This window comes from Pseudomonas sp. TCU-HL1, assembly GCF_001708505.1.
Taxonomy (GTDB): Bacteria; Pseudomonadota; Gammaproteobacteria; order Pseudomonadales; family Pseudomonadaceae; genus Metapseudomonas.
In genome coordinates, this window is the sequence record NZ_CP015992.1 from 5489700 (window position 1) to 5720385 (window position 230686).

Genomic DNA, 230686 nt, shown 5'->3' on the forward strand with positions numbered 1-230686 from the left:
GGGCGCTCGCTTGCACCGTCAACGTAGGGTTCTGCCTCCAGCGGCAAACTCGGGCTGATGGCGTAGGCGTCTCGATTGCTCAACCAGTCCTGGGTGTAGATGAACGTCCATAAGCCGTTGCTTTCCGCCAGCACTCCGACCTGGTCGAAGTTGATCCAGACGTACAGTTGGCGATTCATCAGCGTGCCTTGTCGTCAGGCTGGGTGTTCAAGGACTTCTCAATGGCGAACAGCAGACGGTCCAGATCATCGGAGCCGGGATTGCTCTTGCCGGAATGAGCCGCCGCGGCCTTGTTGAATGCGCGAACGATCTGAGCTTTCGCCTCCCCGGCAATCTCATCGGGAACCTCCACCGACACTTTCAACCCCAGCTCTTGCATGACCTGGAAGAGCAGCCCCCACTGCACGGTTTCACCACCGCGCTCGACTTTTCCGAGGAAGTTTTCGCTTACGCCAATAACGCCAGCGGCCACGTCCTGGCGCATGGTCATAGCCTTTCGGCAGGCCCGAATGAGTTGGCCCAGGGCTTTAGGAGAATCGATTGGCACGTTCACTGAAAATCCCCACGCTCATAAGGAAAATCGAGCGATTTTGAGCTAGGCGAAAAATCCACATGATCGCGAGGATTGCATCAATCAGAGTGCATAGCCATTCGTAATCCTCACGACCGCAAGGATTATAGCCATGGAACAGACCAAGCTGAAAAAATCCTCACAAGTGGAAGGATTCCTCGCGGTGGTGAGATTTCCGCCCGCTGATTCCGAATCGATTCATTACGTGTTTCCTTGCCGTCCTACTCAGCACGTGGGGAGGTGTCGAAGAACTGCCGACAATCCCTTTCTGAAAGTGCCCCTGTGCCAGGTGGGCATAGCGCATTCAGTCGCTTCTGCATCGACAGGAAGTTTCCTCCATTGGCCATGGAGTGCGATGCGTGCGCTCCAGTGATGCTGACACCCAATTCCAGTGATTTTGGGCCGCCCGCGCTGGTGATTCCGAGTCCTCCCCAGAGAGCTTCAGACCTTTCCTATTTACTGTGGACGTGCCGTCCGCCGAGCCTTGGACTAGGCGCTTTGCTCAACCCTATTCGCGGGTGAGCGGCGCCATCCATCGTCAATAGAAAAGTGCGCTCTCGCGTGGGGCGCCTTGTAGAGAGGGAATTCAGTGGCTATCGGACACTTCATTCGCCTGAACGACAAGACCACCTGTGGCGGTACCGTGCTGGAAGCGGATACCCGCGTCATGATGTTCGGTATCGCGCATGCTCGCGAGGGGGATCGGGTTTCTTGTGGCAAGGATGGAAAGATCTACCGAATTATTGGTGGGGTCTCGTTCATTCGCAGTCACGGAGCACAGGTGGCGGGCACCCTGGACAGCCTCAGCGGTTGTCCCTGCAAAGCCAAGCTGATTCCATCGCTGCATAGCGCGACCTACCACTCGGATCGGAGCCCCTCCAGGGCAGCGGATAGCCCCGCACCAGCTGTTGCCGCGATGCCGCTCGCCGCAAGTCTGACGGGTGCCGCACCCAAACCGGTCACGAACAGCCTGCTGGAAGAGGAGGAGGAAGAAGAGGAACTGGAGGACACCGGCATCGTGCTGCGCCTGGGCCTGTTCTTCGACGGCACCGGTAACAACCAGGCCAATAGCGAGGCCGCTGCGGGTTGCTATGCGGTCAACCTGGGCATGTCAGCGGAAGTTGGCGAAGACATCCGCCAGTACTGCGCCAGCTACGGCTATGACGGCCAGGGCAACACGCCGGACAACAGCTATGGCAATGAAGTCAGCAATGTCGCGCGCCTGTATGGACTCTATCCGGACGACACGCTCGTACAACTGCCGCCAGGAGCCGAAGAGGCCTATCTCAAGGTTTACCTCGAAGGCATCGGCACCCGCAGCGGCCTGGGCGACTCCCTCTACAGCCAGGGCAGCGGCCAGGGGGACACCGGCGTGGTGGCGCGGGTCGAGCAGATGCCGGCCTTGGTCCTAAAACAGTTGGATGCGTTTCGGAAGGCAAATCCCCAAGTCAAGGTTCGTCGGATCGAGGTGGACCTGTTCGGCTTCAGCCGGGGCGCGGCGGCGGCACGGCACTGTGCCAATAACCTGCTCAAGGGGCCAAACAGCCTGCTGGCCCATTCATTACCCGCCGGCTCGCCCTTGTTGGCGGCCGGCTTCACCTGGCGCCATCGCAGCGACTTTGTCCTCAACTTCATTGGGCTGTTCGATACCGTGGCCGGCATCGTTTCGCTGCGTGACGGCGACTTCAGCCCGCACAATGCCGACAACCCCAGGCTTCACCTGCGGCTTGCACCGGGCATGGCACGCAAGGTGATTCACCTGGTGGCCCGCGATGAGTACCGCCACAACTTCTCCCTGACCCAGGCCGAGCAGGACATCGAACTCCCCGGCAGCCATTCGGACATCGGCGGCGGCTACCTGCCTCTGGCACGGGAGAAGCTGCTGCTGAGCAAGCCTGACAGCAGTTTCGAAATCGACCGACTAGCCAACGAACGCAGTGCAGCCTACTCGCGCACCAAACGGCGCTTCGACCATGAATCACGCCACTGGCTGGCCTATGTACCGCCCGAAGGACTCGACATCGCCACCTGGTCGGTTCAGACCAGGCGCCGGGCGCGGGGCACCCAGGCAGAAAAGCGCGTGTACGCCGCCCTCTCCAGCGAGCGCCAGGTGCGCGCCGGGGTGGCATTCGATCCGATTGACCCCAACGACAACCGCACGGCATTGCCCGCCGAGCTGCAACCTATCGCCGCCAAGTTACAGGCCTTTGCCTTGCGCGAAGCCTACACACCACTGACCGCTGAGGAATACGCCCTGCTGCGCCGCCGCTACATCCACCTCTCGGCCCACTGGAATGCCGCCAAGGGTTGGAACAACAGCGCCCTGGATGTCGTGTTCATCAACCGCCCGGCCGAGGGGATGCAACGCAAGGAGCATCCCAATGAATAGGCCCAGAGTCGCGTTGTTATTGGGGCTGCTGCTCTGGTTGGCTGGTTGTGCCAACGGCGCCCACCGGCTGCCCTACGACTCGTGGCGGCTAGGGCTGTTTGCACCCAACTACATGGAGGTGTGGATCGAGACCGCCGATGCAGTGGACGTGCAGGATCACGTCTTCCGCCGTGCCATGAGTGGGATTGCCGCGATCAATACCCCCAAGAACCTCAAAGGCGATCCGCGCGGTTGGCCGGAGCGACCAGGGGCAGGCGCGGGCAAGCAGATACTGGGCGCCGACCTGCCACGGCTGCTCTATGTCCGCTGGCAATCTTTGGTCGAGCCACAAACCTACGAGGCCTATATCGTTATTCCCGAGACCACCCGGCGGGCGATGGTCAAGGGCGAAAAGGCATTCTGCCAAGCCGACGCAAAGTGGGTCACTGACTATCGCAAGATGCTATCGATCGGCCTGGCGCCAGGCGGGATTGCCAGGGTCTGGCTCATGGGGCCGTGCCTCTCCGCTATCGACGTGGCACGGGTGCAGGGCACTGTCGTGAAGGAAGGACCCTACGAGGGCACGTCGGGAGGCCAGCACCGGCCTCTATCCCCGACCTCCAAAGCCTATATCGAGAAGTACGGGATTCCCTATGGTTCCTGGTAAGCCCGGGAGGGCACTTGCAATTAATCCTGGCGGCCCGAGCGGACAGCCGCAACCGCCCGGCCGAGGGGATGCAGCGCAGGGAGCATCCCAATGAATAGGCCCAGAGCCGGAGTGTCTTGCGGGGGAAAGGGAGCAGATTTATTTTTCACCGCTTTGTTGCATCCAGGCTGGGATATCCCTCATCCCATGCAGCACCCGCCACACATCGATGTGATCGCCACGCTCGATATAAAAGACTAGGTAGGGATAGCGCTTCAGTCCCCAGGAGCGCAGCCCCGGCAGATCGAGCTCGTGGGCATATCGTGACGAGCCTGATTCGGGATGCCGACTGATGTGCTTGTAGGCTCGCTCCAGGGCGTCGATAAAGCCGAGTGCGGCCTGTTCAGCTTCTTCGTTCAGGTAATAGCTGACGGCGTCGTTGATATCCTGGTTGGCCAGCGCGCGGGGGATGATGGGCTTGGCCTTCATGCCTTGGCGTTCCGTACCCGGTTGCGCAATACCTCGAAGTAGTTGTCATCGGCCGGGGCGGCGGGGGCGGAGGCAGCGCCTTCCAAAAGCAGATTGCGCAGGCGCTGGCGGTCCTGGTCCTTGCGGATCAGCTCGCGTACATATTCGCTACTGGTGCCATAGCCGCGCTGGCTGACCTGATCATCGACAAAGCTCTTGAGGGCGTCGGGCAGGGAGATGTTCATGGTGCTCATGGGAACCCACTTTTTGGCAAAATTTGCCAAAACATGTTAGCACCTGGTTCCGGTCGCAGGTGTCGAAGAAGTGTCGAAGCCACTGGCACGAACTGGCCTGAATCGACATTGTCAACTGGCTGAGAAGTCAGTAACGACAGGCTTTTCGACGCAACGAGCCGGCAATCTTCAGGACTTGAAGCCCAACCACGCCACTGGATGTGCTTGCCTTCCAAAACTCACAATCAGGGCTTTGGCACTTGAGCCAGCGCGGAGTCTTCCCTGATCTTGCGTTGGTCGCCGATGCGGCGGGTGAAGCCGATGCGGTCGAAGTATTCGAGTAGCTGGATGCTGCGCTTGCGGCCGATGGCGATGTGATCGCGCCAGTCGGCGGCCTTGATGCTGCCATGTTCGTCTTGCAGTTGCCGGGCCAGTGTAGCCAGTTGGCGGATGGTCGTGTCCGGGTAGAACAGGTCTTTCACCACTTGGTGCAGCAGGCCGAGGCGCGCGAGTTTGCGTTCCAGCAGGCGCATGGCGCCCTCTTCCACCGTCAGTTCCCGGGCGAGGTCGCGGACCCAAGGCGGGTCGAAGCCTCCGGCTTCCAGCAGTGGCCAGACACGCTGGCGCAGGGCTTCGTCCTCGGTGCTGAGTTGCACGCGGTGGTCGGGCAGGTGCAGCCAGGGGCCGCTGGCTTGTACGGCGCCGCTGGCGAGGTGCTGTTCCAGCAGGGCGATGAAGACGGGGCGTTCCAGTTCGGAAAGCGCGTAGCGGCGCAGGCGGTCACGGTCGGGGCCGAGTTCGTCGGGCAGTTCGGCGTGGAAGCGTGCAAGGCCATCGACCAGCTGTTGCTCCAGGGCCTGCCAGCGCTGCTCTGCGAAGAGGCGCGGGCCGAGGCGGGTGGATATTTCCACAACGCCGCCGGGCAGCGTCCAGCCGGCGCGGGGGCGGTTGAACTGGCATTCCAGCCGTTGTGGGTCGAGGCCGTTGTGGGCCGCGCTCAGTAACGCCGGTAGCGCGGCTTCCAGGCCATCGCCACGCAGGGCTTCCAGTTGGGCCAGGCGTTCCGGGGTACGGCGATTGCGCGCTGGCGCGAAGGGATCGAGCACACGACCACCGCCGAGGGTGCGCTGGGCGGACTGGTCGCGCAGCACCAGACGGTCGCCATGCACCGCGTGAGTGGGAGCGTTGAGCAGCAGCTGGGCCAAGGTGCGCCGGCCGGGGGCCAGGCTGTTGCCCTCCAGCAGGGCGACTCGACCGGTGACATCCTGGGCGCCGAGATGCACGTGCACTGGCGTCCAGTGGGCAAGCTCGTGGGGCTCGCCGGGCAGCAGGCGCAGGTCGATATCCAGCCGCGTAGTGGGCGCCAATAGCGCCGGGGCCAGCAGCCAGTCACCGCGATGAAGGTGCTCCAGTGTCAGGCGTTCGCCGGTGATGTTCAGCGCCACACGCTGACCAGCACAGGCTTCGTCCACCTGCTGGTTACGCGCATGCAGGCCACGTACGCGCACCGTTCTGCCGGAAGGGCTGAGGACCAGTTCGTCGCCCACGTTCACCTGGCCGGCAAAGGCGGTGCCGGTAACCACTACGCCGGCCCCGGTCACGCCGAAGGCACGGTCGATGGGTAGGCGGAAATGCCCATCGATGCTGCGCCTTTCCACACGAGCGGACTCTGCCAGCAAGGCCTGGCGCAGGGTGTCGATGCTCTTGCCACTCAAGCTATCCACAGGGAAGAGTTCGGTGCCTGCCAACAGGCCTGGGGCCAGCAGTGCGCTGATTTCTGCACGAACCTGCTCGATTCGCCTGGCATCCACGCGGTCGGCTTTAGTCAGCGCCACCAGGGCGCGGCGGATGCCCAGCAGTTCAGCGATGGCGAGGTGCTCGCGGGTCTGCGGCATCACGCCGTCGTCGGCGGCCACCACCAGCAAGAGCAGGTCGATGCCGCAGGCGCCGGCCAGCATGTTGTGGACAAAGCGTTCATGGCCGGGTACGTCGATGAAGGCGGTGGGTTGGCCGTCGCCCAGGTCGGCATGCACGTAGCCGAGGTCGATGGTGATGCCACGTTCGCGCTCGGCTGGACGACGGTCACCTTCCTGGCCGGTCAGGGCTTTGAGCAGCGCCGTCTTGCCGTGGTCGATATGGCCAGCGGTACCGACTATCACGCCACAACTCCCGAGAGCTGCGGCAGTTGGGCGATGAACGCCGGTTCGTCGTCGAGCTGGCGCAGGTCGAGCCAGATGGCGTCGTCATCGAGACGGCCGATCACCGGGATGGGCAAGGTGCGCAGGTTCTCTTCCAGCTGGCGCAAGGCCCGGCCGCGCAGGCGCTTGGGTTGCAGCGCACGCAGGCAGAGGGCCGAACTGGGCAGGCGCGCGACCGGTTGGGCGCCGCTGCCGATCATGCCAAGGGCCGGAACGGCACTCACCTGCCAGGCAGCGCCGAGTTGCGCGGCCAACTGCGGAGCCAGGCGTTCAGCCTGAGCGAGTATCTCGGCCTGCGGTCGGCTGAGCAGGCGCAGGGTGGTGAGGCGTTCGGCAAGGCGCTCGGGGTCGCGATAGAGACCAAGCACGGCTTCGAGGGCCGCGAGGGTCAGCTTGTCCACCCGCAGGGCCCGCTTCAAAGGGTTCTTCTTGATCCGCCCGATCAGTTCCTTGCTGCCGAGAATCAGGCCCGCCTGGGGTCCGCCCAGCAGTTTGTCGCCGCTGAAGGTGACGATGTCGGCGCCGTCACGCAGGGCTTCCTGCACGGTGGGTTCCTTGGGCAGGCCCCAACGGGTGAGGTCTACCAGCGTGCCGCTGCCGAGGTCTTCCAGCAGGGGCAGGCTGTGGGCGTGAGCAATGGCGGCCAGCTCCGCCGTCGGCACGCTGGCGGTGAAGCCCTGCACGCTGTAGTTGCTGGTATGCACGCGCATGAGCAGGCCGGTGCGCGGGCCAATGGCGGCTTGGTAATCCTTGGCGTGGGTGCGGTTGGTGGTGCCCACTTCCACCAGCTTGACCCCGGCGCGGGCCATGATGTCGGGAATGCGAAATGCGCCGCCGATCTCGATCAGTTCGCCGCGGGAAATCACGCCTTCCTTGCGCGCCCCGAGGCTGTTGAGCGCCAGCAGCACGGCCGCGGCGTTGTTGTTGACCACGGTGACCGCCTCGGCGCCGGTGAGTTCGCGGATCAGGCCGGTGATGAGGTCGTCGCGGTCGCCACGCTTGCCCGTGGCAAGGTCGAATTCCAGGTTGAGCGGATAGCGTGCGGCCAGGGTGATGGCTTCGATGGCCTCGATCGGCAGCAGGGCGCGGCCGAGGTTGGTGTGCAGCACGGTGCCGGTGAGGTTGAACACGCGGCGCACGCGGCTGGAGTGCCAGGCGGCGAGGCGTTCCCCAGCGCGACCGGCGAGCACGGCGTCGGTCAGTTCGACGGCGGCGAGCTGGCCCTGACGGGCGGGTTCGCGCAGCTCGTCGAGCAAATCACGCAGCGTCCTGAGCAGGGCCTCGCGGCCGTAGCGCTGTTGCAGGGGGGCGCAGGCCGGGCTGCGCAGCAGACGGTCGATGGAGGGCAGGCGGGCGGCCGACATGAGCATTCCTTAGCACGGGGCAATCGGGTCCAGTCCTGAGTCTAGGCGGTCATTCGCCTCCAGGGGCCAGCAGCAGGTTTGGCGCGCGTCGCAGGTAGCCGTCCTCGCTCAGGCGTATATCGAGATCGAGGCTGGCCAGGTCGTCGGCCTGGGCTTCGGCAGCGGCGTCGAACTCCAGGTAGCACTGTTTGAGGTAGCCCTGGCAGTTGGGGCAGGCCTCGGCGCGAATCGGTGCCCCCTCGCTCTTGCGGCCATCGCGTTCCAGGGACAGGTAGGCCAGGTGCTTGCTTTCCTGGCAGTGACTGCATTTCAGCCGTACGTAATGCCACTCGCAGGAGCACAGGGAACAGGCGAGGTAGCGCAGGCCGTTGTACTTGCCACGATGGCGGACCATGCCGGCCACCGGCGGTGAACCGCAGGCTGGGCAGAGGACCTTGGCCTCGTTCTCGACAATCGCACCTTCGGGCAGGGCCAGCAGCCAGTGGCTGAAGGCGACTTGCAGGGCTGCACCGATAAAGGGAGCGATGGCAGGCGGCAGCAAGTCGAACTGGCCGCTGAGCAGCCCCACGCCCCAGGCCTTGCGCTGGGCCACGTCGGCCGCTTTCAGTTGATGCAGGGCATCGGCCATTGCGGCGTTGGCCGGGGTTCCGAGACGCTCCGTCAAGGCCTCGAGTGCCGCCAGCCAGCCATCGGCGCGCACGAGGGACTCGAAGGCGATGGGCGGCATACCGTGTTCGCGGCTGCGGACCAGCGCCTCCGGAGCCGGGCCGGGGAGCGCAGGCGGGTTATCAAGGACTTGCTGCTGAGCATCGCAGAGGTCGGCTACCAGCAGCAGGTAGCCGGCCAGCGGGTGGCCGCTGGCGAGCTGGCGCAGACGTTCGGCACGAACGACGAACAGGTCGCGCCCGGGCAGGTGGAGAAAGGGCGGGATGTTGGCGGCGGCCTCGATCTGGCCGGGTTCGAGTAGCTGGCTTGGCACACGGGGCTCCTTGTTGGTCGGTTCCGAGTGGGCAGTCCGTGGATGGGGTCGATGGGTTTCGCTTCGCTCTAGCGGAACGCCGCCCGCACCATCCTACGGTCGTGCCCTGGGTCAGCGCCCTTCGCGAATGAATTCGCTCCCACAGGGAAGCTGGGCCAATGGATCAGCGCTTGCCGCCCTCCCCCTTGCGGACTTCCTTGTACCAGGCGCCGTGGTGCTTGCGGGCCCAGCCACGGCTGACCCAGCCGTGGAGCATGGCGCTGATGGAGCCCTTGATCCAGATGCCGGCGTAGATGTGGACGATGATGCTGAGGATCAGCACCCAGGCGGCGAAGGCGTGCAAGAGTGCGGCAAGGCGGATGAGGTCGATGCCGAACAGGTGGCTGAAGTACTGCCGCCAGATCACCACGCCTGTGGCCAGCAGCACCAGCATGCTGAGCAGCAGCACCCAGAACAGCATTTTCTGCCCGGCGTTGTAGCGGCCGACTTCGGGCAGCTTGTCTTCGCGGTTGTTCACCACGTCCTTCCACTGCTTCAGCCATTGGCTGTCGGACTTTTCCCAGCGGTTGTGGTGGGCGAAGCGCATGGCCAGCCAGATGAAGAAGAGGAACATCGCCACACCGAGGAAGGGGTGCAGGATGCGCGTCCAGGGCCCACCGCCGAAGAAGTTGCTCAGCCAGAACAGGGACGGGTGGAACAGCGCCAGGCCGGACAGCCCGGCGAGGAAGAAGAGGATGGCCACCACCCAGTGGTTGCTGCGCTCGGAAGGGGTGTAGCGTTCGATGTCTTTGTTCATGTTGGGCTCCGTTGCTGGGATCGAGTCCTGCCACCCTCTCCCCAGCCCTCTCCCTGAAGGGAGAGGGGGTTGTCCTGTGCCGCGCTCAACTCGGTGCCTTGGGATCGAAGCGGTGCACCGAAGGGTCGACCTTGTGCACTGCCGAATCGCCACGCGGGGCTTCGTCTTCTTCAACCTTGTTCGGGCCGACCCGCACGTAGTGGAAGAAGCCGAACAGCGCCACCACGCCCATCGCCAGCAGCCCCAGGGGCTTGGTCACGCCTTTCCACAGGCTGACCATGGGGCTGATGGCCGGATCGTTCGGCAGGCCGGCGTAGAGCGAGGGCTGGTCGGCGTGGTGCAGCACATACATGACGTGGGTGCCGCCAACGCCCGGCGGGTCATACAGCCCGGCGTTCTCGAAGCCACGGGACTTCAAGTCGACGATGCGTTCGGCGGCGTGTTCCTTCATGTCTTCCTTGGTGCCGAAGACGATGGCACCAGTGGGGCAGGTTTTCACGCAGGCCGGCTCCAGCCCCACGGACACGCGGTCGGAACACAGGGTGCACTTGTAGGCCTTGTGATCCTTCTGCGAGATGCGCGGGATGTTGAAGGGGCAGCCGGTGATGCAGTAGCCGCAACCGATGCACTTGTCCTGGTTGAAGTCGACGATGCCGTTGGCGTACTTCACGATGGCGCCTGGGCTGGGGCATGCCGCGAGGCAGCCCGGCTCGGCGCAGTGCATGCAGCCGTCCTTGCGGATCAGCCACTCCAGATTTCCGGCCTCGGGCTCATATTCGGTGAAGCGCATGAGCGTCCAGGAGTCGGCCGTGAGGTCTGCCGGGTTGTCGTAGGTGCCATGGTTATGGCCGACCTCGTCACGCAGGTCGTTCCATTCCGAGCAGGCCACCTGGCAGGCCTTGCAGCCGATGCACTTGGACACGTCTATGAGCTTTGCCACCTCGTCCATCTGGCGCACGGACGGCATGGGCGTGGTGGTGGCGGAGCGGGCGGTGATGTCTTGTGATGCCATGGCTCAGCTCCTCATGCCTTTTCCACTTTGACCAGGAACGACTTGAACTCCGGTGTCTGCGTATTGCCGTCGCCAACGAAGGGAGTAAGCGTGTTGATCAGGTAGCCGTTGCGCGCCACGCCGGAGAAACCCCAGTGCAGCGGAATGCCGACCTGGTGCACGGTCTTGCCGTCCACGGTCAGCGGTCTCAGGCGCTTGGTCACCACCGCCACGGCCTTGATGAAGCCGCGGTTGGAGGAGACCTTGACCCGCTCGCCGGCAGCGACGCCCAGCTCCTTGGCCAGGACTTCACCGATCTCGACGAACTGCTCGGGCTGGGTGATCGCGGCCAGCCGGCAGTGCTTGGTCCAGTAGTGGAAGTGCTCGGTGAGGCGGTAGGTCGTGGCCACATGGGGGAACTGGTCCACCTTGCCGAACATTTCCAGGTCGCCCTTGAACACCCGCGCCGCCGGGCTGCTGGTGACCTTGGGGTTCTCCGGATGCAGCAGGTTGCGCCCAACGGGGGTCTCGAAGGGTTCGTAGTGCTCGGGGAAGGGCCCCTCGTTCATCTTGTCCACGGCGAAGAAACGCGCCACGCCCTCGGGGTTCATGATGAAGGGGCTCATGCCCATTTCCGGCGCGACGTCGGCCTTGTAGTCGGGCACGTCGGAGCCGGTCCAGGCCTTGCCGTTCCACCACACCAGGCGCTTTTTCTCCGGATCCCACGGTTTGCCGGAAGGGTCGGCGGACGCGCGGTTGTAGAGGATGCGCCGGTTCGCCGGCCAGGCCCAGGCCCAGCCAAGGGTCTGCCCCATGGCGTAGGGGTCGGCGTTGTCGCGGCGGGCCATCTGGTTGCCGGCGGCGGTCCAGCTGCCGGCGAAGATCCAGCAGCCGCTGGCGGTGCTGCCGTCATCGCGCAGCACGCCGAAGCCGGGAATCTGCTCGCCGGCCTTGACCAGCACGGCGCCGGTGGCGGGGTCGACGAGGTCTGCCAGGGCCTTGCCGTTGAACTCGCGAGCGAGTTCGTCAGGCCCCGGGTCGTGGGGACGCAGGTAGCCCCAGTCGAGGCCGAGGATGGGGTCGGGGAAGGCCCCGCCATCCTTCGCATAGGCATTGCGCAAGCGATGGAACAGGCCGCCCATGATGGCGATGTCGGTGCGCGCCTGGCCGGGCGGCTCGGCGCCCTTCCAGTGCCATTGCAGCACACGCCCGCTGTTGACCAGCGAGCCGTCCTCCTCGGCGAAACAGCTGGTGGGCAGGCGAAACACCGTGGTCTGGATGCTGGCGGTGTCGACGTCGTTGAACTCGCCGGCATTGCGCCAGAACTCCGAGGTGTCGGTGGCCAGCGGGTCCATGATCACCAGGTACTTGAGCTTGGCCAGGCTGGCGCTGACCTTGGCCTTGTTGGGGAAGGCGGCGATGGGGTTGAAGCCTTGGCAGAAATAGCCGGTCACCTTGCCCTCGTACATCATGTCGAAGTAGCGCAGCACGTCATAGGCCGGCACGTCGAGCTTGGGCAGCCAGTCGTAGCACCAGTTGTTCTCGGCGGTGGCCGACTTGCCGAACCAGGACTTCATCAGGCTGACGTGGAACTTGCCGTAGTTCTGCCAGTAGGACATCTGCCCCGGCCGCACCGGCTTGGTCGCACGTTTGTCGATGTAGGCGACGTAGTCCTGCTCGGCTTCGGCCGGCAGGGTCAGGTAGCCCGGCAGGGAGTTGGAGAGCAGGCCCAGGTCAGTCAGGCCCTGGATGTTGGAGTGGCCGCGCAGGGCATTCATGCCGCCACCGGGCATGCCGATGTTGCCGAGCAGCAACTGCACCATGGCACCGGTGCGGATCATCTGCGAGCCCACCGAGTGCTGGGTCCAGCCCAGGGCGTACATGATGGTCATGACCTTGGTCGGGGCGGACGTCTCGGCGATCTGGCTCCAGACTTTCTCCAGTTGCTCCTTCGGCGTGCCGCAGATGCTGCTGACCAGGTCCGGCGTGTAGCGGCTGTAGTGCTGCTTCATCAGCTGGAACACGCAGCGCGGGTCCTGCAGGGTCGGGTCGGACAGCACGTAGCCGTCCTCGCCCTTGGCATAGCTCCAGGTGGACTTGTCGGGGTAGGCGCGCTTGGCTTCGTCGTAGCCGCTGAACAGGCCGTCCTGGAAGCTGAAGCCTTCGTTCACGATGAAGGGCGCATCGGTGTAGTTGCGCACGTACTCGTGCTGGATCTTGTCGTGGCTGATCAGGTGGTGGATCAGGCCGCCGAGGAAGGCGATGTCGGTGCCGGTGCGAATCGGCGCGTAGTAGTCCGCCACTGAGGCGGAGCGGGTGAAACGCGGATCGACCACGATCAGCCGGGCCTTGTTGTGCGCCTTGGCTTCGGTGACCCACTTGAAGCCGCAGGGGTGGGCTTCGGCGGCGTTGCCGCCCATGATCAGCACCAGATCGGCATTCTTGATGTCGACCCAGTGGTTGGTCATGGCGCCACGGCCAAACGTCGGAGCAAGACCTGCTACCGTCGGGGCGTGTCAGACACGAGCCTGGTTATCGAATCCCAGCATGCCGAGGGAGCGCACCACCTTGTGGGTGATGTAGCCCGACTCGTTGGAGGATGCCGACGCTGCGAGAAAACCGGTGGTGAGCCAGCGGTTCACCGTCTGGCCCTGGGCGTTCTTCTCGACGAAGTTGGCATCGCGGTCGGCCTTCATCAACTTGGCGATGCGGTCGAGGGCTTCATCCCATTCGATGCGCTTCCATTCGCTGGAGCCGGGTTCGCGAATCTCGGGGTACTTGAGGCGGTTGGGGCTGTGGATGAAGTCCAGCAGACCAGCGCCTTTCGGGCAGAGGGTGCCGCGGTTGACCGGGTGGTCCGCGTCGCCCTCGATGTGGATGATGTTCTGCGCGACGTTCTTCGCCGCGTCGCCCTGGCTGTACATGATCAGGCCGCAGCCGACCGAGCAGTAGGGGCAGGTGTTGCGCGTCTCGACGGTGCGCGCCAGTTTGAAATGGCGCACCTGGTCGGCAAAGGCTTCCGGGGGTGCCACCCCCAGAGCCGCCAGGCTCGATCCTCCAAGGCCCACGGCACAGACCTTGAAGAACTGTCGACGGTTCATGTCCATCGTGTTCTCCCTCATCAGGCAGACGGTGCCCGGTACATCGCCGGGCATATCCTTGTACAGGGTAGCCAGCTTCGGGGGTAAAGCCAGAACGCCCTCCCTGGGGCCCGCGCCCAGGGCACTTCCTGTGGGGGCGATTTCAATCACCAGGGCGTTGGTGGTGTCCGGAAGGTACTGCTCCGCCGGGTTATTGCAGGTGCTGGCCAGCCAGTTCGGAGGCCAGCCCTGCACCGTCCTCCAGCATGTGGGGAAGGCCCTGCCCCGGCGAGTCCGCAAGCAGCGGCAGGGCAATGCAGAAGCAGGCGCCCTCCGTGCTGTTTTGGGCACTGAGGCGCCCGCCCATCTGCTGCACGATGCCATAACTGACCGACAGCCCCAGCCCGGTCCCCTTGCCCACCGGCTTGGTGGTGAAGAAGGGCTCGAAAATCCGCTCCAGCAGGCGCGGATCGATACCGCCACCGTTGTCCTCCACTTGCAGTTCCACCCAGACACCACGCGGTTGAAGACGGATATGGATGGCTGGGGCGAAGTCCGGCTCCGCTTCCTTCTTGCCGAGCATGGCATCGCGGGCGTTGACCATCAGGTTGATCAGCACCTGCTCCAACTGGTCGGCGAAGCCGCGCACGGCGAACGTCTGCTCGCCCAGCTCAAGGCGCACGTCCACACCCTTGCCGCGCAGGCCTTCGGAGAGCAGCGAAAGCGCGCCTTCCACCGCCTGGCGCGGATCGAAGACTTGCTGTTCAACATCAGAACGCCGCCCGAACACCCGCATGTGATCGACAATACGCGCCGCACGCTGCACCTGGGCCTCGATGCGCAACAGCTTGTCGCGCAGGTAATCCACCTGGATCTCGTCGCTGGCCAGGCGCTTGAGCACGTTGGCAACGGCCATGCGCATCACGTTCAGCGGCTGGTTCATTTCATGGGCAAGCCCCGTGGCCATCTCGCCCAGGGTGGCCATCTTGGCGCCTTGGTAGAGCTGCTGCTGAGCCTTGCGCACTTCGGTGTTGTCGCGGCCCACCGCCTGCACCTCCAGCAGCCGGCCATGTTCGTCGAACACGCCGCGATCGGCCCAGATCCACCAGGCGTGCTCGCGCCCCGGTAGCTGCAGGCAGATTTCCGCCGTGCTCACGGGCTGTTCCGGGGTCAGGCCGATCAACCGCTCCTGGAAGGTCTGGCGCTGTTCAGCGGAGAGCCAGGCGCCGAGGTTGGCACCGGCCAGGTCTTCCGGCCGGCACTCGAGGTAATCCGCCAGCGGACGGTTGGCGAAATGCAGCACCAGGTCCGGCGTGTAGCGGCAGATCATCGCCGGCGAGTCTTCCACCAGGATGCGGTAGCGCTCCTCGCTTTCGCGCACCCGTTCGGCGGCCAGGGTGGCTTCGGTGACGTCCAGCCAGATGCCCACGGCCTCCTGGGGCTGACCCAGTTCGTTGCGCAACAGGCGAACCTCGTCCAGCAACCAGTGGTAGCCGCCATTGCGGTCGCGCAGGCGGTAACGGCAACTGGCCTGGCCTTCACGCAACAGGGTGCGCGTGCGGGCGAAGAAGGTGTCGTGATCCTCGGGATGAACGCGCTCGGCCAGACCGCCCTGCTGCAATTCCGCCAGGGACCAACCGAGCATGGGGCCCAGGCTGTCGCTGAAGAACTCTGGCGACAGGGCGCCGTTGTCGTAGCGCAGTACGTAGATCACCGCTGGAGCGCTGGCAACCAGGTTGCGCAGCCGCGCGTGCGCGGCCGCCGCACTGGCCTCCTGGACCTTGATGTCGCTGATGTCGAGCAGGAAACCGAACACGCGCGACGCGTTCGCCCTGCCCTGCACCTGAGCCTGCACGCGGTGCCAGATGGCACCCTCCTGGACGCCCGGCAGGTAGAGGCGCAGGCACTGGGTAAAGCCCTGTCCATTCAGTTCAGCGGCGCGCAGCCGGGCGCGGAACTCATCACGGTCGGCTGGATGCACCTGCTGCAACCAGTCTTCCAGCGGCAGTCGGCCCTGATCGTCGGCCTGCCAGGCCTTAGCCAGGGCGGGTGCCAGCAGCACCTCCTTCGATTCAGGCAGGTATTCCCACCAACCGGCGCCCAACAGTTCCTGCAGGGCTTCCAGCCGGCCACCCTCGTGGCGCTGGCTCTGCTCCCGCAGCCGCGCCAACAGGGGGCCAGCGAGCTGGGCGCCGATCTGCAGCCACTCGGCATCGCTCAGGCACGCATGCGGATCGGGCTCGAACGGCGCACAGAGCAGCCAGGCGCTAACGCCGGAGAGCTCGGCATAGGGCACCAGAAAGGCCGGGGCATCGCCCAGGAGAGCGAACAGGCGCGGGTGCTGCGAGAGCTGCGACCAGCTCCAGCGCTGCAGCGTTCGCCCCTGCAACTCGGCCAGCTCCTGCCCCAGGCGCTGCCCCTCTTGCCAGAGGCCGGGCGCGCCATGGGCACGATACTGTGCATAGACCTGCCAACCCTGCCCGCCTGGCATGTCGAACGCCAGCGCCATGCAGGGCACCCGCCAGCGCAGGGCGAGGGTCTCCAGCAGCTCGGTGGTGACCTGGGGCAGCATCGGACCACTGGCCAGGCGAATGCGTTCGGCCGCCTGCCCGGCATGCAGCAGGGCCTGGCGGCGCAGGTCACCCAGTTCCTGATGGCGGATCAGGTCGCCGATATCCAGCGCCTGGAGCAACCAGCCATCGCGGGTGGCGGCTAGCCAGCCACGGGTATGCAGCGGGCGGCCGTCACTGCCGATGAAATCCAGGTCGAGGCAATCGCGGCTCCATTGCTCCGGTGTTCCCAACAGCAGCGCAGCGGAATTGGCACTGACGAAGTCGGCCAGCGGCAGCGCCTGGCCATTGGCCGAACGGCCGAGTCGCAGCCCCAGCGCACCGGCGATGCCCATTACCCGGCCCTGAGTATCCAGCGCCAGCAGCAGGCTATAGGGGGTATTACGAGCGGCCTGAAGCAGCGCGTGGCTGGACGGACGATCCATGACGCCGTCCATTCACTGCTGAACCTGGATGCTGGCCTGGGCACTGAGCACGGCGGGCACGCGAGGGACCGAGCCGATTCCGGGCAATGGGATGGGAGGCACCACGGGGCTGGCGCCGTAGGGATAGGAAACGCTCACGGTGAGCACGCCGTTGGCCAGGGTAACGCTGGGCGCCGGCAGGTTGGCACGCACGCCGGCAGGCAGCCAGGCGAGCTGCTGGTTGATGGCAGTATTGGCCTCGGCGGTGGCCAGGGCGAGGAAGTTGCTGGCGTCGGGATTGACCGCCACGGCGCGGCGTACCGCCTCGGCGGAGGCCTGGTTGAAGGACTGCAGCATCAGCAGCGGCAGCGTATAGCCGATCACGCCGTAGAAGATGGCGAAGAAGATAATGAAGACCAGCGAGAACTCGAGGGCAGCTGCACCTTTCTGCTGCCGGGCAAAGCGCGGTGAAACCCCTTTTCTCATGGAAACCTTCCCGACTGGTGGCCGCACTGCGGCAGAAATACTCGGCTGCCTTCCGAAGATTCGGCTACACAGTTAGCAGCATAGAAGGACTTTTCGGACGCATCGGATATTTCATGTCGGCCCTCCCCCTCCTCGCCTGGACCGCCCTCTGCGCCCTGCAGGACCTCCAGCAGCGACGCATCTCCAACGGGCTCACCCTGGGTGGCACAGCGCTCGCCCTGCTCTACCTCCTGGTGCGCGGGGAAACCCTGCTGGGCGCCTCTCCGGCCGAAGGCTTCAGCGCGGCCGGCCTGGCGCTGCTGCTGACCCTGCCCGGCTGGTGGCTGGGCAAACTGGGGGCGGGCGATGTGAAGTTGCTGCTGGGCATCGCCCTGTGCAGCCACCCGCCGTTCGTCTTGTACTGCCTCATCGGCGCGGGAGCGGCCTACCTGGCCTGGGCCCTTCTCTCCCGCCCGCTCTGGCCTGCCCTGCCCACAGGCCTTCGGACCCTCCTCCAACAGGTGGCCCCGGAGCACGTGCGCCGCTATCCATTCGCCCCCTTCCTCTTCGCCGGCAGCCTTTTGGCGCTTTTTGTCTGACAAACTGCTCGGTGCCTGATATGAAAGTGCTATATCTTTCGTAAGCACTGTACTGCCGTACCATTTCCCGCGTGCCGGGTTGGGAATCGCAGGCCCTATGGCCAGGATCGCTCGCATTGGAAGGCTGAACATGGATTCTCAACCTTGCACCCTGCTCGTCGTGGACGACGAAGACACCCTCGTCGTCGAACTCCAGGAGTTCCTCGAAAACTGCGGCTACCGCTGCATCGGCTGCACCTCCAGCCGCGACGCCCTCCAGCGATTCCGTGAAGACGCCAGTATTGGCATCGTGCTCTGCGACCTGCACATGCCGGAGCTTGACGGCATTACCCTGGTGCAGGAGCTGGAGCGCCTCAGCACACCCGCACACGCCTTCGAAGCCATCATCTTCACCGGCCAGGCCGAACCTCGGGATGTGATCGAGGCCATGCGCGCCGGAGTAGCCGACTACTACCAGAAGCCCATCGATCCAGAGCAGGTGCTGCGCGCCGTGCGCCGGCTCGAAGAACGCCTGCACCAGCGCCAGCAGGACAACCTGGAGCTGTCCCTGCTGAATAACAAGCTGCGCACCCTCTCCGAGTCCATCGACGAGCTGTACCAGGACATCAACAAGCGCCGCCGCGGCCCGGTCGACCACACCCCGCCGGTGATGGACATGGGCGCGCAACCGCCCTTCGACAAACTCTCGCCGCGCCAACTGGAAGTCGCCAAGCTGGTGGGCAAGGGTATGACCAATTACCAGACCGCCTGCGAACTGGGACTCACGGAGAACACCGTGAAGCTCTACGTGTCGCAGATCCTGCGCCTGACCCATCTGCACAACCGCACCCAACTGGCCCTGGCCATGGCCCCGCCTGGGCGGCGGCCGCATGAGGTCGCGCACTGAGGACGGCGTGGGAGCGAATTCATTCGCGATAGGGTGCGCAGCGCCCTCGTAGGTTGGTCCGAGGAACGAGGCCCAACGAAATCAGGCCACGATTCGTTGGGTTTCGCTTCGCCCTAGCGGAACGCCGCCCGCCGCAACCTACGCGAGCCCTCGGGCTTCAGAGCATCAGGCGCGGAGCCGAGGTATCCAGTTCCATCAGGCGCACATCGGCGTACCCCAGTTCGATCCCCAGCAGCTTGAGCACCGGCTCGAGAACCACCTGGCCGATCAGGGGAATCAGGCTGCCCAGGGTGGATTCGATGGTGGGCCCCAACGTGGACTCGATTACGCCCTTGGTCAGGCCACCGATCAGGCAGCCGAGCCCAAGCAGGCCGCAATCCTTGGTGACCACAACATCCACCTCCAGGCTGTTGGCCAGTTCCGAGAGACCGTCGGCCAGAGCCTCGCCGGCTTGCGTGGCAACCCGTTTCTGTTGCGGAACTGGCTGGCTCGGCGAGACAGTGAAGCTCGTCTCAGTTGGTTGGCCGTTGCTGATGTTGGCAGAGCCGGATACCTGTACCTCAAGGCCAGTGATCCCGGGCAGGGCGGTAACCGTGACCGGGCTGGCCTGGGTACTCGAGGTGATATTGCTGTAGCGCCCCAGCCCCAGGCTTGCGATGCCCGGCTGGGTAAGGACGGTCACCTGCCTAGTTCCCGGAAGGATGGGGCCGCAGGTGATGCTCTGCAGTGCAGCCCAACCTTGAGCCACGTCCAGATGCAGGCCCAGATCCACCCTCACCAGGCCCAGGACATCGACCTTGCCCCCCACCTCCAGCCTGACCTGAGCCGTACTGACCTGGGTCCGCCACTTGCCATTGGCATCGCGGCCGGGCAGGCCGATTGCAATCTTCGGCGGCTCGATCACATAGACCTTGAGGCCAAGGTTGGCCAGGCCGAGGTTCAGGCCCAACCCCACGTCCACCGCATGGGCCTTGTTGGCAAGGAAGGCCAGCGCGCTGACCATGTCGAGGACGCTGAGATCGGTGCGCAGCGCCTGCTGGCCACCGTTGGCCGGCGTCACCACATTGAGAATGTCCGCCAGCTTCACCTGGGTGGCGCCAAGGCTGACATTGGTCAGGCTGTTGAGGCCATTGCGCACGCCAACGGCCAAGGTCTCGCGAGCATTGGCGGCGGCGACCGTGGCATCCAGCACCTGGTCGAGGCTGAGGCGGGTATCCAGCAGTTGCTGCACATTGCCGGCGGACAGATCCAGCCGCGCGGCCGCCGGCAGGTTCTGGTTGAGTTCCAGCAGGTTCAGCCTGGCGTTGGCCAGGCCCTGATAAGAGACCGCGTCGAGGCTCAAGGTGGTGCCGAGCAGGTTGCCCAGCAGCGAATTGAGCACCGCCGATTGCTGGCTATCCAGGGACGCCAGCCCGCTGCCCAGGGAGAACCCGGCCAGGGCCGAGCGTCGTGCTACGGCATCGGCCTGGAGCGTAAGACGTCCGCCCCAGAGCCCCCCCAGCACCAGGCTGGCCGGGACTTCCTGGGTAGCATGCACCTGTACCGCCTCGATGCGGTTGGTGGACGCCTGGAACAGGCGGCGCTGACCGGTGCCATCCAGGTCGACATAGCCGATGCTGACCCGGTTGCTGCCGCTCCCGAGGTTGCCGCCATAGCCATTGCGCGTGGCGCTGGCCTGGGCCAGCGCCAGGGCGTTGGTCTGCGCCAGGCCTGCAGCTTGCGAGCCACAGAAGCCGGAACCGGTGGCGCTCTCCAGGGCCGCCATGTCGGCCACCCGTTGCAGCTTGCGCTTCTCGAAGTAGAGCCGCCCGGCATCGAGGGTCAGCGCCAGCGTCATCAATGCCAGCAGCAGGGTTGCCGTGGCCATCAGGCCGATGGCGCCACGCTGTCGATGAAGGCTACGCATGCCCGGCCTCACTGGCTCGATGAAGCGCCGCTGTCCACGTTCATGCCATTGCCGTAGTAGCGCTCGGGAATGGCGTACTTGTAGCTTTCCAGCCAGCGCTGGTTGGCCAGTTCACGCTCGGCCGGGGCGGCGGTTTGTGCATGGCGCGAAGCCTGGCTGCCCTCGCGCTGGATGCTCAACCACTGGTCGCTGAGCCGATGGCGTTCATGCCGCGCATGGCGGGCATCCTCGGCCGCCTGCAAGCCGCAGCAGGCCCCCAGCAGTACCATGGCGATCCAGGTTTTCATCTGCCCACCTCCTCGCTCGAACCGGGCCCTGCCTCGTGCACACCCGCCAGCAGCGGGGCATCCGCCGCGGTATCCTGGGACACCAGCGGCGCGCCCAGGCCCTGGCGCTTCATCTCCTGCGCACGCGCCTGGGCCTGGCGCACCGCGTCAGCTGGCAGGCGCAGGCGCGACACCAACTCCGCCGCCTGCTGGTACTGGTCCGTATAAAACAGCAGCGACAGCAGGTTCTGCGCGGGCAGCGGATCGCCCTGGCTCAGTTCCAGGGCAGTAATAAACTCGAAGCGCGCATCGTCCACCCGCCCCTCGCGCAGCAGCACCAGCCCCAGGTCGTTGCGGACCTTGGCATCGGTCGGTGCAAGGCTCAGGGCTTCACGCAACTGCGCCAGGGCTTCGCGCTGGTCAGCGCTGGCTGCCGCGAGCTGACCCAGGCCATGGTGTCCGTCAGCCGCCAGGCACGTGCCCAGCAGGCTCCGGTAGAGCGGCGCGGCTTCGCTGCGGCCAAGGCTGCGGTAGATGCGGGCCTGGCGCAGGCGCACCTCCGGCAGGCTCGCCGGCAATGCCTGCAGATGCGCCAGGGCGGCATGTGCACGCCCGTCGGCGACCATGTCCCTGGCCAGGTTCAGCGCCAGCTCCTGATCCTGGCTTGGCTGGCTGCAGCCACCCGACGCCAGCCAGCCCACCTGGGCCGGCGGGTTGGCACACCCCCCCAGCAGCCCCAACACGCACAGCACTATCAGCCTTCTCATCCTGCCCCCCCCATTGCCCGACTGATCGCCATCATCCCCGGCCCGCCCAGCACGATCAGCAGGGCCGGAAACAGCAGCGTCATCATCACGATCGTCATCTTTGCGGAGAGCTTGGAGATGTACTCCTGCATCCGCGTCAGCCGGCGATCGTCCAGAAGCTTTTTCAGCACCAGCAGCGAGGCCATGGCACCGCCACCCTGGCGCATCAGTTGTTCGAGGATGGTGAGGCTGTCGGTCAGCTCATCCACCGCCAGCAGACGCGCCAGCTTGCCCAGTTCCTCGCCCAGCTCCAGGCCGGAGTCCACGTGCTGCAGCAGGCCGCGCAGTTCGGCCGTGAGCACCGGCATCAGGCTGCGGCCGTCCTGGCTGAGTACCCGCAAGGCCTGCTCTACGGTCAGCCCGGATTCGAAGAGGATGCGCACCATCGGGATGAACACCGACAGCTCCTGCTGCAGCGCCTGCTGGCGACGCAGCGCAGCCAACGCCAGAAGGCGCTTGGGCAGCAGCAGGCCACAGCCAACGGCCATGAAGGGCGCCAGCCAGGGTTGTGGCGGCGGTTTGGCCAGCAGCGATTGCCCCAGCAGAGCCAGGCCAAGCAAGGCCAGGGGCGCGAGCAGTTGGCAGGCGAGGAACAGGGTGCGGCGGCTGGCGCGACGCCAGCCAACACGGTTGAGCAGGACCTGGGTTTCGCCGTCCATGGCCAGGTAACGCCGCGCCAGCCGGCTGCCGCCGAGGCGGCGGACCAGGCCCTGCCAGCGGCTGTCCGGCAGGTTCCCGGCCAGCTCCTTGCCCAGCAGCCGCTGGTTGACGCGCTGGTAGCGCTGGCGTTCGCCCAGCAGGCCGAACGTCAGCGTTGCGGCGGCCAGGCCCAGCAGGACGACAACAAGGAGCAGTGCCATCTCACACGCTCCTCAACATGCGCCAGAGGATGAAGCAGCCCAGGGCCTGCATGCTGAACGCGGCCAGCAGCATCTGCTGGCCACTGGCGTCCTGCCACAGGCCCATCAGGTAGCCGGGATTGACCGAGAGGATGTAGCCGGCCACCGACACCGGCAGCAGTGCCAGCACCACGGCGGTGAAGCGCGTCTCGCCGGTCATGGCGCGAAGTTGCCGGGCGATCTGTTCGCGTTCGTGGATGACCTTGATCAGGTTGCCCAGAAGTTCGCTGGCACTGCCGCCGTAGCGGTGGTTGACCCGCACGCCGAGGGCGAGGATGCGCAGCTCCTCCTGTTCGAAAAGGTCCGCCACCTCCTGCAAGGCATCCGGCAGGCCGACACCCAGCTGCACATCCCGCGAGACCCGCGACAGCGCGGCATGCAGGGGATCGGGCGAGGCATCGATGGCACGCACTACGGCGTCGCCCAGGGTGCGCCCGGCATGCAGGCTACGCACCACCTGGTCGAGCATCTGCGGCAACTGCTCCACCAGGCGCCGCACCCGCCGCCGATAACGCCACACCAGCCAGGCTCGCAGCCCGAGCGGCAGCAGCAGCGCCACCACCAAGGCCGCCATCCAGCCGCCGGCCAGCCCCGCCAGCAGCAGGGCCGCCAGCCAGAGAGAGACCATCAGGCCCATTCGCCCATGGGGCAGATCCAGACCCGCGCGAATGAAGGCGCGTTCCAGCCAGCCGGGTTTCACCGGGGGCGGCGCCGAGGCGGCCAGGTCCTGGCCAAGGCGTTGCAGCACCCGTTCCTCACCCGTTTGCCGCCAGCCCTTCTGCAACAGCACCACCCCCAGCACCAGCAGGAGGCTGCAGAGCAGGCCGAGCAGCAGTGGCGCCTTCACCGTGCGGCCCCCACGACCTGACGCAGCTTTTCGCCGGCGGGGTTCACCGCCTCGCTGATGAAACGGCCGCTGGCGCGGTCGAGGCGGAACAGGCAGTTGGTGACATACACGTCATCGCGCACGCCCACGACTTCCACTACCTCGCTGATGCAGCGCCGCCCATTGGGCAGGCGGGTGAGCTGGACCACCAGGTCGAGGGCGGCGCAGATCATCTGCCGCAGCGTGCGCTCGGCCACCTGGCGCCCGGTCAGGCCGACCAGGGTTTCCAGGCGCAGCAAGGAATCCAGTGCGGAGTTGGCGTGCACCGTGCTCATCGAACCGTCGTGGCCGGTGTTCATCGCCTGCAGCACATCGAGCACTTCGACGCCGCGTATCTCGCCGAGGATGATGCGGTCCGGGCGCATGCGCAGGGCGTTGCGGATCAAGTCGCTGGCCGCCACTTCCCCCCGCCCTTCGGCGTTCGGCGGGCGGGTCTCCAGGCGCACCACATGCGGGTGGTTGAGCTGCAGTTCGGCGGTGTCTTCGATGGTGACCAGGCGCTCGTGGCTATCGATCAGCAGGCTCATGACGTTGAGCATGGTGGTCTTGCCGGTGCCGGTGCCACCGCTGACCAGGATGTTGCAGCGCTCGCTCACGGCGCGGCGGATGAACAGCAGCATGGCTTCGTCCAGCGACTGGTAAGCCAGCAGGTCGGAGCTCTGCAGCAGGTCCTTGCGGAATTTACGCACCGAGATGCAGGGACCATCCAGGGCGATGGGCGGAATGATGGCGTTGACCCGGCTGCCATCCGGCAGGCGCGCATCCACCATGGGGCTGGATTCGTCCAGGCGCCGGCCGAGCGGCGCGAGGATGCGCTGGATCACCCGCAGCACGTGCTGGTCGTCGATGAAGCGCAGGTCGCTCTGGTGCAATACGCCTTCACGCTCGATGAAGATCCGGCAGGGGCCGTTGACCAGGATTTCGGTCACGCCTGAATCGCGCAGCAGCACTTCCAGCGGGCCGAAGCCGGTCAGCTCGTCCACCAGTTCCTCGGCGAGACGCTCCATCTCGTAGCGCGACACCGCCAGGTGATGACGGCCGACGAACTCCACCACTTTGTCGATGACGTATTGCGAGACGGTGCCCCGCGCGCCCTCGAGGATATTCACGCCGTCGTCGTCGATGGCATCGATGATGTGGCGATGCAGCACCAGCTTCAGCCCCTGCGGGTCGTTGTGACCCAGTTGGGTGTAGCGGGCAGCGCCGCCGAACAGGCTCTCGCCGCTCATGAGCGGGCGCCCCAGAGGCGCTGCCAGGACCGCAGGCGCGGCGGCTCGATACAGGCCATGCGTTCGCCCAGTTCACGCAGGCGCTGACTGAGGCGCTCACGCGGCGCCAGTTCGAACAGGCTGCGCCCCTGGTTCTTGGCGTTCATCCGCAATTCAGGGCTGTAAGGCAGGGTCTGCGCCACCGGCAGGTCGAAGGAGCGGGCCAGCACGTCGGTTTCCGGTGCAACGCCACGCAGGTGACGATCCACCAACAGCTGCGCGTGCTCCAGCTTGACCCCCGCGTCGCGCCAGCGCCCCAGCAGTTCGAGGTTACGACGACAGTCCGGCACGCTCTGGTCGGTGCACCAGAGCAGTTGGTCGGCATTGCCGACCAGAATGCGCAGGGCCTCGCTGTCGGGCTGCCCCACCAGATTCACCACAATGTGCTGGAAGTGCTGGCGCAGCGTACCGAGCAGCAGGTAGAGCTCGGCGGCATTGATGCGCTCCAGGGTTTCGCCGCCGGCTTCCTGGACCAGCAGGCGCAGGCCGCCGGGATGGCTGCCAAAGGCACTGTCGATCAGCGCCGCATCCAACCGCCGCAGGTTGCGCAGGGCATCGGCGAAATGGAAGGAAGCTTCCAGGCCCAGCAGCGCCAGACTGTCGCCCTGGGGCTGGCCAAGATCCAGCAGCAGGGTGCGCTGGCCACACTGCTGGATGGACAGCGCCAGGTGGGCCGATAGCAACGCCGCGTCGGCGTCCTGCTGACGGCTGAACAAGGCCGTCAGCCGCCCGGCATTGTGGGTCGGCAGCGCGCTGGGCACCCGCTGCACCAGGCGCCGCACGAGACCGGCGACCTCACTGGTACGCGCACCGTAGGCGACAAAATCGCGCGCGCCGGCACGCATGGCGCTCAGCACCAACTGGTTGTCCAGGCCGTCGCCCATGGCCACCACCGCCAGCAGGGGCCGCGTTGCCAGCGCGCCTTCGATCAGGGAGGTCTGCGCTACCAGGTTGTCGCGGTCCAGGCCGACGAAGAGCAGGCTGGCGCCGGTGACCTCGATCAGCCCGAGCAACTCGTCCAGGGCGCCACGGCCGGCACTGAGCACCTGGCCCATCGGCGTCAGTGCGCCTTGCAGCCATTCCAGGTCGGCGCCGTTGCGGGTGAAGGCGAGGAAGGTCTGGCTCATGACGGTGTCACTCCGACAGGCCGGCACGGCGGTCGAAATTGCCGCGCTCGTTCAGGTAGAAATCGAAGAAGCCCGGGTCGTAGCGACGCAGGCCCTCGCCGGGAAGCTCGGGCAGCTTGGCGTCCGCCGCCAGCGGCTGGACCAGGTGCGGGGTGACTATCATCAGCAGCTCGCGGTCCTCGCGATCGATCTGCGAAGAGCGGAACAGCGCGCCGATGACGGGCAGGTCCCCCAGGCCGGGAAACTTGTCGATGTTGGCGACGTTCTGGGTGCTGATCAGGCCGCTGATGACGAAGCTCTCGCCATCGGCCAGGGAGATGCTGGTGTCGGTGCGGCGTACCTTGAGCGCCGGCACCTGGGTACCGGCGATGCTGATGCCGGAGCTGAAGTCCAGCTCGCTCACTTCGGGTGCCACCTTGAGGGCAATGCGCTGGCGACCAACCACGGTGGGCGTGAGGGTCAGGCGCACGCCGAACTCCTTGTACTCAATGGTGATGTTATCGCCATCCCCACTGGGCACCGGAATGGGGAATTCGCCACCGGCGAGGAAGCTCGCGCTCTGCCCGCTCAGGGCGACCAGGCTTGGCCTGGCCAGGGTGTAGGCAAAGCCACTGTTCTCCAGGGCATTGATGAAGCCCAGCACCTTGCTGCTGCCACCGCCCCAGACGATGTTGAAGCCGCCGTCAGGTGGACCGAATTTGCCGCCGGACGTGCCATCGATGCTCACCGTGATGCCGCTGAGCTGGCCGGGGGCGCCGAGCAGGAAGAGGTTGGAGCCTTCGCGTACCAGAGAAGTACTGGCTTGCTTGAGCTTGCCGCGGCTGACTTCGACGAAGCGGATATCGGTCTGCACCTGGCTCGGTACCGGGTCGGCTTCCAGGGGCTCGTCCAGGGACTCGGTCAGCGCCGCGCTGGCCACGCCGCCGACATAGAGCAGGCTGCGGCGTGGCTCGCGGCTGCAGCCGGTCCAGACCATCAGGCTGGTGGCGCCGGCTCGCTTGCCAGTAATAAGGAAGGACTGCTTGTCGGCGAGCTGCACGTCGGCCACTTCGGGATCGCCCACCGCGAGGCGGGTGATCGCCAGCGGGTAGCTCATGACCTCCTGCCGGCCCTGCCCCACCTCCACCACGCCCGGCACCGGGCCCAGCGCCTCGCAGCCCGGCGCCGCCGATGCGGCCAGGGGGGCGTAGCCAAGCAGGGGAAGGATCATCCGTGCGATGCAGCGCTTCATCAGGTGGCGTTCCTTGCGAGTCAGGGAATCTGGCGGGTCAGTTCTGCGCCGCGATAGATGGCGACGCCCGCGCCCTTGTTGCCGGGCGCCACGGCCTTGGCCGGCGCCACATCGCGACGGGGCGCCGGTGCTGCACTCAACTGTTCGAGGGGGATCAGGCTGCGACTGGCAGCGTCGATGGGCGCGACCGCCAACTCGCCCATCTCATAGCGCTCCAGCAGGCGTTCGTCGGCACTGCGCACGGCCAGGCGCAGGGCGCCTGCCTGGCTGGCGAGCATCAGGCGGGTCACCTGTTGCTCCGGCACGGCCAGTACGGCAGTAGCGGCGGCCCGACGCGCGTCCTGCTGCGCATCGTCTTTCGCCGGCTGGCTGGCGCGTCCCTCGGAGTCCGGCCCCAGGTCCTCGCCGAAACTCAGCAGGCGCAAGGCCGGTACCGCGACCTGTGCGCTCTGCTGGCCGGAACCCGCCTCGCCCCGCAGGAACAACAGCACGTCCACATAGTCGCCGGGGCGCAGGTGGCCGCCGCCGCCCACCACTTCATCCACCGGCACCGCCACGGCGCGCTCGTCGGCGCGGATCATGCGGGCCAGCGGGCCACCGGCCTCGAAACTGGCCGGGCCCAGCCAGCTGCCGGCCGGCACCGGGTTCCAGGGCCGGCGGCCAATGACGTCTTCGAGTTTGCTGAAGCTGCCTGGCGGCGCGATGCGCAAGTCTTCGATGCGCAGGTCTTCGGCCGTCACTGCCACGAACGGGCTGAGCAGACGCGCCGCAACCACCACGGGGGTGCGCAGCCTGTCGGCGGGGTCTTCGGAGGTCTGGGAGTTATCCCTGGAATCAGCCGGCGATGCCGTTTTCACGGCCTGTGGCACGCGGCTGAGCACAATTCCCCAATATCCGGCCAGCAAGGCGCCCAACAAGAGCACCGCGGCCAAAGCCATGGTCATCCGACTACTCATCTGGCACTCCCTCTGCCGTGAGAACTACAGGCCCCTGCGTGTGGGGGCATCTTCACTTTGCGGCCAGCCATGAACCGCTTGCCCAATAACTTTCTTTTTCCCTGAAACTCTGGTTAGCAGAACTTTCAACGGTGCAAGAAAAATAGTTTTCCTGCTGATGCAACTTATTTACATGCGCAACGAGATCACTCCAAGTGGCTTCCGGAATACTCTTTATATGGGTACAAGAACCCATAAATGGGTGAAAAAACCCACTATTGGGTGAACAGCCACACCCCCAAAAACCTATAACTTTGGTATTAATCCTTTCTTACAGTTGCGCCTAGGTAAACTCTCGACAACGCTCAGCTTGCCTCAGGCAAACATCCCACCTGGCAAGGAGCTCACCGCTATGCCTCTGATGTCTCTGATCAAGAAGTTGAGGAAGTTCGTTAAAGAAGAAGAGGGCGCATCCGGACTTGAATACGCGATTGTTGCAGCCATGGTTGCAGCCGTAATCGTGACATTCAGCGGCGGCATATCCACTCGAGTCCAAGCAATCTTCACAACCATAAGTACAAATCTCTGATCATCCGAACGAAAACTTAAAAGAACGTGAGAAATTCCGGCGCCGCTCAGTCCGGTCAAGGAATCTACGCTGGCAGGAGGCCCTCTCATGAGCCAGTCCCCAATGCTCCGACAGCAACTGCTCCTGGTCGACGATGAAGAAGACATCCTGCTGGAACTGGCAGAGATGCTCGAAGGTGAAGGCTTCTATTGCCATACCGCTACGTCTGTCAGGAGTGCTATCGACCTGTTGTTGCTGCACCCGAACATCTCCCTGATCGTCACTGACCTGCGCATGCCCGAAGAGAGCGGAATGCGCCTGATCCAGCGTCTGCGTTCGCATACCTCCAAGCAGCACCTGCCCGTCATCGTGACCTCCGGCCATGCCGACATGGACGACGTGATCGATGTACTGCGCCTGCAAGTGATCGACTTCTTCCGCAAACCCATCTACCTGGAACGCCTGGTCGAAGTGATCAAGGAACAGTTCCCGCAGCCACAGTTGAAACTGGTCAGTAACTGAAACCAGCGGATCGAACGAGTAAAGGCTGCCCGGGAAGGCGGCCTTTTTTATAAGGCACGCCGCATCCCGCGCCAGACGGTCGTTCCAGTGATCCGACCGCGATCTGTCGGGTGATGAGCGTCCTCCAAACGCACGACCTCGGGCATACTTGGCGCCCCCTGAATCCTCCGGAGATAGCCATGCCCACGGCCTGGTGGCTGCTCGCTCTGCCCTTCGTCGCCGGTTCCTTCCTGCCACTGCAGGCCGGCATCAACGGCCAGTTGGCCAAACAGATATCCAGCGTGATGAGCGCAGCCCTGGTGTCCTTCGTGGTGGGCACCATCGCCCTGCTCGCGGTGGTGCTGATGCAGCGTGAACTGCCGACACTGGCTGCCCTCAAGGGCGTGAGCTGGTGGCAGTGGGGCGGCGGCCTGCTGGGGGCGGTGTTCATCGCCACTGCAGCCTTCGCGGGCCCGCGAATCGGCGCCCTGCTATTCATGGCGCTGGTGTTGGCAGGCCAGTTGAGCATGGCCCTGGCGCTGGATCATTTCGGCTGGGCCGGCTACCGCGAGGCACCGATCAGCATCGGCAAACTGGCGGGCCTGATGCTGATCATTGGCGGTGTCTGGCTCATTCGTCGGGGATGATCAGTCAGGTAAGGTGGGCCGGGCGGCGCTCCCTACCTCTCCCGCTCTCACCTTGTGGGGGCGATTTCAATCGCGAAGCGGGCCGCAGGCCCGCCGCGTCACCCTCATAACCTGAACTTGCCCACCTGCTGCGCGAGGTCCCCGGCCAGGCGGCTCAAGGTCTGGCATTCCTCGCGGCAGCCACGCACTTCGCTGGCCGTGGCATGGGCCAGGTCGGCGATACCCTGGACGTTGCGGTTGATTTCCTCGGTCACTGAAGACTGCTCTTCGGTCGCCGCCGCCACCTGGTGGTTCATGTCGCTGATGCGCTCCACCTGGTCGGTGATCGCGCCTAGCGAGGTGCCGGTGCGCTGGCTGGCTTCCACACCGGTGCCGGTGGCCGCCTGGCCGGCGTGCATGGAGTGCACCGCCGTTTCGGCGCCGTGCTTGAGGCGCTGGATCATCTGCTGGATTTCATCGGTGGACGCCTGGGTCCGGCTGGCCAGGGTACGCACCTCATCGGCGACCACGGCAAAGCCACGGCCCATCTCACCGGCGCGAGCGGCTTCGATGGCGGCGTTCAGCGCCAGCAGGTTGGTCTGCTCGGAGATGCCACGGATCACCGCCAGGACCTGGTCGATGGACGCCACCTGGCTGGCCAGTTCACTCACTGCCGAGGCGGCCACGCCGATCTCGCTGGACATCTTCTCGATGTGATCGACCGACTGCCCGACCACCTGGCGCGCCTGCAGGGATTCATCGCGCGCGTGCTGCGAAGCCTGGGCGGCCGCGCCGGCGTTGCGGGCGATCTCCTGCACGGTGAGGCCCATCTCGTGCACGGCCGTGGCCACCATATCGGTCATTTCCTGCTGCTGTCCGGCGCGGCCGGCGGTGTTGTCCACCACCAGAGCCACTTGGCCGACCACCTTGTGCAGGCGCTGGCTGGTGTCCAGCACTTCGCCAATCAGGCTGCGCTGGCTTTCCAGGAAGCGGTTGAAACCACGGGCCAGGTCGCCCAGTTCATCGACGCGGGATTCGTCCAGGCGACGGGTCAGATCACCACCGCCGCCGCCGATTTCCACCAGCGCCGCGGTGACCTGGCGGATCGGGCGCACCAGTCCGCGAGCCAGCAGCACCACCAGCAGCAGGCACAGGGCAAGCACGCCGAAGCCGGCGAGGCTACTGGTCCACATGGCCTTGCGTGCTTCGGCGTAGATTTCTGCTTCCGGTACTTCGCTCACCAGTTGCCAGCCGACGCTTTCCAGCGGGCGGGCCAGGGCGAGGTAAGACTCGCCATCCCGGTTGAAGCGAATGGCCTTGCCGCCAGCGGCCAGCAGCTCGGCCGACGCGCCAGCGCCTAACACGTCGGCCAGGCGGGCGCTGCCGTTGAGGGCGGCGTCGGGGTGGACCTTGATGTTGCCCTCGCGGTCCATCAGGAACACCCGGCCGCGCTCGCCGAAGCGGAAGTCGCGAATCATCTCGGACATCGACTGCAGGCTGTAGCCCAGCCCGGAGACGCCGAGGGTGCGGCCATCACGGGTGATGCGCTGGTTGATGAACAGGGTTGGCAGGCGGGTGCCCTTGTCGATGTCGATCTCCAGCACCCGGTCCCGGTCGCTGTCCACGAGCTTGTAGAACCACTGGTTCTCGGGCTGGCTGCGGGAGATGGTGCGCGCCAGCCCCTGGCCCGTGTAGTAGTGGCCGCTGTCCATCACGGCGATGGAGGTGGTCGTCGCGTTCTGCTGGGCTCGCACGCCTTCCAGGTAGCGGGCGAAGGCTTCAGCGCGGGCCGCGTCTTCGCCGTCGGCCAGCCAGTCCTGCACGAGGGCGTTCTGGGCAATACCGGCGTTGGCGGTGATGGGTGCCGCAAGGGTGCGCTCCAGGGAATTGCCAATGGCCTCTACGCGGGCGGGCAAGGCTTCATCCAGCAGGAAACGTTCGGTCAGGCGATTCATCAGCACCGAGTAGATGCCAACGACGATGAGGATGCCGGCGAGCAGGGCCGCGCCCATGCTGAAAATCAGCTGCCACTGAATGCTGCGTTGCCAGAGGCGCATGGAGTTGTCTCCTTGGAGGTCTTGTTGGAGGCGACACGAGTGCGGGAGATTGTATACAAACAATTCGACAATTATCCCGCTCTTTGCCAACAAGCCTTATCGGCGTGCAACGCCAAAAACTTGAACGATCGGTCAGTCCGTGACAGCGAACTCCAGACGAGCGGTTTGCCCCGCTTCGTCCAGGACACTCAGTTGATGCCGGCCGCTGCGCCGAAACTCCTGGTTGAAGCTTTCCTCCGGTGCGGTGGCAGCAAGTGGAGCGCCGTCGAGGAACCACCAGCGCCGGCCGCTGCCGCCCAGGGCAGAGAGCCTGAGTCGCAGCGGCTCGGCACTGCCCGACGGACGTCGCAGCTGGTCGCCTTCGCGCACGCCGACGATGGACAGTGGCGCGGCCGGCGGCGGCAGCTGCGGCGGGCACGCTGGGTCCACCGCGGGCAAACGCGCGGCGCGCCGTTCGCGGCGCGGTAGCCAAGGCTCCAGGGGCGCCGGCCAGAGCACCAGCTCCCGCGCCTGGGCGCCGCTGCAGCCGGCGGCGACCTGACGGCCGTCGGCGTCCACCCAGAGCGGCTGGCGTAGCCCCAGGCCGATGGGCTGGTCGGCGGCCAGCAGTGTCGGCGGCGTGGTGCCCTCCAGCGTCCAGGCGAAGAGCTGGCGACGACAGTTGGCGTCGCCCCTGGCCATGGGCTGGCCGAGTGGCCAACAGATAGCGGCCACGCCCACCTCCGGCGGTTGCGGGCTCAGCGGCTGGGAGATGCCCCGCTGGCTGTCGCGGTTCACCAGCAGGTCATGCACCTGCAGCAGCAACGGGGCGGCCGACGCCAGGCCGAACTGGCCGGGCACCGGGGTGCCGTCGGGGCGGCCGATCCACACGCCAATCAGGTAGCGCGGCCCGACACCAATGGCCCAGGCATCGCGGAAGCCGTAACTGGTGCCGGTCTTCCAGGCCAGCACCGGGCGCTGGGTCAGACGTGCACGGGGATCACGGTCCGGGCGTGCCTGGCCGGAGAGGATACGCCGGATGATCCAGGCAGAACCGGGCGAGAGCAGGCGGCGCTCCTGCAAGGCATCCTGGGGCTGCAAGCGCAGGCGAGCGACGCGCCCCTGGCGGGCGAAGGCGCTGTAGCCGCTGACCAGTTCTTCCAGCTTGCTGCCCGCGCCACCGAGGATCAGTGCCAGGTTTGGTTCACTGGCCGTCGGCAGCGCCAAAGGCACGCCGACATTGCGCAGCTCGCCGGCGAAGCGCTTGGGCCCGTATGCCTCCAGCAGCTGCACCGCTGGGAGATTGAGGGACATGCCCAGCGCCTCGCTGGCCGACACCGGGCCGATGAAACCGGCGGCGAAGTTGCCGGGGCGGTAGTCGCCGTAGCGGCGGGGTACGTCCTGCAGCAAGGATTCGGAATGGATCAGCCCGGCGTCCAGGGCCATGCCGTAGAGGAAGGGTTTGAGGGTGGAACCCGGAGAGCGCACGGACGTGATCATGTCGACATGACCGAAACGGCGTTCGTCCGCGATGTCGATCGAGCCCAGGTATGCGCGCACCGCCATGGTCTGGTGCTCAACCACCAGGACGGCCGCCGAGGTGTACTCGGGCAGACGGGCGCGCCAGCCCAGTATCAGGTCTTCCAGACGACGTTGCAGGGCGGCGTCGAGGGTAGTGCGGATCAGCGGCGGGCTGTTTGCCTTGTTCAGCCGCCGCGCCAGCAGTGGCGCCAGGCTGGGCTCCTGACGCGGAGCGAGCAACACCGGCTCTTCCATGGCTTCTTTCACCGCTCCTTCGGGCCAGACCTGGAACTGCGCCAGGCGCCGCAGCACCTTGTCGCGAGCCGCCTGGGCCTGCTCCGGGTGACGGTCCGGACGCAGCCGGCTGGGGGCCTGGGGCAGCACCGCGAGCAGCGCAGCCTCGGCGCGGGTCAGCTGCGAAGGCGGCTTGCCGAGGTAGGCCCAACTGGCCGCCGCCACACCCTGCAAGGTGCCGCCGAAGGGCGCGCGGTTGAGATAGAGGCCGAGGATTTCGTCCTTGGACAGGTGCCACTCCAACTGTGCAGTGCGCCAGAGCTGGCGTAGCTTGCCAGCGAAGGTGCGCGGGTGCGGATCGAGCAGCCGCGCCACCTGCATCGACAGCGTGCTGCCGCCGGAAAGCACGCGCCCTCCGCTGAGGTTGAGCCAGGCAGCCCGCGCCAGCGCCAGGGGATTCACACCGGGGTGCTGGTAGAACCAGCGGTCTTCGTAAGTGAGCAGGGCTTCCAGGTAATAGGGCGATACCTCGTCCAGGCTGATCGGGTAGCGCCACACGCCCTCGGCATCGGCAAAGCGCCAGAGCGGCGTACCGTCCTCGGCCAGCACCACCCGCGCCAGGTCATCGCCCGGCAGGGGCAGCGGGAACAGCCGGTCGGCGGACCAGAGCAGCGCCAGTATCAGCAGCGGTATCAGCAACAAGGGCCGGCACAAAAGGCGCCAGAGTCGGCCTGACCTTGTCCACACCATCCTGGCGGATACCGGGTCGACCTGAGGGTACCGGGCCATGTCGTCTCCAGGGCAAGGCCGAATCAAGGGGCAGATGGTCGTCCCATCCGGCCTTCACCACAAGCCGCCACGCTCCACGAGCAAAGCGTCATCACATCGCCCGTCAAATTTCCGACTCAAATTTGCCGTTCGTCGTGATTTCGACCGCCAGTACTCTTCGCCCCGGGACACTCCTTTACAGGGACTCGGGCTGCTCCTAAACGACTATCAAACTGACATTACAGTGCTTTGGCCGTCGCTGTAGTCGGTGCCTCTCATCCCCACGGTCCCTTGCTCGCTTCAGGAGTCCCTTCCATGGGTGCTCGCAGATTCCTGCGCGCCGCCTTCGGGCTTCGCGCGCCCCTGCCGCAGCGGTCGGCAGCCGTTGACCGGGCGGCCCAGGGCCCGCCTGGCGCCGCTGGCAGGCCCTGGTAACGCCGACAAGACCAACACATTCAGCGCAAGGAACTCAGCATGGCCATCTCCACCGTCGCATTCAGCAATACCCCCCAGGCGAACGGCGACAGCTTTCTCTATGAGAATCTGGTGCGGGACGGCCTCGACTACATCTGCCTGGATGTCATGGCGAACGACCTAGGTGGAAAGGCCAAAACCCTCTACTCGCTGGACGATGGCGTTACGGCCGATGGCAGCGCGGCGACCCGGACGCAGATACAAGCGGACCTGCTGGCCCATGACCAGAATTGCTACAGCGCCTACGGCGCCCACATCTGGATCGGCCAGGACACGCTGGATGGGAAGGTCAAGGTCCTCTACGACGCCAGCGCGCTCCTCCAGAGCGAGGAATACCGGAGTCTGTCTGTCGGCGAGTACCTGACCGACAGCTTCACCTACGCCATACGCCTGGGCAATGGCACCCTGAGCTGGGCAACGGCGACGGTGCGGATCGCCGGCGTCAACGACGCACCGGTGGTCAGCGGCCCGGTAACCCTGTCTGCCATCGCCGAGGACAGTGGTGCGCGCCTCATCACCCAGGCCGAACTGCTGGCCCATGCCTCGGACATCGACGGTGATGGACTCACCGCCAGCGACCTGCAGATCAGTTCAGGCAATGGCAGCCTGGTCGACAACGGTAATGGCACCTGGACTTACACCCCCGCTCTGAACGACGACACTCAGGCGTCCTTCACCTACAGCATCAGCGATGGCTCGCTGAGCGTTGCCGGTAGCGCAAGCCTCGATATCACGCCGGTCAACGATGCGCCGACGACCAGCGCCGTGACGCTGGCCGCCATTGCCGAAGACAGCGGCGCCCGCCTGATCACCCAGACCCAGTTGCTGGCCAATGCGGCAGATGTCGACGGTCCTGCCCTGACCGCTACCAATCTGCAGATCAGCGCAGGCAGCGGCTCCCTGGTCAATAACGGCAACGGCACCTGGACGTACACCCCGGCGCTGAACGACGACACCCAGGTGTCCTTCACCTACACCGTCAGCGATGGTTCGCTCACGGCGTCCGGCAGCGCCACGCTGGATATCACTCCGGTCAACGACGCCCCCACCACCACTCCGGTAACCCTGACCGCCATCGCCGAAGACAGCGGTGCCCGCACCATTACTCAGGCCGAATTTCTCGCCAATGCCACCGACATCGAGGGCGACGAACTCACTGTCAGCGACCTGACGATCAGCAGCGGCGGAGGCACCCTGACCGACAACGGCGATGGCACCTGGAGCTATTCCCCGGACGAAAACGACGACACGGCGGTGAGCTTCAGCTACTCGATCAGCGACGGCGACCTCACTGTCGCCGGCAGCGCCAGCCTCGATATCACCCCGGTCAACGATGCGCCGACAACTAGCGAAGTGACGCTGGACGCCATCGCCGAAGACAGCGGCATCCGCCTGATTACCCAAGCCGAGCTGCTGGCCAATGCCGATGACATCGAAGGCGACACGCTCACCGCCAGCGGGCTGACGATCAGCAGTGGTGGCGGCACCCTGACCGATAACGGCGATGGCACCTGGAGCTATAGCCCGGACGAAAACGACGACACGGCGGTGAGCTTCAGCTACACGATCAGCGACGGCGACCTCACCGTCGCCGGCAGCGCCAGCCTCGATATCACCCCGGTCAACGATGCGCCGACAACTAGCGAAGTGACGTTGAACGCTATCGCCGAAGACAGCGGCATCCGCCTGATTACCCAAGCCGAGCTGCTGGCCAATGCCGATGACATCGAAGGCGACACGCTCGCCGCCAGCGGGCTGACGATCAGCAGTGGTGGCGGCACCCTGACCGATAACGGCGATGGCACCTGGAGCTATTCCCCGAACGAAAACGACGACACGGCGGTGAGCTTCAGCTACACGATCAGCGACGGCGACCTCACCGTCGCCGGCAGCGCCAGCCTCGACATCACTCCGGTCAACGATGCGCCGACAACTAGCGAAGTGACGCTGGACGCCATCGCCGAAGACAGCGGCGCCCGCCTGATTACCCAGACCGAGTTGCTTGCCAATGCAACGGATGTCGACGGCCCAACTTTGACTGCGACCAATCTGCAGATCAGCGCCGGCAGCGGTAGCCTGCTCGACAATAGCGACGGCACCTGGAGCTATACACCGGCCCTCAATGACGACACCGCAGTGAGCTTCAGCTACTCGGTGACCGACGGCCTGCTCAGCGCCGATGGCAGCGCCAGCCTGGAGATCACCCCAGTCAACGACGCCCCCACCACCGCCCCGGTAACCCTCGCCTCCATCGCCGAGGACAGCGGAGCCCGCCTGATCACCCAGGCCCAGTTGCTGGGCAATGCAGCAGACGTCGACGGCCCTGCCCTGACCGCTACCAACCTTCAGATCAGCGCCGGCAGCGGCACATTGATCGACAACGGCAATGGCACCTGGAGCTATACCCCGGCGCTCAACGACGACACGGCGGTGAGCTTTACCTACTTCGTAACTGACGGCTCACTCAGCGCTGCCGGTAGTGCCACGCTGGATATCACCCCGGTCAACGACGCCCCGACCACCACTCCGGTAACCCTGACTGCGATTGCCGAAGACAGCGGTGCGCGCCTCATCACCCAGGCGCAATTGCTGGCCAACGCAGCGGATGTCGACGGCCCTGCCCTGACCGCTACCAATCTGCAGATCAGCGCCGGCAGCGGTTCCTTGGTCGACAATGGCAACGGCACCTGGAGCTATACGCCGGCACTGAACGACGACACGTCCGTCAGCTTCAGCTACTCGGTCACGGACGGCTCGCTCAGTGCTGCCGGCAGCGCCAGTCTCGACATCACCCCGGTCAACGATGCACCTGTGAACACCCTGCCCGGCCCACAATCCACTCCCGCCGGAGCCCCCAAGGGCATCAGTGGCCTTAGCATTGCCGACGTGGACGCCGCCTCGAGCAACCTGACCGTGACGTTCCAGGTCGCCCACGGCAGCCTGTCCGCCCAGTCCTTCTTAGGCGGCGCCTCGGTTACTGGCCTTAACACCTCGACACTCACGCTCAACGGAACGCTCGCCCAGATCAACGCGACGCTGGCCGCGAATATCAGCTACCTCTCCGCCGCCAACTTCAGCGGCGAAGACACGCTGACCATGACAACCAGCGATGGCGCTGCCAGCGATGTCGACAACCTGGGCATCACGGTCACGGCCACGCAGGTGAACGCCGCGCCGGTTGCGACCAACGATGTGCTCTACGTATCCAACAACACCGCAGCCTTCAATCCGGCCAATGGAACTGGCATCGTCTTTTCGGTCGCCGCCTTGCTGGGCAACGACTTTGATGTCGATGGGTCGTTCCTGTCCCTCATCGGTCTCGGCCAGGGAACAGGCGCGATTTCCGATGTGAAGTTCATCGAAGGCTCGAACAACAGCCTGATTACCTTCGTCAGCGGCAACAACCCGGCCGCCCCCTTTGGTGCGTTCACCTACACCCTTTCGGACAATGCCGGCGGAACGACCACCGGATCGGTAACGGTAAATCTCGTCTCCACCAACGGCGCGTCGAGCATCAACCTGTCCGGCAACAGTTACCAGGCAGCCTTTCTCGACGGCGGCAGCAACGTGGACGCCCTGACCGGAGCGGCCGCGAGTGATCTGTTCGTCGGCGGGAATGGTGCCGACACTCTCATCGGCGGTAGTGGCGAAGATCGCCTGCGCGGGGGCGAAGACAACGACACGCTGGATGGCGGTGACGGCATCGATATGCTCGATTTCTCCGATGCCACCGGTTCAGTCACTTTCACCCTCAATCAGGGCAGCAACCCGGCTGCTGGCACCAACGGTTTCTGGAGCACGGGAGCCCTGGCCGGAATCGGCACAGACGCCTACAAGAACATGGAAGGCGTGATCGGTTCGCGCAACAACGACAACCTGACCGGCAGCAGCGGCAACGACATTCTCCGGGGCGGTAGCGGAAACGATGTCCTGGATGGCGGTGCCGGCAGCGACCTGCTCGATCTGTCAGACGCCACTGCAGCGCTCAACTTCACGCTGGTGCAGAGCAACAGCAACACCGTCGTCGATTTGTCTACTGTTGGCCTGGGGTCCGACACCTACAAGAACATGGAAGGGCTGATTGGTTCGGCATTCAATGACAGCCTGACCGGCAGCGGCGGTGCCGACGAACTGCGCGGCGGAGCCGGCAACGACACGCTCAATGGCGGAACCGGCATTGATGTGCTGTACGGAGGCCTGGGGGCGGATGTGCTGATTGGTGGCGGCGGCGCTGACCTGTTCAGGTACAACAATCTCAGCGAGGCCGAGGACCGCATCGCCGACTACAGCGCGGCCCAGGGCGACAAGCTCGATTTCTCGGTGCTGCTCGGCACCAGCTTGCTGCCGCAAGCGATCGCCAACTACGTCAAGGCGGTGCAGGTAGGCAGCGACATCTCCGTACAGGTGGATGTCGATGGCAATGGCGCCGGGGCAACGTTCGTTGAGATCGTCACCATTACCGGAGTCCAGCAGGTAACGGCGACCTTCGGGGGTGGCGACCACATCATTCCGAGCTGAGGGTCTTCCCCCTCTCCCCGAAAGGGAGAGGGGGCTCCGGCTCGGTCCTTACTTGCCGCGCACCACCAGGTGCTCCGGCGCATCCCCGAGGGCCTGCCAGTTCGGGCGGTACATGGATTCCACCGTGGGCGGCGGCACGCGGTACTTGCCGGGGGTGACGGCGCGGGCCAGGTAAAGCAAATGGGTGGTGCCGTAGTCGCTGACATCCAGCGCGGCCACGTAGCGGTCGTCGCGGAACTCCTGGTGCTTGATGGCAGCATTCTGCATGGATTTCTGCCATTCCTTCACCGCGCTGCTGGCATCATCCAGGCTGGCGGCGCTCTGGGCGAGGTTCTGGTTTTCCAGCTCCAGGCCGGCGGGCAGCAGGTCCACCACCAGCGCGTCAGGCACCCGCTCTTTCGCTTCGATGGCCAGGTGCACCAGCACCAGCTCGCCACTGTCCAGGGCGTTGAGGTCAAGGCGCTGGCCATCCACGCCGAGGAATTCGCGGCGGATGGACAGGTTGTCGCCACCGGCGGCCGGTGCCACGAGCGGATAGCCGGAGAGGGTCAGTTGCTGGTAGAGCGGCTCGCTACTAGCTGCGACGATGCTCAGCGGCTCGGTCAGCAATGCGCCCTCCAGCTTGAGGCCCGATTGCTGATTGTTCAGCTCGCGCTGCTGGTCGCCAGCGGTAAGTTGCGCACGCCAGTTCGGCTCAGGTTTGCCCAGCAGGCCGCGACCGGCCAGGTACAGCGCATTGCGCTCCTGGGTGGACAGCCAGCGCTCGCCGGCCAGCAGGTCGGCCAGCTCGAACAGGCGCTGCTCACGGGCGCTGGCAGCCAGGTCGTGCTCTTCCAGCAGGGCGAGGATCAGCGCCTGATCGCGCAGCGGGCTGCCGTAGTCGGCCAGCCAATCACGGCTTTCGCGCTGGATGCGCAGCCCCAGCTCCAGCGCCTGATCGGCACGAGGCGCATCGCCCATCAATTGGAAGGCCACCGCCAGCTGCACCAGCGGCAGGCCGGAGCGGGCATCGGCACGGCGCTCCCAGAGGCTGCGCAGCGCACCCAGCGGCGCCTGCTGGCTGCGCGCCAGGACGTAGCCGGCGTAGGCCTGCACGGCGAAGCGGGTGTGATCGGCGTTCTGGCTGTAGCTGACCTCGATCAGGCTGCGCTCCTGCAGGTAACGCAGCAGGCGTTCGCTGGCCTTTTTCAGGGCTTCCGGTGGCACGGCGAAGCCCTGGTCGCGGGCACGCAGGAGGAAGTCGGTGACATAGGCGGTCAGCCAGTACTCCTCTTCGCTGTCGGCGCTCCACAGGCCGAAGCTGCCGTTGTAGCGCTGCATGCCCAGCAGGCGCTCGATTCCGAGGTCGATGGACTTGCGACGCGCATCGTCCGGTTCGCCTTCCAGGCCTAGGCGCTTGAGGGACGCGGCATCGGCATAGAGCGAGGGATACAGGCCACTGGTGGTCTGCTCGGCGCAGCCGTAAGGGTAAGCCTTGAGGGCACGGACCTGCTCGCCGAGGTTCAGCGGTGGGCGGCTGGAGAGTTGCAGCAACGCTTCGCGGCCATCCGGCTCGTAGGCATCTAGGGTGCCGGCCGGCAGGGTCCAGGTATCGCCCTTGAGTACCGCGCGGAATTGCCTGAGCTGTGCCGGATAGGCCGGACGCACACCCAGGGTCCATTCGCGACTGAAGGGCGGCAGGTTCTCGCCCGGCAGCTCCAGGCCGTTGACGGTCACCTTGAAGCGGCCCTGGCCGTAGCCGCCCACTGCGCGCACCGGGATGCGCAGGGTGGTGCGCTGGCCGTCGGCAAGCTGGACGGGAGCGGTCTGGGCGCCGCCGCTCTGGGCAAGGTCCAGTTGACCGCTGCTTTCCAGGTTGATATCCAGCCGCTGCGGCTTGCCGGAGAGGTTGGTCAGGTCCAGCGCCAGGGTGGTCTGGTCGCCACCGGCGAGGAAGCGTGGCGCGGCCAGTTCGGCCACCAGCGGTGCGGCCACCACCGTCTTCGCCTCGGCCATGCCATAGCGCTCGTCGGTCCAGGCCTGGGCCATCAGGCGCAGTTCCCCATTGAAGTCGGGAATATCCAGGCTGACTTCGCCCAGCCCCTGCTCGTCCAGGCTCACTGGCGCGCTTTGCAGGGCGACGATGGTGACGCTGGTCTGCGGGCGCTTGCCGCCACCGGCCAGGGCAGCGTCGCCACCGAAGGCCAGGGTGGCAAGGCGCCCCTGTCCGGCTTCGATCAGTTGGCCGTAGACGTCCAGTTGGTCAGCGCCGTAGGCCTTGCGGCCAAACAGCGTGGCGAAGGGATCAGGTGTCGCGTAGCGAGTGATATTGAGGATGCCCACGTCCACCGCGGCCACCAGCACATTCACTGACTTTGGCACGCTGCCGTCGGCGTTCTTCGCCTGAATCTGAACCTTCAGCGGCTGCTTGGGCCGCATCTTCTCCGGCGCGGTCAGGGTGAGCGCCAGCTTGCGCGGCGCCCGCTCCAGTGGCAGGTGCAGCAGGCCCACCGCACGCTTGGGCGTGACACTGGCCTTGCGCTCGCCGGGGCGGATCACCAGGGCGCTGACGTAGAGGTCGTGACGCGCCCACTCCTTGGCTACCGGAATGTCGAAGCTTTTGCCTTCGGCCGGCACCTCGATGGGTTGCCACCACAGCGGGCCTTCGGCGGACTCCACCAGCAGGTAGCCGCTGCCGGCGCTGGGCGGCGTGACGGTGACCTGGGCCGTGTCGCCTTCGGCATAGGCCGGCTTGTCCAGCGCCAGCTTGACCTGGTCCGGACGCACGGCACCGCCTTCGACGTTGTCCTGCCAGCGGTAGCCGGCCCAGAAGCGCTGGCTGCTGGTGATGCCGGTTTGCGGGTCTTCGACTTCCACGCGATAGGGGCCCCACTCCACCGGGAAGCTGACCTTGGCGGTGCCGCCAGCGGCCACCTGCACCTGCTCTTCGGAGAGGTTCAGGTACTTTTCGTTGTAGTGGTAGGTCCAGCCATCGCTATCGGAATAGTTCCAGTAGTAGTCGCGACGCTCGCGCACCAGACGCACCTTGAGGTTGTCGGCGGCCAGCTTGTTGCCGTCGGGGTCGGCCACCAGCAGCTCGAACTCGGCCACGCTGTCGGCATCGGTCTCCTCACCGTCGAACAGCGCGCGCAGGCCCGGCAGGCGATCGGCCGGCCACACCGGCTGCACCAGGCGGCGGGTGATCGGGCGGCCACCGGATTCCTGCAGGCTGGCCTGGAGAATCAGTTGCAGCGGCGACTTGGCCTCGGCCCAGCGGGTTTCGATGTTCAGTTCGGTCTTGCCGTCAGCATCGAGCTGGGTTTCATCCAGCTCGATGTCCTGCTTCAGCTCGTCTTCGGTCACCGAGCCGAACTGGTAGCCGGGCAGGGCCTTCACCGCCTCGCGCAGCGGGCGCACGTAGAGCTGGCCAGTCAGGCGATTGCCGGAAGCCGGCGCGCCATAGAGGTAGCGGCCGGTGATCTGGAAGCGGGCGTTCTCGCCGGGCGCGAAGGGCTGGTCGCTGCCCTTGAGCTCCAGGGCCATGCGTTCGGGCAGGAAGTCTTCCACGAGGAATTCATAGAGCTGCGGCTTGCCGTCACCCAGGTCGAGGAGTAGTTGCCAGCGGCCGGTCGGCGCCTCGGCCGCCAACTGCAATTGGTACTGGTAGAAACCACCCTCCCCGGCTTCCCAGACGAAGCGGCGGCTGACCTGCTCGTCCGGGCGACGCACCTCCACGGTCACGGGCTGGTCCTTCACCGCACGGCCATCGGCGTCGCGCAGCAGGGCGTTGAGCAACACCGTTTCGCCGGGGCGGTACAGATCGCGCGGGCCGAAGACGAAGAATAGCAGGGCGTGGCTGGCGCGGCCGGCAATGTCGAACTCGGCCAGGTCCAGCGCCGGCGCGGACAGGCGCAGCAGGCTGATCTGTTCGTCCTTACGGGCAATCAGCACCTCGGCCTTGGGCGCCAGCGGCAGTTCGGCGTGGCCCTTGCCGTCGGTCTTGCCCTGGGCCAGCACGCGGCCTTCGCCATCCAGCAGTTCCAGGGCGATGTCGGCTTGGGCGGCGCCGCCTTCGAGCGCCTGGGTGAAGACGTCGAGGCGATCGCTGTAGCGGTGCGCGGACAGGCCGATGTCGCTCAGGGTGAACAGCGTCGCGGGGTTGGAATACGTGTAGCTGCCGGCCTCTTTCATCACCGCCAGGTAAACACCCGGCTGCTTCATCGGCTCAAGGCCCACGATGGGCAGCAACAGGGTTTCACGGGTGTTGCGCGCAGGCTTCAGGTCGAAGCGGCCGGTGTAGACCAGGTCGGTCATCTTCAGCAGCTCGCGGGATTCCCAGATATCCAGGGTGCCACGCTTGCCCCAGCGGGCGAGGAAGCCCGGCAGCGACTCGGCCTTCACGCGGAAGAAGTCCACGTCGACCTTGTCGACGTTCAGGGCGATCACGGGCAGGCCTTCGGCAAGGCGGGTGGGCAGCAGCGAGCCACGACTGGCGAAGCCGACGGTGGCCTGCAGGTCGCGGGTTTCCAGGCGGGTGATGTGCTCTTCGGCGAGGCGTGCGTCATTCACCGCGCGCAGGCCGGGGTCGATGGTCAGCACCAGCTTGCGCTTGGGTTCCAGATGGCGCAGGCGCAGCTCCATCAGGTTGTCGGAGAGCTCCCAGGCGCCGTCCACCTTGCCGTCCTTGCTGTCCACCAGATGCAGGCGTTCGGCGAACGGCTGCTCCGGGTCCAGCGGTACGGAGAAGGTCACCGACAGGGCGCTGGCGCCGTCGAGCTGCACTTCGGAAACGTCGATCACCTTGAGCTCGCGGCCGGCGTAACGCGTGGCCAGGGCTGCGGTGTCGGCGGCAGGGCGGGCGGCCTCCCCGGTGGCAGCAGGGGGCGGCGACTTGCTCGCCGGCTGCTCGGGGGTAGAGGAATCACAGGCACTGAGCAGGCTCAGCGCCAGCGCCAGAAGTAGTCCTTTCTTCGGCATGGGGGCTCCCAGAGGGGGGAAACGGGGCAGGGGCAGAATATAGCCGAGGGCTGTGGGGCTGACGAGGGCTACGCCATCGCCTCAGAGCGCCCCCGGTGACGCCTGGGGTTCGTCGCTGCGTCCGGGTGCAGCCGGGCGGCGCGGCGCGGCGGCGGTGCCACCGCGCTCCAGCATCGGGTAGGCCAGCGCGGTGACGTGATGATGGATGCGCCAGTAGTCGCGCAGCATACGGTGGAAGAGGTCGCCCGACTCCACCCAGGCGCCACGGTTTTCTCGCAGCCGGCGGAAATATTCGCGGCTGGCGTTGGCCTCCAGACGCCGCAGCAGCTCCTTGCGGGCCTGCAGCCGTTGTGCTGCCGTCAGGTCCTCGCGCAGGAACACGCTGATCGCCAGGTGCAGGCTTTCCTCGATCGCCGCCTGCAGCGGCAGTACCCAGCTCATCTCGAACTCGGAAAAGGCCCGGCGCATCACCAGCGGCAGCAGGCTGTTGGCCACCAGGTCGCCGACATGCTCGATGTTGATCGCGAACAGAAGAATCTCCTGGGCGCGGTCGGCATCGCCATCGCTCATGCCGTCCTGGCCGATATCGGCCAGGTAGGCGCGAATCGCCGCACTCAACTGGTCGAGCGCCTGGTCCTGGGAACGGATCTCGCTGATGGCGGTGCGATCAGGCGCCTCGATCAAGCCGGTGGTGCGGCGCAGCATCAGCATCGCCATGTCGGCCAGGCGCAAGGACTCACGGGTGGCATTGGCCAGGCCGACATTGGTGACCTCCAGTCCGGCTTCGTCCAGGTAATGCGGCAGGCCGGGGTCGTCGGGTTCCGGTTCATCCGGTAGCAAACGCATCAGCAGGGCGGCCAGCGGCCCGGTGAGCCCGATCACCAGCAGCGCCAGTACGACGTTGAAGGCGGTGTGGAAATACACCACGGCGGCGCCGCCGAACGGTGCGCCGAGGGCGGCCAGTTGCGCCAGGACGGGCAATGCCAGCAGGCAGCCAAGCGCGCGCACCAGCAGATTGCCGAGGGGCAGCCGCCGTGCCACCCGGCTGCCCGACACGATGAGCGCCGGCAAGGCGCCTCCGAGGTTGGCGCCCAGCACCAGTGCCAGGGCAGTGGACAACGAAACGAGGCCGGTGCCGGCCAGGGAGGCCACCAGCAGCAGCACGGCGACGCTGGAGTGGCAGGCCCAGGTCAACAGCGCGGCCAGCAACAGGGCGATGAGCGGGTCGCCCTGTAAGGCAGCGATCACGGCAGCGAATACCGCCGAGCCTTCGATGCGCTCCAGCGAGTGCCCGAGCAGCCCCAATGCCAGGAGCATCAGGCCGAGGCCGATCAGGCTCTGGCCGATGCTCTCCAGGCGCGGGTCGCCCTGCAGGCGGAACAGCACCCACCCCGCCAGCAGGGCCAGGGGCGCCAGCAGCGAGGTGTCGAAGCTGAGCAGTTGCACCACCAGGGTGGTGCCGATGTTGGCGCCGAGCATCACCGCCAGCGCCGGCGTCAGGCCCAGCGCGCCGCTGGCGGTGAAGGACGCCGCCATCATGCTGGTGGCCGTGCTGCTCTGCAGCAGGCCGGTGATGCCGAGCCCGGCGAGCAGCGCCAGCCAGCGGTTGCCCAGGTGGCGGCCGAGCCAGTTGCGCAGCGCGGTGCCGAAACCGCGCAGGACGCCGCTGGAAATCATGTGCGTGCCCCACAGCAGCAGGGCCACGGCGCCGGCCAGGTTGATCAGTAGGGTAGTTCCCTGCATGGCGGGACTCCTTCGGGTCGAGGGTGGATCAGGCTCATTCGCCTAGGGTCAGCTTTAGCGAGGCGCGGTTGAGCGCACTCGAGCACTCCAGCAGACACCTCACCTCGACCTGGCTCAGCAGCCCCCGGGCGTAGGCCCGCACGCTGATCACCATCAGCAGGTGCGCGGCCTTCGCCAGCAGTCGTACCGCCAGGCCGTAAAGGAGGCGCCGGGGCGCGCCGAGCGATTTGCGCAGGACATTCATGGCACGTTCCTCGTTGAAAGGGTCCGGCCCGCCACGCGGGCCGGACAAAGGCCGCTCAGAAACGCAGCGTCGCGCCCGACCCCAGCCATCGCTGGCGCTCGCCGTTCAGGTGCCCGCCGAACACCAGGTCGATGTCCAGTCGCTCACCGAGGTGCAGCCGGGGACCGGCCTGCCAGCCGCGCTCGCCATCGGCCTCGCAGAAACGCTCGGCGATCAGCGTCAGGGGTTCGCCCACCCCGTACTCCAGGCCCATGCCCCAGTTCCAACGGTTATTGCGGTCGCCGTCGGCATAGGCATGGCTGTAACCGAGGCCGGCGTTCAGCCGCAGGGGCTCGGCGGGCTGGTAGGTCAGCGGCAGGTTGATGCCGCCCCCCTCGAATCCGTGGCGGCGGTCTAGGTAGACATCGGCGGACAACGCCAGCGCCAGCGCCAGACCGAGCTCCTCACTGGACGCCAGCAGGGTCTTCAGCTCGGGGCTGAGCCGGGTGTGACGCTCCCCCGCCTCGCCCTCCCGCGCCAGCGCCGTGCCGAGCTGTACCTGTACCTCGGGCAACCCGATGAACGTGCAGGCCGGCGACAGCACCGACTGGTAGTGGTTGCCCTGGTGGCGGTCGCGCTGGTGCCAGGCGTCGAGGTTGCATTCGCCGGGAGAATTGATCGCCGCATCGTCGACCCGGTAGGCACCGCCCGAGGCATGGGCCCTGGACAGCAGGCTCAGCAGCAGCACGCTGCCGAGCGCGACGGCGAGGAACAGCAGGCGCCAGCGCAACGCCCGGTGCAGGGCGGGTGGCAGCGATTTGAACAGGGGCTCGCGGGTTGGCGCCTGCGGGCGCCGATCATGCAATGACATGGTCATTCTCCATTTAGATAGGAAGGGTTCCGGCGGCACCGGGCACGGCGCCGTGCCCGGTACCCGTTTCTCAGAACCACTGGCCGAAGCGGCGGAGGTAGAGGGTCTTCATGGTCTGCGCGGTGACGCAGTAGCAGAGCAGCGTGCCCACCAGCCAGGGGAAGTACTCCCAGGGCAGCGGCTGCAGGCCGACCATCGCGCCCAGCGGCGAGAACGGCACGTAGATGCCCAGCGCCATCACCAGCCCGGTCATCAGCATCACCGGCAAGGCCGCGGTGCTCTGGATGAAGGGGATTTTCTGGGTCCGCAGCATGTGCACCACCAGGGTCTGCGACAGCAGCCCCTCGATGAACCAGCCGGACTGGAACAGCGACTGCATTTCCGGGCTGTTGGCGGCGAACACGAACCACATCAGCGCATAGGTGGTGATGTCGAAGATCGACGAGGTGGGCCCGATCCAGAGCATGAAGCGGCCGATGTTCTTCGCGTCCCACTTGCGCGGCTTGGCGAGGAACTCCTTGTCCATATTGTCCCAGGGCAACGACAGCTGAGAGATGTCGTACATCAGGTTCTGCAGCAGCAGGTGGATCGCCAGCATCGGCAGGAAGGGGATGAAGGCGCTGGCCACGAGGACCGAGAACACGTTGCCGAAGTTGGAGCTGGCGGTCATGTTCAGGTACTTCATGATGTTGCCGAAGGTCTCGCGTCCCGTGATGACGCCCTCCTCCAGCACTATCAGGCTCTTCTCCAGCAGGATGATGTCGGCCGATTCCTTGGCAATGTCGGTGCCGCTGTCCACCGAGATGCCGACGTCGGCATCGCGCAGGGCCGGGGCATCGTTGATGCCGTCGCCGAGGAAACCCACGGTATGGCCGTTGCGCTGCAGCGCCTTGAGCACCCGCGATTTCTGCAGCGGGGTGAGCTTGGCGAACACCGTGCGCTCTTCCACCAGGCGGCCGAGCACGCCGTCGTCCATGTGGTCGATATCGCGGCCGAGCACGGGATCGCCCACTTCCAGGCCCACCTCGCGGCAGATCCGCGCGGTGACAATGGGGTTGTCGCCGGTCAGCACTTTCACCGCCACGCCATTGCTGCGCAGCGCGGCGATGGCCGGCCCCGCTGTTTCCTTGGGCGGGTCGAGGAAGGTGAGGAAGCCTTCGATGACCAGCGCGCGCTCGTCGCTGGCGCTGTATTGCGCCTGCACCTCGGCGGGCTGCAGGTCGCGGGTGGCCACCAGCAGCACGCGGAAGCCGTCGCGGTTGTAGCGCTCGGACTGTTCCAGCAGTTGCTCGCGGCGTTTCTCGTCGAGCGGCACGGTCGTGCCCCCTTCGCGCACCCGGCCGGCGATCGCCAGCATTTCCTCGACCGCCCCCTTGCAGATCATCAGGTGATGGCCAGCGTCGGCTTCGAATATCACCGATAGGCGACGGCGCACGAAATCGAAGGGCAACTCGTCGACCTTGCGCCAGGCAGTGGGCGGGCTGAAGCGCGGAGTCTGCTCGGCGAAGCGCACCACCGCGCGGTCCATCAGGTTCTTCATGCCGCTCTGGTGGAAGCTGTTCAGCCAGGCCAGTTGCAGCACCTGCTCGCTGGCACCGCCCGCACAGTCCAGGTGCCGTTCGAGGATAATCCGGTCCTGGGTCAGGGTGCCGGTCTTGTCGGTGCACAGTACGTCCATGGCGCCGAAGTTCTGGATGGCGTTGAGACGTTTGACCACCACCTTGCGCTTTGCCATCGCCACCGCGCCCTTGGCCAGGTTGGCGCTGACGATCATCGGCAGCATTTCCGGGGTCAGCCCCACCGCGACGGCCAGGGCGAACATGAAGGCTTCGGCCCAGTCGCCCTTGGTGAAGCCGTTGATCAGCAGCACCACAGGCACCATCACCAGCATGAAGCGGATCAGCAGCCAACTGACGCTGTTCACCCCACGGTCGAAGGCGGTTTGCGCGCGGGAACCGACGATGGAACGGGCCAGCGAGCCGAAGTAGGTGCGCGAGCCGGTGGCCACCACCACGGCGGTGGCCGTGCCACTGACCACGTTGGTGCCCATGAAGCAGATGTTCGGCAGCTCCAGGATGTCGTGCGAGTCGGCGGCCACGCGGCTGGCGGACTTCTCCCGCACGGCGCCGAGGGTGTCGTACTTCTCCACCGGCAGGGCTTCGCCGGTGAGCACCGCCTGGCTGATGAACAGGTCGCGGGATTCGATCAGACGAATATCGGCGGGAATCATGTCGCCGGCGGACAGGCGCACGATGTCGCCGACCACCAGTTCGCCCATGGGGATCTCGCGCATTTCGGCGCGCATCCCCGATCCCCCGCGGCGCAGCACACTGGCGGTGGTCCGAACCATGGCCTTCAGCGCCTCGGCGGCCCTGGCCGAGCGGTGTTCCTGCCAGAAGCGCATCAGGCCGCTGGCCAGAACCATGCAGAGGACGATGATCACGCCAGTGAGATCGGTCTCTTCACCGGCCTGGAACGGCAGCCAGAAATCGGTGAAGAAGCTGATCGCCGTGAGCGTCATCAGCACATAGATGAACGGGTTGTTGAAGGCCAGCAGCAGTTGCAGCAGGGCGTGGGGCGGGCGGTCGTGGGCGACCTCGTTGGGGCCGTCGCGGCGCAGGCGCTCCAGAGCCTCGGCCTGGTCGATGCCATCCTGGCGGCTACGGACGTTGGAAAGGGTGGTCTCGAGGCTGTTCTGTGCCTCATGGGCTGCCCGCATGGACAGCCTGTCGCTGCGGCGCTCGCTGTCGAGCCGGGTGTCTTGCTTGGTCGCTACGCTCATGACTTCGTGTCTCCTATCGCGAGCTAAGCGACGGCGACACGAATCAGCTACCGGTCAGGTGACGGGCAGCAGCGTGCCGAGTCGCGGTGCTCGCGATCGGTGGAAGGAATTCTCGGGTTGTCCGGATGAGGCCCACTGCACGCTGTCGGATTGGCAGCACGCAGCGGGCCGACTTGGCGGCTCGTCCATGACAGGCTCCTTGTGCTGGGGAATCGGAATCCGGCGCGCGTCTAGCAGCTGCGCGCCAAGGGCTCTTCGGCGTGTGCGACGATCAGTCGACGGCTTTCCAGGCGGCCACTGGCCGGACTGACACGCCAGGCAAGCGTCGCGTCTGCGGATGGGGTGGAAGCAAGGGCGCCGAGCGGTTGCAGGGCGCGAACGCGCATGCGCGCCACGAAGGCGGATACGCCAGGGGAAATCGGGGTATTGATGTTCATGAATCACCTGTACCCGGCACGCCGGTCACAGGTGAGAAGCCAGGGATCAGCCCAGGAAGCCGCTCAACCGACCGGCCCGTTGCGGGCTCCGTCGTACTTGGGTTGTGTTCATCGCACCGGCCATCGCGTGGAGGGCCGGTCGGCATCTACTGGGAATACTGTCCATGGCTCGCTTGATCAGGAAACAAGGGTGCCCGCTGCAAGGGGCGCGCAAGTTATAGGCCTTGGGGCCAGAGGAGGTCAACCGCTGAATCGGCCTTGCCCGGCAGATCAGAAGTTTCGTTCAACGAGCAAGCAGCCTGCCTACCCGGAATCACCGCTCGACAGAGGGACGCGTCCGCCCCGCTATACTGCGCGGCCTGACTGGAGCCCTGCATGAGCCTGTTCCTCGACGCCTGGCAGCATTCCCCGACCCACAAGAAGGTCTGGGCGCTGGCCGCTCCCATGATCCTCTCGAACATCTCCGTGCCCCTGGTCGCCCTGGTGGACAGCACGGTGGTGGGCCACCTGCCCCACGCACACCAGTTGGGCGCCGTGGCGGTGGGCAGCACCTTGTACATGCTGCTGCTCGGCGTACTGGGTTTCCTGCGCATGGGCACCACCGGCTTCGCCGCCCAGGCCGCCGGCCGTGCGGACGGCGGCCGTGCGGACGGCGGCGCGCTGCGCCAGGTGTTGCTGCAGGGGCTGGGCCTGGCACTGGGGCTGGCCCTGCTGCTGGGGCTGCTGGCGGTGCCGTTCAGTGACCTGGCCCTGGGGTTGATGGACCCCTCGGCCGAGCTGGACTCACTGACCCGCGAGTTCTTTCACCTGCGGTTGCTCGGCCTGCCGGCGGCGCTGGCCAACTACGCCCTGGTCGGCTGGTTCCTCGGCACGCAAAACGCCCGCGCGCCGCTGGCCATCCTGCTGAGCACCAACCTGGCCAACATCGCCCTGGCGCTGTGGTTCGTGCTCGGACTGGACTGGGGGGTGGCCGGCGCGGCGCGGGCGGCGGTGATCGCCGAATGGAGCGGTGCGCTGATCGGGCTGGCGCTCACCCGCGGGGCCCTGCGCCGCCACCCCGGCCGCATCGACTGGCCAGCCCTGCAGCTGTGGCGGAACTGGCGGCCTTTACTGGCAGTGAACCGCGACATTTTCATCCGCTCCCTGGCGTTGCAACTGGTGTTTTTCCTGCTGACGGTGCAGGGCACGCGGATGGGCGACGCCACCGTGGCGGCCAACGCGCTGCTGCTCAATGGCCTGCTGGTCACCGCCTATGCCCTGGATGGCCTGGCTCACGCGGTAGAGGCCCTGTGCGGCCACGCCATCGGTGCCCGCGACCGCGCGGGCCTGCGCCGCGCCCTGCTGGTCGCCGGCGGCTGGTCGCTGCTGGCGAGCCTGGCCTTCGCCCTGTTCTTCGCCATTGGCGGCGGGCTGTTCATCGATATGCAGAGCGACATCGCCGCTGTGCGCGAGGTGGCCCACACCTACCTGCCCTACCTGGCGCTGCTGCCGCTGATCGCGGTCTGGAGCTACCTGCTGGACGGCCTGTTCATCGGCGCCACCCGTGCCCGCGAAATGCGCGACGCCATGCTCGTCGCGGTCGCCCTTAGCCTGCCGCTGGGATGGGGGCTACAGTTTCTCGGCAATCACGGGCTCTGGCTGGCCTTCCTCGCCTTCATGGCGGTACGCGGACTCAGCCTTGGCACGCTCGCCTTGCGCCTGAACCGGCAGGACGCCTGGTTCGTCACCCGGCCGCACTGATCGCGCTGCAAACATGACCATAACCACAACGATCGACCTGATGACCTGAAGGAGCTCCCATGGGACAAGCCGTCGCCACATACCTGCATTTTCTCTCGATCTTCGTGCTGTTCGCCCTGCTCACCCTGGAGCACCGGCTGTTCAAGCTGCCGCTGGACCTGGAGCGCGCCCGCAGTCTGGTCCGCGTCGACATCGCCTACGGCCTGGCGGCCGGCGCGGTGCTGGCCACAGGCCTGGCGCGGGTGATCGGGTACGGCAAGGGCGTGGACTACTACCTGCACAACTCGATGTTCCACGCCAAGATGGGGCTGTTCGTGCTGATCGCCCTGCTCTCCAGCTTCCCCACCTTTGTCTTCCTCAACTGGCGCAATGACCTGAAGGCCGGCCGGGTGCCGGCGGTCAGCCCCGGCAAGGCCCGCGCAGTGATCATGGTGATCCGCCTGGAATTGCTGCTGGCGCTGCTGATGCCGCTGTTCGCGGTGCTGATGGCGCGCGGTTATGGGGTGATCGGCAGCTGAGGCTGATAGCGGCACCTGGCTCCCCGTAGGGTGCGCTGCGCGCACCGATTCCGGGCCAGCTCCGGCGCAATGCTCAATCGCCGGTGCGCACAGCGCACCCTACCGCCTTGTTGGGGGTCGCCTTGCGCCCATGAAAAAGCCCGGCGCGGGGGCCGGGCTTCTTCATGCTCTACCAATCAGGACGACAGGTAGGAGGAGCGGGTGAGCCCCAGGCGCAGGGCGTCGACGTATTGGGTACGCTCGCGCGGGCTCAGCTTGGCGCTGGAAACCTTGTCGCGGTAGAGCGCCATCAGCTCCTCGGGAGACAGGTGCACGTAGCGCAACATGTCTTCGATGGTGTCGTGGGTTTCGATGCCGGCGTGGTACACGCTGCCGTCGTCATGCTGGTAGACGTTCACCGAGTCGGTGTCGCCGAACAGGTTGTGCATGTCGCCGAGGATTTCCTGGTAGGCGCCTACCAGGAACACGCCCAGCAGGTAGTCCTCGCCTTCGCGCACTTCGTGCACCGGCATGCTGGTCTCGATGCTCTGCTCGTCGACGTACTGGTTGATCTTGCCGTCGGAGTCGCAGGTCAGGTCCTGCAGCACGGCACGACGCAGGGGTTCTTCGTCGAGGCGGTGCAGCGGGATGATCGGCAGCACCTGGCCGATGGCCCAGGTGTCCGGCAAGCTCTGGAACACCGAGAAGTTGCAGATGTACTTCTCCGCGAGCTTGTCATTCAGCTCGTCGAGCACCTGGCGGTGGGAACGCTGGCGCGCCTTGAGTTGGTTGTGCAGGCGACGGCAGATGGCGAAGTAGGTCTGCTCGGCCAGGGCCTTCTCGGCGAGGGTCAGCTTGCCTTCGGCGTATTGAGTAGCGGCATCCCCCATGTAGTGGGTCGCACGCCAGTAGGTCTCGGTAACCATCTCGGCATCGGTCGGGCCGAGCATGTCCATCAGCCAGCGCACGATCTCCGGCTGTTCGGCGACGTTGTCGATTTTCGGCACGGCGTCGTTGTGGCGCTCGACGTCGGTCACCTGCATTACCAGCACGGCGTGGTGCGCGGTCATGGCGCGGCCGCTCTCGGAGAAGATGTGCGGGTGCGGCAGGCCCTGGGCGTCGCAGAACTCCTTGAGCATGCCCACGACCACGCCGGCGTAGTCGTCCATGTCGTAGTTGATCGAGCTGGCGTTACGCGAGTGAGTGCCGTCGTAGTCCACGCCCAGGCCGCCGCCGACGTCGATGTGATCGACCGGCAGGCCGAGGCTGCGCAGCTCGGCGTAGTAGCGGATGGCTTCCTTGAAGCCGTGCTGGTAGTCGGCCAGGTTGGCGATCTGCGAGCCCATGTGGAAGTGCAGCAGGCGCACGCCTTGGTCCAGGCCGGCCTTGCGGAAACGCTCGACCACGGAAAGGATCTGCGCGGCGGAGAGGCCGAACTTGGACTTCTCGCCGCCGGTGTCGGCCCACTTGGACGAGGCCAGGGACGACAGACGCACGCGCAGCCCGACCTGGGGCGCGACCTTGAGCTCGGCGGCGACGTCGATGACGTACTCCACCTCGGCTTCCTTCTCGATGACGATGAAGACGTTGTGGCCGAGCTTCTGGCCCATCAGCGCCAGGCGGATGAACTCGCGGTCCTTGTAACCGTTGCAGACGATGGTGCCGCCCTTGGGCGCCAGCGCCAGTACGGCCAGCAGCTCGGGCTTGGAACCGGCTTCCAGGCCGATGGACACGTTCTGGGTGGCGATGATGTTTTCCACTACCGCCTCCTGCTGGTTGACCTTGATCGGGTACAGGGCGGTGTAGCGGCTCTGGTATTCCAGGCGCTCGATGTTGGCGTCGAATGCGCCGGTCAGTTGGCGCACGCGGTCCTGCAGGATGTCGGGGAAACGCACCAGCAGCGGCAGGGACAGGCCCGCCTCGCGCAGGTCGCCAACGATGTCGAAGAAGTCGACCGGTGCGCTGCCGGCACCACGCGGACGCACTTCGACGCGGCCCGCTTCGTTGATTGCGAAATAGCCGGCCCCCCAGTGGCGAATACCATAGACACTGCGGCTGTCGGCCACGGTCCAACTGGTGCCATCGTCCTTGCGCGTGCGTCGTGCAGACATCGTTTTCCCCCTATGGGATAGAAAAGGGCCACGCCGCCGGATCGTGCCGGAGGCTTGGGCAGGTTAATTCGGTCGTGTGACGTTGGAGTGTTGACCGCTGCTATGACGGTCAGTTTAGAAAGCCGTGGCTCAGCCGCCGGATTTCTTGGCCTTGAAGCCGCGCTTGGCGAGTTCTTCAAGCAACAGGTCCACGTGGTCGCCCTGGATCTCGATCACGCCGTCCTTCAAGGCTCCACCCGTCCCGCAGCGACGCTTGAGCGCAGTGGCCAGTTCCTTCAGGGCCTCTTCGGCCAGCAGCACGCCGCTGACGGTGGTGACGGTCTTGCCGCCACGGCCCTTGGTTTCACGGCGCACGCGGACAATGCCATCGCCCGCAGGCACGGCGGCTTGCTTGCAGATGCAGGCGTCGATGGGTTGGCGGCAATCCGGGCAATGCCGGCCGCTGTCGGTGGAGTACACCAGGCCGCTAAGTGCGGCAAAGGACGAAGCTTTCTTGACCACCGGCTTTCCTCGTAGGGGTCAGGATAGCGACTGGTCGGCGGGGAGCCGACCGCGAAGCCCCACTCTGGCAGGGGCAGCGCAGCCCGGTGTGTGGCCGGGCTTGAAAGGCGGCGAAATTTAGCAGCATTCGCGGCGAATGCTAAGTACGAAAATGCGCCATTGATCGACAGATTGGCGACCTCGTGCAGCATCTCGCACGAAAGGGTCCGAGATTCTGCACAAACCCGCGCAGCGCGCGGCTTTGGTGCGCCTTTCGTAGGTTGGGCTGAGCTACGCGAAGCCCAACCTACAAGGTTTCGAGGTACAGCTTGAGCGCCTTGAGGGAGTCGGGGCAGCAGGGGCTCTGGGCCAGGGCCTCGTCCACGCTCATGAAGCGCGCTTCCATCACTTCTTCCGGCTGCAGCTTCAGCGGCGCATCAGAGATGGCGGAGAACACCGCACCCCAGAGGTGATTGCCCGGCTCGTCGAAATAGAAGCGGCCATGCTCGCGCAACGGCACCCCACCGATCCCGAGCTCTTCTTCCAGCTCACGGGCGGCGGATTCGGCATAGTTCTCGCCTTCTTGCACCATGCCGCCAGCGGCCACGTCCCAGTAGCCCGGGTACAGCGCCTTGCTCAGAGTGCGGCGATGCACGCAGAGCTGGCCGGCGGAGTTGAACAGGAGGATGAAGGTGCCACGAGAGATCAGCCCGCGCTCGCGCAACTCGGCGCGAGGCAGGCCGCCGAGGGGGCGATCCTGCTCGTCGACCCAGGCCACCCGTTCGGCGTCGGAGGCGGCGCGATGGGCCGCCTCGCGTTCGTCGGTGGTCATCAACCCTGCTCCAGCAGCTGGCGCAGGTCGATCACCGCAGCGTTGGCGCGAGAGATGTAGTTGGCCATCACCAGCGAATGGTTGGCCAGTACACCGTAGCCGCTGCCATTGAGCACCATGGGGCTCCACAGGGGTTCCTGAGCGGCCTCCAGCTCACGAATGATCTGGCGCACGCTGATGGTGGCGTTCTTCTTCGCCAGCACGTCGGCGAAGTCGACTTCGATGGCGCGCAAGATGTGGGACAGCGCCCAGGCCTGGCCACGGGCTTCGTAGAAGACGTTGTCGATCTGCAGCCAGGGCGTCTCGACGATCTCCTCGCTCACGGCCGGCACCTGACCGGTGACCGCTGCGGCTTCGGGGCTGATGTCGGTGTTCAGGCGCACCCGGCCGACACTCGCGGACAGGCGTTGGGACAGCGAGCCGAGGCGGGTGGCTACGTCGCCCAGCCAGTTATTCAAGTTGTCGGCGCGGGTATAGAACTGCGCATTGGGCTGCTTGGGATCGGCCAGACGGGCCAGGTAGCGGTCCAGGGAGCGAATGCCTTCCTGGTACTCGGACTCGGAGGCCGGCAGCGCCCAACTCTTGTTATCGAAGTTGAAGCGCGGCTCGGCCTTGGCCAGATCCGGGTCCTCGGTGGACTGGGACTGGGAGCGGGCGAAGTCCTTGCGCAGGGCGCGGGACAGGTCGCGCACCTGGACCAGTACGCCGTATTCCCAGCTGGGCATGTTGTCCAGCCACAAGCCGGGCGGGGCCAGGTCGTTGGACAGATAGCCGCCGCTCTTGTCGAGCAGGGTCTGACTCACCGTCTTGAGGGTTTCCACGGTGGTGTAGCCGCTGACCATCTGGCGACCTGCACGCTCAGCGGCGGCCTGGGCGTTCTGCTGCACCGGGAAGAGGTCGGGTTCGCGGCTCCAGTACCAGCCCACCACGACGCAGGCCAGCAGGTAGATCAGCAGCAGGCTGCCGAGGGCGCGGCTCAGCCACATGCCACCGAAGTAGCTGCGCACATCGTCAACCGAGTCATCGACGCGCTCGCGTGCGTCGCCCATACGCTTCTTCCAGTCCAGCATGGCAGTGTCCTTCAGATTTCGATCAACACGTGATGATTCGACCACGATCCGCCAAGGCGGTTGTGACCAGGTTATGCACTATAAGGGAAGCGCAGGCGCGGCGCAGTGGCCGCGCGCCAAACCATCCGCCGGTCCGCGCAAGCGTTTTCGTGACCTTGTCCACCTGTTGACGATATTTACCGGACGTATCGCACGAATCCGGGACAGATGGCACTGGCGTACCTTCGTCAAGGTGATAGCATGGCGCCATCATACAGGTCGTCCCCAGACGCCAGCCGACAGTCCTCACAAGAAGCCGGGCCATGACCGAGCACGAAGACCCCAGCCGCGACCGACTCAAAAACCACTTCGCCCAACGGGTGATCAACCAGGCGCGGCAGGTGCTGGAAATCTGGCAGCGCTTGCAGCGCAGCGAGTGGAGCGCGGCCTGCATGGCCGAGCTGGGCGAGGCCAGCCTCAACCTGCAGCGCTACGCGGAACGCTTCGAACAGCCCGAGCACACCCGCCTGGCGGCGGCCATCGGCAATTGCCTGCGCGGCGTGGAGGAAAACCGTGGGCGGCTGTCCAGCGACCTGATCACCGAACTCAGCCTGTTGATGCAGCGCCTGTCGAGCACTGGGCTGCGCCAGGGCGACCAGTTCGAGCAGACCTTCCTGCCGCCCCTGCGCAAACCGGTGTACCTGGCACTGGAGGGCCCGGACCGCGCCGAGCGCCTGGCCCAGCAACTGGAATTCTTCGGCCTCAACGCCCAACGTTGTGAAAGCGCCAACGCCTTTCGCTCGGCCATGGCCGAGCGGCACCCATCGGCGATCATCCTGGAAGTGGGCTTCTCCGGCCCGGGCCGGGGCCTGGAGTTGGCGCGCGAAGCCCAGCAGGGCCTGGAACAGAAGCTGCCAATCATTTTCTTCAGCCATGAAGAAGCCAATGCCCCGACCCGGCTGGCCGCTGTGCGCGCCGGGGGCCAGGAGTTCTTCACCGGCGCCCTGGATGCCTCCAGCCTGTTGGAGAAGCTGGAAACCCTGACCCGCACCGCTCACTACGACCCCTTCAAGGTGCTGGTGGTGGACGACTCCCGCGCCCAGGCCACGCACACCGAGCTGACCCTCAACTCCGCCGGCATCGTCACACGTGCCATCACCGAACCGGTGCAGGCCCTGCTGGCCCTGGCCGAATTCCAGCCGGACCTGATCATCCTCGACATGTACATGCCCGAATGCCTGGGCACCGAACTTGCCAAGGTGATCCGCCAGCACGAGCGCTATGTCAGCGTGCCGATCATCTACCTGTCGGCCGAGGACGACCTCAACAAGCAACTGGACGCGATGAGCGAAGGCGGCGACGACTTCCTCACCAAGCCGATCAAGCCGCGCCACCTGATCGCCACCGTGCGCACCCGCGCCAAGCGCGCGCGCAGCCTGAAGGCGCGCATGGTGCGCGACAGCCTCACCGGCCTGTTCAACCACACCCACACGCTGCAGTTGCTGGAAGACGCCAGCTCCCGCGCACGCCGGGAAGGCAAGCCGCTGTGCTTTGCCATGCTCGACATCGACCACTTCAAGAAGGTCAACGACACGTTCGGCCACCCCATGGGCGACCGGGTGATCAAGAGCCTGGCCCTCTTCCTCAAGCAGCGCCTGCGCAAGACCGACCATATCGGCCGTTACGGCGGCGAGGAATTCGCCGTGGTGCTGCCCGATACCGACCTGGATGCCGCGCACCGCGTGCTGGACGAAATTCGTCGCCGCTTCGCCGAAATCCGCTACCCGGCGCAACCCCACGACCTGTCCTGCACCTTCAGCTGCGGCATCGCCCAATTGCAGGACGACCCGGACATCAACCAGCTGTCCAAGCAGGCCGACGAAGCGCTCTATCGCGCCAAGCACGGCGGTCGCAACCGGGTAGAGCGCTGACCGACCGAAGCCCGCCGTCACGGGACTGTCACCGAACAGCAATATCATCTGGCCATCTCCCAGAGCCGGTTCTCGGGCGCACGCGCGATCGAGTGCCGGCTATCTGTAGTCTGCGAGGACCCGATGCGCCTGAAACTGCTCACCAATCTCATCACCCTGTTGCTGGTCACCGTGTGCCTGGCGCTGGGGGCCACGCTCTGGTGGTCGCAACACGCACTGGAGCGGCCCTATCAGTTGATGGAGCAGTACCTGGAACTGGCCCAGCGTTTTCGCACCGAAGTGGCGGACAACGTCCAGGACTACCTCAATAGTGGCGACGCTCTGCGCCACAGCGCCGCCAGCCAGGGCATCGACAGCCTGGAGCAACGCCTCGGCCAGCTCCCCGAGGCCCTCACCGATGAGCTGCGCCCCAGCTTCGACGAACTGCGCGAGTTCACCCGCAGTGAATTGCTGGGTGCCGGCAAGCTGGCGGGCGATCCCCAGGGCCTGTTGATCCAGGCCGAGCGGGAAATCGCCGGCGCGCTGGACCAGCTCGCCCACTACGCCACGTCTGCCAGCAGCCCAACGGCCAGCGACTACCGCCCGCCGCTGTTCGCCGCCGCGCAGCACCTCAACCGCCTCAGCCAGGCGCGCGCCAAGCTGGTGGCCAGCGGCCGCGACGAGCTGGCGGCTGACGTCGAACGTGAACTGGAAGCCCTGAGCCGCGACAGCGCCCAGCTCGACCAACTGCCCCTGCTCGGCGTGGCCGACAGCAGCAGTTCGGCTGCCGACGACTTCGCCGCCATGATGGGCCTGGAAAACAGTGGCGACACCAGCCAGGCCGAGGACCAGGGCATTGCCCTCAAGCGCGAGCTGTCCAGCCTGCTCAAGCGCTATCCCGGTGAGCTGGCACGCACCCGCGAATTGATCCAGCGTCGCGCCGAACTGGCCGCCGCCACCGCGCAACGGGTGGACGCCCTGCAAGTCGCCCTCGCCGCCCTGGAACCTCAGGTACGCGCTGAGCACGGCCGAATCCAGGGCGAAGTCCGTCTGATACTGGGCCTGATGATCGGCCTGATCCTGCTGATCGCCTTGTGCATCGACCGCATCCAGCGCCGTCTGACCCAGGTGCTCGGGCGATTGGTCAGCGCCCTGGGCGCCTGGGCCGCTGGCGACTTCAGCCGGCCGATTGCCCTGAACGCCAACACCCTCGACCTGCGCCGCATCGAAGACTCCCTCAACCGCCTGCGCGACTACCTCGGGGAACTGGTAGGCACCATCCGCCAGCACGCCGAGCGGGTGGCCGGCAGCAGCAGCGCCCTGGCCGACCTGAACAACGGCCTGCACGCCGGCGCCGAAGACCAGGCCGGTGGCACCGCGCAAATCCGCGATGCGCTGGGCGAACTGGAAAGCACCATCCAGCAGGTAGCCGGCGACGCCAGCCTGGCCGCCGATGCCAGCCGCGATGCCGGACTGGCCGTGGAACAGGGCCAGCGCGTGATCGATCAGAGCCTGGCCGGCCTGCACCAACTGGTTGGCGAGGTGCAGAACAACGCACAGGCCGTGGAACGCCTGGCCGTAGAGACCGAAACCATCGACAAGGTTCTGACGGTGATCCGCGGCATTGCCGAGCAAACCAACCTGCTAGCCCTCAACGCCGCCATCGAGGCCGCCCGCGCCGGGGAAATGGGCCGGGGCTTCGCCGTGGTTGCCGAGGAAGTGCGCTCCCTGTCCCAACGCACCACCGGCGCCACCACGGAAATCCAGCAGTTGATCGCCCGCCTGCAACAGGCCGCGCGGCAGTCGGTGGAAGCCATGCGTATCCAGGTGGAACACGCCGAGGCCAGCGCCAAACAAGCCGCCGCCGCCGACGGCGCGCTGGTGGAGGTGGTCAGCGCCATCCGCACCATCGCCAACATGGCCGAGCGCATCGCCGACGCCACGGCCCAGCAGAGTGGCGCCGTCAGCGATATCCGCGATCACAGCGAACAGATCCACCAACTGGGCGGCGACAACCTGGCCCGCATCGGCGAGAGCCGCAGCCAGGGCGAGCGCCTGCTGCAATTGGGTGGCGAGCTGCACACGGCGGTGCAGGCCTTCAGGGTGTGAGCCGCACGCGACCTATTGTCGCGCTCGACCACCGGCCAGACTCATCCGCAAGGTGCCGGGCGGCATTCCGCTTCAGCCCACCGACCGGAGCCACGCCCGTGACCATTTGGTCAGGTGACAAAACCGCTTACAGCACGGAGCCTGCAGGAAACCGTCGAGGTTCGCTATGATGCGGGCATTTTCTACCCAAGAGACCTCCATGCGCCGCCTGCTGAGCCTGATTCTGTTGCTGGTGGCCCTGCCCGCTGCCGCAGGGTTGCTGGACAACCGCCCGAGCCCGAACCTGGGTGCCTCCCTCAATAACAGTGGCGACTTCCTGCCGGTGCGCGAGGCCTTCCGCCTCAGCCTGGTGGAAAGCACGCCCACGTCGGTGAAACTGCGCTTCACCAATGCCGAGGGCTACTACCTCTATCGGCATCGTTTCCAGTTCCGCGCCGAGCCCGCCGACAGCGGCCTGGGCCAGCCGGTACTGCCCGCCGGCAAGCACAAGACCGACGAATTCTTCGGCGACGTCGAGGTGTACTACGGCGTAACCGACGTCGTCCTGCCGCTGGACCCGGCCCGCAAGGCTCCCACCGAGCTGCGCGTCACCTATCAGGGCTGCGCCGACAAGGGCCTGTGCTATCCGCCGGAAACCGAGGTGATTGCACTGGCCGAAAGCGCAGCCGCCGGCGACGGCGGCCAATCCGGTAACGGCGCCGTGGGCAAGGCCTGGAGCTGGCATGAACTGGCGCTGTTCTTCCTCGCCGGCCTTGGGCTGACCTTCACACCCTGCGCGCTGCCGATGCTGCCGATCCTGTCCGGCGTGGTACTGCGCGGCCAGGCGGGCGGCAGCCGCGGCCTGGTGCTATCGCTGGCCTACGTGCTGCCGATGGCGGCCTGCTTCGCCCTGCTGGGCGCGCTGATGGGTGTGTTCGGTGCCGAACTCAACCTCCAGGCACGACTGCAATCCCCGTGGGTACTGGTGCCCTTCGCGGCGTTCTTCACCGCCTTTGCGCTGGCCATGTTCGGTCTCTACGAACTGCGCCTGCCGCGCTTCATCAGCGGCCCGCTGGATACCCTGGCCGGCAGCACCAAGGGCGGCTCCATCTGGAGTGCGGCCCTGCTCGGCGTGGTCTCCAGCCTGCTGGTTTCCCCCTGCGTTTCCGCGCCGCTGGCCGGCGCCCTGCTCTATATCAGTGCAAGCGGAGATGCCCTGGGTGGCGGCCTGAAACTCTTCGCCCTAGGCCTGGGCATGGGCGCCCCGCTAGTGCTCTTCGCCACCGGCGGCGGCGCACTGCTGCCCAAGGCCGGGCAGTGGATGGTCAGCGTGCGCAACGCCTTCGGTGTGCTGCTGCTGGCCGTGGCCGTGTGGATGCTCGAACGCGTCCTGCCCGGCCCACTGGCACTGGGCCTCTGGGGGCTGCTGGCGGGTGGCGTGGCGCTGTTCCTCGGCGCACTGGAATTCACCCCCAAGGCGCCCCGCGAGCGCCTGGCGCAGCTCGGCGGCCTGGTCTTGCTGGTCTATGCCGTCGCTGCCTGGGCCGGCGCCCTCCAGGGCGAATCCGACCCGCTGCGTCCGCTGGGCCGTGCGCACCTGGTTGGTGCGCCGACTGCGACGCCGACCGTCGGCGAATGGCAAACCATCAAGACCCCGGCGGAACTCACCGGAGCCCTCGCCGAAGCCAGGGCCTCTGCCCAGCCCCTGCTGCTGGACTGGTACGCCGACTGGTGCATTAGTTGCAAGGTGATCGAACGTGAAGTCCTCACCGCCACGGAGGTTGCCTCGCAGCTGGGCGGCTACCGCCTGATCCGCTTCGACATGACCGAGAGCAACGCCGAACAACGCGCCCTGCTCGACCGCTACAAGCTGTTCGGCCCGCCCGCCATCCTCTTCTTCAACGGCCAGGGTGACGAATTGGCCGATCTGCGTGTCGTAGGTGAAGTCGATGCCAAGGCCTTCGCCGCCCGCCTGCAACAGGCGAACGCATCGCGCTGATGCATGCAACGTCATATATTTGCCGTAAACACCGGGCATCTTGTCGACTATTGTTGGCAACTGGACAGCCTTTCCGGCTATCCGGCATAGTGCCGCCTGGCCTCCAATAAGGAACACACAGCATGGCCACCCTGCTCGTCCTGCATGGCCCCAACCTCAACCTGCTGGGCACCCGCGAACCCGACAAGTACGGGGCGACCACCCTGGCCGAGATCAATCAGGACCTGGAGCGCCGCGCCCGTGAGGCGGGCCACCACCTGATGGTCCTGCAGAGCAATGCCGAGTACGAACTGATCGACCGGATTCATGCGGCCCGAGGTGAAGGAGTGGACTTCATCCTCATCAATCCTGCTGCTTTCACGCATACAAGTGTCGCCCTACGTGACGCATTGCTCGCAGTGAGCATCCCATTCATCGAAGTGCACCTGTCCAACGTGCACAAACGAGAACCTTTCCGCCATCACTCCTACTTTTCCGACGTTGCCGTAGGAGTGATCTGCGGTCTGGGTGCCACCGGCTACCGCCTGGCCCTGGACGCGGCGCTTGAACACCTTGAACGCCCCTGACCTCACCCTTGGGAGTTGATGATTGATGGATATCCGTAAAGTCAAGAAACTGATCGAACTGCTGGAAGAATCCGGTATCGACGAACTGGAGATCCGCGAGGGCGAAGAGTCCGTGCGCATCAGCCGCCATAGCAACAAGGCGATGGCTGCCCAGCCGTTCTACGCCGCCGCCCCCGCGCCGTTTGCTCCTCCGGTCGCTGCCGCCGCTCCGGTTGCTGCCGCTGAAGCCGCCGCCCCGGCCGCACCGAAGCTGAACGGCAGCGTCGTTCGCTCGCCGATGGTCGGCACCTTCTATCGCGCAGCCTCCCCCACCTCGGGCAACTTCGTCGAAGTCGGCCAGAGCGTGAAGAAAGGCGACATCCTCTGCATCGTCGAAGCCATGAAGATGATGAACCACATCGAAGCCGAAACCAGCGGCGTGATCGAGTCCATCCTGGTGGAAAACGGTCAGCCGGTTGAGTACGACCAGCCGCTGTTCACCATCGTCTGAACCGCGGAGAGCCTGCGATGTTGGAAAAAGTCCTGATCGCCAACCGTGGCGAGATTGCCCTGCGCATCCTACGCGCCTGCAAGGAGCTGGGCATCAAGACGGTGGCAGTGCACTCCACGGCCGACCGTGAGCTGATGCACCTGTCCCTGGCCGACGAGACCGTCTGCATCGGTCCGGCCTCGGCAGCCCAGTCCTACCTGAACATCCCGGCGATCATCAGCGCCGCCGAAGTGACCGGCGCCACCGCGATCCACCCGGGTTACGGCTTCCTCGCCGAAAACGCCGACTTCGCCGAACAGGTGGAGAAGTCCGGCTTCGCCTTCATCGGCCCGAAAGCCGACACCATCCGCCTGATGGGCGACAAGGTGTCTGCCAAGGACGCCATGAAGCGCGCCGGCGTACCGACGGTTCCGGGCTCCGACGGCCCGCTGCCGGAGGACGAGGAAACCGCACTGGCCATCGCCCGCGAAGTGGGTTACCCGGTGATCATCAAGGCCGCCGGTGGCGGTGGTGGTCGCGGTATGCGCGTGGTGCTCGAGGAAGAAGAGCTGATCAAGTCGGCCAAGCTGACCCGAACCGAAGCCGGTGCAGCGTTCGGCAACTCCATGGTCTACCTGGAGAAGTTCCTCACCAATCCGCGCCACGTCGAAGTGCAGGTCCTGTCCGACGGCCAGGGCAACGCCATTCACCTGGGTGACCGCGACTGCTCCCTGCAGCGCCGCCACCAGAAGGTGCTGGAAGAAGCCCCAGCCCCGGGCATCGACGAAAAGGCCCGCGCCGAAGTGCTGGACCGCTGCGTCCAGGCCTGTATCGAAATCGGCTACCGCGGCGCCGGCACCTTCGAGTTCCTTTACGAGAACGGTCGCTTCTACTTCATCGAGATGAACACGCGCGTGCAGGTAGAGCACCCGGTTACCGAAATGGTCACCGGTATCGACATCGTCAAGGAAATGCTCAGCATTGCCGCCGGCAACAAGCTGTCGATCAAGCAGGACGACGTGGTCATCCGTGGCCATGCGCTGGAATGCCGGATCAACGCCGAAGACCCGGATAACTTCATGCCCTGCCCCGGCAAGGTGACTTACTTCCACGCACCGGGCGGTAATGGCGTGCGTGTGGATTCGCACCTGTACAGCGGTTACGCAGTTCCGCCGAACTACGATTCGCTGATCGGCAAGCTGATCACCTACGGCAACAGCCGCGAAGAAGCCATGGCGCGCATGCGCAATGCGCTGGACGAGATCGTCGTCGACGGGATCAAGACCAACATCCCGCTGCACCGCGACCTCACTCGCGACAAGGGTTTCTGCAAGGGTGGCGTAAACATCCACTACCTGGAAAAGAAACTCGGCATGGATAAGCACTGATCCATACCGGTGCCTGATCCACGACACAGGGGCTGCCATATGGCGGCCCTTGTGTTTTTCCAGCCTGTGCTCAAGTAAGCTTGCGCGCCTGCCGCACGTGCTCGCTGAATTTTCAAGAGGTCCCGCCATGCCCTGGTTACAAGTCCGTCTCGCCATCACCCCGGAACAGGCGGAAACCTACGAAGACGCCCTTCTGGAAGTGGGCGCCGTGTCCGTAACCTTCATGGACGCCGAAGACCAGCCTATCTTCGAGCCGGACCTGGGCACGACGCCGCTCTGGTCCCACACCCACCTGCTCGCCCTGTTCGAAGCCGATACCGACGAAGCCAGCCTGGTGGCGCACCTGGAACTGCTGACCGGCGGCCAACTGCCGGAACACCAGATCGAGCGCATCGAGGACCAGGACTGGGAACGCAGCTGGATGGACAACTTCCAGCCCATGCGCTTCGGCCGCCGCCTGTGGATCGTGCCGAGCTGGCATGCCGCCCCCGAGCCGAATGCGGTGAACCTGCTGCTGGACCCGGGCCTGGCCTTCGGCACGGGCACCCACCCGACTACTGCCCTCTGCCTGGAATGGCTGGACGGACAGGCCCTCGACGGCTGCGAAGTCCTCGATTTCGGCTGCGGTTCGGGCATTCTCGCCATTGCCGCGCTGCTGCTCGGCGCGCGCCAGGCGGTGGGCACCGATATCGACATGCAAGCCCTGGAAGCCTCCCGTGACAACGCCTCGCGCAATGGCATCGATCCGGCGCGCTTCCCGGTCTATCTACCTGCCGACCTGCCGGCCAAACCCGCCGAAGTGGTGGTGGCCAACATCCTGGCGGGCCCGCTGGTGTCCCTGGCACCGCAAATCACTAGCCTTGTCGCCCCTGGTGGACGCCTGGCCCTGTCCGGCATCCTCGCCGAGCAGGCCGATGAAGTGCGCGCCGCCTATGCCGACGCCTTCGACCTCGACCCCACGGCGGTGAAAGACGGCTGGGTACGCATCAGTGGCGTGCGCCGCTGAAGCGCTGGAGCCCAGTGGATCGAGTAAAATAGCCTTTCGTTTCGACCGGATCGCCGCATGACCGACAGCTTCGTCACCCAGTGCCCGCATTGCCAGACCAGTTTCCGCGTCAGCCGCGCCCAGCTGGCCGTGGCCCATGGCGCCGTGCGCTGCGGAGCCTGTCTGCATGTGTTCAATGCCGCGCAGCAGCTACTGGCCGCCAAAGGCCAGGGCCGGGCAGCGACAACGTCAGTCGAGAGCCCCGGAATCCCGGCGGCGACCACCGCCCCCAAGCCGGCCGCCCCCCAAGCACCGGCCACGCCGGTACCCAGCGTTGCCACCGTGCTGAAGCAGCCGGCTGCGCCGCTGGCCGCCCCACCCGCCACGGCTTCCACCGGCGACACCCGGTGGATCCACGACGATCTGGACCTCGACAGCCTCGACCTTGACGAAGAGCTGGCCAAGCTGGAACAGGAAGAAAAGCGCCTGTCCCGCGACCTGCTGGGCCCCGAAGCCCCGGTGCGCGCCCAGTCGCAGCCCGTGCCACGCCAGGACGAAGGCTGGGCCGAAGCGCTGCTGGAAGCAGAAGAACGCAAACCCGCCCCGGCCCCCGAACCCGAGCCGGAACCCGACCTCGAACTGCGCGCCGAGCCCATCGCCGAGCCCGCCAACCGCGCTCCCATGGAGCCGCCCAGGCCCACTCCAGCGCCACGCACCGAACCCAGCCTGTCCATGGACCTGGTGGAAGACGAGCCCGGCCCGGACTTCAGCCTCGGGGCCGCGCGCGACGACGAGCCGGAGGACCTGCGCGACGATATCGACGACGATCTAGACGAGCCGCAAGCCGCCGAGCCCGCGCGCACTCAGCCCCAGCGCGCCGAGCCGGGCCTGCGCGATGAAGGCCTGCTCGATCTCAATGACGAGCCGCTGCAACTGGACTGGCAGGAATCCCGGCGCCCCTGGGGCCGCTGGATCGGCTGGACCCTGCTGAACCTGTTCGCCGCCGGCGCCCTGGCCATCCAATACATCGGGTACCACTTTGACGAATTGGCACGGCAGGACCAGTACCGCCCGTGGTTCCAGCAGATCTGCCCGGAAATCGGCTGCCAGCTGCCCTCCAAGGTGGACATCGAGCTGATCAAGAGCAGCAACCTCGTGGTGCGCAGCCACCCCGAGTTCTCCGGTGCCCTGGTGGTCGACGCGATCCTTTACAACCGCGCGGCCTTCGCCCAGCCCTTCCCGCTGCTGGAACTGCGCTTCGCCGACATCAATGGCCAACTGCTGGCCAGTCGCCGCTTCAAGCCGGGTGAGTACCTGTCCGGTGAATTGGCCGGACAGGCGGAAATGCCTCCGCAAACCCCCATCCACGTCAGCCTGGACATCCTCGACCCAGGCACCAAGGCCGTGAACTACAGCCTCAGCTTCCACTCCCCCGAATAAGCCGAAAGCGCCGGATTCCGGCGCTTCCAGGGCACAGCTAACGCCTAGCGATAAGCCTGCCGCTGTTCAGAATTTGTTCAAAACAGCCTTTATCAGGTCATCGAGAGCGGGTATCATGCCCACCCTTTTTCGAACTCCCCCAGGTTTGCCACGAAACGTCGGCGAGCGATGGCCAGGCGAGGCGAAAATCGGCGAGGACGCGGAGTTTACGAGCTGTAAATGAGCATTCCGAACCGATTTTCAACGACGCATGGTCGAGCGCAGCCAGTTTCGTTCAAACCTTGCACTCAACTGAGCAGGCCCCAAACAGGGAAGACCTATGTCGGCGGTTAGCATTGGCCCTTATGCCTTGCCCAATCAGGTGATACTCGCCCCCATGGCGGGTGTGACCGACCGGCCGTTCCGGCTGCTTTGCCGCCGCCTTGGCGCCGGCATGGTGGTGTCGGAGATGGTGACCAGCGATGTGCGCCTGTGGAACAGCCGCAAATCGCGGCTGCGCCTGCTCCACGAGGGGGACCCGGAGCCCCGCTCCGTCCAGATAGCCGGTGGTGATCCGGACATGCTGGCGGAAGCGGCCAGGGCCAATGTTGAACTCGGTGCGCAGATCATCGACATCAACATGGGCTGCCCGGCGAAGAAGGTCTGCAACAAGGCCGCCGGCTCGGCGCTGATGAAGGATGAGGCCCTGGTGGCCGACATCCTCAACGCCGTGGTCAAGGCCGTCGATGTGCCCGTCACCCTGAAGATCCGGACCGGCTGGGACCGATCGAACAGGAACGGCATTACCGTGGCGAAAATCGCCGAACAGGCGGGCATCCAGGCCCTGGCTGTCCACGGACGGACCCGCGCCGACCTGTACACCGGCGAAGCCGAGTACGACACCATCGCTGCGATCAAGCAGGCGGTGTCCATTCCGGTCTTCGCCAATGGCGATATCGACTCGCCGCAGAAAGCCAGACAGGTCCTCGACGCCACCGGCGCCGATGCCCTGCTGATCGGTCGAGCGGCTCAGGGGCGACCCTGGATCTTCCGCGAGATCGCGCATTACCTGGCGACCGGTGAACTTCTGCCGGCACCAGGCTTGATCGAGGTGGAACGGATACTGCTGGAGCACCTTGCCGCACTGCACGCCTTCTATGGCGACGAGATGGGCGTTCGCATCGCCCGCAAGCATGTCGGCTGGTATCTGGCAACCCTGCCCGGCGCCAGGGAGTTTCGCGCCAAGTTCAATCGTTTGGAGTCCACGGACGCGCAGTGCGCCAACGTTCGGGAGTTCTTCGCCGAGCGTCACAACGAAGGGGATAAGGCCGCATGACGACGATGACCGAGAATTTTTTTGATGGGGCAACACCCGTGAGCGACAACGCCAACCTGAAACAGCACCTGACGGCACCCACCGCAGAGGGCCAGACCCTGCGTGGCAGTGTCGAGAAGGCACTGCACAACTATTTTGCCCATCTTGAGGGCGCCGCCGTCACGGACGTGTACAACCTGGTGCTTTCCGAAGTGGAAGCGCCGCTGCTGGAATCCGTGATGAATTACGTCAAGGGTAACCAGACCAAGGCTTCCGAAATGCTGGGCCTCAACCGGGGCACGCTGCGCAAGAAGCTCAAGCAATACGACCTGCTTTGACGGGCAGGAGCTGGAAGCCGGAAGCCTGAAGCGGGAACACCCCCCGACAATCACGCTTCCGGCTTCCAGTTTCAGGCCTGACCGCTAAATCCTCTCCCACTCGAATGGTTCCGAAATGACCGACCAGACCACCCGCCTTCCCGTACGCCGCGCCCTGATCAGCGTCTCCGACAAGACCGGCATCGTCGAGTTCGCCCGTGAACTGGCTGCCCTTGGCGTGGAAATTCTCTCCACTGGCGGCACCTACAAGCTGCTCAAGGACAACGCCATCGCTGCCGTGGAAGTCGCCGACTACACCGGCTTCCCGGAAATGATGGACGGTCGCGTGAAGACCCTGCACCCGAAGATCCACGGCGGCATCCTCGGCCGTCGCGACCTCGATGGCGCAGTCATGGAACAACACGGCATCAAGCCGATCGACCTGGTCGCGGTCAACCTCTACCCCTTCGAAGCCACCGTCGCCAAGCCTGACTGCGACCTGCCCACCGCCATCGAGAACATCGATATCGGCGGCCCGACCATGGTCCGCAGCGCCGCGAAGAACCACAAGGACGTCGCCATCGTGGTCAACGCCAGCGACTACGCCGGCGTCCTCGAAGGCCTGAAGTCCGGCGGCCTGACCTACGCCCAGCGTTTCGACCTGGCCCTCAAGGCGTTCGAGCACACCTCCGCCTACGACGGCATGATCGCCAACTACCTGGGCACCATCGACCAGGCTCGCGACACCCTGTCCACCGAAGGCCGTGGCGCCTTCCCGCGCACCTTCAACAGCCAGTTCATCAAGGCCCAGGAAATGCGCTACGGCGAGAACCCGCACCAAAGCGCGGCGTTCTACGTGGAAGCGAAGAAGGGTGAGGCCAGCGTCTCTACCGCCGTGCAGCTGCAGGGCAAGGAACTGTCCTTCAACAACGTGGCTGACACCGACGCCGCGCTGGAGTGCGTGAAGAGCTTCGTCAAGCCGGCCTGCGTCATCGTCAAGCACGCCAACCCGTGCGGCGTGGCCGTGGTACCGGAAAACGAAGGCGGCATCCGCAAGGCCTACGACCTGGCCTATGCCACCGACACCGAATCCGCCTTTGGCGGCATCATCGCCTTCAACCGCGAGCTGGATGGCGAAACCGCCAAGGCCATCGTCGAGCGCCAGTTCGTCGAAGTCATCATCGCTCCGAAAATCTCCGCTGCCGCCCGTGAAGTGGTTGCCGCCAAGGCCAACGTGCGCCTGCTGGAATGCGGCGAATGGCCGGCCGAACGCGCCGCTGGCTGGGACTTCAAGCGGGTCAACGGTGGCCTGCTGGTGCAGAGCCGCGACATCGGCATGATCAAGGCGGAAGACCTGAAGATTGTGACCCAGCGCGCCCCGAGCGAGCAGGAAATTCACGACCTGATCTTCGCCTGGAAAGTGGCCAAGTTCGTCAAATCCAACGCCATCGTCTACGCCAAGAACCGCCAGACCGTCGGCGTCGGCGCCGGCCAGATGAGCCGCGTCAACTCCGCCCGCATCGCCGCCATCAAGGCCGAGCATGCCGGTCTCGAAGTGAAAGGTGCGGTCATGGCTTCCGATGCCTTCTTCCCCTTCCGCGATGGCATCGACAACGCAGCCAAGGCCGGCATCACCGCCGTGATCCAGCCGGGTGGCTCCATGCGTGACAACGAAGTCATCGCCGCCGCCGATGAAGCGGGCATCGCAATGGTCTTCACCGGCATGCGTCATTTCCGTCATTAAGCGGATACGGCCGCACTCGGACAGGCATCTGCGGCGTTGCCCGGCCCTTCCCCCATGCTCATTGCCAGAAGGCAACTCCGCTGGGTGAAGGTCCGGGCGCCTTGCATCTACCAGCCCGATCGCGACCTCGACTTTCGTGCATAAACGCTTTTGTAGGGTGGATAGCGCTTTTCCTATCCACCAAACGGGCCGCAGGCCCGCCTCCTTAAGGAGAATTCAATGAACGTACTCATCATCGGCAGCGGCGGTCGTGAACACGCCCTGGCCTGGAAAGTGGCCCAGGACCCGCGCGTCGCGAAGGTCTTCGTCGCCCCGGGCAACGCCGGCACCGCTACCGAAGCCAAGTGCGAGAACGTCGCCATCGACGTGCTGGCCCTGGAGCAACTGGCCGATTTCGCCGCGAAGAACGTCCAGCTGACCATCGTCGGCCCGGAAGCCCCCCTGGTTAAGGGTGTGGTCGACCTGTTCCGCATCCGCGGCCTGGACATCTTCGGCCCCACCGCCGGTGCCGCCCAGTTGGAAGGCTCCAAGGCCTTCACCAAGGACTTCCTGGCCCGCCACAAGATCCCCACCGCCGACTACCAGAACTTCACCGAAGTGGAGCCGGCCCTGGCCTACCTGCGCGAAAAAGGCGCCCCCATCGTGATCAAGGCCGACGGCCTGGCCGCGGGCAAGGGCGTGATCGTCGCGATGACCCTGGATGAAGCCGAAGCCGCCGTGCGCGACATGCTCGCCGGTAACGCCTTCGGTGACGCCGGTTCGCGCGTTGTGATCGAAGAATTCCTCGATGGCGAAGAAGCCAGCTTCATCGTCATGGTCGACGGCCAGAACGTGCTGCCCATGGCCACCAGCCAGGACCACAAGCGCGTCGGCGACGGCGACACCGGCCCCAACACCGGCGGCATGGGTGCCTACTCCCCGGCTCCGGTGGTCACTGCGGACGTGCACCAGCGTGTGATGGACGAAGTCATCTACCCGACCGTGCGCGGCATGGCCGAGGAAGGCAACGTCTACACCGGCTTCCTCTATGCCGGCCTGATGATCGACAAGAGCGGTGCGCCCAAGGTCATCGAGTTCAACTGCCGCTTCGGCGACCCGGAAACCCAGCCGATCATGGTGCGTCTGGAAAGCTCCCTGGTCCTGCTGGTGGAAGCCGCCCTGGCCAAGGCCCTGGACAAGGTCGAAGCCACCTGGGACCCGCGCCCGACCGTGGGCGTGGTACTGGCTGCCGGCGGCTACCCGGGCGACTACGCCAAGGGTGACGTCATCGAAGGCCTGGCCGATGCCGCGGCCCTGGACGGCAAGGTGTTCCATGCCGGCACCGCGCAGAAGGACGGCAACGTCGTCACCGCCGGTGGCCGCGTGCTGTGCGCCACCGCCATCGGCGCCAGCGTGTCCGACGCGCAGCAGCAGGCCTACCGCCTGGCGGAGAAGATCCGCTGGAATGGCTGCTTCTACCGCAAGGATATTGGCTACCGGGCCATTGCCCGGGAACGCGGCGAAGGGTAATAAGTCAATAGATGGTGCCAACCAGGGCGGCACGTGCCGCCTTGGTCATATTCCGCACGAGAAGGCCTTGACTATAATCCGGCCACTCACCCACGAAGGGACCTCGAACGTGCCCCGGCTCAGGATTGCCACAGGATTGATCGCCAGCCTGCTACTGGCCCTGCTGTATCTGCTGCCCGCCCAGGCGGCCGAGGAACGGCAATGGAGCATGCTGCTCGATCCCAGCTCCAACCTGCAGCTGCAGGAAGTCCGCACCCAGCAGGCCCTTTCCCAGTTCACCCCCACTGACCTCAGTCAGCTCTACACCCCCGGCGGCAACAGCGCCCTCTGGCTGCACTACAGGCTCCCGCCCAGCCAGCACGAACAACTGCTTCGCATCTTCGCGCCCTACCTGGCCTATCTCGACCTCTACGTCCTCAAGGGCGATGAACTCGTTGCCCACACCCGCACCGGCAGCCGCCTGCCCTTCAGCGAAAGACCGCTGCCCAGCCGCGACTTCCTCCTGCCGCTGCCTGTCCAGCAAGAGCCGCTGGACCTCTACATGCGCCTGGCCTCGGAACACGCCCTGCGCCCGACCGTCACCCTGCAGTCCTCGGCCATGATGGCTGCCGACGATTCCCGCCCCCTGCTGTTCGGCCTGCTGCTCGGCGGCCTGGGCATGCTGGTCTACTACAACCTGATGCGCTATGCGTACTCCCGCGCCGCCGTCAGCCTCTGGCTGGCCGCCGCGCAGGGCTGCCTGATGGTCACCTGCATCAGCCTGCTGGGCATCAGCTCACCCTGGCTGGGCGACTGGCAGAGCGCACAGCCGCAGATCGCCAACCTCTCCATGCTGATGGCGATGATCTGCGCCCTGGCCTTCACCGCGAGCTTCTTCCACAAGGTCTGCCCGAGCACACCGCTGACCGGGCTGCTGCTAGGCGAGATCGTACTGATCGCGCTGACCGCCGCGCTGCTGCTGATCGTCACCGAGCTGCAGTTCAACCAACTGGTCTATGTGCTGGCCGCCATTGCGAGCCTCAGCATGTTCGCGGTCGCCATCACCCACTGGCGCCAGGGCTACCGCCCGGCGCGGCTGTTCAGCCTGGCCCTGGGCGTGTTCTGCATTGCCATCCTCGGCGCCCTGCCGGCGCTGTTCGGCTATTGGCGCCTGCAATCCGACTGGCTGGCCTATTCGCTGCTGGCCATCTCCACCGTCAGCGGCGTCTTCCTCAGCATGGCCCTGAGCGAACGCCAGCGACGTTTGCAGAATGAAGCCTTCCGCGCCAGCCGTGCCCGTGCCGCCAGCTCCGCCGAGCTCAAGGCCAAGGGCGAATTCCTCGCCAAGATCAGCCACGAGATCCGCACACCGATGAACGGCGTGCTGGGCATGACCGAGCTGCTCCTGGGCACCCCGCTGTCGGCCAAGCAGCGCGATTACGTGCAGACTATCCACAGCTCCGGCAACGAACTGCTTACCCTGATCAACGAAATCCTCGACATCTCCAAACTGGAATCCGGCCAGATCGAGCTGGACGACGTGCAGTTCGACCTCAACGCCCTGATCGACGACTGCCTCGACATTTTCCGGGCCAAAGCCGAACAGCAGCGCGTCGAGCTCATCAGCTTCATGCAGCCCCAGGTGCCCCGCGTGATCAGCGGCGACCCCACCCGCTTGCGGCAGATCCTCCTCAGCCTGCTGGACAACGCCTTCAAGCAGACCGACGAGGGCGAAATCCTCCTGGTGGTCGCCCTGGATACCAGCGCCAGCCAGCCGCGCCTGCGAATCGCCGTACAGGACAGCGGCCGCCCCCTGGAGCCCAGCGAACGCGAAGCCCTGCTCAGCGCCGAACTGCAAAGCAGCGATTTCCTCGCCTCGTCCAAGCTCGGCGGCCGCCTTGGCCTGGTCATCGCACGCCAACTGGTGAGCCTGATGGAAGGCGAATTCGGCATCCAGAGCGGCGCAGGGCAAGGCAGTACCCTGTGGCTGACCCTGCCGCTCGACGCCCAGCATCTGGTGCGCCCCGCCGCCGACCTCGACAGCCCGCTGGAAGGCGCACGCCTGCTGGTGGTGGACGACAACGACACCTGCCGCAAAGTGCTGGTGCAGCAATGCAGCGCCTGGGGCCTGCAGGTCAGCGCCGTACCGTCCGGCAAGGAAGCACTGGCCCTGCTGCGCACCAAGGCGCACCTGCGGGAATACTTCGACGTGGTCCTTCTGGACCAGGACATGCCCGGCATGACCGGCATGCAACTGGCGGCCAAGATCAAGGAAGACCCCAGTCTCAACCACGACATCCTGATCATCATGCTCACCGGCATCAGCAACGCGCCGAGCAAGATCATCGCGCGCAATGCCGGCATCAAGCGCATCCTCGCCAAGCCGGTGGCCGGCTACACCCTGAAGACCACGCTGGCCGACGAGTTGAACCAGCGCAAGACCGGCGGTTCCATCTCCCTACCGGGCTCCCAGATCAGCGAGCCGCTGCATGTGCCCAACGACTTCCGCATCCTGGTGGCCGAAGACAACAGCATCTCCACCAAGGTCATCCGCGGCATGCTGAGCAAGCTCAACCTCGAACCGGACACCGCCAGCAACGGCGAAGAAGCCCTGAGCGCCATGAAGAACCAGCATTACGACCTGGTGCTGATGGACTGCGAAATGCCTGTGCTGGATGGCTTCACCGCCACCGAGATGCTGCGCCACTGGGAAAACCTGGAGCAGCGCCCGCGCACCCCGGTGGTGGCCCTCACCGCCCACATCCTCAGCGAACACAAGGAACGCGCCCGCCTCGCCGGCATGGACGGCCACATGGCCAAACCGGTGGAGCTGTCGCAATTGCGTGAGCTGATCGAGTACTGGGTAGCGGAGAAGGAACTGCGCGAACGGCATGCGATGCACAGCTGATCGGGCGAACGACCTGTGGGGGGCGACTTCCATCGCTGTAGGAGCGAATTCATTCGCGAAAGCAGAACGCAGTCCTGCCATTCAATTCCCTGCCGAACTCACCCACCCTCTCCCCCGGCCCCTCTCCCTGAAGAGGAGAGGGGGGACTCGCGCCGGCAAGCTCGCGCAGTACCTGTAGGGGCGAATTCATTCGCCAAGCAGGCCGCAGGCCTGCCCTTCAAACCCTACACACCCTGTGGGAGCGAATTCATTCGCGAAATCGCCCCCAGGGCCGCTACCCCCACCTCACAGCAAAGATCGGCGGCAAATGCCCCGCCACCAGCTTCCAGCTCTCCCCCTGATCCTCGGATACCCACAGGTTCCCGGTGGTGGAGCCCATCACCAGGCGCTGCCCGCTGTCATCCACCTCCAGCCCATGGCGATACACCAGGTCGTAGCAGAGGGACTGCGGCAATCCCTGCTCCAGCACCTCGAAGTGCTTGCCGCCGTCACGGGTGCGGGTGACCCGCAGGCGCTGGTCGGTCGGTACGCGGCATTCGTCCTTCACCGCTGGCACGAACCAGGCGCAGTCTGGATCGGTCGGGTGTACCGCCACGGCGAAACCGAAGGTGGACGGCCCGGCCTGCGGAACTTCTCGCCAGTTCAGTCCGCGATCGGCACTGACGAAGATGCCGTTGTGGTGCTGCACCCAGAGCCGCTGCGGGTCGCCAGGACAGGCCACCATGCGGTGCGGGTCCTGGATGTCCGGTTCTTCGGCACGTTCCGGCGGCATGTAGGCGGCGCGCATGCCACGGGTGCGGTGTTTCCAGCTGGCGCCTTCGTCCTCGCTGTGCCAGACACCACCGCAGGACACCGCCAGGGTCAGGTGCCGGCTGTCGCGCGGATCGACGCAGATGGAGTGGATGCCCGGATTGTCATAGCCCCCGCCCAACCAGTTGGTCCGCTCGGGGAGTTGCCAGAGGCTGTCCACCAGTTCCCAGGACTCGCCGTGGTCGCGGGACCTGAACAGTCCCCCGGGAATGGTTCCGGCCCAGAGGGTTCCGGGTTGGTCCGCGCCGCCCGTCTCAAGGCACCAGATCATCTCCACCGAGGGTCCATCCTCACCCTCGCCCGCCTGGGCGAAAGCCGGGGCGGCAATCTCTTCCCAACTGTTTCCCGCGTCCGCCGAACGCCACAGCTTGGGACCGAAATGGCCCAGGTGCAGCGCGGCGTAGAGGCGGCCATCACGGGGATCGGCCAGCAGCATGCTCACCGGCTCGCCAAGGAAGTCCTGGCGTGCCAAGCGCCAGCCATCGCCCTTGGGCTCGAAAAGCAGCAGGCCCTTGCGGGTCGCCACCTGGATGCATCGGCTCATGGTCCTTCTCCTTGCGCCGGCTCAGCCGCCGGACAACGCCTGGACAACGAAGATATCGCTGGACAGCCCCACGGGATCGCTGAGGCGGCGGCGGTCGCTGACTTGCTGGGCATCGACGAAGATCGCCACATGCCGGCGCAGGCGGCCCTGATCGTCCAGCAGGTAGCTGCGCAGGCGCGGGTTGGCAACGAAGGCCGCCTCGAGCGCCTCGGCCACGGAGGCGGCCGCGACGTCCAGTTCGGGGACATCGAGGTGACGCTGGAGGTTGGGGGTGAAACTCATGCGCGCCATCAACGGCTCCCTGCGCGACGAAACGACCCAGTGGGGGAAGGTATAGCCGACCCCGGTGGCGCGGTTATAGTTGTGCGCCCAATGGCAGGGCAGCCTCTACACTGATGAGCGGCCCTCGCAGTCAAGAATGGATGCCCCCATGCTCGAAAGCCTTTCCAGCCTGTACCTGAAGATGCTGGTGCTCTACAGCCCCTTCTTCGTGCTCTCCTGCTTCATCGGCCTGACCCGTGGCTACACGGTGAAGGAGCGCAAGAAGCTCGCCTGGAAAGTCGCCCTCGGCACCTTGGTGGCCAGCGCCCTGCTCTACCTGTTCGGCCAGACCATCTTCAACGTCTTCGGCATCACCATCGATGCCTTCCGTATCGGCGCCGGGACCGTGCTGTTCATCTCCGCGCTCGGTATGGCCCAGGGCAAACCGGCGGTGCAGGCGGACAACGTGCAGCAGGACGTCACCATAGTGCCGCTGACCATCCCGCTCACCGTCGGCCCCGGCACCATCGGCGCCATGCTGGTGATGGGCGCGGGCCATGTGGAATGGGACGACAAGCTCACCGCGCTGTTCGCCATCGCCATAGCCAGTGCCACCGTGGGCGCCATCCTCTACCTCTCCGACCGCATCGAGCGCATCCTCGGCGACCAGGGTCTGCAGATCGTCAGCCGTCTCATGGGCCTGTTCGTCTGCGCCCTGGCCGCGCAAATCATCTTCACCGGGGTGAAGAATTACCTGGTGCTGTAGGAAGCTGGCCTGGGCCTGCGAAGCCCAATACGCGGCGTTGGGCTTCGCTCCGCTCTGCACCAACCTACGTCCCGATCCCCTGCCCATGCCCCGGCACGGTGCGCATCGAGGCGCACGGAGAACATCACGAATAAGCCCTGAGCCCAGCAATGGCGGGGCTTTCCCTGATCTGGCACCACCCTTGCTCAAGGGAATTCCAACTTGGATACAAGACGGAACTCCAGAGCATGTCCGACGCCCCTCTCGCCTTCACCCTCGCCGACTGGCAACAGGTCTATCGCGACCAGCTGCAACCGGTCGACCTGCTGCGCGCCCTGCGCCAGCGACTCTCCGCCGACGACTACGCGTGGATCAGCCTGGCCAGCGCCGAACAGCTCGATGCCCAGCTCGCCGAACTGGCCGCCCTGCTGGATGCCACCAACGGCCAGCAGGAGCACCTGCCGCTCTACGGCGTGCCCTTCGCCATCAAGGACAACATCGATGCCGCCGGCTGGACCACCACCGCCGCCTGCCCGGCGTTCGCTTATGAAGCCGCCGAAGACGCCAGCGTGGTTGCCCGACTGCGCGCCGCCGGTGCCATCCTCATTGGCAAGACCAACCTCGACCAGTTCGCCACCGGCCTGGTGGGCACCCGTTCCCCTTACGGTGCCGTACCCAACGCCTTCGATCCGGACTACGTCAGCGGCGGCTCCAGTTCAGGCTCCGCCTCCGTCGTCGCCCGTGGCCTGGTGCCCTTCGCCCTCGGCACCGATACCGCCGGCTCCGGCCGCGTGCCAGCCGGCTTCAACAACATCGTCGGGCTGAAGCCCACCCGGGGCTGGCTGTCCAATACCGGCCTGGTGCCGGCCTGCCGCACCCTCGACTGCATCTCGGTATTCGCCCTGACCGTGGCCGACGCCGAGACGGTGGCGCGCATCGGCGGCGGCTACGATGCCCGCGATCCTTATTCCCGACAGAATCCCAACAGTGCCGCGGTCGGCATGGCCGCCACGCCTAAACTGGCGGTGCCAGACACCCTGGAGTTCTTCGGCGACGATCAGACCCGCGCGGTCTTCGAGTCCGCGCTGGACAAGCTCCGCGCGCTCGGCGCCGAGATCGCCCCGATCGACTTCAGCCCCTTCCGCCAATTGGCGGCGCAGCTCTACCTGGGCCCCTGGGTGGCAGAGCGCACCGTGGCGGCCGGCACCATCTTCAGCGACCAGCCCGAAGCCATGGACCCAGTGGTGCGCGGCATCCTGGAAAACGGCCTGAACTACAGCGCCTCCGACGCCTACCGTGCCGAATACCTGCGCGCCGAACTGGCACGACGGATCAACGACGCCCTGGAACCTTTCGACGCCCTGGTGGTGCCCACCTCGCCGACCATCCGCCGCATCGCCGAAATGGCCCAGGAACCGGTGCTGTTCAACGCCCAGTTCGGCACCTACACCAACTTCACCAACTTCGCCGACCTCAGTGCCCTGGCCCTGCCCGCCGGCATGCGTGCCGACGGCCTGCCCGCCGGGATCACCCTGCTCGCACCGGCCTGGCACGACGCCGCCCTGGCCGACTTCGGCAAACGCTGGCAAGCCAGCCTCGGCCTGCCGCTGGGCGCCACCGGCCGCGCGCTACCGCCCCAACCAGCGTCCGCGCAGGCGCCGGGTTGCGTACGTGTCGCGGTGGTCGGCGCGCACCTCACTGGCATGCCGCTGAACGTCCAGCTCACCCGCCGCAATGCCGTGCTGGTGGAAGAAACCCGCACCGCTTCCGACTACCGCCTGTTCGCCCTGCCCGGCACTGTGCTGCCCAAGCCGGGCCTGGCCCGCAGCCAGGATGGCGCCGCGCTGGTCGTCGAGCTCTGGGACATACCACTGGCACGCTTCGGCGAGTTCGTCGCCGAAATCCCGCCGCCGCTGGGCATCGGCAACCTGCAACTGGAGGACGGCCGCTGGGTGAAGGGCTTCATCTGCGAGCCCTACGCACTGGAAGGTGCCCGCGACATCACCGGCTTCGGTGGCTGGCGTGCATTCATCACCAGCCAGCAGCGCTGACCATGCAACTCGCCAGCACCAGCAATGGGCGCACGGAGCGCCCCGACAGCCTCGCCGGACGCATCTACGCCCGGCTCAAGGAGGACATCAGCGAGTTCCGCCTGCTGCCCGGCGACCGCTTCAGCGAGGGCGACGTGGCCGAGCGCATGGACGCCAGCCGCACACCAGTGCGCCAAGCCCTGCACCGCCTGGAACGCGAGGGCTACCTGGAGGTGCGCTTTCGCAGCGGCTGGCAGGTGAAGGCCTTCGACTTCGATCACTTCGAGGAGCTTTACGAGCTGCGCATCGTCCTCGAGCTGGAGGCGGTGCGTCGCCACTGTGCCCGCCCCACCGAGGAGCAACCCGAGGCACTGCAACGGCTCGGTCGCACCTGGATGGTGCAACCGCGATTGGAAGACGGCTTCGAGGTGTCGCGCCTGGACGAGGAATTCCATTGCCAGTTGGTGGAAGCTGCAGGCAATCGCGAGATGGCCCGCATCCACCGCGAGGTCAGCGAAAAGATCCGCATCATCCGCCGCCTGGACTTCACCCAGGCACCGCGCATCGACGCCACCTACGCCGAACACACGGCGATTCTCCAGGCCATTGCCGGTCGTCGCTGCGAAGAGGCACAGCAATTGCTGAGAACACACATCGAAACCAGCAAGGCCGAAGTACGCAAGATCACCCTGCACATGTTGCACAGCGCTCGGCAAACGCCGCAGCCCGCCCAAGGGTGACGAGGAAGCCCCTTTGAATACTGCCCGGACAACAGCCCCATAAACGCAGTCATTTCAAAAACTTGGATAAGAACGGAGATCGACCCATGCAACGTCGCAGCCTGATCAAGGCGTTCACCCTTTCCGCATCCATCGCCGCCATGGGCATGTCCTGGACCCTCCAGGCAGCCGAGACCATCAAGGTCGGCATCCTGCACTCGCTCTCCGGCACCATGGCGATCTCCGAGACCTCGCTGAAGGACATGGCGCTGATGACCATCGACGAGATCAACGCCAAGGGCGGCGTGAACGGCAAGCAGCTTGAACCGGTGGTGGTGGACCCGGCCTCCAACTGGCCGCTGTTCGCCGAGAAGGCCCGCCAGCTGTTGACCAAGGACAAGGTGGATGTGGTCTTCGGCTGTTGGACCTCGGTGTCGCGCAAATCCGTGCTGCCGGTCTTCGAGGAACTCAACGGCCTGCTCTTCTACCCGGTGCAGTACGAGGGTGAAGAACTCTCCCCCAACGTCTTCTACACCGGCGCCGCGCCGAACCAGCAGGCCATCCCGGCCGTCGAGTACCTGATGAGCGAAGACGGCGGCAACGCCAAGCGCTTCTTCCTGCTGGGCACCGACTACGTCTACCCGCGCACCACCAACAAGATCCTGCGTAGCTTCCTGCACAGCAAGGGCATCGCCGACAAGGACATCGAAGAGGTCTACACCCCCTTCGGCCACAGCGACTACCAAACCATCGTCGCCAACATCAAGAAGTTCTCCGCTGGCGGCAAGACTGCAGTGATCTCCACCGTCAACGGCGACTCCAATGTGCCCTTCTACAAGGAACTGGCCAACCAGGGCCTGGAAGCCACCGACGTCCCAGTGGTGGCCTTCTCGGTGGGCGAGGAAGAACTGCGCGGCATCGACACCAAGCCGCTGGTGGGCCACCTGGCCGCCTGGAACTACTTCGAGTCCGTGGATAACCCGGTCAACGGCAAATTCGTCGAGCAGTGGAAGGCCTACGCCAAGGCCAAGAACCTGCCCAACTACCAGACCGCAGTGACCAACGACCCGATGGAAGCCACCTACGTGGGCATCCACATGTGGGCCCAGGCCGTCGAGAAAGCCGGTACCACCGATGTGGACAAGGTCCGCGAGGCCCTCGCCGGCCAGTCCTTCGCCGCGCCGTCCGGCTACACCCTGACCATGGACAAGACCAACCACCACCTGCACAAGCCAGTGATGATCGGCGAGATCCAGGAAGACGGTCAGTTCTCTGTGGTCTGGCAGACCGAAGGCCCGCTGCGCGCCCAGCCCTGGAGCCCCTTCATTCCTGGCAATGACAAGAAACCGGATTACGCGGTGAAGACGAACTGACCGACCTCCCCTCTCCCGCTTGCGGGGCGAGCAGGCGCGCTGTTGGAAGCATCGCTTCCTGCGCCTGCGAGCGCCCAAACGCTCTGCGTTTGGGCCGGACCGCGAAGCGGGGGGCCGGGGGAGAGGGCCGTTCCGAGCGCACCCTCTCCCCAACCCTCTCCCTGAAGGGAGAGGGGGCTAACGGTGCCACGAAGGAATCCCTCATGTCCGCCGCCCTATCCCGAATCCTCCTCGCCCTGGCCCTGCTGCTTCCCCTCGAAGCACTGGCCGGCGACGCCAACGACTTCGCCGCGGCCAACCCGGCGCAGCAGGCGAAACTGCTGGAGCAATGGGCCGCCGAGCCCGACGCCGCGCGCCAGCCGCTGCTGGACGCCCTGCAGCAGGGCCGCGTCGCCATTGACGCGAAACAGGCCTTCATCGAACAGGACGGCGCCTTCATCGCCGCCGAAGGTGACGCCGCTCCAGCCGGTGCGCCGAAGAAACTGCGCCTGAATAACCGACTGCGCGGCCTCTTGATCACCGCCCAGGCCAGCCACCAGTTGCTCGCCGCCGAACCCGCCGCGCGCCTGGAGGCCGCTCGCCAGCTGCAGAAGAGCGCCAAGCCCGCGCAACTGCCGTTGCTCAACCAGCGCATGCTGGCCGAAGAGGATACCGGCGTGCGCGACGCCATCAGCCTCGCCCTGGCCAAGCTGCAACTGGTCGACCCGGACCCGGCCATCCGCCTCAACGCCGTGCGCCTGCTTGGCGAAACCGGCGACCCGCTGGCCCGCACCCGCCTCGAAACCCTGCTCGACCCAAGCGTGGAAACCGATGCCGGCGTGCGCATCGCCGCCGAAACCAGCCTGGCCCAGGTCAAGCGCCGGCTGCTGGTGGGCGAACTGCTCGGTCAGGCCTTCAGCGGCCTGTCGCTGGGCTCCATCCTGCTGCTCGCGGCCCTGGGCCTAGCCATCACCTTCGGCCTGCTCGGGGTGATCAACATGGCCCACGGCGAGATGCTGATGCTCGGCGCCTACACCACCTACATGGTGCAACTCGGCTTCCAGCGCCTGGCGCCGGAGCTGCTCGCCCTCTATCCGCTGGTGGCGCTGCCGGTGGCCTTCTGCGTCACCGCCCTGATGGGCATGGCCCTGGAGCGCACGGTGATCCGCCACCTCTACGGCCGCCCCCTGGAAACCCTGCTCGCCACCTGGGGCATCAGCCTGATCCTGATCCAGCTGGTACGGGTGCTCTTCGGCGCACAGAACGTCGAGGTGGCCAACCCCGCCTGGCTCTCCGGGGGGATGCAGGTGCTGCCCAACCTGGTGCTGCCCTACAACCGCATCGTCATCATCGGCTTCGCCCTGTTCGTGGTGGCGCTGACCTGGCTGCTGCTGAACAAGACCCGCCTTGGCCTCAACGTCCGCGCCGTCACCCAGAACCGCAACATGGCCGCCTGCTGCGGCGTGCCCACCGGCCGCGTGGACATGTTCGCCTTCGGCCTGGGCTCCGGCATCGCAGGCCTCGGTGGCGTCGCCCTGTCGCAGATCGGCAACGTCGGCCCCGACCTTGGCCAGGGCTACATCATCGACTCGTTCCTGGTGGTGGTACTGGGCGGCGTCGGCCAGCTCGCCGGTAGCGTCATGGCCGCCTTCGGCCTGGGCGTGGCGAACAAGATCCTCGAACCGCAGATTGGCGCCGTGCTGGGCAAGATCCTGATCCTGGCGCTGATCATCCTCTTCATCCAGAAGCGGCCCCAAGGGCTCTTCGCATTAAAAGGCAGGGTGATCGACTGATGACTCAACCACTCAACCGGACCCTGCTCGCCCGCGCCACGGCCACCCTTGGCCCACGCGTGTCGCTGGCCATCGGCGTCGCGGTACTTGCCGTCCTGCTGGCCCTGCCGATTCTGCACCTGCTGCCGGCGGACAACCCGCTGCAGGTCTCGGCCTATACGCTGACGCTGGTGGGCAAGATCCTCTGCTACGCCATAGTCGCCCTTGCCCTGGACCTGGTCTGGGGCTACGCGGGGCTGCTGTCTCTCGGTCATGGATTGTTCTTCGCCCTGGGCGGCTATGCCATGGGCATGTACCTGATGCGCGAAGCGGCCGGCGATGGCCTGCCGGCCTTCATGAGCTTCCTCGCCTGGACCGAGCTGCCCTGGTACTGGGCCGGTACCCAGCACTTCCTCTGGGCCTTGTGCCTGGTGGTGCTGGCGCCCGGCCTGCTGGCGCTGGTGTTCGGCTTCTTCGCCTTCCGCTCGCGCATCAAGGGCGTGTACTTCTCGATCATGACCCAGGCGCTGACCTTCGCCGGCATGCTGCTGTTCTTCCGCAACGAAACCGGCTTTGGCGGCAACAACGGCTTCACCGACTTCAAGCGCATCCTCGGATTCGACGTCACCGCGCCGGGCACCCGCGCGGTGCTGTTCCTGGCCACAGTGGCGCTGCTGGTGGGCAGCCTGCTGCTCGGCTGGCGCCTGGCCCGGAGCAAGTTCGGCCGCGTGCTCACGGCCCTGCGCGACGCCGAGAACCGCCTGATGTTCTGCGGCTACGACCCGCGCGGCTACAAGCTGTTCATCTGGGTGCTGTCAGCGGTGCTCTGCGGCCTGGCCGGTGCGCTCTACGTACCCCAGGTGGGCATCATCAACCCCAGCGAGATGTCACCCACCAACTCCATCGAAGCAGCCGTGTGGGTAGCCCTCGGCGGCCGCGGCTCGCTGATCGGCCCGCTGCTCGGCGCGGGCCTGGTCAACGGCATGAAGAGCTGGTTCACCGTGGCCTTCCCGGAGTACTGGCTGTTCTTCCTCGGCGCCCTGTTCATCCTCGTCACGCTCTATCTGCCAAAGGGCGTGATCGGCCTGGTGAAGCGGGGGGACAAGTAAATGCGTGCAGCCCCGGTACCCGAACTCATGCTCGAACCCGCCTTCGATCCCAACCGCGACGCCGGCAGCGGCCGCGACTCGCTGGGCCTCGGCCGTGTCGCCGGCCAGGGCCTGGACGTGCGCCACGGCACCATCCTCACCCTGGAAGACATCAGCGTCAGCTTCGACGGCTTCAAGGCGCTGCGCGACCTCAACCTCTACATCGGCGTCGGCGAGCTGCGCTGCATCATCGGCCCCAACGGCGCGGGCAAGACCACGCTGATGGATGTGATCACCGGCAAGACCCGTCCCGACACCGGCAAGGCCTGGTTCGGCGAAACACTCGACCTCACCCGCCTGAGCGAAGTGGAAATCGCCCAGGCCGGTATCGGCCGCAAGTTCCAGAAACCCACCGTGTTCGAGGCGCTCTCGGTGTTCGAGAACCTGGAGCTGGCGCAGAAGACCGACAAATCCGTCTGGGCCAGCCTGCGAGCCAAGCTCACCGGCGAGCAGAAGGACCGCATCGACGAAGTGCTCGCGGTGATCCGCCTGGACGCCTCGCGCAATCGCCCGGCGGGCCTGCTTTCCCATGGCCAGAAGCAGTTCCTCGAGATCGGCATGCTGCTGATGCAGGACCCGCAGTTGCTGCTGCTCGACGAACCGGTGGCCGGCATGACCGACGCCGAAACCGAATTCACCGCCGAGCTGTTCAAGAGCCTCGCCGGCCAGCATTCGCTGATGGTGGTGGAGCACGACATGGGCTTTGTCGGCAGCATCGCCGACCACGTCACCGTGCTGCACCAGGGCCATGTGCTGGCCGAAGGCTCGCTGGCCGACGTGCAGGCCAATGAGCAAGTGATCGAGGTCTACCTCGGCCGCTGAAAGACGGTGCGCACGGCGCACCCTACCTGGCGCGGCGTCTCTCGTAGGGTGCGCCGCGCGCACCGAATTGCACTGCAAGGCAACAAGGACATCGACATGCTGACAGTCGACAAGCTCCACCAGTACTACGGCGGCAGCCACATCCTTCGCGGTCTGTCGTTCGACGTGAAGATCGGCGAAGTGACCTGCCTGCTCGGGCGCAACGGTGTCGGCAAGACCACCCTGCTCAAGTGCCTGATGGGCCTGATTCCAGCCAAGGAAGGCGCGGTGAACTGGGAAGGCCGCACCATCACCGGCTTCAAGCCGCACCAGCGGGTGCATGCCGGCATCGCCTACGTGCCCCAGGGCCGCGAGATATTTCCGCGCCTGACGGTGGAAGAGAACCTGCTGATGGGGCTGTCACGCTTCAGCGCGAAAGACGCCAAGGCCGTGCCGGAGTCCATCTACGAACTCTTCCCCGTGCTGCGCGAAATGAAGCATCGCCGCGGCGGCGACCTCTCCGGTGGCCAGCAACAGCAACTCGCCATTGGCCGCGCCCTGGCCAGTCAGCCACGACTGCTGATCCTCGACGAGCCCACCGAAGGCATCCAACCCTCGGTGATCAAGGAGATCGGCGCGGTGATCCGCAAACTCGCCGAGCGCGGCGACATGGCCATCCTGCTGGTGGAGCAGTTCTACGACTTCGCCGCTGAACTGGCCGACCAGTACCTGGTGATGAGCCGGGGCGAAATCATCCAGCAGGGTCGGGGCGAGAACATGGAAGCCGAAGGCGTGCGCGGCCTGGTGACCATATGATGTCCCCGTACCCATGCACCGCGCGGGTTACGCCGCTTCGCGGCTAACCCACCCTTGTAGAACAACTCATGAACGCACCTGCCGACACTGCCCTCTTCACCCCCAGCTGGCACGCCGAGCTGGAGCTGGCCTACGCCCTCGATGGCGCCACCACACGCCCCGTGCAGCGACGCCACAAGGGCCCGCTGCGGGTACAGAAACACCTGCACGCCGAAGGCCCCGAGGTGTGCCAGCACATCATCGTCCACCCGCCCGGCGGCATTGCCGGCGGCGACCGTCTCGACCTGACCGCCCGCGTTGGCAAAGGCGCCTGGACGCAGCTCACCAGCCCCGGCGCGGCCAAGTGGTATCGCGCCGCCAGCCCGGCCTTCCAGGAGGTCGCGCTCAGCATCGAAGCCGGAGCCACCCTGGAATGGCTGCCCCAGGAAACCATCGTCTTCTCCGGCGCCCGCGCCGAACTGACCACCCACATCGAGCTGGTCGGCGACGCCCGCCTGTTCTATTGGGACATGGTCGCCCTCGGCCGCCCCGCCGCCGGCGAACGCTTCACCGAAGGACACTTCCAGGCGCATCTGGATATCCGCCGCAATGGCACGCTGATCTGGCACGAACGCCAGCGCGTCGAAGGTGGCGATGGCCTGCTCGACTCTCCCATCGGCCTCGCCGGCCAGCCAGTGTTCGCCACCCTGATCGCCACCGGCGAGATCGACGCTGAACTGCTCGAACGCTGCCGTGACTTGGCCTGTGCCGGGCGCGGTGACCTGACCCAACTGCCCGGCCTGCTGGTGGCCCGCTGCCTCGCCGCCGAGGCGCTGCACGCCCGCGCCTGGCTGATCGACCTCTGGCGCCTGTTGCGCCCTGCCTTGCTCGGCCGCGAGGCCGTTGCACCCCGTATCTGGAGCACCTGATGGATCTCACACCCCGCGAAAAAGACAAGCTGCTGATCTTCACCGCAGGCCTGGTGGCTGAACGGCGCCTCGCCCGTGGCGTCAAGCTCAACTACCCGGAGGCCGTGGCCTTCATTTCCGCCGCCCTGCTGGAAGGCGCCCGCGACGGCCAGACCGTGGCCGAGCTGATGCATTTCGGCACCACGCTGCTCACTCGCGACCAGGTGATGGAGGGCGTGCCGGAAATGATTCCGGAGATCCAGATCGAAGCCACTTTCCCGGACGGTACGAAACTGGTGACCGTCCACCAGCCGATTGCGTGACCACTGCCATGACTTACGAAATTCGCGATGCCATTGAGGTTGACCTCCCCGGCATCCTCGCCATCTACAACGACGCAGTGGAGAACACCACGGCGATCTGGAACGAAACCCTGGTGGACCTGGCCAACCGCCGTGCCTGGCTGGCAGACCGCAATGCCGCCGGTTTCCCCGTGCTGGTGGCGGTAAACGCGGCAGGCGATGTGCTCGGCTACGCCAGCTATGGCACCTGGCGCACCATCGAAGGCTTCCGCCACACCGTGGAGCATTCGGTGTACGTGCACGGCGACCAGCGCGGCCAGGGCCTCGGCCCGGCGCTGATGCAGGCGCTGATCGAGCGCGCCCGCACGGCTGGCCTGCACGTAATGGTCGCCGCCATCGAGAGCGAGAACACCGCCTCCATCCGCCTGCACGAGCGCCTCGGCTTCGTCACCACCGGGCAGATGCCCCAGGTGGGCCGCAAGTTCGACCGCTGGCTCGACCTCACCTTCATGCAGCTCATCCTGGAGTGACTCCCATGATCCCCGGCGAATACCAGATCCAGGACGGCGAGATCGAACTCAACGCCGGCCGCCACACCCTGAGCCTCTCCGTGGCCAACACCGGCGACCGCCCGATCCAGGTCGGCTCGCACTATCACTTCTTCGAAACCAACGACGCACTCGCCTTCGACCGCGCCGCCGCGCGTGGCATGCGCCTGAACATCCCGGCGGGCACCGCCGTGCGCTTCGAGCCGGGCCAGAGCCGCGAGGTGGAGCTGGTCGAGCTGGCCGGTTTACGCCGCGTGTTCGGCTTCGCCGGTCGGGTGATGGGCAAGTTGTAAGGAGTAGGGTGCGCCATGCGCACCGAGGAATTGGCATAGCGTTTCGGTGCGCGCAGCGCACCCTACGGGATGGACGAATGAAAATCAGCAGACAAGCCTACGCCGACATGTTCGGCCCCACCGTCGGCGACAAGGTGCGCCTGGCCGACACCGACCTGTGGATCGAAGTCGAGAAGGACTTCACCACCTACGGCGAAGAAGTGAAGTTCGGCGGCGGCAAGGTGATCCGCGATGGCATGGGCCAGGGCCAGTTGCTGGCGGCGGATGTGGTCGACACCCTGATCACCAACGCCCTGATCATCGACCACTGGGGCATTGTCAAAGCCGACGTCGGCCTCAAGGACGGACGCATCGCAGCCATCGGCAAGGCGGGCAACCCGGACATCCAGCCCGACGTCACCATCGCCATTGGTGCCAGCACCGAGGTGATCGCTGGCGAGGGCATGATCCTCACCGCCGGCGGCATCGACACGCACATCCACTTCATCTGCCCGCAGCAGATCGAAGAGGCGCTCATGAGCGGCGTCACCACCATGATCGGCGGCGGCACCGGCCCGGCCACCGGTACCAACGCCACCACCTGCACCTCCGGCCCCTGGCACATGGCGCGCATGCTCCAGGCCGCCGATGCCTTCCCGATGAACATCGGCTTCACCGGCAAGGGCAACGCCAGCCTGCCAGAGCCGCTCATCGAGCAGGTGAAGGCCGGCGCCATCGGCCTCAAGCTCCACGAAGACTGGGGCACCACCCCGGCGGCCATCGACAATTGCCTGTCGGTTGCCGATCAGTACGACGTGCAGGTGGCCATCCACACCGACACGCTGAACGAATCCGGCTTCGTCGAAACCACCCTCGGCGCGTTCAAGGGCCGCACCATCCACACCTACCACACGGAAGGCGCCGGCGGCGGCCACGCTCCGGACATCATCAAGGCCTGTGGCTTCTCCAACGTGTTGCCCAGCTCGACCAACCCGACCCGGCCCTTCACCCGTAACACCATCGACGAACATCTGGACATGCTCATGGTCTGCCACCACCTGGACCCGAGCATCGCCGAGGACGTGGCCTTCGCCGAAAGCCGCATCCGCCGCGAAACCATCGCCGCCGAAGACATCCTCCACGACCTCGGCGCCTTCAGCATGATCAGCTCCGACAGCCAGGCCATGGGCCGTGTGGGCGAGGTCATCACCCGGACCTGGCAGACCGCCGACAAGATGAAGAAACAGCGCGGCGCCCTGCCCGAGGACGCGCCCGGCAACGACAACTTCCGCGCCAAACGCTACATTGCCAAGTACACCATCAACCCGGCCATCACCCACGGCATCAGCCACGAAGTGGGCTCGGTGGAAGTGGGCAAATGGGCTGACCTCGTGCTCTGGCGCCCAGCCTTCTTCGGCGTGAAGCCGACGCTGATCCTCAAGGGCGGGGCCATCGCCGCCAGCCTGATGGGCGACGCCAATGCCTCCATCCCCACTCCGCAGCCGGTGCACTACCGCCCGATGTTCGCCAGCTACGCCGGCAGCCGCCACGCCACCAGCCTCACCTTCATCAGCCAGGCGGCATTCGAGGCGGGCGTGCCCGCGCAGCTGGGGTTGCAGAAGAAGATCGGCGTGGTGAAGGGCTGCCGTACGGTGAAGAAGCAGGACCTGATTCACAACGGCTACACGCCGACCATCGACGTCGACCCGCAGAACTACCAGGTCAAGGCCGACGGCCAGCTGCTCTGGTGCGAGCCCGCGGACGTGCTGCCGATGGCGCAGCGGTATTTCCTGTTCTGAGTCGGGACGAATCGCCCTGTCGGCATCTCCAACTTGAGTTGCGCCCATAAAAAGACCAGAATTTGGCACCAAACTCTGGAGTCAAATTCATGCAAAGCGTTCTTGCCAATGTTGCCGTCAGCGTATCCGAGCTGAAGAAAAATCCCTCGGCCGTAGTGTCCGGTGCGAAGGGCGCCCCAGTGGCTGTTCTCAATCACAACAAGGTCATGGCCTACATGATTCCGGCTGAAACCTTCGAAGCGCTGATGGACTATCTGGACGATCAGGATCTGGCGGAGATCGTCCGCAGCCGCGCCCATGAGAAGGGAGTTAAAGTCAGCCTCGATGACCTATGAACTGGAGTTCCTGCCTTCGGCGCTGAAGGAATGGCGCAAACTTGGCGATACCGTCCGAGAGCAATTCAAGAAGAAACTCGCAGAGCGGCTATAGATGCCGCGCGTTGCGAGCGATTCCCTTCACGACATGCCTGATTGCTTCAAGATCAAGCTCCGTGCAGCCGGCTACCGTCTGGTGTATCGCGTCGAAGATGAGCGCATCACCGTGGTCGTGATAAGCGTTGGCAAGCGTGAGCGCGGATTGGTCTACAACAGAGCGCGGAATCGACTTTAAAAGGCGCCTCAGCGCAGCTGACTGTCCTTGCTGCCCCGCCGGTTGTACCCGGCATAGGCGGCGTTTTCCCTGTCGTGCTCGGTCTGGCAGGCGACGCACAGGCGCACGCCGGGGATGGCCTTGCGGCGGGCTTCAGGGATAGCGGCATCACACTCTTCGCACTGCGCAAGGCTTTCACCTTTCGGCAACTGGCTGCGCGCGCGCTGGATGGCGTCTTCGATAGTGCTGTCGATCTGTTCCTGGACGGCGCCGTCGCCGGCCCAACCACTGGCCATGCTGACCTCCCGCTTGCTTAAGGCCCAGTGGAAGATTTGGGCTTTCTTCCAGCCTTTTGCAAGGGGGGCGGTCGCCAGGCGACAAGTGGAGGTCGCGCTACTCCTTCACATCCATGAACTCCTCGGCCCAGACGATGTAATCCTCGGGCAGGGTGTACTTGTGGGTCAGCTCGGTGGCGGTGAGCTCGGTGCCGGTAGCGACTTGGCGCTGCTCGCGCAGGCAATCGTAGGTGGCCTTGATGGCCGCGAAGTAGGCCGCGTGGCCATTGACCACGATGCGCACGCCGAGCCGGGCGAGGCGGTCGTTGTCACGCAGCTTGGGGTTGCCGTAGGTGACCAGCATCAGCGGGATGCTCAGGTGCTGGGCAATCTTTTCCAGGTGCTCGAAGTCAGCCACGCCAACCATGCAGATACCGTCGGCGCCAGCGGCCTCGTAGGCCTTGGTGCGCCTGATCACTTCGTCCACATCCAGCACGCCGGCGTGGGTACGGGCGATGATGGCCAGGTCCGGATCGACACGTGCCTCCAGGGCCGCGCGGATCTTGCCGACGCCTTCCTCCACCGAGATCAGGTCGGTGGACTTGCGGCCGAACTGGGCGGGCAGCAGGGTGTCCTCGATGGTCAGGGCGGCGATGCCGGCGCGCTCCAGTTCGACCACGGTACGCATCACGTTGAGGGCGTTGCCGTAGCCGTGGTCGGCGTCGGCGATCACCGGCAGGCGCGAGACGCGGCCGATGCGGGTGGCCTGCTCGACGAACTCGCTGAGGGTGATCAGGGCGAAGTCAGGTGCGGCGAGTACCTGCAGGGAAGCAACCGAACCACCGAGGATGCCCACTTCGAACCCGAGGTCAGCAGCGATACGGGCGGACATGGGGTCGAACACAGAGGCGGTGTGAAAACAGGAATCCGAGTCCAGCAGCGCACGAAAGGCCGTGCGCAACTCGTGATGAGAAGCTCTACGCATAGGGGGCACCAAAGATCAGAAAGGGGGTCAGGATGAAGCCGGCTCCGTGACTCTGGAGCCGGCGCCCCCGTTTTTCCATTGTCAGACTGCGCCCATTCTAACGGATCAGCCTTTCAGTCCGCTTACCGTCTTGTTCGTTACGCCCGCGCCGGCCAGACTGGCGCCCCCTCTCCCGAGACCTCGCACGTGCTGGCACTCACCGGCTACCTGGGCCTGTTCCTGTCCGCCTTTGGCGCAGCCACCCTGCTACCCCTGCAATCAGAAGCCGTGCTGGTCGGCCTGCTGCTGTCCAAGGCATACCCGGCCTGGGCGCTGGTGGCCGTCGCGGCCTTCGGCAACGTACTGGGCTCGCTGGTGAACTGGCTGCTGGGGCGCTATGTGGAGCACTTTCGCGAACGGCGCTGGTTCCCGCTGAAACCGGCGCAGATGGAACGGGCGCAAGCCTTCTATCACCGCTACGGACGCTGGTCGCTGCTGCTGTCATGGGTCCCGGTGATTGGCGATCCGCTGACGCTGGTCGCCGGGGCGATGCGCGAATCCTTCTGGGTATTCCTGACGCTGGTGACCCTGGCCAAGGCGGGGCGATACCTGGTGCTGGCGGCACTCACCCTGGGCTGGACAGCGATGCCGTAGGTTGGTCCGAGCGCAGCGAGGCCCAACCTGGCGATGCTGACCGGCCTTGCGGGTATCGCACCGGGCGCTGTCCCGACACCGCGACGAACTGCGCCGGACAACCTCTTCCCGCTCGCGTAAACTGCGCGGCCGTTTTTTTGCCGGAACGCCCGCACCATGAGCAACGCCCTCCCCGCCCAGGCCCTGGGCATCGACTTCGGTACCTCCAACTCCACCGTCGGCTGGTGGCGCCCGGATATGGAGCCGCTGATCGCCCTGGAGGACGACAAGATCACCCTGCCCTCGGTGGTGTTCTTCAACACCGAAGAACGTCGCCCGGTCTACGGCCGCCTGGCCCTGCACGAGTACCTGGAAGGTTACGAAGGCCGCCTGATGCGCTCGCTGAAGAGCCTGCTGGGCTCGCCCCTGCTCAAGAGCGAAACCACGGTGCTGGGCAGCGCCCTGCCCTTCAAGGATCTGCTGGGCCTGTTCATCGGCCAGCTCAAGCAGCGCGCCGAAGCAACCGCCGGCCGGGAGTTCGAGCAGGTGGTGCTGGGTCGCCCGGTGTTCTTCGTGGATGACGACCCCGAAGCCGACCAGGAAGCGCAGAACACCCTGGTCGCAGTCGCGCAGAAACTCGGCTTCAAGGACGTTTCCTTCCAGTACGAGCCCATCGCCGCGGCCTTCGACTACGAGCGTGGCATCGAGCGCGAGGAACTGGTGCTGATCGTCGACATCGGCGGCGGCACCTCGGACTTCTCCCTGGTGCGCCTGTCGCCCCAGCGCCGTGAAGTGGCCGAGCGCCAGGACGACATCCTCGCCACCGGCGGCGTGCACATCGGCGGGACCGACTTCGACAAACAGCTCAGCCTGCAGGGCGTGATGCCGCTGTTCGGCTACGGCAGTCGGATGAAGAGCGACGCGCTGATGCCCACCAGCTTCCACCTCAACCTGGCCACCTGGCACACCATCAACGCGGTCTACGCGCAGAAGACGCAGCTGGCGCTGAAGAACATGCGCTATGACATCGTCGACGCCACCGGCATCGACCGCCTGTTCGGCCTGATCGAACAGCGCGCCGGCCACTGGCTGGCCATGCAGGTTGAAGAGAGCAAGATCGCGCTGACCGAAACCGACAGCCGCCGCATCGACCTCGCGCGCGTCGAGCCGGGCCTTGCGGTCGACCTCACCCGCCCGCTGTTCGAGAGCGCCATCGATGACCTGCTGGTGCGCATCCGCGCCAGCGTCGATGGGCTGCTGGCCCAGGCCGGCGCCACCGCCGACCAGGTCGACACGCTGTTCTTCACCGGCGGCTCCAGCGGCATCCCGGCGCTGCGCCAGAGCGTCGCGGCTATGCTGCCCAACGCCCGCCAGGTGGAAGGCAACCTGTTCGGCAGTATCGGCAGCGGCCTGGCCATCGAAGCGAAGAAACGCTACGGCTGACCGTTCATCGGCAAAACGGTCCGGCACCAGCAGCCGGGTCGGACGGGCGGTCTAGGCTCAATTCCATCAAGGGACACACGGAGAGGTGCCGAAATGAGCAAGCACGCGTTGATCCTCGCCTGCAGCCTGGCCGCCGTGGCTGGCTGCGCCGGCAAGATGGAAAACCCCACCGATTACTACACCTACCGCAACGAACCCCTGGTCAAACAAGTAGATGAAGGCATGACCGAGCAGCAGGTGCGCGCCCTGGGCGGTCCGCCGTCATCCTCCATCCGCCGCAAGGTCCATGCGGGCATCTGCAACAACTACGTCCTCAACCAGGATGGCCACGAGCAGGCCTACCACGTCAGCTTCGACAGCAATGGGCGAGTCGAGGAAAAAGGCTTCATGACCTGCGAGCAACGGGAGCTGGCCGAACGCGAAAAGGCCGAGAAGAAGGTCGAGCGCGACGGCGGCTACTGAGGCAAGTATCAGTTTGCCATCAAGGGGGCCGGAAGCCTTTACAGGCAAGGCTTTCGCCCCTTTCTCCAGGCATTTGGCCAGCTGCTGGCGCAATGCCGTCCATCGCCTGATTCACCTCCCGGCGTTCTCTGGCGAACTCTCCCTACCTTCCGGTGTTCCAACCGCTGTGTTTCAACTGCGTTAAACCGACGAGGACCCATGATGTACAAGCAAGCGCTTGTCATGGCTTGTGCCCTGGCATCGATGGCGGGCTGCGCCAGCAAGCTCGAAAACCCCACGGACTACATCACATTCCGCAACCAGCCCCTGGTGAAAAACGTCGAACCCGGCATGAGCCGGCAACAGGTTCTGATCATTGGCGGGCGTCCCTCCTCCATCGTCCAGCGCAGCGTGCATCCGGGTTCCTGCAACAACTACATCCTCAACGAGGAAGGCCACCAGCAGCCCTATCACATCAGCTTCGATAGCACGGGACGTGTGCGCCACAAGGGTTTCATGACCTGCGGGCAGCGCGAAAGGACCGAACGCGAGCAGCTCTGAAACACACCTGGCGCTTGCGCATCTGTTCCCGCAGCCCCGAAGCGCTACCTCATGTCCATGCCTTATCGACCTGCAAATCCCCCGGTCTACTCCAGCTGAACACCGAACGCGCTGTGAAAAACAGGCAAGCGCACCTGTAAATTTCCGCAACTCATTGATTAATAAGCCCACCTGGCATCATCAACAGCGTCGATGTTCTCTATCGCGCGTGTTCACTTTTTAATCGACGCCCCATCCGTAAGATTGGCTCCGTACCCAGTTTCCAGCCCCCATCGAGGAGCCCACGATCATGAAAACCCAAGCCTTCGCCGCCCTGTTCTTCGCCACCCTGACCAGCACTGCTTTCGCCCTGCCGTCCGATGCCCAACCGGTACTGGGTGAGTCGAAGCAAGGCACCACCGTCCAGGTCATCGAGCCGGTCGCCATTGAAGGTGGCTTCATGGTGCTGGACCGCGTCGCCGAAGGCGGCGCAGATCGCAGTGGTGCCAACCGCGTTGCCGAAAGCGGTGCTGACCGTACTGGCGCCAATCGCATCGCCGAAGGTGGTGCGGATCGTCTGCTGCAAGCCCAGCGCGTCAGCTGATTCCCGCGCGAAAAACCTCCAGGCCCGGCGAATGCCGGGCTTTTTGTTTGTGGGAGCGAACTCATTCGCGAAGGGCCGCAAAGCGGCCCCGTAGACTGGATAGCGCTCTTCCTATCCACCCTTGATGACACGGCGAACTGCACCGATAGCCCCCCATTCCAGTGACAAGTTGCGCATTACTGAGGCGTGTTCGACGCCCGCGAAGTCGTTTTGCTAGAGTGCGCCGCACATTCGCCAACGGCCACGCCCCATGACCCCGCGCTCGGAACAGAAGCAGCAGACTCGCCACGCCCTGATGGACGCCGCGCGTATCCTGATGGACAGCGGCCGCGGCTTCGGCAGCCTGAGCTTGCGCGAGGTGACACGCAACGCCGGCATCGTGCCCACCGGTTTCTATCGCCACTTCACCGACATGGACGAACTGGGCCTGGCGCTGGTGGAAGAAGTAGGCGAGACCTTCCGCGCCACCATCCGCGTGGTACGCCATAACGAATTCGAGCTGGGCGGCATCATCGAAGCGTCGGTCCGCATCTTCCTCGACGCGGTGGCCGCCAATCGAGGCCAGTTCCTGTTCCTCGCCCGCGAGCAGTACGGCGGCTCCCAGCCCGTGCGTCAGGCCATCGGAGCGCTGCGCCAGCGCATCACCGACGACCTCGCCGCCGACCTCAAGCTGATCAACCGCATGCCGCAACTGGATGACAAAGGGGTCGACCTGGTCGCCGACCTGGTGGTGAAGACCGTTTTCGCCACCCTGCCCGAGCTCATCGACCCACCCGCGGACAACCTGCCCCCGCACCTGCTGCCAGCCGCCAAGATCACCCAACAGCTGCGCTTCATCATGATTGGCGGCAAGCACTGGCAGGGTCCGGGCAAACCGAAAAACTGACCGGTTCGCCAACTTCGTCGCGCCACATTGGTGCAAGACGCACCATCTCAGACCACCAGCACGCCCCACAGACAGGCACGCCCTCGCCAGAACCCCGGTAAACGGGCGCCCCGCCATCTTGGCAAGGGCCTTGCTCTACACCCGGCACTGCACACTGCCGGATTCACCCGATGCTGGTCATCCACGAACGAATAGACGCTCAGCCCACCTGGGACGAAGAACTGCTGCTGACCTATGAGGCGCGCAGCAAGAGCCGCCTGCGCTGCTTCACGGTGAAGGGCGAGGACGTCGGCCTGTTCCTCGAACGCGGCCAGCCGCCCCTGCGCGACGGCGATTGCCTGCGCAGCCAGGACGGTCGTGTCGTGCGAGTCAGCGCCCGCCCGGAAACGCTGCTCCACGTCACCTGCGCCAGTGCCTTCGAACTGACCCGCGCCGCCTACCACCTGGGCAATCGCCACGTTGCGCTGCAGATCGGCGATGGCTGGCTGCGCCTGCTGGACGACTACGTGCTCAAGGCCATGCTCGAACAGCTCGGTGCCACCGTGGAAAGCATCGAAGCCGGTTTCCAGCCCGAACACGGCGCCTACGGCGGTGGCCATCACCATTCTCACCAGTTGGAGGCGGACTTCAGCTACGCGCCACGCCTGCATCAATTCGGTGTGCGCAAGTGAACAAGGCTTGGCAGCTGTTGCGGCTCGCCAGTCCCCAGCTTCCCATTGGCGGCTACAGCTACTCGCAAGGACTTGAGCTGGCGGTGGACAGCGGCCTGGTGCATGACTCGGACAGTGCCGCACGCTGGATCACCGACCAGCTGCTGCTCAACCTGGCACGCTTCGAAGCGCCCTTGCTGCTGGCCCATTGCGAGGCCGCCGAACGCGAGGACTGGAGCGAGCTGAAGGCGCTGGCCGAGCGTCACCGCGCCAGCCGCGAAACCCGCGAGCTGCAGCAGGAAAGCCGGCAGATGGGCTATTCCCTGCAACAGTTGCTCAACGATCTGCCCGAGCAGGACGACGCCGCCCGCGCCCTGCTCGCCGAACTCGCAGAACCCGGCCTCGCCGTGGCCTGGGCCCTGGCCGCGCGCGCCTGGTCCATCGCCCCGCAGGACGCTCTGGCCGCCTGGCTCTGGGGCTGGCTGGAAAACCAGCTGGCGGTGCTGATGAAAACCCTGCCGCTGGGCCAGCAAGCCGCCCAGCGCCTGACCTCCGCCCTGTTGCCCTGCCTGGAGCGGGCCCAGCACGCGGCCAGTGAAATCCCACCGGTTCGCTGGGGCAGCGCCGCCTTCGGCCTGGCCCTGGCGAGCATGGCGCACGAGCGCCAGTACAGCCGTCTGTTCCGTTCCTAGGAGATGCACAGCATATGAACAGCCAACCCCTGCGCGTCGGCATCGGCGGCCCGGTCGGTTCCGGCAAGACCGCCCTGACCCTGGCCCTCTGCCGCGCCCTGCGCGACCGCTACAACCTGGCGGTGGTGACCAACGATATCTACACCCAGGAAGACGCCCAGTTCCTGGTGCGCAACGAGGCCCTGGCGCCGGAACGCATCATCGGCGTCGAAACCGGCGGCTGCCCGCACACTGCGATCCGCGAAGACGCCTCGATCAACCTGGAAGCCGTGGAGCAGTTGAACCGTCGTTTCCCCGGCCTGGACCTGATCCTGGTGGAATCGGGCGGCGACAACCTGTCAGCCACCTTCAGCCCGGAACTCTCCGACCTGACCCTCTACGTGATCGACGTCTCCGCTGGCGACAAGCTGCCGCGCAAGGGCGGACCCGGCATCTGCAAGTCGGACCTGCTGGTGATCAACAAGGTGGACCTGGCGCCCATGGTCGGCGCTTCGCTGGAAGTGATGGACCGCGATGCCCGCAAGATGCGCGGCGAACGCCCCTTCGTGTTCAGTAACCAGAAGGTCGGCCAGGGCCTCGACGAGATCATCGCCTTCATCGAGAAGCAGGGCCTGCTGACCAGCGCCTGACCCCTCAGCCGACAGGATTCGTTTTCAAGGAGCTTCACCATGACCCTGCGCAAGTCGCTCTTCGCCATCGCCCTGTTCCTCACCCCGGCCATGGCGTTCGCCCACGCTGGCCACGACCACTCCGGCCTGATGGCGGGCGCTGCCCACCCGCTCACCGGCCTCGATCACCTCCTGGCCATGCTCGCTGTCGGTCTCTGGGCCGCACAGCAGCATGGCTCGGCTCGCTGGGCACTGCCGCTGACCTTCGCCGGCACCCTGCTGCTGGGAGGTTTCGCGGGCTTCGCCGGCATGGAAGTGCCGCTGATGGAAACCGGCATCGCCGGCTCGGTACTCGCCCTCGGCCTGCTGGTGGCCGTGGCGGTACGTCCGCCGCTGTGGCTGGCCATGGGCCTGACCGCCCTCTTCGCCCTGGCCCACGGCGTCGCCCACGGCCTGGAACTGCCGGACCTGGCCAGCCCCTGGGGCTATGCCGCCGGCTTCGTCGCCGCCACCACCGCCCTGCATGCCGCCGGCTACGGCCTGGTCCGTGCCCTGCCGCAAGCCGCTGCGCCACTGGTGCGCATTGCCGGTGGTGCTTCCGCAGGTGCCGGGGTGTGGCTGCTGGCGGGTTGAGTCCGGTACACCCTTCCTTAGCGTTTCGCGAATGAATTCGCTCCCACAGGTAAGACTGCGTGCGTCCTTGTGGGAGCGAATTCATTCGCGATAGACCTTGCAACGCGCTCCTCATCTCAACCCGCACATATCCCCCTCGCCTCCCCGTCACGTCTTTGTCATAGTCCGCGCGTTTGATTCGGCACGCCCGTCCACGTCTTACGGATAAGAACAACATGAAGCGCTTCGCCCGATTCTTTCTCGCTCCCCTTTTCCTGATCGTCGTCGCCCTGCTGGCCCTGGCCCTGACCAGCCGTCCAGCAGAGCGCCCGGTGGTGCTCGCCGGCTTCGGCGACCAGCCCCTGGTGATCGCCCATCGCGGCGGGCGCGGCCTGTGGCCGGAGAACACCCTGTTCGCCTTCGAACGTGCCGCCGCCCTCAAGGTGGACATGCTGGAGATGGACCTGCGCCGCACCCACGACGGCGAGCTGGTGGTGCTGCACGACGCCAGGGTGGATCGCACCACCAATGGCGACGGCAAGGTCGCCGACCTGACCCTCGCCGAGGTACAGGCCCTGGACGCCGGCTATCGCTGGAGTGCAGACGGTGGCGAAAGCCATCCCTATCGCGGCCAGGGCATCCGCGTCCCGACCTTCGGCGAAGTGCTGGAGCGCTTCCCGGAGCAGGCCAAGGTGGTGGAGATCAAAGTGCCGGACGTCGGCATGGAAGAGCAGCTCTGCGCCCTGCTGGACAGGCACGAGCAGCGCGAGCGGGTGCTGGTGGGAAGTTTCTATGAGCGCAGCCTCAAGCGCTTTCGCCAAGTCTGCCCAGGCGTCGCCACCTCGGCCGGACCGAGCTCGGTGCGCCTGCTGGTGGCGCTGAACTGGGTCGGCCTGGGCAGCCTGGTCAGCCCGTCCTATCAGGCCTTGCAGATCCCCGAACGCAGCGGCGGACTGCAGGTAGCCAGCGAACGCCTCATGCAGGCCGCACTACAACGGGGGCTGGCGGTACAGATGTGGACCATCAACGAGCAACCGGCCATGCGCCACCTGCTGGACATGGGGGCGAATGGCCTGATTACCGATTACCCGGATCGCGCCCTGCAACTGCTCGGACGCTCCACCCGCCTCACTTCGCTGAGCGATCGATAGCGAAACCGGCCCAGGTCTGGCTCACAGGCATCAGCTCCAGGCTGTTGATGTTGATGTGGGCCGGCTGGTTCATGATCCAGAAGATGGTTTCGGCGATGTCTTCGGGCTGGATGGCTTCGGCACCGGCATAGGTGGCGTCGTATTTGGCCTGGTCGCCGCCGAAGCGCACCAGGGAGAACTCGCTCTCACACAGGCCCGGCTCGATATTGGAGACGCGTACGCCGGTGCCCACCAGGTCATTGCGCAGGCTCAGCGAGAACTGGGCGACGAAGGCCTTGGTGCCGCCGTACACATGGCTGCCCGGATAGGGCCAGTTGCCCGCTACCGAGCCCAGGTTGACGATGCTCGCGCCACGACCATGGGCGATCAGGCGCGGCAGCAGCAGGCGGGTGCTGTACATCAGCCCCTTGATGTTGGTGTCGACCATGGTGTCCCAGTCATCCAGGTCGCACTTGGGTGCTGGGTCGGCGCCCAGGGCCAGGCCAGCGTTGTTGATCAGGCCACGAATCTTTTCGTACTTCGCCGGCAGACCGGCGATGGCCGCTTCCATGGCCTTGCGATCGCGCACGTCGAGTTCCAGGGTGTGCACGTCGGTCAGGGCCGAGAGTTCATCCTTCAGCGCCTGCAGCCGCGCGGCGCGGCGGCCGGTCAGCACCAGCGACCAGCCGGCCTGGGCAAAGCGCCGGGCGCAGGCCTCGCCGAATCCCGAGGTGGCGCCGGTGATGAAAAGGGTGGAAGTCATGCTGTTCTCCTTGCTCTGGGGCACAGGCCCGTTGCGATTAGACCGGCATAGGTTACGACATCCACAGGGACGAACTGATGGCGAAAAAACCAGCATCTCCATGCAGCCCCCGTCGCAGCTGCCCTGCAGCAGTTATTCCCAATCTTATCCACAGCTTTCCACACAGCGAACGGGGACAAGTCGAGATGCGTTTCCAAACGATGGATAACTCATACAAGCCACTGTTTTCGTGGAATAAACATCGATTGAGCAATATTTGATCGGCCGTCTGTGCGTGGCGAGAATAGGGGCCTGGCGGCAGCTACCACCAAGTTATCCACAGAGTGTTTCACAGGGATTGTGGGTATCAGGCCGGGCCCGGCTTTACCTGTGGGAGCGAATTCATTCGCGATTGGCTACAGGGCAGGCCTTCGGCCTGCTTCGCGAATGAATTCGCTCCTACAAAAAACGTTTCTCACGACTGTGATGTGGATATCCCCGCATCGGACAGGCGGGGCTGGCGCCCTTCTCCATGGGCCTAGACTTCCCTGGCTAACCACAGAGGAGATAGGGCCATGGTCAAAGTTGCGTTGCTGGTACGCCTGGAAGCCAGGCCGGGCAAAGTCGCCGAGGTGGAGGACTTCCTCCATGGCGGCTTACCGCTGGTGCAGGAAGAACCCGATACCACTGTCTGGTTCGCGCTGCGCATGGGGCCGACGACCTTCGGCATCTTCGACGCCTTCGATAGTGACCTGGGGCTACAGGCGCATATGACCGGCCAGGTGGCCGCCGCCTTGATGGAGCGCGCCGGAGACCTGTTCAGCAAGCCGCCGCAGATCGAGCGGGTGGAGGTGCTGGCGGCGAAGTTGCCCTTCGCCGAGGAGGAGGAGGAGTTCTGAACAACTGTGTGCGAATTCATTCGCGAAAGCAGGCCGCAGGGCTGCCAAAAGGGACCGCTGCGCGATTCTTCGCGAGTAAAGGTCCACGTTCGTAGAACGTGGACGTGTGTTTGCCCCCTGTTAAGGGGGCCATCCTCACACGCAGCACTCGGCTGATCTCCGCCACCGTGCCCAGCAGTAGGGTGCGCCATGCGCACCGCGGCGATGGTGGCGACTCCGAGTCCGTCTCCCGGTGCGCGCGGCGCACCCTACGGGACCGGCAGCATCCTGCTGGTTCGCTGACTCGAATCGTCACAGGCAGAGCCGATGACTCATGACCACGTCCTAAGGACGTGGTTTCCCAAGTTCAAATGAATTCGCTCCTACAAGGGTTTTTCCACCGCCTGTAGCAACACCTGCGCCGCAATCAGGTCTTCCAGCGCATAACCCACGGACTTGAACAGGGTGATCTCGCTGCTGGTCTGGCGGTGGCCGCGGCCATGCAGCAGGTCGGCGAGTTCGAAGTGGATGCTCTGTTCGGTGATAGCACCGTCTGCGATGGCGAAGAGCAGGTCACCGGCCTCCTCCAGGGCGCCGTCACGGGTATCGACGACGATGCGCGAGCGGGCCACCGCGGCGCTGTCGGTTTCGCGCATGGTCGGCAGGAAGGCGCCCACCAGGTCGAGGTGGGTGCCCGGCCGCAGCCAGTCGCCTAGGATCAGCGGCGTGGTGGACGTGGTGACGCAACTGATGCAGTCGGCCTGCTGGGCGCAGGTCTGCAGATCGGACGCCACCTGCACCGGATAGCCCTCGGCGACGAGCGTGCGCACCAACTCGGCAGCCTTGTCCGGATGGCGCCCCCAGATATCCACACGCTCGTACTGCCGCACCACGCAGTGGGCGCGGACCATGTGTGCAGCGAGGGTACCGCTACCCACCACCAGCAGCCGGCTGGCGTCATGGCGCACCAGGCTGCTGGCGGCCAGGGAGGATGTGCAGGCGGTGCGCCGGGCGGTGAGTTCGGAGGCCTCCAGCACCGCAAGGGGCCGCCCGGTGGCATCGTCGAACAGGGTGAAGAGCGCGGCGACCGAGGGCAGGCCCTTCGCGCCGTTGTGGGGAAATACGGTGACCAGTTTCACCCCGACGCCCTGCCCTTTCTGCCAGACCGGCATGCACAGCAGCGAGGCATCCTCCGGCAAGGCATGGCTGGCGCGCACCGGCGCCTCGGCCGGGTTGGCCAGGCCAACGCGCAGGGCGTCGATGAGTTGTGGATAAGCCAGCGCCGCAGCGACATCGGCGTTGGTGAAGAAGCGCAGGGTTTGCATCTCTGGACTCCTTGGGGAACCGAGTGCGAGCGAATTGCCCTCTCCCCCGGCCCCTCTCCCTGAAGGGAGAGGGGGACGCTCGGGAAAGGTTGGAGGTGGCGGGTCAGTGACCGCCGAGGTAGGCGTTGCGGACGTCCTGGTTGCCCAGCAGTTCTTCGCCCGTGCCGCTCATGCGGATTTCGCCGGTGACCATCACGTAGGCGCGGTCGGACAGCCTGAGCGCGTGGTTGGCGTTCTGCTCGACGAGGAAGATGGTCATGCCGGTCTGGGCCAGTTCCCGCAGGGTCTGGAAGATCTGCTTGACCACGATGGGCGCAAGGCCCAGGGAAGGTTCGTCGAGCAGCAGCAGCTTGGGCCGGCTCATCAGCGCGCGGGCGATGGCGAGCATCTGCTGCTCGCCACCGGACATGGTCATGGCGCGCTGATTGCGCCGTTCCTTCAGGCGCGGGAAGAGGTCGAACATGCGCTGCATGTCTTCATCCGCATGGTCCATGCCGACGGGGATGGTGCCCATCAGCAGGTTCTCCTCCACGCTCATGTCGGGGAACACCCGGCGCCCTTCCGGCGACTGGGCGACGCCGTTGGAGGCGACGTAGTGCGCCGACTTGTGGGTGATGTCGGTGCCCCGGTAGACGATGGCGCCATTGGCCGCGCGCGGCTGGCCGAAAATGGACATCAGCAGGGTGGACTTGCCGGCGCCGTTGGCGCCAATCAGGCTCACCGTCTCGCCTTCGTTGATGTGCAGGCTGACGCTCCGCAGGGCCTGGATCGGCCCGTAGAAGACGTCGACATCCTTGAACTCCAGGAGGGGGGTGCTCATGCCACTTCCTCCTCTTCGGCGCCTAGGTACGCGGCTATCACCTTCGGATCGTGGCGGATGTCGTGGGGGTTGCCCTCGGCAATCACTTCGCCGTGGTCCAGCACCACGATGTAGTCGGAAATGCTCATCACCATGCCCATGTCGTGTTCGATCAGCAGAACGGTCTGGTCGTGCTCGTCGCGCAGCTTGCGGATGATCCGGCTGAGCGCTTCGGTCTCGGCCGGGTTGAGGCCGGCAGCGGGTTCGTCGAGGCAGATCAGCTGCGGCCGAGTGCACATGGCGCGGGCGATTTCCAGGCGGCGCTGCTGGCCGTAGGACAGCTCGCCAGCCAGGCGGTTGGCGCAGTCCACCAGGTCCACCACTTCCAGCCAGTAGAACGCGTGGTTCAGCGCGTCATCCTCGGCCTTGCGGAAACCCGGGGTATTGAACACGCCGGCCAGCAGATTGCGGTTGACCCACATGTGCTGGGCCACCAGCAGGTTCTCCACCACCGACATTTCACGGAACAGGCGGATGTTCTGGAAGGTGCGCGCAAGTCCCGCACGGTTAACCAGGTGGGTGCCGCCGAACATCTTGTAATGCAGGCGGCTGGCGAACTGCGCCGGGTTGACGAAGTCGGTCGGCTGGAAGGGTTCGCCCAGCACCTTGATCACATCGGTGGTCACGCCACGGGCGTTGAGCTGAATGCGTCCGCCGGTGGCCTTGTAGAAGCCGGTCAGGCAGTTGAACACAGTGGTCTTTCCGGCACCGTTGGGGCCGATCAGCGCGGAGATGGAGCCGCGCTTGATCTTCAGGCTGACGTCGTTGAGCGCCTTGATGCCACCGAAGTGCATCATCAGGTGCTCGACGCTGAGGATGTGTTCGCTGCTCATGGCGCAACTCCTTTACGCGGGGTAAAGCCAACGCGGCTGATGCGTATCAGCCCGCGCGGCCGCCAGATCATCATCAGCACCATGAGGATGCCGAAGAGCAGCACGCGGTAGTCGGCGAAGGCGCGCAGCAGCTCCGGAGCGACGGTGAGGACAAAGGCGGCGATCACCACCCCGACGGTAGAGCCCATGCCCCCGAGCACGACGATGGCGAGGATCAGCGCCGACTCGAAGAAGGTGAAGGACGAGGGGTTGACGAAGCCCTGGTAGCTGGCGAAGAACACCCCGGCCAGGCCGGCGGTGGAGGCGCCCAGCATGAAGGCCGAGAGCTTCACCAGCACGTGGTTCAGGCCCATGGCGCGGCAGGCGATCTCATCCTCGCGCAGCGCTTCCCAGGCTCGCCCCACCGGCATGCGGGTCAGCCGGTGCTTGATGTAGAGCACCAGCAGCACCACCAGGAAGAGCACCACGTAGATGAACAGGAACTTCAGGTTGGGGTTGTAGGCGATACCGAAGAACTCGTGGAAGGGCACCCCGCCTTCCTTGGCCCGGCGGCCGAACTCCAGACCGAAGAAGGTCGGCGACGGCACCGACATGCCGTTCGGCCCACCGGTGAAGTCCAGCCAGTTGTTGAGGATCAGGCGGATGATCTCGCCGAAGCCCAGGGTGACGATGGCCAGATAGTCACCGTGCATGCGCAGCACCGGGAAGCCCAGCAGTGCCCCAGCCATCGCCGCAATCAGGGGGGACAATGGCAGCACTGCCCAGAAGCCCAGGCCAAGATACTCATAACCGAGCGCCAGGCCATAGGCACCGATGGCGTAGAAGGCCACGTAGCCGAGGTCGAGTAGGCCGGCGAGGCCCACCACTATGTTCAGCCCCAGGCCGAGCAGCACGTAGATCAGCCCGAGGATGACCACGGTGAGCAAGTACTTGCCAGCGAAGAGGGGGAAGATCACCGCGGCGACCAGGATCAGCGGGAGGATCCAGCGCAACCGGCTCTGGTAGCCGGGGTCGCGCACATGCACGCCGGAGCCAACGGTCTCGAAGCGCTGCATCAGCACTTCGCCGCGAGCGGTCTGCAGGTAGAGGCTGAGGGCGAAACGCCCAGCCACGACCACGGCGATCATCCAGCCGACACGGCTGAACTCCAGGTTGAAGCTGTAGCCGTCGAGCACCACGCCGACGATGGGGCCGAACACGATCAGGGCCAAGAGGCCGGCGAGCACGGCGTCGATCAGGCTCTTCTTGAAATCCAGGGGTTTGCTTGCAATGGCGGACGACATGCTTACACCTTCGCGACTTGCGGACGGCCGAGCAGGCCTTGGGGACGGAAGATCAGGATCAGCACCAGCAGGGAGAAGCTGAAGACGTCCTTGTAGTCGGTGTTGACCATGCCGGAGAACTGCGCCTCGGCAACGCCGAGGATGATCCCGCCGAGCATGGCGCCGGGCAGCGAGCCGATGCCACCGAGCACCGCAGCAGTGAAGGCCTTGATGCCGATGATGAAGCCGGCATAGAAGTCGAAGGTGCCGTAGTTCATGGTGATCAGCACACCGGCCAGGGCGGCCATGGCAGCACCGATGACGAACACGTAGGAGATCACCCGGTCGGTGTTGATGCCGAGGATCGAGGCCATCTTGCGGTCCTGCTGCGTAGCACGGCACATGCGCCCGAGCCTGGTGCGCTGGATGATGTAGGTCAGCACCCCCATGCCGATGAAGGCGGCCACCAGGATGAACACCTTGGTGTAGGTCAGCTGCACGAAGCCGTCACCGACGTGGAACTTCAGCGCGCCGTCGAGCAGGGTGGGGACGCCTTGCTGGCGAGCGCCCTGGCTGAGCTGCACGTAGTTCTGCAGGATCAGCGACATGCCGATGGCGGAGATCAGCGGCGCCAGGCGCGTGGAGTTGCGCAGCGGCTTGTAGGCAATGCGTTCGATCACGAAACCGTACACGCCGGTCACCAGGATGGTGAACAGCAGGGTGCCGAGGATCAGCAGCGGGAAGGACTCGAGTCCGAAGAAGGCCAGGAGGGCCATGGTGATCGCGGCGAGGTAGGCAGAGATCATGTACACCTCGCCGTGGGCGAAGTTGATCATGCCGATGATGCCGTAAACCATGGTGTAGCCGATGGCGATCAGACCGTAGACAGACCCGAGGGTCAGCCCGTTGATCAGCTGTTGCAGGATAATACCGTCCATCACTCAGTCTCGTCTTTTGGGGGTCCGACCTTGGGTTCGGCCAGCTCCCGCGAGTGGAATCAGACGGGCACCACTGAATTACCGGATCGGGTGATGCGACACCCGAGTCAAGCAGATTGGGACTTCAGCAGTTTCCCGGAATACACCAACCGGCCAGACGCGGGTGGCGCCTGGCCGGTCAGCCGAGCTAAAACCAGTGTCGGATCGGGACTGCGCGAGCCATGGCCCGACGGAGCAGGCATGGCCAACGCGCAACCGATCCTGGCCAGCCGTTACTGCTGGTGATACTTGCCCTTGTCATCCCACTCGTAGATCACGTAGTCGGAGACTTTCAGGTCGCCCTTGGAATCCCATTCCTTCTTGCCCATCACGGTCTGCACCGGATGGCCCTTCAGCCATTCGGAAGCCTTGGCCGGGTCGTTGGCGCCAGCGCCGTTGAAGCCGGCCGCCAAGGCCTGCAGGGTGGCGTAGGCGTAAAGGGTGTAGCCTTCCGGCTCGAAGCCGCCAGCGCGGAACTTCTCGATCACGGCCTGGCCGTCGGCGATCTTGCGCGGGTCGGCGCCGAAGGTCATCTGCACACCCTTGGTGTACTGCGGGCCGCCGGCGGTGGTGACCAGTTCGTCGGTGACGATGCCGTCGCCGGAGAGGAAGACCGCGGTCAGGCCCTGCTCGCGCATCTGGCGAACCAGCGGGCCGGCTTCAGGGTGCAGGCCGCCGAAGTAGACGACCTCGGCGCCCGTGGCGCGGATCTTGGTGACCAGGGCGTTGAAGTCTTTCTCACCACGGGTCAGGCCCTCGTACAGGACTTCCTTCACACCACGCTTGGCCAGCTGCGCCTTGGTGGCATCGGCCAGGCCCTGACCGTAGGTGTCCTTGTCGTGGATGATGGCGACCTTGGTGGCCTTGAGCTTGTCGACGATGTAGTCGCCGGCGACGATGCCCTGCTGGTCGTCCCGACCGCACATGCGGAACATGCCGGACAGGCCGCGTTCAGTGACGGCAGGGTTGGTGGAACCGGGGGTCATGGCGATGATCCCGGCCTCGTCGTAGACCTCGGAAGCGGGGATGGTGGAGGAAGAGCAGAAGTGGCCGACCACAGCGATGGCCTTGTCCTGATCGACCAGGCGGTTGGCGACGGACACGGCCTGTTTCGGCTCGCAGGCATCGTCGGCCTTGACCAGCTTGATCTTCTCGCCGTTGACGCCGCCAGCGGCGTTGATGTCTTCGGCGGCCTGCGAAGCGCCGCGCCAATATTGTTCGCCAAAGGATGCGTTGGCGCCGGTGTGCGGACCGGCAACGCCGATGACTACATCAGCCTGTACAACGGAAGAAATGCCCATCGCGGTGGTAACCGCCAGAGCCAGAAAGCCTTTTCTGAAAATCTTCTGCGACATGGAGTTTTGCTCCTGAGGTTTTTAGGGTTAGCGCTCGTGTTCAGCAAGTGGCGTGCCATTAATTCTTGTCGTTGCTCCGCGCCCTGAAAGGCCCTTCCCACCTCCTGTTCTTTTTATTTTTATTGTTTTAAATCAATAACTTCCAAAACATCCCAAAAAAACTGCAGACGTGTCTGGAAGCCGCACGGCATCAGTGTGCCAGCAGGTCCGGTAACAATAGACTCGCGGTACTTATTTGCACATCACTGGTGCGCGAATTTTCCCACTCCGCACTGTTACTGTCCGGCCCTTGATCCCCCCATCCTGCAAGAAACGCCCCGTTGCCTCAAAGCTGTGCAACGCAAATTTTTTGCGACCTATATCACTACGCGCAAACATTGACCGGCGTGGTAGAGCGAAAAGCCCGCCTCGTACAGCGAACTCCTGAGCCCCACCGCCGCCACCGCCCGCATCGGCTGGAAGGGCATCGGCAGCACCGTTTCGTCGCCGCTCAGCAGGTAGTCGGCGAAGGCCTTGCCCACCACGCTGCCGGTGGTCACGCCGCGGCCGTTGTAGCCGGTGAAGGCGAGCAGGCCGGGGGCGGGTTCGTAGAGGCGCATCAGGTGGTCGGGGGTGAAGTCGATGCAACCGGTCCAGGTAAATTCCCAATCCACTTTGCCCAGATAGGGGAAGTAGTGGCGCTGGATGCGATCGGCCCAGGCGCGCAGGAACCAGGCCGGCTTGCGCGAGCCGTTGCCCAGGCTGCCGAGCAGCAGGCGGCCATCGGCGTCGCGGCGGATGCTGCTGAGGACCTGGCGGGTGTCCCAGGAGCCCTGCCCGCCCGGCAGGATGCGCGCGGCAGCCTCGCCCGAGAGCGGCGTGGACGCCACCTGGTAGTAGTAACCGGGGAAGAAATGGCGACGCAGTTCGGTCCACTCGCCTTCGGTGTAGGCGTTGGAGGCGATCACCACCTGCGGGGCAATGGCCACGCCATGCTCGCTGACCACGCACCAGTCGGCGCCTTGCCGCTCCAGGCGCAGCACGGGCGAATGCTCGAACAGCTGCCCGCCGAGGTACTTCACCGCGCGGGCCAGGCCACGGGTATAGCCCATCGGATTGAGGGTGCCGGCGCGCCGGTCCAGCAGCGCGGCAGCAATCCTGTCGGTGCCGGTGGCTTCGCGGCAGGCCGCACCGGTCAGCAGCTCCACCGGAGCGCCACGGCGCTGCCACTGTTCGCAGCGGCTGGCGAGGTCGGCCTGGCCACGGGCGTTGTGCGCCATGTGCAAGGTGCCTTCTCGGCGCAACTGGCAATCGATGTCATAGCGATCCACCAGGGAGAACACCAGCGACGGAGCAGCGCCCAGGGTGCGGTTGAGGCGATCGCCGACAGTGTGGCCGAGCCCGGCCTCGATGTCGTCCGGCGGAATCCACAGGCCGGCGTTGACCAGGCCGACGTTGCGCCCCGAGCCGCCGTGGCCGGCGGTGCGGGCCTCCATCAGACAGACACGCTTGCCCGCCTCCAGCAGGTGCAGTGCGGCGGAGAGGCCGGTGAAGCCGGCCCCGATCACGCAGACATCGACCTTGACCTCGCCGTGCAGCACAGGGCTTTCCGGCAGTCGTGGCGTCAGATATTCCCAGAGGCATTCCTGGCGCAGGGTCATGGGGTGCAGTCCTTAGGGCCGGAACCCGCTCAGTCGAAGGTGATGCCCTGGGCCAGCGGCAGTTCGTGGGAGTAGTTCACGGTGTTGGTCTGGCGGCGCATGTAGGCCTTCCAGGCGTCCGAGCCGGACTCGCGGCCGCCGCCGGTTTCCTTCTCGCCACCGAAGGCGCCGCCGATTTCCGCGCCGCTCGGGCCGATGTTGACGTTGGCGATGCCGCAGTCGCTGCCCACCGCCGACTGGAACAGCTCGGCCTCGCGTACGTCGGTGGTGAACACGCAGGACGATAGCCCCTGGGGCACGGCGTTGTTGAGGGCGATGGCGTCGTCGAAATCGCTGTAGCCGACCACGTATAGGATCGGGGCGAAGGTCTCGTGGCAGACCACGGCGCTCTGGCCGGGCATTTCGACGATGGCCGGGGACACGTAGTAGGCGTTCGGGAACTGTGCTTCGAGCTGGCGTTCGCCGCCGAACACCTTGCCACCTTCGGCGCGGGCCTGCTCCAGGGCACGCTGCATGCCGTCGAAGCTTTGCTTGTCGATCAGCGGGCCAATCAGGTTGCCTTCCAGCGGGTGGCCAATGCGCACCTTGGCGTAAGCAGCCTTCAGGCGCTCGACGATCTCGGCCTTCACCGATTCGTGGGCGATCAGGCGGCGCAGGGTGGTGCAGCGCTGACCGGCGGTGCCGACGGCGCTGAACAGGATGGCGCGCACCGCCAGGTCGAGGTCGGCCGTAGGGGCGAGGATCATGGCGTTGTTGCCGCCCAGCTCCAGCACGCTGCGGGCGAAGCGTGCCGCCACGCGCGGTGCCACTTCACGACCCATGCGGGTGCTGCCGGTGGCGCTGACCAGGGCCACGCGCGGGTCGTCCACCAGGGCTTCGCCGGCTTCGCGGGCGCCGATAACCACCTGGCTGAGGTGGGCCGGGGCCTCACTGAAATTCTTCGCCACGCGCTCGAACAGCGCCTGGCAGGCCAGGGCGGTGAGCGGGGTCTTTTCCGAGGGTTTCCATACCACCGGGTTGCCGCAGACCAGCGCCAGCGCAGTGTTCCACGACCACACGGCGACCGGGAAGTTGAACGCACTGATGACGCCGACCACGCCCAGCGGGTGCCAGGTTTCTCGCATATGGTGGCCAGGGCGCTCGGAGGCGATGGTCAGGCCGTAGAGCTGGCGCGACAGGCCGACGGCGAAGTCGCAGATGTCGATCATTTCCTGCACTTCACCCAGGCCCTCCTGGGTGATCTTGCCGGCCTCCCAGGACACCAACTCGCCCAGCTCGGCCTTGTACTGGCGCAGAGCTTCGCCGTACTGGCGGATCAGCTCGCCGCGGCGCGGGGCCGGCACCTTGCGCCAGGCCTGGAAGGCATCAAACGCACGGGCGATCTTCGCTTCGACTTCAGCGCGGCCCTCCAGGCGTACGGTGCCGATGCGGCTGCCGTCGATGGGCGAATGAACGGCGTGATCGCCTTGCTGGTAGAGGGAAGCATCGACGCCAAGGCGGTCAAGCAGTGCGGCAACCATGGGAACTCCTGTCTGAGGATCGGACCGGGCTCCAGTAATAGCCGCGAAAAGGGCTTGCCAACAAACAACCTTTCCGACACATATCATTCCGTTTTTTCATGTACCGGACCGCCCTCGAGAAACCCCGATGCTCAAACGCCACATGCCCTCGATCACCGCCCTGCAATGCTTCGAGGCGGTGGCCCGGCACCTGAGTTTCACCCGTGCCGCCGACGAACTGAACCTGACCCAGAGCGCAGTCAGCAAGCAGGTAGCGCAACTGGAGGAACTGCTCCAGCACCTGCTGTTCCGCCGTGTGCGCCGGCGCCTGCAACTGACCCCGGCGGGCTCGCTGTACCTGACCGAGGTGCGCAAGATCCTCGCCCAGGTGGAGATGTCCACTCACTACATGCTGTCCTACGGTGGTGATACAGAAGTGCTGCGGGTGGCCACACCGCCCACCTTCGGCGCCCGCTGGCTGATCCCGCGCCTGAAGGGCTGGCGCCTGCGCCATCCGAACATTCACCTGGACCTGCGCAACGAACCGGAACCCAACGCCCTGGCGCAAGGCCACAGCGATGTCGCCTTCTACTTCGGCCATGGCGCCCTTCCAGGCGCCGAGTGCATCCGCCTGTTCGGCGAGGAAGTGGTGCCGGTCTGCGCGCCCGGCGCGATGCCCGAACGGCCCTTCACCGAACCGACCCAACTCACCGAGTTGGTGCTGCTGCAGAACGCCACCCGCCCGGAAGCCTGGCACGAGTGGTTCCAGAGCCAGGACCGGCACACCGAGCACAGCTACCACGGGCCACGCTTCGACACGTCCTATATGTGCATCCGCGCCGCCCAGGCGGGCTGCGGCGTCGCGCTGCTACCGCGCTTCCTGGTGGAAGAGGAGTTGGCGGAAGGCAAACTGGTGATCCCCTGGGACCACCCGCTGCCGAGCCGCAACGCCTATTACCTGGCCTATGCCGAACACGCAGCCGAAGTGCCGAAGGTAAGGGACTTCGTGCGCTGGATGCTGGAGCAGTTGGACCGGGAACCGCTGTAACAGGATCACAACGGACTCCTTTTCTGTAGGAGCCCAGGCAGCACATCTCTACCCCGACAAAAAAGGCCGCTACACGGAGCGGCCTTTTGTTCGTTCACCTTGGGGATCAATCGACCAGGGCCAGGCTACCTTTCATCATCGACACGTGGCCCGGGAAGGAGCAGAAGAACTCGTAGCTCTCACCGGCCGCCAGCTTGGCCACGTCGAAGGTCACGCTGTCGCTCTCGCCGCCGCCGATCATTTTGGTGTGGGCGATGATGCGGGGGTCTTCGGCCTTGAGGTAGTCCTTGTCGAGGCCGGCGGTCATGCCCTCGGTGGCGATGGGCTGTGCATCGGCGGTCTTGCTCAGCACCCAGTTGTGGCCCATCACGTTCTTGGCCAGCTTGCCGGAGTGCTTGAGGTTTACGGTGAAGGTTTTGCAACTTTTGCTGACCTTGATCTCTTTGGTATCGAAAGTCATCTGGTCAGTGCCTTGCACATCCACGGTACATTCAGCAGCCAGCAGAGGTGCACTGGCCAAGGCCAGCACGGATGCAGCGACGAGCTTGCGAATCATGGGAGTCTCCTTGGCAGAAAGGGCAGAAATGCCCCAGAAGGGAGACTGCCCCATTTGCCAGCGAGTTCCCATTACCTGCGGCAACAGGCCGCAACCCTGATTACAAGGAATTTCACGCCCCATGCTGTCCTTCTTCATCGCCGCGATGCTCCTCGGATTCGTGTTCAACGCGGCGCCCGGCGCCGTCTTCAGTGAGACCCTGCGCCGCGGCCTGCGCGACGGCTACCGCCCCGCGCTGATGGTGCAGATCGGCTCGCTGGTGGGCGACGCCACCTGGGCGGCACTGGGCCTTACCGGCCTCGCCCTGCTGCTGGACAGCGCGGCGGTGCGTTACCCGCTGACCATCGCCAGCGCACTCTACCTGGGCTGGCTGGGCCTGCAGTCGCTGCGTGACGCCCATCGCCCGCCGCAACCCTCGACCGAAGAGCAAGCTGCCAGCGGCGGCGCTTTCGCCTCAGGAGCAGCACTGTCGCTGACCAACCCCCAGAACATCGTCTATTGGGCCGCCATGGGCGGGGCCATGGCGGCCGTTGGCGTCGCCGAGCCGACCCCCACCCACCTAGCGGTGTTCTTCGGCGGCTTCATGCTCTCCTCGCTGCTCTGGTGCTTCATCTGCGCCGGCCTGGTGGACTGGTTCCGCCGCGCCGCTTCCAACCTCTGGCACCGGCTCACCTACCTGGCCTGCGGCCTGTGCCTGCTGGGTCTGTCGGGAATGACGGCGGCAGAGCTGCTGAAGCTCGTCTGAGCTATCAAGCCCATCGATGCAATCAAAGGGCGGCCGGACCCAGACCGCCCTAGCATGGCGCCATTCGTCCAGAAGGAGATACGCCATGAGCTTCCTGCAAAGCCTGCTCGCTGCCTATGCCGCCGGGGCTTGCGGCGCTTCGGCCGAGTAAACCCGGCCCCTACCGTTCGGAAGCTGACCAGTCGCACAGCTTGGAGCCCGGGGGCGAAATCGGTACTCTTGCGCGCTTTTTTCGCACCAGGAGTCCCCCATGCCCTTGCGTTCCGTCTGCGTGTTCTGCGGTGCCAGCCCCGGCGCCAAGCCGATCTACCGTGAAGCAGCCGCCCTCCTGGGCCACACCCTGGCCGAACGTGGCATCACGCTGGTCTACGGCGGTGGTGCGGTTGGCCTGATGGGCACCGTGGCCGATGCAGCCTTGGCTGCCGGCGGCGAAGTCATCGGGGTGATTCCGCAGAGCCTGATGGACGCCGAAATTGGCCACAAGGGCCTGACCCGCCTGGAAGTCGTGGACGGCATGCACGCGCGCAAGGCCCGCATGGCCGAGCTGTCCGACGCCTTCATCGCCCTGCCCGGCGGCCTCGGCACCCTGGAAGAGCTCTTCGAAATTTGGACGTGGGGCCAACTGGGCTACCACAGCAAGCCGCTGGGCCTGCTGGAAGTTAACAGCTTCTACGACAAGCTCACCGACTTCCTCGACCACCTGGTGGAAGAACGCTTCGTCCGCGACCAGCACCGAGGCATGCTGCAGGTCGGCGGCCACCCCGAAACCCTGCTGGACCGCCTGGAAGCCTGGCGCCCCAGCAGCGCGCCCAAGTGGGTCGACCGCAAGCCCCATTGATCCCGCGTTCGTCCCGAGTTCTAGAATGACCGGGACGAAATCACCAGCCGGAGCCAACCATGGCAGGCGACGAGCGGATCAAGGTCTACTACAACAGCGCCTGCCCGGTGTGCAAAGCGGGCATCGAAGGCCAGAAGGGCAAGACCACCGCTTGCCAGGTGGAATGGGCCGACATCCACCAGGACAACGACGCGGTGGAGGAAATCGGCGAGAACCTGGAATACGTCCGCGAACGCCTGCACCTGGTGGACGAACAAGGCGTGAAGCGCATGGGGGTGGATGCCTTCATCGTGCTCTGGCGCCACTCGCCACGGGAGCACTGGAAGGCCCGACTGTTCTCCCTGCCACTGATCCATGGTCTTTCGCAACTGGCCTACAAGGCCTTTGCCCGCCTGCTCTACCGCTGGAACAAAGCCAAACATCACTGGTGAATGGAATGACCACTGCCATCGAAACCCTGGCCACCCTCTCCCCTGCCGACCGCCAGCGCCTCGTGGACGTCTGGGAAGGCGCCGTGCGCGCCACGCACCATTTCCTCAGCGAAGACGACATCCAGTTCTTCAAGCCGCTGGTGCGCGATGCCTACCTGGATTCGGTCCGGCTGGCCTGCCTGCGCGGCGACGATGGCCGCATTGCCGGCTTCGTCGGCACGGCCGAAGACAGAATAGAGATGCTTTTCGTCGACCCGGCCCGGCACGGCCAGGGTGTCGGCCGCACACTGATGGCGCACGCAATAGTGCTCGGCGCGCGCAGCGTCGACGTGAACGAGCAGAACCTGCAGGCGGTGGGTTTCTACCTGCACCTGGGGTTCGTGCAATACGACCGTTCGCACTTGGATGGCTTGGGCAAGCCGTTTCCCATCCTGCATCTACGCATGGCCTGACCACCGTCCGGCCGCTGAAAGCAGCAGGTTGGTGCCGAGCGAAGCGAGGCCCAACGATAGGGGTCCGCTGCGCGGACCATGTTGGGCTTCGTTCCTCAGCGCCAACCTACGGAGGGATCAACCCTGAGACTGCTGCACGATGATGGTCTGTGCCGGCATCGGTGCCGGGAAGTCCGTGCCCAGGGCCTCCTTGAGCACCCGGTTGGTATCGAAATACACCTGCCAGTAGTTGTCGTTGTGGCAATACGGCCGCACCGCCAGTACCGGGCCCACTAGGTTGAATTCGAGAATGTCCACATCCACCGGCGGGTCGGTCAGCACATTGGGGATGGCGGCGATACGCCCCTTGAGCACGGCTACGGCCGCTTGCCAATCGGCGGCGCCCGAGAGCTGGGCCTTCAGTTCCACGCGACGGAAGGCGTTGTGGCTGAAGTTCTGGATGGTGTCGCTGAAGATCTTGTTGTTGCCCACCAGGGTCATCACATTGTCCGGCGTGTTGATCGCGGTCGCGAACAGGCCGATTTCCTTCACTGTACCGGTCACGCCACCGGCGCTGATGAAGTCCCCCACCTTGAACGGCCGCAGGACGATGATGAAACCGCCCGCTGCGAGATTGGCCAGCAGCCCCGACCAGGCCATGCCGATGGCCAGGCCGACCGCCGCGATCAGCGCCGCGAGGCTGGTGGTCTGGATGCCGAAGAATCCGAGGATGCCGACCACCAGGAGGACGTTCAGCGTCACGGTGATGAAGGAGCCGACGTAGCGCAGCACGGTCGGGTCGACCTTCTGCCGCTCCAGGGAACGCTGGACCAGACCGACCGCGAAGCCGATCAGCCAGCGGCCGACCACCCAGAAGGCGATGGCCGCGAGAATCTTGACGCCGAAGGTGGTGGCGTACTGCATGACCGTGGTCATAAACGCGCTGACCTTCTCGGTACCTACATTGACGATGGTTGTTTCATCCATGGCGAAGCACCTTGCAGGGGAGAAGTGGCTCCGAAAAAGCTAGCACGGCGCCAGCAAAGTGCTTGCCAGGCACATCCTCGTAGGTTGGGTCGGGCGGCGTTCCGCAGAGGTACGAAACCCAACGATGCGGTGCCTGAGGTGGAGCACGACGTTGGGCCTCGCTGAGCTCGGACCAACCTACGAGAGTTTCAGACGGCGAGTTCCCAGAGGGGCATGACGGTCACCCGCACTTCGGGATCGTGGCTGCCGCCGCCGAGGATGACGCCGCGTAGCGGCGAGACATCGGAAAAATCGCGGCCCCAGGCCAGGGTGATGTGTTCCAGGTTGGGCAGGATGTTGTTAGTGGGATCGAAGTCCACCCAGCCATTGCGCGGGCAGTAGACCGACACCCAGGCGTGGGAGGCATCGGCGCCGATCAGGCGCGGCTGGCCGGGCGGCGGTTGGGTCAGCAGGTAGCCGCTGACGTAGCGCGCCGCCAGCCCACGGGAGCGCAGGCAGGCGAGCATCAGGTGGGCGAAGTCCTGGCAGACGCCGCGACGGCGCTCCAGCACCTCGGTCAGCGGCGTCGCCACTTGCGTGGCTTCGGCGTCGAAAGCGAACTCGCTGAAGATTTTCTCCATCAGCGTCGCCGTACCCTGCAACAGCGGAATGCCAGCGGGGAAGCAGCCGGCAGCGAACTCGGCGAACTGGCGCTTGATCCGCACATACGGCGATTCGACCCGGTAGCGGCACGCATCCAGCTCGCCGGGCGACAGGGCACGGCCGGTGTAGGCCAGGCTGGCCGGCACCTGTTCCCAGGCCGGCGAGGCCGCCAGGTCCGGCGGCGCGTGGGGCAGCACCTCGATCTGCAGGCGGGTGTTCACCTGCAACTCGTCGTGAGGCCGCTCGAAGGCCAGGCGGGTCAGCGGGTTGCCGAACACGTCCAGCAGGTCCTGGCGCAGGGTGGGCTCGGGATTGACCAGCAGTTGCTGGCCGCTGCACAGCTGCCAGGCACACTCCCGTGGCCAGAGATGGACCAGTTGCTGGGACAGGGACACGGGCGACGCATAGCGGTAATGGGTGTCGTGGAACACCTGGTAGCGGGCGCCCTGCACGGGGGCGATGGAGTGGGCTTGCGCACGCATCAGGTGGATACCGTTTGCTGGCTGACGTCGTCGACGTGGGCAAAATAGCGCAATCCGAGGCGATCGGAGACCTGTCCGACGTTCTGCGCGATTTCCCGCAACAGGTCGGCCAAGCCTTCGAGCACGTCATCCAGGCTTTCGCTGCCGAACAACGGGTCCTCCAGGGTGGCCAGGTCGAAGGCCAGCAGGCGACCGATCAGGCCACTGAGCACCAGCTCCTGGGGCGCGCCGAACTCCAGGTGCAGCCGTCCCAGGGAGCGCTCCAGCGCCTGCAACTGGAAGCGCAGCGCGTGGGGGTTCTGGTCGTGCAGCAGGAGCAGGTCGAGCACCGGGATCAACTGCGGTGAGGCCAGGTAGCGCGAACGGTAAGTGATGGTGCTGTTGCCCAGTTCCAGCAGCCACTCAAGGGCAACCGGGTCCCAGGTGGCGCCGCCTTCGAGGAATCCGGCGATGGCTTCGGCATAGAACTGCACGCGCTCGATGCGCCGGCCGATCATCAGGAAGCGCCAGCCATCGTCACGGGTCATGTCGTCCAGGGCAAAGCCGGACAGGGCCGCCAGGGACATCAGCAAGCGGTTGAGAAATTCCAGGGCCTCGCCCAGGTCGGTGCGTTCCGGGTCCAGGGCCTGTGCCTCGCGATGCAGCTCCAGCACCGCGTGCCAGTTCTCCCGCGACAGCCGCCCACGCACCTGGGCCGCGGCCCAATGCAAGCGGCGCAGGTTGGCGCTGACGCTGCTGGGCCACTCATCGTCCAGCAGGGCCGCCAGCAAGCGTTGCTCCAGGGGTTCATCGCCGCGCGGCACCAGGCCGATGGCAGTGGCCAGCTGCAGGGCCGATTGCAGCGCCTGGTCGTCGCCGTCGGCATCCACATAGCGCGACAGCACCACCCGCAGCAGGCGGGCGCCGTTGTCGCAACGTTCGCCGTAGCGGCCGAACCAGTAGAGGTTTTCCACCACGCGCGATGGCAGATAAGGGTCCTGGCGGATCAGGTCGCGCGCACCGAGGGTGCGCGGGCGCAAGGGTTCACCCACCACCGGCAGATCGGCCAGCACCCAGGTGTCCTTGCTGGCACCGCCGCGCTGCATGGAAACCACCTCGGCATCGGCCGCCGACGCCACCCGCGTCAGGCCGCCGGGCATCACCCAGTAATTGCCATCGCGACCGGCCACGGCGAAGACCCGCATGCCGATGGCTCGCGACTGCAATTCGCCGCGTTCTGCGTCCCCCTGCCAGACCGGCGCCTGCGACAGCTGCGCCATGCGCTGGGCGACATAGGCGTGGGGATGGGCCTGCAAACGTTTGCGCAGCGCCAGCAGAGCGCCATCCTCAAGCGCGTGGCCGAACAGCGGTTCGAAGCTCTGGCTGGGGAAGGCGGGCTTGATCACCAGCCCGGCCAGGCCGTCCGGGGACTTGCTCAGCACCTGCCCCTGGCCGCACCACCAGGTGCCCAGGGTGGGCAGCAGCAGGTCTTCACCCAGAAGACGCTGGCTGACCCTGGGCAGCAGGCCCAGCAAGCCTGGCGACTCCAGCACGCCGCTGCCCAGGGCGTTGGCCACCAGCACCCGGCCACGGCGCACCGCGTCCAGCAGGCCGGGCACGCCGAGGGCCGAATCGGTTCGCAGCTCCAGAGGGTCGCAGAAGTCGTCGTCGAGGCGGCGCAGCACGGCGTGGACCCGTTTCAGGCCACCCAGTGTCTTGAGGTAGAGGGTGGCGTCGCGCACCGTCAGGTCGTGGCCTTCCACCAACGGAAAGCCAAGCTGGCGGGCGAGGTAGAGATGCTCGAAGTAGGTTTCGTTGAATCGCCCCGGCGTCAGCAGCACCACCAGCGGCGTCTCGCCGTCGCTGGGCGCCTGGCGGATCAGGGTTTCCTGCAAGGTGCGGAAGTAGCCGGCCAGGTACTGCACCTTCAGGTCGCGGTAGAGCTCCGGCAAGGCGCGGGAGACGATCTGCCGGTTCTCCAGGGCATAGCCTGCGCCAGAGGGCGCCTGGGTGCGGTCGGCCAACACATGCCAGCGGCCGTCGGCATCGCGGGCCAGGTCCACGGCGTAGCTGTGCAGGAAGATGCCACCGGGCGGCTGCACGCCCTGGCAGGGCCAGAGGAAATTCGGGTGCCCAAAGACCAGTTCGCTGGGCAACAGCCCGTCGACCAGCAGGTTCTGCGGGCCGTAGAGGTCGGCCAGCACGGCGTTCAGCAGACGAGCACGCTGGGCCACGCCGGCCGCGATGGGCTGCCATTCCTCGGCGGAGAGCAGGTTGGGCAAGAGGTCCAGCTCCCAGGGGCGATCAGTGCCCTTGGGATCGGCGTAGACGTTGTAGGTGACACCGTTCTCCTGGATCTGCCGCGCCAGCAGTTCCTGTCGCTGTTGCATTTGCGCCGGGCTGCTGCGTTCCAACTGCTGGAACAGGCGCAGCCAGTGTGGGCGCACCTCGCCACGGGCATTCAGCAGCTCGTGGTAGGCCGTGGCCGTCAGGGGGTAGTTGGCTAGCAGCTCGGACATCAAGGAACTCGGCGAATGGGCAGCAGGGAAACTTTAGCGGACAGCGCGGCACCCGGCCGCTGTACGTCGGCCGGGGCACCGCGCACGTCGCTTAGCGGCGGCGCAGATCCAGTGTCATGGGCAATTCGTCGTCCACCACCGGCGCGCCGACCTGCAGTTTGCCTGGCGTGTGCCCATGGCGGAAGAAGCGCGCCAGGCGCCGGCTTTCGGCCTCGTAGGCGTTCACCGGGAAGCTGTCGTAGCTGCGCCCGCCGGGGTGGGCGACATGGTACTGGCAGCCGCCCAGGGAGCGTTGCACCCAGGTGTCCACCAGGTCGAACACCAGGGGCACCTGCACGCCAATGGTGGGCTGCAGGCAGGAAGCCGGCTGCCAGGCGCGATAACGCACCCCGGCGACGAACTCGCCACCCCGTCCGGTGGGCCGCAGCGGAACCGGCTCGCCATTGCAGGTCAGCACGTAGCGATCCGGGGCCATGCCCGTGACCTTGACCTGCACCCGCTCCAGGGACGAATCCACATAGCGCACGGCCCCACCGCTGGCACCCTCCTCCCCCAGCACATGCCAGGGCTCCAGGGCCTGGCGCAGCTCCAGGTCGATGCCCTTGACCTGGTAGTCGCCGTATTTGGGGAAGCGGAACTCGAAGTGCGGGGCAAACCATTCGGCCAGCAGCGGATAGCCGGCGGCGTTGAACTCGTGGACCACGTCCTCGAAGTCCTGCTGGACGAAATGCGGCAGCAGGAAGCGGTCGTGCAGCTCGGTGCCCCAGCGCACCAGCTTCGGCGGCTGGTAGGGCTCGTTCCAGAAGCGCGCCACCATTCCACGCAGCAGCAGTTGCTGGGCCAGGCTCATGCGCGCGTGGGGTGGCATCTCGAAGGCGCGCAGCTCCAGCAGGCCGAGGCGGCCGCTGCTGCTGTCGGGCGAGTAGAGCTTGTCGATGCAGAACTCGGCGCGGTGGGTGTTGCCGGTGACGTCCACCAGCAGGTTGCGCAGCAGGCGATCCACCAGCCAGGGCGAGCAGTCGGCGCCGGGCTCGGGCATCTGGGCGAAAGCGATTTCCAGTTCGTATAGGGCATCGTTGCGCGCCTCATCCACCCGTGGCGCCTGGGAGGTGGGGCCGATGAACAGGCCGGAGAACAAGTAGGACAACGAGGGGTGGTTGTGCCAGTAGCTGATCAGGCTGCGCAGCAGGTCCGGCCGGCGCAGGAAGGGTGAATCGGCCGGCGTGGCTCCACCGAGGACGAAATGGTTGCCGCCACCGGTGCCGACGTGACGGCCGTCGACCATGAACTTCTCGCTGGACAGCCGGCACTGCCGCGCCGCCTCGTAGAGGAATTCGGTGCGTTCCACCAGTTCGTCCCAGTTGGCCGAGGGGTGGATATTCACCTCGATCACGCCCGGATCGGGGGTAACGCGGAAATTGGTCAGGCGTGGGTCACTGGGTGGCTCGTAGCCTTCTAGGAGCACCGGGCAGTCCAGCTCGCCGGCCGTGGCCTCGATGGCCGCCACCAGCTCCAGGTAGGCCTCCAGTTCGCTCAGGGGCGGCATGAACAGGTAGAGCCGCCCTTCGCGGGGCTCAGCACAAAGGGCAGTGCGGGTGATGCCGGCGGCAGACTGATGCAGACGCGGCTCCTGGCCATCGCTCTGCGATCCCGGTGCACCGTCGCGCAGTTGCTGGCGGATCAGCGCGGCTCGTCGCAACGGCGGGAACGCCTGACTGGGGTCGGCGGGATTCACGTAGGGGTAGTCGGCGGCGCTGGCCCAGGGCTGGGAGTCCAGCGGCAGCCGATAGCCCATCGCCGAGTCACCGGGGATCAGCCGGCAATGCTCCTCGCGCAGGAACCAGCGGCCGCTTTCCCAGGCATCGCCCGCCGCACTGCGCGCCAGCGGCAGCACCTGCCCCACCACCTCGCCCAGGCCGCGTTCGAACACCCGGCGCAGGCGCTCACGTTCCAGCGGATCGGCCAGGCGGGCATCGTCCGGGGTGACGTTGGCGGGCAGCTTGCGCTCGCGCCAGAGGTAGTAGAACCAGTCTTCGAAGGCCGGGAACTGATGGTCTCCCGACACCCCCAGGCGGCTGGCCACACGGCTGAGGAAACGTGCCGCAAGGGGGGCGTCCGCGCCGTAGCTGCGGCCTTCGTCGGCGTAGAGCGCGCGGTCCTGCCAGATGGGCTCGCCATCCTTGCGCCAGAAGCAGTTCAGCGACCAGCGCGGCAGTTGCTCTCCGGGGTACCACTTGCCCTGGCCGAAGTGCATCAGCCCCACTGGCGCGTAGTGTTTGCGCAGGCGGTGGAACAGGTCGGCAGCCAGGCGGCGCTTGTTCGGGCCGAGCGCGGCGGTGTTCCACTCCGGATCGTCGGGGTAGTCGATGGCGATGAAGGTGGGCTCGCCGCCCATGGTCAGGCGCACGTCGCCCGCCGTGAGGTCAGCGTCGATGCGCGCCCCCAGTTCGCGGATGGCCCGCCACTGCTCGTCGCTGTAGGGCTTGGTCACGCGAGGCGCTTCCCAGACCCGCTCGACGCGCATCTCGTGGGAGAACTCGCATTCACTTTCATCCACCGCGCCGCTGATGGGCGCCGCCGAGGATGGCTCGGGACTGCACGCCAGCGGGATGTGACCCTCGCCGGCAAAGAGCCCGGAAGTCGGGTCCAGGCCAACCCAGCCGGCGCCCGGCAGGTAGACCTCGCACCAGGCGTGCAGGTCGGTGAAGTCCACCTCGGTACCGCTGGGGCCGTCGAGGGACTTCTGGTCGGCGGTGAGCTGGATCAGGTAGCCGGACACGAAGCGCGCTGCCAGGCCCAGGTGGCGCAGCAGCTGCACCAGCAGCCAGGCCGAATCGCGGCAAGAACCGGACGCCTTTTCCAGGCTTTCTTCCGGCGTTTGCACACCGGGCTCCATGCGGATCAGGTAGCGGATATCGCGGGACAGCTGCTGGTTGATCGCCACCAGGAAGTCGACGCTGCCCTTGGGGGTGAGGTCAATACGCGCCAGGTAGTCGGCGAACAGCGGCGTGGCCGGCAGGCGGCTCAAGTAAGGCGCCAGCTCACGCTGGTCGGCGGCGGTGTAGCGGAAGGGAATCTGCTCGGCGTAGGGCTCGAGGAAGAAATCGAAGGGGTTGAACACCGCCATTTCGGCGACCAGATCCACCTCCACCTTCAGTTCACGGGTTTTCTCCGGGAACACCAGCCGCGCCAAGTAGTTGCCCTGGGGATCCTGCTGCCAGTTGATGAAGTGCTTGCCCGGCGCAACCTTCAACGAATAGCCGAGAATGCGCGTGCGGCTGTGGGGTGCCGGACGCAGGCGAACGATCTGCGGACCGAGATTGACCTCACGATCGTAGCGATAGTGGGTGACGTGATGCAGTGCGACATGGATCGACACGGCGTGCCTCCTGCGAGCCTGGGCGATGCCGGAAGTCGCGCAAGACTTGTGCCAGCTCCCAGCCATGGATTTCAGCCCCTCCAAGCACCGGAACGGGGCCGTCTTCGCACCCGGATGACCCGGCCGCACAAAAATGGTTCGCGGCGGGCCGACGGGTGAGGCTCAAGCCTAGCGGCCGAATATGAAGGAGAAGGGAATTCGGGGTGGGCTGGTTAGGCCGATTGGGTATAAGCGCCTTTCAAAGGCAATGACATCTGTAGATCCTATGCAAAGGCCGCCCGCACGCCGATTCTTAATCCGGGGGATAGAAGGTTTGGCCCAGAGGAGGAATCGACATGCGAACGGCCTACGTTGAACAGCATAGTGCGAACGAACCGGTCTTGGCAGTGGCGCTGGAGTTGGCCAGGGCCAGTTGGAAAGTGGCGCTGAGTGATGCCCGGCGCGCCCCCCGGCTGAAGACAGTCGACGCACCGCAACCCCTGGCGCGCCTGGAGCAGGTGGTGCAAACGATCGCGGAGACGCGCGCGCTCTGGGCGTTGCCAGCGTCCGCCAGAGTGGTCGTGGTGTATGAAGCGGGCCAGGATGGCTTCTGGCTACAGCGCGCCTTGCAGGCGCGTGCGCTGGAGGTCCTGGTGATCGATCCAGCGAGCCTGCTGATGGCGCGGCGGAGGCGTCTGGCCAAGACTGACCGGCTGGACGCCTTGCGCCTGGTGGAGGCCCTGCTGGCCTGGCTGCGTGGCGAGCAGCGGCGTTTTCAGGTGGTGTGCCCGCCCAGCGTCGAGGACGAGGATCGCCGGCACTGGGGGCGCGAGCGCCAGCAGTTGCAGCGCGAGCTGCAGCAGCACCGCAACCGGATCGAGAAGCTGCTGGCGACGGTGGGCTGCTGGACCCGGCTGGATCGTGCCGGCCGCCAACAACTGGCCGAGGGCACGCTGCAGGACTGGGCTGGCCAGGCGCTGGGGGCGGCGCTGCAGGCCCGCCTGCAGCGGGAGCTGCAACGCTGGCAGGAGGCCCGGACCCAGCTGCGGCGGCTGGAGCACGAACACGCGCAGCGCTTCGGCACCCGCCAGGCCGAACAAGTGGCGCGACTGAGCCAGTTGCGCGGCATCGGCACCGTCGGCGCCCGGCAACTGGTACTCGAGCTGTTCTGGCGGCAGTTTCGCAACCGCCGTCAGTTGGGGGCCTGCGTTGGCCTGGTGCCCTCGCCCTACGACAGCGGCACGCTGCGGGTCGACCAGGGCATCAGCAAGCAGGGTAATCCCCGGGTCCGCGCGCTGCTGGTCGAACAGGCCTGGCTATGGCTGCACTACCAGCCGAACAGCGCCCTCAGCCACTGGTTCGCCAAGAAGGCCGGCGGTGATTGCCGTCGCAGTCGACGGGTAGCGATCGTGGCCCTGGCGCGACGCCTGGTGATCGCCTTGTGGCGCTACCTGGAGCGCGGTGAGCTGCCGGCGGGTGCAACACTGAAAGCCGTGCCCTGACACCACCACTCAGCCAGCGAGCCGCGACGAAAGAGTTACGCAGTCAACACGCCCGTAATTCGCCCGGGTCATCAGCGCGATGACCGATCTTGTAGAAAGGGTGTGGTGCAAAGGGGTATGCCTGAGCGCAACGCGCAAGCAGGATCGTGTTGGTCCTCGTGACCAGCGGATAGAAGGTGGTGAGACGCTAGGTCTCACGAGCAGCATGCCCCGCTGCCTTGATGCGTGCCCCAAGTCATGAATCGGAGGAACAGGCCTTGACACCGAGATCTTCATAGAAGGGGCGAATTCATTCGCCAAGGGGCGCGAAGCGGCCCCTCCGAATCCCCAGGGCAGACCTTCGGCCTGCTTGGCGAATGAATTCGCCCCCACAGGAAAAGCAAAGCCGCCCAGGCTCAGCCGCCTCCGGGCAGGCTGGCAAGGCTGCCCCCCCATACGAAAACGCCAGCCCGAAGGCTGGCGTTTTCATCAGCGCGGCGCGACAGGCCGCTTGGCGGGCTTCTTCTTACCACCTTTTTCAGACGCTGCCGCCTTGTTCTCCGCCTGCTTGCGGGCGAAGGCAGCGGCCTTGGCCTGCTCGCGCTTGTCCCAGGGCTTGCTGCCGTCGCTGGCGCGCGGCGGCAGGCCGGTGTGCTGGGTGAGCACCTTGCCGGTGGTGGCCCCGCTGACCTTCTTGCTGTCGGCCGGGGTGGAGTTCTTGCGACGGGCGCTGTGGTACTCGTCCGTGGTCGGCTGGTGGGTCGGGATCAGCTGGTGCTTGGCGTTGCCGATCAGGTCACTGCGGCCCATGCGCTCCAGGGCCTCGCGCAGCATCGGCCAGTTCTTCGGATCGTGGTAGCGCAGGAAGGCCTTGTGCAGGCGACGCTGCTCCTCGCTCTTGACGATCTTCACCCCTTCGCTCTTGTAGGTGACCTTGCGCAGGGGGTTCTTGCCCGAGTGGTACATGGCGGTGGCGCTGGCCATGGGGGACGGGTAGAAGGCCTGTACCTGGTCGGCACGGAAGCCATTGCGCTTGAGCCACAGGGCGAGGTTCATCATGTCCTCGTCCGTGGTGCCGGGGTGGGCGGCGATGAAGTACGGAATGAGGTACTGCTCCTTGCCCGCTTCCTTCGAGTACTTCTCGAACATCTGCTTGAAGCGGTCATAGGAACCGATACCGGGCTTCATCATCTTGCCCAGGGGCCCTTCCTCGGTATGTTCCGGGGCGATCTTCAGGTAGCCGCCGACGTGGTGCGTCACCAGTTCCTTGACGTACTCGGGGGATTCCACCGCCAGGTCGTAGCGCAGGCCGGAAGCGATGAGGATTTTCTTCACGCCCGGCAGTGCGCGAGCGGAGCGATAGAGCTGGATCAGCGCCGAGTGGTCGGTGTTGAGGTTTTCGCAGATGCCCGGCCAGACGCAGGACGGCTTGCGGCAGTGCGTCTCGATCTCCGGGCTCTTGCAGGCGATCCGGTACATGTTGGCGGTCGGGCCGCCCAGGTCGGAGATGACGCCGGTGAAGCCGGGCACCTTGTCACGGATTTCCTCGATCTCGCGAATGATCGACTCTTCCGAGCGGTTCTGGATGATGCGGCCTTCATGCTCGGTGATAGAGCAGAAGGTGCAGCCGCCGAAGCAGCCACGCATGATGTTCACCGAGAAGCGGATCATCTCGTAGGCCGGGATCTTCTCCTTGCCATAGACCGGGTGCGGGATGCGGGCGTAGGGCATGCCGAAGACGTAGTCCATCTCTTCGGTGCTCATCGGGATGGGCGGCGCGTTGAACCAGACGTCCACCTCACCGTGCCGCTGCACCAGCGCGCGGGCGTTGCCGGGGTTGGTCTCCAGATGCAGCACGCGGTTGGCGTGGGCATAGAGCACCGGGTCGTTGCGCACCTTCTCGAACGACGGCAGACGGATCACGGTCTTTTCGCGGGTCAGGCGCGGGTTGGGCAGCAACTGCACCACCTTGGCTTCTTCCGGGTCGTCCACCGGGCCCTTCTCCTGCTCGATGGCGCAGGCGGCGGTGTCCTGGGTGTTGACGTAGGGGTTGATGATCTTGTCGATCTTGCCCGGGCGGTCGATGCGGGTGGAGTCGATCTCGAACCAGTCATCGGGCGTATCGCGGCGAATGAAGGCCGTACCGCGCACGTCAGTGATGTCTTCGATCTTCTGGCCGTAGGACAGGCGCTGGGCGATCTCCACCACGGCGCGCTCGGCGTTGCCGTAGAGCAGGATGTCAGCGGTGGCGTCCATGAGGATGGAACGGCGCACCTTGTCCTGCCAGTAGTCGTAGTGGGCGATGCGGCGTAGCGACGCCTCGATGCCGCCCAGCACCACCGGCACATGGGTGTAGGCCTCTTTGCAACGCTGGCTGTAGACCAGGCTGGCGCGGTCCGGGCGCTTGCCGGCGACGCCACCGGGGGTGTACGCGTCGTCGGAGCGGATTTTCTTGTCCGCGGTGTAGCGGTTGATCATGGAGTCCATGTTGCCCGCCGCCACACCGAAGAACAGGTTCGGCTGGCCGAGCTTCATGAAGTCGTCCTTCGAGCGCCAGTCCGGCTGGGCGATGATGCCCACGCGGAAGCCCTGGGCCTCGAGCAGGCGGCCGATGATGGCCATGCCGAAGGACGGGTGGTCGACGTAGGCGTCGCCGGTCACGATGATGATGTCGCAGGAGTCCCAGCCGAGCTGATCCATCTCTTCCCGGCTCATCGGCAGGAAGGGTGCGGGACCGAAACACTCGGCCCAGTACTTCGGATAGTCGAACAGCGGCTTCGCAGCTTGCATATTTTTTGACCAGCGGGCTTTTTCACGGGGCGCGGAATATAGCACAAATTTTGAGCAAGTCCGACGCTGACGCTGGGTTTCTGTTGGGCCAACTGCACGGCTGTAGGAAATCACGTACAGAGTGATCACCGATTCTCCAGATCGCTATACTCCTGCCGACACAAAGACCGCCAAGCCGCAGTAGTAAATAACTTACAAGGAGCATGCGCGGTGCCACGCCAGACCCCGATCCTTTTCCTGCTCCTGTGCTGGTTGGGTCTCGCCCTGCCCGCCCAAGCCGCATTCGAGCTGACGCGGCAAAGCAGTGGCGCTTCCCTCAACGGGCATATCGACCTGTTGGAAGATCCGGACGGCAAGCTCGACATCCAGGACCTGGCCGCCCCCGAGGTGCAACAGCGTTTCGTCCCGGCCAATGAACGCGCCAGCGTCGGACAGAGCCGCAGCGTCTGGTGGGTGAGGGTCGAACTCAGCCGCAGCAACGACGCCCCGCAGCAGTGGTGGCTGGAGAACTCGGGCATCACCGTCCATCGGGTCAGCCTCTACTTGCCGAACGGCCAGGGAGGCTGGACCCGGAAGGAATCCAGCGAGGCCCTGCCCTTTGCCGAGACCCGCGACTATTCCTACCGGCGCATGCTCTTCAAGCTGCCGGAAATCGGTACCCAGCCGCTGGTCCTGTACTTCCGCAGCTATGACCCGGCGGGCAATTCCTTCCCCCTGAAGGTCTGGCAGCTGGATGACCTGAAGGAGTTGAAGGCTTCGGAAAACCTTGGCTTCGGTCTGGTTTACGGGGTGATTCTGGCGCTCTTCCTCTACAACCTGTTCATCCTCGCGGCGCTCCGCGATCCCGCCTACCTCTGGTATGTGCTGGCAACCGCCTCGGCCCTGGTGTTCATCCTCAGCATGAGCGGCCACGGCTTCCAGTACTTCTGGCCGGACGCCGCGGTGCCCTTGTGGCTGGACCGCATCACCCTGCCGGCGCTCTGGGGCATTTTCGTGATGCGTTTCACCCAGGAGCTGCTGTACACCCGGCGGGGATTGCGCTGGGCTGATCGCCTGTTCAACGTTGCCTGCGTGCTCTACGCCGTCGCCATTCTGATCAACCTCTTCGGCTACCGCGCCGAGGGTGCCATCCTGATCGCCATCACGCCCATAGTGACCGTGCCCACCGCTCTGATCAGCGCAGTGATCCGCTGGCGCCAGGGCTTCATCCCGGCGCGCTTCTACCTGATCGGTTACGGCACCGTGCTGATCAGCACTGCAGTGCTGGTTATGCGCGCCGCCGGCATCATCCAGCCGATCAATTTCACCGCCTACATGTTCCCCATTGCCGTTGCCGCCGAGTCCATTCTCTTCTCCTTCGCCCTTGCCTACCGCATCCAGATGCTCAAGCAGGAAAAGGCCGTGGCCGTGGAACAGGCCGACCGCGAGAAGGCCGCGCGCCTGGCGCAGATGCAGGCCAGCGCCGACGAACTGCAGGCCGCCGTCACCACCCGCACTGCCGAGCTGGCCGCCGCCAACCAGCGCCTCAGCGAGCGCGAGCGGGCCTTGCAGCACGCCGCCTTCCACGACTCCCTGACCGAGTTGCCGAACCGCCGCTACCTGATCGAGCGCACCGAGTCGGCCCTGGCCAACGCCAAGCGCCACGAGGAAGCCCTGGCGCTGATGCTCATCGATCTCGACCATTTCAAGCCGATCAACGACCGCTTCGGCCACGACGCAGGCGACGAGATGCTGCGCACGATCGGCCAGCGCCTGCGCGAGCACGTGCGCGGTGGCGACGCGGTAGCGCGCCTGGGCGGTGACGAATTCGCCGTGCTGATCGGCGGGCCGGACGCCGAAACCCAGGCCCGCGAACTTGCCCAGCGCCTGCTGGAGGAACTGGCCGCCCCCATGTGCTACGGCGCGGAAAAGCTATCGGTCAGTATCAGCATCGGCATCGCCCTGTTCCCACAGCACGCCCGGCACTTCGCCGGGCTCTACCAGACCGCCGACCGGGCCTTGTACAAGGTCAAGACCCGCGGCCGCTCGGGTGTTGTGGTGTTCGGCGAGGATGGAGAGATATCCGAAGAAACCAGCCTGCAGCTGGATGTGCTGAAGATTCGCAGCGGGTTGTTGTAGGGGCGCCGCCTTGCGGCTGTTTCGCGAGTAAAGTTCCACACCCCACGGGGCTGCTACGCAGCCCTTCGCGAATGAATTCGCTCCCACAGGGTGGGATCAGGCCAGGTAGCGGCGCGGTACCCGGGCGGTGACCTTGGTCAGCAATTCGTAGCCGATGGTGCCGCAGGCCAGGGCCAGCTCATCCACTGGAAGCTGCTTGCCCCAGAGCTCGACCGAATCACCCACGCGGGCATCCGGCAGGTCGCTGAGATCCACCGCCAGCATGTCCATGGACACCCGGCCCACCAGCGGCACGCGACGGCCATTGACTACCACCGGCGTGCCGCTCGGAGCGTGGCGCGGGTAGCCGTCGGCGTAGCCGCAGCTGACCGTGCCGATGCGCGACGGCCGGGTGGCCTCCCAGGTAGCGCCATAGCCCACCGTTTCCCCTTCCGCGATTTCGCGCACGGCGATCAGTTGAGCGCTGAGGCTCATGGCTGGCCGGAGGCCCAGTTCGGCGGCGCTGAGATCGGCGAAGGGCGAGGCGCCGTAGAGCATGATGCCCGGGCGCAGCCAATCCATGTGGGAGGCCGGTATAGTGAGGATTGCAGCGGAATTGGCCAGGCTGCGCTCATCGAAGTCGAGGTTCAGCAGGTCGAGGAAACACTCCAGCTGAACCTCATTGAGGCTGTGACCACGCAGGTCGGCGCAGGCGAAATGGCTGATCAGATTGAGTTGGGCCACCTGGGCGGCGGCGCGCAAGCGGCCGTGCCAGTAACGCACTTCATCCGGGGTGAAGCCAAGCCGGTGCATGCCGGAATCCAGCTTCAGCCAGACATTCAGCGGCCGCAGCAGACCGGCAGCGAGCAGCGCCTCAGCCTGCTCCTCTCCCTGAACCACCAGGTCCAGGCCGAGCTGGGCGGCCAGTTGATACTCAGCCGCTTCGAAGCAGCCTTCCAGCAGCAGTATTCGCGCCTGGTCGTCCAGCGCACGCACTTCGGCGGCTTCCTCCAGGCAGGCCACCGCGAAACCATCGGCCTCGCCACGCAGGCTGGCGACGACCTCGCGCACACCATGGCCATAGGCATTGGCCTTGACCACCGCAAAGGCCTGGCGGCCGGGCGCGCAGCGCTTGGCGAGGGCGTAGTTGTGGCGGATGGCGGAGAGGTCGACGGCGGCGATCAGCGGGCGCATTGCGGCGTGCTCATGAACGAAAACGGGCGCCCATCATACCGCCTGGACACCCGTGTTCATTGATCTGAAGCTTACTCGTCGTCGAACTGGTAGGCGCCCGGCGCGAGGTTCTCGAAGCGCGAGTATTTGCCGAGGAAGGCCAACCGCGCGGTACCCAGCGGACCGTTACGCTGCTTGCCGATAATGATTTCAGCCACGCCCTTGAACTCGGTCTCGGGGTGGTAAACCTCGTCGCGGTACACGAACAGGATGATGTCGGCGTCCTGCTCGATCGCTCCTGATTCGCGCAGGTCGGAGTTGATCGGGCGTTTGTTCGGACGCTGTTCGAGTCCCCGGTTCAACTGGGACAAGGCGATAACCGGGCAGTTGAACTCCTTGGCCAGGGCCTTGAGCGAGCGCGAGATCTCGGAGATTTCGTTCACCCGGCTGTCGCCGCTGGAACCGGGAATCTGCATCAGCTGCAGGTAGTCGACCATGATCAGGCCGATCTCGCCGTGCTCGCGGGCCAGGCGGCGGGTGCGGGCACGCATCTCGGAAGGGGAAATGCCTGCAGTATCGTCGATGAACAGCTTGCGGTCGTTGAGCAGGTTGACTGCGGAAGTCAGGCGCGGCCAATCGTCGTCGTCCAGGCGGCCGGCACGGACCTTGGTCTGGTCAATGCGGCCAAGGGACGCGAGCATACGAATCACGATGGACTCGGAGGGCATCTCCAGGGAATACACCAGGATCGCCTTATCACTGCGCATCAAGGCGTTTTCCACCAGGTTCATGGCGAAGGTGGTCTTACCCATGGATGGACGGCCGGCGACGATGATCATGTCCGCCGGCTGCAGGCCGCTGGTCAGGTTGTCCAGGTCGTTGAAGCCGGTGGACAGGCCGGTGATGGCGTCGCCGTTGTTGAACAGCTCGTCGATGCGGTCGATGGCCTTGACCAGAATGTCATTGATGCCGACCGGGCCGCCGGTCTTGGGCCGCGCCTCGGCGATCTGGAAGATCAGTCGCTCGGCTTCGTCGAGGATCTCTTCGCCGGTCCGCCCCTGGGGCGAATAGGCGCTATCGGCAATCTCGGTGCTGATCCCGATCAGCTGGCGCAGTGTGGCGCGCTCGCGAATGATCTGGGCATAGGCCTTGATGTTGGCTACCGACGGGGTGTTCTTCGCCAGTTCGCCGAGATAAGCCAGGCCGCCGACTTGTGACAGTTGGCCTTCCTTGTCCAGCTGTTCGGACAGGGTGACCACGTCGAACGGCATGTTGCGCTCGGCCAGCTTGAAGATGGCGCGGAAGATCAGCCGATGATCATGGCGATAGAAGTCGCCGTCGGACACCTGGTCGAGCACGCGCTCCCAGGCATTGTTGTCCAGCATCAGGCCCCCGAGGACGGCCTGCTCGGCCTCGATGGAGTGCGGAGGCACCTTGAGGGCAGCGGTTTGCAGGTCGAACTGTTCCGGGGCGGTGATATCGTTCATGGGCTCGGAAAATTCTAGGGCTGGAAAGACATCGGGCACGTCATCGCTTTCGCAATGACGTGCCCGATGTTAGCGGGCCGACACCTAAGTGCAAGCCCACTCGACGGCGTGCTTAGCCGGCAACCACGATCAGCTTGACCGCAGCTTCGACGTCGGTGTGCAGGTGCAGTGCAACGTCGTACTCGCCAACTTGGCGAATGGTGCCGTTCGGCAGGCGGACTTCAGCCTTGGCAACCGGAACGCCAGCGGCGGTCAGGGCGTCAGCGATGTCGTGGGTGCCGATGGAACCGAACAGCTTGCCTTCGTCGCCGGCGCTGGCAGTGATGGTCACTTCCAGTTCGGACAGCTGGGCAGCGCGGGTTTCGGCAGCAGCCTTCTTGTCGGCAGCCTGCTTTTCCAGCTCAGCGCGGCGAGCTTCGAACGCAGCAACGTTCTCGGCGGTAGCAGCGGTGGCCTTGCCTTTCGGCAGCAGGAAGTTACGGCCGTAACCGGCCTTTACGTTCACCTTGTCGCCCAGGTTGCCCAGGTTGGCGATTTTTTCCAGCAGGATGACTTCCATTTGGGTCTTACCTCTTAACTTTTAACCTTCACCGTTCGCGGGACCGGCGCCATTCTTGCGCGCCTGGCGACCGCGAAAATCAATCAGACTGTCGACGATGGCCAAAACCACCAGCAACGGATAGACCAATTGCATGAACAGCAACAGCGACACGTACAGCCCCACCAGCCAGAAACCGGCCAGACCGCCCTGCTTCGCCAGCCCGTGCACCAGGGCCAGGCCAGCGAATGCCAGCGGTACACTGCAGATTGGCGTCAGCATCGCCAGCTCCAGACCCAGGTTCGGGCCCAGCAGCATGGCGGCCAACAGGCCGAAAGCCAGTGCCGGCGGGAGTCTCAGCGAGCGGAACTCACTGCCGAAACCACCAGGGTTGTACAAGGCTGCCTGCCAGTAGCGGCCGAGCATCAGGCTCAACACGCTGACCAGCTGCAACAGCGACGCGATCAGGCCGGTCAGGACCGGCGCGATCATGGCACCCAGGCGCGCTCGCTCGTCTTCCGCCAACTGCGAATAGACGCCACCCATCACCTGCGGCATGAGTTTCTGCAACTCACCCGCCATGGCTGTTATGGGTTCGCGGAACACCGCACCCAGCACCAGGCCATAAAGCAGGCCAAGCGCCACACTGATCATCAGCACCCGCGTCCAGGACACGCTGGAACGCAGTACCAGGGCCAATCCCAGCGCACCGACCAGCACCATCAGAGTGCGCGGCTCGCCGAAGTACCACCAGCCAAGGGCCGGCAGCAGAGCCCAGGCAATAATGCCGAGAGCATCGTTCACACCACGCCGCAGCAGCACCAGGCTACCCGCGGCTGCGCTCAGCCAGAACATCAGGGGCAGGGCCGCCGCACCCGCCACCACAAGGGTGGCCTGCACACGACCGCGCATGATGAATTCCGCCAGAGCGCGCATTGCGATCTATCCCTTACCTAGGTCGACCGACCGAGATCAACGGCCGTGGCTGTCGGTGTAGGGCAGCAGGGCCAGGTAGCGGGCGCGCTTGATAGCGGTAGCCAGCTGACGCTGATACTTGGCTTTGGTGCCGGTGATACGGCTCGGAACGATCTTGCCGGTTTCGGAGACGTATGCCTTCAGGGTGTTGAGATCCTTGAAGTCGATCTCTTTCACGCCTTCAGCGGTGAAACGGCAGAACTTACGACGACGGAAGAAACGTGCCATGAACTTGGCTCCTCAATAGGTCCGTGGATTACTCGTCAGCGTTGTCGCTGTCTTCGCCTTCGGCGGAAGCATCAGTCTCAACGCGCTCACGGCGCTCACGGCGCTCGCTGCGGTTTTCCTCGGCCTTGAGCATCTCGGACTGGCCAGTGATGGCTTCGTCGCGACGGATGACCAGGTTGCGGATGACAGCGTCGTTGTAGCGGAAGTTGTCTTCCAACTCGGCCAGGGCCTTGCCGCTGCACTCAACGTTCAGCATCACGTAGTGAGCCTTGTGAACGTTGTTGATGGCGTAGGCCAGCTGACGACGGCCCCAGTCTTCCAGGCGGTGAACCTTGCCACCGTCTTCTTCGATGAGCTTGGTGTAGCGCTCAACCATGCCGCCAACCTGCTCGCTCTGGTCCGGGTGAACCAGGAAGATGATTTCGTAATGACGCATAAATGCTCCTTACGGGTTGTAGCCTGCCAACATCGTGGTCAGGCAAGGAGTGAATGTCTCGTTTGGGCTTGCCGGGTCGGGGACGTGCGCGAGCCTGCCCCCACGGCAAGGGGCGACATTCTAGAGAAGGGCGGAATGCCACGCAAGGTAAATTGGCGAAACTTTGAACAGCCCCAGGCAACTGGAACGCTGCCCGGGGCGAGCCGGTATCAGGGGCGGCTACGGCGCTGGCGCACCGCTTCGAACAGGCAGACGCCGGTGGCCACGGAGACGTTCAGGCTACTGACGCTGCCACCCATGGGCAGCTTGACCAGGTAATCGCAGTGCTCGCGGGTCAGGCGGCGCATGCCTTTGCCTTCCGCGCCCATGACCAGCACGGTCGGCCCGGTCATGTCCTGATCGTAGACTTCCTGTTCCGCTTCGCCGGCCGTGCCGACAACCCAAAGGCCCTTTTTCTGCAGTTTCTCCAGGGTGCGCGACAGGTTGGTCACCGCCACCAGCGGCATGACCTCCGCCGCACCGCAAGCCACTTTGCGCACTGTGGCGTTGAGGGTGGCGGACTTGTCCTTGGGCACGATCACCGCCAGCACACCAGCGGCGTCGGCGGTACGCAGGCAGGCACCGAGGTTGTGCGGGTCGGTGACGCCATCCAGGGCCAGCAACAAGGGCGCGCCCGGGGTGCGTTCGAGCAACTCGTCGAGCATGTTCTCGCCCCAGACCTGACTGGGACTGACCTCGGCAACCACCCCCTGATGCACGCCCTCGGCCCATTCGTCCAGTTCGTGGCGATCCTTTTGACCGACCGGGACGCGGTGCTGCCCGGCCAGGTCGACGAGGACCTGGACGCGTGGATCATGCCGGCTTTCCGCCAGCCACAGCTGCTTGACGCGTTTGGGATGATGTCGCAGCAGCGCTTCCACGGCATGCACGCCGTAGACCTTTTCCAACTGACTCATTTGTTGACCTTGCTACTGGGCGCCTTGGGCTTGGGCGGCCCCTTGCGATGCTTAGTGGGTTTGCTGGCGGCCTTGGCTTTAGCCACCTTGGCCTTCTTCTTGGGCGGCTTGGCCGCAGCCTTCGCGTCGTCCTTGCCGGGCTTGTCCAGCGTTTTCTGTGCCGGACGCGTACCCTTGCTCGCCTTGGCGCCCTGACGGGCCTCGCTGAGCAGGGCCTGCTTCATGGCCCGGCTTTTGTTCACATCGGTGTTGCCAAGCAGCTCCTCGGCCTGGGCAAGCATCTCCGGCGGGACGGCAGGCAGCGCCTGGACCTTGCCGGCGCGCTGCCGACGTGGTGCCACAGCGGCTTGCGGCTCATGCCAAGGCTTCTCCTGGACCGGTGCACGTGCAGCTGCCTTGGCGCCGCGGCCGCGACCCTTGCCCACACGGGGCTCGGCCACCGCCTTGCCTTTGGCCTTGGCTGGCGATGGTTTCTCCGCACCACGCTTCTTGCGCCCGACAGGAGCGGTGAGAACGTTGTCGGAAAGCTCGAAGTCGATCTTGCGCTCGTCCAGATCGACCCGCGCCACCACGACTTCCACCGTATCGCCCAGGCGGAAGCTGCGTCCGCTGCGCTCACCGGCGAGACGGTGATGGATGGGATCGAAGTGGTAGTAGTCGCCCGGCAGCGCAGTCACGTGCACCAGGCCTTCTACATAGATGTCGATCAGCTCGACGAAGATGCCAAAGCCGGTTACCGCCGAGATGACGCCAGGGAAGGTCTCGCCCACGCGGTCGCGCATGTACTCGCACTTCAACCAGTTGGTGACATCGCGGGTGGCCTCGTCGGCACGGCGCTCGGTCATCGAGCATTGCTCGCCAAGTTGCGCTAGGTGGGCTTCGTCGTAAGGGTAGATGCGCGCCTTGACCATGCTCGTCGCGCCAACGCGACGCACGTGGATGCTCTCGCGCTTGGAGCGGATCAGGCTGCGGATGGCACGGTGCACCAGCAGGTCCGGATAACGCCGGATGGGCGAAGTGAAGTGGGTGTAGGCGTCGTAGTTGAGGCCGAAGTGCCCTTCGTTGTCCGGGCTGTATACCGCCTGACTGAGAGAACGCAGCATCACCGTCTGGATCAGGTGGTAGTCCGGGCGCTCGCGGATTTTCTCCAGCAACGCCTGGTAGTCGCTGGGCGTCGGCTCGTCCTTGCCGCGATTGAGGGACAGGCCCAGTTCGGCGAGGAACTGACGCAGCTTGTCCAGACGCTCACTCGGCGGGCCTTCGTGGACGCGGTAGAGCGCAGGGATCTCGTGCTGCATGAAAAAGCGCGCTGTAGCCACGTTGGCGCAGAGCATGCATTCCTCGATCAGCTTGTGGGCGTCATTGCGCTGGGTCGGCAGGATCTCGGATATCTTGCGATCGGCGCTGAAGACGATGCGCGTCTCCTGGGTTTCGAAGTCGATGGCGCCACGTACCTGACGTTGCGCCAGCAGCACCTTATAGAGTTTGTAGAGCTGCTGCAGGGGGTTGACCAAGTTCGGCAGCTGCTCGGCGAACAGCTGGGCTTCGGTGGACTCGGGGGTTTCCAGGAACTGGCTGACCTTGGTGTAGGTGAGTCGTGCGTGGGAATGGATGACCGCTTCGTAGAACTCGTAGCTGGTGAGCTTGCCGGCACGAGAGATGGTCATGTCACAGACCATGGCCAGGCGGTCCACCAGTGGATTGAGCGAGCAGAGGCCATTGGACAGCGCCTCCGGCAGCATCGGGATTACCTTCTCCGGGAAATACACCGAGTTGCCGCGATTGGCCGCCTCTTCATCCAGCGCCGAGCCCACCTTTACATAGTGGGAAACGTCGGCGATGGCGACGATCAGGCGCCAGCCGCCCCCCTTGCGGGCTTCGGCATACACGGCGTCGTCGAAGTCGCGAGCATCCTCGCCGTCGATGGTGACCAGAGGCAGATCACGCAGGTCGACACGCTTTTCCTTGTCCCTCTCGGCCACCTCGGGCTTGAGCTTGGTCGCCTCCTTGACCACCGCGGAGGGCCACTCATGGGGAATGTCGTAGCTGCGCAGGGCGACTTCAATCTCCATGCCCGGCGCCATGTAGTCGCCTAGCACTTCCACCACTTCGCCCTGGGCCAGGCGGAAGTTGCTAGGCCACTGCTCGATCTTCACCTGGACAAACTGGCCGTGCTTGGCCGCGCCCTGCTTGCCGTGGGGCACCAGGACTTCCTGCTGGATCTTCGGATTGTCGGCGACCACCCGGGCAATGCCGCTTTCTTCATAAAAGCGGCCGACCAGCGTTTCGTGGGCGCGCGCGATCACTTCCACCAGGGCACCTTCGCGACGACCACGGCGGTCGACACCGGAAACCCGCGCCAAGGCGCGGTCACCATCGAACACTAGGCGCATCTGCGCGGGGCTGAGGAAGAGGTCTTCGGAAGCGTCATCAGGAATGAGGAAGCCGAAACCGTCGCGGTGACCACTGATGCGGCCGCAGATCAGGTCAAGCTTGTCCACCGGCGCGTAAGTGCCGCGGCGCGTATAGATAAGCTGGCCATCGCGCTCCATGGCGCGAAGTCGACGACGCAAGGCTTCCAGTTGCTCGTCGGTGGTCAGGCCGAACTCTTCTACCAGCTGCTCTCGGCTGGCCGGAGCACCGCGCTCATCGAGGCGCTGCAGGATCAACTCGCGGCTGGGGATAGGGTTCTCGTATTTTTCCGCTTCACGAGCGGCCTCGGGATCGAGGTTCTGCCAATCGGCCATTAGAGGGTGATCACCTTTTTATCCGTAGAGGGATTTGTCATGTGTCTTATTGAAGCGCGAATTCCGATTGTCGGTCAGCTTAGTCCGAAGAATAATTTTTTTCGCGCTCAGGGGTTTACAACACAAAAGTCGGCTCGTATAGTTCGCGCCCACAGCGTCGCTGAGACGTTGTGAAGGAAGCGGATGAGCAATCATCGCATCCAGTGCCCAGGTGGCGGAATTGGTAGACGCACTAGGTTCAGGTCCTAGCGGTGGCAACACCGTGGAAGTTCGAGTCTTCTCCTGGGCACCATTTTTCAAAACCGAGCCGCAAAGCTCGGTTTCGTTTTTAACGGATCGTACGGTTCCGTATCGTTTAACGATGAACACCGTATAAGTCGATGAGCAATCATCGCAATGTGCCCAGGTGGCGGAATTGGTAGACGCACTAGGTTCAGGTCCTAGCGGTGGCAACACCGTGGAAGTTCGAGTCTTCTCCTGGGCACCACTCTTAAACAAAGCCGAGCTCTGCTCGGCTTTGTGCTGTCTGACATTCAGAAAAGCCACGACAACCGCTGGACCAGGGGGCCGAGCCAACGCCCTGCCCCCCCCCCTGAGAACCACTACGCCCTGAATTGCCCCAGACTGGCCTTGAGCTGATCTGCCAGGCCAGCCAGCACACGCCCGCTGCTGGCGGTTGCCGCCACCGCCTCAGCCGCCAGGCTGGCTTCGGCATGGATCACATCCACCCGACCGCGCACACCATCGGCGCCCGCCGCCTGGTGCTCCGCAGCACGAGCCGCAGCCTGCACTGCGCCATGCACCTGCTCCACGGCCTGCTGCACGCTTTGCTGCAGGCGCTCGCTATCACGCAATGCATCGAGGCCTTCAACCGCACGCTCGCGAGCCTGGGAAATCGCCAACACTGCCTCACGCGCCCCAGTCTGCAGCGCAGCAATATGAGACTGAATATCGCCAGTGGACTGCTGGGTCTTGCTGGCCAGCGCCCGCACCTCATCAGCAACCACAGCAAAACCTCGCCCACTCTCTCCTGCCCTCGCCGCTTCGATCGCAGCGTTCAGCGCCAGCAGGTTGGTCTGCTCGGCAATGCCATGAATCACTGACAGCACCATCTCGATCTGCTCGCTCTGCCGCGCCAGTCGCTCGATCACCTCAGAACCATTCTGCACCCGCGCCTCCAGGTTCTCGATCAGGCCACCCACCTTGCGCGCAATGGCGGCATTGTCCTGGGCTGCCTGGCGGATCTCGCCCACCTGACGCAAGGTATCCTGCATCGCATGGCTTTCGGCCTGGGCCTCGGCCGCCATTCCCGCCAGCGCACTCAGACTACCTTCCACCTCGCTGCGCTGACGATGCGCGGCCGCCTCGGCAGACTGGCTACGCTCGGACAACGCCTTGATTTCCACACCCGTGCGCTGCGCCACATCGCCCGCCTCACGAACGATCGGCTGCAGTTTGTCGACGAAGCGATTCACCGCGGCGGCCATCTCACCCACTTCGTCACGGCTATCCAGCTTCACCCGGCGAGTCAGGTCGCCATCACCGGCAGCCAGGTCGTTCAAGGCGTCGATCAACAGTCGCAAACGGACTACCACTCGACGGCCCAATACCACGGCCAACACCAGCAGTACGCCCAGACCGACCAGAGCCAGGCCAAGACCGATACGCCAGCGCAACTTGCCCGCCGCCGACTCCACAGCCTGCCGGGTGCCGGCACTCATGTTCGCAGCTGCCTCGCGGGCCGATTGCAGGCGCGCCGTCAGTGCCGCACTGCTTTCGGTCGCAGCCCCCGCCAAGCTCTCGCCGACCAGTTCGCCACTACTGGCAATCAGGGTAGAGAAGCGCTGATCCAGCGCTTTCAACTGCAGCTCCACCGCCGCAGTAGAGACGCCCATGCGCACCTTGCCGATCTCCACGCCATTGGGGCTGATGGCGGCATCGACCAGGTACACGGAAGGATCGCTGGCAGCGGCGCTCAGGACCTTGTCGAGCGCCCGCTCACCTTGCCCCTTGGCCAGCAGCGCCTTGATCTGTGGATTCTCGCGATTGAGGTAGCGGGTCAGGTGCTGGCCACTGGCATCGTCGTAAACGACGAAGAGCACATTGGGATTGCGCTGTGCACGACGGGCGAACTCGGAGAGCGTTGGTACGTCGTTGTCCCACATGGCGCGCGGCGCTACAGCCGCCAGCAACTGAGCAAGATCATTGGCCGATTCCTTGAGGTTCTGCTCCAGGGTCTGGCGCAGTTGACCCTGCTCCTGCTGCAGTCGCTCACTGAGGGCTACCCCCAAACGCTCGCGGGTCTTGGTGGAAAGGGCGCCGAGGCTACCGGACACTTCCTGCCCGGCCTGCTCCAGATCCCCCGACAGGCGCTGCGTGTCACTCCCCAGACGCACCGCCAGATCATCCACCAGCGAGTTCACGGTGCCCCGCGTCAGGGCAACGGCGACCACGACCTGCACCAGCAGGGCCAAGCCCAGGGCGATGAAGACCGGACGCAACAAACGGCTTTGCAACAAAGACAGGATGGCTGACACGACTTGTGGCTCCTTTACGACCGTTACCTCTGTAACGGCGGCAACTCGGATTTATAAAGTGCCAGCAAGGTACGTGCCGATCAGCAGCACGACAAAAGTGGCCGCCAAAACGACAAAGGGCCGCACTAGGCGGCCCTTTGGGGATTCAACGAATCAGGCGTACGGGTGACGCAGGACGATTGTCTCGTTACGGTCAGGCCCGGTGGAGATGATATCGATGGGCGCACCCACCAGTTCTTCGACGCGCTTGATGTAAGCGCGGGCGTTGGCGGGCAGTTCTTCCAGGCTCTTGGCGCCGACGGTGGATTCGCTCCAGCCCGGCATTTCCTCGTAGACCGGCTGCAGACCGATGTAGCTGTCGGCGTCGGTCGGCGCATCCACCAGAACCTCACCGTTCTGGTCCTTGTAGCCAGTACAGATACGGATGGTTTCCAGACCGTCGAGCACGTCCAGCTTGGTCAGGCACAGGCCCGAGATACTGTTGATCTCGATGGCGCGACGCAGGATCACGGCATCGAACCAGCCACAGCGACGGGCACGGCCGGTGGTCGAACCGAACTCGTGGCCACGCTTGGCCAGGAAAGCGCCGGTCTCATCGAACAGCTCGGTCGGGAATGGGCCGGAACCCACGCGAGTGGTGTAAGCCTTGGTGATGCCAAGGATGTAATCCAGGTACAGCGGGCCAAAGCCGGAGCCGGTGGCGGTACCGCCAGCAGTGGTGTTGGAGCTGGTGACATACGGATAGGTACCGTGGTCGATGTCCAGCAGCGAGCCTTGCGCGCCTTCGAACATGATGTAGGCGCCCTGCTTGCGCAGCTGGTGCAGACGAGCGGCGACATCGATCATCATCGGCTTGAGCAGCTCGGCGTAGGCCAGAGCCTCATCCAGGGTCTTCTGGAAGTCGACTGCCGGCTCCTTGTAATAGTTCTGCAGGACGAAGTTGTGGTAGTCCAGCAGCTCACCCAGCTTGGCGGCGAAACGCTCGCGGTGGAACAGGTCGCCGATGCGCAGACCACGGCGTGCCACCTTGTCTTCGTAGGCCGGGCCGATTCCGCGGCCGGTAGTGCCGATCTTGGCATCGCCACGAGCCTTTTCACGGGCCTGATCCAGCGCCACGTGGTACGGCAGGATCAGGGTGCAAGCCGGACTGATGCGCAGGCGCTCACGCACTGGCACGCCCTTCTCTTCCAGCTTGGTGATTTCGCGCATCAGGGCATCGGGAGCAACGACGACACCATTGCCGATCAGACACTCGACGTTCTCGCGCAGGATGCCGGACGGAATCAGGTGCAGCACAGTCTTCTCGCCGTCGATCACAAGGGTGTGACCGGCGTTGTGGCCGCCCTGGTAACGCACAACAGCGGCAGCCTGGTCGGTCAGCAGATCGACGATCTTGCCCTTACCCTCATCGCCCCATTGGGTGCCCAGGACTACGACATTCTTACCCATAACACTTGTCCTCTTCGCAGAAGCTCAATGCCGGCAGCCGCCGGCGGAAAGCACGGAAACTCGTTAGCGGCCGACCCATCAGCGCCGGCCATGAAGCCACTTCTTCAGGAAAGCTCAGCCACCTGCCAGCGCCCGTCACGCAGGACCAACTGGCGATCGCAATCCGCTTCCTGCGCACTTGCTACTTCCTGACCAGGCAGGGCCTGCACCACGCGCCGACCTTCGGAGCGCAGACGCTTGACCTCATACCAGAGATAGGGGTCACGACTGTCTGGCGCCCAGATACCGGGAACCGGCTGGTCGAGAACCATGCTACCCAGGGTCACCAGAGTCTTCAGATCAGTGGAGAAGCCGGTCGCAGGTCGGGCGCGACCGAAGTCGGCACCGATATCGTCGTAACGACCTCCCTGGGCGATGGACTGGCCAACACCAGGCACGAAGGCGGCGAACACCACTCCGGTGTGGTAGTGGTAACCACGCAACTCGCCCAGGTCGAAATACAGCGGCAGCTCGGGATAGCGCAGCTCCAGGGCATCAGCAATGGCGATCAGCTCGTCCAGCGAACGATGCACCTCCTCCGGCGCATCCATCAGCACACCCTGGGCCAGGTCCAGGACTTCGCGGCCACCACAGAGCTCGGCCAGGGAGCGAAGCATGGACGCAAGCTCCGGCGACAGGTCAGCCGTGAGCTCGGCAACTTCGTCCACCGCCTTGCGCTGCAAGGCGTCGAACAGGCTGCGCTCGACCTCACCGGAAAGACCGGCGGCCTTGGCCAGGCCACGGTAGATGCCGACATGACCGAGATCCATGTGCACGTCCGGCACAGAGGCCAGCTCGAGCATCTCCAGCATCAGGCTGATGACCTCCACGTCGCTCGCCGGACTGGCGTCGCCATAGAGTTCGGCACCCAACTGGATCGGACTGCGGGAGGTGGACAACGCCCGAGGCTTGGCATGCAGCACGCTGCCAGCATAACAAAGGCGGTTCGGGCCTTCGCGGCGCAGGGTGTGTGCGTCGATACGCGCCACTTGCGGCGTAATATCAGCGCGGAAGCCCATCAGGTGCCCCGACTGCGGATCGGTCACCTTGAAGGTGCGCAGATCGAGATCCTGACCGGCACCGGTCAGCAGGGACTCGAGATACTCGATATGCGGAGTGACCACGAAGTCGTAGCCCCAACGCTGGAACAGGTCCAGCACCTGGCGGCGGGCTGCCTCGATGCGCGCCGCTTCGGGCGGCAGTACTTCTTCGATACCGTCTGGCAGCAGCCAGCGATCTACCGTTGCCATTTCGCCAATCCCCTCTCAACCGGGCGGCAAGCCATCAGTGAAGCAGATAAAGGAGGCCGGTCCCCAGCAACATGCTGGACAGGCCCATCAGGCGGAGATGGCGGTCCTTGAACTCCGCCAACCCAAGCACCGCGGCGCGCCAACGGCGCGGATAGAGGAAGGGCAGGATGCCTTCCAGCACCAGCATCAGACAAAAGGCAATGCCGAGTTCCTGCCACATGATTCCCGCGGACGCAAAAAAGCCGGGATTTCCCGGCTGACCCATGATAACACGTTTTCCCTGACGGTCACCCCGACGGACGATGAGTGTCCGTCGGGGCGACTGATTCAGCGTGCGGCCTTGTCCAGATAGCGGAAGAATTCGCTATTGGGATCCAGCACCATCACATCACCCTTGCTGGAGAAGCTTTCGCGATAGGCCTGCAGGCTACGGTGGAAGGCGTAGAACTCCTGGTCCTGACCATAAGCTTTGGCGTAGATGGCCGCTGCCTTGGCATCGCCATCACCGCGAGCTTCCTCAGCCTCGCGATAGGCTTCTGCCAGCAACACTCGGCGCTGACGGTCGGCGTCAGCACGGATACCTTCAGCCAGCTCAGCGCCCTTGGCACGGTGCTCACGAGCCTCGCGCTCACGCTCGGTGCTCATCCGCTCGAATACGCTGCGGTTGACTTCCTTGGGCAGGTCGATGGCCTTCACCCGCACGTCCACCACCTCGATGCCCAGCTCCTTGCTGGCCATGCGGTTGAGGGCGGCAGTGATGTCAGCCATCAGCGCATCGCGCTCACCGGACACAACGTCGTGCAGCGTGCGCTTGCCGAACTGGTCACGCAGGCCCGCCTCAAGACGACGGGACAGTCGTTCATCAGCGATCTGCTTCATGCCGGAGGTAGCGGTGTAGAAACGCTCGGCATCAGCCACGCGCCATTTGGCATAGGCATCCACCATTACCGCTTTCTTCTCCAGCGTGAGGAAGCGCTGTGTCGGAGAATCCAGGGTCAGCAGGCGAGCGTCGAACTTACGCACCTGGTTGACGTAAGGAATCTTCATGTGCAGACCGGGCTGCACGTCGGCCTCGACGATGCGGCCGAATTGCAACAGGACGGCCTTCTCGGTCTGCGACACGATGTAGAGACTGCTCCAAACGAGCAGAGCTACCACTACGCCGCCGATCAGGGCGAACAGCGATTTATTGCTCATCAGCGACTCTCCCTGGAACGCGAATTGCGCTGCTGCAAGTCGGTGGCGACGCGCGAGCCAAGGTCACTGCCACTCGAGGCGGCCGAAGCGGCCGGCGCTGCCGGAGCGGAGCTCCCGCCACGATTGTCGATCATCTTGTCCAGCGGCAGGTAGAGCAGGTTGTTCTGCCCCTCCTTGCCGGTCACCAGGACTTTGCTGGTACTGCCGAGGACATCCTGCATGGTCTCCAGGTACAGACGCTGGCGAGTAACCTCCGGCGCCTTGTGGTACTCAGTGAGCAGCTTGCTGAAACGGTCGGCCTCACCCTCGGCGCGGGCGATCACTTCGTCACGGTAGCCGTTGGCATCCTCAATGATGCGCTGGGCCTGGCCGCGAGCCTCGGGCACCACGGCGTTGGCATAGGCTTCGGCCTGGTTCTTGGCACGCTGCTCGTCTTCGCGAGCACGGATCACGTCGTCGAAGGCTTCCTGTACTTCACGCGGGGCTGCCGCGCTCTGCACGTTGACCTGGGTGACAGTGATGCCGGTGCGATAGGTGTCGAGGAAGCGCTGCAAGCGCTCCTTGATCTCGCTAGCCATCAACTCGCGACCTTCGGTCAGCACCTGGTCCATCTCGGTGGAACCCACCACGTGGCGCAGGGCGCTTTCGGTAGCATGCTGCAGGCTGACCTCAGGCTGATCGACGTTCAGCACGAAGTCCTGGAGGTTGCTGATCTTGTACTGAACGGTAAGCGGCACTTCGACGATGTTCTCGTCCTCAGTGAGCATCTGGCCCTGCTTGCTGTAAGCACGCTCGCGGGTGACGTTCTCCTGGAACTTGCGGTCGATTGGCGGGAAATAGATGTTCAGGCCGGGACCAACGGTCTCGTAGTACTTGCCGAAGCGCAACACCACTGCCTGCTCCTGCTCGTCCACCACATAGACCGCGCTGTACAGCCAGACCACGGCAAGCAGGGCCAGGCCGATGCCGAGCAGGCCGAAACCGCCCGATCTACCGCCGCCATCATCGCCGCCGCCACGTTTCTTGCCACTGCCAAACAGGCCGTTCAGGCTGTCCTGCAGCTTGCGGAAGGCCTCGTCCAGGTCCGGTGGCCCTTTGCGGTCGCCGCCACGGCGCCCACCCCAGGGGTCCTGGTTATTCGAGTTGCCACCCGGCTCATTCCAAGCCATAGCGCTCTCCATACTGATAAAGCAAAGACGCGCCCACGGCGCGCCCGCCCATGCTACCCAAGCCCGCGGCCCGCCGCAAAACCACCTAAACGGGCTTTATTGCAAAGTGTGTTGTTCGAGGAACTCGCTTGGCTGCCAGCCTTCACGACTGACCAGTCGGTTCAACTCAACACGCGGTAAACGCACCGCAAGGAGAGTGTCACCCGCCTCATTGTGCTCTTCGGTCTGTACCGCACCAAGCGCGAAGAACTGGGCCCGCAACCGCCCGAAACGCTGCGGCAATCGCAGAGTGCCGACAAACAGGTCATCACCCAGCAATTCAGCTACGGCCTGCTTGAGGAACTCGAGGCCGCTGCCATCGCGCGCCGACAGCCAGACCCTCTCAGGCTTGCCATCTTCGTCGCGCTGGATGTGCGGCTCGACATTCTCCAGCAGGTCCACCTTGTTGTAGACCTCCAGCATCGGCAGGCCTTCAGCACCGATCTCACCCAACACCGCCAGCACCTGCTCGATCTGCGCCATACGCTCGGGCTCATGTGCGTCGATCACGTGCAACAGCAGATCAGCGCTGGCAGATTCCTCAAGGGTAGCCCGGAAGGCCTCCACCAGCTTGTGAGGCAAGTGACGAATGAATCCCACTGTGTCGGCCAGAACGATCGGCCCCAGATCGTCCAACTCCAACCGGCGCAGAGTCGGGTCGAGCGTGGCGAAGAGCTGATCGGCCGCATAGACCTCGGAAGCGGTCAGGGCGTTGAACAAGGTGGACTTGCCGGCGTTGGTATAGCCGACGAGGGAAACCGAAGGGATGTCGGCGCGCTTGCGGCCTCGACGAGCCTGCTCACGCTGGCTGCGGACCTTTTCCAGACGCTGTTTGATCTGGCGAATCCGTACACGCAGCAAGCGACGGTCGGTCTCCAGCTGGGTTTCACCGGGGCCACGCAGACCAATACCGCCCTTCTGGCGCTCAAGGTGCGTCCAGCCCCGTACCAGCCGTGTGCTCATGTGTTCAAGCTGGGCCAGTTCGACCTGTAGCTTGCCCTCATGGGTACGAGCGCGCTGAGCGAAGATATCGAGAATCAGACCGGTACGATCAAGCACCCTGCATTCGAAGGCGCGCTCAAGGTTGCGCTCCTGGCTGGGCGTTAGCGTGTGGTTGAAGATGACCAGCTCAGCCTTCTCGGCGTTGACCAGGTCATGCAACTCATCGACCTTGCCGCTTCCGATCAGGAACTTGGCCGTTGGCTGGTGACGGGAAACGGAAACGAATGCCACCGTATCCGCACCGGCCGAACGTGCAAGCTCAAGGAACTCCTGCGGGTCTTCGCGCGCCTCGGGATCTTGGCCTTCCAGATGAACCAGGATGGCCCGTTCACCACCACCAGGGCGTTCGAAAAACAAAGCAGTCTCCTATCAGGTGTTACCCGGCTCAGGCTGCTCCTGCTCGGAAGCGCTGGGCAGGCGTACCGGACGACTTGGTACCACAGTGGAGATAGCGTGCTTGTAGACCATCTGGCTGACAGTGTTCTTCAGCAGAATCACGAACTGGTCGAAGGATTCGATCTGGCCCTGCAGCTTGATGCCGTTCACCAGATAGATGGAAACCGGTACGCGTTCCTTACGCAGGGTATTGAGGTAAGGGTCTTGTAGCGAATGCCCTTTTGACATGTGCCGCACTCCTTTAGGGATCAATCGTTTTAGTTTTCAAATGACAAGAAAGATGACTGGTATCCGCCCTACCCCCAAGGATAGACGGTAACCAGTGAGGTCTCAGCTCAATATGGAGACCGACTTCAGGTATTTCAAGGTACGCGGCAGATTGTCGCAAGCCAGGCTATCCAACCAGTGAAGATCGGACCAACTGCGTAACCAGGTGAACTGTCGCTTGGCGAGTTGGCGGGTGGCGATGATGCCCCGCTCCTCCATCTCACCCCGGGTCAGCCCGCCATCCAGGTAATCCCAGACCTGGCGATAGCCAACCGCCCTTATAGACGGCAGTCCTGCATGTAAGTCACTTCTGCTGCGCAGCGATTCGACCTCTTCGATGAAACCCTGTTCCAACATCAGGCGAAAACGCTGTGCAATTCGTGCGTGCAATACCTGCCGCTGCGCCGGTGCAATGGCCAAGTGCGCGACATTATAAGGCAAATGCGCCGTCCCCGACGCGTTCCCGGCCAGATTTTGCGCGGCCTGGCGCTGGCGATGGGCCGTCATGGTCAGACCACTGACCTTATAGACCTCCAGGGCCCGGGTCAGGCGCTGGGGATCATTGGGATGGATACGCGCGGCCGATTCCGGATCAACAGCCGCCAGTTCCTGATGCAATGCATCCCAGCCCTCACGGGCCGCGCGGGCTTCCAGTTCGGCGCGCACCTCGGGATCGGCGCCGGGCATATCCGCCAACCCTTCCAGCAACGCCTTGTAATAAAGCATGGTGCCACCCACCAGCAGCGGAATCCGGCCGCTGGAGGTGATCTCCGCCATCGCGGCCAGGGCGTCGGCGCGAAATTCAGCGGCTGAGTAGCTCTCGGACGGATCACGGATGTCGATCAGCCGGTGGGGAAACTCGGCCAGCGTAGCCTTGTCCGGCTTGGCGGTGCCAATGTCCATCTCGCGATAGATCAGCGCCGAATCGACGCTGATCAGTTCGCAGGGCAGTGATCTCGCGAGTTCCAGAGCCAGGTCAGTCTTGCCGGCGGCGGTGGGGCCCATCAGGAAAATCGCCGGCGGCAACCGCTCACCCATGCTCATCGCCCGCGCAGGAACAGTTTGTCCAGGTCGTCCATGCCCAACTGCGTCCAGGTCGGACGCCCATGGTTGCACTGGCCACTGCGTTCGGTGTGCTCCATATCGCGCAGCAGGGCGTTCATTTCCGGTAGCGTCAGGCGCCGATTCGCCCGCACCGCGCCGTGGCACGCCATGGTGCCGAGCAGTTCGTTCAGGTGGGCCTGAATGCGGTCGCTGGTGCCGTACTCCAGCAGGTCGGACAGCACATCACGCACCAGCTGCGAGGCCTCTGCCTGCTTCAGCAGGGCCGGGATCTGCCGAATAGCCAGCGTCTCCGGGCCGAGCCGTTGCAGCTCAAAGCCCAGGCGACGGAACCACTCGCCATGCTCCTCGGCGCAATCCGCTTCGCGCTGGCTCACTGCGATCGACTCCGGCACCAGCAGCGGCTGCCCTTTGAGCCCTTCGCTGGCCATGGCCACTTTCAGGCGCTCATAAGTGATGCGTTCATGGGCGGCATGCATATCCACCAGCACCAGCCCCTGGGTGTTTTCCGCCAGGATGTAGATCCCCTTGAGCTGCGCCAGCGCATAACCCAGCGGCGGAACGTCGCCCTGAGACCCAGGTAGTGCCACGGGCGCAGCGGCTGTGGACAGCGGTGCGAAAAACTCGCGATATGCGCCCTGAGCCTCGGCAATCGGTACGGCAGGCTGTGGGCGCGGCGCCTGATAGCCGCCACCCGCGGATGGGCGCCAAGCGGGCTCAGCGGCCGATGACTCCAGCACATTGGCAGCCAGGCTCATCTCGCCCTGGGGGCCGAACTCACCAGCAGTGATGCCGGTCGGGCGCACCACGGCATCGGTGGCGGCTGGCGCGGCCAGTTGGTCTTCTGGTCGAACCTCGCCCAGTGCACGGTGCAGTGTCCCGTAGAGGAAGTCATGAACCATGCGGCTATCACGGAAACGCACTTCGTGCTTGGTCGGATGCACGTTGACGTCGACCACTGCCGGATCGACCTCGAAGAACAGCACGAACGTGGGGTGCCGGCCGTTGTAGAGCACGTCGCGATAGGCCTGGCGTACGGCGTGGGCGACCAGCTTGTCGCGCACCATACGGCCATTAACATAGAAGTACTGGAGGTCCGCCTGGCTGCGGGAGAAGGTCGGCAAGCCGACCCAGCCCCAGAGGTGCAGACCGTTGCGCTCGACTTCGATTGGCAATGCCTGCTCCAGGAACGCCGGACCACAGACCGTCGCGACGCGGCGCGCCCTGGCGATTGCGTCTCGCGCTTCATGCAAGGCAAAGATGGTCTTGCCGTTGTGGCGTAAATGGAAGGCCACATCGAAGCGGGCCAGGGCCAGACGCTTGATGACCTCTTGCAGATGATCGAACTCGGTCTTCTCCGCTCGCAGGAACTTTCGCCGCGCCGGGGTATTGAAGAACAGGTCGCGGACCTCTACCGAAGTGCCCACGGGATGGGCGGCGGGCTGTACCCGGGCCTCCATGTCACGACCTTCGGTCTCCACCTGCCAGGCCTGCTCCGCATCAATGGTGCGCGAGGTCATGGTCAGGCGCGCCACCGAGCTGATGGACGCCAGCGCTTCGCCCCGGAAGCCCAGGCTCATCACCCGCTCCAGGTCTTCAAGATCACGAATCTTGCTGGTGGCGTGGCGGGCCAGCGCCAAGGGCAGGTCATCCGCTGGGATACCGCCACCGTCGTCACGCACCCGCAACAACTTGATACCGCCCTGCTCCACCTCGACGTCAATGCGCCGGGCTCCGGCATCCAGGCTGTTCTCAAGCAGTTCCTTGATGACCGATGCAGGACGCTCTACCACCTCACCGGCGGCGATCTGGTTCGCCAGCCGCGGACTCAGCAGCTGGATGCGAGGCAATTCGCTCATGGCTGGGCCGCCAAGGCAGCGGCAGGGATGCTCAGGGTCTGGCCGACCTTGATGTTGTCAGTGGTCAGCGAGTTGGCCTTGCGCAAGGTGGCCATGCTGACCTCGTAGCGCTGGGCAATCAACGCCAGGCTCTCGCCGGACGTCACCACGTGCTCGCGAGGGCCGACGGCGATCTTGCCCTGGTCACGCAGCATGGCGATGTAGGTACCGGGTGGCGGGTTCTGCTGGAAGAATTGCTTGATGCCCGTCTGGATCGAGCGCGCCAGCGCCTGCTGGTGACTCGGCGTCGCCAGTTTCTGGGATTCGTTATGGTTGGAGATGAAGCCGGTTTCCACCAGGATCGAGGGGATATCCGGCGACTTCAGCACCATGAAGCCTGCCTGTTCCACCCGGCGCTTGTGCAACGGGGTGACGCGGCTGACGTTGGTCAGCACTTTCTGGCCGACGTTCAGGCTGGAAGAGAGGCTCGCAGTCATCGACAGGTCCAGCAGCACGCCCGCCAGCATGCGGTCCTTGTCGTCCAGGCTGACGCTGCCGACACCACCGATCAGGTCGGAACGGTTTTCGTTATCGGCCAGCCAGCGAGCAGTTTCCGAGGTGGCGCCACGATCCGACAGGGCGAACACCGAAGCGCCGAAGGCACTGCGGCTGGGCGCAGCGTCAGCGTGGATGGAAACGAAGAGGTCAGCGCCTTTCTTGCGAGCGATCTCGGTACGCTTGCGCAGAGGGATGAAGTAGTCGCCGGTGCGCACCAGCTCACCACGGAAGCCTTTTTCCCGGTTGATCTGGCGCTGCAATTCCTTGGCGATGGCCAGGGTGACGTTCTTCTCGTGTTGCCCCTTGGGCCCGAGGGCGCCAGGGTCTTCACCACCGTGGCCGGCATCGATCGCGATCACGATGTCACGCTTGCCACCTGGGACCGGGGGCAGTTTGCTGGGCGCTGGCTGGGTCGGGGTCACCGGCGCCTGAGGCGTGCTCGGCGCAGTGGCCACCTGGGGCGCACTGGCTTCGTTGGCGGCAGCTTCCTGGTCGAACAGGTCCACCACGAGGCGGTTGCCATATTGCTGGTTCGGCGCCAGGGAGAAGCTCTTGGGCGTCACGGCGGACGAGACGTCTATCACCACCCGCAGATCAGTCGGCGAGCGCTGGGCGGAACGGACGGAGGTAATCGGCGTATTGCTGAGCGACAGCTGCTCCAGCCTGGTGGCCAACTGAGCGCCATTGATGTCGATGACGATCCGGTTGGGCGCCGTCAGGGTAAAGACCGAATGCTGGACCGGGCCAGACAGGTCGAAGACCAGGCGGGTGTTGTCCGGCGCGCGCCAGAGCCGCACCCCACGGACCTCCGTGGCAGCCAGGACATCAGCGGCGAACGCCGCGAGCAGAACCCCAATCCCGGCAAACAGTGCGCGCGAGCGCATACCCCACCCCATCTTTGTATTCATGCTCCCGTGGCCAGGGCGGCACACCATGCTTCGCCGCGCGCGGTATGTGGCGACAACCGCAGCGAACGGCCGCCCGCTTGCGGCGTAATGTTAATGTCCAGGTCAGCCTTTGGCAAAATGCCGGCGCCTCGCTGCGGCCACTCGATCAGGCACAGCGTGTCGCCTTCGAAGTAATCGCGAATGCCCAGGAATTCCAGTTCCTCGGGGTCCGCGAGGCGGTATAGATCGAAATGATAGGCCCGCTTGTTGCCTATTTCATAAGGCTCGACCAGGGTGAACGTGGGACTTTTCACCTTTCCCGCATGGCCCAAGCCGCGCAAGATGCCGCGAGACAGCGTGGTCTTGCCCGCCCCCAGGTCCCCGTGCAGATAGAGAATGCCGTGGCCTTCGGTCAGGGCAGCCAGGCGGGCACCCAGGGCCAGCATGGCCTCTTCGCCTTCGGCGTACAGGATCACTTCAGGCACGGTGCAAACTCCTCGAGCAACTGACGAATGGTCGGAATCAGATCACTGGCTGCCAGCCCCCTGCCTTGTCGGGCGAGGCTTTCGCCAGCGTTGGCATGCAGCCAGACGGCCAGACAGGTGGCGGCATAACCGTCCATGCCTTGGGCCAGCAAGGCACCGATCAGACCGGCGAGAACATCACCCAGGCCGGCCCCGGCCATCACCGGATGGCCACGATCACACAGCGCCAGACGGCCGTCGGGAGCTGCCACCAGACTGCCGGCGCCCTTGAGCAGGACGACCGCGTTGTACTTCTGCGCCAGCGCAAGGGCGGCGCGCGGCCGGTCAGTCTGTACCTCCGCCGAGGTGATACCCAGCAGGCGTGCGGCCTCGCCCGGATGCGGGGTGATCACGCAGCGAGCGGGCAGGCTGGCAGATGCATTGGCCAGCAGATTGAGCGCGTCGGCATCCCAGACCTGGGGAACAGTCAGGCCGGCCACTACACTGAGCAGACTGCGCCCCCAGGCGCCCTGCCCCAGGCCCGGCCCCACCACTAGCACGTCGGACTTCTCGGCCAGGGCCAGCAACTGGTTCGCAGAGCGGACCCCGGCGCACATTACCTCGGGTCGCCGCGCCAACGCGGCGCTGACGTGTTCCGGGCGGGTTGCCAGGGAGACCAGCCCGGCGCCGCTGCGCAAGGCACTTTCCGCAGACAACAGAGCTGCGCCGCCAAGACCGCGGTCCCCACCCACCACCAGCAGATGACCGAACTGGCCCTTGTGGGCCGTGCGCGGGCGCGGCGTCAGGCGCTGCAGGCTGCCAAGGGCCATGCGTTCAGCCACACGAGGCGTGGCCTCGACCAGCGTGGGGTCGGCCTGGAGATCGTCGAAAACCAACTCGCCCACCTGGTTCGGCGCATCGGCGGTGAACAGACCGAACTTGAGCCCTATGAAGCTCACCGTGAGATCAGCGCGCACTGCGACACCCAGCACGCGGCCGGTGTCAGCGCAAAGGCCGGAGGGGATATCGATGGCCAGCACCGGCAGGCCGCTGGCATTCAGCAGACGAATGGCCTGGGCGTAAGGCTCACGCACCGCGCCGTTCAGGCCGGTGCCCAACAGGGCATCCACCACCACGCCTGCCAGCACGGCGCATTCGCTCCAAGGCTGAATGGCGATGCCCGCGGTGACGGCCTCATCCCGTGCCAGAGCCGCATCACCCACCAGGTCGGCGGCCGCGCCGACCGCCAGCACCTTGACCCTCCAGCCGGCGCGCCTGGCCAGCGCCGCGACCAGATAACCATCACCGGCGTTATTGCCGCGCCCCGCCAGCACGCTGAGGCAGCCGGCCTCCGGCCAGCGCCGGCGCAAGGCACGCCATGCGGCATGGGCAGCGCGCTGCATCAGTTCGAAGCCCGGGGTGCCGGCTGCGATCAGGCGGGCGTCGAGATCACGCACCTGAGCGGCGGAATGCAGGAAAAGTGGCAGGTCGTCGCGGGAAGAAAGCATTGGATTCGGATACGGCAGCGAGGTCTGGCAGAATTATATCCACCTCGACACCGGTTTCCCGCCCCAGCATGACCCTTTCCACGCAAGATTTCGCCTCGCTCGCCCAATCCATCAAGGATTGGGGCCGCGAGCTGGGCTTCCAGCAAGTGGGCATCACCGGAGTCGAGCTCGGCGAGCACGAAGCCCGCCTGCAGCGCTGGCTGGATGCCGGCTACCAGGGCGAGATGGACTACATGGCCGCCCACGGCAGCAAGCGTTCCCACCCGGACGAACTGGTACCGGGCACCCTGCGGGTGATCTCCCTGCGCATGGACTACCTGCCCGGCGATGCGCGCATGGCCAAGGTACTGGGCCAGGCAGAAAAGGCCTATGTCTCCCGATACGCCCTGGGCCGCGACTACCACAAGCTGATCCGCAAGCGCCTGCAGCACCTGGCCGAGCGCATCGAGAAGGCCATCGGCCCGTTCAGCTACCGCGCCTTCGTCGACAGCGCACCGGTACTGGAGAAAGCCATCGCCGAGCAGGCAGGCCTGGGCTGGATCGGCAAGAACACCTTGGTGCTCAACCGCAAGGCCGGCAGCTACTTCTTCCTCGGCGAACTGTTCGTCGACGCGCCCCTGCCGGTGGACGCACCCCACGGCAGCGAACATTGCGGCCGTTGTTCGGCCTGCCTGGACATCTGCCCCACGGCCGCTTTCGTCGGCCCCTACCAGTTGGACGCGCGGCGCTGCATCTCGTACCTGACCATCGAATACAAGGGCAGCATTCCCGAGGACCTGCGTCCGCTCATCGGCAACCGGGTGTTCGGTTGCGACGATTGCCAGATGGTCTGCCCGTGGAATCGTTTCGCACGCCCGTCAGGCGAAGGCGACTTCCAGCCACGCCACGGCCTGGATAACGCCGAGCTAGCGGAACTGTTCCGCTGGACCGAAGAGGAATTCCTGAGCCGTACCGAAGGCTCCCCCCTGCGCCGTGCCGGCTATGAACGCTGGCTGCGCAACCTGGCGGTGGGGCTGGGCAATGCACCTTCGAGCATTCCGGTACTGGAAGCCCTTCACCTGCGCCGCGAACATCCATCGGCGCTGGTCCGCGAGCATGTGGAGTGGGCGCTCACCCGGCACGGAGTGAGCGCGGCGCGCGTCAGATCTTGAAGAAGTGCTCACGATAGTGCTGCAACTCCGCAATCGAATCGCGGATGTCGTCCAGCGCCAGGTGGCTGCTGCTCTTCTTCACCCCGTCGCGCACCGTGGGCGACCAGCGCGCAGCCAGCTCCTTGACAGTGGATACGTCCAGGTTGCGGTAGTGGAAGTAGGCTTCCAGTTGCGGCATGTGGCGGTAGAGGAAGCGTCGATCCTGGCAGATGCTGTTGCCGCAGATCGGTGACTTGCCCTTGGGAACCCACTGATCGAGGAACGCCAATGTCTGCGCCTCGGCTTCCGCAGCGCTGATCCGGCTTTCGCGCACGCGCTGGGTCAGGCCGCTCTGGCCATGCTGGCGAGTGTTCCACTCGTCCATGCCGGCGAGAACTTCGTCGCTCTGGTGGATCGCGATGGTCGGGCCTTCGGCGAGCACATTCAGCTCGCTGTCGGTCACGATGGTAGCCATCTCGATGATGACGTCCGTGTCCGGGTTCAGGCCGGTCATTTCCAGATCGATCCAGATCAGGTTCAGGGCATTCTGCATATTCGGTCTCCAGGGCGAAGCGCGCATTCTAGCTTAGAGGCTGCCGCTGCGGGCTGCGTGCTAAACTCGCGCGGTTTTTTCCCCAAGCGGACCGATCATGGCCAAACGCCAACTTACTCGCCGGCAAAGCTGGCGCATCGAGAAAATTCAGGAAGAGCGCGCTGCACGCGCCGCCAAGCGGGAGTCCCGCGCGCTCGACGAACTCGAAGGCGGAGACCTCGGCCCTGAGCAGACCGGCCTGGTAATCGCCCACTTCGGCGTCCAGGTAGAGGTCGAGGCGCTGGAAGGCGAACTGGCCGGCCAAGTGATGCGCTGCCATCTGCGCGCCAACCTGCCCACGCTAGTCACAGGCGATCGCGTGGTCTGGCGTTCGAGCAACCAGGGTAGCGGCGTGATTGTCGCCCAACTGCCTCGCCGCTCGGAGTTGTGCCGACCGGACATGCGCGGCGTCCTCAAGCCGGTTGCGGCCAACGTCGACCAGATCGTCATCGTTTTCGCCCCCCTGCCCGAGCCCCACGCCAACCTGATCGACCGCTACCTGGTCGCCGCCGAGCACGCCGGCATCCATCCGCTGCTGCTGCTGAACAAGGCCGACCTGGTGGACGACCAGAACGGCGTGATGCTCGACCAACTGCTTGGCGTCTACCGCCAGCTCGGCTACCCGCTGCTGGAGGTTTCAGCACGCCAGGGCGGCGGCATGGAAGAGCTGATGGCCAGGCTCGACGGCCACATCAGTGTCTTCGTCGGCCAGTCCGGGGTTGGCAAGTCATCCCTGGTCAACAGCCTGCTGCCGGGCGTCGATACTCGCGTGGGCGCCCTTTCCGAACTCACCGGCAAGGGGACCCATACCACCACTACCGCGCGCCTGTTCCACTTCCCGGGCGGTGGGGAACTGATCGACTCCCCCGGCATCCGTGAATTCGGCCTGGGCCACGTCAGTCGCGACGACGTGGAAGCCGGCTTCATCGAGTTCAACGAGTTGCTCGGCACCTGCCGCTTCCGCGACTGCAAGCACGACCGCGAACCCGGCTGCGCCCTGCTCAAGGCTCTGGAAGACGGCCGAGTGCACCCGCAGCGCATGGCCAGCTACCGGCACATCCTCGCCAGCTTGCCGCAGGACGAGTATTAAGCCGGACGAGGCATACGAACGAAAAAGGCCACGCAATGCGTGGCCTTTTTTGTTCAAGGAAGGATCACTGCCCCTTGGGCTGGTCCATTTTCAGCACGCCATCCTCGAAAATGTTCAGCTTCTCCCGCAGCTCCCCCGGCTGGGCCGGAGCCGACGGAGCATTCGCAGGAGCCTGAAGCGCCGCACCGCTGGCAGGCGGCTGGGGCTGTTGGTTCGGTTCTACCAGCTGGTCGCCCTGCTCGCCCTCGATCGCGCGCTGGGCCTTCTTGGTCAGAACGATGATGTCAATCCGGCGGTTGACCGGGTTGAACGGATCCTTGCGGTCGAACAGGGCTGACGAGGCGTAACCCACCACCCGCGCCACCTGCTCATCCGGGTAGCCGCCTGCGATCAGGGCACGGCGCGCGGCGTTGGCACGACCGGAAGACAGCTCCCAGTTGCCGAACTCGCCATCACCGGCATAGGGCTTGGCGTCCGTATGGCCACTGATGCTGATCTTGTTCGGCACCGCCTTGATGGTCTCGGCGAGGATCAACAGGATGTCTTCGAAGTAAGGCTGCAGGCGCGCACTGCCCAGGTCGAACATGGGTCGGTTGGCGGCGTCCATGATCTGGATGCGCAAGCCGTCCTGGGTAATCTCGAAGAGAATCTGATCCTTGAACTTGCGCAGCTCCGGGTTCTCTTCGACCTTGTTCTGCAGCTCCTGGAGCAACATTTCCAGGCGCTCCTGCTCGATCTGGTCGGCGAGGGTTTCCACCTGGCTGGCATCCACAGGCGTCGAATCGGCGGAGTCGACCGAGGCGTTCTGAGAGTCCGGCGCATCCTTCAACTCGGGGTTGAGCGTACGGTCGGGCGCGGGCGTGGGCGTGCCGCCGAGGTCAATGACGTAGGGACTGGCACTCTCGGTGAAGCCGATAGGGTCCTTGAAGTAGCCGGAAATGGCTTTCTTCTGCTCGGGCGTGGCCGAAGACATCAGCCATAGCACCAGGAAAAACGCCATCATCGCCGTGGCGAAGTCGGCGAAGGCAATCTTCCACGCACCGCCATGGTGTCCAGCGGCGTAGCGCTTGACGCGCTTGACGATGATCGGCTGATTGTTCTCCATGGCTAAGCCTTCAACTGCCGCGTACGGCCTGCTCCAGCTCGCTGAAGCTCGGGCGATGCGCCGGGAAGAGCGCCTTGCGACCGAACTCCACCGCCAGGGACGGCGGCATGCCGGAGGCCGAAGCCACCAGGCAGGCCTTGATAGCCTCGAAGACATTGAGTTCTTCGCGAGCGTCGTGCTCAAGGGAAACCGCCAGCGGGCCGAAGAATCCGTAGGCCGCCAGGATGCCGAGGAAGGTACCGACCAGCGCCGCGCCTACGTGCTGGCCCAGGGCGGCCTGCTCGGCCTCGCCCAGCATGGCCATGGTGACCACGATACCCAGTACCGCGGCGACGATACCGAAGCCCGGCAAGCCATCGGCGATGCGGTTGACGGCATGTGCCGGGTGTTCCAGTTCTTCCTTCAGGCTGCCCAGCTCCATGTCGAACAGGCCTTCCAGCTCGTGGGGCGCCATGTTGCCGGAGGACATGATCCGCAGGTAATCGCAGATGTAAGCGGTCATCCGCTCATCCTTGAGGATTGCCGGGTACTTGCTGAAGATCGGGCTGGCGGCAGCGTCTTCGATGTCGGCCTCGATGGCCATCATCCCTTCGCGGCGGCTCTTGTTGAGGATTTCGTAGAGCAGCCGCAGCACTTCCAGGTAGAAACTGTGAGTGAAGCGCGTGCCGAACATCTTCAGCGACTTCTTGAACACGATCATGGTCGTGCTGCCCGGGTTGGCCTGTAGGAAGGCCCCCAGTGCTGCGCCGCCGATGATCATCACCTCGAAGGGTTGGATCAGCGCGGCGATCTTGCCGTGTGACAGAATGTACCCGCCGAGCACACTGGCGAATACGACGATGATGCCGATGATTTTTGCCATAGGAAGGAAGCTTGAAGAGTCAGTAGAAAGGGTTATGAAAAGAGCCCCTTCTAATTATCGGAAGATATGCGCCAGACTATAGCCTGTTCAGGCGAAAAGCCAGATTGGCGGTCCCCAATGACAAGCGCGAAGCCCATGCCACGCAGCCTCGACGGCTGGATCAAGCACCTTGATGGTGTGCGCCTGCCCGTTCCCGCTGCCGCCCACGAGAAAGTCCGCCGCGCCCTGGGTGATAATCGCAGGTCCCTGCGCGACATCGCCGACCTCACCCAGGATAGCCCCGCCCTTGCCCTCAGCCTGCTGCGTGAGGCCAATGCCACGAGCAATATGCTGGCCAGCCCGGCGGAAAGCCTGGAAGTCGCCCTTACCCGGCTGGGCCTCAAGCGTGCCGAAGTGCTGCTCAACCGCCTGCCGGCTGTCCCCGAGGACGAAATCCCCCTGCCGCTGCGTCAACTGCAGCTGATCAGTCAGCATGCCAGCCAGCAGGCAAATGGCCTGTTCGCCGCCCGGCTGGCGCGCCTGTGGCAGGAAATCCACTGGTGCAGCCTGCTGTTCCTCTCCCCGCTGTGGCCCCTTCTGGCCAGCCACCCGGAATTGTTCGCCACTTGGGAGAAGCGCGTGATCGGTGAAGGTGAGCCCGCCGCCAAGGTCGAGCGCGACTTGCTGGGTGTACCCCTGCTGCGCCTCTGCCAGGCGCTCGCAGAACACTGGAAGCTGCCGGACTGGATCATCCAGGGCTATCGCCTCCTGAATGACGACCGCCGCATGCTGGTCAAAGCGCTGCATATCGCCCGAGACAATGAACACCCGCTGCATCAACAACAGGAACTGGACGCAAACCCGACCCTCAGTCGCTGGCTGACCCAACCCGGCAATACCGTACTGCTTGCCAACGGCCTGGCGATCTCCGCCCACGTGGGCTGGGGCGACGGGCACAGCCTGCGCTGGCAGCGCCTCGCCGGTCTGTTCATGAAGCTACCGCTGGATGAGCTGCAACAGCAGGTTCACCAGCAGGCCGCGCAAAGTGGACGACTGCACGCCCGGGGCGACCTCTGGCACCCGGCCCAGGCGCTGCTTTGGCCCTGGAACCAGCATCGCCTGCGCCGTGCACCACCTGCTGCACCTGCGCCCACGGCCAGCACCCTGGAAGACTGGCGGCGTCACTGTGGCGAATTGATCCGCGAACCCAGCCCGTTCACGAATGTGGTGCAACTCTCCGCCTGTACCCGCGACGCCCTGGAAAGCGGAGGCATGCGCCGCGTCCTGATCTTGCTGGCCGATCGCACTCATAGTCGACTGCTCGCCCAGCAGCAGGCCGGTCTGCCCAAAGAGGCCAACGGCCTGCAACTGGACGCCGGCCAGAGCCAGGTGCTGCGGCGACTGCTCAGCCAGCCAGGGCAACTGCGCCTTGGCCCGGAGAACGCCGCGCAGTTTTCAGCCTTGCTGCCAGGCCAGTTGAAGAGCCTGTTCCCCGGCCATCACCTGTTATTGCGATCGATCGCCGTGAATGGCCGCGTCGCCATGCTGGTGATTGCCGACCAGGACGGTGCACCCTTCGCCGATCTCAGCCTGCGCGCCTTCGCCAAGACCGCCCAGTGCATCGAGCGCGCCCTCGCCAGCTTCGCCAGGCGCGGCCGTTCATAACGGCCAGCACGCCAGCGGAACAAGGCACAACTCAGCGAAGCGGAGCCCTTCCGCAACGCAGTTATTCCGACGCACAGCAGATTGAATCGCTACAATTCGCCACTTTGCCCATCCATGGAGGCCTCCATGTCCGCCTTCTCCAATCTGCCGCTGGTGATCGAACCGGCCGACCTGGCACCCCTGCTCGGTGCCGACGAGTTGATCCTGGTCGACCTGACCAGCGCTGCCCGCTACGCCACCGGGCACATTCCGGGTGCTCGCTTCGTCGATCCGAAACGCACTCAGCTTGGCCAGCCTCCGGCGCCTGGTTTGTTGCCGGCCAAGGCCGACCTCGAAGCAGTGTTTGGCGAACTCGGTCACCGTGCCGATGCCACCTATGTGGTGTACGACGATGAAGGCGGCGGCTGGGCCGGGCGCTTCATCTGGTTGCTGGACGTGATCGGCCACCACCGCTACCACTATCTGAACGGCGGCCTGCACGCCTGGCTCGCCGAAAACCGGGAAACGGCGGAAGCCATGCCTGCCCCGGCTGGCGGCCCGATCCCCCTGACCCTGCACGACGAACCCACCGCCACCCGCGAGTACATCCAGGGCCGGCTCGGCGCGGCCGACCTGGCCATCTGGGACGCACGCGGCCCGGGTGAGTACAGCGGCGCCAAGGTGCTGGCTGCCAAGGGCGGCCACATCCCTGGCGCGGTCAACTTCGAGTGGACTGCCGGCATGGACCCGGCCCGCGCCCTGCGCATCCGTACCGACATGGCTGAAATCCTGCAATCCCTGGGCATCACCCCGGACAAGGAAATCGTCACCCACTGCCAGACGCACCACCGCTCCGGTTTCACCTACCTGGTGGCCAAGGCCCTCGGCTATCCACGGGTCAAGGGCTACGCCGGTTCCTGGTCCGAATGGGGTAATCACCCAGACACCCCGGTCGAGCTCTGAAGCTCCCCATCAAGGAAATCCAATGAAAGAACGCCTTTTCATCATTAGCCAGTACCTGCTGCCGCATAACCTGCTGTCGCGCCTGGCCGGCGGCATCGCCGAGTGCCGCGTGCGCTGGTTCAAGAACGCCTTCACCGCCTGGTTCGCCAAGCGCTACCAGGTGAACATGAGTGAAGCGCTGGTCGAGGACGTGACCGCCTACGAGCACTTCAACGCCTTCTTCACCCGCGCCCTGAAACCCGGCGCACGGCCATTGGACGAAACGCCTGGCGCGATCCTCTGCCCGGCCGATGGAGCCATAAGCCAGATTGGCCCGATCGAGCACGGCCGCTGCTTCCAGGCCAAGGGACACAGCTTCAGCGTGCTGGAACTGCTGGGCGGCGACGCTGAGCGCGCAGCCCCCTTCATGGGCGGAGAGTTCGCCACGGTCTACCTGTCCCCCAAGGACTACCACCGGGTGCATACGCCTCTGGGCGGCACCCTGCGGGAAATGGTCTACGTGCCGGGCCGGTTGTTCTCGGTGAACCAGAGCACTGCCGAAAACGTGCCCGAACTCTTCGCCCGCAACGAGCGCGTCGTGTGCATCTTCGACACCGAACGAGGCCCGATGGCCGTGGTGCTGGTGGGCGCGATGATCGTCGCCTCGATCGAAACCACCTGGGCCGGGCTGGTCACGCCACCCAAGCGCGAGCTGAAGACATTCAGCTACGACGAAACCGCCCGCGCGCCGATCAAGCTGGAGAAAGGCGAAGAGCTCGGCCGCTTCAAACTGGGTTCCACGGCCATCGTGCTGTTCGGTCCGGACCAGGTGCGCTGGGACGAGAGCGCATGGCCAGGGAGCACCGTGCGCATGGGCCAATTGCTGGCCATGCCGAAGAACGCCTGATCGTAGGTCACCCTGGCCGAGCCGCAGCATTCTGCCAGGGTCGGATCAGCAAGGCGGCACACGCCGGCAGGAATCTGCCAACGCTTCTACAGCCCGGCCTTGGATAGGCTGCCAGTGTGCAAGGATGCTGATAGAGTGCTGAAATTCAATCCAATACCACTCACGGGAAATCGGAGTATTCGAGCCGGATGGTCCACCAGAGCCCTCATCTGCTGCTGCGCGTACCGACGCCGAGCAAACAGAGCCTGTCCTTCTGCGATGGCACCCCTCGTGAACTCAAACGCTGGATCTCCCACCTGCCGAAGGCGAACCTCGGCGAAACCGCCCGCCAGCTCTACCAGGCCCTGGTGGAACTCAACCAACTGGTCACCGCTGCCGAGAGTCGCTTTCAGCTTCTGGAGCTGATGCGTCCGGAGGTCCATTTCGTCTGCCAGCACCTGGAACGGCACTTCCTCGGACAATCGATCGTCCTGGACGAGCGCCCGCGCAAGGTCGCCAACCTGTGCCAGGCGCTGCAGAACCACTTGGCCATCGGCTACAAGCTGATCATCGTGCAGGAATCGCCGCGCCCCAGCCGCGATCGTGCCCAGCTCCTCGCAGTCGCCCTGCAACGGGCGACACATAGCCTGAACGGCCCCCTGATTCGTTCCAGCCAGCTTTACTGCCCGGTCCCTGAGGGCCTCTGGCTGGAGCTGCACCAGATCTACCAGTTGGCGAAGAGTCGCCAGCTCCACCGTGTCACCGTACGCGACCCCCTGGCTCGCCACACACAAGGCCTGAGCGTCGAACAGACCTACCTCGTCGCCGTTCTGCTGGGTTGTGCGCGCTGCAACCAGATGCGCCAGAACGGTATTGCCCGCCTGGCAGAAGTGCTCGAACCCTGGAGCGCCCTGGTGCAACTGCAACCGGCCGAGCTGCCCTCGAGCCTGTTTGCCGTGGCGCCGCAACTGGACGGCCCTCCTCGCTACAAGTCGCTGTTCCATGAAGTCGACCCGCGCACCCTGCTGGGCCTCAATCCGCTGCCGCTGGTGGATGCGATCAAGGAATATCTGCTGCTGTCGACCGAACAACGCAACCAAACGCGCCTGGTCATGCCGGAGGGCCTGAGCCTGGACCTGCTGCAACATCTGGGTTCGGCCTGGGGCGATATCTCCGAAAGAACCTTCCAGCGCAATCCCGGCCAGGGCGGCCTGACGCTGTGCATCGGCATGAGCGCACTGCACTTCTTCCTGGCCGACAGCCGCCCCTTCAGCGACGTGCTAAAACTGCCCCAAGAAGTCGGCCAGGCCGTGTTCGACACCCTCGGTAAGCAGCCCGCGAAAGACATCTGGTCCAATGCCTTTGACGCCCAACCCAGCCGGGGCTGGGAGCCAGGCACACCGCTGGAGGAAATCGAGTACACCCGCCCCGTTTCCGAAAGCAACGCGCCGCCTGTCCAGACCAGTGCTGCGCCGGAAAGTTATCCGACCTTCAACGTCGCCGTGGTCAATCACAGCCCCGGCGGCTACTGCCTGAGCTGGCCCAAGGACGTTCCAAACCAGCTTCAGGCCGGTGAACTGCTGGGCGCCCAGGACACACCTGGACAGGGCTGGAGCATCGCGGTAGTGCGCTGGATCCGCCAGGTACGTGGCGGTGGCACTCAGATGGGCATCGAGTTGGTGGCGCCGCAGGCCCAGTCGTGCGGCGTGCTTCTGATGCGCAAGGGCGAGCAGAACAGCCACTACCTGCGGGCACTGCTGCTGCCGGCCATTAGCGCGATCTCCCGCCCCGCCACCCTGATCACCCCGCGCCTACCCTTCCAGGAAGGCAACAAGGTCCAGATCAACCTGCACGGCGAGGAACATCGCGCGGTACTGACCCGGCGACTGACCAGCACCGGAAGTTTCAACCAGTTCGAGTACCGGACGTTCGAACAACCGACACCACCGCAAGGGAAACCGTTCACAGCTCCGGGAAGCCAGCAACAGGGCGGCGAGGAAGATTTTGACTCGCTCTGGAAGTCGCTGTAGATTCCCGACTCACCACCATTCGTCGCCTATTCGCGCTTGTTCGGCGCTAAGCACAGGCCATGGCCATCGAAAAGAAAACGATCCGTCTGCTGATCCTGGAAGACTCGCAGAACGAAGCCGAGCGCCTGGTCAGCCTGTTTCGCAATGCCGGTCGCGCCACTCGCGTGCACCGGATCCTGTCCGCCAACGACCTCAATGAGGTCCTGCAACAGAGCTGGGACCTCCTGATCGCCGCCCCCAGCAGCGAGTACCTGAGCCCAGGCGAAGCGCTGAACAGCATCCGCCGCCAGTCCAAGGACATCCCCTTCATCCAACTGGTGCCGGAGAACGACTCCGACCTGATCACCGAAGCGCTTGCCCTCGGGGCCCAAGATGCCCTGCCCCAGGGCGAGGACGAGCGCCTGGTACTGGTGGCCAACCGTGAACTGGCCAACCTCGAGCAACGCCGCGCCCGTCGCGCCGCCGAAGTCAGCCTTCGAGAAGCGGAAAAGCGCTGCCAGTTGCTGCTGGACAGCTCGGTGGACGCCATCGCCTACGTCCACGACGGCATGCATATCTATGCCAACCGCGCGTACGTGGAAATGTTCGGCTACGACGACGGTGACGAACTCGAAGGCATGCCGATGATCGACCTGATCGCCAACGCCGATCAGGCAGGATTCAAGGACTTCCTCAAGAGCTACCGCGATGGCGAAGGCAGCGGCGAGCTCACCTGCAGCGGCTGTAAGGTGGATGGCCAGACCTTCCAGGCGCGCATGAGCTTCTCCCCCGCCACCTACGATGGCGAACCTTGCATCCAGGTCGTGATTCGCGCCGAAAGCGACAGCACCGAACTCGAAGAGAAGCTACGCGAGATCAGCAGCCAGGACCTGGTGACCGGCCTGTTCAATCGCTCCCACTTCAATGAAATGCTCGACGCCGCCGCCGAACGCGCGGTCAAGACGAGCCAGCCGTCCAGCCTCGCCTACATCCGCGTCGCCCGTTACTCCAGCCTGCTGGCCGAAATCGGCATCGCCGGCGTTGACCTGCTGCTGACGGACCTCGCCAACCTGCTGCGCGCCCATTTCGCCGGCGATGCGCAACTGGCTCGCTACGGCGACGACGTGTTCGGCATCCTGCAACAGGGCATCACCCCGGAACACGCCGAGGATGGCCTGCAGGCCCTGTTGAAGAAAATCGACATCCACCTGTTCGACGTCAGCAGTCGCACTGTGCAAGTCAGCCTGAGCATCGGCGTAGCCGGGCTCAGCGAAACCACACCCAAGGCGCAGGACGTCGTGGACCGCGCCCACCGCTGCTCTGACGAGCTCGGTGACAGGAACGGCCTCAAGCTCTACAACCCGGCCGACGAACTGGCTGCCGCGGCCAACCGCGGCAACCTCGTGGCTATGGTCCAGCAAGCCCTGGAAAACAACAGTTTCCGACTGCTGTTCCAGCCGATCATCAGCCTGCGCGGCGACAACTTCGAGCACTACGAAGTCCTGCTGCGCCTGCTCAATCCGCAGGGCGAGGAAGTTCCCCCTGCCGACTTCCTCGACGCCGCCCGGGATGCCGGGCTGGCCGAGAAGATCGACCGCTGGGTGATCCTCAACTCCATTAAGCTGCTTGCCGAACACCGCACCAAAGGCCACAACACCCGACTCTTCGTCCACCTATCCGGCGCCAGCCTGCAGGACCAGACCCTGCTGCCGTGGCTCAGCGTGGCACTGAAGGCGGCCAGATTGCCGTCCGATGCGTTGATCTTCCAGTTCAGCGAACCAGATGCCATCGCCTACCTGAAGCAAGCCAAGGCACTGACCCAGGGCCTGGCCGAACTGCACTGCCAGGTTGCCCTGAGCCAGTTCGGCTGTGCCCTGAACCCGTTCAATACCCTCAAGCACCTCTGCATCGATTTCGTGAAGGTAGATGGCTCCTTCACCCAGGACCTCAGCCGCGCAGAGAACCAGGACGCCCTCAAGACCTTGCTGGCCAGCCTGCACGCCCAGGCCAAGCTGACCATCGTGCCCTTCGTCGAAACCGCCAGCGTGCTGGCAACCCTCTGGCAGGCTGGCGTCAACTACATCCAGGGCTACTACCTGCAAGGCCCCAGCCAGGCCATGGATTACGATTTCTCCTCCGGGGACGAGTAGAACGATCCCGCTCGAACCTCCACAAAAAAGCCGCCAGAAGGCGGCTTTTTCGTGGGGGCGGCGATCAGTCCTGGCCGTCGCGATCACGGAAACCGAGCAGGTACAGAATGCCATCGAGCCCCAGGGTAGAGATCGCCTGCTTGGCCGACTGCTTGACCAGCGGCTTGGCCCGGAAGGCCACGCCCAGGCCAGCCAGGCCGAGCATTGGCAGGTCATTGGCGCCATCACCCACGGCGATGGTCTGATCCAGACGCAAACCTTCCTTCTCCGCCAGTTCGCGCAGCAAGTCGGCCTTGCGCTGAGCGTCGACGATGGGCTCGATCGCCACGCCAGTCAGCTTGCCGTCGACTATCTGCAGCTCGTTGGCGAACACATAGTCGATGCCCAGCCTGGCCTGCAGTTGCTTGGCGAAGTAGGTGAAACCGCCAGAGAGGATGGCGGTCTTGTAGCCCAGACGCTTGAGTTCGGCGAACAGGGTTTCCGCCCCTTCAGTGAGCCGCAGCGAAGCGCCGATTTCCTCCAGCACGTCTTCGGACAGGCCCTTGAGCAGGCCCAGGCGCTCCTTGAAGCTGGCACGGAAATCCAGCTCGCCGCGCATGGCGCGCTCGGTGATTTCGGCAACCTGATCACCCACGCCCGCGGCCTTGGCGAGCTCGTCGATGACCTCGGCCTCGATCAGGGTAGAGTCCATGTCGAACACCGCCAGACGACGGTTGCGACGGAACACCGAATCGCGCTGGAAGGCGAGGTCGACGTTGAGTTCCTGGGCCACGCTGAGGAACTCGGCGCGCAGGGCCACCGGGTCAGCCGGTTCGCCACGCACCGAAAACTCGATGCAGCCCTTGCCCTGGTCAGCCGGCGTGTCCAGCGGCATGCGTCCCGACAGGCGGTCGATATGATCGATATTGAGGCCGAACTTGGCGGTGATGGAGCTCACTCGCTGCAACTGTTCGGCGGTCACCTTGCGGGTCAGCAGGGTGACGATGTATCGGCTCTTGCCCTGGCCGGCGACCCACTGCTGGTAGTCAGCCTCGGACACCGGCGTGAAACGCACCTGCTGGTCCAGCTTGTAGGCCGTGAACAGCACGTCCTTGAGCACGGACGAGGCTTCGGCGTTGTCAGGAATTTCCACCAGGATGCCGAACGACAGCGTGTCATGAATGACCGCCTGGCCGATATCCAGAATATGTACGCCGCCCTGGGCCAGCGCGCCGGTAATGGCCGCCGTCAGGCCGGGGCGGTCCTCGCCCGTGATGTTGATCAGGACAATCTCGCGCAAGGCACACCTCGCTCAGCGCATGAAAAGGCGCACATTCTACCCACTTTCACGTCACTCGCGGCATGCCCGGCGCTTTGCCCTGCAAGGGGCGCTCGCTATACTGCGCCACAATTTCGTCCGAGAAGAGCCGCGCTCTGTGAACCGGCCCACGCCTGTCAAACCCGACAATTTCTTCCTTCTGATCTTCCACGCCCTACGCCAGCGGCGCATACCGATCGCTTTGCGCATCGCCAGCCACAGCCTGCTGTTGGTGGCCCTGGCGCTGGTGATCTACGCCTGGGTCATGGGCATGCAGTTCAAGCAGGCCATGCAGCAGCAGGCCGATGCCCTAGGCCAGAGCCTGACCGCGCAGACCGCCGCCTCGGCCACCGAGCTGCTGGTGTCCAACGACATCCTCAGCCTCAACGTGCTGCTCAACAACCTGGTGAAGAACCCGCTGGTGGCCCACGCGGCCATCTACAGCGTCGACAACCGCATCCTCGCCGAGGCGGGCTCGCGACCCAAGCAAGGCTTGCTGGGTGAAACCGAGGGTCTGTATTCCACCCCCATCACCTTCCAGGAAGTGATTGCCGGCCATCTGCGCCTGAGCCTGGACATGGAGCAGTTCCAGCAGCCCATGACCATCAGCCTGCAGAGCATGGGGCTGCTCAGCCTGATCCTGCTCGCCCTGACCCTGTCACTGAGTCTGCGCCTCGGCCGCCACATTTCCACGCCGCTGCTGCAACTGCGGGTCTGGCTGCGCGACCCGGACGACCCGGCCCCTGGCGCTGGCCGCCAAGATGAGATCGGCGACCTGGCTCGCCAACTGCAGGCCCGCCTGGTGCCGGAAAAGCCCGAACCCGAGCCGGAGCCCATTCCTGAAGAAGACTACGCCGAGGCCGACGAGGATTATCAGGACGAATTCGCCGAGGACGAGCAACCCGACGACGACAACTTCGAGATCCGCGACCTGCGCGACGACAGCTATGACGGCGACGACGAAGCCCCGAGCAAGCTGTTCACCCCCGATGAGGAAGACCCCTTCGCCGACGTGCGCGAGGAAATGGCTGAACCGACGCCGACTCCCGCACCTGTCGCGCTTGAGGAGCCGCAGAACAGTGCCGTACTGGCCATCCAGCTGGGCGCCCAGGACCAACTGCGCCGCCTGCCGCGCGCACGCCTGATGGACCTGCTGCAACGCTACCGCGACTGCCTGGACCAGGCCGCCCGCCTGTACCACGGCCAGCTACTGACCCTCAATGACGGCAGCAGCCTGATGCTCTTCCACAGCCAGGATAGTGGCGAAGACTATCTTACCCACGCCCTCTGCTGCGGTGAGCTGATGCGCGCCCTGGGCCACGCCCTGCAGATCGAAGTGGCCGACAGTGGCATTACCCTGCAACTGCAACTGGGCCTGACCCTGGGCGAAGACCTCTCCGGCCTTGGCCAGGGCGATCTGCTGCTCAACGACACGACCCAGAACGCCCTGGCGCTGAGCCAGCACAGCCGCAACCTGCTGCTGGTGGAGCGCGCCATCGCCGAGGACGAACTGCTGCGCCAGCGCGCCCGCATCCGCGCCATCACCAGCCCGGAAGGCGCCTGCTGCGTCGAACGCCTGCTGGAGCCCTACCCTTCGCTGCTGGAACGCCAACTGACAAGGATGCACGAAGCGCGGGCGCATTGAGGCCCTGACGAAAAAAAGCCCGCTGATGCGGGCTTTTTCTTGCCTCCGATACTCTCTGTAGCGAATTCATTCGCGAATGGGCATAGCAACTTCCCCGAGAATATCAAGGCGGCCCTACGGTCCGCATCGCGAATGAATTCGCGCCCACCGACAGCGGGGCGGCTTTTGTTGTGTCTGAGCTCCGCGAAACCCAACGTGCGAGGTCGATACATGGCTATGTTGGGCCTCGCTCCGCGAGGACCAGCCTACGGGACCGCTGCACGGCTGATTGACATGGAATCTCCTACAGGGCCGCGCTGCGATTGAGCGCCCTACGAAGAATGAGAGTTTCCGCCGAACAGGCATGAAAAAGCCCGCATCGAGCGTAATGCTGTTCACTTAGGTGTTGGCGGTAGCGCATATGAGGAGAGGCGTGACCGGCCTTCGGAGTAGTCTGCCACCAAGCTGAAGGCCCCGTAGGAGCGAGCTCTGCTCGCGAAGGCGGCGGGTTCGCGAGCAGAGCTCGCTCCTACGAGGGTTAGATGCCTCGGACAAACAGCTTTTGATGATGCAAAACCAAAAACGCCGCCCTCCTGCTGAAGGAAAGGCGGCGTTTTTTCTTATGTGAACAGCATTACGCATCGAGCGGGCTTTTTCACAATTCAGCGATCAGAAGCGGAACACTTCCACATCCGTGCGCACCGGCGCCGCCATGGGGATCTTCGGCGGTTGGGGCTCCTTGGCCTTGGCCGGAGCGGGCTGTGCAGGTTTGCGCGGCGCCTCGGTGGCGACTGGCGCCTGGCCTTCAAGGGGTTTAACCGCAGCGGCCAGTTGCTCGGCCAGTTGCTGCAACAGCTCGCTCTGCGCCCGAACCTGATCGGCGGCGGTACCGGCGTGAGCCTCTTCCAGGCGCACAATGCGACTGTCGCGCAGTTGGCCAGCACGGTCCAGCAGGCGCCACTGCGCCTCCAGTACGGCCGGACGCTGGGGACCCGAATCCAGGCGGCTGATGGTCAGCAGCACTTGTACTTCGGGGGTGAACCCCGGATTGCCGGGCGCCAGCACCAGGCGCTGGCTGTCCAGGCGCCAGGACAACTGGCGCAGCAGGACCTGGTCGATGTCGGCTGCCAGGCTACCCGCCCAACGGCCGTCCGGCGCGGCGGTCAGGCTACCGTCAGCCTGGCGCTGCAGAAGGGTTTCACGCTGCAGGTAGTCGGCCACGGTCACCGGGCCGAGCAGCACTTGCATCCCAGCCTTCTTTGACGGCACCTCCGGGGTACCGGCATCCAGCTGGAACATGGGAACAGGCGGGCTATGCACGCAGCCGGCAAGGCCAAGCAGGCCGGCCAGCATCAAAGCCAGGGGAAAACGCACCACGGTCATCAATCTCACCCACGGCCGCCTTGTGGGCAGCCTGCAGTCGAATTCGGTCATCCTCGCCGCAATCAGGGTACGGCGAGGTGACATATCATCCGTCAATGTGACGCTGGACTCCAGAGCCCCACGTCAATTCGCTGTCGCAACGGTCAGGCCAGCGGCTCCACCAGCAGCGCATCAACCCGCTGGAAGCCGCGCGGCAGCTTGTTGCCACGACGTCCACGCTCGCCTTTGTAGTGTTCCAGATCGTCGGCCTTGAGCGACAAGGTGCGCTTGCCTGCCTGGAGAACCAGCGTTGCACCGGCCGGCAATACTGCCAGATCGGTGAGGTACTCCTCGCGACTGGCGACGCGATCACCGGGGATACCGATGATCTTGTTGCCCTTGCCCTTGGCCAGCTGTGGCAGGTCGGCCACCTTGAACAGCAGCAGGCGGCCTTCTGTCGTCACTGCGGCCAACCAGTCTTCTTCGACGCTCTGCACCTGCCTCGGCGATACCACCCTGGCACCGTTGGGCAAGCTGAGCAGGGCCTTGCCGGCCTTGTTCTTGGCCTGCAGGTCAGCGCCCTTGACCACGAAACCATAGCCGGCGTCCGAGGCGATCACGTAGGTGGCTTCATCCTCTGGCAACAGGACGCACTCGAAATTGGCCCCCGGCGGCGGAGTCAACCGGCCAGTCAGCGGTTCGCCCTGGCCACGGGCCGAGGGCAGCGAATGGGCTGCCAGCGAGTAGCTGCGGCCGGTGGAGTCGATGAAGACCGCGTACTGGTTGGAACGGCCCGGCGCAGCCGCCTTGAAGACGTCACCGGCCTTGTAGGACAGGCCAGTGGCGTCGATGTCATGGCCCTTGGCGCAGCGCACCCAGCCCTTCTCGGACAGCACCACAGTCACCGGCTCGGTGGGCATCAGCTCGGTTTCCGACAAGGCGCGGGCTTCGGCGCGGGCGACGATGGGCGAGCGACGGGCGTCGCCGTAGGTCTCAGCGTCCTTGATCAGTTCGTCGCGGACCAGCTTCTTCAGCTTGGCATCGCTCCCCAGAAGGGCTTGCAGGCGCTTCTGCTCTTTCAGCAGTTCGTCCTGCTCGCCGCGGATCTTCATCTCTTCCAGGCGCGCCAGCTGACGCAGGCGGGTGTCGAGGATGTAGTCGGCCTGGATCTCGGTGAGATCGAAGCGCGCCATCAGCACCTGCTTCGGTTGGTCCTCGGTACGGATGATGTGGATCACCTCATCCAGGTTAAGGAAGGCGATCAGCAAGCCATCCAACAGGTGCAGGCGCTTCTCGACCTTGTCCAGGCGGAACTGCAGGCGGCGGCGAACGGTGCCGATGCGGTAGGTCAGCCACTCGCTGAGCAGGGTGCGCAGGTCCTTGACCTGCGGCTTGCCGTCCAGGCCGATGACGTTGGTGTTGACCCGGCAGCTGGATTCCAGATCGGTGGTGGCGAACAGGTGCTGCATCAGTTCGTCGGCATCCACGCGGTTGGAGCGCGGGATGATGACAATGCGGGTGGGGTTCTCGTGGTCCGACTCGTCACGCAAGTCGGCCACCATCGGCAGCTTCTTGGCCTGCATCTGGCCGGCGATCTGTTCCAGCACCTTGGACCCGGAGACCTGGTGCGGCAGCGCGGTGACCACGATGTCGCCGTCCTCGACACGGAACACGGCGCGCATGCGCACCGAGCCACGGCCGGTTTCGTAGATTTTCAGCAGCTCCGTCCGGGGCGTGATCACTTCTGCCTCGGTGGGGAAGTCCGGCCCGAGAATGTGCTCACAGAGCTGTTCCACCGTGGCGCTCGGCTCGTCCAGCAGGCGCACGCACGCGGCGGCGACTTCACGCAGGTTGTGCGGAGGGACGTCGGTGGCCATGCCCACGGCGATGCCGGTGGTGCCGTTGAGCAACAGGTTGGGCAGGCGTGCCGGCAGCGTTGCCGGCTCGTTCAGGGTGCCGTCGAAGTTCGGCACCCAATCCACGGTGCCTTGCCCCAGTTCGGAAAGCAGCACCTCGGAGTAACGCGACAAGCGCGCCTCGGTATAGCGCATGGCGGCGAAGGACTTGGGATCGTCAGGAGCACCCCAGTTGCCCTGGCCATCCACCAGCGTGTAGCGATAGCTGAAGGGCTGGGCCATCAGCACCATCGCCTCGTAGCAGGCGGAATCGCCGTGAGGATGGAACTTGCCGAGCACGTCGCCGACGGTGCGCGCCGATTTCTTGTGCTTGGAATCGGCATCCAGGCCCAGTTCGCTCATGGCGTAGATGATCCGCCGCTGTACGGGCTTCAGGCCGTCGCCGATATGCGGCAGCGCGCGGTCCATGATCACGTACATGGAGTAATTGAGGTAGGCCTGTTCGGTGAAGTCGGCCAGGGAGCGGCGCTCCACGCCTTCCAGGCTCAGATCGAGGGATTCGCTCATGCGTGCCTCACGGGGAAGTGACTTGGCGCAGCACCAAGGTGCCGTCGCGCTGGGTGAATTCGAGTTGTTTGAGGGCGCTCATGCCGAGCAGCACCTCGTCGCCGTCCATGCCCGGCACGATGATCGCCGGTACCTGGGTCAGGCGGATGTCACCCAGGCGCAGGTCCTGCAACTGAGTGCGATGGCCGGTGACTCGGCCGTTGGCGGTACTCAGGGTGACGGCGGCGCCGGGCTCGAGGCCCAGGCGCCTGGCCAGGGCGGCCGGCACCGCGACCTGCGTGGCACCGGTGTCGAGCAGGAAGGTCACACCCTGCCCGTCAATGCGACCGTCGAGCAGGTAGTGTCCCTGGCGACTGCTGGCCAGGCGCACTTCGACGTAGCCATCGCCGTGCACCGATTCGGGCTCGCGATTGGGGTTGTGCTGGCGGGTTTCCCAGACGCCGAAGAAATGCGTGGCCAGCAGCAGGCCGATGCCCCATGCGAGCACCAGCATGACCCTTCCCGCGCGTTTCCCCGGCGTCTGCGTGGTCATTTCGCGTTCCAGCCATCCCTGGGAGCGGAGAAGCGCCAGACGATCGGACGACGCTCACCATCGCCGCGGGCCTTGCCGCCGTTGTCGAGGCCGACCCAGGCCCCCTCGGCGTCTATCCACAGACCTTCGGCAACACCGAAGGGCACGCCGTAGCGGCGGGTGTCGGCCAAGGCTTCTTCGGCAAACGACCAGCAGCGCTCCACTTCACCGTTGCTCGGCTTGCGCCGACATACCTGGTGCGCAAGGCGTTCCAGGGTGAAGAGCTTTTCATCAAAGAAAGCGACGTCGGAGAAATCTCGCGGCATCAGTTGCTCGCTGCCGATGGCGGCGGGCGGTCGCTCGCTGCCGGCTTCGCTGAAAATCACGCAGCCGCCCGTGCAGCGCCAGGTGGACTGCTGCTTGTGCAGCACCATCAGACCCCGGCGTTCACGCTCGGCGGCGAGCCAGAGCCGTTCGCCCTTGGGATCGACAGCGATCCCCTCCAGCAACGCGTTGAAATGCAGCAGCATGCCGCTGGCGCGAGCCTGGCGAACCAGGTTGTCTGGCAGCAGCAGCCAGTTGGGCTCGCCGGAAACGGGCACCTGCAACACGGCCGCATTGGCTTCGCTGACCAGGTAGCGGTTGCCAACGGAATCGCAGCTGATGCCTTCGAAATCCAGCTCGTTGCCACGCAGCAGGCTGATGGCCCAACTGCGCGCACGCACCCCCCAGGGCAAGCCGCTGGGCGGCGGCGGCGGTGCCAGGAAACTCTCGGGCTCGGCCTGGAGCAGGCCACCGATCGGTTTGAGCCGGTAGAGCTGGTTGTCTACCCGGTCGGAAACCGCCAGCAGGTCCTTGCCACAGCGGGCCAGCCCGGAAAGGTTGCCGTGGGGCATGCCCTCCACCGGGTACTCGGCGGCAAGGCGCAGTTGCTCCGGATCGTCTGAGGCCCAGAGCGGCGCGATGAACAGCAGACCAAGGAGGGACAGGGCGACTCTCACACCATGACCTCGGCCAGGTTGCCTTTGGACTCCAGCCAGGACTTGCGGTCGCCGGCGCGCTTCTTGGCCAGCAGCATGTCCATGACTTCCACCGTACCTTCCGCGTCTTCGAGGGTCAGCTGGACCAGGCGGCGAGTGTTCGGGTCCATGGTGGTTTCGCGCAGCTGCGGCGGGTTCATCTCGCCCAGGCCCTTGAATCGGGTGACCTGCGGCTTGCCGCGTTTCTTCTCGGCCACCAGGCGATCGAGAATGCCGTCGCGCTCGGCTTCGTCCAGGGCGTAGTAGATCTCCTTGCCCAGGTCGATACGGAAAAGCGGCGGCATCGCCACATAGACATGCCCGGCTTCCACCAGCTGGCGGAAGTGACGCACGAACAGCGCGCACAGCAGCGTGGCGATGTGCAGGCCGTCGGAGTCGGCGTCGGCGAGGATGCAGACCTTGCCATAGCGCAGCTGGCTGAGATCGGTCGCGCCAGGATCGACGCCAATGGCGACGGCGATGTCATGCACTTCCTGGGAGGCCAGCACTTCGCCGCCGTCCACTTCCCAGGTGTTCAGGATCTTCCCGCGCAGCGGCATGATTGCCTGAAACTCCTTGTCCCGCGCCTGCTTGGCTGAACCACCGGCGGAGTCGCCTTCCACCAGGAAGAGCTCGGAGCGCATCGGGTCCTGGCCTGCACAGTCGGCCAGTTTGCCGGGCAGCGCCGGGCCTTGGGTGATCTTCTTGCGCTCCACTTTCTTGCCCGCCTTGAGGCGGCGGCCGGCGTTGCTGATGGCGAGCTCCGCCAGCTGCATGCCCATGTCCGGGTGAGCGTTGAGCCAGAGGCTGAAGGCATCCTTGACCACACCCGAAACGAAGGCCGCTGCCTCGCGGGAGGACAGGCGCTCCTTGGTCTGACCGGAGAACTGTGGCTCCTGCATCTTCATCGAGAGGACGAAAGCAATGCGCTCCCAGACGTCCTCGGGCGCCAGCTTGACGCCGCGCGGCAGCAGGTTGCGGAACTCGCAGAACTCGCGCATCGCGTCCAGCAGGCCCTGGCGCAGGCCGTTGACGTGCGTGCCACCCTGGGCGGTCGGAATCAGGTTGACGTAGCTTTCCTGGACGCTGTCGCCGCCCTCGGGAAGCCAGAGCAGCGCCCAGTCCACCGCCTCCTTGTTACCGGCCAGGCTGCCGCAGAAGGGCTCGCTCGGCAGCCGCTCGAATTCGCTGACAGCATCCACCAGGTAGGAGCGCAGGCCATCCTCGAAATGCCATTCGACGCGCTCGCCGCTGGCCTTGTCCTCGAAGGTGACGGACAGCCCTGGGCAAAGCACGGCCTTGGCCTTGAGCACATGCTTGAGGCGGCTGACGGAGAACTTGTGGGAGTCGAAGTACTTGGCATCCGGCCAGAAGTGCACGCTGGTGCCGGTGTTGCGCTTGCCCACCGTACCGATGGCTTCCAGCTCGCTGGCCTTGAAGCCGTCGGCGAAGGCCATCAGGTACTCGCTACCCTCGCGCTTGACCCGCACTTCGACGCGCGTGGAGAGAGCGTTCACCACCGAGATGCCCACACCGTGGAGGCCACCGGAGAACTGGTAGTTCTTGTTGGAGAACTTGCCGCCGGCGTGCAGCTTGGTAAGGATCAGCTCGACGCCGGGCACCCCTTCCTCTGGGTGGATATCCACCGGCATGCCGCGACCGTCGTCGATCACCTGCAGGGAGTTGTCCTCATGGAGGATCACCTGCACGCTCTTGGCGTGGCCGGCCAGCGCCTCGTCCACGCTGTTGTCGATGACTTCCTGGGCCAGGTGGTTTGGTCGGGTCGTGTCGGTATACATGCCCGGGCGCTTGCGCACCGGGTCGAGGCCGGAGAGGACTTCGATGGCATCCGCGTTGTAAGTAGCCATGGATTCCCTTTCAGTCAGAGGTCGGAAAAGTCGATGTCACGCCACAACTGCGCGGGAAAGCCGGCAAACGCCAGCAAGGCGGGCAGATGGGCAGGAAAATGCTGGAAACCGTGGTCGCCGCCAGCCTCGATGCGCAGGGCGCAGGCGCGGTAGTAGCGCTCCGCCTGGCGGTAATCGAGGGTTTCGTCGGCTGTCTGCAGCCAGACCTGGTAGCGGGCCGGATCCTTGGGTGGCGGCACTTCCAGTTCGGCCAGCGCCATCACGTGCTCCAGGGTCAGCTCCCAGGTTTCGTCGCTGTAGTAGTTCTTCTGCGGACCGAGCTGCCCGTCGAACAACCGGTGCGGGGCGACCGCGGGGTTGATCAGCACAGCCTTCAGGCTGTGGCGCTCGGCCAGGTGGGTCGCATAGTAGCCGCCCAGGGAGCTGCCGACCAGCATCGGGCTCCCCAGCTCGGCAATGGCCGCCTCGAGTTGTCCCAGGGCCTGACGCGGGTGATGGTGCAGGGCCGGCACCCGCAGTCGCTCGGAAAGATCCAGGCGCTGCATGAGGGCGCTGAGCTGGCGCGCCTTGAGCGACGCGGGCGAGCTGTTGAATCCGTGGATGTAGAGGATGCTGGGCTGGGGGCTGGACACGCGGCTTCCTGGCAGGTCGAGGGAGAGTTGTACTTCTTGCCGTGCCACGGCGCGAAGGTCAATAACCCTTGACGCTGTAATCCACTTCGAAGGTGATGCCGATCACTCGCGAAACGCCGGTGTCCAGGCTGCCGTCTCGCTGCAGACGCAGCCAGCGGTAGCCCGGCGCCTCGCTACCAACGCAGAAGTCCTCGCTGCCCGGCGCGAATTGCACACAGGTCGAGGGGGAAGCCAGCAGGCGTACGCCGTTGCGGAATTGGTCGAACTCCTGGTGGACATGACCCCAGAGCAGCGCGCGCACGTTCGGGTAACGGTCGAGCACGGCAAACAGCCCGTCGGCATTGCGCACGCCGATCGGGTCCATCCAGGTGCAGCCGATGGGCACCGGGTGGTGGTGGAAGCTGACCAGTACATGGCGATCGCCCGCCCCATCAAGCGCCTGCTCCAGCAACTCCAGCTGCTCGACGGGGAAATGCCCGGGCACGGCTCCGGCGATGGTGGAATCCAGCAGCACCAGCCGCCAATGGGGGAAGTCGACGATGGGTTCTAGTGCCGATGTGCCTGCACAGACTTCGCGCATCACCGGGACTTCATCGTGATTGCCCGGGAACCAGCGGGCCGGTGCGGGTATGCGTGCAACCAGCTCGCGGAAACAGTGGTAGGACTCGGCTGAACCGTCCTGGGACAGATCGCCGGTGGCCAGCACCAGGTCGACGCGCGGCTGCTCCTCGAGCACCCGGTCGATCACCCGCAGCAGGCTGTCGCGGGTATCCATGCCCAGCAGCTTGCCGTCCGCTTCGGCGAACAGGTGGCTGTCGGAGAGCTGTACCAGCAGCACCGACTCGTCAGCGGCAGGGGGGAGTGGACTGGGCAAGGTCTTCTCCTAGGGTGGAATGTTCCGATTATGGTTGCTGCGCGCGTAACGGGTAAACCCGCGAAGCGGGAATGGTTCACAGATAGAGGTTGCGGAATTGCCGGGCGCGACTAGAGGACAACCGGTTCCAGCTCGTGGCCACACGCCAGGCAGTGACTCAGCCATTCACCGAGGAACAGGTTGAGCTGGCTCTTCTCGTCAGGCTGATGCATGTCAGCGTTGGGATAGGGATACACGCTGCGAATGCGCCGTGCATTCTCGGCACCGACCACTTCCGCCATGCGCGCGTCATGGTAGACCCGCACCTCCAGCTGCGGTGACGGCAACCAGGGCAGGCTGAGCTCCTGGCGCACGTGCAAGGTGGTGGTGTAGGGGCAGGCCTCGACCACTTCCAGGGCCAGCACGCCGAGCAGGCGCTCGCCCTGGCTGAGCGCGACGCGGCGGGCACCAGGCACCTCGCGCATCTGCGGCAGCAGACGCATGAGGCGCGCGTAGTTTGCCTCACAGGCTGCTTGCAGCCCGACGAGGTCGACCCGGTAGCGATCGCGCAACAGATTCACGTCCACAACCCCCTGACTTCGGTACGGTTCAACGCCAGCCACTGCAGGGCCAGCATGCTGGCGGCATTGTCCAGCCGCCCTTCACGCATCAGGGCCAGGGCGTCCTCCAGCGGCAGCACGTGCACGCGGATGTCCTCGCCCTCCTCCGCCAGCCCGTGCACACCGCCCGCACCGCTGCTGTCGCAGCGCCCGAGGAACAGATGGACACGTTCGTTGGAGCCCCCTGGTGAAGGATAGTAGGTGGTGATCGGCCAGAGCGAAGTCAACTGCAGATCGGCTTCTTCGACGGCTTCCCGACGGGCGACCTCTTCCGGCTCCTCATCCTTGTCGATCAGCCCGGCCACCAGCTCCAGCAGCCAGGGACTCTCGCTCTTGCCGTACGCGCCAACGCGAAACTGTTCGATCAGCACCACCGCATCCCGCTGCGGATCATAGGGGAGAACGCAGACCGCATCATGGCGGACGAAGAGTTCCCGATGGATGACCGGCCCCATGTCGCCGGAGAACAACTGGTGGCGCAGGCTCAGGCGATCCAGGCGGTAGAAACCCTGGAAACAGGTTTCTCGTTCGATCAGATCGACGGCGTCCGGGGCCGGCTTGACGGTTTCGGTCATGGGAGACTCACTTGCAGAGGGCGGCTTCGATCCGCGCATCCTACGCCTTGGTCGCCCACCGCGCAGCCTCTTTGCAGATGGGCTCCAGGCTGGGAAGATGCACGGCAAACGGCTGCCCACCCCGCCCGAACTCATCGCCAAGATGGCAGTCGAAGCCTGCACTTTTTCCGGAATACGCCCCCGAAGATGAAGCCGCCATTTCTCGCCAGACTCCTCGCCGTCGCCAGCCTTGGCATCCTGCTCAGCGCCTGCCAGATGTTCCCCGGCAGTAGCGACAAGCTGGAGCCGCAGCGCCGCGCCTGGGAACACCTGAAACCCGGCTGCCAGGGCGAAACCTGCCCGCTGGTGAACATCGACACCATCAGCTTCGAAGGCGAACCGCAGCTCAACGCCCTGATCGACAAACGCCTGCGGCAGATGACCCAGGACGCCCCGGGCGCACCGCTACCGGCGTCACTGGAGTCCTACGAGCGGGACTTCCTCGCCAGCGCCGAACCCGGCTGGAGCAGCTACCTGCAGGCGAAGGTGCTGGAGCAGCACGACAAGCTGGTGCTGGTGGAGCTGTCCAGCTACCTCTTCACCGGTGGCGCCCACGGCATGCCGGGGCGCGGCTTCATCAATTACGACCGCAAGCTGGAGAAGCCGCTGAGCCTCGGCGACATGCTGCTGCCCGGCCAGGAGGACGCCTTCTGGAAGGTCGCCGAGCAGGCTCACCGTCGCTGGCTGGCAACCAACAAGCTCGACCAGGACCCCGACTTCATCAAGACCTGGCCGTTCGAGCGCACCGCCAACGTAGGCCTCGGCTACGGCGCCATGCTGCTCAAGTACGACGTCTACAGCATCGCGCCCTATTCCAGCGGCCACCCGGAGATTCGCATCCCCTACCCGCAACTCAACGGAATACTGAAGCCCCAGTATTTCCCTGGACGCGGATGAAGCGCCCCAGCAGGAACTGCAACCCGCCGGCCGCCAGCAACGCTGGCAGGGTTGCACCCAGCTCCGGCCAGCGGTTGGCCAACAGGTGGTAGATGGCCACACCGCAGGCCCAGGCCAGCAGGGTATCCCAGCGCAACGCCACACGCGGCGCCAGCTCGGCGCGGCGACGGCGAAGGACGAAGTGATCGACCAGCACCACACCGAACAGCGGTGCGAACACCGAACCGATCAGCAGCAGGAAGTTCTGATACTCGGCCAGCGGCGCGAACCAGGCGATCAGGGTGCAGAGCACGCCGATGGCCAGGGCCAGTTGCTCGACCTTCAGCGGCAGCAGAATGCCGCTGGACACCGCCGCCGAGTGGATATCGGCAAAGGCCTTTTCCGACTCGTCCAGCAGGATCAGCAGCAGCGGGATGCCCATGCCGGCACCCGCCAGCGCCAGCAGCAGCGCATTGACGTCGCTGCCCTCGGCAAAGGCCAGGGTGTAAGCCACGCCCAACCCCATCAGCCAAAGACAGCCGACAAAGAAGCCCAGCGCCGAGCCGATGAACACGCCGCCACCGCGACGGCCGAAACGTGAGTAGTCGGCGATCAACGGCAGCCAGGACAGCGGCATGGCAATGGCGATGTCGAAACCCAGCGCGAAGGACATCGAACCGTCGCCGGCGCGCGACATCAGGGCCGGCAGGTCGGCGCGACGCAGCAGGTCCCAGCTCAACCAGACGCAGGCGCCAAGCAACAGCCAGATGCCCCAGCGACGCAGGATACGGCGCACGAACGCCAGCGGACCGGCCACCGCCAGCAGCGTGGCCAAGGCGCCGAATACCAGAGTCCACAGTGTCGGCGAGGTCCACAGGCTGTCGCCGCCCAGGCCACGGGCGACCAGCAGACTGGCGGCGTCACGCATCACGATGATCTCGAAGGCGCCCCAACCCACCAGTTGCAGCAGGTTGAGGAAGGCCGGCAGGCTCGCGCCGGCCGAACCCAGGCTGAGCTTCATCGAGGCCATGGCGGCCAGCCCCGTGTCACTGCCGATCATCGCGGCAGAGCCCAGCAGCAGCACGCCGACGCCGGTGCCGAGCAGGATGGCCAGCAGCGCGTCGCTGGTGCCCAGCCCAGGTGCCAGCAAGGCGCCGGTCTGCAGGACCATCAGGCCGAGGCCGAGGGAGAACCAGAGGGAAAACAGGTCGCGCGTGCCGAGAACGCGTTGATCGAAGGCGACCGGGATGGACGGCGAATAACTGGACGGAGTGTTCACGTTGGCAGATGCCCTGATGGACTGTTGTTATCGAGTTATCCACAAACCGGAAAGCCGGGCACGAGGCCCGGCTTCCAGCGTGGGGATGACAGGTCAGTGCCTGTTCATAGTTCCAAAGCTGACGCTCACACTTGTTTGTAGATCACCGACCCCTCGTCCTTGAAACGCCCGGACTGCTCGGCGAAGCCGGCCTCGATGGCCTTCTGTTCGTCGGTCAGGCCGTTTTCCTTGGCGTAATCGCGCACTTCCTGGGTGATCTTCATCGAGCAGAACTTCGGCCCGCACATGGAGCAGAAGTGCGCCACCTTGGCCGAATCCTTCGGCAGGGTCTCGTCGTGGAAGGCACGCGCGGTGTCCGGGTCCAGGCCGAGGTTGAACTGGTCCTCCCAGCGGAACTCGAAGCGCGCCTTGGACAGGGCGTTGTCGCGGATCTGCGCGCCGGGATGGCCCTTGGCGAGGTCAGCCGCATGGGCGGCGATCTTGTAGGTGATGATGCCGGTCTTCACGTCATCCTTGTTCGGCAGGCCCAGGTGTTCCTTCGGCGTCACGTAGCAGAGCATGGCGCAACCGAACCAGCCGATCATCGCGGCACCGATGCCGGAGGTGATGTGGTCGTAACCCGGCGCGATGTCGGTGGTCAGCGGGCCGAGGGTGTAGAACGGCGCCTCGTCGCAGCACTCCAACTGCTTGTCCATGTTTTCCTTGATCAGGTGCATCGGCACGTGGCCAGGCCCCTCGATCATGGTCTGCACGTCATGCTTCCAGGCGATCTTGGTCAGCTCGCCGAGGGTTTCCAGCTCACCGAACTGCGCGGCGTCGTTGGCATCGGCGATGGAGCCAGGACGCAGGCCGTCGCCCAGCGAGAAGCTGACGTCGTAGGCCTTCATGATTTCGCAGATTTCCTCGAAGTGGGTGTAGAGGAAATTCTCCTTGTGATGCGCCAGGCACCACTTGGCCATGATCGAGCCGCCACGGGAGACGATGCCAGTGACGCGCTTGGCGGTCAGCGGTACGTAGCGCAGCAGCACGCCGGCGTGGATGGTGAAGTAGTCCACACCCTGTTCGGCCTGTTCGATCAGGGTGTCGCGGAACAGCTCCCAGGTCAGGTCTTCGGCGATGCCACCGACCTTTTCCAGGGCCTGGTAGACCGGCACGGTACCGATCGGTACCGGCGAGTTGCGGATGATCCACTCGCGGGTTTCATGGATGTGCTTGCCGGTGGACAGGTCCATCACGGTGTCCGAACCCCAGCGGATACCCCAGGTCAGCTTGGCCACTTCTTCTTCGATGGAGGAACCCAGGGCCGAGTTGCCGATGTTGCCGTTGATCTTCACCAGGAAGTTGCGGCCGATGATCATCGGCTCCAGCTCCACGTGGTTGATGTTGGCCGGGATGATGGCGCGGCCGCGAGCGATTTCCTCGCGGACGAACTCGGGGGTGATTTCTTTCGGGATGCTGGCGCCGAAGCTCTGGCCCGGGTGCTGCTCCTTCAGCAGGCCGGCGGCACGGGCCTCGGCCAGCTTCATGTTTTCGCGGATGGCAACGTATTCCATCTCGGGCGTGATGATGCCCTTCTTCGCGTAGTGCATCTGGGTGACATTCTGCCCAGCCTTGGCGCGGCGCGGGTTACGCACATGGGCAAAGCGCATGGCCGACAGTTCAGCATCCGCCAGGCGACGCTGGCCGAACTCGGAGCTCAGGCCGGGCAGGCGTTCGGTGTCGTTGCGGTCATCGATCCAGGGGGAGCGCACGTCGGCCAGGCCCTTGCGTACGTCGATGCTGACGTTCGGGTCGGTGTAGGGGCCGGAGGTGTCATAGACGGTGACCGGGGCATTGATCTCGCCACCGAAAGCGGTGGGGGTCACATCCAGGCTGATCTCGCGCATGGGCACGCGGATATCCGGGCGGGAGCCCTGCACATGGACTTTCTGCGAACGGGGGAAAGGCTGGATGGATTGCTGGTCAACCTGGGCGCTTTCGCTCAGGTTCTTTTGTTGTTTTGCGGTCATCGGCTGGCTCCTGGGGAAGATGTCGGAGCGAACCTGAAGCAGAGTGCACCGGGGGCTGGTGCCGAGAGGGGCCTCCCGGAATTCGGGCTGGGGAGGCACATCTTGTTCCCTACGCAGGCCTTAACCTGATCAGGTTCAACGGGATCCGGAACTCTCCGATCTCAGCCTCCGATTCGAGGCACCCCGACAAGAACTCGCGCAGTCTAAACAAGCTCGACGGAGAAAACCAACCCGGTGGTCAGAATAATGTGACCAACGCGTCGGCAAGTGACACACAACCTGCTGGAAATTTCGATTGTTGCAGGCAGGCAACATAGCTTGTCGCAAACTACACTCAGGCCGCCGGCGGGGCGTCTTGACCCGGCCCCCAGCGGCCCCGTAGCCTTGCCCGACCCCTCATGAATCCAGGATTGATCATGCTGCGCAGACTCTCGCTGGCCATCGCCGTGGCATCCGCCTTTGCCGGAAATGCCTGGGCCGAAGATGCCCCCCTGTCAGCCAAGACGGACCTCGTGACCGTCTACAAGGACGCCGTCGACAACAACGCCGACCTCGCCGCCGCCCGCGCCAATTATGAAGCGCAACGCGAAGCGGTACCCCAGGCCCGCTCCGGTCTGCTGCCGCAGATCAATGGCGGCGCCACGGCGAACGACACCCGCACAAAGCTGGACGAACCCTCCAGCACCTTCTCGCGCAGTGGCATCGCCTACCAGGCAACCCTGAGCCAACCGATCTTCCGCGCCGACCGCTGGTTCCAGCTCAAGGCCGCCGAGTCCACCACCGAGCAGGCTGCCCTGGACTTCTCGGCGACCCAGCAGAACCTGATCCTGCAGACCGCCGAAACCTATTTCGCCGTCCTGCGCGCCCAGGACAACCTGGCCTCGACCAAGGCCGAAGAAGCTGCGTTCAAACGCCAGCTGGACCAGGCCAATGAACGCTTCGATGTCGGCCTGTCGGACAAGACCGACGTGCTCGAAGCCCAGGCGGGCTACGACACCGCCCGCGCCAACCGGATGATCGCCGAGCGCAACGTCGAGGACGCCTTCCAGGCCATGGTGACCCTGACCAACCGCGAGTACGCCTCGATCGAAGGCATTCTTCACACCCTCCCGGTGGTGGTTCCGGCGCCCAACGACGCCAAGGCCTGGGTCGATACCGCCGCCCAGCAGAACCTGAACCTGCAGGCTGCCAACTACGCCGTCGATGCCGCCGAAGAGACCCTGCGCCAGCGCAAGGCCGGCCATGCGCCGACCCTGGACGCCGTGGCCAGCTACCAGAAGGGCGACAACGACAGCCTCGGCTTCAGCAACACCGGCAGCAGCACCCAGACCTTCGGCAGTGACGTGGAACAGCGCAGCATCGGCCTGCAGCTGAACATCCCGATCTACAGCGGCGGCCTGACCAGCTCCCAGGTACGCGAGTCCTACCAGCGCCTTTCCCAGACCGAGCAGCAGCGCGAAAGCCTGCGCCGCAATGTGGTGCAGAACACCCGTAACTTCCACCGCGCTGTGAACACCGACGTGGAACAGGTGAAGGCTCGCAAGCAGTCGATCATCTCCAACCAGAGCGCCCTGGAAGCCACCGAAATCGGCTACCAGGTGGGCACCCGCAACATCGTCGACGTGCTGGACGCCCAGCGCCAGCTGTACAGCTCGGTGCGTGACTACAACAACGCCCGCTACGACTACATCCTCGACAACCTGCGCCTGAAGCAGGCCGCCGGCACCCTGAGCCCGGGCGATCTCGAATCCCTCGCCGGCTTCCTCAAGCCTGACTACGACCCGGACAAGGACTTCCTTCCCCCGGATCTGGCCAAGGCGGCGGAAGCCGAATTGCGCGGCGACCCGGAGTACTGAGTCCGCCAGAAACGAAGAAGCCCGGCACGAATGCCGGGCTTTTTCGTTTGCGCCCCTACTTCTTCGCCGCCCAGGCGTTGAAGCGCTGCTCCAGGTCCTCGCCGTGGTCGGTCCAGAACTCCACATCCATGGCCAGCGCCTGCTCCATGTTCTCCGGCGCGCTGGGCAGCCAGCCGGTCAGCGCCGGGTCGAGGCGATCGAAGGTCTGCTGGTTGACCGGTCCGTAGGGGATTCGCTTGACGTAGTCGGCCTGGTTGTCGGCCTTGTTGATGAAGGCGATCAGTTGGTGGGCACGATCGACGTGTTTCGAGCCCTTGATGATCGCCCAGTAGTCCATGCCGTAGAGGCTATCCGGCCACACCACGGCAAAATTGTTGCCCTCCTGATGTGCCGCAGCGATGCGCCCGCTGTAGACCGAGGTCATGGTGACATCGCCTGCCGCCAGCCATTGCACGGGCTGTGCCCCTGCTTCCCACCACTGGATATGGGGCTTGAGCTGGTCCAGCTTGGCGAAGGCCCTCTCCACGCCTGCTGGCGTTGCCAGAACCTTGTAGACATCCTCGCGCCTGACGCCATCGGCCAGCAGGGCGAACTCCAGGTTGTAAACGGCGCGCTTGCGCAGCCCGCGCTTGCCGGGGAAACGCTGCACATCCCAGAAATCCGCCCAGGATTTCGGCGCTTCAGCCAGCTTTCCGGCGTCATAGGCCAGTGCCACGCTCCATACCATGGTGGCCGAACCGCACTCCTGGGCCGCATCGGCTATCAACTGGTCGGCGCCGTCTATGCGCTGCCAGTCCAGGCGCTCGAACATGCCTTCCTCGCAGCCGCGCACCAGGTCCGGCGCCTCGATCTCCACCAGGTCCCAGTCGACGCTGCCGGTATCGACCATCACCTTGATACGAGCCATCTCGCCGTTGTACTCGCCCTCCGTCAGTGGCGCTCCGCTGGCCTTGGCGAAGGGCTTGAAGAAGGCGTCGCTCAGGGCCTTCTGCCCTGCTCCGCCGTAGCCCACCACCACCATGCTGTCGTTCGCCTGGACGTTTCCCAGGCTGCAGGCAAGCGCCAGCCCTGCCAGCAGGCGGGCCGCGCAATTTGAGACTGGAGGGGAATCAGGGGGTGAACCGATCTTCAGGTGAGGGACGAAAGACTGCCGCATGGTGCTTCTCCTCTTGTTGTTGTCATGAAGCCTGCCCGAATCGGGCTGACTCGAAGCTAAGCCAGACCAAAGTAAAAAAACAAGTTGATTTTTTACTCAAGGTAAATTTCCATGACACAACAAGTACAAGCGGGACCGCCAGGTCCTCAGGAGCCTCCATGTCCAGCGCCACCTTCCCGCACCTCTTCGAGCCCCTTGAAATACGTGGCAAGCGTTTGAAGAACCGCATCATGTCCAGCGGGCACGACACCTCGATGCCCGCCGACAACCGGGTGAACGACCAGCTTATTGCCTACCACCGTGCCCGCGCCGAAGGCGGTGTGGGCCTGATCGTGTTACAGGTGGCCGGCGTGCATGACAGCGCGCGCTACACCTCCCATGTGCTGATGGCCACAGACGACGCCTGCATCGAAGGCTATCGGCGCCTCGCCGAGGCCTGCCATGCCGAGGGCACCGTGGTGCTGTCCCAGGTGTTTCACCCGGGCCGGGAAATCATGGAGTCCAGCGATGGGCTGTTGGCGGTGGCCTGGTCTGCCTCGGCCTCGCCGAACGAACGCTTCCGCGTCATGCCGCGCGCCCTCGACCAGGCGATGATCGACGAGATAGTCGCCGGCTATGGCGCCGCCGCCCGGCGCCTTTGCGAAGCCGGACTGGATGGCGTGGAAATCGTCGCCAGCCACGGCTACCTGCCAGCCCAGTTCATCAACCCGCGCGTGAACCGCCGCGACGACGGCTACAACGGCGACCTCGACGCGCGCCTGCGCTTCCTTCGCGAAGTGATCCAGGCCGTGCGCAGCCACTGTTCGGAGGACTTCATCGTCGGACTGCGCATCTCCGCCGACGAACGCGATCCGGAAGGCCTGACCGAAGACGAATCCCTGACTGCCGTCCTTGCCCTGCAAGAGCAGCTGGACTACGTGCACCTGGTCGCCGGTACATCAGCCTCCCTCGGCGGTGCCATTCATATCGTGCCGCCCATGGCCATCGAGGCCGCCTACCTGGCTCCCACCGCCGGCACCTTCAAGGCGCGCCTGGACATTCCGCTGTTCGTCACCGGCCGGATCAACCAGCCCCAGGAAGCCGAAGCCATACTTGCCCGCGGCCAGGCCGACGTCTGCGGCATGACCCGCGCGCTCATCTGCGACCCGCAGATGCCGAACAAGGCCGTCGGCGGCCGCAGCGACGACGTGCGCGCCTGCATCGCCTGCAACCAGGCCTGCATTGGTCACTTCCACCGGGGTTACCCCATTTCCTGTATCCAGCACCCGGAAACCGGTCGCGAATTGACCTATGGCCAGACCAGACCGGCTTCCCGTCGCAAACGAGTAATGGTGGTGGGCGGCGGCCCTGCCGGCATGAAAGCAGCAGCGGTCGCGGCTGGGCGTGGGCATGAGGTGACCCTCTACGAGGCTGGCAACCAGCTTGGCGGCCAGGTCCTGCTAGCGCAGTTGCTGCCTCGACGGGCAGAGTTCGGCGGCGCCTCCACCAACCTCCAGCGGGAGATGGAACTGGCCGGCGTGCGGGTCGTGCGCAATGTCCGCGTCGACCGCGCACGGGTGGAACAGGAACGCCCCGACCTGGTGATCATCGCCACCGGCGCCAAGCCCTACTGGCCGCCGTTCGAGCGCGGCGGCGAGCTGCAGGTGGTGGACGCCTGGCAGGTGCTGCGCGACGAGGTGAAACCGGGCCGTTCGGTGCTGGTGACCGACTGGCGTGGCGACTGGATCGCTCCCGGTATCGCCGAACGCCTGGCACGCAACGGCCATCAGGTGCGCCTGGCCGTGAATGGCACCCACTGCGGCGAGAGCCTCCCCCTGTATGTGCGCGACCAGATGGCCGGCGAGCTGCACAAGCTGGGGATTCCGGTGACGCCCTACGCGCGCCTCTATGGCTGCGACGACAGCACCGTGTACATGATGCACTCCGCTTGCAGCGAACCCATGTTGTTCGAGGACGTGGACACCCTGGTGCTCTGCCAGGGCCATGAACCGGTGGATGACCTGGGCCACGAGCTGGAAGGCTTGGTGGAATTCCACCGGATCGGCGACTGCCTGGCGCCGAGAACCGTCGAAGAGGCCATTTACGAAGGATTGAAGCTGGCCTGGGATATCTGAAAGCCTGACCACAATTCCGAGCGCTGCAGGCCCTGAGTGTCGCCGGTGATCGCGGCTGCAATACAATGCCGCGATCCTGTCCCTTGGAGGGAGCCATGAGCCCCAGCCTGCCATCGCCGAACGCCAACGCCGAGAGCCAGTTCCTCGGCACGCGCATCCGCGCACTGCGCAAACGCCGGGGCATGACCCTCAGCGAACTGGCCGAGCAGAGCAAGCTCACCGCCGGCTATATCAGCCAGTTGGAACGCAACCTGGCGTACCCCTCGATTCCGGCGCTGTTCAACATCGCCCGCAGCCTGGGCGTGACCATCCAGTGGTTCTTCGCCAGCGAGGCCCCCACCAGCGAAGCCGACCGGGGCTACGTGGTGCGGCGCAATGCCCGCACCAGCCTGCACTACGAAGACGGCATCACCGACGAACTGCTCAGCCCGCACCCCCTGCGCCAGCTGGAAATGCTCCACTCGCGCTTCCCACCGGGCACCTACAGCGAAGAGAGCTACAGCCACGAAGGCGAGGAAGCCGGCTATGTGCTCAGCGGCGAATTCGAACTCTGGGTCGGCGAGCGGCACTTCCGCCTGCAGGAAGGCGACAGTTTCAGCTTCTCCAGCCAGGAACCGCACCGCTACGGCAACCCCGGCGATAAGGACACGCTGGTGCTGTGGGTGATCACCCCGCCGACGTTCTAAGCCAACGCCCGGATTTCTTTGGGGAATATTCCTGTGGGAGCGAATTCATTCGCGATAGGGCTGCGCGGCAGGCCCCGATGAACCTCAGGGGCAGCCCTGCGGGCTGCATCGCGAATGAATTCGCTCCTACAGATCGCTCATCAGCGCTGTAGCAGCCGCGCAATCCCGCCCAACAACCGCTCCAGCGCCCCCTGGTTGGCCTTGAGCACGTCCAGGCCGGCATCGTGCATGGCCATAGAACGCTTCGGCTCGCTCCAGAGCCCCCCCACCTGGGTCGTCAACTCATGGGCATCGGCCACCTCGACCAAGGCGCCGGCGTCGCGCAGTTGCGCGGCGATTTCGAGGAAGTTGAACAGGTGCGCCCCCGAGAGTACCGGTTTGCCCAGGGCCGCCGGCTCCAGCAGGTTGTGGCCGCCATTGGCTACCAGGCTACCGCCGACAAAGGCGATATCGGCCAGGGCATAGAGAAAGAGCAGCTCGCCCATGGTGTCGCCCAACAGCACCGCGTCGCTCGCACTCACCGGCTCACCCGTGGAACGGCGCACGGTCGCCAGCCCTTCGCGGCGGCAGAGTTCGAACACCGGACCGAAGCGCTCCGGATGGCGCGGTACCAGGATCAGCAACGCGTCGGGCCGTTGCTTCAGCAGGGCCTTGTGGGCGGCAAGGATGATTTCGTCCTCCCCGGCATGGGTGCTGGCGGCAATCCACACTGGTCGGGCCTCGGCGCCCCACTGGCTGCGCAGCTCACTGGCGCCCTGCAGCAGGGCCGGGTCGATGCGCAGGTCGTACTTGATCGACCCGGTTACCGTCACGCATTCAGGGTGCGCACCGAGTCGACGGAAGCGCTCGGCTTCGGCCTCGGTCTGCACCGCAATCCAGCTCAGTTCGGCCAGCATGGGCGCCGTGAGCTTGCCGAAGCGCGCATAGCCACGAGCCGAGCGCTCGGACAGCCGGGCATTGGCCAGCACCACCGGAATACCACGCCGGGCGCACTGGTGGATGTGGTTCGGCCAGAGCTCGGTTTCCATGATCACCGCTAGCTTCGGCCGTACGTGTCCCAGAAAGCGCGCCGCAGCCCAGGGCAGGTCATACGGCAGGTAGCAATGCTGCACCCGGTCGCCGAACAGCGCACGGATACGCTCCGAGCCTGTGGGAGTCATGCAGGTGATGGTGATCGGCAGGCCCGGGTGACGCTCCAGCAGGGCGCGGACCATGGGCGCGGCGGCAATGCTCTCGCCTACCGACACGGCGTGGACCCAGATGCCTCCGGGCCGGATGTCAGGCAGGCCGAAAGCGAAGCGTTCGCCTACGCGCCGGGCATAGGCCGGCGCGCGCCAGGCTCGCCAGGCGAGGCGCAGGGCCACCAGCGGAAGACCAAGATGGAACAACAAGGTATAGAGGGTGCGATTCATGGGCGCGGAGCTTAGCGTGAGTCAGCGTCAATCGCACTAGCCCATGGCTTGCAGGTGCTCGGCGAGGCTGTCCGCCAGCCAGAGCGCCGCCGGTCCCAGGGCTTCGTCACGGCGGCAGACCAGTTCAACCACCAGCGAAGGCGGCGTCCAGTCGCTGCGCAATTCCACCAATTGCCCCTGGTATCCCGGGTACTGGGCCACATGGCGCGGCAGCCAGGCCCAGCCCAGTCCACGCATCAGCAGTTCGGCCATCACATAGAAGCTGTCGGCCCGCCAGACCTGCGGACCGAGTTGCTCACCGCCAGGGTAATGGCTGTCCTGGGGCGACATCAGGATCTGCCGGTGGCGCCCCAGTTCACGGCGGTCGGCGTACGTCCGCGTGGCCAGGGCGTGGCTGGCACCACAGACCGTGACCATTTCGATGGTGCCCAGGCGCTGGCGTTCCAGGGCGTCGGGCATCTGCTCATGGTGAAACAACAGCCCCAGATCGGCTCGGCGCTCCAGCAGCTTTCGCGCGACCTCCCCCTGGGCGCTGGCGGCAAGCTGCACTTCCAGCATCGGGAAGGCCGTGCCCAGCGCTTCCAGGCTGGCCAGCACCGGCTGATAGGGCATGGCCTCGTCCTGGGCCAGGCGCAACCGGGCCTCTTCGCCCTTCGCCAATCCCTGTGCCTTGCCTTCCAGGCGCTGGCACTGGCGAAGCACTTCGCGCGCTTCTTCCAGCAAGGCGGTGCCCGCCATCGTCAGGCGCGGCTGCCGTCCGCTGCTGCGCTCGAACAACTGCACCCCGAGATCATCCTCCAGCAGGGCGATGCCACTGCTGACGGCCGACTGGGCACGCCGCAACTTTCGCGCCACCGCTGAAAAGGACTGACTCTCCGCCACACCGACGAACAAACGGATCTGCTCCAGGTTCCATTGCATGGTCAATTGCCTATCTCTATTACAGATAGGTAATGACTTTATCCCATCATCAGGAAGCTTAGAATCCGCCCATCGCACAGGAGGACCGATCATGACCGGCTACATCTATCTCGCTATCGCCATTGCTGCCGAAGTGGTCGCCACCACCTCGATGAAGGCCATCGACGGTTTCAACAAGCCCTTGCCCCTGATTCTGGTGATCGGCGGCTACGCCATCGCCTTCTGGATGCTCACGATGGTGGTGCGCAGCATTCCCGTGGGCATCGCCTATGCCATCTGGGCGGGGCTCGGCATCGTGCTGGTGAGCGTCGCCGCCCTGGTGCTCTACCAGCAGCGGCTGGACACGCCGGCCGTGCTGGGCATGGGCCTGATCGTCTCCGGCGTGGTGGTGATCCAGCTGTTCTCGAACAGCACGGGGCATTGAACCGGCTCTTCCCGCTGCTTCACGAACAGGGGCGCTATACTGCGCCCCTGTTTTTTTCGAGGCGCCTTCCGCACATGGCCGAATCCCTCTCCACCGACGTTCTCATCCTGGGCGGCGGCATCGCCGGCCTCTGGCTCAACGCCCGCCTGCGCAAGCAAGGCTTCGCCACCCTGCTGGTAGAAAACGCCAGCCTCGGCGGCGGGCAGAGCGTGCGGTCCCAGGGGATCATCCACGGTGGCGCCAAGTACGCCCTGCACGGCGCCCTGACCGGCGCCTCCGAGGCCATCGCCGACATGCCCCGCCGCTGGCGCGAGGCACTGGCCGGTAACGGTGAGCTGGACCTCGCCGGCGTGCGCCTGCTTTCCGAGGCCCACTATCTCTGGTCGCCCGGCACCCTGGCCGGCAATCTCACCAGTTTCTTCGCCAGCAAGGCGGTGCGCGGCCGCGTCGACCAGGTCAAGGGCAGCGATCTGCCGCCAGCGCTGCAGCATCCCAGGTTCAAGGGCAAGGTCTATCGTCTGGCCGAACTGGTTCTGGATGTTCCCAGCCTGATCAGCCGTCTCGCGGAGCTGGCGGGCGACGGGCTGCTGGCCGCACGGACAATCGAACCCCTGTTGGAGGATGGCCAACTCACCGGCCTGCGCCTTGACGGCCGTGCAGTTCGCGCCCAGCGCATCGTCCTCAGCGCCGGCGCCGGCAACCAGGCGCTGCTCGAAGCCCTGGGGCTGAGCCAGCCCGCCATGCAGCTGCGCCCGCTGCATATGGTGATGGTCAAGGCGCCCAGCCTGAAACCCCTCTACGCCCACTGCCTGGGCGGCGGACCAAAACCCCGCATCACCGTCACCAGCCACCCGGCCGCCGACGGCCAGTGGGTCTGGTATCTGGGCGGCGACATCGCGGAAGCGGACGGCGTGGCACGCAACGAAGCGGAACAGATCGCCGCCGCCGAACAGGAACTGCGCCACCTGCTTCCCTGGGTCGACCTCTCCGCCGCCCAGTGGGCAACCCTGCGGGTGGACCGTGCCGAGCCGGCGCAGTCTGGCCTGGTGCGTCCAGACAACGCCTTCCTCAGCGATCAGGGCCGCCTGTTGGTGGGCTGGCCGACCAAACTCGCCCTGGCACCGGATTTCGCCGACCGCGTACTGGCCGCCTTCGAGCGTGATGGCGTGCGCCCGGGCGCGAACCCGCCGCTGCCCGCCCTGCCCCGTCCTCCGGTGGCTCAACCGGTTTGGGAGGAACTGCTCGGATGAACAGCCTGCACGATTGCCATCGCCCCTTGGGCGGTACCGGCCTGATAGTTTCCCCGCTGGGCCTGGGCACCGTGAAACTCGGACGTGACCAGGGCGTGAAGTACCCCAGCGGCTTCACCATCCCCGACGACGTCGAAGCCCGCCAGTTGCTGGCACTGGCCCGCGACCTCGGCATCAACCTGATCGACACCGCGCCCGCATACGGCCGCAGCGAGGAACGCCTGGGCCCGCTGCTGCGTGGCAAGCGCCAGGATTGGGTGATTGTCAGCAAGGTAGGCGAAGAGTTCGAGAATGGGCTGTCGCGCTTCGACTTCAGTCCCGATCACACGCGCTTCTCCGTCGAACGCAGCCTGAAACGCCTGGAAACCGACTACATCGATCTGGTACTGGTGCACTCCGACGGCAACGACCTGGCCATCCTGCGGGAGAGTGGCGTCTACGAGACGCTCGCCGAGCTGAAGCACGCCGGCAAGATCCGCGCCTTCGGCCTGTCCGGCAAAACCGTGGACGGCGGCCTGCTGGCCCTGGAGCAAGGCGACTGCGCTATGGTCACCTACAACCTCAATGAGCAGGGCGAAAAGCCGGTCATTGACCGTGCGTTGCAACAAAACAAAGGCATCCTGATCAAGAAAGGCCTGGCCAGCGGCCATGTCTGCCTGGACGCAGGCGTTGATCCGGTGCGCGCCAGCTTCGAACTGATCTTCGGTCACCCTGGGGTGACCAGCGCGATAATCGGGACCATCAATCCGCTGCATCTGTCCCATAATGTCGCGACGGCCGCCGCAGTGATCGGAGGCCGTTGCTAGCCGACCCCTACCCAGAAGGAGCCGACATGCCGCGAATCCTCGCCCGCAAGGACCCCAGCGCGTTCAAGACCCTTCCGCTGCATGTCGAAGCCAGCGCCGATGCCCTGAACTACCAGAGCCTGGGCCGACCGTTGAACTTCACCCAGATGCTGGAGCGGCGCCGCCCGGTCCAGGTGAACGACAGCCAGCGCTTTGCCGTGGAGCTGGCTAACCTGGGCGTGTCGGTGCGGCTGACACTGAATCTCCAGGGTCGTGACTACTGGCTGCTGGTGCGCCAGCGTCGGCAGGATCGCGGCGACACCGTGCTCAAGCTGATTTCCGGCTATGTCCCGGCCCACGAACTGAACCTGCCGCTGCTCACGGCCATCCAGGAAGTGGCCGAGGAGTGCCTGATCGAAACCCCGGAAGGCTGGCTGGCCGGGCGCTTCGCAGACACCTGGCTACCCACGCCCTACCAACGACAGCTGCATTACCGCGAGACCAACGACTTCCGCCTGAGCCCCCTGTCCGGCGCTGCGCGCCCCGTGCGCAATGGCAAGTTGACCCTTCTGGAGCGCCCCGACGCTTACGTCCATCTGCCGACCGCCTCCCTGCAACTGGTTTACGACCTGCGCCTGGACCTGCCACGGGACTGCCACCAGATCAGTCTGTTCCACGTGGACGAGGTGCTGCAGGACGGCGAACTGGTGGCCTGCCTGGAACGGCGCCGTCCGGATATCTATCTGCTGCCGCTGCATCAGGGGCAGCCGACGGGCGACCTGCTTACCGTACGCAATGGCGAGTTCAAGAGCGCCAGCACCCGCGGCGTCTGGCTCTCCGAAAGCTTCGCCGAGCAGGACGGCTGGCTCGTGCGTGATGAGCGCGTGCGCTGGCGGGACTGGCTGGCGCGGGTAGGGACGGCCCGCCCGCTGGGAAAAAAGATGGCCTGCTGAACGCCGGGGCGCACAGGGCGCCCCGGCGCCGATGAGTTGGCGCTGATTACTTCAGCTCGTTGGAGTTCTTGCCCAGCACGCGCCGTGCCACGATCAACAACTGGATCTGCTGGGTGCCTTCGAAGATGTCGAGGATCTTCGAGTCTCGCGCCCACTTTTCCAGCAGTTCATCCTCGCCATAGCCCAGGGCACCGACCAGTTCCGCGCACGTCAGGGTGACTTCGTTGGCCACTCGCCCGGCCTTGGCCTTGGCGATGGAGGCCTCCTTGGAGTTGGGCAGGCGGTTGTCGGCCATCCAGGCCGCCTTCAGGGTCAGCAGCCGCGCGGCTTCCCACTCGGCTTCCAGGCGATAGAGCGTCGCTTCGGCATGGCGCACGGCCAGCAGTGGCGTTCGATAGTCGAAGCGACATCCGGCCTTGCCCAGGAGTTCGCGCGTCCGGTCGAGCGCGGCCTTGGCCACGCCTACCGCCATCCCGGCCACCAGCGGACGGGTGTTGTCGAAGGTCTCCATCACCCCGGCAAAGCCCTTGTCCACATCGATCTCGGCGCTGCCCAGCAGGTTGGCGGCCGGTACCCGGCAGTCGCTGAAGCTGATGGACGCAGTGTCCGAGGCCTTGATGCCGAGCTTCTTCTCCAGGCGCGTCACCGTCATGCCCGGCGTGCCCTTTTCCACCACGAAGGATTTGATGGCGGCACGACCCAGGTTGCGGTCCAGGGTCGCCCAGACCACCACCGCATCGGCCCGCTCGCCGGAGGTGACGAAGATCTTCTCGCCGTTGAGCACGTAATGCTCGCCATCTTTGACCGCCGTGGTACGAATGGCCGCCGAGTCCGAACCGCAACCGGGCTCGGTGATCGCCATGGCTGCCCAGGTGCCCCGGAAGCGCTTGAGCTGTTCTTCGTTGGCTACCGCGGCAATCGCGGCGTTGCCCAGCCCCTGGCGCGGCATGGCCAGCAGCAGACCGACATCGCCCCAGCTCAGCTCCATCACACCCAGCAGCGCGGACAGGTTGCCGCCATTGCGCACACCCTCCTCTGCCCCGACGCCACGTTTGCTCGCCGAGCCGGCGCCCACGGCTTCCGGGGAGCCGGCGTTCATGCCGTCCAGCAGGGCGGCGAGCAGATCGAGCTCGCAGGGATAGGCATGTTCGGCCTTGTCGTACTTGCGCGAGAGCGGGCGGAAGTACTGCGCCGCCACCTGATGGGCCTGATTGCTCAGGCCGTGGAATTTCTTCGGGATTTCCAGGTTCATGCTGCCTTCCTCACAGGTGCAGGCCGCCACTCATCAGAGCGACGGCACGCAGGTCGCGGTACCAGCGTTCGGCCGGGTGCTCCTGGGTGAAACCATGACCACCGAGCAGTTGGACGGCGTCGGTGCCGATCTTCATGGCCTTCTCGGCGCAGAACAGGCGCGCCAGATACGCCTCGCGCTGGAACGCCTCGCCGCGGTCGACGCGGGCGCACGCTCGCCAGAGCATCAGGCGCATGGCGTCGAGTTCAATGGCGATGTCCGCGACGATGAACGCCACGCCCTGGCGGTGGCTGATGGGCTCGCCGAAGGCGGTGCGCTCGTTACAGTAGCCGACCACATAGTCCAACGCCGCCTGGGCAGCCCCCACCGCCAGCGCGCACCAGGCGAGATAACTGAGGTCGAGGAAGTCCTGGTAGACGAAGTCGTCCGCGGTCAGGCGGTTCTCCACAGGCACTTTCACGCCTTTCAGGCGGATCCGGGCCGTGCCGCAGGCTTTCAACCCCATGGCGGGTTCCTGCCGCAACTGCAGCCCCCGGCTACCGGCCTCGACCATGAACAGCGCCGGACCGCGATCTGTTTCGGCGGCCACGATCAGCCGGCTGGCTTCCAGCCCGTCCAGCACCAGGCACTTCTCGCCGCTCAGCACATAGTGCTTTCCCTTGCGCTGCGCGCGGGTGGACAGCTTGAGCGGGTCGAACAGCACGGTAGGCTCGCTCACCGCGAGGGCAATGCGCGGCGCCGGCTGCTCGGCGACGAAGGCAGGCAGCCAGGCGGCCTGTTGCTCTGGCGAGGCCCAACGGCGAATGCAGTTGGCCGCCGACAGGGGCCCCAGCAACGCGGCAGCAAGGCTCAGGTCCCCCTTGGCCAGGGACTCGGCCATCAGGGCATTGGTCAGGATAGTGCGCGCGCCGGCCAGGCCACCCAGGCTCTCACCCACGCCATAGTGGGCCAAACCCAGCGCATGGGCCTGATTGAGCAGCTTCGCTGGCACAGCCCCCCGGACGTCTGCCTCATGGGCAGCCGGGCGCAACGCCTCCAGGGCGAAGGCAGCCAGCATCTCGACCAGCATGCGCTGCTCATCGGATAGCGAGAGGTCGAACACATCATCGGCACCAGCCAGGCGACGAGGGGTCTTGCGCGCGCGTCGGGCGGCCAGCCGGAATCCCGCTCGGGTACCGCTGTAGAGGAGTTTCTCGAAAGCCTTGCGCAGGTTGAAACGGTCAGGCCAGTGAGCCTGGGCCACGCGATTCAGCACGGCCAGGGCGCGGCCCTGTGCGTCGGGGGACATCGGCATCGCACTCCATTCGGGATGAGGATGCCGCGATGATGGTCGGCGCCGGCCCGCAAGCCTATGACCGGGCCGACACCAACGACTGGCAGCGCTGCCAGTGACGAGGGATCAGAGCAGGGAGCGATCCCAGCAAATACCCTGCTTGACGATGCGTGCCGGCACTCCGGCGATCACGCAGTTGCCCTCGTCGAAGGCGCGACTGACCACCGAGCATGCGCCGACCACCGACTCGGGATGAAGGACTGTTCCCTTGAGGGCCTGGACGTCGCGACCGACCCACACTCGGTCTCCAATGCGGACATCGCGGGACGGATTCAAGCGCTGGCCGCTCTGTGCATGTCGAGGATCGAATGCTTGTCACCGGTGCGGATAAGGATATCGGTGGACAGCATGCAATCCCGTCCGATGTCGATGCTGGAAGCTTCATCGACCAGCAGGTAGGCGCCCTCGACCGTGGTGTCCTCGCCTATGCGGATGTGCTGGCCGCTGGTATTGCGCAAGTAGATCTTGCCGGAGCTGAAGCGTACCCGCGGCCCGATCTCGATCAGGTTGTCCTGTCCGTCGAGGCGGATCTCACAGTGGGTGAGCTGGACACCCTCGCCCACGATCAGGCGGTTGTTGTGCCCCCCAGCTTGACCGTGATCTTTTTCATCTGCCGCTGGGCGCTGACCGGAATCTCCAGCTTGTTGCCGGACTTGATCTTGAAGCGGTTCTTGTAGGCGAGGTTGCGCAAGCGCAAATAGAGCTGCTCTAGCATGGGGGGCTCAGGATTTATCCAGAATCTTGTTGACGATCGCCGTGGTGGAGCTGTTCTCCACCAGGCCTAGCACCCTCACTTCACCGCCGTAGGCACGGACGATATCGGCACCGACCACCTGGTCGATGCCATAGTCACCACCTTTGACCAGTACGTCCGGCTTGACCTGGGCCAGCAGGCGTTCGGGCGTGTCCTCGGAGAAACTGACAACCCAGTCCACCGCGCCCAGCCCTGCAAGCACTGCCATGCGGCGCTCGACGCTGTTGATGGGACGACCAGGGCCCTTGAGACGGCTGACCGAAGCGTCGTCATTGACCGCCAGCACCAGGCGATCCCCCTGGGCACGCGCCTGCTCCAGGTAGGTCACGTGACCGGCGTGGAGAATGTCGAAGCAGCCATTGGTGAATACGATCTTCTCGCCATGGGCGCGGGCGTCGTCAATGGCCAGCAACAGCTGGTCCAGGCTCAGCACACCACGCTCGGAACCTTGCTCGCGCTGCACGGCACGACGCAGTTCCGGGGCGCTGATAGCGGCAGTACCCAGCTTGCCGACAACGATACCGGCCGCCAGGTTGGCCAGGCCAACGGCCTGGGGCAGGTCTTCACCTGCGGACAGGGCAGCGGCCAGCGTGGAAATCACGGTGTCGCCAGCGCCGGTGACGTCGAACACCTCACGGGCACGGGCAGGAAGGTGCAGGGCGGAATGCCCGGGACGCAGCAGCGTCATGCCATGCTCGCCACGGGTGACCAGCAGCGCACCCAGCTCCAGCTCCTGCATCAGGGCGGCGCCTTTGGTAACCAGTTCGGCCTCATCGGTGCAGCGGCCAACGACGGCCTCGAATTCGCTGAGGTTCGGGGTAATCAAGCTGGCGCCCCGGTAGATGCTGAAATCCTTGCCCTTGGGGTCGGCTAGCACCGGCACGCCACGGCGGCGGGCCGCCTGGATCAGAACCTGGTGGTTCTTCAGTGCCCCCTTGCCGTAGTCGGACAGCACCAGCACCTTGGCCTCGGGCAGCAGGCGCTCGACTTCAGCAGCCAACGTTTCGGCATTGGTCGCGAAGGCTTCCTCGAAGTCCATGCGCAGCAGCTGCTGGTGCCGGCTCATGACCCGCAGCTTGACGATGGTCGGCTGCTCGGCGAGGCGCTGGAAATGCACCTCCACACCCGCGGCACCGAGGCTGTCTGTGAGGCTATCGGCTGCTTCATCGATACCGGTGATCCCCACCAGCATGGCCGGAGCGCCCAGCGCCGCGATGTTCAGCGCAACGTTGGCCGCGCCGCCAGGGCGGTCCTCGATCTGCTCCACCTTGACCACGGGCACCGGTGCCTCGGGCGAAATACGCGACGTGCCGCCATGCCAGTAGCGGTCAAGCATGACGTCGCCCACCACCAGAACGGGGGCTTGATCGAATCGGGGCATGGACAGCTTCATGGAGTCTCCGGACGTCAAAAACGGCGCGGATCATACCATAGCAGCTCAGTCGTCCCGAGGCCCCCGATCAGACGCCGGGCGCACCCAGAACAGCTCATGGCGACGCACCGCCTTGCGAAAGAAGTCGTCCCGACCGACCTCGGGCCAGCGCCGGCCAGCCAGCAGCCACTGAATGATGCGGCGCACACGCTTCTTGACCGACAAGGGCGTTTGCAAGTCATGCTGCATGGCCAGGGCCTGGGCCTTGTCCAGCCTGGCGGGTGCGTCCAGCAACGGGCTCCACAGCCCATCAGCGGGGAGGGGCGCCAGGCGCGGCGGCAAGGCCACGCCATTGCCCGCCGGCCCCATCGGCCAGCGGTCGTTGTCGTAGAGGTGATTGGCGTAGAGCAGCTGGACTTCAGGCCGCCAGCCGCTGAGTTCGATCGCCTCGGCCAACGCCCTGCCGGCCTGGACGTGGTCAGGATGCGGATCGAGCTCAGGGTGAGGCAGCACGACGACCTCGGGCCGGAAGCGTTTGAGCAGGGCCGCGAGGTCCCCCACCAGGTTGTTCCAGCTCGGGACGCCGTCCAGGTCTCCCGGCAATGCCAGTGGATTGAAGCGACGCACGCTGCGGATATCCGCCTCGCCGGACTCCAGCGAGGCGAAAGCTATATCCGGCTCGGCCGCCATGGCGCTCAGCCGCATGCAGTAGTAGCCAAGCTGCACGCAGCAAGTCGCTGGCACGCCACCCCAAAGTGGGACAGCCAGGCTGCTCCAGCTGCGCAGGCGCCCTTTCAGGCGCGCCGCCGCGGCGCTGTCGAGGCCTATCCGACGGTAGTTCTGCGCCTCGATTTCACCTTGGGTCAGGGTGACGATACTCGCCTCGGCACAACGTCTGTACAGCCCGAAGGCCGCCAGTTCGGCGTCATCCGCGTGGGGGGCGATCACCATGAGCCGCCGCGCCGTGTAGTCGGGGTTCTCGAAGGCGTGCAGTCGGACGTCCGGCATCAGCCGGCAGAAGCGGCCACGCAAGCGCAGCCGCCCGTCGCGCAAGGCCTGCGCCAGGCCGGACAAATTGAGGTAGCGGATGCCCCGTGCGCCCCGCTCGAAATCCTGGCGGTCGGCGGTCTGGCCATCTCCGATCAGGACGTGCGGGTCCAGCCAGCGCCCCAGCCAGGTACTACGGATTTCGACGGCAAGAATCAGGGTGTCGGCAGCGGCCGGCAGTTGGCCGGCATCGAGTTGAAGTCGCTCTTCGCAGAGGCGCCCTGGAATGGCGGGTGCGGAATCGGGGAAACGGTAGCGGTAGTCGGCTCGGGGCGAGTAGAAGAGATGGTCGGCGAACCAGGCCTCATGGGCTATCCAGGTCAGGACCAACAGGACGGGCAGGCTGTTCCAGTTGCCGAACCAGTCGAGCGCTGCCAGGACCAGCAGCGCCGCGACCATGAAGAGACGCTTGCCGCGCCGGTGCCGACGCAGCAATTGCTGTTTGCGTGTTTCCATTCACTCACACCCGAAATGCGGCAACCCTGTTGCACCAACGATCCTTGTATTCGCGATCGGCCCGACCGAATGAGTAGCGCAGGGCCTTGCCCTTGGTCCGGGCGTCTTCCCAGGCAGCCTGGGTATTGATGAAGCTGAGAACGCTGCCCGGGCTGAGATGATGTGCGCTGGGGTCTACGCCGCCGTTGATGTACTCGAAACTGATCCAGTCTGGCGACTCGACCCTGTACAGCACCTGAACGGCTACCGGGGCACCATTGAGCAGCAACAGCGAGCCACTGAGGAATTCGTGCAGCAACCCGAAGACGTCGGCGAGATTGGCCTTGCCCGGAACCTCGAAGCCCCAGCGGCGCTCGAACAACTCGGTATAGATAGCCGCCAGTTCGGCTGGCGCGAACTCGGATACAGGCCGGATCTGTCCGCCCGCTTCCTCGAACAGGCGCAGTTCACGGCGCTGGTTGTAGCGGAACTTCTTCGACAGTTCTTCTGGCGCCCGGGCGATGGCCAGCTGTTCTTTCTGCTGGCGCAGGCCGCTGAAGCCGGACAGATTCAGCTCGGACAGGTAAGCACCTTCATGCCGCAGAGGGATACCGGCGCCCGGAGCCGCCGGGAGAATCACTTCGGCGTTCCCCAGATCGAAGAGGTTGCGCATGCCCCGTTGCTTCAACACCCGCCGGGACAACGCCAGGCTGTTTCCCCAGGTCGGGATGGCGGCCTGTAGCTCACCATCCACCCTGTACCCCAGGTAACGCACCGGAATACCGGCCAGTGCGGACAAACGTTCGACGACCGACGGACAGGTGACGACGCTGCCACCGAAGCGTACCCAGACGCCGCGGTAGGAGGCCACGTCGATCGGCTCCCAACCACGTTCACGAAACAGCCTGAATCTGTTGAGCAAAACCTTACCTTGCCGAGCAAATGCCCGGCCCTTCCTTGAGATCCAATGTTTCCCGTCGTGCTCAGCTTGCTTGCGGCTGGGCCTCTTCCTCGAACTGGTTGGCATGGAGGCGGGCGTAATAGCCGTTCATGGCCAGGAGCTCGGCATGGTTGCCCCGCTCGACGATCCGCCCCTGATCCATGACCAGAATCAGGTCCGCCTTCTCGATGGTGGAAAGGCGGTGAGCGATGACCAGCGTGGTGCGGCCATCCATCACGCGATCCAGCGCGGCCTGGATATGCCGCTCGGATTCGGTATCGAGCGCCGACGTGGCCTCGTCCAGCACCAGCACCGGCGCGTTCTTCAGCAAGGCACGCGCAATTGCCAGTCGCTGGCGTTGCCCACCAGACAGCAGCACGCCGTTCTCGCCAACTTCGGTATCGAAGCCTTGCGGCAGCCTGTCGACGAACTCCTTGGCATACGCCGCCTCGGCCGCTCGCTCGACATCTTCCCGAGGTGCGTCGGCCAGATCGCCATAGGCGATGTTGTTGGCCACTGAGTCATTGAACAACGTCACCTGCTGGGTCACCAGGGCGATGTGGCGGCGCAGGTTGCGCAGTCGATACTCTTCGATATCGACACCATCCAGCAGGATCTGCCCCTGATCATGGTGGTAAAAACGGGGAATCAGGTTAGCCAGGGTGGATTTGCCGCTGCCGGAGCGCCCCACCAGGGCAATCATCTGGCCCGGCTCGGCGTCGAAATTGATGTCCAGCAGCACAGGCTTGTCGGTGCCGGGGTACTGGAAGCTAAGGTTGCGCACCTGCAGGTGGCCGCTGACGCGCTCCCGCTCGGTTGTCCCGCGATCCACCTCGGGCTCCTCGTCGAGCTGTTCGAAGATGCTCTCGGCGCCGGCCACGCCACGCTGCACCGTGGAGCTGACCTCGGACAATTGGCGGATCGGCTTCGGCAGCAGGCCGGCAGCCGTGATGTAGGCCACCAGGTCACCCGCGCTCGCATCGCCACGCAGGAACAGCACCAGGAACATCAGGGCGGCCATGCCGCTGTAGATCACCAGCTGCAGCATCGGGGTGTAGACGGCCGAGGTCTTGGTCATCTGCAGCTGCTTGCGGGTGTTGCTCTGACTGGCGGAATTGAAACGCCCGGACTCGTAGGGCTCGCCACCAAAGCTGCGCACCACGCGGTAACCCTGGATGGTTTCGGACGCCACATGGGTCACGTCGCCCATCGCCACCTGGATCTTCTTGCTCTGCTTGCGGAACTTGCGGCTGGCACTGCTGACCATCAGGGCGATCAGCGGCAGGATGGCCACCATCACCAGTGTCAGCTTCCAGTTCATCCACAGCAGGTAGCCGAACAGGAACACCACGGTCAACCCTTCGCGGATCACCACCTTGATGGCGTCCGTTGCGGCGCCCGTCACCATGGTCACGTTGAAGGTGATGCGTGAAATCAGGTGTCCGGAGTTGTGACGATCGAAATAGCGGTTTGGCAACGACAGCAGGCTGTCGAACAGCGCCAGCCGCAGGTCATGCACCAACCCCAGGGAAACCCGGGCCAGGAAGTAGTTGCCCAAGTAAGAACCCAGGCCCTGCCACGCGGCGATGAGGATGATGAGCAGCGGCACGGCCTGAAGCAGTTTCAGATCGCGCAGGTAAGGAACATCGGGGAACAGGACGGCATCCGGATTGCTCAGGCCATCCACGAAATACTTGAGAATGCCCGCCAGCATTGGCTGAGTGGAGGCGAAGATGATGTAGCCAATGATGCTGATCAGGAACATCCCGGTGTAGGGACGGACGTAGCCCAGCAGGCGGAAATAGATCTTCAGGCTGGACGCAGAGGAATGCGGCTCTGACATGCGCGTGCGCTTCAACAGGGGCGAAGGGGCGGAGAGCTTATCACAGGGGAGCTGCCTCCTCCCGGAGGATGCACTAAGATGCAGGCCTTTTCGAAGCATGACCGGGATTCCTGATGTATTCATCCCCCCTGGAAACAAGAACCACGCCACACTCCCTGACCCATCTTGTCTTGCACCGCTGGCTGGTGCTCGGATACCTGGCGCTGCTCACGGGAATGTTCTGGATACCAAGTGGCAGTCTCTATACCAAGGTCTTCTACGGGTTCATCGCCGCTCCCGCGCTGCTTGGCTTGGTCACAGCGCCCCGCCGGTTCATGGCCCTGATTCGCGAGCCCGTCATGCTCAGTTTTCTCGCCTTGACCGTTTGGCTGTTGCTGAGCCTGGCCTGGACCAGGGCCGACGAAGGCGCCTCCAGCCTGGCAAAACGCCCTCTGTACGTCTTCATGCTGTTCGCAGGATGCAGTTTCATTGCCCTGAGCAACCGGGACACACTCCTCAAGACCTTACGCATCGGCGCTGGGCTAGCGGCGATCGCCGCCCTGGTTAACCTCTACCTATTCTTCACGGTCCCACCGGAGGAAGGGCGCCTCATCGGCACCGGGGCGTTGCGCAATCCACTGCTGACCTCGCACATCCTGGGAGCGTTTTGCGCCTACTGGCTGGCCGCCTGGATCGTCCGTGACCTGCGCCAGGACTGGCTGCCGCTGCTACTGGTGCTGATCCTGACCGCCGCCCTGATCGCCACCGGCTCCCGCACACCACTGATGGCCCTGGGCCTGACCAGCGTCTGGATGCTGGCCATGAATCCCCGTCGAGCAACCTACGCGGTTGCAATTGGAGTGGTCGCCGCAATCCTCTGCCTGCTGTTCTATCCCGACATACTGCTGCAGCGCGGCGCGTCGTACCGCCCGCAAATCTGGTCCGACGCCCTGCACCAGGCCCGGGAACATCTCTGGCTCGGCCATGGCTTCAACAGCAGCTTCACCTTTACCGCCGAGGGGCTCCTGGACTTCACACTGAGCGATCCGCACAACATCGAACTCGCGGTGCTGCTGGAACTCGGCCTGGTCGGCCTGGCCATCTGGCTGCTGATGTTCGGCCTGGGCCTCTTGCGCTGCCTGAATCAACGCCGTGACAAGGGGTTCCAGATCGCCTCGGCCATGGTGGTCTACGGCCTGGGGGCGGGCCTTACCGAAGGGAGCAGCTTCCTTTCGCGACCCAATGAAAGCTGGTTCCTGATCTGGATTCCGCTGTCGCTGGTAGTTGCACTGTCCGTGAGTCAACGCTGCCAGGAAAGCCGATGAAGACACTGAGCGAACTCCAACTCGAGTCCACCCTCACCGGATCCCTGACCATCGAAGCCGATGGCCTTGGGCTCAAGGTGGCACGCCTGGCCGACGGTACCTTTCTCAAGCTCTACCGGCGCAAGCGCCTGCTGTCGTCCGCGCTCTGGCAACCACCGGCGGAGACCTTTGCCCGCAATGCCGCGCGCCTCAACGACCTGGGCATCAGCGCCCCGAAGGTCATCGACACGCTCAGCATCCCCGAGCGCCAGCTCAGCGGCGTGCTGTACGAACCCCTGCCCGGTGAAACCCTGCGCAATATCTGGCAGGAAACCTCCGAGCAGCAACTCGCACATTCGGTGGAAGACTTCGGCAGATTCCTGGGCGCACTGCACGACCAGGGCGTATATTTCCGATCGCTGCACTTGGGTAATGTCCTTCAGCTGCCAGACGGTCGATTCGGCTTGATCGACCTGTCCGACATGCAAATAAGCGATCGCCCACTGGCTCTCTGGAAACGCAAACGCAACGTGCGTCATATGCTCCGCTATCAGCAGGATGCCCATTGGCTGGCGGTCCGCCACGTGGACGACCTGCTCCGCGGCTATGCCGACCGCGCCGGTGCGGCTGCCGCGAAAGCCCTGAAACGTGCCATTGGCCTCAGACGCCACAATTTCCCTCGAGACTCATCGAAGACATCATGAGCCTGATCAAGCTGATCGACTTCCGTACTTTTTCCGACCCCAGAGGGACATTGGCGGTCGTCGAGGCCAGCTTGGACGTGTCTTTCGAGATACGCCGCGTCTATTACCTGTACGGCCTGAGCGGCGATCTCCACCGAGGCTTCCATGCGCACCGCGAACTGGAACAGATCGCCATCTGTCTCAGCGGAAGCTGCAGTTTCCTGCTCGATGACGGTCAACGGCGGGAAACACTGAGTCTCGGCTCCCCCCATCAAGGGCTGCGCATCGAGCGTATGGTCTGGCACGAGATGTTCGACTTTTCCCCCGATTGCGTGCTGATGGTGCTGGCAAGCGAGCACTACGACGAATCCGACTACATCCGCAACTACGAGCAATTCCTCACCGAGGTCAATCATGCCGCAAGTCCATGAACTGGCGGATGTGCAGAGCCCCCACATCGGCAACGGCACGCGAATCTGGCAGTACGCAGTGATCCTCCCAGGCGCTCGCATCGGCACCGATTGCAATGTCTGTGCACACACCCTCATCGAGAACGATGTCGAGGTCGGCGACAGGGTCACCATCAAATCGGGTGTTTTCCTGTGGGACGGCATACGCGTCGCGGACGATGTGTTCATCGGCCCCAACGCGACCTTCGCCAACGACCCCATGCCACGCTCGAAGGTCTACCCTGAACGATTCCTCGGCGTCCGCCTCGAACGCGGCGCCTCCATCGGCGCCAATGCAACACTGCTACCCGGCGTAACCATCGGCGAATACGCCATGGTCGGCGCCGGCGCAGTGGTCACCAAGGACGTCCCCCCCCGAGCGGTAGTTGTCGGCAACCCTGCGCGCATCCTGCGCTTCCTGGACGATCATGATTCCATTTCTCAACCTTAAGGACATCAACGCCAAGCTCCGCGACGAACTGCTGGAGGCCTGCGCGCGGGTCATCGACTCCGGTTGGTACATCGCCGGCAACGAGCTGCGCGCATTCGAGCAGGAGTACGCCGCGTACTGTGGCTCCCGCCATTGCATCGGCGTGGCCAACGGTCTCGACGCCCTGACCCTGACTCTGCGCGCCTGGATGGAGCTCGGACGGCTACGGGAAGGGGACGAAGTCATAGTGCCGGCCAATACCTACATCGCCACCCTGCTGGCAATTACCGAGAACGGCCTCGTCCCGGTGCTGGTGGAGCCTGACGACAGGAGCCTCAACCTGTCGCCCCGATCGGTCACTGCGGCGCTTGGCAAGCGTACCCGTGCGATTCTGCCGGTCCACCTCTACGGCCGCCTGGCCGACATGCCGGAACTGCTGGAAATATCCAACAGGCATGGGCTGCTGGTCCTGGAAGACGCGGCCCAGGGCCACGGCGCCAGCCTTGGCGGCCGCAAGGCGGGCAACTGGGGCGATGCCGCCGGTTTCAGCTTCTATCCCGGCAAGAACCTCGGCGCGCTCGGTGACGCGGGGGCCATCACTACCTCCGACGACGAACTGGCGGAAACCCTTCAGGCACTGCGCAACTACGGCTCCCATGTGAAGTACCGCAATCTCTACCAGGGCCTGAACAGCCGTCTGGACGAGATCCAGGCGGCCATGCTGCGGGTGAAGCTCAAGCACCTGGACGAGCAGACGGCCCAGCGCCGCCAGATCGCCCACCGCTACCTGAACGAGATCGACAACGCAGCGATCCGGCTGCCCACCTGGGAGCGCGAAGAGGAGCATGTCTGGCACCTGTTCGTGGTCCGCTGCCAACAGCGCGCACGCTTCCAGCAACTGCTGGACAAGGCCGGGGTACAGACCATGATCCATTACCCGATCGCACCCCATAAGCAGAAGGCCTACCCGGAGTACAACCACATCGAGCTGCCGATCACCGAGAGCATCCACGAGGAAGTCCTGAGCCTGCCCATGGACCCCAGCATGACGCCGGAACAGGTCGACCGCGTCATCGAGGCGGCCAACCAGGCACGGGTCTGATGAAGCAGATCCGCGAGCACGGCTGGCGCAAGGGACTCAGGCTCTACCTGTTCCGGGCCGTGCAACGAATGCGCGTCCTGCATTACCGCCTGTTGTCGGAGAACACGCCACGCGCGATGCAGGGACGCCTCAAGCAGCCGGCGCTGTTCAGCGGGCAGGGTGAAATCCACATCGGGAAGTCCAGCATCGGCGTCTGGCCTTCTCCCTTCTTCCTCAATGGCTATGCCCATATCGAGGCGCGGGAGCCCGGCTCATGCATCCGCATCGGCCAGGGCTGCCATATCAACAACAACGCCGTCCTGATCGCCGAACGCAACGCCATCACCATCGGCGACAACACCCTCATCGGCCATAGCTTCTCGGCATACGACTCCGACTTTCACCGCCTCGAACCCCATCTGCGCAGTTCCGGCCAGCACGAGGGCAAGGATGTGGTCATCGGCACCAATGTCTTCATCGGCGCGAACGTCACGGTGCTGAAGGGCGTGACCATTGGCGACAACAGTGTCATCGCCAATGGCTCGGTGGTGAACCGGGATGTACCGGCCAACGTGATCGCCGGCGGCGTTCCAGCGAAAGTACTGGGCCCGCTGCCCGCCTGATCAGCCGCGCGGCTTGCGGGCCGGAAGGAGATAGCGGCCGACGGCCCGCAGCGTCTTGCGATTCCAGTAGCGCCGGGGCAACCGGCCAAACAGTTCGCGGGCCAGCGGTTTGTCGTCCCGCGCGCACTTCATGAGCATGGAATTGATGAAGCGCGCACAGACTTCCTCGTAGGCCGGGTGGTCACGAAAGATGGCGTAGGTCTTCATCACGTTGTCGACCATGAAGCGCAGGTTCTTGTAGGTGTTGTGGCCGTGGGTCCGGTACTGCGCCAGCACCTCGTCCATGATGTCGATCATGTAACCCGCGCGGGTGATCTTCAGCTTCATCAGCAGGTCTTCGAGGCGAATCTCGGGATCGTAACCCCCGACCGCCTCGATGGCTTCGCGGCGGAACAGCATGGTCGGAGCGGGCGCCCCCGGCTGCTGGCCAAGGAAGATATCGTCGAACCCCAACCGGCGCGCAGGGCGCGGCTTCTGCTTGGCCCGTACACGCCCCTGCTCGTCGATGGTTTCGACATTGCCGGCGCAGATACCCACCTCCGGCTTGTCGCGCATATGCGCGACCTGCAGGGCCAGCCGCTCGGGAAGCATGATGTCGTCGGAGCCGAAGGGAGCGATAAGGCTGCCCTTCGAACGGACGATTGTCTCGTTGAGCGTACGGGAAAGCCCCTTGTTCTCCTGGGCGACGAAATCGAAGCCATGGATTTCCTGCAACCTGCGGATACGCGTGACGCTGTCGTCCCGAGAACCATCATCCACCACCAGCAACTCTACGTTCGGGTAGGTCTGGGCCATCACACTTGCGATGCAGGCTTCGATGTAATCCGCGTGGTTGTATGAGGAGATGATCACGCTGACCAGCGGTAGATCCTTCGAATCACTCATGGCGACTTCCTTCCAGCAACTCCACTAACAGGTCGCGGTACTGGCGACGAAAATCCTCGATCGAGTGGGCACGGCAGAGGTACTGGTAGGCACGCTCGCCTTCCGCGGCGCGCGCCTCGGGCGAGAGCGCCAGCACGTCGCTAAGGTGCCCGGCCAGTACCTCATGCTGGCCGACGGGGAAGATGCGGCCGCCGCAGTCTTCGAGTATCGGCTTGAGGCTGGGGATATCCGAGCCGATGACTGGCAAGTGGCCGCTCATGCCTTCCAGCAAAGCCAGTGGCAGGCCTTCGCTCAGGGATGGCATGACGAAAGCGTCGAAGGCACGCACGTACTGCAACGCATCATCCTTCGCCCCCAGCAGCAGCGCGCGACCTTGCAGGCCCAACTCGTCGATGGCGGCCTCCAGTTCGGGACGCGCTCGCCCCTCGCCGATGATCGCCAGCAGCACGCTGGGTTGCGCATCCTTGACACTGGCGAAGGCGCGCAGCAGGTGGATATGCCCCTTGACCGGAACCAGGCGGCCAATGGCGCCGAACACGAACGCATCAGCCGGCAGACCCAGCATGTCGCGCGCCTTGTCGCGCGAATGCTGAAGGCCTTCGGCGCGGGTGATATCAATGGCGTTGTTGATCTGCCGGGTATTGGCCGGCGTGAAGCCCGCACCGGCGCCGATCAGATAATCGCGCACCGCGCGGGAAACGCCCACCAGCCGCCATGCCGGAGTCAGCAACTGACGTGCGACCCAGCAACGGAAGGAACGATCGTATTCGCCGAAGCCGTGGGCGACGCCAACGCAGGCGCGGATACGCAGCCAGCGATTGAGCAGCATCAGCATGTTCACCGGTTTGAAGCGGTGGGTGATAACCGCATCGTAGCCTTCGTCACGGCAATGCCGGTAGAGCGCCCAAAGGGCGCGCAGGCGCAGGCCGCTGACGGCAGATTTGCTATAGCCGAAGTAGATCGAGCGCTCGGCCTTGCTCACCGGCTCGCCGGGGCCAGGGCGGCCACGCAGGAAGGCCGTGGTCACCTCGTAGCGGTCGGTCGGCAGAGCCTGGATGATCTGCTCGGCCAGGTCGGACGCATTGACGTTGTAGTAGTTCTGCAACTGCAGAACCTTGATACGGCGCTGGCTCATACCGGGTTCTTCTTGGGCTTCAGCCACAGGCGCAGTGCCTTACGGCTGTACGACAGTTTGAACAGCACCCGCCAATCGGTGCGCAGCGCCTCGCGATAGTAAGTGCGGGCACTGTCCCGCTCCCCGGCCAGAAGGCAGGTGCGGAACAACGACAGGCAACGCTGGGCGCGGTAGGCAGGCTTGAGTGACTGCAGGTTGGCCGGCAGCTTGAGGAAAACCTCATCCACCAGGTTCAGCCCCACCTTGCGCGCGGCCTCGGCGTTATGACGCAGGCTGCCGGGGTGCTTGTGGATGCGCGCCAGCATCAGGTCGAGGACTTGCACCTGGCGCTGGGTCAGGCAATACGCAAAGACCGGAATGTCCTCGCTGTGGCGCAGATGCTCAGGATAGGGCCGCTCGAGCAGCAGCTCGCGAAGGAACACGCAGGCGCCGTGGCTGAGGGCGATCTTCTTGCCCAGCAGGTAATCCTTCAGGCGCTTCAGCGGTTCGACCGGCACGGCACTGGCCGGGTGTTCGCGCTCGCGGCCATCGGGCTGGACCGCAACATGGCCGGCAAGCCAGAGCCCAACATCCGGCTGCTCACGCAGGCGCTCACAGAGGCCGGGCAATACACCGGGCGCCAGCTCATCGTCGGCATCCAGCAGCAGCACGTAGCGCCCCTGGGCCAGCTGTATGCCGTTGTTGCGAGCAGCCGAAGGGCCGGAATTGGCCTGGCGGACGCCCTGGAAGGACGCACCGTGGCGCTGGCTCAGGGCGGTGAAGACCGCCGGGGTGTCGTCGGTGGAACCATCGTCCACGACCCAGAGTTCGACCTCCGGGGTGGCCTGGGCCAGCACCGACTCCACGGCACGCGGGAGAACGCCCGCGTAGTTGTAGGTGGGAATGACGACACTAAGCAGTGGCTTAGCCGACATTGTCATACCAGTCCTTGCCTTCCTTGACGACGAGGATGTCTTCCATGATCAGGTACTGCAGGTCCGAGCCGTAGAACATGTTCAGCGCATCGGTCGGCGAACAGATCATTGGCTCACCGCGGCGATTGAGCGAGGTGTTCAGCGACACGCCGTTACCGGTGAGGACTTCCAGTTCCTTCATCAGGTCGTACCAGCGCGGGTTGTGGCGACGCTCGAGGACCTGGGCACGGGATGTACCATCTTCATGCACCACTTCGGCCACGCGGGTCTTCCATTCTTCATTGACCTCAAAGGTGAAGGTCATGAAAGGCGATGGGTGATCGACCTTGAGCATCTGCGGCGCGACGGTATCCAGCATCGACGGGCAGAAGGGGCGCCAGCGCTCGCGGAACTTGATCTGTTCGTTGATACGGTCAGCCACGCCGGCCGCACTCGGGCAGCCGATGATTGAACGGCCGCCGAGGGCACGAGGACCGAATTCCATACGGCCCTGGAACCAGGCGACGGGGTTGCCGTCGACCATGATCTTCGCGATGCGCTGCGGCGTGTTCTCGATACGCTTGAACACCGGTTTCTGTGGGTGCCTGGCACAGGCAGCGATCACGTCTTCATTGCTGAAGGACGGGCCGAGGTAGACGTGCTCCATCTTCTCCACCGGCACACCGCGCTTGACCGAGACATAGGCAGCAGCCCCCACGGAGGTACCGGCGTCACCGGAGGCCGGCTGGACGAACAGTTCCTTCACTTCCGAACGGGCGATGATCTTCTGGTTCAGCTTGACGTTCAGCGCGCAGCCGCCGGCGAAGGCGATCTTGCCGGTCTCGCGAAGGATGTCGCCGAGGTAGTAATCCATCATCTCCAGCGCCAGCTTCTCGAACAGGGCCTGCATGCTGGCGGCGTAGTGGATGTAGGGATCGTCAGCGATGTCGCCCTGGCGCTTCGGCCCCAGCCACTCGATCAGCTTGGGCGAGAAGTAGTAGCCCTTGCCGTTTTCCTTGTAGCGGCGGAAACCGATGACGTTGGCATAGTCGGTGTTGATAATCAGCTCGCCGTTCTCGAACTTGGCCAGACGCGAGAAGTCGTACTTGGCAGCGTCGCCGTAGGGCGCCATGCCCATGACCTTGAACTCGCCGTCGAGCATCTCGAAGCCGAGGTACTCGGTGATGGCGCCATAGAGGCCGCCCAGGGAGTCCGGGTCGAAGAATTCCTTGATCTTGTGGATCTTGCCGTTCTCGCCCCAGCCGAAGAAGGTGGTGGCGTACTCGCCCTTGCCGTCGATGCCGAGGATCGCGGTCTTTTCCTTGAAACCCGAGCAGTGGTAGGCGCTGGAAGCGTGGGCCAGGTGGTGCTCCACCGGCTCGATCTTCACCTTCTTGGCGTCGAAGCCCAGCTGCTCCAGGCACCAGACGATCTTCTTGCGGTAGCGCTTGTAGCGGCGATTGCCCATGAGGATGGCGTCGAGGGCGCGGTCCGGGGCGTACCAGTAGCGTTTGGCGTAGTGCCAGCGCGCCTTGCCGAACAGGCTGATGGGGGCGAACGGGATGGCCACCACGTCGACGTCGGAGGGCTTGATGCCAGCCTGCTCCAGGCAGAACTTGGCGGACTCGTAGGGCATGCGATTCTTCGCGTGCTTGTCGCGCACGAAGCGCTCTTCTTCGGCGGCGGCGATCAGCTTGCCGTCGATATAGAGCGCGGCGGAGGGATCATGGCTGAGGGCGCCGGAAAGGCCGAGAATCGTCAATGCCACGGGGGTTAGCCTCTTTCAGGGCAGGTGCCCGGCACCTGCGGTAAACGTTGATCCAGTAGCTGGTAAAGCGCCGACCCGGCCGGCCAGTTTCTCAGGAAGCGTGCGCGATCGCGGGCATAGGCCTGGGCGAAACTGCGCTGGCTGCGATGCTGGCAGACGGCATCGAGGTCGATCAGGGTCCAGCGGCCGTCCTGCCAGAACAGGTTGTAGCCCTTGAAGTCACCATGGCTGATGCGCTCGCGAATCAGCGCGGCAAACAGCTGGTCGAGGGCCTGCAGTTCTGCTTCGGGCGGAGCGCCAGCCCCGTCCGGGTCGTCCAGATAGGGTTGAAAACGGGCGATTATATCTTGCCCGGAGAGATATTCGGTAATCAGGTACGCGCGTCCGCGCAGCCAGAGAAAACGCCGCTCGAACACGGCCAGCGGCTGGGGCGTGGCAATGCCGAGGAAGTCCAGACGATTGCCCTCGCGCCAGCTGTGCCACGCACGGCTCGGGCGCCAGAAGCGCGTCAGCCAGTGCAACAGGCCCTTGATGTTGTAGCGCTTGACCAACAACCGACGGCCATCGACCGTGACTTCGGCCACTGTGGCGGTGGCGCCCTGCTTGAGTGAGCGCCCTTGCGCCAGGGCGGCGTCCGGCGCGTGCAACAGACCATCCAGCTCCGACTCGGCGTCCCGGCGGACGGCGCGCAAACCGAACGCACCGCGAACCACACTGAACAGACTGCAATCGCGGGCGATCTTCTTCATGTAGTCGCCAAGACGCCAGCGCCGCAGGCGGGCGATCTCCTTCTCCAGCGCTTCGAGCGGCAGAGCGTGCTCGCCGTTGACCAGCAGGTAGTGCACCAGCAGCTCTTCGATGTAAGAGTCCAGCTCCGCCGGCAGCTGGGCGAAGAAAACGCCTAGGTTGGCCATCGCCTTGTCCCGCGGCAGCGGCGCGCCGGGGCATTCGGCACGAATACCGCCGCCGTCGATCACGTGCAGTTTGCCACCGTGGCGCAGCAGGTTATCCAGGTGAAGGTCTTCCTGGGCAAGGCCCGCCAGATGCAGCCGGGCGATGGTCACCAGGGCCTCGCCCAGCACCGCCTGCTGGCCGTCGGACAGGGGCGCATCGCGCTCCACCTGGCGCCAGGCATCCCAGAGGCTTTCAGCAGCGTCCAGGTACTCGAACAGCAGCCAGCCCCCCTGCCCAGCCTGTTGCCCCTCGGCCAGCAGTGCCGGGGAGTCCAGCGCCTGGCCATGCAGCGCTTGGACGCCGGCCAGCTCGCGCTGGAAATGGCGCTCCGCCTTGCCGCCCACGAGCAGTTTGGCCAGCACCTTGCGGCCCTGCCAGAGCGCCACGCCGACGTAGCGCTGGCCAGGCAGCACCCGCAGCAGGCTTTGCAACTCGAGGCCGCCAGCGATATCCAGGCGGATGGGCAACTGCGGGGAGCGCCCCGCACGGGCCAGTTCGGCCAGAGTCATTGATTGCGTTCCTTATTGCGACGTCGGCTGGCGACGCGCGCCAGCCAGCCATTCACTTCAGCCGAATCACCAGGGCGCTGCAGATAACCGGCCAGCAGTTCGCGGACTTCCGCTTCGCCCCAGTCATCGGCACGGCGCACCAAAGTTTCCAGATCCTTGATCCGGTCGCGCCGGCCGAGAAGCAGGGGCCGGGTCTTTTCCAGGTCGATCAGGCAGGCCTCGAAGCCGGTTCCGGCCTCCCGCAGGAAGACATGCTTGGGATAGAAGCAACCATGCACCTGGCCGGCGTCATGCAGGCGTCGGGCAAGCCTGGCGACCGCCGCGATGATGTCCGAACACTGTTCGGTCGTCAGTGCGGGCCAGCGCTCCAGCCATCCCACCAGTTCGCGCCAGCCGTCCAGAGCCCGCGACACCAGGATGGCACGGCGCTCCCCCTCGACCAGGCGGGTACCGAAAAAGGCGGCCTGCAGGGCGGGAACCCCCAACGCCTGGTAGCGCTGGATGTTGCGGAACTCACGGGCGAAGGTGGGCTCCCCGAAGGGCCGCAGCAGGCTACGGCTCAGGAAGTTGCTCTGCCGCTTGAGGTAGTAGGCCGCATCACCCAGGTCCAGGCGGAACACGCTGCTCCAGCCACCGCGGCCGGTATTGGGTTCATCCACCGCCTCCAGGCGCAGGGCCCAGAGCGCGTCGAAGCTGTCCAGACCGTGGCGAACGAGGATGTCGCGATCCGCCGCGGCGATGTAGTCGTTCATTCGCGTCCCTCGAAGAACTTGAGGATCTGCCGCACCTGGCGCTTGTCGCTGCTGCGCAGGCCCGATTGATCCCGGTATTGCAGGTAGAAGCGCAGGCGCTGGCTGCGGCTGAGGTGGTACTTGGCCACCTTGTCCAGGCACGCCAGGTCCTTGATGACCCGGTAGTGCAGGAACGGCCCCCACCAAAAGGTGCCGGTCGGGCAGTCAATCAGGAACAGGTCGCCTGCCTCGTCCACCAGCAGATTGCGCCACTTGAGGTCGTTGTGGGCAAAACCGTGCTGGTGCAGGCTGCGGGTGGCCTTCGCCAGTTGCCGGCTGACGCGGTCTACCCAGCGCGGGTCGGCCAGGCGCGGATCGCCCTGCTTGGCCATCTCGGCCATATCGACCGTGCCCTTGAGTTCCCGGGTGATCAGTGCGCCACGGTGGAACGCGCCTGCGCGACGCTCCTGGCCCCAGCCCACCACGGGGGCGGTGGGAATGCCCCACTTGGTGAAGTACCTCAGGTTCTGCCATTCGGCCTTGACCCGCGACCGGCCCAGCCACCGGCGCAGCCCCTTGCCGGCAGCCCAGTAGCGCTTGACGTAGTAGCGCACGCCACGGTGTTCCACCCGCAATACTTCGGACAACGGGTCGCCGGTGATCCAGTCACCCTCCACAGCAAACACCTTGTCGAGGTCACCGAACAGCTCTGCGACCTCAGCCTCCAGCCCCTCGGCCAGTTTCCATTGGCTCACGCCTCTCCTCCCCCGGCGTACTTGCGCTCATAGCGCGAGAGCAGGCGCTCGGCCTTCTGCTCGAGCCAGGCCAACAGGCCGATCTCATCCTTCAGGATTTGACGCAGTGGCTGGCGGAAGTAGGCCCTGAGGAAGCGCAGCTTGTCGCGCCGGGTCAGGCCGATGTTCAGCGCCGAGAAGTAGAGTCCGGCCAGATCCTTGTCACGCCAGCGCCTGGGCGTGGCCATGCGGGTCTGCGCACGATGCAGGTCGATCAGCGACAGCTTGAAGTCGTCGGCAGTGACCGGCCGCGCGGTGTGCAGCAGGAAGTGACAGATGTAGCAGTCGCGGTGGTTGACGCCCGCACGGTGCATGGTGCCGGTCATCCGCGCCACTTCGTCGATCAGCGCCCACTTCAGCCGCACCGGTGGCGGGTTGCGCGGCCAGTCGACGCAGAAGTCCTCAAGGCTGACGGTGGGCGCCAGTTCTTCAGTGACGATGAAGGAATGCTGGCGCGCCGGGTTGCTGCCGCGCTCGCCGAAAGCCACGGCGGTCATAGTGGGCACACCCGCCTCATGCAGGCGCTGGATGGCCGCCCACTCCTGGCCGGCGCCCAGCACCGGCGCCTTGGCGGTGACCAGGTTCTTGACGATTTCGCCCCAGCCGATGCCGCGGTGGATCTTGACGAAATAACCCTCGCCCGCCACCTCGGTGCGCAGGGTACGGCGGCCCTCCAGCTCGCGGTAGACCTGCCCCTGGAGCGCCTCGACTTCGGCAAAGGCGTCGCGCCCGGCCCAGAGACGCTCGAAAGGTTCCTTGAGGACAAGCTTCATGGGCGCTCCGCGAGAATCACGTTGGCCGCATGCTGCGGCATGCTGTAGAGGTCGGAGCTGTCGGCGAAGGTCAGGCCGTTGACGCTCCAGCGCGCGCGACCTGCCGGGTCGGCGAGCATACCGGCGAGCAACTGGTTCAGCGCCTCCTGTTCGAAGGGGCCGGGCAGCACGCGGCCGGCGTCGGCTTCGGCGATGTAGTGGGCATAACCGCAGACGTCGGTGACCAGCACCGGCAGGCCGGCTACCAGCGCTTCCAGCAGCACGGTGCCGGTGTTCTCGTTGTAGGCCGGGTGGATCAGCAGGTCGGCGCCCAGCAGGAAGCGCGGGATATCACTGCGCCCCTTGAGGATATCCACCTGGTCCGAGATACCCAGGGCCTTCATCTGCAGCAGGAAGGGCTTGGGATCGTCCTGGCCGATGACGATCAACCGGGTACGTTTCTTCAGTTCGCGAGGCAGCGCGGCCACAGCCTTGAGGCTGCGGTCCAGGCCCTTGGTCTTGAAGCCGGAGCCGATCTGCACCAACAGCAGGTCGTTATCGCCCAGCTTGAACTCACGACGAAACTCTGCGCGGATAGCCGCCGCGTTGGCCGGAGCGCGGCGGTCAGCCGCAATGCCCGGTGGCAACAGGTGGAAGCGCGCGGCCGGCGTGGCGTAGTGCTTGACGAAGAGTGGCTGCTGCACCTCGGAGATCATCAGCACCTCGGTTTTCGACTCGGGGGCGAACACGGCGCGCTCGTACTCGGAAAAGTGCTTGTAGCGGCCCCAGCGGCGATAGAGCCCATTGCGCAAGGTCTGCGCCTTGTCCTCGAAGCAAGGGTCGGCGGCGTAGTAGACGTCCAGGCCCGGCATCTTGTTGAAGCCGATCACCCGGCCCACCGGGCGGCGCGACAGATCGGCCTCGACCCAGGCGGTGAATTTCTCGTTGCGCTTGTGGTTGAACAACGCCTTGACCGGCGCGACCAGCACTTCGAAGCCTTCCGGGATGTCGCCTTCCCAGATCATCGTGTAGACGCGAATGGCATGCCCACGGCGCTGGCACTCCAGGGCAATACGCATGAAATCGCGCTGCAGGCCGCCGAAGGGGAAGTACTTGTAGAGCACGAATGCCAATTGCATCAGTGGATATCCTCAGTCAGCAGCAGGGCTTCCAGTTGGGTCGCCACGCGCTGCGGATTCAGCCGCGTGAAACATAGCGGCTGTTCGCGCTCCAGGTCGAACAGGCGGATGTCCTCCGCCGTCGGCTTGTAGGCGCAGGTCTTCTTCAGGCAGGGCGCACAGGGGAAATCGCTCCCCAGATGAATTTGCGCCCGCCCGTACGCGCCGGTGAAGCCCGGATTGGTCGGGCCGTAGAGCGAAAGGGTCGGCACGTCCAGTGCGGCGGCCAGGTGACCAAGGCCGGTATCCACGGCCACGCAGGCACGGGCACCCGCCACGACCTTGGCCATGCCCGCCAGGGATAACCTGGGGAGCACCGCGGCATTTTCCAGGCCTTCGGCGATGCGTTCCGCGCGCGCCTTCTCCGTCGCACTGCCCCAGGGCAGGCGCACATGCCAGCCGTGGTCGCACGCCCGCTCGGTGAGTTCTCGCCAGTAATGTTCCGGCCAGTGCTTGGTGTCCCAGGTGGTGCCGTGGAGGAACAACAGGTAAGGCGCGCCGCCTGGAGCGTCAGCCAGCTGAGCGCGATTCAGGCCGTAGTTGCCCACGCCCTCAGGCACGCGGTAATCCAGCGCCTGGGCGAACAGTTGGCGCACACGTTCCACCGCGTGCTGTCCCCAGGCCACCGGGTAGCGGCGGTCATAGAAGCGGCTGGCCAGCGGCTCACGGGCAGAGTCACGATCGAGCCCCGCCACCGGCGCCTTGGCGTAACGGGTCAGCAACGCGCTTTTCAGCAGGCCCTGGGCATCGATCACCAGGTCGTAGCGGGTTTCCCGCAGCCGACGCTTGAAGCGGCGCCATTCACCGCTTCTGAGGGTCTGCCAGATGTTCTTGCGCCAGCGACGAATGGCCACCGGAATGACCTGCGCAACCGCCGGATGCCAGGCGGGAATCTCGGCAAAACCTTCTTCCACGACCCAGTCGAACTGGATGCCGGGAATCGCCCGCGCGGCATCGGTCAGCGCCGGCAAGGTGTGGATGACGTCGCCCAGGGAGGAAGTCTTGATCAGCAGTACCCGCACTCAGTGAATCTCCGCCAGTTCGAGCGGGTCCGGTACCAGACGGTCCAGGGCTTCGATCACTGGGCGCGGTTTCAGCTCGCGCAGGCAGTTGTAGTGGCCGAAGCGGCAAGTACGTTCAAAGCAGGGGCTGCACTCTAGACCCAGGCGGACGACTTCCACCTGTTCGGCCAGGGGCGGGGTGAACTGCGGCGACGTGGAGCCATAGACCGCCACCAGCGGACGCGCCAAAGCAGCGGCCACGTGCATCAGGCCGGAGTCGTTGGACACCACGGCGCTGGCACAGGACATGAGGTCGATGGCTTCGGCCAGACTGGTTTCCCCAGCCAGGTTCACCGCCTCCTCACGCAGGCCGGGAATCAGCCGCATACGGATGTCTTCGCCGCCCGGATGGTCATTCTTCGAGCCGAATAGCCAGACCTGCCAACCCGCACGGATTTTCACCTCGGCCACCTTGGCGTAGTGCTCGGCCGGCCAGCGCTTGGCTTCGCCAAACTCGGCACCCGGGCAGAGTGCCAGGACGGGGCGATCCAGACCGAGGCCGAACTTGGCCAGCGCCGCTTCACGGCTGGCCGGTTCGATCTGCAACGTGGGACGCGGGTAAGGCGTGGGCAGCTCGGCGCCGGGCTCGAAGGCCAGGGCCATGAAGCGCTCGATCATCAGCGGGTAGCGCTGCTTGTCGAGAACACGGATGTCATTCAGCAGGCCATAGCGCATCTCGCCTTTCCAGCCAGTGCGCTTGGGGATATCCGCAAACCAGGGCACCAGCGCCGACTTCAGCGAGTTGGGCAGGAGAATGGCCTGGTCGTACTGCCCCACCAGGGACTTGCCGATCTTGCGCCGGGAGGTGATATCCAGCACGCCGTGGCCGATGGGGAAGCTCAGCGCCAGGCGCACTTCCGGCATGCGCTCGAGGATCGGTCGGCTCCATTCGGGCGCCAGCACGTCGATCTCGCAGTCGGGATGGCGGGCTCTCAGGCACTGGAAGAGTGTCTGCGCCATCACCATGTCGCCAACCCAGGAGGGTCCTACGATCAGAATTTTCATAAGGGCAGCTTCAAGTCTCAAGCGACTAACCTCAAGCGACAAGCCGCAAGCTCCAAGCGGCGGGTACCACTTGCAGCTTGCGGCTTGCGGCGTGCAGCTCAGTCGGTTTACTTGACCAGGGTGCGCCACTCGGCGTGCGCCGAGGTCTTGCCGGTCACCAGGTCGAAGTAGGCTTTCTGCAGCTTCTCGGTCACCGGGCCACGGTGGCCGATGCCGATCTTGCGGCCATCCACTTCGCGGATCGGGGTGACTTCAGCGGCGGTACCGGTGAAGAATGCCTCGTCGGCGATGTACACCTCGTCACGGGTGATGCGCTTCTCGACCACCTTGATGCCCAGCTCGCCGGCCAGGGTCAGGATGGTGCTACGGGTGATGCCGTTGAGGCAGGAGGTCACTTCCGGGGTGTACACCACGCCGTCCTTGACCAGGAAGATGTTCTCGCCCGAACCCTCGGCCACATAGCCTTCCGGGTCCAGCAGCATGGCCTCGTCGGCGCCGCCGGAGATGGCTTCCTGCAGGGCCAGCATCGAGTTGATGTAGTTGCCGTTGGCCTTGGCGCGGGTCATCGAGATGTTGACGTGGTGACGGGTGTAGGAGCTGGTGCGCACCTTGATGCCGTTTTCCAGCGCTTCTTCGCCCATGTAGGCGCCCCAATGCCAGGCGGCGACGATCACATGGACCTTCAGGCCGGTCGCGCGCAGGCCCATGCCTTCACTGCCGAAGAACACCATCGGGCGCAGGTAGGCGCTTTCCAGGCCGTTTTCACGGACGGCGGCGCGCTGCGCTTCGTTGATCTCTTCCTTGGAGAAGGGGATCTCCATGTTGAAGATGTGAGCAGAGTCGAACAGGCGATCGGTGTGCGCCTGCAGGCGGAAGATGGCGGTGCCGTCCGGGGTGTTGTAGGCGCGCACGCCTTCGAACACGCCCATGCCGTAATGCAGGGTGTGCGTCAGGACGTGGGTGTTCGCTTCGCGCCACGGCACCAGTTCGCCGTCATACCAGATCACGCCATCACGATCGGCCATCGACATATTGCCAACTCCTCAAGAATTCGATTGGTTCAGCCAGCCGGGTCAGTTCAGACCCAGCTCTCGCCAGATACGCATCACGCCTCGGCGCTCCGCTTGGAACTGGTCCCCGCCCACCACCCCGGGCTGCTTCTGCAAGGCCTGGCGGTGAGCCGCTGAACGGTAGGCTTTGTAAGCTTCCTGCAGCAGGCGCACTTCGTCGCCGGCCAGCAGGCTTGCCTGCTCCAGGCCATCCAGGATGCGGATGTTATCGGTGTAACGAACCAGCTCGGGGTGCTGTCGTGACCAGGCCAGGGCCGCATATTGCACCATAAATTCGATATCGACGATACCGCCGGCATCCTGCTTCAGATCGAAGGCCGCTGCGGCCTCGAAGGCATTCGGCCCGGTTCCGGCGACGGTTTCGCGGGTGCCGAGGTTGTCGCGCATCTTGGTACGCATCTCACTGACCTCGGCGCGCAGCTTGGGCAAATCACGCTCGCGGCCGAGTACTGCCAGACGCACGTGCTCGAAGGCGGCGGCGACTCGCGGCGAGCCCACCAGTACCCGCGCACGCACCAGCGCCTGGTGCTCCCAGGTCCAGGCTTCGCTTTCCTGGTAGCGCTGGAACGCGCCCAGGGAGCTGACCAGCAATCCCGCAGCGCCCGAGGGGCGCAAGCGCATGTCCACCTCGTAGAGCGCGCCGGACGTGGTCTGGGTGGTCAGCAGGTGGATGATCCGCTGCCCCAGGCGCGTGAAGAACTGGGCGCCATCGATGGGCTTGGCGCCGTCGGTCTCAGCCTGGGGGTCGCCATCGTGGATGAACACCAAGTCCAGGTCCGAGCCGTGGCCGAACTCCAGGCCTCCTACCTTGCCATAGCCGACGATGATGAAGTCGGGGTCGCAGAGGCTGCCGTCGGCGCGTTTCGGCGTGCCGTACTTGGCAACCGTCTGGCGCCAGGACAGTGCCAGCACCTGGTCGAGAATGGCCTCGGCCAGCCAGGTCAGGTAGTCGCTGACCTTCATCAGCGGCAGGGTTCCGGCGATTTCCGAAGCGGCCACCCGCAGGCTGTGCGCCAGTTTGAAGTGGCGCAGAGCCTCCATCTGCTGTTCAAGGTCGTCTTCGGGTATCCGCGTCAGACGCTCGCGCAGCTCGGCCGCCAACTCCGGCGCCAGCGGCGGTCGATAGAGACGGCCCTCGTTGAGCAATTCGTCCAGCAATAGCGGGAAACGGGTGATCTGTTCGGCAATCCAGGGGCTGGCGGCACAGAGCTGGACCAGGCGCTGCAAGGCGCCCGGGTTCTCGGTCAGCAGCACCAGATAGGCCGATCGACGCGCCACCTTCTCCACCATGGGCAGCACCCGCTCCAGCACCAGGTCGGGATTGCCATGTTCCACAGTGAGGTTCAACAGACGCGGGATGAAGGCATCCAGACGCTCCCGACCAAGGCGCTGCATGGCACGCACCTGCGGGCCGTTGCGCAGGTCGGTGAGCCGGCGCCAGGCCGTGGCGGGCTCGGCGAAGCCGGCCTCACCCAGTTGGCGGCAGGCACTTTCTTCGTCGAGAGCCTCCTCCCAGAGCGGCAGCCACTCACCGCCGATACAGCTTTCGCCAGTGCCGCCCTCTTCTTCATCCGGGTCGGCGATCACCTGCTGGAAGTGCCATTCGACGCGCCCGCGCCAGGCCATCAGGCCGTCATGGAAGGCCTGCCAATCGTCGAACCCCATGATGAACGCCACCCGGGCACGGTCCAGATCGCCATCCGGCAGCATCTGGGTCTGCCGGTCAGCGATGGCCTGCAGGGCATGCTCGGTGTACCGGAGGAACTCATAGCCTTCCTTCAATTCCGCCACGACCGGCGGCGGCAGATAGCCCTGACCTTCCAGGGTCTCCAGCACGGTCAGCAGCGGCCGCTGTTGCAGGCTGAGGTCGCGTCCCCCGTGAATCAGCTGGAAGGCCTGGGCGATGAACTCCACTTCGCGGATGCCGCCGGAGCCGAGTTTGACGTTCTCGGTCATGCCCTTGCGGCGCACTTCCTGCTGGATCAGTTGCTTCATGGAGCGCAGCGCTTCAATGGCGGAGAAGTCCAGGTAGCGGCGATAGACGAAGGGTCGCAGCATTTGCAGCAACTGGGCGCCAGCGGCCTGGTCGCCGCCCACCACCCGCGCCTTGATCATTGCGTAGCGCTCCCAATCGCGCCCCTGGTCCTGGTAGTACTGCTCCAGGGCATTGAAGCTGAACACCAATGGCCCGGAGGAGCCGTAAGGGCGCAGGCGCATATCCACGCGGAAGACGAAACCGTCCACGGTAATGACGTCCAGGGCCTTGATCAGCCGCTGGCCGAGCCGGGTAAAGAACTCCTGGTTATCCAGCGCGCGCTTGGCGCCCTTGGTCTCGCCGCCTTCGGGGTAGCCGAAGATCAGATCGATGTCCGAGGACAGGTTCAACTCATGGGCGCCCAGCTTGCCCATGCCCAGCACGACAAGATGCTGCGGCTGGCCGGAGCGGCGGCCGATGGGGGTGCCGAACTGGGCGCAGTGGCGGCTGTAGAGCCAGTGATAGGCGAGGTCGATGCAGGCATCCGCGAGGTCGGACAGGTCGCGGCAGGTTTCCGCAAGATCGGCCTGGCGCGTCAGGTCGCGCCAGATGATGCGCAGTTGCTGGCGATTGCGATAGCGCCGCAGGCGTCGGCCGAGCTCATCTTCTTCCGCGCAGTCTTTCAGCAGTTCCGCCACCTGGGCGCGCAACTCGTCCGGCGCCAAGGGGCGTTCCAGCTCACCGGAAGCAGCCAGCGCCAGCAACATGGGCGGATCACGCTGGGCCTGCTCGGCCACGAAGTCGCTGGCAGCCACGACGCGGGTAAATGCTCGCCGCCGTTCGTCGGGCCAGCCGGTGAAGTCAGATGTCTGTTCTGCGACGACAGCGCAGAAGGTCGCCAGCGCCCGATCGGCACTGGGCTGGAGGTTGGCCGGCAGGGCGGCCAGCGGCGGCAGGCTCATGGTCTATCCTTTATGGGCTGCGGGCCGAGGCTGGACCCGAAGCTGGCGCAGCGGTGGCGGAGCAGCTCTAGCTCGGGGCTTTCAGCCGACCGCGCCGCGCAGTCTGTAGTTTTACTACGAAAGATTGTATCCAGAGTGCTGAAACCTTCGTCGATTTGTAGTAAAACTACACGAGCCCGGTTCTACCCCCGGTAACAAGAATTTCGCCGCGACCGCCCCACAAGGCCGGCCGTGACCACTGGCATCCGATTCTGGAAGCCTTTCCGCCCTGGAGCAAGCCATGCAAGACCTCGATCCCGTCGAAACCCAGGAATGGCTGGACGCCCTGGAGTCCGTTCTCGACAAAGAAGGCGAAGACCGCGCGCATTACCTGCTGACCCGCATGGGTGAGCTGGCCACCCGCAGCGGCACCCAACTGCCTTACGCCATCACCACGCCGTATCGCAACAGCATTCCCGTCACCCACGAAGCACGCATGCCTGGCGACCTGTTCATGGAACGCCGCATTCGCTCGATGGTGCGCTGGAACGCCCTGGCCATGGTGATGCGCACCAACCTGAACGACCCGGATCTGGGCGGCCACATCTCCAGCTTCGCGTCCTCGGCCACCCTCTACGACATCGGCTTCAACTACTTCTTCCAGGCACCCACCGATGAGCATGGCGGCGACCTGATCTTCTACCAGGGCCATGCCTCCCCCGGCATCTACGCCCGCGCCTTCCTCGAAGGCCGCATCACCGAAGACCAGATGACCAACTTCCGCCAGGAAGTGGACGGCAAGGGCCTGTCTTCCTACCCGCACCCGTGGCTGATGCCGGACTTCTGGCAGTTCCCCACCGTATCCATGGGCCTCGGCCCGATCCAGGCCATCTACCAGGCACGCTTCATGAAGTACCTGGAAAGCCGCGGCTTCATCCCCGCCGGCAAGCAGAAGGTCTGGTGCTTCATGGGCGACGGCGAGTGCGACGAGCCGGAATCCCTGGGCGCGATTTCCCTGGCCGGCCGCGAGAAGCTGGACAACCTGATCTTCGTCATCAACTGCAACCTGCAGCGCCTCGACGGCCCGGTTCGCGGCAACGGCAAGATCATCCAGGAACTGGAAGGCGTCTTCCGTGGTGCCCAGTGGAACGTCAACAAGGTCGTCTGGGGCCGCTTCTGGGACCCGCTGTTCGCCAAGGACACCGACGGCGCCCTGCAGCGTCGCATGGACGAAGTCGTCGACGGCGAGTACCAGAACTACAAGGCGAAGGACGGCGCGTACGTCCGCGAGAACTTCTTCAATTCCCCGAAACTCAAGGAAATGGTCAAAGACCTTTCCGATGACGAGATCTGGAAGCTCAACCGTGGCGGCCACGACCCCTACAAGGTCTATGCGGCCTACCACCAGGCGGTCAACCACAAGGGCCAGCCGACCGTTATCCTGGCCAAGACCATCAAAGGCTATGGCACAGGTGCAGGCGAAGCGCAGAACACCGCCCACAACACCAAGAAGGTCGACGTCGAGAGCCTGAAGCAGTTCCGCGACCGTTTCGACATCCCGGTCAACGATGCCGACCTGGAAAAACTGCCCTTCTACCGTCCGCAGGAAGGCAGCGCCGAGCACAAGTACCTGCACGAGCGCCGCGCCGCGCTGGGTGGCTACGTGCCGCAGCGTCGCGTCAACAGCTTCAGCATCCCGACCCCGCCGCTGGAAACCCTCAAGGCCATCCTCGACGGTTCGGGCGATCGTGAAATTTCGACCACCATGTCCTTCGTGCGCATCCTGGCGCAGCTGGTCAAGGATAAGGAACTCGGCCAGCGCATCGTCCCGATCATCCCGGACGAAGCCCGCACCTTCGGCATGGAAGGCATGTTCCGCCAGTTGGGCATCTACTCCTCGGTCGGCCAGCTCTACGAGCCGGTGGATAAGGACCAGGTGATGTTCTACAAGGAGGACAAGAAGGGCCAGATCCTCGAGGAAGGCATCAACGAAGCGGGCGCCATGAGCTCCTTCATCGCTGCCGGCACCTCCTACAGCAACCACAACCAGCCGATGCTGCCGTTCTACATCTTCTATTCGATGTTCGGCTTCCAGCGTATCGGCGACCTGGCCTGGGCAGCCGGCGACAGCCGCACCCGCGGCTTCCTGATCGGCGGCACCTCCGGCCGGACCACCCTGAACGGCGAAGGCCTGCAGCACGAGGACGGCCACAGCCACATCATGGCGGCCACCATCCCGAACTGCCGAACCTACGACCCCACCTACGGCTACGAGCTGGCGGTGATCGTGCGTGAAGGCATCCGCCAGATGACCGAAGAACAGCAGAACGTTTTCTACTACATCACCGTGATGAACGAGGCCTATCAGCAACCAGCCCTGCCGGCTGGCGCCGAGGAAGGCATCATCAAGGGCATGTACCTGCTGGAAGAAGACAAGAAAGACGCCGCACACCATGTGCAGCTGCTGGGCTCCGGCACCATCCTGCGCGAAGTTCGCGAAGCGGCGAAGATCCTCCGCGAAGAGTTCAATGTCGGCGCCGACATCTGGAGCGTCACCAGCTTCAACGAGCTGCGTCGCGACGCCCTCGCGGTGGAGCGTCACAACCGCCTGCACCCGGAACAGAAACCCCAGCAGTCCTTCGTCGAGCAGTGCCTGTCCGGCCGCAAGGGCCCGGTCGTGGCGTCCACCGACTACATGAAGCTGTTTGCCGACCAGATTCGCCAGTGGGTTCCGAGCAAGGAATACAAGGTACTTGGCACCGACGGCTTCGGCCGCAGCGACACCCGCAAGAAACTGCGTCACTTCTTCGAAGTGGACCGTTACTGGGTAGTGCTGGCGACCCTGGAAGCCCTGGCGGATCGCGGCGAGATCGAACCAAAGGTCGTGGCCGAGGCCATCGCCAAATTCGGTATCGATCCTGAAAAACGCAACCCGCTGGACTGTTAAGAATCGGTTTAAGAGCGTCGTGAGCACAGCTCAGACAAGGAGGGAACGGGGGCAGACGCGGAGTTTACTCCAGTAAATGAGCAGTCTGAGCCCGTTTCCGACGCAGTATGAGCAAGCGCAACAGCTATTAAACAGGTTCTCTGAGGAGACGCATTGTGAGTGAAATGATTCGCGTACCCGACATCGGCAGCGGCGAAGGTGAAGTAATCGAGCTGTTCGTCAAAGTTGGCGACCGCATCGAAGCCGATCAGAGCCTGCTGACCCTGGAGTCGGACAAGGCCAGCATGGAAATCCCCGCGCCCAAGGCCGGTGTGATCAAGAGCCTGAAGGTCAAGCTGGGTGATCGCCTGAAGGAAGGCGATGAACTGCTGGAGTTGGAAGTCGAGGGCACCGCCGCTGCGGCGCCTGCGCAGGCAGCCACTCCCACCCCCAAGGCCGAAGAGAAACCCGCTGCCGCCCCTGCGGCCGCCAGCTCCAGCGTGCAGGACATCTTCGTTCCGGACATCGGTTCGGGTGGCACTGCCAAGGTCATCGAGGTGCTGGTCAAGGCCGGTGACACCGTCGAAGCCGAGCAGTCTCTGATCACCCTGGAATCCGACAAGGCCAGCATGGAGATCCCCTCCCCCGCCGCCGGCGTGGTGGAGAGCGTAGAAGTCAAGCTGGATGCCGACGTCGGCACCGGCGACCTGATCCTCAAGCTGCGCGTCGCTGGCGTCGCTCCCGCTGCTGCCCAGACTCCGGTCCAGGCCGCTGCGCCTACGGCCGCCCCGGCACCGGCTGCTGCTCCTGCCCCCGCGGCTGCCGCCTCGGTGCAGGACATCAAGGTTCCGGACATCGGTTCGGCCGGCAAGGCCAAGGTCATCGAAGTCCTGGTCAAGGCCGGCGACACCGTCGAAGCCGACCAGTCGCTGATCACCCTGGAATCCGACAAGGCCAGCATGGAAATCCCCTCGCCGGCTGCCGGCGTAGTGGAAAGCGTCGAGGTCAAGCTGGACGCCGAAGTCGGCACCGGTGACCTGATCCTCAAGCTCAAGGTCGCAGGCGCCGCACCTGCTGCGGAACAACCGGTGCATCGCGTACCGGAAGGCGCTCACCCGGTCGCCGCCGCCGAGGTCACCGCCATCGCGGCCCTGGCCGCAGCCGCCGCGAACACCACCGGCGTACCGGCGCGCTCCAGTGGCGCCAAGGTCCACGCAGGCCCGGCAGTTCGCCAACTGGCCCGCGAGTTTGGCGTCGACCTGGCCGTCGTGCCGGCCACCGGCCCACATGGCCGCGTGCTGAAGGAAGACGTGCAGACCTACGTCAAGGCCATGATGCAGAAGGCCAAGGAAGCCCCGGCCGCAGCTGCTGGCGCAACCGGCGGAGCCGGAATCCCGCCGATCCCGGCAGTGGACTTCAGCAAGTTCGGTGAAATCGAAGAAGTGGCGATGACCCGCCTGATGCAGGTCGGCGCCGCCAACCTGCATCGCAGCTGGCTCAACGTCCCACACGTGACCCAGTTCGATTCGGCCGACATCACCGAACTGGAAGCCTTCCGTGTGGCCCAGAAGGCTGTGGCGGAAAAGGCCGGCGTGAAACTGACCGTGCTGCCGCTGCTGCTCAAGGCCTGCGCCTACCTGCTCAAGGAACTGCCGGACTTCAACAGCTCCCTGGCGCCCAGTGGCAAGGCACTGATCCGCAAGAAGTACGTGCACATCGGCTTTGCCGTGGACACCCCGGACGGCCTGCTGGTGCCGGTGATCCGCGACGTAGACCAGAAGAGCCTGCTGCAACTGGCTGCCGAAGCCGCTGCCCTGGCTGAGAAAGCCCGGACCAAGAAGCTCTCGGCAGACGACATGCAGGGCGCCTGCTTCACCATCTCCAGCCTTGGCCACATTGGCGGCACCGGCTTCACGCCGATCGTCAACGCGCCTGAGGTGGCGATCCTGGGCGTGTCCAAGGCCGCAATGCAGCCGGTATGGGATGGCAAGGCCTTCCAGCCTCGCCTGATGTTGCCGCTGTCGCTGTCGTACGACCACCGCGTGATCAACGGCGCCGCCGCCGCGCGCTTCACCAAGCGCCTTGGCGACGTGCTGGCAGATATTCGCACCATGCTGCTGTAACCCGCTGTTATTCGCGAGCACGCCACGCTCGTACCTCAACCCCGTCCCCTGAGGCGGGGTTTTTTTTGGCTGTTCGATAGCCCCTGCCCGGCAACGCGACTGTGTATTCACGCACAGTTCCCGCCACGGGTTTTCCACTTGCGAAAAGCACGGCGCAGCACGCTTGCCAGTGCCATCATCATGATGCACCCTTGCCCGATGCTTTGAGGAAGTAGGCCGGACCCTCTCCCGGCCAGAGAAGTGGAAGCCCAGCGCCCGATGAAGAGCCATCCCGATGCCGCCAGCCGTACGGTGGCCGAGATAGTGACGCAGTTGCCCGTCCCTTCGCGGCTGGGCCTGATGCGTTTCGAGCGGCTCAATGAAGCCAGCTGGGCGATGCTTTTCCTCGATCCGGCCTGCGAGCGCCAGTTCGGCCTGCCAGCCAGCGAACTCTGCGCCCTGATCGACTCCCCCTACGCCAGCCTGATGGAGCCCGAAAGCCGCTACCGGCTGCACGACGAGGTGCAGCTGCAGCTGGCCGAGTCCCCCCACTACTCCATCCACTACACCTTGCATACGCCCAACGGTCCGCTGCGCATGCTGGAAGTGGGCGAAGCATTCCAGCAGCACGGGCGCCATTTGCTGCGTGGCTATCTGTTGGTGGCGGGCGAAGCGACAGAACCGAAGGACCGGCTGGTCAACCTCGACCTGGAAGCCCAGAACAACCGGTTACGCACCTCGCTGGAGCTCTACCAGCGTTCCCAGGATGACCATCTGCAGCACCTGATCCGCTCCCGTGCGCAGCAAAGCTTGATCGTTCGCCTGGCGCGCCACCGCTATACCTCCAGCGACCCGGCCGAGGAGGCTGCGCAGCTCATCACCCAGGCGGCCTGCGAAGCCTACGACGTGGCCCGTACCGGCATCTGGGTGTTCGAAGGCAACCAACTGGTGGCGGTCAGCCTCTTCCGCCGCGACCAGGATCACCACGAGCACCCGCGCTCGATCGACATGAGCCAGTTCCCGCACTACCTGGAAGCCCTTCACAGCGGCCGCGCCATCGACGCGCACAAGGCCCAGAGCGACCCCCGCACCAGCGAGCTGACCAAAGGCTACCTCCACCCCCAGGGCATCACCGCCATGCTCGATGCCAGCATCCGCATCGGCGGCGAAGTGGTGGGCGTGCTCTGCCTGGAGCACATCGGTGCGCCACGGGTCT

General features: G+C 65.0%; 194 protein-coding genes, 2 tRNA genes, 3 pseudogenes and 1 riboswitch (2 of these 200 only partly in view). Of the genes and pseudogenes, 84 read left to right on the forward strand and 115 right to left on the reverse strand.

Features of this window, described 5'->3' with window-relative positions:
• Positions 1-179 carry the 5' end (the start) of a HipA domain-containing protein gene (locus THL1_RS25230; RefSeq protein WP_069085795.1) on the reverse strand. Its footprint begins 1126 nt before the window's first position, so 179 of the gene's 1305 nt are visible here — the first part of the coding sequence; it begins with the start codon at positions 177-179; its stop codon lies off the left edge, out of view.
• Complete coding sequence (locus THL1_RS29305; RefSeq protein WP_237234746.1) at positions 179-484, reverse strand: transcriptional regulator; 306 nt, start codon at positions 482-484, stop codon at positions 179-181. Before THL1_RS29305 ends, THL1_RS25230 begins: the two co-directional genes overlap by 1 nt.
• Before the next feature lie 676 nt (positions 485-1160).
• Here THL1_RS29305 and THL1_RS25240 point away from each other — a divergent pair.
• Positions 1161-2960, forward strand: a complete 1800-nt coding sequence (locus THL1_RS25240) for a PAAR domain-containing protein (RefSeq protein ID WP_069085796.1) — start codon at positions 1161-1163, stop codon at positions 2958-2960.
• The gene (locus tag THL1_RS25245) at positions 2953-3606 is read left to right on the forward strand and encodes a DUF2931 family protein (protein WP_069085797.1); all 654 of its coding nucleotides are present in this window, start codon (positions 2953-2955) and stop codon (positions 3604-3606) included. Before THL1_RS25240 ends, THL1_RS25245 begins: the two co-directional genes overlap by 8 nt.
• Before the next feature lie 138 nt (positions 3607-3744).
• Here THL1_RS25245 and THL1_RS25250 read toward each other — a convergent pair whose 3' ends face one another.
• The 10 genes from THL1_RS25250 to THL1_RS25300 all read right to left on the reverse strand — a co-directional run bounded on the left by THL1_RS25250 (position 3745) and on the right by THL1_RS25300 (position 17154).
• A complete protein-coding gene (locus THL1_RS25250) occupies positions 3745-4074 on the reverse strand; it encodes a type II toxin-antitoxin system RelE/ParE family toxin (RefSeq protein WP_069085798.1) in 330 nt (109 codons plus the stop codon).
• Positions 4071-4307, reverse strand: coding sequence for a type II toxin-antitoxin system ParD family antitoxin (locus THL1_RS25255; RefSeq protein WP_069085799.1), 237 nt, complete (start codon positions 4305-4307; stop codon positions 4071-4073). Before THL1_RS25255 ends, THL1_RS25250 begins: the two co-directional genes overlap by 4 nt.
• A 224-nt stretch (positions 4308-4531) precedes the next feature.
• Positions 4532-6445, reverse strand: coding sequence for a selenocysteine-specific translation elongation factor (gene selB / locus THL1_RS25260; RefSeq protein ID WP_069085800.1), 1914 nt, complete (start codon positions 6443-6445; stop codon positions 4532-4534).
• Complete coding sequence (gene selA, locus THL1_RS25265; protein WP_069085801.1) at positions 6442-7848, reverse strand: L-seryl-tRNA(Sec) selenium transferase; 1407 nt, start codon at positions 7846-7848, stop codon at positions 6442-6444. Before selA ends, selB begins: the two co-directional genes overlap by 4 nt.
• A 49-nt stretch (positions 7849-7897) precedes the next feature.
• A complete protein-coding gene (gene fdhE / locus THL1_RS25270) occupies positions 7898-8827 on the reverse strand; it encodes a formate dehydrogenase accessory protein FdhE (RefSeq protein ID WP_069085802.1) in 930 nt (309 codons plus the stop codon).
• A 163-nt stretch (positions 8828-8990) separates the two neighbouring features.
• Positions 8991-9623 (reverse strand): formate dehydrogenase subunit gamma, encoded by a 633-nt coding sequence (locus tag THL1_RS25275; protein ID WP_069085803.1) that lies wholly within the window; start codon positions 9621-9623, stop codon positions 8991-8993.
• 85 nt (positions 9624-9708) lie between these two features.
• A complete protein-coding gene (fdxH, locus tag THL1_RS25280) occupies positions 9709-10635 on the reverse strand; it encodes a formate dehydrogenase subunit beta (protein WP_069085804.1) in 927 nt (308 codons plus the stop codon).
• Between the two features lie 11 nt (positions 10636-10646).
• Positions 10647-13721, reverse strand: coding sequence for a formate dehydrogenase-N subunit alpha (fdnG, locus tag THL1_RS25285; protein ID WP_145928443.1), 3075 nt, complete (start codon positions 13719-13721; stop codon positions 10647-10649).
• A 184-nt stretch (positions 13722-13905) separates the two neighbouring features.
• Positions 13906-16689, reverse strand: a complete 2784-nt coding sequence (locus THL1_RS25295) for a PAS domain-containing sensor histidine kinase (protein ID WP_237234747.1) — start codon at positions 16687-16689, stop codon at positions 13906-13908.
• A 12-nt stretch (positions 16690-16701) separates the two neighbouring features.
• The gene (locus tag THL1_RS25300) at positions 16702-17154 is read right to left on the reverse strand and encodes a TadE/TadG family type IV pilus assembly protein (protein ID WP_069085807.1); all 453 of its coding nucleotides are present in this window, start codon (positions 17152-17154) and stop codon (positions 16702-16704) included.
• Positions 17155-17267: 113 nt separating this feature from the next.
• Here THL1_RS25300 and THL1_RS25305 point away from each other — a divergent pair, with 113 nt between their 5' ends.
• Together THL1_RS25305 and THL1_RS25310 are read left to right on the forward strand one after the other, a co-directional pair.
• A complete protein-coding gene (locus THL1_RS25305) occupies positions 17268-17732 on the forward strand; it encodes a prepilin peptidase (RefSeq protein WP_069085808.1) in 465 nt (154 codons plus the stop codon).
• Positions 17733-17862: 130 nt separating this feature from the next.
• Entirely contained in the window at positions 17863-18618 is a 756-nt protein-coding gene (locus THL1_RS25310) for a response regulator transcription factor (protein ID WP_069085809.1), read from the forward strand.
• 157 nt (positions 18619-18775) lie between these two features.
• Here the strand turns inward: THL1_RS25310 and THL1_RS25315 are convergent, their stop codons facing one another.
• Genes THL1_RS25315 through cpaB form a run of 9 tightly spaced genes read right to left on the reverse strand, consistent with a single transcriptional unit; the run spans position 18776 to position 27963 of the window.
• The gene (locus tag THL1_RS25315) at positions 18776-20524 is read right to left on the reverse strand and encodes a TadG family pilus assembly protein (protein WP_069085810.1); all 1749 of its coding nucleotides are present in this window, start codon (positions 20522-20524) and stop codon (positions 18776-18778) included.
• Between the two features lie 8 nt (positions 20525-20532).
• Positions 20533-20811 (reverse strand): DUF3613 domain-containing protein, encoded by a 279-nt coding sequence (locus THL1_RS25320; protein WP_069085811.1) that lies wholly within the window; start codon positions 20809-20811, stop codon positions 20533-20535.
• On the reverse strand, positions 20808-21557 hold the full coding sequence (locus THL1_RS25325) for a tetratricopeptide repeat protein (RefSeq protein WP_083246011.1): 750 nt from the start codon (positions 21555-21557) through the stop codon (positions 20808-20810). Before THL1_RS25325 ends, THL1_RS25320 begins: the two co-directional genes overlap by 4 nt.
• Complete coding sequence (locus THL1_RS25330; RefSeq protein ID WP_069085813.1) at positions 21554-22456, reverse strand: type II secretion system F family protein; 903 nt, start codon at positions 22454-22456, stop codon at positions 21554-21556. The genes THL1_RS25325 and THL1_RS25330 overlap by 4 nt, the downstream gene beginning before the upstream one ends.
• A gap of 1 nt (position 22457) precedes the next feature.
• Positions 22458-23342, reverse strand: a complete 885-nt coding sequence (locus THL1_RS25335) for a type II secretion system F family protein (RefSeq protein WP_069085814.1) — start codon at positions 23340-23342, stop codon at positions 22458-22460.
• A complete protein-coding gene (locus THL1_RS25340; RefSeq protein ID WP_069085815.1) occupies positions 23339-24610 on the reverse strand; it encodes a CpaF family protein in 1272 nt (423 codons plus the stop codon). The genes THL1_RS25335 and THL1_RS25340 overlap by 4 nt, the downstream gene beginning before the upstream one ends.
• Positions 24607-25776, reverse strand: a complete 1170-nt coding sequence (locus THL1_RS25345) for a pilus assembly protein (RefSeq protein ID WP_069085816.1) — start codon at positions 25774-25776, stop codon at positions 24607-24609. Before THL1_RS25345 ends, THL1_RS25340 begins: the two co-directional genes overlap by 4 nt.
• 7 nt (positions 25777-25783) lie before the next feature.
• A complete protein-coding gene (locus THL1_RS25350) occupies positions 25784-27007 on the reverse strand; it encodes a type II and III secretion system protein family protein (protein ID WP_069085817.1) in 1224 nt (407 codons plus the stop codon).
• Between the two features lie 20 nt (positions 27008-27027).
• Complete coding sequence (cpaB, locus tag THL1_RS25355) at positions 27028-27963, reverse strand: Flp pilus assembly protein CpaB (protein ID WP_069085818.1); 936 nt, start codon at positions 27961-27963, stop codon at positions 27028-27030.
• Positions 27964-28354: 391 nt separating this feature from the next.
• On the opposite strand from cpaB, the gene THL1_RS29310 reads away from it, so the two are divergent.
• From THL1_RS29310 to THL1_RS25365, 3 genes are all read left to right on the forward strand, one after another.
• On the forward strand, positions 28355-28531 hold the full coding sequence (locus tag THL1_RS29310; RefSeq protein ID WP_414703712.1) for a Flp family type IVb pilin: 177 nt from the start codon (positions 28355-28357) through the stop codon (positions 28529-28531).
• A gap of 87 nt (positions 28532-28618) precedes the next feature.
• Positions 28619-29032, forward strand: a complete 414-nt coding sequence (locus THL1_RS25360) for a response regulator (RefSeq protein WP_069085819.1) — start codon at positions 28619-28621, stop codon at positions 29030-29032.
• Positions 29033-29211: 179 nt separating this feature from the next.
• Entirely contained in the window at positions 29212-29658 is a 447-nt protein-coding gene (locus THL1_RS25365; protein ID WP_069085820.1) for a DMT family transporter, read from the forward strand.
• Positions 29659-29762: 104 nt separating this feature from the next.
• On the opposite strand, the gene THL1_RS31485 is transcribed toward THL1_RS25365, so the two are convergent.
• The 3 genes and pseudogenes from THL1_RS31485 to pbpC form a co-directional block, all read right to left on the reverse strand.
• A complete protein-coding gene (locus tag THL1_RS31485; RefSeq protein ID WP_414703766.1) occupies positions 29763-30500 on the reverse strand; it encodes a methyl-accepting chemotaxis protein in 738 nt (245 codons plus the stop codon).
• 126 nt (positions 30501-30626) lie between these two features.
• Positions 30627-31694, reverse strand: a pseudogene (locus THL1_RS31490) (HAMP domain-containing protein); the annotation flags it as partial.
• Between the two features lie 132 nt (positions 31695-31826).
• Entirely contained in the window at positions 31827-34178 is a 2352-nt protein-coding gene (pbpC, locus tag THL1_RS25375) for a peptidoglycan glycosyltransferase PbpC (RefSeq protein WP_069086633.1), read from the reverse strand.
• 492 nt (positions 34179-34670) lie between these two features.
• Here pbpC and THL1_RS25380 point away from each other — a divergent pair, with 492 nt between their 5' ends.
• Positions 34671-39188, forward strand: coding sequence for a cadherin-like domain-containing protein (locus tag THL1_RS25380; protein WP_069085822.1), 4518 nt, complete (start codon positions 34671-34673; stop codon positions 39186-39188).
• A 48-nt stretch (positions 39189-39236) separates the two neighbouring features.
• On the opposite strand, the gene THL1_RS25385 is transcribed toward THL1_RS25380, so the two are convergent.
• From THL1_RS25385 to THL1_RS25410, 6 genes are all read right to left on the reverse strand, one after another.
• Positions 39237-44144 carry an alpha-2-macroglobulin family protein gene (locus THL1_RS25385; protein WP_069085823.1) on the reverse strand — a complete coding sequence of 1636 codons (4908 nt, stop codon included), beginning with the start codon at positions 44142-44144 and terminating at the stop codon, positions 39237-39239.
• Between the two features lie 81 nt (positions 44145-44225).
• Positions 44226-45887: a Na/Pi cotransporter family protein gene (locus THL1_RS25390; RefSeq protein WP_069085824.1), complete on the reverse strand. Its 1662-nt coding sequence runs from the start codon at positions 45885-45887 to the stop codon at positions 44226-44228.
• 34 nt (positions 45888-45921) lie between these two features.
• The gene (locus tag THL1_RS25395; RefSeq protein WP_069085825.1) at positions 45922-46131 is read right to left on the reverse strand and encodes a hypothetical protein; all 210 of its coding nucleotides are present in this window, start codon (positions 46129-46131) and stop codon (positions 45922-45924) included.
• A 55-nt stretch (positions 46132-46186) separates the two neighbouring features.
• Entirely contained in the window at positions 46187-46981 is a 795-nt protein-coding gene (locus THL1_RS25400; RefSeq protein WP_069085826.1) for a hypothetical protein, read from the reverse strand.
• A 70-nt stretch (positions 46982-47051) separates the two neighbouring features.
• Positions 47052-49763: a magnesium-translocating P-type ATPase gene (gene mgtA / locus THL1_RS25405; RefSeq protein WP_069085827.1), complete on the reverse strand. Its 2712-nt coding sequence runs from the start codon at positions 49761-49763 to the stop codon at positions 47052-47054.
• A 230-nt stretch (positions 49764-49993) separates the two neighbouring features.
• Positions 49994-50200 carry a hypothetical protein gene (locus THL1_RS25410; RefSeq protein ID WP_069085828.1) on the reverse strand — a complete coding sequence of 69 codons (207 nt, stop codon included), beginning with the start codon at positions 50198-50200 and terminating at the stop codon, positions 49994-49996.
• Between the two features lie 375 nt (positions 50201-50575).
• Here THL1_RS25410 and THL1_RS25415 point away from each other — a divergent pair, with 375 nt between their 5' ends.
• Both THL1_RS25415 and THL1_RS25420 read left to right on the forward strand, forming a co-directional pair.
• Positions 50576-51940 carry an MATE family efflux transporter gene (locus tag THL1_RS25415; RefSeq protein ID WP_069085829.1) on the forward strand — a complete coding sequence of 455 codons (1365 nt, stop codon included), beginning with the start codon at positions 50576-50578 and terminating at the stop codon, positions 51938-51940.
• Between the two features lie 59 nt (positions 51941-51999).
• Positions 52000-52458 (forward strand): DUF2214 family protein, encoded by a 459-nt coding sequence (locus THL1_RS25420; protein ID WP_069085830.1) that lies wholly within the window; start codon positions 52000-52002, stop codon positions 52456-52458.
• 176 nt (positions 52459-52634) lie between these two features.
• Here THL1_RS25420 and speA read toward each other — a convergent pair whose 3' ends face one another.
• From speA to THL1_RS25440, 4 genes are all read right to left on the reverse strand, one after another.
• On the reverse strand, positions 52635-54548 hold the full coding sequence (speA, locus tag THL1_RS25425) for an arginine decarboxylase (protein ID WP_069085831.1): 1914 nt from the start codon (positions 54546-54548) through the stop codon (positions 52635-52637).
• A gap of 129 nt (positions 54549-54677) precedes the next feature.
• Positions 54678-55049, reverse strand: a complete 372-nt coding sequence (locus tag THL1_RS25430; protein ID WP_069085832.1) for a translation initiation factor Sui1 — start codon at positions 55047-55049, stop codon at positions 54678-54680.
• A gap of 286 nt (positions 55050-55335) precedes the next feature.
• Positions 55336-55860 carry an NUDIX hydrolase gene (locus tag THL1_RS25435; protein WP_069085833.1) on the reverse strand — a complete coding sequence of 175 codons (525 nt, stop codon included), beginning with the start codon at positions 55858-55860 and terminating at the stop codon, positions 55336-55338.
• Positions 55860-56930: a DUF2333 family protein gene (locus tag THL1_RS25440; RefSeq protein WP_069085834.1), complete on the reverse strand. Its 1071-nt coding sequence runs from the start codon at positions 56928-56930 to the stop codon at positions 55860-55862. The genes THL1_RS25435 and THL1_RS25440 overlap by 1 nt, the downstream gene beginning before the upstream one ends.
• A gap of 302 nt (positions 56931-57232) precedes the next feature.
• Between THL1_RS25440 and THL1_RS25445 the strand changes: the two genes are divergently transcribed.
• The 13 genes from THL1_RS25445 to THL1_RS25505 all read left to right on the forward strand — a co-directional run bounded on the left by THL1_RS25445 (position 57233) and on the right by THL1_RS25505 (position 75505).
• Positions 57233-58840: a response regulator gene (locus tag THL1_RS25445; RefSeq protein WP_069085835.1), complete on the forward strand. Its 1608-nt coding sequence runs from the start codon at positions 57233-57235 to the stop codon at positions 58838-58840.
• 1044 nt (positions 58841-59884) lie between these two features.
• Positions 59885-60928 (forward strand): methyl-accepting chemotaxis protein, encoded by a 1044-nt coding sequence (locus THL1_RS31495; protein ID WP_414703767.1) that lies wholly within the window; start codon positions 59885-59887, stop codon positions 60926-60928.
• 199 nt (positions 60929-61127) lie between these two features.
• Positions 61128-62906 carry a protein-disulfide reductase DsbD gene (locus THL1_RS25455; RefSeq protein ID WP_069085837.1) on the forward strand — a complete coding sequence of 593 codons (1779 nt, stop codon included), beginning with the start codon at positions 61128-61130 and terminating at the stop codon, positions 62904-62906.
• 122 nt (positions 62907-63028) lie between these two features.
• Complete coding sequence (gene aroQ / locus THL1_RS25460) at positions 63029-63472, forward strand: type II 3-dehydroquinate dehydratase (RefSeq protein ID WP_069085838.1); 444 nt, start codon at positions 63029-63031, stop codon at positions 63470-63472.
• Between the two features lie 25 nt (positions 63473-63497).
• Complete coding sequence (gene accB, locus THL1_RS25465; protein ID WP_069085839.1) at positions 63498-63962, forward strand: acetyl-CoA carboxylase biotin carboxyl carrier protein; 465 nt, start codon at positions 63498-63500, stop codon at positions 63960-63962.
• Positions 63963-63979: 17 nt separating this feature from the next.
• The gene (gene accC, locus THL1_RS25470) at positions 63980-65329 is read left to right on the forward strand and encodes an acetyl-CoA carboxylase biotin carboxylase subunit (protein WP_069085840.1); all 1350 of its coding nucleotides are present in this window, start codon (positions 63980-63982) and stop codon (positions 65327-65329) included.
• A 127-nt stretch (positions 65330-65456) separates the two neighbouring features.
• Complete coding sequence (prmA, locus tag THL1_RS25475) at positions 65457-66335, forward strand: 50S ribosomal protein L11 methyltransferase (protein ID WP_069085841.1); 879 nt, start codon at positions 65457-65459, stop codon at positions 66333-66335.
• A gap of 57 nt (positions 66336-66392) precedes the next feature.
• Positions 66393-67754, forward strand: coding sequence for a DUF3426 domain-containing protein (locus tag THL1_RS25480; RefSeq protein WP_069085842.1), 1362 nt, complete (start codon positions 66393-66395; stop codon positions 67752-67754).
• 319 nt (positions 67755-68073) lie between these two features.
• Entirely contained in the window at positions 68074-69069 is a 996-nt protein-coding gene (gene dusB, locus THL1_RS25485) for a tRNA dihydrouridine synthase DusB (RefSeq protein ID WP_069085843.1), read from the forward strand.
• Complete coding sequence (gene fis / locus THL1_RS25490) at positions 69066-69386, forward strand: DNA-binding transcriptional regulator Fis (RefSeq protein WP_028630726.1); 321 nt, start codon at positions 69066-69068, stop codon at positions 69384-69386. The genes dusB and fis overlap by 4 nt, the downstream gene beginning before the upstream one ends.
• A 115-nt stretch (positions 69387-69501) precedes the next feature.
• Positions 69502-71109 carry a bifunctional phosphoribosylaminoimidazolecarboxamide formyltransferase/IMP cyclohydrolase gene (purH, locus tag THL1_RS25495; RefSeq protein WP_069085844.1) on the forward strand — a complete coding sequence of 536 codons (1608 nt, stop codon included), beginning with the start codon at positions 69502-69504 and terminating at the stop codon, positions 71107-71109.
• Between the two features lie 219 nt (positions 71110-71328).
• Positions 71329-72618: a phosphoribosylamine--glycine ligase gene (gene purD, locus THL1_RS25500; protein WP_069085845.1), complete on the forward strand. Its 1290-nt coding sequence runs from the start codon at positions 71329-71331 to the stop codon at positions 72616-72618.
• A gap of 136 nt (positions 72619-72754) precedes the next feature.
• Positions 72755-75505: a hybrid sensor histidine kinase/response regulator gene (locus THL1_RS25505; RefSeq protein ID WP_083246012.1), complete on the forward strand. Its 2751-nt coding sequence runs from the start codon at positions 72755-72757 to the stop codon at positions 75503-75505.
• Between the two features lie 274 nt (positions 75506-75779).
• On the opposite strand, the gene THL1_RS25510 is transcribed toward THL1_RS25505, so the two are convergent.
• The gene (locus THL1_RS25510) at positions 75780-76859 is read right to left on the reverse strand and encodes a WD40/YVTN/BNR-like repeat-containing protein (protein WP_069085847.1); all 1080 of its coding nucleotides are present in this window, start codon (positions 76857-76859) and stop codon (positions 75780-75782) included.
• A gap of 21 nt (positions 76860-76880) precedes the next feature.
• The gene (locus THL1_RS25515; RefSeq protein WP_069085848.1) at positions 76881-77150 is read right to left on the reverse strand and encodes a thiamine biosynthesis protein ThiS; all 270 of its coding nucleotides are present in this window, start codon (positions 77148-77150) and stop codon (positions 76881-76883) included.
• Positions 77151-77289: 139 nt separating this feature from the next.
• On the opposite strand from THL1_RS25515, the gene THL1_RS25520 reads away from it, so the two are divergent.
• The 15 genes and pseudogenes from THL1_RS25520 to THL1_RS25590 all read left to right on the forward strand — a co-directional run bounded on the left by THL1_RS25520 (position 77290) and on the right by THL1_RS25590 (position 90920).
• Positions 77290-77886, forward strand: a complete 597-nt coding sequence (locus THL1_RS25520) for a MarC family protein (RefSeq protein ID WP_069085849.1) — start codon at positions 77290-77292, stop codon at positions 77884-77886.
• A gap of 227 nt (positions 77887-78113) precedes the next feature.
• On the forward strand, positions 78114-79916 hold the full coding sequence (gene atzF, locus THL1_RS25525) for an allophanate hydrolase (protein ID WP_069085850.1): 1803 nt from the start codon (positions 78114-78116) through the stop codon (positions 79914-79916).
• Between the two features lie 2 nt (positions 79917-79918).
• On the forward strand, positions 79919-80635 hold the full coding sequence (locus THL1_RS25530; protein WP_069085851.1) for a GntR family transcriptional regulator: 717 nt from the start codon (positions 79919-79921) through the stop codon (positions 80633-80635).
• Positions 80636-80721: 86 nt separating this feature from the next.
• Positions 80722-81987, forward strand: coding sequence for an urea ABC transporter substrate-binding protein (gene urtA, locus THL1_RS25535; RefSeq protein ID WP_069085852.1), 1266 nt, complete (start codon positions 80722-80724; stop codon positions 81985-81987).
• 203 nt (positions 81988-82190) lie between these two features.
• Positions 82191-83759, forward strand: coding sequence for an urea ABC transporter permease subunit UrtB (gene urtB, locus THL1_RS25540; RefSeq protein WP_069085853.1), 1569 nt, complete (start codon positions 82191-82193; stop codon positions 83757-83759).
• Positions 83759-84847: an urea ABC transporter permease subunit UrtC gene (gene urtC / locus THL1_RS25545; protein WP_069085854.1), complete on the forward strand. Its 1089-nt coding sequence runs from the start codon at positions 83759-83761 to the stop codon at positions 84845-84847. Before urtB ends, urtC begins: the two co-directional genes overlap by 1 nt.
• Positions 84848-85708 carry an urea ABC transporter ATP-binding protein UrtD gene (urtD, locus tag THL1_RS25550; RefSeq protein ID WP_069085855.1) on the forward strand — a complete coding sequence of 287 codons (861 nt, stop codon included), beginning with the start codon at positions 84848-84850 and terminating at the stop codon, positions 85706-85708.
• A gap of 96 nt (positions 85709-85804) precedes the next feature.
• Entirely contained in the window at positions 85805-86503 is a 699-nt protein-coding gene (gene urtE, locus THL1_RS25555; RefSeq protein ID WP_069085856.1) for an urea ABC transporter ATP-binding subunit UrtE, read from the forward strand.
• A gap of 68 nt (positions 86504-86571) precedes the next feature.
• Positions 86572-87411, forward strand: a complete 840-nt coding sequence (locus tag THL1_RS25560) for an urease accessory protein UreD (protein ID WP_069085857.1) — start codon at positions 86572-86574, stop codon at positions 87409-87411.
• The gene (gene ureA / locus THL1_RS25565) at positions 87411-87713 is read left to right on the forward strand and encodes an urease subunit gamma (protein WP_069085858.1); all 303 of its coding nucleotides are present in this window, start codon (positions 87411-87413) and stop codon (positions 87711-87713) included. Before THL1_RS25560 ends, ureA begins: the two co-directional genes overlap by 1 nt.
• 8 nt (positions 87714-87721) lie before the next feature.
• The gene (locus THL1_RS25570) at positions 87722-88222 is read left to right on the forward strand and encodes a GNAT family N-acetyltransferase (protein WP_069085859.1); all 501 of its coding nucleotides are present in this window, start codon (positions 87722-87724) and stop codon (positions 88220-88222) included.
• 5 nt (positions 88223-88227) lie between these two features.
• The gene (locus THL1_RS25575; protein WP_069085860.1) at positions 88228-88533 is read left to right on the forward strand and encodes an urease subunit beta; all 306 of its coding nucleotides are present in this window, start codon (positions 88228-88230) and stop codon (positions 88531-88533) included.
• 77 nt (positions 88534-88610) lie between these two features.
• On the forward strand, positions 88611-90311 hold the full coding sequence (gene ureC / locus THL1_RS25580) for an urease subunit alpha (RefSeq protein ID WP_069085861.1): 1701 nt from the start codon (positions 88611-88613) through the stop codon (positions 90309-90311).
• 89 nt (positions 90312-90400) lie between these two features.
• Positions 90401-90646 (forward strand): type II toxin-antitoxin system Phd/YefM family antitoxin, encoded by a 246-nt coding sequence (locus THL1_RS25585; RefSeq protein WP_069085862.1) that lies wholly within the window; start codon positions 90401-90403, stop codon positions 90644-90646.
• Positions 90636-90920: pseudogene (locus THL1_RS25590) on the forward strand (type II toxin-antitoxin system RelE family toxin). The gene THL1_RS25585 and the pseudogene THL1_RS25590 overlap by 11 nt, the downstream one beginning before the upstream one ends.
• 8 nt (positions 90921-90928) lie before the next feature.
• Here the strand turns inward: THL1_RS25590 and THL1_RS25595 are convergent.
• Entirely contained in the window at positions 90929-91195 is a 267-nt protein-coding gene (locus tag THL1_RS25595) for a DksA/TraR family C4-type zinc finger protein (protein WP_069085863.1), read from the reverse strand.
• Between the two features lie 97 nt (positions 91196-91292).
• Positions 91293-92159 carry an isocitrate lyase/PEP mutase family protein gene (locus THL1_RS25600; protein WP_069085864.1) on the reverse strand — a complete coding sequence of 289 codons (867 nt, stop codon included), beginning with the start codon at positions 92157-92159 and terminating at the stop codon, positions 91293-91295.
• Between the two features lie 186 nt (positions 92160-92345).
• Between THL1_RS25600 and THL1_RS25605 the strand changes: the two genes are divergently transcribed.
• The 11 genes from THL1_RS25605 (at position 92346) to THL1_RS25655 (ending at position 100398) form a co-directional block, all read left to right on the forward strand.
• Positions 92346-92792, forward strand: a complete 447-nt coding sequence (locus THL1_RS25605; protein ID WP_069085865.1) for a YqaA family protein — start codon at positions 92346-92348, stop codon at positions 92790-92792.
• Positions 92793-92948: 156 nt separating this feature from the next.
• Positions 92949-94214, forward strand: a complete 1266-nt coding sequence (locus THL1_RS25610; RefSeq protein ID WP_069085866.1) for an Hsp70 family protein — start codon at positions 92949-92951, stop codon at positions 94212-94214.
• Between the two features lie 93 nt (positions 94215-94307).
• The gene (gene osmE / locus THL1_RS25615) at positions 94308-94676 is read left to right on the forward strand and encodes an osmotically-inducible lipoprotein OsmE (RefSeq protein ID WP_069085867.1); all 369 of its coding nucleotides are present in this window, start codon (positions 94308-94310) and stop codon (positions 94674-94676) included.
• A 201-nt stretch (positions 94677-94877) separates the two neighbouring features.
• The gene (osmE, locus tag THL1_RS25620) at positions 94878-95216 is read left to right on the forward strand and encodes an osmotically-inducible lipoprotein OsmE (RefSeq protein WP_069086634.1); all 339 of its coding nucleotides are present in this window, start codon (positions 94878-94880) and stop codon (positions 95214-95216) included.
• Between the two features lie 289 nt (positions 95217-95505).
• A complete protein-coding gene (locus tag THL1_RS25625) occupies positions 95506-95799 on the forward strand; it encodes a hypothetical protein (RefSeq protein WP_069085868.1) in 294 nt (97 codons plus the stop codon).
• 250 nt (positions 95800-96049) lie between these two features.
• Positions 96050-96685 (forward strand): TetR family transcriptional regulator, encoded by a 636-nt coding sequence (locus THL1_RS25630; protein ID WP_069085869.1) that lies wholly within the window; start codon positions 96050-96052, stop codon positions 96683-96685.
• A gap of 170 nt (positions 96686-96855) precedes the next feature.
• Positions 96856-97356, forward strand: a complete 501-nt coding sequence (gene ureE / locus THL1_RS25635) for an urease accessory protein UreE (protein ID WP_069085870.1) — start codon at positions 96856-96858, stop codon at positions 97354-97356.
• On the forward strand, positions 97353-98027 hold the full coding sequence (locus tag THL1_RS25640) for an urease accessory protein UreF (RefSeq protein WP_069085871.1): 675 nt from the start codon (positions 97353-97355) through the stop codon (positions 98025-98027). Before ureE ends, THL1_RS25640 begins: the two co-directional genes overlap by 4 nt.
• 14 nt (positions 98028-98041) lie before the next feature.
• Positions 98042-98656: an urease accessory protein UreG gene (gene ureG, locus THL1_RS25645; protein ID WP_069085872.1), complete on the forward strand. Its 615-nt coding sequence runs from the start codon at positions 98042-98044 to the stop codon at positions 98654-98656.
• A gap of 39 nt (positions 98657-98695) precedes the next feature.
• Positions 98696-99268, forward strand: a complete 573-nt coding sequence (locus THL1_RS25650; RefSeq protein WP_069085873.1) for a HupE/UreJ family protein — start codon at positions 98696-98698, stop codon at positions 99266-99268.
• 215 nt (positions 99269-99483) lie between these two features.
• Positions 99484-100398, forward strand: a complete 915-nt coding sequence (locus tag THL1_RS25655; RefSeq protein WP_069085874.1) for a glycerophosphodiester phosphodiesterase — start codon at positions 99484-99486, stop codon at positions 100396-100398.
• On the opposite strand, the gene THL1_RS25660 is transcribed toward THL1_RS25655, so the two are convergent.
• A complete protein-coding gene (locus THL1_RS25660; RefSeq protein ID WP_069085875.1) occupies positions 100376-101140 on the reverse strand; it encodes an SDR family oxidoreductase in 765 nt (254 codons plus the stop codon). The two genes, THL1_RS25655 and THL1_RS25660, sit on opposite strands and share 23 nt — an antisense overlap.
• Before the next feature lie 554 nt (positions 101141-101694).
• On the opposite strand from THL1_RS25660, the gene THL1_RS25665 reads away from it, so the two are divergent.
• Complete coding sequence (locus tag THL1_RS25665; RefSeq protein ID WP_069085876.1) at positions 101695-102018, forward strand: putative quinol monooxygenase; 324 nt, start codon at positions 101695-101697, stop codon at positions 102016-102018.
• A 362-nt stretch (positions 102019-102380) separates the two neighbouring features.
• On the opposite strand, the gene THL1_RS25670 is transcribed toward THL1_RS25665, so the two are convergent.
• From THL1_RS25670 to THL1_RS25705, 8 genes are all read right to left on the reverse strand, one after another.
• Positions 102381-103322 (reverse strand): ornithine cyclodeaminase family protein, encoded by a 942-nt coding sequence (locus THL1_RS25670; protein ID WP_069085877.1) that lies wholly within the window; start codon positions 103320-103322, stop codon positions 102381-102383.
• A 103-nt stretch (positions 103323-103425) separates the two neighbouring features.
• Positions 103426-104142 carry an ABC transporter ATP-binding protein gene (locus THL1_RS25675; protein ID WP_069085878.1) on the reverse strand — a complete coding sequence of 239 codons (717 nt, stop codon included), beginning with the start codon at positions 104140-104142 and terminating at the stop codon, positions 103426-103428.
• Positions 104139-105014 (reverse strand): ABC transporter ATP-binding protein, encoded by an 876-nt coding sequence (locus THL1_RS25680; RefSeq protein ID WP_069085879.1) that lies wholly within the window; start codon positions 105012-105014, stop codon positions 104139-104141. The genes THL1_RS25675 and THL1_RS25680 overlap by 4 nt, the downstream gene beginning before the upstream one ends.
• Complete coding sequence (livM, locus tag THL1_RS25685) at positions 105011-106297, reverse strand: high-affinity branched-chain amino acid ABC transporter permease LivM (protein WP_069085880.1); 1287 nt, start codon at positions 106295-106297, stop codon at positions 105011-105013. The genes THL1_RS25680 and livM overlap by 4 nt, the downstream gene beginning before the upstream one ends.
• Before the next feature lie 2 nt (positions 106298-106299).
• Positions 106300-107214 carry an ABC transporter permease subunit gene (locus tag THL1_RS25690; RefSeq protein WP_069085881.1) on the reverse strand — a complete coding sequence of 305 codons (915 nt, stop codon included), beginning with the start codon at positions 107212-107214 and terminating at the stop codon, positions 106300-106302.
• A gap of 272 nt (positions 107215-107486) precedes the next feature.
• Positions 107487-108608, reverse strand: a complete 1122-nt coding sequence (locus tag THL1_RS25695) for a branched-chain amino acid ABC transporter substrate-binding protein (protein ID WP_069085882.1) — start codon at positions 108606-108608, stop codon at positions 107487-107489.
• A 356-nt stretch (positions 108609-108964) separates the two neighbouring features.
• Positions 108965-110248, reverse strand: a complete 1284-nt coding sequence (locus THL1_RS25700) for an NAD(P)/FAD-dependent oxidoreductase (RefSeq protein ID WP_069085883.1) — start codon at positions 110246-110248, stop codon at positions 108965-108967.
• A gap of 29 nt (positions 110249-110277) precedes the next feature.
• Positions 110278-111768: an aldehyde dehydrogenase family protein gene (locus tag THL1_RS25705; RefSeq protein WP_069085884.1), complete on the reverse strand. Its 1491-nt coding sequence runs from the start codon at positions 111766-111768 to the stop codon at positions 110278-110280.
• Positions 111769-111895: 127 nt separating this feature from the next.
• Between THL1_RS25705 and THL1_RS25710 the strand changes: the two genes are divergently transcribed.
• Complete coding sequence (locus THL1_RS25710) at positions 111896-112795, forward strand: LysR family transcriptional regulator (protein ID WP_069085885.1); 900 nt, start codon at positions 111896-111898, stop codon at positions 112793-112795.
• Between the two features lie 106 nt (positions 112796-112901).
• Here the strand turns inward: THL1_RS25710 and azu are convergent, their stop codons facing one another.
• Complete coding sequence (azu, locus tag THL1_RS25715) at positions 112902-113351, reverse strand: azurin (protein ID WP_069085886.1); 450 nt, start codon at positions 113349-113351, stop codon at positions 112902-112904.
• Positions 113352-113472: 121 nt separating this feature from the next.
• Between azu and THL1_RS25720 the strand changes: the two genes are divergently transcribed.
• The 4 genes from THL1_RS25720 to THL1_RS25735 all read left to right on the forward strand — a co-directional run bounded on the left by THL1_RS25720 (position 113473) and on the right by THL1_RS25735 (position 115817).
• Positions 113473-114096 carry a LysE family transporter gene (locus tag THL1_RS25720; RefSeq protein ID WP_069085887.1) on the forward strand — a complete coding sequence of 208 codons (624 nt, stop codon included), beginning with the start codon at positions 113473-113475 and terminating at the stop codon, positions 114094-114096.
• Positions 114097-114346: 250 nt separating this feature from the next.
• Positions 114347-114934: a TIGR00730 family Rossman fold protein gene (locus THL1_RS25725; RefSeq protein WP_069085888.1), complete on the forward strand. Its 588-nt coding sequence runs from the start codon at positions 114347-114349 to the stop codon at positions 114932-114934.
• Positions 114935-114993: 59 nt separating this feature from the next.
• Positions 114994-115365: a thiol-disulfide oxidoreductase DCC family protein gene (locus tag THL1_RS25730; RefSeq protein ID WP_069085889.1), complete on the forward strand. Its 372-nt coding sequence runs from the start codon at positions 114994-114996 to the stop codon at positions 115363-115365.
• A 5-nt stretch (positions 115366-115370) separates the two neighbouring features.
• Complete coding sequence (locus THL1_RS25735; protein WP_069085890.1) at positions 115371-115817, forward strand: GNAT family N-acetyltransferase; 447 nt, start codon at positions 115371-115373, stop codon at positions 115815-115817.
• 117 nt (positions 115818-115934) lie between these two features.
• Here THL1_RS25735 and THL1_RS25740 read toward each other — a convergent pair whose 3' ends face one another.
• The 4 genes from THL1_RS25740 to THL1_RS25755 form a co-directional block, all read right to left on the reverse strand.
• Entirely contained in the window at positions 115935-116783 is an 849-nt protein-coding gene (locus THL1_RS25740; RefSeq protein ID WP_069085891.1) for a mechanosensitive ion channel family protein, read from the reverse strand.
• A gap of 188 nt (positions 116784-116971) precedes the next feature.
• Positions 116972-117907 carry a transglutaminase family protein gene (locus THL1_RS25745; protein ID WP_069085892.1) on the reverse strand — a complete coding sequence of 312 codons (936 nt, stop codon included), beginning with the start codon at positions 117905-117907 and terminating at the stop codon, positions 116972-116974.
• Positions 117907-120405: a circularly permuted type 2 ATP-grasp protein gene (locus THL1_RS25750; RefSeq protein WP_069085893.1), complete on the reverse strand. Its 2499-nt coding sequence runs from the start codon at positions 120403-120405 to the stop codon at positions 117907-117909. The genes THL1_RS25745 and THL1_RS25750 overlap by 1 nt, the downstream gene beginning before the upstream one ends.
• 91 nt (positions 120406-120496) lie before the next feature.
• Positions 120497-123784 (reverse strand): DUF2126 domain-containing protein, encoded by a 3288-nt coding sequence (locus THL1_RS25755; protein WP_069085894.1) that lies wholly within the window; start codon positions 123782-123784, stop codon positions 120497-120499.
• Between the two features lie 335 nt (positions 123785-124119).
• Here THL1_RS25755 and THL1_RS25760 point away from each other — a divergent pair, with 335 nt between their 5' ends.
• The gene (locus tag THL1_RS25760; RefSeq protein ID WP_069082015.1) at positions 124120-125265 is read left to right on the forward strand and encodes an IS110 family transposase; all 1146 of its coding nucleotides are present in this window, start codon (positions 124120-124122) and stop codon (positions 125263-125265) included.
• Between the two features lie 468 nt (positions 125266-125733).
• Here the strand turns inward: THL1_RS25760 and THL1_RS25765 are convergent, their stop codons facing one another.
• Complete coding sequence (locus THL1_RS25765; protein ID WP_069085895.1) at positions 125734-128034, reverse strand: YgiQ family radical SAM protein; 2301 nt, start codon at positions 128032-128034, stop codon at positions 125734-125736.
• A 210-nt stretch (positions 128035-128244) separates the two neighbouring features.
• Between THL1_RS25765 and THL1_RS25770 the strand changes: the two genes are divergently transcribed.
• The gene (locus THL1_RS25770; protein WP_237234748.1) at positions 128245-130152 is read left to right on the forward strand and encodes a diguanylate cyclase; all 1908 of its coding nucleotides are present in this window, start codon (positions 128245-128247) and stop codon (positions 130150-130152) included.
• A 96-nt stretch (positions 130153-130248) separates the two neighbouring features.
• Here the strand turns inward: THL1_RS25770 and alr are convergent, their stop codons facing one another.
• The 8 genes from alr to rnr form a co-directional block, all read right to left on the reverse strand.
• Complete coding sequence (gene alr, locus THL1_RS25775) at positions 130249-131325, reverse strand: alanine racemase (protein ID WP_069085896.1); 1077 nt, start codon at positions 131323-131325, stop codon at positions 130249-130251.
• Positions 131326-131396: 71 nt separating this feature from the next.
• Positions 131397-132791, reverse strand: coding sequence for a replicative DNA helicase (gene dnaB / locus THL1_RS25780; RefSeq protein WP_069085897.1), 1395 nt, complete (start codon positions 132789-132791; stop codon positions 131397-131399).
• Positions 132792-132903: 112 nt separating this feature from the next.
• Entirely contained in the window at positions 132904-133350 is a 447-nt protein-coding gene (gene rplI / locus THL1_RS25785; RefSeq protein WP_069085898.1) for a 50S ribosomal protein L9, read from the reverse strand.
• Positions 133351-133371: 21 nt separating this feature from the next.
• Complete coding sequence (locus THL1_RS25790; protein ID WP_069085899.1) at positions 133372-134265, reverse strand: hypothetical protein; 894 nt, start codon at positions 134263-134265, stop codon at positions 133372-133374.
• Between the two features lie 36 nt (positions 134266-134301).
• The gene (gene rpsR, locus THL1_RS25795; RefSeq protein ID WP_016495030.1) at positions 134302-134532 is read right to left on the reverse strand and encodes a 30S ribosomal protein S18; all 231 of its coding nucleotides are present in this window, start codon (positions 134530-134532) and stop codon (positions 134302-134304) included.
• A gap of 28 nt (positions 134533-134560) precedes the next feature.
• Positions 134561-134968 (reverse strand): 30S ribosomal protein S6, encoded by a 408-nt coding sequence (rpsF, locus tag THL1_RS25800; protein WP_069085900.1) that lies wholly within the window; start codon positions 134966-134968, stop codon positions 134561-134563.
• A 209-nt stretch (positions 134969-135177) separates the two neighbouring features.
• Positions 135178-135924: a 23S rRNA (guanosine(2251)-2'-O)-methyltransferase RlmB gene (rlmB, locus tag THL1_RS25805; protein ID WP_069085901.1), complete on the reverse strand. Its 747-nt coding sequence runs from the start codon at positions 135922-135924 to the stop codon at positions 135178-135180.
• A complete protein-coding gene (gene rnr, locus THL1_RS25810) occupies positions 135921-138671 on the reverse strand; it encodes a ribonuclease R (RefSeq protein WP_069085902.1) in 2751 nt (916 codons plus the stop codon). Before rnr ends, rlmB begins: the two co-directional genes overlap by 4 nt.
• Before the next feature lie 205 nt (positions 138672-138876).
• Between rnr and THL1_RS25815 the strand changes: the two genes are divergently transcribed.
• Together THL1_RS25815 and THL1_RS25820 are read left to right on the forward strand one after the other, a co-directional pair.
• A tRNA-Leu gene (locus tag THL1_RS25815) sits at positions 138877-138963 on the forward strand.
• A 108-nt stretch (positions 138964-139071) separates the two neighbouring features.
• Positions 139072-139158: transfer RNA gene (locus tag THL1_RS25820), tRNA-Leu, on the forward strand.
• A 115-nt stretch (positions 139159-139273) separates the two neighbouring features.
• Here THL1_RS25820 and THL1_RS31500 read toward each other — a convergent pair.
• The 14 genes and pseudogenes from THL1_RS31500 to THL1_RS25885 form a co-directional block, all read right to left on the reverse strand.
• A complete protein-coding gene (locus THL1_RS31500; RefSeq protein WP_414703768.1) occupies positions 139274-140158 on the reverse strand; it encodes a methyl-accepting chemotaxis protein in 885 nt (294 codons plus the stop codon).
• Positions 140132-140836: pseudogene (locus tag THL1_RS31505) on the reverse strand (HAMP domain-containing protein); the annotation flags it as partial. The pseudogene THL1_RS31505 and the gene THL1_RS31500, both read right to left, overlap by 27 nt.
• Before the next feature lie 525 nt (positions 140837-141361).
• Positions 141362-142657 carry an adenylosuccinate synthase gene (locus THL1_RS25830; RefSeq protein WP_069085904.1) on the reverse strand — a complete coding sequence of 432 codons (1296 nt, stop codon included), beginning with the start codon at positions 142655-142657 and terminating at the stop codon, positions 141362-141364.
• Between the two features lie 104 nt (positions 142658-142761).
• On the reverse strand, positions 142762-143946 hold the full coding sequence (locus tag THL1_RS25835) for an ATP phosphoribosyltransferase regulatory subunit (RefSeq protein ID WP_069085905.1): 1185 nt from the start codon (positions 143944-143946) through the stop codon (positions 142762-142764).
• A 34-nt stretch (positions 143947-143980) separates the two neighbouring features.
• Complete coding sequence (locus tag THL1_RS25840; protein WP_003453007.1) at positions 143981-144166, reverse strand: DUF2065 domain-containing protein; 186 nt, start codon at positions 144164-144166, stop codon at positions 143981-143983.
• A gap of 107 nt (positions 144167-144273) precedes the next feature.
• The gene (gene hflC, locus THL1_RS25845) at positions 144274-145143 is read right to left on the reverse strand and encodes a protease modulator HflC (RefSeq protein WP_069085906.1); all 870 of its coding nucleotides are present in this window, start codon (positions 145141-145143) and stop codon (positions 144274-144276) included.
• Positions 145143-146312, reverse strand: coding sequence for an FtsH protease activity modulator HflK (gene hflK / locus THL1_RS25850; protein ID WP_069085907.1), 1170 nt, complete (start codon positions 146310-146312; stop codon positions 145143-145145). The genes hflC and hflK overlap by 1 nt, the downstream gene beginning before the upstream one ends.
• Positions 146313-146408: 96 nt before the next feature.
• Positions 146409-147710: a ribosome rescue GTPase HflX gene (gene hflX / locus THL1_RS25855; RefSeq protein ID WP_069085908.1), complete on the reverse strand. Its 1302-nt coding sequence runs from the start codon at positions 147708-147710 to the stop codon at positions 146409-146411.
• A gap of 12 nt (positions 147711-147722) precedes the next feature.
• On the reverse strand, positions 147723-147977 hold the full coding sequence (gene hfq / locus THL1_RS25860) for an RNA chaperone Hfq (RefSeq protein WP_069085909.1): 255 nt from the start codon (positions 147975-147977) through the stop codon (positions 147723-147725).
• Positions 147978-148079: 102 nt separating this feature from the next.
• Positions 148080-149054 carry a tRNA (adenosine(37)-N6)-dimethylallyltransferase MiaA gene (gene miaA / locus THL1_RS25865; protein ID WP_069086636.1) on the reverse strand — a complete coding sequence of 325 codons (975 nt, stop codon included), beginning with the start codon at positions 149052-149054 and terminating at the stop codon, positions 148080-148082.
• A 2-nt stretch (positions 149055-149056) separates the two neighbouring features.
• Positions 149057-150937, reverse strand: a complete 1881-nt coding sequence (gene mutL, locus THL1_RS25870; RefSeq protein WP_069085910.1) for a DNA mismatch repair endonuclease MutL — start codon at positions 150935-150937, stop codon at positions 149057-149059.
• Positions 150934-152370 carry an N-acetylmuramoyl-L-alanine amidase gene (locus THL1_RS25875; RefSeq protein WP_145928445.1) on the reverse strand — a complete coding sequence of 479 codons (1437 nt, stop codon included), beginning with the start codon at positions 152368-152370 and terminating at the stop codon, positions 150934-150936. The genes mutL and THL1_RS25875 overlap by 4 nt, the downstream gene beginning before the upstream one ends.
• Before the next feature lie 8 nt (positions 152371-152378).
• Positions 152379-152846 (reverse strand): tRNA (adenosine(37)-N6)-threonylcarbamoyltransferase complex ATPase subunit type 1 TsaE, encoded by a 468-nt coding sequence (gene tsaE / locus THL1_RS25880; RefSeq protein WP_069085912.1) that lies wholly within the window; start codon positions 152844-152846, stop codon positions 152379-152381.
• On the reverse strand, positions 152834-154333 hold the full coding sequence (locus THL1_RS25885; RefSeq protein WP_069085913.1) for an NAD(P)H-hydrate dehydratase: 1500 nt from the start codon (positions 154331-154333) through the stop codon (positions 152834-152836). Before THL1_RS25885 ends, tsaE begins: the two co-directional genes overlap by 13 nt.
• A 68-nt stretch (positions 154334-154401) precedes the next feature.
• On the opposite strand from THL1_RS25885, the gene queG reads away from it, so the two are divergent.
• Positions 154402-155484 carry a tRNA epoxyqueuosine(34) reductase QueG gene (gene queG, locus THL1_RS25890; protein ID WP_069085914.1) on the forward strand — a complete coding sequence of 361 codons (1083 nt, stop codon included), beginning with the start codon at positions 154402-154404 and terminating at the stop codon, positions 155482-155484.
• On the opposite strand, the gene orn is transcribed toward queG, so the two are convergent.
• Entirely contained in the window at positions 155474-156016 is a 543-nt protein-coding gene (orn, locus tag THL1_RS25895) for an oligoribonuclease (protein ID WP_069085915.1), read from the reverse strand. The two genes, queG and orn, sit on opposite strands and share 11 nt — an antisense overlap.
• A 97-nt stretch (positions 156017-156113) precedes the next feature.
• Here orn and rsgA point away from each other — a divergent pair, with 97 nt between their 5' ends.
• A complete protein-coding gene (gene rsgA, locus THL1_RS25900; RefSeq protein WP_069085916.1) occupies positions 156114-157145 on the forward strand; it encodes a small ribosomal subunit biogenesis GTPase RsgA in 1032 nt (343 codons plus the stop codon).
• A 64-nt stretch (positions 157146-157209) separates the two neighbouring features.
• Here rsgA and motB read toward each other — a convergent pair whose 3' ends face one another.
• Both motB and motA read right to left on the reverse strand, forming a co-directional pair.
• The gene (motB, locus tag THL1_RS25905; protein WP_069085917.1) at positions 157210-158250 is read right to left on the reverse strand and encodes a flagellar motor protein MotB; all 1041 of its coding nucleotides are present in this window, start codon (positions 158248-158250) and stop codon (positions 157210-157212) included.
• Positions 158251-158260: 10 nt separating this feature from the next.
• Positions 158261-159112: a flagellar motor stator protein MotA gene (gene motA / locus THL1_RS25910; RefSeq protein WP_069085918.1), complete on the reverse strand. Its 852-nt coding sequence runs from the start codon at positions 159110-159112 to the stop codon at positions 158261-158263.
• Between the two features lie 135 nt (positions 159113-159247).
• Between motA and THL1_RS25915 the strand changes: the two genes are divergently transcribed.
• The 5 genes from THL1_RS25915 to THL1_RS25935 all read left to right on the forward strand — a co-directional run bounded on the left by THL1_RS25915 (position 159248) and on the right by THL1_RS25935 (position 166722).
• On the forward strand, positions 159248-160756 hold the full coding sequence (locus tag THL1_RS25915; protein ID WP_414703713.1) for an HDOD domain-containing protein: 1509 nt from the start codon (positions 159248-159250) through the stop codon (positions 160754-160756).
• A gap of 126 nt (positions 160757-160882) precedes the next feature.
• On the forward strand, positions 160883-161698 hold the full coding sequence (gene rhdA, locus THL1_RS25920; protein WP_069085920.1) for a thiosulfate sulfurtransferase: 816 nt from the start codon (positions 160883-160885) through the stop codon (positions 161696-161698).
• Positions 161699-161720: 22 nt separating this feature from the next.
• Positions 161721-162584, forward strand: a complete 864-nt coding sequence (asd, locus tag THL1_RS25925) for an archaetidylserine decarboxylase (protein ID WP_069085921.1) — start codon at positions 161721-161723, stop codon at positions 162582-162584.
• 188 nt (positions 162585-162772) lie between these two features.
• Complete coding sequence (locus THL1_RS25930) at positions 162773-164593, forward strand: molecular chaperone (protein ID WP_069085922.1); 1821 nt, start codon at positions 162773-162775, stop codon at positions 164591-164593.
• Between the two features lie 59 nt (positions 164594-164652).
• Positions 164653-166722 carry an EAL domain-containing response regulator gene (locus THL1_RS25935; RefSeq protein ID WP_069085923.1) on the forward strand — a complete coding sequence of 690 codons (2070 nt, stop codon included), beginning with the start codon at positions 164653-164655 and terminating at the stop codon, positions 166720-166722.
• 64 nt (positions 166723-166786) lie between these two features.
• On the opposite strand, the gene serB is transcribed toward THL1_RS25935, so the two are convergent.
• Positions 166787-168001 (reverse strand): phosphoserine phosphatase SerB, encoded by a 1215-nt coding sequence (gene serB / locus THL1_RS25940; RefSeq protein ID WP_069085924.1) that lies wholly within the window; start codon positions 167999-168001, stop codon positions 166787-166789.
• A gap of 136 nt (positions 168002-168137) precedes the next feature.
• On the opposite strand from serB, the gene THL1_RS25945 reads away from it, so the two are divergent.
• Positions 168138-169664, forward strand: coding sequence for an AhpA/YtjB family protein (locus THL1_RS25945; RefSeq protein ID WP_069085925.1), 1527 nt, complete (start codon positions 168138-168140; stop codon positions 169662-169664).
• A gap of 648 nt (positions 169665-170312) precedes the next feature.
• On the opposite strand, the gene THL1_RS25950 is transcribed toward THL1_RS25945, so the two are convergent.
• The 9 genes from THL1_RS25950 to THL1_RS25990 form a co-directional block, all read right to left on the reverse strand.
• Positions 170313-171026 carry an ABC-type transport auxiliary lipoprotein family protein gene (locus tag THL1_RS25950; RefSeq protein ID WP_069085926.1) on the reverse strand — a complete coding sequence of 238 codons (714 nt, stop codon included), beginning with the start codon at positions 171024-171026 and terminating at the stop codon, positions 170313-170315.
• A 143-nt stretch (positions 171027-171169) separates the two neighbouring features.
• Entirely contained in the window at positions 171170-173428 is a 2259-nt protein-coding gene (gene parC / locus THL1_RS25955) for a DNA topoisomerase IV subunit A (RefSeq protein ID WP_069085927.1), read from the reverse strand.
• A gap of 7 nt (positions 173429-173435) precedes the next feature.
• Positions 173436-173960, reverse strand: a complete 525-nt coding sequence (locus tag THL1_RS25960; protein ID WP_069085928.1) for a retropepsin-like aspartic protease family protein — start codon at positions 173958-173960, stop codon at positions 173436-173438.
• On the reverse strand, positions 173957-174940 hold the full coding sequence (locus tag THL1_RS25965; RefSeq protein WP_069085929.1) for an esterase-like activity of phytase family protein: 984 nt from the start codon (positions 174938-174940) through the stop codon (positions 173957-173959). The genes THL1_RS25960 and THL1_RS25965 overlap by 4 nt, the downstream gene beginning before the upstream one ends.
• Positions 174937-176826, reverse strand: a complete 1890-nt coding sequence (parE, locus tag THL1_RS25970; RefSeq protein WP_069085930.1) for a DNA topoisomerase IV subunit B — start codon at positions 176824-176826, stop codon at positions 174937-174939. The genes THL1_RS25965 and parE overlap by 4 nt, the downstream gene beginning before the upstream one ends.
• Before the next feature lie 14 nt (positions 176827-176840).
• Positions 176841-177458: a YqiA/YcfP family alpha/beta fold hydrolase gene (locus THL1_RS25975; protein ID WP_069085931.1), complete on the reverse strand. Its 618-nt coding sequence runs from the start codon at positions 177456-177458 to the stop codon at positions 176841-176843.
• A 58-nt stretch (positions 177459-177516) separates the two neighbouring features.
• A complete protein-coding gene (gene cpdA, locus THL1_RS25980) occupies positions 177517-178332 on the reverse strand; it encodes a 3',5'-cyclic-AMP phosphodiesterase (RefSeq protein ID WP_069085932.1) in 816 nt (271 codons plus the stop codon).
• Positions 178333-178442: 110 nt separating this feature from the next.
• On the reverse strand, positions 178443-178898 hold the full coding sequence (locus THL1_RS25985) for a DUF1249 domain-containing protein (RefSeq protein WP_069085933.1): 456 nt from the start codon (positions 178896-178898) through the stop codon (positions 178443-178445).
• Positions 178889-179506, reverse strand: coding sequence for an NUDIX domain-containing protein (locus THL1_RS25990; RefSeq protein ID WP_069085934.1), 618 nt, complete (start codon positions 179504-179506; stop codon positions 178889-178891). Before THL1_RS25990 ends, THL1_RS25985 begins: the two co-directional genes overlap by 10 nt.
• Positions 179507-179692: 186 nt before the next feature.
• On the opposite strand from THL1_RS25990, the gene THL1_RS25995 reads away from it, so the two are divergent.
• Positions 179693-180442, forward strand: coding sequence for a DUF3298 and DUF4163 domain-containing protein (locus tag THL1_RS25995; RefSeq protein WP_069085935.1), 750 nt, complete (start codon positions 179693-179695; stop codon positions 180440-180442).
• On the opposite strand, the gene cytX is transcribed toward THL1_RS25995, so the two are convergent.
• Positions 180399-181700 carry a putative hydroxymethylpyrimidine transporter CytX gene (gene cytX, locus THL1_RS26000; RefSeq protein ID WP_069085936.1) on the reverse strand — a complete coding sequence of 434 codons (1302 nt, stop codon included), beginning with the start codon at positions 181698-181700 and terminating at the stop codon, positions 180399-180401. The two genes, THL1_RS25995 and cytX, sit on opposite strands and share 44 nt — an antisense overlap.
• A 125-nt stretch (positions 181701-181825) precedes the next feature.
• Entirely contained in the window at positions 181826-183709 is a 1884-nt protein-coding gene (gene thiC, locus THL1_RS26005) for a phosphomethylpyrimidine synthase ThiC (protein ID WP_069085937.1), read from the reverse strand.
• Positions 183710-183798: 89 nt separating this feature from the next.
• A riboswitch (TPP riboswitch) is annotated at positions 183799-183905 on the reverse strand.
• A 220-nt stretch (positions 183906-184125) separates the two neighbouring features.
• Between thiC and THL1_RS26010 the strand changes: the two genes are divergently transcribed.
• Entirely contained in the window at positions 184126-185565 is a 1440-nt protein-coding gene (locus THL1_RS26010; protein WP_069085938.1) for a TolC family outer membrane protein, read from the forward strand.
• Positions 185566-185620: 55 nt separating this feature from the next.
• On the opposite strand, the gene THL1_RS26015 is transcribed toward THL1_RS26010, so the two are convergent.
• Positions 185621-186721: an ABC transporter substrate-binding protein gene (locus tag THL1_RS26015; protein ID WP_237234749.1), complete on the reverse strand. Its 1101-nt coding sequence runs from the start codon at positions 186719-186721 to the stop codon at positions 185621-185623.
• A 158-nt stretch (positions 186722-186879) separates the two neighbouring features.
• Here THL1_RS26015 and THL1_RS26020 point away from each other — a divergent pair, with 158 nt between their 5' ends.
• Positions 186880-188835, forward strand: a complete 1956-nt coding sequence (locus THL1_RS26020; RefSeq protein WP_069085939.1) for an FAD-dependent oxidoreductase — start codon at positions 186880-186882, stop codon at positions 188833-188835.
• Between the two features lie 65 nt (positions 188836-188900).
• Positions 188901-189521: a cupin domain-containing protein gene (locus THL1_RS26025; RefSeq protein ID WP_414703714.1), complete on the forward strand. Its 621-nt coding sequence runs from the start codon at positions 188901-188903 to the stop codon at positions 189519-189521.
• 140 nt (positions 189522-189661) lie between these two features.
• On the opposite strand, the gene waaA is transcribed toward THL1_RS26025, so the two are convergent.
• Together waaA and THL1_RS26035 are read right to left on the reverse strand one after the other, a co-directional pair.
• On the reverse strand, positions 189662-190933 hold the full coding sequence (gene waaA, locus THL1_RS26030) for a lipid IV(A) 3-deoxy-D-manno-octulosonic acid transferase (RefSeq protein ID WP_069085941.1): 1272 nt from the start codon (positions 190931-190933) through the stop codon (positions 189662-189664).
• A gap of 36 nt (positions 190934-190969) precedes the next feature.
• Positions 190970-191854 (reverse strand): LysR family transcriptional regulator, encoded by an 885-nt coding sequence (locus THL1_RS26035; protein WP_069086638.1) that lies wholly within the window; start codon positions 191852-191854, stop codon positions 190970-190972.
• 91 nt (positions 191855-191945) lie between these two features.
• Here THL1_RS26035 and THL1_RS26040 point away from each other — a divergent pair, with 91 nt between their 5' ends.
• From THL1_RS26040 to THL1_RS26055, 4 genes are all read left to right on the forward strand, one after another.
• Positions 191946-192278, forward strand: coding sequence for a DMT family transporter (locus tag THL1_RS26040; RefSeq protein WP_069085942.1), 333 nt, complete (start codon positions 191946-191948; stop codon positions 192276-192278).
• A 74-nt stretch (positions 192279-192352) separates the two neighbouring features.
• Positions 192353-193528: an NAD(P)/FAD-dependent oxidoreductase gene (locus THL1_RS26045; protein ID WP_069085943.1), complete on the forward strand. Its 1176-nt coding sequence runs from the start codon at positions 192353-192355 to the stop codon at positions 193526-193528.
• A complete protein-coding gene (locus tag THL1_RS26050; protein ID WP_069085944.1) occupies positions 193525-194334 on the forward strand; it encodes an aldo/keto reductase in 810 nt (269 codons plus the stop codon). Before THL1_RS26045 ends, THL1_RS26050 begins: the two co-directional genes overlap by 4 nt.
• A gap of 26 nt (positions 194335-194360) precedes the next feature.
• Positions 194361-195266: a metal ABC transporter ATPase gene (locus THL1_RS26055; RefSeq protein ID WP_069085945.1), complete on the forward strand. Its 906-nt coding sequence runs from the start codon at positions 194361-194363 to the stop codon at positions 195264-195266.
• Between the two features lie 46 nt (positions 195267-195312).
• On the opposite strand, the gene THL1_RS26060 is transcribed toward THL1_RS26055, so the two are convergent.
• The 9 genes from THL1_RS26060 to msbA all read right to left on the reverse strand — a co-directional run bounded on the left by THL1_RS26060 (position 195313) and on the right by msbA (position 204242).
• On the reverse strand, positions 195313-196518 hold the full coding sequence (locus THL1_RS26060) for an acyl-CoA dehydrogenase family protein (protein WP_069085946.1): 1206 nt from the start codon (positions 196516-196518) through the stop codon (positions 195313-195315).
• A gap of 10 nt (positions 196519-196528) precedes the next feature.
• Positions 196529-197812 carry an acyl-CoA dehydrogenase family protein gene (locus THL1_RS26065; protein WP_145928388.1) on the reverse strand — a complete coding sequence of 428 codons (1284 nt, stop codon included), beginning with the start codon at positions 197810-197812 and terminating at the stop codon, positions 196529-196531.
• 105 nt (positions 197813-197917) lie between these two features.
• Positions 197918-198091 (reverse strand): hypothetical protein, encoded by a 174-nt coding sequence (locus THL1_RS29950; RefSeq protein ID WP_161490989.1) that lies wholly within the window; start codon positions 198089-198091, stop codon positions 197918-197920.
• Positions 198092-198123: 32 nt separating this feature from the next.
• Complete coding sequence (locus THL1_RS26070) at positions 198124-198414, reverse strand: hypothetical protein (RefSeq protein ID WP_069085948.1); 291 nt, start codon at positions 198412-198414, stop codon at positions 198124-198126.
• Positions 198415-198416: 2 nt separating this feature from the next.
• Positions 198417-198566: a hypothetical protein gene (locus tag THL1_RS30190; protein WP_161490990.1), complete on the reverse strand. Its 150-nt coding sequence runs from the start codon at positions 198564-198566 to the stop codon at positions 198417-198419.
• Positions 198567-198573: 7 nt separating this feature from the next.
• A complete protein-coding gene (gene hldE / locus THL1_RS26075) occupies positions 198574-199998 on the reverse strand; it encodes a bifunctional D-glycero-beta-D-manno-heptose-7-phosphate kinase/D-glycero-beta-D-manno-heptose 1-phosphate adenylyltransferase HldE (protein WP_069085949.1) in 1425 nt (474 codons plus the stop codon).
• Positions 199999-200043: 45 nt separating this feature from the next.
• A complete protein-coding gene (locus THL1_RS26080; RefSeq protein WP_069085950.1) occupies positions 200044-201480 on the reverse strand; it encodes a PIG-L deacetylase family protein in 1437 nt (478 codons plus the stop codon).
• Positions 201481-201484: 4 nt separating this feature from the next.
• Complete coding sequence (locus THL1_RS26085) at positions 201485-202381, reverse strand: GNAT family N-acetyltransferase (RefSeq protein WP_069085951.1); 897 nt, start codon at positions 202379-202381, stop codon at positions 201485-201487.
• 61 nt (positions 202382-202442) lie between these two features.
• Positions 202443-204242, reverse strand: a complete 1800-nt coding sequence (gene msbA, locus THL1_RS26090; RefSeq protein WP_069085952.1) for a lipid A export permease/ATP-binding protein MsbA — start codon at positions 204240-204242, stop codon at positions 202443-202445.
• Positions 204243-204355: 113 nt separating this feature from the next.
• Between msbA and THL1_RS30860 the strand changes: the two genes are divergently transcribed.
• The 6 genes from THL1_RS30860 to THL1_RS26120 are packed head-to-tail and all read left to right on the forward strand — an operon-like array spanning position 204356 to position 208791.
• Complete coding sequence (locus THL1_RS30860; protein ID WP_069085953.1) at positions 204356-205546, forward strand: O-antigen ligase family protein; 1191 nt, start codon at positions 204356-204358, stop codon at positions 205544-205546.
• Positions 205543-206229, forward strand: a complete 687-nt coding sequence (locus THL1_RS30865) for a phosphotransferase (RefSeq protein WP_069085954.1) — start codon at positions 205543-205545, stop codon at positions 206227-206229. Before THL1_RS30860 ends, THL1_RS30865 begins: the two co-directional genes overlap by 4 nt.
• A complete protein-coding gene (locus THL1_RS26105) occupies positions 206226-206639 on the forward strand; it encodes a sugar 3,4-ketoisomerase (protein ID WP_069085955.1) in 414 nt (137 codons plus the stop codon). Before THL1_RS30865 ends, THL1_RS26105 begins: the two co-directional genes overlap by 4 nt.
• Entirely contained in the window at positions 206623-207108 is a 486-nt protein-coding gene (locus THL1_RS26110) for an acyltransferase (protein WP_069085956.1), read from the forward strand. Before THL1_RS26105 ends, THL1_RS26110 begins: the two co-directional genes overlap by 17 nt.
• Positions 207086-208189, forward strand: a complete 1104-nt coding sequence (locus tag THL1_RS26115) for a DegT/DnrJ/EryC1/StrS family aminotransferase (RefSeq protein ID WP_069085957.1) — start codon at positions 207086-207088, stop codon at positions 208187-208189. The genes THL1_RS26110 and THL1_RS26115 overlap by 23 nt, the downstream gene beginning before the upstream one ends.
• Positions 208189-208791 carry an acyltransferase gene (locus tag THL1_RS26120; protein WP_069085958.1) on the forward strand — a complete coding sequence of 201 codons (603 nt, stop codon included), beginning with the start codon at positions 208189-208191 and terminating at the stop codon, positions 208789-208791. Before THL1_RS26115 ends, THL1_RS26120 begins: the two co-directional genes overlap by 1 nt.
• Here THL1_RS26120 and THL1_RS26125 read toward each other — a convergent pair whose 3' ends face one another.
• The 13 genes from THL1_RS26125 to glnE form a co-directional block, all read right to left on the reverse strand.
• Positions 208792-209676, reverse strand: coding sequence for a glycosyltransferase (locus THL1_RS26125; protein ID WP_069085959.1), 885 nt, complete (start codon positions 209674-209676; stop codon positions 208792-208794).
• On the reverse strand, positions 209669-210811 hold the full coding sequence (locus THL1_RS26130; protein WP_069085960.1) for a glycosyltransferase: 1143 nt from the start codon (positions 210809-210811) through the stop codon (positions 209669-209671). The genes THL1_RS26125 and THL1_RS26130 overlap by 8 nt, the downstream gene beginning before the upstream one ends.
• A complete protein-coding gene (locus THL1_RS26135) occupies positions 210808-211725 on the reverse strand; it encodes a glycosyltransferase family 2 protein (RefSeq protein ID WP_069085961.1) in 918 nt (305 codons plus the stop codon). The genes THL1_RS26130 and THL1_RS26135 overlap by 4 nt, the downstream gene beginning before the upstream one ends.
• Complete coding sequence (locus THL1_RS26140) at positions 211715-213472, reverse strand: carbamoyltransferase family protein (protein ID WP_069085962.1); 1758 nt, start codon at positions 213470-213472, stop codon at positions 211715-211717. Before THL1_RS26140 ends, THL1_RS26135 begins: the two co-directional genes overlap by 11 nt.
• Positions 213473-213477: 5 nt before the next feature.
• Positions 213478-214935: a lipopolysaccharide kinase InaA family protein gene (locus THL1_RS26145; protein WP_069085963.1), complete on the reverse strand. Its 1458-nt coding sequence runs from the start codon at positions 214933-214935 to the stop codon at positions 213478-213480.
• A complete protein-coding gene (locus THL1_RS26150; protein WP_069085964.1) occupies positions 214932-215687 on the reverse strand; it encodes a lipopolysaccharide kinase InaA family protein in 756 nt (251 codons plus the stop codon). The genes THL1_RS26145 and THL1_RS26150 overlap by 4 nt, the downstream gene beginning before the upstream one ends.
• Positions 215684-216421 (reverse strand): lipopolysaccharide kinase InaA family protein, encoded by a 738-nt coding sequence (locus THL1_RS26155; protein ID WP_069085965.1) that lies wholly within the window; start codon positions 216419-216421, stop codon positions 215684-215686. Before THL1_RS26155 ends, THL1_RS26150 begins: the two co-directional genes overlap by 4 nt.
• The gene (gene rfaP / locus THL1_RS26160) at positions 216418-217233 is read right to left on the reverse strand and encodes a lipopolysaccharide core heptose(I) kinase RfaP (RefSeq protein WP_069085966.1); all 816 of its coding nucleotides are present in this window, start codon (positions 217231-217233) and stop codon (positions 216418-216420) included. Before rfaP ends, THL1_RS26155 begins: the two co-directional genes overlap by 4 nt.
• Positions 217230-218351 carry a glycosyltransferase family 4 protein gene (locus tag THL1_RS26165; RefSeq protein ID WP_069085967.1) on the reverse strand — a complete coding sequence of 374 codons (1122 nt, stop codon included), beginning with the start codon at positions 218349-218351 and terminating at the stop codon, positions 217230-217232. The genes rfaP and THL1_RS26165 overlap by 4 nt, the downstream gene beginning before the upstream one ends.
• Positions 218351-219412, reverse strand: a complete 1062-nt coding sequence (gene waaC / locus THL1_RS26170) for a lipopolysaccharide heptosyltransferase I (RefSeq protein ID WP_069085968.1) — start codon at positions 219410-219412, stop codon at positions 218351-218353. The genes THL1_RS26165 and waaC overlap by 1 nt, the downstream gene beginning before the upstream one ends.
• Positions 219413-220456, reverse strand: a complete 1044-nt coding sequence (gene waaF / locus THL1_RS26175) for a lipopolysaccharide heptosyltransferase II (protein WP_069085969.1) — start codon at positions 220454-220456, stop codon at positions 219413-219415. It abuts the gene before it with no gap.
• Positions 220457-220563: 107 nt separating this feature from the next.
• The gene (locus tag THL1_RS26180; RefSeq protein ID WP_069085970.1) at positions 220564-221487 is read right to left on the reverse strand and encodes a branched-chain amino acid transaminase; all 924 of its coding nucleotides are present in this window, start codon (positions 221485-221487) and stop codon (positions 220564-220566) included.
• Positions 221488-221529: 42 nt separating this feature from the next.
• Positions 221530-224463, reverse strand: coding sequence for a bifunctional [glutamate--ammonia ligase]-adenylyl-L-tyrosine phosphorylase/[glutamate--ammonia-ligase] adenylyltransferase (gene glnE / locus THL1_RS26185; RefSeq protein ID WP_069085971.1), 2934 nt, complete (start codon positions 224461-224463; stop codon positions 221530-221532).
• 280 nt (positions 224464-224743) lie between these two features.
• Between glnE and aceE the strand changes: the two genes are divergently transcribed.
• The 3 genes from aceE to THL1_RS26200 all read left to right on the forward strand — a co-directional run.
• The gene (gene aceE, locus THL1_RS26190; RefSeq protein ID WP_069085972.1) at positions 224744-227389 is read left to right on the forward strand and encodes a pyruvate dehydrogenase (acetyl-transferring), homodimeric type; all 2646 of its coding nucleotides are present in this window, start codon (positions 224744-224746) and stop codon (positions 227387-227389) included.
• Between the two features lie 155 nt (positions 227390-227544).
• A complete protein-coding gene (aceF, locus tag THL1_RS26195) occupies positions 227545-229491 on the forward strand; it encodes a dihydrolipoyllysine-residue acetyltransferase (protein WP_069085973.1) in 1947 nt (648 codons plus the stop codon).
• Between the two features lie 258 nt (positions 229492-229749).
• On the forward strand, positions 229750-230686 hold the 5' portion of the coding sequence (locus tag THL1_RS26200; protein ID WP_069086639.1) for a sensor domain-containing protein. Its footprint extends 1760 nt past the window's final position; the window shows 937 of its 2697 coding nt (coding positions 1-937); its start codon is at positions 229750-229752; its stop codon lies off the right edge, out of view.

What these genes read in the sequence shown, in the direction of transcription:
- THL1_RS25325 (WP_083246011.1), bottom strand. Translation starts at nt 21,557, where the DNA reads ATGAGAAGGCTGATAGTGCTGTGCGTGTTGGGGCTGCTGGGGGGGTGT.
- ureG (WP_069085872.1), top strand. Translation starts at nt 98,042, where the DNA reads ATGAACAGCCAACCCCTGCGCGTCGGCATCGGCGGCCCGGTCGGTTCC.
- cpaB (WP_069085818.1), bottom strand. Translation starts at nt 27,963, where the DNA reads ATGAGTAGTCGGATGACCATGGCTTTGGCCGCGGTGCTCTTGTTGGGC.
- urtE (WP_069085856.1), top strand. Translation starts at nt 85,805, where the DNA reads ATGCTGACAGTCGACAAGCTCCACCAGTACTACGGCGGCAGCCACATC.
- THL1_RS25660 (WP_069085875.1), bottom strand. Translation starts at nt 101,140, where the DNA reads ATGACTTCCACCCTTTTCATCACCGGCGCCACCTCGGGATTCGGCGAG.
- THL1_RS25585 (WP_069085862.1), top strand. Translation starts at nt 90,401, where the DNA reads ATGCAAAGCGTTCTTGCCAATGTTGCCGTCAGCGTATCCGAGCTGAAG.
- THL1_RS25690 (WP_069085881.1), bottom strand. Translation starts at nt 107,214, where the DNA reads ATGGACGGTATTATCCTGCAACAGCTGATCAACGGGCTGACCCTCGGG.
- THL1_RS26065 (WP_145928388.1), bottom strand. Translation starts at nt 197,812, where the DNA reads ATGCCGATGTCCCCCGACGCACAGGGCCGCGCCCTGGCCGTGCTGAAT.
- hfq (WP_069085909.1), bottom strand. Translation starts at nt 147,977, where the DNA reads ATGTCAAAAGGGCATTCGCTACAAGACCCTTACCTCAATACCCTGCGT.
- THL1_RS25740 (WP_069085891.1), bottom strand. Translation starts at nt 116,783, where the DNA reads ATGGATGAAACAACCATCGTCAATGTAGGTACCGAGAAGGTCAGCGCG.
- THL1_RS25300 (WP_069085807.1), bottom strand. Translation starts at nt 17,154, where the DNA reads ATGAGAAAAGGGGTTTCACCGCGCTTTGCCCGGCAGCAGAAAGGTGCA.
- THL1_RS26055 (WP_069085945.1), top strand. Translation starts at nt 194,361, where the DNA reads ATGCCGCGAATCCTCGCCCGCAAGGACCCCAGCGCGTTCAAGACCCTT.
- selA (WP_069085801.1), bottom strand. Translation starts at nt 7,848, where the DNA reads ATGTCGGCCGCCCGCCTGCCCTCCATCGACCGTCTGCTGCGCAGCCCG.
- THL1_RS25390 (WP_069085824.1), bottom strand. Translation starts at nt 45,887, where the DNA reads ATGCAGGGAACTACCCTACTGATCAACCTGGCCGGCGCCGTGGCCCTG.
- THL1_RS25515 (WP_069085848.1), bottom strand. Translation starts at nt 77,150, where the DNA reads ATGGCGCGCATGAGTTTCACCCCCAACCTCCAGCGTCACCTCGATGTC.
- THL1_RS25250 (WP_069085798.1), bottom strand. Translation starts at nt 4,074, where the DNA reads ATGAAGGCCAAGCCCATCATCCCCCGCGCGCTGGCCAACCAGGATATC.
- atzF (WP_069085850.1), top strand. Translation starts at nt 78,114, where the DNA reads ATGTCCGACGCCCCTCTCGCCTTCACCCTCGCCGACTGGCAACAGGTC.
- fdxH (WP_069085804.1), bottom strand. Translation starts at nt 10,635, where the DNA reads ATGGCATCACAAGACATCACCGCCCGCTCCGCCACCACCACGCCCATG.
- motA (WP_069085918.1), bottom strand. Translation starts at nt 159,112, where the DNA reads ATGGCAAAAATCATCGGCATCATCGTCGTATTCGCCAGTGTGCTCGGC.
- THL1_RS25650 (WP_069085873.1), top strand. Translation starts at nt 98,696, where the DNA reads ATGACCCTGCGCAAGTCGCTCTTCGCCATCGCCCTGTTCCTCACCCCG.
- accB (WP_069085839.1), top strand. Translation starts at nt 63,498, where the DNA reads ATGGATATCCGTAAAGTCAAGAAACTGATCGAACTGCTGGAAGAATCC.
- purD (WP_069085845.1), top strand. Translation starts at nt 71,329, where the DNA reads ATGAACGTACTCATCATCGGCAGCGGCGGTCGTGAACACGCCCTGGCC.
- THL1_RS25395 (WP_069085825.1), bottom strand. Translation starts at nt 46,131, where the DNA reads ATGAATGTCCTGCGCAAATCGCTCGGCGCGCCCCGGCGCCTCCTTTAC.
- THL1_RS25725 (WP_069085888.1), top strand. Translation starts at nt 114,347, where the DNA reads ATGCCCTTGCGTTCCGTCTGCGTGTTCTGCGGTGCCAGCCCCGGCGCC.
- THL1_RS29305 (WP_237234746.1), bottom strand. Translation starts at nt 484, where the DNA reads ATGCGCCAGGACGTGGCCGCTGGCGTTATTGGCGTAAGCGAAAACTTC.
- THL1_RS25520 (WP_069085849.1), top strand. Translation starts at nt 77,290, where the DNA reads ATGCTCGAAAGCCTTTCCAGCCTGTACCTGAAGATGCTGGTGCTCTAC.
- prmA (WP_069085841.1), top strand. Translation starts at nt 65,457, where the DNA reads ATGCCCTGGTTACAAGTCCGTCTCGCCATCACCCCGGAACAGGCGGAA.
- THL1_RS26020 (WP_069085939.1), top strand. Translation starts at nt 186,880, where the DNA reads ATGTCCAGCGCCACCTTCCCGCACCTCTTCGAGCCCCTTGAAATACGT.
- parC (WP_069085927.1), bottom strand. Translation starts at nt 173,428, where the DNA reads ATGAGCGAATCCCTCGATCTGAGCCTGGAAGGCGTGGAGCGCCGCTCC.
- THL1_RS25245 (WP_069085797.1), top strand. Translation starts at nt 2,953, where the DNA reads ATGAATAGGCCCAGAGTCGCGTTGTTATTGGGGCTGCTGCTCTGGTTG.
- THL1_RS25760 (WP_069082015.1), top strand. Translation starts at nt 124,120, where the DNA reads ATGCGAACGGCCTACGTTGAACAGCATAGTGCGAACGAACCGGTCTTG.
- THL1_RS25305 (WP_069085808.1), top strand. Translation starts at nt 17,268, where the DNA reads ATGTCGGCCCTCCCCCTCCTCGCCTGGACCGCCCTCTGCGCCCTGCAG.
- THL1_RS25790 (WP_069085899.1), bottom strand. Translation starts at nt 134,265, where the DNA reads ATGCGCGCTCTGGCGGAATTCATCATGCGCGGTCGTGTGCAGGCCACC.
- THL1_RS25695 (WP_069085882.1), bottom strand. Translation starts at nt 108,608, where the DNA reads ATGTCGCAGAAGATTTTCAGAAAAGGCTTTCTGGCTCTGGCGGTTACC.
- THL1_RS25745 (WP_069085892.1), bottom strand. Translation starts at nt 117,907, where the DNA reads ATGCGTGCGCAAGCCCACTCCATCGCCCCCGTGCAGGGCGCCCGCTAC.
- THL1_RS26110 (WP_069085956.1), top strand. Translation starts at nt 206,623, where the DNA reads ATGCCGCAAGTCCATGAACTGGCGGATGTGCAGAGCCCCCACATCGGC.
- THL1_RS26135 (WP_069085961.1), bottom strand. Translation starts at nt 211,725, where the DNA reads ATGTCGGCTAAGCCACTGCTTAGTGTCGTCATTCCCACCTACAACTAC.
- ureE (WP_069085870.1), top strand. Translation starts at nt 96,856, where the DNA reads ATGCTGGTCATCCACGAACGAATAGACGCTCAGCCCACCTGGGACGAA.
- THL1_RS25950 (WP_069085926.1), bottom strand. Translation starts at nt 171,026, where the DNA reads ATGACCGTGGTGCGTTTTCCCCTGGCTTTGATGCTGGCCGGCCTGCTT.
- hflK (WP_069085907.1), bottom strand. Translation starts at nt 146,312, where the DNA reads ATGGCTTGGAATGAGCCGGGTGGCAACTCGAATAACCAGGACCCCTGG.
- THL1_RS30190 (WP_161490990.1), bottom strand. Translation starts at nt 198,566, where the DNA reads ATGCTAGAGCAGCTCTATTTGCGCTTGCGCAACCTCGCCTACAAGAAC.
- THL1_RS25675 (WP_069085878.1), bottom strand. Translation starts at nt 104,142, where the DNA reads ATGAGCACCCCCCTCCTGGAGTTCAAGGATGTCGACGTCTTCTACGGG.
- THL1_RS26050 (WP_069085944.1), top strand. Translation starts at nt 193,525, where the DNA reads ATGAACAGCCTGCACGATTGCCATCGCCCCTTGGGCGGTACCGGCCTG.
- queG (WP_069085914.1), top strand. Translation starts at nt 154,402, where the DNA reads ATGACCCTTTCCACGCAAGATTTCGCCTCGCTCGCCCAATCCATCAAG.
- orn (WP_069085915.1), bottom strand. Translation starts at nt 156,016, where the DNA reads ATGCAGAATGCCCTGAACCTGATCTGGATCGATCTGGAAATGACCGGC.
- dusB (WP_069085843.1), top strand. Translation starts at nt 68,074, where the DNA reads ATGTCGGCGGTTAGCATTGGCCCTTATGCCTTGCCCAATCAGGTGATA.
- THL1_RS26125 (WP_069085959.1), bottom strand. Translation starts at nt 209,676, where the DNA reads ATGAGTGATTCGAAGGATCTACCGCTGGTCAGCGTGATCATCTCCTCA.
- THL1_RS25630 (WP_069085869.1), top strand. Translation starts at nt 96,050, where the DNA reads ATGACCCCGCGCTCGGAACAGAAGCAGCAGACTCGCCACGCCCTGATG.
- THL1_RS25935 (WP_069085923.1), top strand. Translation starts at nt 164,653, where the DNA reads ATGGCCATCGAAAAGAAAACGATCCGTCTGCTGATCCTGGAAGACTCG.
- aceE (WP_069085972.1), top strand. Translation starts at nt 224,744, where the DNA reads ATGCAAGACCTCGATCCCGTCGAAACCCAGGAATGGCTGGACGCCCTG.
- THL1_RS30860 (WP_069085953.1), top strand. Translation starts at nt 204,356, where the DNA reads ATGTATTCATCCCCCCTGGAAACAAGAACCACGCCACACTCCCTGACC.
- THL1_RS25360 (WP_069085819.1), top strand. Translation starts at nt 28,619, where the DNA reads ATGAGCCAGTCCCCAATGCTCCGACAGCAACTGCTCCTGGTCGACGAT.
- THL1_RS25480 (WP_069085842.1), top strand. Translation starts at nt 66,393, where the DNA reads ATGACCGACAGCTTCGTCACCCAGTGCCCGCATTGCCAGACCAGTTTC.
- THL1_RS25750 (WP_069085893.1), bottom strand. Translation starts at nt 120,405, where the DNA reads ATGTCCGAGCTGCTAGCCAACTACCCCCTGACGGCCACGGCCTACCAC.
- THL1_RS25365 (WP_069085820.1), top strand. Translation starts at nt 29,212, where the DNA reads ATGCCCACGGCCTGGTGGCTGCTCGCTCTGCCCTTCGTCGCCGGTTCC.
- urtA (WP_069085852.1), top strand. Translation starts at nt 80,722, where the DNA reads ATGCAACGTCGCAGCCTGATCAAGGCGTTCACCCTTTCCGCATCCATC.
- THL1_RS26150 (WP_069085964.1), bottom strand. Translation starts at nt 215,687, where the DNA reads ATGAACGACTACATCGCCGCGGCGGATCGCGACATCCTCGTTCGCCAC.
- THL1_RS25385 (WP_069085823.1), bottom strand. Translation starts at nt 44,144, where the DNA reads ATGCCGAAGAAAGGACTACTTCTGGCGCTGGCGCTGAGCCTGCTCAGT.
- THL1_RS25380 (WP_069085822.1), top strand. Translation starts at nt 34,671, where the DNA reads ATGGCCATCTCCACCGTCGCATTCAGCAATACCCCCCAGGCGAACGGC.
- THL1_RS26010 (WP_069085938.1), top strand. Translation starts at nt 184,126, where the DNA reads ATGCTGCGCAGACTCTCGCTGGCCATCGCCGTGGCATCCGCCTTTGCC.
- THL1_RS26040 (WP_069085942.1), top strand. Translation starts at nt 191,946, where the DNA reads ATGACCGGCTACATCTATCTCGCTATCGCCATTGCTGCCGAAGTGGTC.
- hldE (WP_069085949.1), bottom strand. Translation starts at nt 199,998, where the DNA reads ATGAAGCTGTCCATGCCCCGATTCGATCAAGCCCCCGTTCTGGTGGTG.
- THL1_RS25255 (WP_069085799.1), bottom strand. Translation starts at nt 4,307, where the DNA reads ATGAGCACCATGAACATCTCCCTGCCCGACGCCCTCAAGAGCTTTGTC.
- THL1_RS25350 (WP_069085817.1), bottom strand. Translation starts at nt 27,007, where the DNA reads ATGAAGCGCTGCATCGCACGGATGATCCTTCCCCTGCTTGGCTACGCC.
- rfaP (WP_069085966.1), bottom strand. Translation starts at nt 217,233, where the DNA reads ATGAAGCTTGTCCTCAAGGAACCTTTCGAGCGTCTCTGGGCCGGGCGC.
- rplI (WP_069085898.1), bottom strand. Translation starts at nt 133,350, where the DNA reads ATGGAAGTCATCCTGCTGGAAAAAATCGCCAACCTGGGCAACCTGGGC.
- mgtA (WP_069085827.1), bottom strand. Translation starts at nt 49,763, where the DNA reads ATGAGCGTAGCGACCAAGCAAGACACCCGGCTCGACAGCGAGCGCCGC.
- THL1_RS26115 (WP_069085957.1), top strand. Translation starts at nt 207,086, where the DNA reads ATGATTCCATTTCTCAACCTTAAGGACATCAACGCCAAGCTCCGCGAC.
- THL1_RS25310 (WP_069085809.1), top strand. Translation starts at nt 17,863, where the DNA reads ATGGATTCTCAACCTTGCACCCTGCTCGTCGTGGACGACGAAGACACC.
- THL1_RS25840 (WP_003453007.1), bottom strand. Translation starts at nt 144,166, where the DNA reads ATGTGGCAGGAACTCGGCATTGCCTTTTGTCTGATGCTGGTGCTGGAA.
- THL1_RS25930 (WP_069085922.1), top strand. Translation starts at nt 162,773, where the DNA reads ATGGTCCACCAGAGCCCTCATCTGCTGCTGCGCGTACCGACGCCGAGC.
- THL1_RS26045 (WP_069085943.1), top strand. Translation starts at nt 192,353, where the DNA reads ATGGCCGAATCCCTCTCCACCGACGTTCTCATCCTGGGCGGCGGCATC.
- THL1_RS25720 (WP_069085887.1), top strand. Translation starts at nt 113,473, where the DNA reads ATGCTGTCCTTCTTCATCGCCGCGATGCTCCTCGGATTCGTGTTCAAC.
- alr (WP_069085896.1), bottom strand. Translation starts at nt 131,325, where the DNA reads ATGCGCCCGCTGATCGCCGCCGTCGACCTCTCCGCCATCCGCCACAAC.
- THL1_RS25680 (WP_069085879.1), bottom strand. Translation starts at nt 105,014, where the DNA reads ATGAGCAGCGAACACATCCTCAGCGTCGAGCACCTGATGATGCACTTC.
- THL1_RS26035 (WP_069086638.1), bottom strand. Translation starts at nt 191,854, where the DNA reads ATGCAATGGAACCTGGAGCAGATCCGTTTGTTCGTCGGTGTGGCGGAG.
- rnr (WP_069085902.1), bottom strand. Translation starts at nt 138,671, where the DNA reads ATGGCCGATTGGCAGAACCTCGATCCCGAGGCCGCTCGTGAAGCGGAA.
- THL1_RS26025 (WP_414703714.1), top strand. Translation starts at nt 188,901, where the DNA reads ATGCCGCGATCCTGTCCCTTGGAGGGAGCCATGAGCCCCAGCCTGCCA.
- THL1_RS25455 (WP_069085837.1), top strand. Translation starts at nt 61,128, where the DNA reads ATGCGCCGCCTGCTGAGCCTGATTCTGTTGCTGGTGGCCCTGCCCGCT.
- THL1_RS29310 (WP_414703712.1), top strand. Translation starts at nt 28,355, where the DNA reads ATGCCTCTGATGTCTCTGATCAAGAAGTTGAGGAAGTTCGTTAAAGAA.
- THL1_RS25735 (WP_069085890.1), top strand. Translation starts at nt 115,371, where the DNA reads ATGACCACTGCCATCGAAACCCTGGCCACCCTCTCCCCTGCCGACCGC.
- azu (WP_069085886.1), bottom strand. Translation starts at nt 113,351, where the DNA reads ATGATTCGCAAGCTCGTCGCTGCATCCGTGCTGGCCTTGGCCAGTGCA.
- THL1_RS25420 (WP_069085830.1), top strand. Translation starts at nt 52,000, where the DNA reads ATGGGACAAGCCGTCGCCACATACCTGCATTTTCTCTCGATCTTCGTG.
- asd (WP_069085921.1), top strand. Translation starts at nt 161,721, where the DNA reads ATGAAAGAACGCCTTTTCATCATTAGCCAGTACCTGCTGCCGCATAAC.
- THL1_RS25700 (WP_069085883.1), bottom strand. Translation starts at nt 110,248, where the DNA reads ATGACCCTGCGCCAGGAATGCCTCTGGGAATATCTGACGCCACGACTG.
- THL1_RS25400 (WP_069085826.1), bottom strand. Translation starts at nt 46,981, where the DNA reads ATGTCATTGCATGATCGGCGCCCGCAGGCGCCAACCCGCGAGCCCCTG.
- THL1_RS25600 (WP_069085864.1), bottom strand. Translation starts at nt 92,159, where the DNA reads ATGCGTAGAGCTTCTCATCACGAGTTGCGCACGGCCTTTCGTGCGCTG.
- THL1_RS25340 (WP_069085815.1), bottom strand. Translation starts at nt 24,610, where the DNA reads ATGAGCGGCGAGAGCCTGTTCGGCGGCGCTGCCCGCTACACCCAACTG.
- THL1_RS25570 (WP_069085859.1), top strand. Translation starts at nt 87,722, where the DNA reads ATGACTTACGAAATTCGCGATGCCATTGAGGTTGACCTCCCCGGCATC.
- THL1_RS25830 (WP_069085904.1), bottom strand. Translation starts at nt 142,657, where the DNA reads ATGGGTAAGAATGTCGTAGTCCTGGGCACCCAATGGGGCGATGAGGGT.
- THL1_RS25330 (WP_069085813.1), bottom strand. Translation starts at nt 22,456, where the DNA reads ATGGCACTGCTCCTTGTTGTCGTCCTGCTGGGCCTGGCCGCCGCAACG.
- thiC (WP_069085937.1), bottom strand. Translation starts at nt 183,709, where the DNA reads ATGACCGCAAAACAACAAAAGAACCTGAGCGAAAGCGCCCAGGTTGAC.
- motB (WP_069085917.1), bottom strand. Translation starts at nt 158,250, where the DNA reads ATGGAGAACAATCAGCCGATCATCGTCAAGCGCGTCAAGCGCTACGCC.
- THL1_RS25665 (WP_069085876.1), top strand. Translation starts at nt 101,695, where the DNA reads ATGGTCAAAGTTGCGTTGCTGGTACGCCTGGAAGCCAGGCCGGGCAAA.
- THL1_RS25655 (WP_069085874.1), top strand. Translation starts at nt 99,484, where the DNA reads ATGAAGCGCTTCGCCCGATTCTTTCTCGCTCCCCTTTTCCTGATCGTC.
- THL1_RS25595 (WP_069085863.1), bottom strand. Translation starts at nt 91,195, where the DNA reads ATGGCCAGTGGTTGGGCCGGCGACGGCGCCGTCCAGGAACAGATCGAC.
- THL1_RS25705 (WP_069085884.1), bottom strand. Translation starts at nt 111,768, where the DNA reads ATGGTTGCCGCACTGCTTGACCGCCTTGGCGTCGATGCTTCCCTCTAC.
- THL1_RS26145 (WP_069085963.1), bottom strand. Translation starts at nt 214,935, where the DNA reads ATGACTCTGGCCGAACTGGCCCGTGCGGGGCGCTCCCCGCAGTTGCCC.
- THL1_RS30865 (WP_069085954.1), top strand. Translation starts at nt 205,543, where the DNA reads ATGAAGACACTGAGCGAACTCCAACTCGAGTCCACCCTCACCGGATCC.
- THL1_RS25765 (WP_069085895.1), bottom strand. Translation starts at nt 128,034, where the DNA reads ATGCAAGCTGCGAAGCCGCTGTTCGACTATCCGAAGTACTGGGCCGAG.
- THL1_RS25510 (WP_069085847.1), bottom strand. Translation starts at nt 76,859, where the DNA reads ATGAGCCGATGCATCCAGGTGGCGACCCGCAAGGGCCTGCTGCTTTTC.
- THL1_RS31495 (WP_414703767.1), top strand. Translation starts at nt 59,885, where the DNA reads ATGATCGGCCTGATCCTGCTGATCGCCTTGTGCATCGACCGCATCCAG.
- aroQ (WP_069085838.1), top strand. Translation starts at nt 63,029, where the DNA reads ATGGCCACCCTGCTCGTCCTGCATGGCCCCAACCTCAACCTGCTGGGC.
- THL1_RS25435 (WP_069085833.1), bottom strand. Translation starts at nt 55,860, where the DNA reads ATGACCACCGACGAACGCGAGGCGGCCCATCGCGCCGCCTCCGACGCC.
- THL1_RS25995 (WP_069085935.1), top strand. Translation starts at nt 179,693, where the DNA reads ATGAAGCCGCCATTTCTCGCCAGACTCCTCGCCGTCGCCAGCCTTGGC.
- THL1_RS25445 (WP_069085835.1), top strand. Translation starts at nt 57,233, where the DNA reads ATGACCGAGCACGAAGACCCCAGCCGCGACCGACTCAAAAACCACTTC.
- THL1_RS25415 (WP_069085829.1), top strand. Translation starts at nt 50,576, where the DNA reads ATGAGCCTGTTCCTCGACGCCTGGCAGCATTCCCCGACCCACAAGAAG.
- THL1_RS25670 (WP_069085877.1), bottom strand. Translation starts at nt 103,322, where the DNA reads ATGCAAACCCTGCGCTTCTTCACCAACGCCGATGTCGCTGCGGCGCTG.
- rlmB (WP_069085901.1), bottom strand. Translation starts at nt 135,924, where the DNA reads ATGAGTCAGTTGGAAAAGGTCTACGGCGTGCATGCCGTGGAAGCGCTG.
- THL1_RS25440 (WP_069085834.1), bottom strand. Translation starts at nt 56,930, where the DNA reads ATGCTGGACTGGAAGAAGCGTATGGGCGACGCACGCGAGCGCGTCGAT.
- rsgA (WP_069085916.1), top strand. Translation starts at nt 156,114, where the DNA reads ATGGCCAAACGCCAACTTACTCGCCGGCAAAGCTGGCGCATCGAGAAA.
- THL1_RS25345 (WP_069085816.1), bottom strand. Translation starts at nt 25,776, where the DNA reads ATGAGCCAGACCTTCCTCGCCTTCACCCGCAACGGCGCCGACCTGGAA.
- hflC (WP_069085906.1), bottom strand. Translation starts at nt 145,143, where the DNA reads ATGAGCAATAAATCGCTGTTCGCCCTGATCGGCGGCGTAGTGGTAGCT.
- ureC (WP_069085861.1), top strand. Translation starts at nt 88,611, where the DNA reads ATGAAAATCAGCAGACAAGCCTACGCCGACATGTTCGGCCCCACCGTC.
- urtC (WP_069085854.1), top strand. Translation starts at nt 83,759, where the DNA reads ATGACTCAACCACTCAACCGGACCCTGCTCGCCCGCGCCACGGCCACC.
- purH (WP_069085844.1), top strand. Translation starts at nt 69,502, where the DNA reads ATGACCGACCAGACCACCCGCCTTCCCGTACGCCGCGCCCTGATCAGC.
- osmE (WP_069085867.1), top strand. Translation starts at nt 94,308, where the DNA reads ATGAGCAAGCACGCGTTGATCCTCGCCTGCAGCCTGGCCGCCGTGGCT.
- rpsR (WP_016495030.1), bottom strand. Translation starts at nt 134,532, where the DNA reads ATGGCACGTTTCTTCCGTCGTCGTAAGTTCTGCCGTTTCACCGCTGAA.
- dnaB (WP_069085897.1), bottom strand. Translation starts at nt 132,791, where the DNA reads ATGAACGATATCACCGCCCCGGAACAGTTCGACCTGCAAACCGCTGCC.
- msbA (WP_069085952.1), bottom strand. Translation starts at nt 204,242, where the DNA reads ATGTCAGAGCCGCATTCCTCTGCGTCCAGCCTGAAGATCTATTTCCGC.
- THL1_RS25275 (WP_069085803.1), bottom strand. Translation starts at nt 9,623, where the DNA reads ATGAACAAAGACATCGAACGCTACACCCCTTCCGAGCGCAGCAACCAC.
- THL1_RS26080 (WP_069085950.1), bottom strand. Translation starts at nt 201,480, where the DNA reads ATGGAAACACGCAAACAGCAATTGCTGCGTCGGCACCGGCGCGGCAAG.
- THL1_RS31485 (WP_414703766.1), bottom strand. Translation starts at nt 30,500, where the DNA reads ATGACCGATATGGTGGCCACGGCCGTGCACGAGATGGGCCTCACCGTG.
- urtD (WP_069085855.1), top strand. Translation starts at nt 84,848, where the DNA reads ATGCGTGCAGCCCCGGTACCCGAACTCATGCTCGAACCCGCCTTCGAT.
- THL1_RS26165 (WP_069085967.1), bottom strand. Translation starts at nt 218,351, where the DNA reads ATGCAATTGGCATTCGTGCTCTACAAGTACTTCCCCTTCGGCGGCCTG.
- THL1_RS26180 (WP_069085970.1), bottom strand. Translation starts at nt 221,487, where the DNA reads ATGTCGATGGCCGATCGTGATGGCGTGATCTGGTATGACGGCGAACTG.
- THL1_RS25990 (WP_069085934.1), bottom strand. Translation starts at nt 179,506, where the DNA reads ATGACCGAAACCGTCAAGCCGGCCCCGGACGCCGTCGATCTGATCGAA.
- THL1_RS25320 (WP_069085811.1), bottom strand. Translation starts at nt 20,811, where the DNA reads ATGAAAACCTGGATCGCCATGGTACTGCTGGGGGCCTGCTGCGGCTTG.
- THL1_RS31500 (WP_414703768.1), bottom strand. Translation starts at nt 140,158, where the DNA reads ATGGCCGCCGCGGTGAATCGCTTCGTCGACAAACTGCAGCCGATCGTT.
- THL1_RS25560 (WP_069085857.1), top strand. Translation starts at nt 86,572, where the DNA reads ATGAACGCACCTGCCGACACTGCCCTCTTCACCCCCAGCTGGCACGCC.
- THL1_RS26120 (WP_069085958.1), top strand. Translation starts at nt 208,189, where the DNA reads ATGAAGCAGATCCGCGAGCACGGCTGGCGCAAGGGACTCAGGCTCTAC.
- THL1_RS26060 (WP_069085946.1), bottom strand. Translation starts at nt 196,518, where the DNA reads ATGAACCTGGAAATCCCGAAGAAATTCCACGGCCTGAGCAATCAGGCC.
- THL1_RS25960 (WP_069085928.1), bottom strand. Translation starts at nt 173,960, where the DNA reads ATGACCACGCAGACGCCGGGGAAACGCGCGGGAAGGGTCATGCTGGTG.
- THL1_RS26105 (WP_069085955.1), top strand. Translation starts at nt 206,226, where the DNA reads ATGAGCCTGATCAAGCTGATCGACTTCCGTACTTTTTCCGACCCCAGA.
- fis (WP_028630726.1), top strand. Translation starts at nt 69,066, where the DNA reads ATGACGACGATGACCGAGAATTTTTTTGATGGGGCAACACCCGTGAGC.
- osmE (WP_069086634.1), top strand. Translation starts at nt 94,878, where the DNA reads ATGTACAAGCAAGCGCTTGTCATGGCTTGTGCCCTGGCATCGATGGCG.
- miaA (WP_069086636.1), bottom strand. Translation starts at nt 149,054, where the DNA reads ATGGGTGAGCGGTTGCCGCCGGCGATTTTCCTGATGGGCCCCACCGCC.
- glnE (WP_069085971.1), bottom strand. Translation starts at nt 224,463, where the DNA reads ATGAGCCTGCCGCCGCTGGCCGCCCTGCCGGCCAACCTCCAGCCCAGT.
- accC (WP_069085840.1), top strand. Translation starts at nt 63,980, where the DNA reads ATGTTGGAAAAAGTCCTGATCGCCAACCGTGGCGAGATTGCCCTGCGC.
- THL1_RS25625 (WP_069085868.1), top strand. Translation starts at nt 95,506, where the DNA reads ATGAAAACCCAAGCCTTCGCCGCCCTGTTCTTCGCCACCCTGACCAGC.
- THL1_RS25710 (WP_069085885.1), top strand. Translation starts at nt 111,896, where the DNA reads ATGCTCAAACGCCACATGCCCTCGATCACCGCCCTGCAATGCTTCGAG.
- urtB (WP_069085853.1), top strand. Translation starts at nt 82,191, where the DNA reads ATGTCCGCCGCCCTATCCCGAATCCTCCTCGCCCTGGCCCTGCTGCTT.
- THL1_RS25575 (WP_069085860.1), top strand. Translation starts at nt 88,228, where the DNA reads ATGATCCCCGGCGAATACCAGATCCAGGACGGCGAGATCGAACTCAAC.
- THL1_RS25410 (WP_069085828.1), bottom strand. Translation starts at nt 50,200, where the DNA reads ATGAACATCAATACCCCGATTTCCCCTGGCGTATCCGCCTTCGTGGCG.
- THL1_RS25875 (WP_145928445.1), bottom strand. Translation starts at nt 152,370, where the DNA reads ATGGGGTGGGGTATGCGCTCGCGCGCACTGTTTGCCGGGATTGGGGTT.
- THL1_RS25530 (WP_069085851.1), top strand. Translation starts at nt 79,919, where the DNA reads ATGCAACTCGCCAGCACCAGCAATGGGCGCACGGAGCGCCCCGACAGC.
- THL1_RS26015 (WP_237234749.1), bottom strand. Translation starts at nt 186,721, where the DNA reads ATGCGGCAGTCTTTCGTCCCTCACCTGAAGATCGGTTCACCCCCTGAT.
- pbpC (WP_069086633.1), bottom strand. Translation starts at nt 34,178, where the DNA reads ATGGTGTGGACAAGGTCAGGCCGACTCTGGCGCCTTTTGTGCCGGCCC.
- THL1_RS25730 (WP_069085889.1), top strand. Translation starts at nt 114,994, where the DNA reads ATGGCAGGCGACGAGCGGATCAAGGTCTACTACAACAGCGCCTGCCCG.
- livM (WP_069085880.1), bottom strand. Translation starts at nt 106,297, where the DNA reads ATGTCGTCCGCCATTGCAAGCAAACCCCTGGATTTCAAGAAGAGCCTG.
- waaA (WP_069085941.1), bottom strand. Translation starts at nt 190,933, where the DNA reads ATGAATCGCACCCTCTATACCTTGTTGTTCCATCTTGGTCTTCCGCTG.
- THL1_RS26130 (WP_069085960.1), bottom strand. Translation starts at nt 210,811, where the DNA reads ATGAGCCAGCGCCGTATCAAGGTTCTGCAGTTGCAGAACTACTACAAC.
- rpsF (WP_069085900.1), bottom strand. Translation starts at nt 134,968, where the DNA reads ATGCGTCATTACGAAATCATCTTCCTGGTTCACCCGGACCAGAGCGAG.
- THL1_RS25315 (WP_069085810.1), bottom strand. Translation starts at nt 20,524, where the DNA reads ATGCGTAGCCTTCATCGACAGCGTGGCGCCATCGGCCTGATGGCCACG.
- rhdA (WP_069085920.1), top strand. Translation starts at nt 160,883, where the DNA reads ATGTCCGCCTTCTCCAATCTGCCGCTGGTGATCGAACCGGCCGACCTG.
- speA (WP_069085831.1), bottom strand. Translation starts at nt 54,548, where the DNA reads ATGTCTGCACGACGCACGCGCAAGGACGATGGCACCAGTTGGACCGTG.
- mutL (WP_069085910.1), bottom strand. Translation starts at nt 150,937, where the DNA reads ATGAGCGAATTGCCTCGCATCCAGCTGCTGAGTCCGCGGCTGGCGAAC.
- waaF (WP_069085969.1), bottom strand. Translation starts at nt 220,456, where the DNA reads ATGAAAATTCTGATCGTAGGACCCTCCTGGGTTGGCGACATGGTGATG.
- THL1_RS25295 (WP_237234747.1), bottom strand. Translation starts at nt 16,689, where the DNA reads ATGGATCGTCCGTCCAGCCACGCGCTGCTTCAGGCCGCTCGTAATACC.
- parE (WP_069085930.1), bottom strand. Translation starts at nt 176,826, where the DNA reads ATGGCTACTTACAACGCGGATGCCATCGAAGTCCTCTCCGGCCTCGAC.
- THL1_RS25915 (WP_414703713.1), top strand. Translation starts at nt 159,248, where the DNA reads ATGCCACGCAGCCTCGACGGCTGGATCAAGCACCTTGATGGTGTGCGC.
- THL1_RS25835 (WP_069085905.1), bottom strand. Translation starts at nt 143,946, where the DNA reads ATGGCAACGGTAGATCGCTGGCTGCTGCCAGACGGTATCGAAGAAGTA.
- ureA (WP_069085858.1), top strand. Translation starts at nt 87,411, where the DNA reads ATGGATCTCACACCCCGCGAAAAAGACAAGCTGCTGATCTTCACCGCA.
- THL1_RS25610 (WP_069085866.1), top strand. Translation starts at nt 92,949, where the DNA reads ATGAGCAACGCCCTCCCCGCCCAGGCCCTGGGCATCGACTTCGGTACC.
- THL1_RS25885 (WP_069085913.1), bottom strand. Translation starts at nt 154,333, where the DNA reads ATGCTTTCTTCCCGCGACGACCTGCCACTTTTCCTGCATTCCGCCGCT.